Consider the following 223226-nt stretch of genomic DNA (forward strand, 5'->3'; position numbering starts at 1 on the left):
GCAGCTTTGTTGTCGGCCCGGAATCAAGCCGAGGCCGACTATGTCTGACAGCTACGTGATCGAAGTGAGTTCGCAGACCGCGGGTATCGTGGTGCGCGATACCGGTGGTTATCAGTTCTTTGCTGCGTCGCACCGTTTCGACAGTCTGGAAGGCCAGATCTTCCGCAACGCCCGCGAGGCCGAACGCGCCGCGCGCCGCCTCCTGACAGGCCAAACGCTGCAACTGGCGTCGTAGGCGGGATGTCATTCCGGGTTCGCCCTTCCGGCGTCCCGGATTGACCGAGCGGCCATCGTTGACCTCTGCGCCGAACGGTCGCACCATGGGCGACTCGCCGCTTCAAGGGGGCCGCCGTGGCCGGACTCTCCCATCGCCAGACTGAGATCCTCAACATCGCACGCGCCTTCGGCCGGGTGATGGTGGAGGATCTTGCGCGGCGGTTCGAGGTCTCGGCGCAGACCATCCGCAAGGACCTCAACGACCTCTGCGACCAGCGTGCGCTGACCCGCATCCATGGCGGCGCGATCATCGCCTCCGGCGTGGAGAATCTTGCCTATGAGGCGCGCCGCTTCGTCGCCGCCGAGGAGAAAAAGGCGATCGGTGCCGCGGCTGCCGCGCGGATCCCGAACGGCTGCTCGCTGTTCATCAATATCGGCACCACGACGGAGGAGGTCGCGAGCGCGCTGACCTCGCACGAGGACCTGCTCGTCATCACCAACAACCTCAACGTCGCGATGCTGCTCTATCGCCATCCGCGTATCGAGGTGGTGGTCGCCGGCGGCACCGTGCGCCGCGCCGACGGCGCCGTGGTCGGCTCGACCGCGACGCAACTGATCGGCCAGTTCAAGGTCGACTACGCCATCATCGGCGCCTCCGCGATCGACGAGGAGGGCGCCTTGCTCGATTTCGACTATCGCGAGGTGCAGGTCGCGCAGGCGATCATCGCCAATGCGCGCAACGTCGTGCTGGTCTCCGATTCGACCAAGCTGCGCCGCAGCGCGCCGGTGCGCATCGCGCATATGAGCCAGATCCAGACCTTCATCACCGACTCGCCACTGCCCGCCGGCCTCGCCAACATCTGCCACAGCCGCGGCATCGAGGTCGTGGTGGCAATGGACAAGCCGCAAGTCGACATCGACGACAACAGCGCCGAGCCGGCACCTGCCCCTGTGACGATGCGCAGCGCGTAGCGCGCGGGCGCCCGTGCGTCGAGCACCGCTCTTTCCCCGTCATTGCGAGCGGAGCGAAGCAATCCATCTCTCCGCGCGCGGCGGCATGGATTGCTTCGCTCCGCTCGCAATGACGGGGATGGTCACCGAGCAACACACCCCGCTCTTGCTCCCGTCACCCTGAGGAGCGCGTAGCGCGTCTCGAAGGGTCGACGGCCACCGGCCGGGCCGTGCACCCTTCGAGACGCCGCTTCGCGGCTCCTCAGGGGTGACGGGGAGGGATATGCGCGGGAGAAATGACAACCGACAAGTTTTCCCACCGCAGCCAGCCCAGGTTCCCCATTTTCGGTTTGCTTTCGTTTTTGGTTGTGATCTAATCAAATCCGAAAGTAAAACCGTCAAAGCGAAGACGGTTTGCCGGGGAAGCGCTCTTGGATCGAATTTACGACCTCGCCATCATCGGAGGCGGCGTTAACGGCTGCGGCATCGCGCGCGATGCGGCGGGCCGGGGCAACTCTGTTTTCCTGTGTGAAATGAACGATTTGGCCAGCGGGACGTCGTCCTGGTCGTCCAAGCTCGTGCATGGCGGGCTGCGCTATCTCGAATATTACGAGTTCCGCCTGGTGCGGGAGGCGCTGATCGAGCGCGAGACGCTCTGGCAGATCGCGCCTCACATCATTCGTCCGTTGCGTTTCATCCTGCCGCATCATTCCGGGCTGCGCCCGGCTTGGCTGCTGCGGCTCGGCCTGTTCCTCTACGACCATATCGGCGGCCGCAATCTGCTGCCGGCAACGCGCTCGGTCGATCTGGCGCATGACGCGCTCGGCAAGGCGCTGATTCCGAATCGCTACCGCAAGGGTTTTGAATATTCGGACTGCTTCGTCGACGACGCGCGCCTCGTCGTGCTGACGGCGCGCGATGCCGCCGATCGCGGCGCCGAGATCCGCACCCGCACCCGCGCAGTCGAGATCAGGCAGGTCGACGGCGTCTGGCACGTCACCGTGGAAGATCGCGGCAGCGGCGCGCGCGAAACGATCAAATCACGCGCGCTGGTCAATGCCGGCGGCCCGTGGGTCGAACAGGTGTTGGCCTCCGGCGCCGGCGTCAATGCGCGCGCAAAGGTGCGCCTCGTGCAAGGCTCGCACATCGTGGTCCGCAAGCTCTACGACCACGACCGCGCCTACACCTTCCAGAATGCCGACGGCCGCATCATCTTCGTGATCCCCTATCAGGACGACTTCACGCTGATCGGGACCACCGATCGCGACTATGACGGAGATCCCGCCAAGGTGAAGGCGAGCCAGGAGGAGATCGCCTATCTCTGCGCCTCCGCCAGCGAATATCTCGCCAAACCGGTGAAGCCCGAGGACGTCGTCTGGGACTATTCCGGTGTGCGACCGCTGTATGACGACGGCGCCAGCGAAGCCAAGGCCGCGACCCGCGACTACGTGTTCGAGCTCGACACGCCCGGCGGTACGCCGCTGCTGTCGATCTATGGCGGCAAGATCACGACCTATCGCCGCCTCGCCGAAGAGGCGCTGGAGCGGCTGGCGCCTTGGTTGCGCGGCACGAAGTCGCAGCAAGGCTGGACCGGCAAGGCGCCGCTGCCCGGCGGCGACATGGACGTCTCCGCGATTCCGGCGCTGACCGCCGAATTGATCCGCAACTATCCGTTCCTCACGCAGCCGCATGCGAACCGTCTGGCGCATGCCTATGGCACGCGCGCCGCCAAACTCTTGGGCAATGCAACATCCGCGGCCGAGCTCGGCCGCGCGTTCGGCGCCACCTTGACGGAAAGCGAAGTCAGGTACCTGATGGCGAACGAATGGGCGCACACTGCTGAGGATGTTGTCTGGCGACGATCCAAGCTCGGCTTGCGGATGACGGCGAACGAAATCGCCGCGCTCAACGAATGGATGGCAGCCAACCGCGTCTCAGCTGAACGTCCCCTTCGCGAAGCCGGAGGACGGACATGAGCGTCACGCTGCAAAACGTCACGCGCACCGTGGATGGCATTGAGACCATCCGCGACGTCTCGCTGACGCTGGAACGCGGCACGCTCAGCGTGCTGCTCGGGCCGACGCTGTCGGGCAAGACCTCGATCATGCGGCTGCTCGCCGGCCTCGACAAGCCGGCGACGGGTCGCGTGCTGGTCGACGGCAAGGACGTCACCGGCGCCGACGTGCGCCAGCGTTCGGTCGCGATGGTCTATCAGCAGTTCATCAACTATCCGTCGCTGACGGTGTACGAGAACATCGCCTCGCCGCTGCGCGTGCAGGGCAAGCCGCGCGCCGAGATCGAGCAGCGCGTCGCCGAGGCCGCGCAACTGCTGCGGCTCGAGCCCTACCTCAAGCGCACGCCGTTGCAGCTCTCCGGCGGCCAGCAGCAGCGCACCGCGATCGCACGTGCGCTGGTCAAGGGCGCTGACCTCGTGCTGCTCGACGAGCCGCTCGCCAATCTCGACTACAAGCTGCGCGAGGAGCTGCGCGCCGAACTGCCGCGCATCTTCGAGGCTTCCGGCGCGATCTTCGTCTATGCGACCACCGAACCCTCCGAGGCGCTGCTGCTCGGCGGCAACACGGTGTGCATGTGGGAAGGCAAGGCGCTGCAGGTCGGCGAGACGCCGAAAGTCTACCGCCATCCGGACTCGCTGCGCGTCGCGCAGGTGTTCTCCGATCCGCCGCTCAACATCATCGGCATCGAGAAGAAGGGCGCGCAGGTGACTTACGCCGGCGGCGAGCAGGCGCCGGCGAGCGGCCTCTATGCCGGTCTGTCCGACGGCAGCTACCGGGTCGGTTTCCGTGCCCACCAGCTCGAGGTCGGCAGCGCGGCGGCCGGCCGCCACAAATTCTCCGCCGCCGTGACGGTGACCGAGATCACGGGCTCGGAGAGCTTCGTGCATCTGCATGTCCATGAATCGAATTGGGTCGCGGTGCTGCACGGCGTGCACGAATACGAACCCGGGCAGATGCTCGATGCCGCGCTCGATCCCGGCAACATCTTCGTGTTCGACGCCGCCGACCGGCTGGTCGCGTCGCCGGCCACGGCGTTTTCAGGCGAAATACACAACGGTTCGCGCCAGGCTGGCGCGGCGGCCAACAGCAAGTGAGGGAGATGCAAGATGGCCCGCATTGACCTCGTCGACCTCGCGCACTCCTACGGCGGCAACGACGCGCCGCAGGAAAGCTTTGCGCTGAAGCCGGTCACCATGACCTGGCGGCAGGGCGGCGCCTATGCGCTGCTCGGCCCGTCCGGCTGCGGCAAGACCACGCTGCTCAACCTGATTTCGGGAATCGTGACCCCATCGCGCGGCAAGATCCTGTTCGACGGCAAGGACATCACGCCGCTGTCGACGCAGAAGCGCAACATCGCGCAAGTGTTCCAGTTCCCGGTGATCTACGACACCATGACGGTGGGCGAGAACCTCGCCTTTCCGCTGAAGAACCGCGGCGTTGCGAAAGGCGAGGTCGATGCGCGCGTGAAGCAGATCGCCGATCTGCTTGATCTCTCGCCGTACCTCAATCGCAAGGCGACGCGGCTGACCGCGGATGCAAAGCAGAAGATCTCGCTCGGCCGCGGCCTGGTACGCTCCGACGTCGCCGCCGTGCTGTTCGACGAGCCGCTGACCGTGATCGATCCCGAGCTGAAGTGGCAGTTGCGCTCCAAGCTGAAGGCGCTGCACCGCGAGCTCGATCTCACGATGATCTACGTCACCCATGACCAGACCGAGGCGCTGACGTTTGCCGACACCGTGGTCGTCATGCATGACGGCCGTGTGGTGCAGAGCGGTACGCCGGCCGAACTGTTCGACAAGCCGGCGCACACCTTCGTCGGCTATTTCATCGGCTCGCCCGGCATGAACATCCTGCCCGCCGAGGTGAGCGGCCACGAAGCGCGGATCGACGGCCACATCATCGGCCTGCGCCGCGATTACGGCGCGCTTCCCGCAGGCAAGAAGATCGAGATCGGCGTGCGGCCGGAATTCGTCGATGTCGCGACGCCCGCATCGGGCCTGCTGTCGGCAACCATCGAGCGGATCGACGATCTCGGCCGCATCCAGTTCGCCCGCGTCCGAGTCGGCGACACCAAATTCGCCGCGCGCGTGCCGCCGGGCTTCTCGACATCGGGCAACACCGCCGGGCTGATCTTCAATCCCGCGCATGTCCACGTCTATGCCGACAGCCAACTGGTCGAGGGGGTTGCCTGATGGACAAGACCGTCAACCAGAAAGCCTGGTTCCTGGTGCTGCCGGTGTTCCTGGTGGTGGCGTTCTCCGCAGTGATCCCGCTGATGACCGTCGTGAACTATTCGATGCAGGACACCTTCGGCAACAACCAGTTCTTCTGGAACGGCGTCGGCTGGTTCAAGGAGCTGCTCGATCCCTCGACCGATCTCGGCGGCCGCTTCCTGGCTTCGCTCGGCCGCAACCTGCTGTTCTCGGCGATCATCCTCGCGATCGAGGTGCCGCTCGGCATCGTCGTCGCGCTGTCGATGCCGCGCGAGGGCTGGAGCGTGGCGGCCTGCCTCGTCATCCTCGCGCTGCCGCTTTTGATTCCGTGGAACGTGGTCGGCACCATCTGGCAGATCTTCGGCCGGCCCGACATCGGCCTGCTCGGCTATGTGCTGAACCATCTCGGCTTCGACTACAATTACGTCTCCAATGACGTCGATGCCTGGGTCACCGTCATCGTGATGGACGTCTGGCACTGGACCAGCCTGGTTGCGCTGCTGTGCTATGCCGGTCTGAAATCGATCCCCGACGCCTATTACCAGGCGGCGCAGATCGACGGCGCCTCGCGCTGGGCGGTGTTCAAGGCGATCCAGTTGCCGAAGATGAATCGCGTGCTGCTGATCGCGGTGCTGCTGCGCTTCATGGACAGCTTCATGATCTACACCGAGCCGTTCGTCGTCACCGGCGGCGGCCCTGGCAACTCGACCACTTTCGTGTCGATCGAGCTGGTCAAGATCGCGCTCGGCCAGTTCGACCTCGGCAAGGCCGCGGCGCTGTCGCTGGTCTATAACCTGATCATCCTGATCGTGTGCTGGGTGTTCTACACCGTGATGACAAATGCCGGCACCGATCGCCCGGCCAAGGAAGGAGTGGCGTGATGCACTCGATTCCCGGCCGTCGCCTGATCATGGCGCTGTTTCTGATCTTCCTGCTGTTGCCGATCTACTGGCTCGTCAACATGAGCTTCAAGACCAACGCAGAGATCGTCTCGACGATGACGCTGTGGCCGCATACGCCGACGCTGCAGCATTACAAGCGCATCTTCACCGACGAGAGCTGGTATTCGGGCTACATCAATTCGCTCGAATATGTCGTGCTCAACACCATCATCTCGATCTCGGTAGCTCTGCCGGCGGCCTACGCGTTTTCACGCTACCGCTTCCTCGGCGACAAGCATCTGTTCTTCTGGCTGCTGTCCAACCGCATGGCGCCGGCGGCGGTCTATGCGCTGCCGTTCTTCAACCTCTACTCGGCGATCGGCCTGTTCGATACGCCGTGGGCGGTCGCGCTCGCGCACTGCATCTTCAACGTGCCGCTGGCGGTATGGATCCTCGAAGGCTTCGTCTCCGGCGTGCCGCGCGAGATCGACGAGACCGCGTTCCTCGACGGCTATTCGTTCCCGCGCTTCTTCATCAAGATCCTGGTGCCGCTGATCGCGAGCGGCATCGGCGTCGCGGCGTTCTTCTGCTTCATGTTTTCCTGGGTCGAACTGCTGCTGGCGCGAACGCTGACCTCGGTACAGGCCAAGCCGATCGCCGCGATCATGACGCGCACGGTGTCCGCCGCCGGCATGGACTGGGGCCTGCTCGCCGCCGCCGGCGTGCTCACCATCATTCCGGGCGCGCTCGTGATCTGGTTCGTCCGCAACTATATCGCGCGCGGCTTCGCGCTCGGCCGGGTGTAGGAGGCGGTCATGGAATCCATCGCATGGATGGCCTGGACGTTGCCGACCGCGATCTTCTTCGCGCTGCTGGCGTGCACGCTCGGCGTGATGACCTGGCTCGCGGCCGTCTATCCCGAGGCCGAACGCGTCGGCGTGCTGACGATCCCGACCACGCGGGGCGATCGTCTGTTCATTTCTCTGGTGCTGGCCGCCGTGATCCACCTGGTGTGGATCGGGCTGGTCGGCACCGATCCGATTTTCACGCTGCCGATCGGCGAGGGCGTGGAGGTCTCGAGCCTGTGGCTCGCAACAGTGATTTCGCTTCTTTCAGCCGTGGCGATCTTCCGCACCGTCTGACGAAAGCGAGAAAGACAGATCCGGGGTCTACCCGGGCCTGGGGTTTGGTTTTGTCGCTGCAACCGGAGGAAACATTATGCGACATTTGAGAACGACCAAGGATAGTCTTTTGACTATGACCAGCGCGGCCGCGCTGATTGCGGCGTCGCTGGCGATTGCTGCGCCGGCCCGCGCAGCCGACGATGCCGTGATCCAGAAGTGGATCGCGGAATTCCAGCCCTCGACGCTGTCGAAGGAAGACCAGAAGAAGGAGCTGGAGTGGTTCGCCAAGGCCGCCGAGCCCTTCAAGGGCATGGAGATCAACGTCGTCTCGGAAACGATCACGACGCACGAATACGAGTCGCAGACGCTCGCAAAGGCGTTCTCCGAGCTCACCGGCATCAAGCTCAAGCACGACATCATCCAGGAAGGTGACGTCGTCGAGAAGCTGCAGACCCAGATGCAGTCCGGCAAGAACGTCTATGACGGCTGGATCAACGACTCCGACCTGATCGGCACCCACTTCCGCTACAACCAGACGATTGCGCTGTCGGACTACATGACCGGCGAAGGCAAGGACGTCACCGATCCGATGCTCGACGTCAACGACTTCATCGGCAAGTCGTTCGGCACCGCGCCGGACGGCAAGCTCTATCAGCTGCCCGACCAGCAGTTCGCCAACCTCTATTGGTTCCGCTACGACTGGTTCACCAATCCCGAGTACAAGGCCAAGTTCAAGGCCAAGTATGGCTACGAGCTCGGCGTGCCCGTGAACTGGTCGGCCTATGAGGACATCGCCGAGTTCTTCACCAACGACATCAAGGAAATCAACGGCGTCAAGGTCTACGGCCATATGGACTATGGCAAGAAAGACCCGTCGCTTGGCTGGCGGTTCACCGACGCCTGGCTGTCGATGGCCGGCAACGGCGACAAGGGCATTCCGAACGGTCTGCCGGTCGACGAGTGGGGCATCCGCATGGAAGGCTGCCGCCCGGTCGGCTCTTCGGTCGAGCGTGGTGGCGACACCAACGGTCCGGCCGCGGTGTACTCGATCACCAAATATCTCGACTGGCTGAAGAAGTATGCTCCGCCGCAGGCCCAGGGCATGACCTTCTCGGAGTCCGGTCCGGTGCCGGCGCAGGGCAACATCGCCCAGCAGATCTTCTGGTACACCGCCTTCACCGCCGACATGGTGAAGCCGGGCATCGCCGTGATGAACGCGGACGGTACGCCGAAGTGGCGTATGGCGCCGTCGCCGCACGGCTCGTACTGGAAGGAAGGCATGAAGCTCGGCTACCAGGACGCCGGCTCGGTGACGCTGCTGAAGTCGACCCCGGCCGACCGCCGCAAGGCGGCCTGGCTCTATCTGCAGTTCATCATCTCCAAGACGGTGTCGTTGAAGAAGAGCCATGTCGGTCTCACCTTCATCCGTGAGTCCGATATCTGGGACAAGTCGTTCACCGAGCGTGCGCCGAAGCTCGGCGGCCTGATCGAGTTCTACCGCTCGCCCGCGCGCGTGCAGTGGACCCCGACCGGCAACAACGTGCCCGACTATCCGAAGCTTGCGCAGCTGTGGTGGCAGAACATCGGCGATGCGTCGTCCGGTACCAAGACGCCGCAGCAGGCGATGGACGCGCTCGCCGCGGCCCAGGATTCGGTGATGGAGCGTCTTGAGAAGTCCGGTGTGCAGGGTGCCTGCGGACCGAAGCTGAACAAGAAGGAAACCGCCGAGTTCTGGTTCAAGAAGGCCGAGAAGGACGGCACCATCGCTCCGCAGCGCAAGCTCGCGAACGAGAAGCCGAAGGGCGAGACCGTCGACTACGACACCCTGATCAAGTCGTGGCCGGCCACCCCGCCCAAGCGCGCCGAAGCGAAGTAAGGCGTACCAGCCCACGCCATCCGAGAAACTGCGAAAGGCCGGGAGCGATCCCGGCCTTTTTGTTTGGTCGCGGCGGCTCCGAGCAGTCTCTACGTCATTCCGGAGTGCGTGAAGCATCTTCCTTACCTCGCCCCGCTTGCGGGGAGAGGTCGGATTGCGAAGCAATCGGGTGAGGGGGACTCTCCGCGTACTCATTTCTATCGAGTTTGCGGAGACAGCCCCTCACCCCGACCCCTCTCCCCGTAAGAACGGGGCGAGGGGAGCACACCTGCGCTACTCCGCCGCTTCCTTCGCCTTCAGCGTCGGATAATCCGTGTAGCCCTTGGCGCCGCCGCCGTAGAAGGTTGCCTTGTCCCACTCGTTGAGCGGCGCGCCGGCCTTCAGCCGCTCGACCAGATCGGGGTTCGAGATGAACGGCTTCCCAAACGCGATCAGGTCGGCTGCGCCTTGCTCCAGCACCTTCTCCGCCAGCGCGAAGTCGTAACCGTTGTTGGCGACATAGGCCTGCTTGAAGCGCTTGCGCAGGCTCGCATAGTCGAACGGCGCGATGTCGCGCGGGCCGCCGGTCGCGCCTTCGATGACGTGGATGTAGGTCAGCTTCAGCGCATTGAGGTGGTCGACGATGTGGTCGAACAGCGGCTGCGGGTTGGAGTCGGTGGTGTCGTTGGCCGGCGTCACCGGGGAGATGCGGATGCCGGTGCGCTCGGCGCCGGCTTCGGTGGCCACCGCCTTCGAGACCTCGAGCATCAGCCTGGCGCGGTTCTCGATCGATCCGCCATAGGCGTCGGTGCGCTGGTTGGTGCCGTCACGGGCGAACTGGTCGAGCAGATAGCCGTTGGCGCCGTGGATCTCGACGCCGTCGAAGCCGGCGGCCAGCGCGTTCGCGGTGCCGCGCTTGAAGTCGTCGATGATGCCCGGGATTTCCGACAGCTCCAGCGCGCGCGGCTCGGAGATCTCGGTGAAGGTGCCGTTCACGAAGGTCTTGCCCTTGGCGCGGATTGCGCTTGGCGCGACCGGCTTGCCGCCGCCGGGCTGCAGCGAGGTGTGCGAGATGCGGCCGACATGCCAGAGCTGGATGAAGATGCGGCCGCCGCGCTCATGCACGCGGTCGGTGACCTTGCGCCAGCCCTCGACCTGCTCCTTCGAATAGATGCCGGGCGTGTCCTGATAGCCCTGGCCCTGCTGCGAGACCTGGCTCGCTTCGGTGACGAGAAGGCCGGCGGAGGCGCGCTGTCCGTAATAGTCCACCGCAAGCGGGCTCGGCACGAAGCTGCCCGGCTCGGCGCGGTTGCGCGTCAGCGGCGCCATCACCAGGCGGTTCGGCAGCGTCAGCGCGCCAAGCTTGAAGGGCTCGAGAAGTTTGGTCGGTTGGCTCATGAGGAATGTTCCAGGGTGTTGGGTGGGCAAGACTTCATGGGACAGACTTGTGCATTGCAATGACGAGCGCAATGGCCGAGCCATTAGCTCTTCGCAGGCTAGCCGCGCACGATCCCGCCCATGTGGCCGGCATCGAGGAACAGGGTGTGCGCGTTGACGTAGGAGGATTCATTCGAGATCAGGAACAGCGCAGTATAGGCGACCTCCCAGCCGGTGCCCTGACGGCCGAAAGGCACCGTCACGGCGCGGTCGGAACGCCGGCGGCTGGCGTCGCGGCCCATCGGGGTGTCCATGAAGCCGGGCGCGATCACATTGCAGCGAATGCCCTTTTCTTCACCAGCCCGGGCGATGGCGCGGCCCAGCGCGATCTGCGCCGCCTTGGAGGATTCATAGGCCGGGTTGCGGCCGCCCGAGCGCTGGCTCGCCATCGAGGAGATCAGGATGATCGCGCCGCCCGGCGCCATCACCTCCAGCGCCTTCTGCGCGAACAGCATGTGGCTGCGCACGTTGACGGCGTAGTCGCGGTCCCACGCCTCTGCCGTCATCTTGGGCAGCGACAGGCCGCACGAGATGCCGACGTTGAGCGCCAGTCCGTCGAGCCCGCCGAGTTTTTGCACGCAGCGCTCCACCGCTGGCGCGATCTGCGCGACGTCAGAGACGTCGACCACATCGGTGAAGGCGTTGCCGCCTTCGCCCTTGATCTGCGCGACGGTGTCGTCAGCGGCTTCCTTGTTGATGTCGAGGCACGCAACAGCCGCGCCCTCGCGCGCGAACAGGGTGCTCATCGCACGGCCGTTGCCGATCGGCGGCGCCTCGTCGACGGTTGAGCGCTGTCCCGCGCCGACCACGATGATACGCCGGCCGGCGAGACGGCCGCGGCCCTGCGCCAGCCCCAGCGCTTCCGCATGCAGTGAAGCGGACGGATCGACGGATTTCGGCGCGTGAGTGGTGGTGGACATGGGCGTGCTCCCTGACGTCTTGTTGTTGTCAGGGAGCAGTAGCACGGCTGTGCGCGTGAGGCGAAAATCCCGCGGTGCGGGAATTAGTCTCGCGCCGTCATTCCGGGGCTCGCGAAGCGAGAACCCGGAATCCAGAAGTTATGTGGCTCGAGATTCCGGGTTCATCGCTGCGCGATGCCCCGGAATGACGCGCGCGATGGAACGCGTCAGCTCACGCCAAGGAAATCGCGCTTGCCGATCTCGACGCCGTTGTGGCGCAGGATGCCGTGCGCGGTCACTGCGTGGAAGTAGAAGTTCGGGAACGAGAACGCGTTGAGGAATTGCTGGCCCTTCAGCGTCAAGGTGCGGCCGGGACCGACCGGGAAGGTGACGTCCTTGGCATCGCCACCGTCAAACTGCTCGGGCTTGAACGACTTCACATAGGCGATCGTGTTCGCCAGCCGCTGCTTCAGCTCCGCAAAGGTCGTCTCGGTGTCCGGCGTCGACGGCACCTCGCTGTGGGTCAGCCGCGCGCAACCGCGGGCGGCGTGATCGCAGACCAGCTGCACCTGCTTGGTCAGCGGCAGCATGTCCGGATAGAGCCGCGATCCCAGCAGCACCGCGGGCTCGATCTTCTTGGCCTCGCAATGCGCTTCCGCTTTGCTGAGCAGGCCAGTGAGGCTGTTGAGGATTTGCAGGTAAGCGGAGACGACGGCGTCATGGAAGGACATGGTGTGTTCTCGCGATGCTGAAACCGGATGTGCCGAATGGCGTTGCTGCAAATGGGGCGGCGCAGGGATGAATACAACTGCGAGGGACTGTAACAGTTGGTCAAATATTTTCCGCAGCGCAGCTATCAATCCCGTCATCCTGAGGAGCGCACCGCGCGTCTCGAAGGATGCACGGCCCGGCCGGTGGCCGTCGACCCTTCGAGACGCGCGGTGCGCTCCTCAGGATGACGGGAAAAAGAGTGCGTAGCCCGGATGGAGCGAAGCGCAATCCGGGAATCTTGCCGCGGATGCAGGCCCCGGATTTCGCTTCGCTGCATCCGGGCTACGGCAATGCGCAGCGCGGCTACCGCATCCCCGGCATCGCGGCTTCCGCGGGCGCGGCGCGGGGGCCGCGCATGCGGGACAGCAATTCGGCGGTCGGCCAGGAATCCGCCGGCAGGCCGTATTTCACCTGCATCGCCTTGACCGCGCTGCGACTGGCCTGACCGAGCACGCCGTCGACCTTGCCGACGTCGAAGCCGGCGCGCACCAGAAGTCCCTGCAGCTCCTTGATCTCACCGAATGACAGCTGCGCGACCGGGCCGTGCGGCTTCTGCATCGGCGGCGCGCCGGCGATGCGGCCGGCGAGATAGCCGGCGGTGGTCGAATAGATCAGCGAGTTATTCCACTCCGTGTAAGCGGCGAAATTCGCGTAGGCGAGGAAGGCCGGCCCCTGCCGTCCCATCGGCAGCAGCAGCGAGGCCGGCATCTCGTCGCTCGGCAGCGGCTTGCCGTCGGTCAAGGCGACGCCGAGCGCGGCCCATTTCGAACGCGGCAGCTTGATGGTGAGGTCGGACTGATCCCACGGGAAGTCCGCGGACTGCGGCACGCGCACCTCCTGCAGCCATGGCTCGCCGCGCCGCCACTTCAGGCCGTTGGCGATGTAGTTCGCGGTCGAGCCGATCACGTCGGGCCCGCTGGCGAGCAGATTGCGATGGCCGTCGCCGTCATAGTCGACGGCGTAGTTGAAATAATGCGTCGGCAGGAATTGCGTCTGGCCGAGCTCGCCGGCCCACGAGCCGATCATCTCCTCGGGCGTCAGGTCGCCGCGGTCGATGATCTTCAGCGCCGCGATGGTCTCGGCCTGGAACATCTCCGAGCGGCGGCAGTCATAGGCGAGCGACACCAGCGATTTCAGCGTCGGCAGATTGCCCATCTGCACGCCGAAATCGCTTTCCAGTCCCCAGAACGCGGCGATGACCGCCGGCGGCACGCCATACTCCTTCTCGGCGCGCGCGAACGCGGCCGCATAGGTCCGGATGTGTTGCTGGCCCTGCTGCATGCGATAGTTCGCGGCCATGCGGCCGGCGAACTGGGTGAAGAGCTGGCCGAACACGCGCTGGCCGCGATCGCGGTTGACGATGCCCTGGTCGTAGATCAGGTAGGGCGCGGCTTCCGCCATCGTGCCCTGCGAGACGCCGGCGGCGACCGCCTTCTGCTTCAGCTCGGCGAGGAAGCGGTCGAAGGTCTGGCCGTTGTGGCACGACGCTGCACGCGGCGAGGCCGCCGCTTGCCGCGGCTTGGCGGGCAGTGGTTTTACGGGAGCAGGCAGCGGCTGTTGCGCCGATGCAACGGACGAGAGCGTCAGCGCCGCCGCAACAGCAGCGATCATGATCGGGGCGCGACGGGAAGCTGCTGGCATCGATGTCATCGGCTGACGGACCTTTGGAATATGGCCGCCCTGCATACACCAGGGCGACACCGTGCAACAACGGGTTAGACCAATTGGGCTTCGGCAGGGCACTTGGCCGCCGCTATGATCGGGAATGATTCGCGGGCAGGGGGCCGGTGGATCGATCACGCCCGGAGGGACCCATGTGGAGTTTTCTCGAGCGTCTGTTGGATTCGTCGACATTCTCGCCGCACGGCATCTGCCTGTTGTGGGAGCCGGAGTTGATCTGGCTGCACGTTATTTCAGACGCCATCATCGCCGCTTCGTATTTCTCGATCCCGTTCGCGCTCGCGATCGTGGTGTCAAAACGCCGCGATTTCCAGTTCGGCTGGATGGCGTGGCTGTTCGCCGCCTTCATCCTGCTGTGCGGGCTCACCCACGTGTTCGCGATCTATACGCTGTGGGTGCCGATCTACGGCCTCGAGGGCCTGCTCAAGGCGACGACCGCGATCGCCTCGATCTTCACCGCGATCATGCTGTGGCCGCTGATTCCGAAGATCATGGCGATCCCGACCGAGGCGCAGCTGCGCGAGGCGCATGTCGCGCTCGCCGAGGAGGGGCGGCAGCGCCAGCGCCAGGAATTCCTGCTGCAACGCTTCCGCGAGGCCGAGGCGAATGAGAGCAAGATCCGCCAGGCGCAGAAGATGGAGGCGGTCGGCCAGCTCACCGGCGGCATCGCGCACGACTTCAACAACATCCTCACCGTCATCACCGGCACTATCGACATCCTGGCGGAGGCAGTGACCCATAACCGGCAGCTGCGCGAGATCACCTCGTTGATCGGCGACGCCGCCGAGCGCGGCGCCTCGCTGACGCGGCATCTGCTTGCCTTCGCGCGCAAGCAGCCGCTGCAGCCGACCGATGTCGACGTCAACGCGCTGATGGTCGACACCATCGAGCTGCTGCGGCCGACCATCGGCGACCATGTCGACATCGACTTCCGCCCCGCGGCCGAGCTGCCGCGTGCGCTGGTCGATTCCAACCAGCTCGCCACCGCGATCATCAACCTCGCGCTGAACGCGCGCGATGCGATGCCGAAGGGCGGCAGGCTCACGATCGAGACCCGCAGCGCCGAGCTGAAGCCGTCCGACGTCAACGGCCATGACGGGCTCAAGACCGGCGACTATGTCGCGATCGCGCTGGTCGATACCGGCCAGGGCATCGCGGAGGCGGATCTGGCAAAAGTGTTCGAGCCGTTCTTCACCACCAAGGACGTCGGCAAGGGTACCGGGCTCGGGCTCAGCATGGTCTACGGATTCGTCAAGCAATCCGAAGGCCACATCACGCTCGAGAGCGAAGTCGGTCGCGGCACCCGTGTCGTGCTCTATCTGCCGCGCGCGATGATCACCTCGCCTGTGGTTGCCGCCGGCCCGCCGCCGCAGCCGGACCTGCACGGGAGCCAGGAGATCGTGCTGGTGGTCGAGGACGACAGGCTGGTGCGCTCCTACGTGCTCACCCAGATCGACAGCCTCGGCTACCGGACGCTGTCGGCGAGCAACGGGCAAGAGGCGCTCGCCGTGCTCGACAGCGGCGCGCCGGTCGACCTGCTGTTCACGGATGTCATCATGCCGGGCTCGATGAACGGCCGCGAACTCGCCACCGCGGCGCAGCAGCGGCGGCCGTCGCTGCGCGTGCTGTTCACCTCGGGCTACACCGAAAACGCCTTCGACCATGACGGCCGGCTCGACGAGGGCATCCTGTTTTTGGCCAAGCCTTACAGCCGCGCCGAGCTCGCCCGCATGCTGCGCGTCGCGCTGCGCGAGGAGGCGGCGGAGGTCGTGAAGGAGCCGGCGGAGTAGCCACGATCCCGTAGCCCGGATGAGCGCAGCGATATCCGGGGCAGGTATTCCCCGCATATCGCTGCGCTCATGCGGGCTACGACATTGCCCCGCATGACCAAACCGTAACCCGCGCCCGCGTCGCCACGACGCAGCGGCTCCCCTTGCGGCGCTCTTCGGCAAATCCCACCCTCAAGCGCGTCAGTTATGGCAGTATCTCACCTGCCGTCGGGGAACCACGATGAACTATTTTCGCACAGCGCTCCTCCTGGCCGGCCTCACCGGCCTGTTCATGGGCGTCGGCTATCTGATCGGCGGCGGCACCGGCGCGGTGATCGCGCTCGTCATCGCGGCCGCGACAAATCTGTTCACCTACTGGAATTCCGACCGCATGGTGCTGTCGATGTACGGCGCCCATCAGGTCGACCAGAACTCGGCGCCGGAGCTCTACCATCTCGTCGCCGAGCTGGCGCAGCGCGCCAGCCTGCCGATGCCGCGCGTGTTCGTGATGGACGAGATGCAACCCAACGCCTTCGCGACCGGCCGCAATCCGCAGAACGCCGCGGTCGCCGTCACCACCGGGTTGATGCAGCAGCTCAGTCGCGAGGAACTCGCCGGCGTGATCGCGCACGAGCTCGCGCATATCAAGCATCACGACACGCTGACCATGACGATCACCGCGACGATCGCCGGCGCGATCTCGATGCTGGCGCAGTTCGGCATGTTCTTCGGCGGCAACCGCGGCAACAACAGCGGCCCGGGCGTCATCGGCTCGATCGCGATGATGATCCTGGCGCCGCTCGGCGCCATGCTGGTGCAGATGGCGATCAGCCGCACCCGCGAATACGCCGCCGATAATCTCGGCGCGCGCATCGTCGGACAGCCGATGTGGCTCGCCTCCGCGCTCGCCAAGATCGAGAACAGCGCGCATCAGATGCCGAACATGGAGGCCGAGCGCAATCCGGCGACAGCGCACATGTTCATCATCAACCCGCTGTCGGGCCACGGCGTCGACAATCTGTTCAAGACCCATCCTTCGACCGCGAACCGCATCGCCGCCCTGCAGCAGCTCGCCGCCGAACTCGGCACGCTGACCGCGCCGCGCCCGGCCGGCGCCAGCTACCCGTCGCGCAGCCCGTGGGGTGGATCGTCAGGCCAGCGCGGGCCGTGGGGGTAAAGCGGCCGGTCGGCGATCGCATCGCGGGCCGCATCCGGGCAGGTGATACTGCGCCCCCGCCCACCGCCGTCATCGCCCGGCTCGACCGGGCGATCCAGTACGCCGCGGCTCATCCGCTCAAGCACGACTGCCTCTGGAATACTGGATCACCCGGTCAAGCCGGGTGATGACACCTTGTTTGTGGCAAGCGATGCGACCAAACTCGCTGTCGTCCCGGCTTTCGCAAGGACGACGCATGGGGTGAACACCATGGCTCAACAACACGGACGCCGATCGCGGCGTGTTTTCATCGGCGCGGCCATCGGAGGAATTCCCGCGGCACTCTTGATCCGGCGGGCGGCGGCCTCCGACAAGATGACCAAACCGCAGGCCGAGTACCAGGACACGCCGAACGGCATCTACGCCTGCGCCCTGTGCACGCTGTTCGTCGCGCCCGACGGCTGCAAGGTGGTCGAGGGCGTGATCAGCAGGGACGGCTGGTGTAACGCGTTCGCGGCGGTGGATTGAGCGTTGGCTGCGTAGGGTGGGCAAAGCGTAGCGTGCCCACCATCACGAGCACGTAACGGATGGTGGGCGCGTCGCGGCGCTCCTTTGCCCACGCTACTAACTACAACTCCCGCGCGTTCGAGAACGCGAACGAGCTGACCCGCCGCGTGGTCTCGTCCAGGATCAGGCTGCGGGTGATCGGCGGCTCGGCGCGCTGGCTGCAGTTCTCGCGCTCGCAGAGCCGGCAATTGACGCCGATCGGCGTGCCCTCGGCCTTCTCGAGATCCATCCCCGTCGCGTAGACCAGCTTCGATGCATGCCGGATCTCGCAGCCCAGGCCGATCGCAAAGCGCGGCTGCGGCTGCGGGTAGGGCGCCACTGGCCGGCGCACCATCTGCGCGATCGAAAAGTAGCGCGTGCCGTCGGGCAGCTCGATCACCTGGCTGAGCAGGCGGTCCGGCATGTCGAAGGTCGAATGCACGTTCCACAGCGGGCAGGTGCCACCGAACTTCGAGAACGGGAAGGTGCCCGAGGAGAAGCGTTTCGAAACGTTGCCGGCGTTGTCGACCCGCAGCATGAAGAACGGCACGCCGCGCGCGTTCGGCCGCTGCAAGGTGGTGAGGCGGTGGCAGACCTGCTCGAAGCCGGCGTTGAAGCGCTGCGCCAGCACGTGGACGTCGTAGCTCAGGGTTTCCGCGGCGGAATGAAATGCCTGGTAGGGCATCATCGCCGCCGCCGCGAAATAATTCGCCAGCGTGATGCGGTAGAGCCGGCGCGCGGTGTCGTCGAGCGGGCCGGCGCGGCCGACGATGGCGTCGATGCCGGGCCCGCACTCGGCGAAGCCGAGCTGCAGCGCGAGCTGGAAGCTGCGGCCGGGGCTGTCGACCAGTTCCGAGATCAGGAGCTGCCGGCGATGGCGGTCGAAACGGCGCAGCGTCTCGCGCATCACGTCGACAGGCATCACGCGGGTGACGATCGAATGCTTTTCGCGAAGACGCGCGGCGAGGGCGGCGTAGAGGCCCTCGGCCGGCACGTTGAGCTCGTCGCGCAACGTCTCCGCGGCGGTCTCCAGCTCCGGGAAATAGTTGCGGTTGGCTTCGATCAGGTCGCGCACCCGCTCGATCGGATTTGCCTCGAACTGCGAGCCCTCTCGGTCGGCCATCTGCGCCGCCACCAGCGTCTCGCCGCGGCGCGCCTCGGTGTAGGCGGCATACAGCCGTTGCAGCGCGTGGGTCACCCCGGGGCAGAGCTCGGCGAGGTCGCGCAGCTCCTGTTTCGGCAGATCGATCTGGCGGAACAGCGGATCGGAGAAGATCTCGTTGAGTTCCGCGAAGAAGCGGTCCTCGTCGGCGGTGGCGAGGTCGCGCAGATCGAGGTCGTAGGTCTCGGCCAACCGCAGCAGGATCTGCGCCGTCACCGGGCGCTGGTTGCGCTCGATCAGGTTGACGTAGGAGGGCGAGATGCCGAGGCCCTCGGCGATCTGGGTCTGGGACAGCCCGAGCTGCTGCCGGATCCGCCGGAACCGCGGGCCGACGAAGAGTTTCTTTCCGGACTCAGCAGGCATGGGGAACTCCTGCGCGCTTTGGCTCCTCCTGGATGCTTCGTAGCCCGGATGGAGCGTAGCGTAATCCGGGACCGCTTCGTCCATGGATGGGCCTGCCCCGGATTGCGCTGCGCTCCATCCGGGCTACGCGCCGACGGCAGCAGAGAGCGCCAAACTCATCCTCGGAACCCGCAACCATGGCAGTCTTCCTGACCCATTTCGTGACAAAATTAACAAATCGACATTTGTTACAAGTGCATATGTTACATGACATCACCAATAAAAAACAAGCCATCTATACGGACTTCGTTTTCTCGCGTTTATCTCCTGCCACGCATTTCGCAATGCACTGTCAAGAATGTATGGCGAAGGCGAACGGGCAGAGAAGGTATTAGCCGCCGGTTTGCCGTCACCGAAAAAGGAGCAGACACATGAACTTCCAACCGCGCGGCATCAGCGACCAGGGCATCCAGGGACCGGCTTCCTATCAGAGCCAGATCGAGGCAGCCGAAGCCCTCCTCAAGACGCAGCCGACCTGGAACGGCGTCTCCGCCGAAGCCGTGGCGCGCATGCGTCTGCAGAACCGTTTCAAGACCGGCCTCGACGTTGCCCGCTACACCGCGGCGCTGATGCGTGCCGACATGGCTGCCTATGACGCCGATCCGACCAAGTACACCCAGTCGCTGGGCTGCTGGCACGGTTTCATCGCGCAGCAGAAGCTGATCTCGGTCAAGAAGCACTTCGGCAAGACCGATCGCCGCTATCTGTACCTGTCCGGCTGGATGATCGCCGCGCTGCGCTCCGAGTTCGGACCGCTGCCGGATCAGTCGATGCACGAGAAGACCTCGGTGCCGGCGCTGATCGAGGAGCTCTACACCTTCCTGCGCCAGGCGGACTCCCGTGAGCTCAACGACACCTTCCGCGCGCTCGACGCCGCCCGCAAGGAAGGCGACAAGGCGAAGGAAGCCGCGCTGATCGAGAAGATCGACAACTTCCAGACCCACGTTGTGCCCGTGATCGCGGACATCGACGCCGGCTTCGGCAATGCCGAGGCGACCTATCTGCTCGCCAAGAAGATGATCGAGGCAGGTGCCTGCGCCCTGCAGATCGAGAACCAGGTGTCCGACGAGAAGCAGTGCGGTCACCAGGACGGCAAGGTGACGGTGCCGCACGAGGTGTTCATCGCGAAGATCCGCGCCTGCCGCCACGCCTTCCTCGAACTCGGTGTCGAAGACGGCATCATCGTGACCCGCACCGACTCGCTCGGCGCCGGCCTCACGCAGCAGATCGCGGTCAGCCACAAGCCCGGCGACATCGGCGACCAGTACAACAGCTTCCTCGATTGCGAGGAAGTGACGGCCGAGAATGCCCGTAACGGCGACGTCATCATCAACCGCAACGGCAAGATGATGCGTCCGAAGCGGCTGCCTTCGAACCTCTACCAGTTCCGCGCCGGCACCGGCGAGGACCGCTGCGTGCTCGACTCGATCACCTCGCTGCAGAACGGCGCCGACCTCCTGTGGATCGAGACCGAGAAGCCGCATATCGAGCAGATCGCCAAGATGGTCGACCGCATTCGCGAGGTGATTCCGAACGCGAAGCTGGCCTACAACAACTCGCCGTCGTTCAACTGGACCGTCAACTTCCGCTGGCAGGTCTACGATGCGATGAAGGAAGCGGGCAAGGATGTCAGCAGGTACAACCGCGCCGAACTGATGAAGCCGGAATACGACGATACGCCGCTGGCCATCGAGGCCGACGAGCGCATCCGCACCTTCCAGGCCGATTCATCGAAGCGTGCCGGCATCTTCCACCATCTGATCACGTTGCCGACCTACCACACCGCGGCGCTGTCGACCGACAATCTCGCGAGGGAGTATTTCGGCGACCAGGGCATGCTCGGCTACGTGAAGAACGTTCAGCGTGCGGAAATCCGTCAGGGCATCGCCTGTGCGAAGCACCAGAACATGGCGGGCTCCGACATCGGCGACGACCACAAGGAATACTTTGCGGGCGAGGCCGCGCTGAAGGCGGGCGGCGCGCACAATACGATGAACCAGTTCGGCTAACGGTTGATCCGGGCAACAGGAGACTGACAATGACCAAAGGCAGCAATTTCTGGGTGATCGGCGGTGAGTTCGGCTCGATGAACTTCCACAAGCTCGTGGAAGGGTCCGCCCAGGTCAGGGGTCCGTTCAAGACCCGCAAGGAAGCCGAAGAGTGCTGGAAAGAGGTCTCGGAGGAGAGCCGCCACAAGGCCGGCGTGCGCTTCTCGATCGTCGAGGAGCCCTCGCGGGTCTCGGCCTGATCCTCATCAATCAAGAAACGTCCAAGGACGGCGGCCCCATCCGGTTCATCCGGGTGGGGTCGTCCGTTTTCGGGACAGGAGTCTTTGGCTGGGGATAAGTGCGAGGCCAACTGCTCGGGAACCAACCGCCTTTGCGGACGTCATGGTTGCTGATAGGTTAATGCGAGGAAAACCCGTCACCACGAGGCCGCCGGCGATGTCTGATCCGCAGAACACGGGCAGTGAGGCGCGCGAAATGCGCCCGACGCTGCGTGAGGCGCTGCGGCGGGCCCGGATCGAGGCGGCCGACCGCACCGGCGTCGTTGTCGAATTGCGCGATGCCGAGGTGGCGCGGCTGGAAATTCTCAACGAGGCGCTCGACCCGCTGTTCGCCCAGGTGCCGGACAAGGTCGACCTGTTCGACCGCGGCGTCACCCAGGGCGAGACTCCGCGGCTGTGGATCGATGTCGTCGCCCACGTCCTGATGGGCCGCGACAAGCGCATCTACCGCTTCGTTCAGGACACCAGGTTCGGCCGCATCGTGCTCGCCGAATCGCACGACGTGCCCGTGATCGTCGATGCCGTCACCGACTACGTGGCGCGGCGGCTGATCGAGCGCGAGCATGCAATGGTCGCGACCCCGCTTCCGGTTGCCGAGCCGCCGGCGTTGTCGCAGCCCGCGCCGATCGTCGTACACCGCCGTCGCGGCGGCTTCGGCATGTTCGTGTTTGGCTTCCTCATGGGCGCGCTGGCGCTGTTCGGTCTCGCGCTGTTTGCAAGTTTGAAGAATCTCTAACCGCCGGTCGGGCGGGGGGCATCGTGGTCATAACACCCGCGTCGGCGTTCATGGGCGTCCTGGCGGCGGCCGCGGTGATCGGCAGCGCCGTGCTGTTCGGCAAGTGGCAGACGCTGCGCCGCGCCGAATTCATTCGCACCTTCACCCTGCCACGCGGGTTGCTGGAGCGGCTCGAGAAGCGCCACCCCGGCTTCGCCCGCAAGGACAGCGCGCTGGTCTCGCGCGCTTTGCGGCAGTTCTTCCTCGCCTATCTGATGAGCGGCAAGCGCTACGTCTCGATGCCCTCGCAGGCCGCCGACGACCTCTGGCACGAATTCATCCTCTACACCCGCGAGTACGACGCGTTCTGCCGCCGCGCCTTCGGCAGCTTCCTGCACCACACGCCGGCGGTGGTGCTGGTGAAGGAGCGGCGCCGGAGCAATGAAGGGCTGCGGCGGGTGTGGTGGTACTGCTGCAAATACGAGAACATCAATCCCGTGAGGCCGACCCGGCTGCCGCTGCTGTTCGCGCTCGACGCCAAGCTGAACATTGCGAACGGCTTCGTCTATCACCCGGACTGCGAGGCGCTGCGCCGCGCCGGCGTCGGCGGCGGCAGCCCCTATTGCGGCGGCGATTTCTCCGACTCCTCGATCGACGGATCGTCGGCCGGCTTCGGCGACGCCGGCAGCAGCGATAGCGGCGGGGACGCTGGGCATGGCGGTAGTGATGGTGGTGGAGGCGACAGCGGCGGTGGTGACAGCGGCGGCGGCTGCGGCGGTGGCTGTGGCGGCGGTGGTGGTGACTAGGACAGCCGCACTTGCTGCAACTCGCGAATACCGTCGTGACCACTGAGGCCGCGTACGGTCTGCTCGCAGCGCCAGGAATTGCCGTCGCGTTCGATCGAGAACAGGTTGTAGGCCGCGGCCGGATAATGCTTGCGCGGCAGCGCCGAGGCCGACGGCACGCCGATCGCCGGGATCTTGCGCTCGGGGCCGTCGAACCACATCGTCGAATGGATGTGGTCGTGGCCGTGTAGCACCAGCTCGACGCCGTGCCGCTTGAGCAACGCCAACAGCTGGTGCGAATCGGTCAGCCGCTTGGCGCGTCCGTCGGAGTGCAGCGGGTGATGCACCAGCAGCACGCGAAAGGCGTCCTCCCGTGACAATTGCGCGAGGATCGGCTCCAGCGCACCGAGCTGGGCGTGGCCGAGCCAGCCGGTCGCCATCAGCGGCGGCGTCGGCACTGCCGAGGAGACGCCGATCAGCGCCACCGGCCCGCGCCGGCGCACGAACGGAAAGCTGGTCGCCGCGCCGTCGGCATCGCCGCGCAGATAATCGCCGAACATGCCGGCGAAGCGGTGCCGCGTCGCGCGCACATAGGCATCGTGATTGCCGGGGACCACGGTCACGTCTTTGGGAACGCCGACGCCCTCCAGCCATTCCCGGGCCGGCTTGAACTCGGCATCCAGCGCCAGATTGACGAGGTCGCCGGTGACCGCAATGTGATCCGGCTGCTGGGCCTGCATATCCGCGACCAGCGTGTCGAGCACGTCGCGGCGGTGGTATTTGTGACGGTTGCGCGTCCAGTTCAGGTAGCCGAAGGCGCGTTTGCCGGCGAGATCGCGCAGCCGCGCCGCCGGCAGCGGCGGCAAATGCGGATCGGACAGATGCGCGAGGCGGAATGCCGCCATCATTCAGCCCCGTTTCGGAATCCTGGCGAAAACTGGCCGGCAACCGCTCATGTCGTGCTATCCCGGACGTCCTGCCCTGTATTGGCAAGCGCCGCGCATCCGCGCAAGGATCAAACATGAAGACGTTGAGGGTTCGGTGACGGTCCTGCTGGATTTACGCAAGCGCTACGAGCCGCAGATCAGGTGGATATTTCATTTCTACTGGCGGCTGGTCCGCAGCATGACGCTCGGGGTCCGCGCCGTGGTGCTGGATGCCGACAACAAGGTGTTCCTGGTCAAGCACAGCTATGTGCCCGGCTGGTATCTGCCGGGCGGCGGGGTCGAGGTCGGCGAGAGCTTCCTCGAATCGCTGCGGCGCGAGCTGGTCGAGGAGGGGCGGATCGAGCTCGCCGGCGAGCCGGTGCTGCACGGCATCTTCCACAACAGCCACGTCTCGCGGCGCGATCACGTCGCGGTCTATGTCGTCAGGAATTACCGGCAGGACCGGCTGCCGGAGCCGAACCGCGAGATCGTGGCCTGCGGTTTCTTCGATCCGGCCGCGCTGCCCGAGGATACCACCCCCGGCACGCGGCTGCGGATCGCCGAGGTGCTCGAGGGCAAGCCGCCGACCGTGACATGGCGGTGATGGACCGCGCGCGCCTCAGATGCTATCCCGCGCTCCACCATGACCGAGCTGTCCCTGACCATCCTGCCCGAGACCCCGAAAGACGCCCAGGCGATCGAGCGCCTGCATGAGCGTACCTTCGGGCCTGGCCGCTTCGTGCTCAGCGCCTACCGGCTGCGCGAGCATGTCGAGCACCTGCTCGATGTCTCCTTCACGGCGCGGATCGGCACGCTATTGGTCGGCTCGGTGCGCCAGTTGCCGATCTTGATCGGCGACACCCAGGCGCTGATGCTCGGGCCGCTCACCGTCGAGCCGCCGTTCCGCAGCCGCGGCGTCGGCCGCGCGCTGCTCGAGCGCGCCATCAATGATGCCCGCGCCAAGGGCCATCGGCTGATCGTGCTGGTCGGCGACGAGCCGTATTATGCGCGCGTCGGTTTCAAGCCGATCCCGAAGGGGCAGGTCACCATGCCCGGTCCCGTCGACTACAGCCGCCTGCTCGTGCTGGAACTGGTCGATGGCGCCTTCGAGGGCGTCTCCGGGGCGATCCAGCCGGATTGGAGCAAGGCGATCTGACATCCGCGCGAGCCTCGCCCGGAGCTGTTGCGCCTCTGAGCAAACTGAAGCACAGTTGGGATGAAGCGCCGGAAACAATCCGGCGCGTGTCATGTCAACAGGGAGAGTGCGCGCCATGATCAAGGTCAGTGTGATGTATCCGAACAATCCCGGCGCGCGCTTCGATCACGACTATTATCGTGACAAGCACATGCCGCTGGTGAAGGCGCGGCTGGGCGACGCCTGCAAATACTACACGATCGACAAGGGTCTCGCCGGCGGCGCACCGGGCGCGCCCGCGACCTATGTCGGGATGTGTCACATCTTCTGCGACACCGTCGAGGCGTTCGCGGCCGGCATGGGCCAGCATGGCAAGGAGATCCTGGCCGACATCCCGAACTACACCGATCAGCAGCCGGTGATCCAGATCAGCGAAGTCGTCGTCGGCCACTGACGGCGATGGTCTGAAGGTCTCGCCCCGTCGGGACATGTAGCCCGGATGGAGCGAAGCGAAATCCGGGACAGCATCACCGCGGATGCCCTGTCCCGGATTGCGCTGCGCTCCATCCGGGCTACGCGATCAAAACTCCCCTTGCCGCGAACGGCAGAGGGATTTGTGTGCTTCAGAATTCCCCGCTCAGAACTTCAGATTGGCGAATGCCCGCACGCCGATGCCGGGCATCAGCACCTCGTCCTTGGTGTAGGAGACGGAGTTGCGGATGTTCTGGTTGAGCAGGTTGTTGCCGACCAGACCGACCGTCATCTCCTTCGCGCCGATCCACGATGAATTGAGCCTGGTGTTGTACGTGACCTCCGCGTTGAGCAGATTGTAGCCCGCGGTCGGCGTCTCGCCGGTCGTTGCGGTGTCGTTCTGCGCGAAGGCGTGCACCAGATTGATGCGGGTGAACCAGTTGCTGTCGCGCCAGTAGACGCCGCCGCCGACACGCACCGGCGGAATCCGCGGCACGTTGCTGCCGTCGGTGAAGGTGGCGCGCACCACGTCGAACTGGTTCTCGACACCCCAGATGCCGCCATTGAGCGGGCCGATGTCGAGCTGGCTCTGGAACTCGCCGCCGCGGAAGATGGCGTTGCGCTGCGAATACACCGCCTGGCGTCCCTCGTTGCTCGGATCGCCATTGCCGCAGGAGTCGAAATCCTCGCCGCACAGCACGCCGGTCAGGCGACGGTAGATGAAGTTGTTGAAGTAGGTGTAGTAGGCGGTCGCCTCGAACCGGAACGGTCCGGTCGCCTTGCGCAGGCCGACCTCGACCGATTTCGCGGTCTCGATGGTCAGGTTCGGATTGCCGATGTCGAAGGTGGCGGTGGCATCATGCGCGCCGCGCGAGAACAGCTCGGCGGGCTTCGGCGCGCGTTCGACATATTGCCCCGTGATGCTGGCGACGAGATCGCCGGGCAGGTTCTGCAACAGCCCGACACTGCCGCTGACCGGCGTAAAGGACGGGTTGCGCGCGATCGCGACCTGCGGCGTGCCGTCAGGCAGATAGTCCGGCGGGAAGTTCGGCATCGTGCCGTGCAACTCGACATGCTCGATGCGGCCCGCGATCTGCGCTTTCGTCGCATCCGTGAACTTGAACTCGTTGAAGACGTAGCCGGCGACGCGGTTGTTGTTGTTCGGACTCCACAGGCCGTTGAACAGCGAGCCCGGATCGTCCGGACTCGGCGCGGTCAATTCCTGGTGGCCGGCCTGCAGGCCGAACGCGGTGGTCACGGTGGCGAAGCGCGCGTTGAACGGCATCATCTGCACCTCGACGCGGGCTTCCTGCTCCTTGTTGGTGAAGGTCTGCCGGATGCCGTCGCTTGTCGGGTCGGCCGGATCGGCAAGGCCGAGCTCGTTGTGGCGGTAGTCGGTCGCACCGGCCCAGAACCTGACGGTGTCGATCGCCGCGGCGTCGGGCCGGTATTCGCCCTTGACCGCGATCTTGGTCTGGTGCGCATCGATCCTTGTCTGGTGATCCGCGCCGTCGATGCCGGGGATATGGTAGAGCGAGTCATTCTGGGTGATCGCCGCGCCGATATAGCCGCCCTGGAAGAAATAGGACGCGCCGAGCGATGCGCCGTCGGATTGCGTCGCCGAGTTCGGCTGGCGGCCGCCCACCGGCCGGGTCTGGTCGAACAGATACGGATAGCTCGGAATGCTGTAGTCGCTGGTGGTGCGGCCATAGACGTCGGCGTGCACGGCGACGTTGTTGCCGCCGGCATCGAGCAGCATGCCGCCCTCGACGCCGCGATTGACCGAGGTCACCGCGGTGCGGGTCTCGACGTTGAGGCAGCCCGGCGAGGCGGCTCCGGCGAGCGGCGCCTTCACCGGCAGGCCGTAGCTCTGGAACGGGGACGCAGTGCAGGTCGGTATCGCATCGGGAATACGATTGTTGGTGGCGCTGACCACGCCGCCGATCGAGGTCGAGCCGTAACGCAGCGCGGCAGGTCCGCGCACCACCTCGATCTGGTTGGTCGAGAGCGGATCGATCGGCACGAAGTGATCTTCGCCCAGATCCGAGACGCCACCGCCGCCGAGACCATTATCGACGATGCCGACACGATTGACGTCGAGGCCGCGGATGATCGGCCGGCTCGACGCGCCCGGCGCGAAGCTCGAGCCGGTGATGCCGGGCTTGGAGAACAGGAGGTCGCCGAGCGTGGCGCCGCCGGAGCGCCGCAACTCCTCGTTCGGGATCACGGTGACGGTTGCGAACTGGTCGGTGACGACGGGCAACACTCCTTGCTGCGGCGCCGGTGCCGACGCGGCGGGCGCCGGTTGCTGCTCCGCCGCGCGCTCACGGCTGCGGCTCGGTGCGCTGCGTGCGACGCGCGCCGGCGTGCGCGGCGCCACGACCCGGCGCCGCTGGATCGGGCTCGGCGCGGTCACGGTGACGCCGGGCAACTCCGTGGACGGAGCCGGCACGGGATCGTCGGCCATCGCGCCGTGCCCCATCGCGCACAGCAACAGCCAGCTCGCGCTCCCGACATGGAATGCTGTTCTCTTCTGCAGTGTCATTGTTCCGATCCTGATCCCGTCGAAGTACGACGGATCGATTCCGATGTTCCCGATCGGGAGGCCGCGCGGGGGGCGCGGCTGCTCCCGTGCGGGCGCAGCAATCAATCGATGTCAGGATTGCGGAGGGGCGCGGGATCGGAACGCCGCAGGCGCCGACTTGATGTGAAGGAATTCGGCATCGGTGGTGCGGCGGAGGAAGTCCACCGCCTGCGGCAACAGCAGCACCGGTGGGGTCGCGACCAGAAGACTGCCCGCCATCGAGATGACGGCGCAGATCGCGCAATGATCGTGCGGTTGCTGCTCATTGTCGGGGTGGACGGGCGGCTGCTTCTGCATCACCTGGATGGCGAGATCCGGCGTCGCAGACGTCCCGATATAGGCGAAGTCGAGCTGCGACAGTCCGCTCTGGACCGCCTGTGCCGCCTTGGCCGCGGTGATGGGATGGAAATGGCCGAACGACAGCACGACCTGCACGGCGAGCGCGAACAGCGCCAGCCGCGAGCCAGTCTTGATGTGTTTCCGGAACCAGTTCATTGACGCCCACCCCATCGGACGGCGTCATCAATCCCCGACCGCCCGATGTTATAATATAACATCGGATGGTGGTTGCGGTGTCAACCGCCGCTCAGACCGATTGTATCGATCCGTTGCTGGTGTGTGATTGCCGCAACGGAACCGGGGTCGCGCGGACCGGCTTACCGTCCCTCGCGCAGCCAGGTCGCCGCAAAGGCGCCGAGCAGCAGGCCGACCAGGCCGGCGAACACCGGCAGCACCCCGACGCCCTTGACCACGCTGGCATCCTGACGCTGCGTGGGTCGCGCGCTTGGCGGAGCGTGTCGCCGCGCGATCCCACGGAAGCCGATGCGGCATCAGGTCCCACAAGATCGCTTTGACGTCAGGTGTTGTTCGCTCCATTATACACGTATTGGTAGAGGGGCATCTGGACATGCAGTCCTTGGATATTGAAGCGCCCCGTTCACGCAGGCTGCGCATTTTTGCCTTCGATCCCAGCCTCGCGCAACGGACGGATACAGCGGCCATTCAGGAAATCGTCGTCGCCATTCCCTGGGAACGGAGTGCCGACGGCGGCCGGCTGCCTGAGGGACCGGTCGGCGAATACATCGAAGTCGTGGACGTCGACCCAGCCAGCGGTGCCGTGTACCCGCCGGTCAATCTCGACGATCCCAATCTTCTTGCGCAGGACGGGTTGTCGCCCTCCGAAGGCAACCCGCAATTTCATCAACAGATGGTCTACGCGGTCGCGATGACCACGATCGGGCATTTCGAACGTGCGCTGGGAAGGGTCGCACTTTGGGCGCCGCGGAGGCAGGCGCCCGACAAGACCAGCAAGGAATGGCGGAGCGAGTTCGTCCGCCGTCTGCGCATCTATCCTCATGCATTGCGCGACCAGAATGCCTACTACAGTCCGTCGAAGCGAGCGCTGTTGTTCGGGTATTTTTCGGTGCTGTCCAAGGATGCGGACAACACACCCGGAACCACCGTGTTCGCCTGTCTCTCGCATGACATCATCGCGCACGAGACGACGCATGCGTTGCTGGATGGTGTTCACCCGCGCTTCAACGAACCGAGCAATCCGGACGTTCACGCCTTCCACGAGGGGTTCGCCGACATCGTAGCGATGTTCCAGCACTTCTCCTACGCCGGCGTGCTGCGCGATCAGATCGGACGCACGCGCGGTCAGCTCAATGACAGCGAGAGCCTGCTCGGACAATTGGCGCAGCAGTTCGGACGTGCCACGGGACGGGGCAATGCGCTGAGGGATGCGCTCGGCGAGACGGGCAAGGACGGAAAGTGGCGGCGCCGCATGCCCGATCCCCGCGCGCTCGATAAGATCGGTGAGCCGCATGCACGCGGCGCGATCCTGGTGGCCGCGGTGTTCGGCGCCTTCCTGCTCGTCTACAAGCGTCGAACGTCCGATCTGTTTCGGCTCGCGACGCAGGGTACCGGCATACTTCCCGAGGGTGAAATCTCGCCCGACCTCGCCAACCGATTGGCCGAGGAGGCATCGCGCTGTGCGCGCGATCTTCTACATATGTGCATTCGGGCGCTGGATTATTGTCCCCCCGTGGGGATCACGTTCGGCGACTATCTGCGCGCAATCGTCACCGGCGACGTCAATCTCAATGCGGACGATGACCTCGGTTATCGCGTGGCCCTGATCGAGAGCTTCCGCGCATGGGGTATCTATCCGCGCGGCATCCGTAGCATGTCGATCGAGGGGCTGGTGTGGCCGTCGGGCGCAGAGGTGATCGCCGAGGCGGAAATCGCGGCGAAGGGCGGCAAACGAATGAAGCGGACGGGGGCGACGCCGTCCAAAGAGGCGATCAAATCGGCGCGCGACAGCAGCGCGAGCGACATCGCCGACCTGTTTACCGACGTGCAGAAGGCGGGACGATACGGCGGCTCCGACGCCTCGGCCTTCAAGGGAAGCTCACGATTTCACAAATGGGACCTCAGCAGCGATCGCTACCAGGTCTGGCGCAACATGGAGGAAAGTCGCGCCGCCGTGTGGCGCTGGCTGGTGCTCGGCAAGGGGAAGAAATACCTCGACGCGTTCGGTCTGGTGATCGACGAGGATGCCCCGAAGACCGTTTATAGGAATGCGTTTGGCGAGCCGACCATCGAGGTGCATTCGGTGCGAACCGCATTGCGGCGGGATTCCCGGGGGCAGACGGTAACCGACATCGTTGTCGAGGCGACCCAGCGGCGTCGCGGCTATTTCGAGGCGCAACAGCAAAAGGACAAGGACGAGTCGAAGAAGCCGATAGGACAGCGCGAGGACGGCGATTTCAAATTTCGCGCCGGCTGCACGATCATCATCGACGGCACCAAGAACACCTTCCGTCATATCATTCGGACGCCCGGAAGGATCGACGATGACGGCGAACTCGAGATCGTCCGTGCGTACCTCACCGGTGAGGCGGAAGACGACCAGAACGCGTTCGACGGCCGCCGGCAACGCAGCCTGAGCGAGCCGCGCGCCGCATGCGACGAGCCGTTTGCGATCCTGCATCGCCATCACGAGGATTGATCATGGCCAGGACAGCGCGCAAGTCAGCCAAGAGGCACCGCAAGAGCACGGCGGCCAAAGCAGCGGCAACGAAGAAAAAGACGACGAGGAAAGCCGGGAAAAGCAAAGCTGCGAAGAAGGTGGCGAAGAAACCGGCGAAGAAACCGGGAGCCAAGCCACCTGCCTCGAATGGCTCCGGCGAGCCCATGAGACCGCCGCAAGATGGCGTGAAGATCCGGATGTACCGTCACGGCCACGGCGACTGCTTCCTGCTAGCGTTCCCGGGACGGGATGGGGAGCCCGTCTACGTTCTGATCGACTGTGGCTACAAGCCCGGCTCGAACGTGGCCTATGGGCTGTCCGACATGGACGCCATCATCAGGAATATCTCGGACGCCACCAACAAACATCTCGATCTCGTGGTGGTGACACACGAGCATCAGGATCACGTCAACGGTTTCGGCAAGCCGGGGACGTCACCATTCGACGACTTCACGATCGGCGAAGCCTGGTTCGCGTGGACCGAAAGTCCGAATGACAAGCTGGCAATCGAATTGCGCCGGCGCCACGGCGACCAGCTCCTGGGATTGGTCGCGGCCCGCAACCAGTTGGCCGTCGCATCTCCGGACGCGGTCGGAAATCTCGATGCACTCCTGATGCTCGAGCTCGGCGTCGATACCGCCAGCGATTTCGCGGCCGCGGCCGCAGCCAAGAAGAAGGACCCGCAAAATTCCGTCAACAAACAGGGCATGAAGCTGATCAAGGACAAGGCGGGCAAGGAGAGAACGGTCTATGTTGTGCCGCACCAGAACTCTCTGAAGATACCGCGCGTCGATGGCGTCCGCGTTCATGCGCTCGGGCCGCCGCACGATGCGGATTTGCTGAAGGACGAGGATCCGCAGGGTTCGGAAGCGTTTCCCGGCCATGGCTTCGGTGCGAGAGCCTCGTTCTTTGCGGCTGCGAAAGCCGGCCCGGGAGAACGGAATGGCATCGATCCTTTCTATAGCCGGTTTGCGATCCCCCTGGATGAGGCTTTCAAGCATCCGCAGCACAGCGCCTTCTTCAAGCGCCACTATGGCGAAGAGCAGGGACGAGTCGCCCCGGCAGAACAGCCGGACGAGTGCGCTGACAATCCCGATTGGCGGCGTATTGACGGCGATTGGCTGTTCTCGGCGGAGGAATTGGCACTGGTGCTGAACAGGGGGATCAACAACACCAGTCTGGTGCTGGCCTTCGAGCTCGAGAAATCCGGCAAGGTACTTCTGTTCGTGGGAGACGCGCAGCGCGGCAACTGGAAGTCCTGGACCACTCACAAGAAGGAGCACGACAAGATTGATCTCGTGCGCGACCTGTTGGGCCGCACGGTATTGTACAAGGTCGGCCATCACGGCAGCCATAACGCGACCCTGAACGGCACCGACGACAGCGACTACCCTTGCCTGGACTGGATGGGGCAGGGCAAGCACGCCGACGAGTTCGCTGCAATGATCACGGCAGTCAACGCATGGGCCTTGAAGGTCAAGCCAAAGCCTTGGGTTCATCCGCTGCCCTCGATCAAGGCCGCCCTGCACAAGAAGGCGCAGGGGCGCGTCTTTCAGATCGATACGCCGACCGTGGACAAGCCCGCGGGCGTCTCCGCCGGCGAGTGGCAGGATTTCCAGAGCAGGGTCCGGATCGATGCCAACGGCCTGTTCTTCGACTATGAAGTGCACAACTAGGGCGAAACGGGATCGGGCTGAGCTACGGCGGCAAGGGCGGTTCACCTCGCTCGAGTGGTAAGGTGCACCGAACCGCAACGCGCTTATTCAATCGAGACTCAGCCCGCTCGGCTTACCGTCCCTCGCGCAGCCAGGTCGCCGCAAAGGCGCCGAGCAGCAGCAGCAGGCCGACCAGGCCGGCGAACATCGGCAGCACCCCGACGCCCTTGACCACGCTGGCGTCGCGCATCCTGACGCCGAGCCAGCCGTCGCCGCGGAAGATCGACGAGGTGTGCACCGGCACGATGCGCGGCATGTCGAGGCTCGATCCGTCGACGATGCGCCGCGCGTCGCCGCCGGTCGCCTGCGCCAGCGGCTTCAGCGTCTCGGTGGTCGAGGTGACTTCCGAAAACTCCTTCGGATTGGTCGGGCCGACATTGATCAGCGCCTTCAGCGTGCCGTCGGTCGCCTGCCACAGGCCGAGCTCGTCGGCGGGCAGCGTCGCGCGCCACTCGCCGGGATCACCGGCAGTCAGCGTCAGTTCGCGCGTCGTGCCGCTCGGCGAGGTCACGGTGACCGGCGAGACCGTGTCGGCCATGGTCTGGCGCACCACGACGAGGTCCTTGCCCTGCACCTGCATGCGCAGCGCCTCTTCGTCGAGATCGGGCTGCTTCATCAGCCAGTGCGACATCCGCCGCAGCAGATCGAGATGCGGGCCGCCGCCCTCATAGCCGCGCGCCCACAGCCAGATATGGTCGGACAGCAGCAGCGCGACGCGGCCCTCGCCGAAGCGCGACAGCAGCAGCAGCGGCTTGCCGTCGGCGCCGGTCATGACCGGCGGATTGATCGCATTGCGGGTATCGACGGTGCGGAAGAACCGGCTCCAGTGCGGCGGCTCCGAAGCCGAGCCCTCGAGCCCGCGCGTCACCGGGTGGCGTTTCCCGGCATCGCTGAGATGCGCATAGAACGGCTTCTCGGTGACGCCGACCGGCTCGGCCGGCAGCACCGAATCCAGCGGCGTGCGCCAGATGCTGGTGGTCGAGGCGTAGTCGGGGCCGGCCGAGACCAGCACCGCGCCGCCGGAGCGGACATAGCGCGCGATGTTGTCGAAATAGGCGATCGGCAGCACGCCCTGGCGGGCGTAGCGGTCGAAGATGATCAGCTGGAAATCGTTGATCCGCTGCTGGAACAGCTCGCGGGTCGGAAACGCGATCAGCGACAGCTCGTTGATCGGCGTGCCGTCCTGCTTCTCCGGCGGACGCAGGATGGTGAAATGCACAAGATCGACGCTGGGATCCGACTTCAACAGGTTGCGCCAGGTGCGCTCGCCGGAATGCGGCTCGCCGGAGACCAGCAGCACGCGCAGCTTGTCGCGCACGCCGTCGATCGCGACCACGGCGCGGTTGTTGACCGGCGTCAGCTCGTTGGCCAGCGGCGAGGCCTCGATCTCCACGATGTTGGGACCGGCGTGCTTGATGTCGATGTCGACGCTCGCGGTCTGGCCGCTGCTCAGCGTGCGCTCGTTGATCACCTCGCCGTCGCGGCGCACCGTGACCTTGGCGCGCTCGCCGCTGACGCCCTGGTCGTCGAGCCGGTAGGTGATGGTCTGCGGCTTGCCGACGATTCCGAAGCGCGGTGCCGCGGTGATGGCGATGCGGCGGTCGCGCTCGTCCTTGCGGCCGGTGATCAGCGCATGCACCGGCGCCTGGAAGCCGAGCGACTGGGCGTTGGCGGGAATGTCGTGCACGCGGCCGTCGGTGATCAGGAAGGCGCCGGCGACGCGCTCGACCGGGACGTCCGAGAGCGCGGAGGTGAGGGCGCCGAACAGCTTGGTGCCGTCGGTCTCGCCATCGGCCTGGCCGGCGTCGACGACGCGAACTTCGAGGCCCTTGATCTGCTTCAGGCTGTTGACCAGCGCCTCGCGTGCCTTGTCGGTCTCCTGGTTGCGCGTGCCGAAGTTCTGGCTCGGGCTCTTGTCGACCACGACGGCGGCGACCGAGGACAGCGGCTCGCGGTCCTCGCGGGTGAAGGAGGGATTGGCGAGCGCCAGCAGGATCAGCGCCAGCGCCGCGACCCGCACCGCGGCGCCGCGCGAACGCGACACCAGCAGCAGCGCCGCGATCACGACGATCGCACCGAGCGCGAGCCACAGCACGAGCGAAGGGACCAGCGGTGTGAACGCGATACCGTAGTTCATATTATTGTCCCAGCCGCTCGATCAAGGCAGGCGCGTGCACCTGGTCGGCCTTGTAGTTGCCGGTCAGCGTGTACATCACGATGTTGACGCCGGCGCGGAAGGCGAATTCGCGCTGGCGCGGCTCGCCCGGCGTCAGCGGCAGCATCGGCTGGCCGTCGGGGCGGATCGCCCAGGCGCCGGCAAGGTCGTTCGAGGTGATGATGATCGGGGAGACGCCGTCGCCGCCGCGTGCCGGGCGCTGCGCGGCCTCCTCGTCGTCGTCCTCGCGCGGCAGCGTCTCGACCCAGGTCTGGCCGGAATTGAAGCGGCCGGGGAAGTCGCGCAGCAGATAGAACGTCTTGGTCAGCACGTGCTCGCGCGGCACCGGCTCGAGCTCGGGGACGTCGAGGGTCGACAGCAGTTCGCGCAGGGTCTGCATCGCCGGCGTCTGCGCGCCGCCATTGTCGCCCGGCGGCGCCTCGACGGCGTCGCGGGTGTCGAACACGACGGTGCCGCCCTGCTTCATGTAGGCGTCGATCTTGTTGATGGCGTCCTGCGGCGGCTTGGGCGCGCCCGGCACGATCGGCCAGTAGATCAGCGGGAAGAAGGCGAGCTCGTCGCGCGCCGGGTCGACGCCGACGGGATCGCCCGCCTCGAGCGCGGTGCGCTGCGCCAGGAACAGCGTCAGGCCGCTCATCCCGGCCTTGACGATGGCATCGACGTCGGCATTGCCGGTCACGACATAGGCGAGCCGGGTCTGCGACACCGCGCGGATGGCGTACTCGTCGTTGTTCTGCGCGCGCGTCGGCGACGGCGCCATCGCGGCGAGCATGAAGGCGAAGGCGAGCACCGCAGGCGCCGCGCGCCTTCGGATCAGCGCGGCGAGGCCGCCGCCGAGCATCGCCACCACGATGGCGTCGATCAGGAACAGCGCCAGCGCCGTCGACAGCATGATGCCGCGCAGGTCGCGCGGTTCGGTGTTGGTGTAGCTCGCGTGCTGCGCCTTGAGGCCGGAGGTGTCGAGCGGCGCGATGCGGTCAGCGGAGGCGAGGGTGTTGACCGCGATCGGGCTTTCCGCCGTGCCGTAGAAGCCGGGCGGATGATCCGCCGTGCCGCGGTCGCGATAGTCGGCCGGCATCGGCTTGGCGGTCGACGGCGGCGGGCCGAACGCGCCGAAACCGTCGAGCGTGCGCAGCGGCGCGACCATCTCGGCCTTGGGATCGCTGGCGACGCCCGGGCCGGGCGTCGAGGTGTAGCCGGACATGTCGATCAGCCGCCGTAGCATCTCGACGAAGGTACCGGACATCGGCAGATCCGACCAGCGCATGTCGGCGCCGACGTGGAACAGGCTGAGCACGCCCTTGCCGCGCCGCTCGCCGGTGACCAGCGGCGTGCCGTCTTCCAGCGACGCCCAGCTCTTGGTCGCGAGCACCGCGTCGGGCTCGGCCAGCACCTGCCGGCTCACGGTGATGTCCTTCGGCACGGTAAGGCTCGCGAACGGTCCGTCGGCGGCGAACGAGGCCATGTGTTGCGGCTTCTCCCAGGTCAGGCTGCCGCCGAGCGTGCGGCCGCCCTTGCGCAGCTTGACCGGCACGAGATCGTCGTCGGCCTGTGCGAGGCGGGGGCCGGCGAAGCGCACCAGCACGCCGCCCTGGTCGATCCAGGCGTTGAGGCGGTCGCGGATCTCGGGCGACACCGTGCCGACGTCGGCCATCACGATCATCGGCAGCCGCTGGTCGAGGAACTGGGCGATCGCCTGCTGCGGCGAGCCGCGATCGCCGAGCCGGATGTCGGCAAACGGCGACAGCGCGCGGGACAGGTAGAAGGTCGAGGCGAGCAGCGGCTGCGCCGTGTCGGCGCTCGAGCCCGAGACCACGCCGATGGCGCGGCGGCGCCAGCGCCGGTCGAGCAGCTGCACGGCGCCGGCGGAGCGCTCGCCGGCGATTTCGAGCCGCGCGATGTCGTTGCGGAGCTCGACCGGAAGATCGAATGCGGCCTCGGTCTCGCGCTCCTCGGGGCGGAACGTGTAGCGGGCCTCGCCGATCGGAGAGCCCTTGGCGTCGACCGCACGCACCGTGCCGCCCGCGATCCCGCTTCCGGTGCGCAGCACCTTCACCGTCATCTTGGCAGCGGCGTTCTCGGCCGCGACCAGGGCCTGCGCGGACGGCGCGCCATCCGAATAGATCGTCAAATTGCGGCCCTCGATGACCTTGCCGAGCCCCTCGGCGAATTCGCTGCCGCGGCCGGTGTCGACGCCATCGGACAGCCAGACGAGGTCGGCATCACCGGTCGATTTCAGGAAACGCCCGAGCGCAGTGAGGGTCTCGACGCGGTCGATCGAGTACGGCTTCGGAGCGAGCTGGCGCAGCGCCACGCGCGCGGTGCCGGCCGGCATCAGCGTGATGTCGCGTGCCGCCTCCGACAGCGGCACCAGCGCGACGCCGCGGCGGTCGGCGTTGGCGTCGGTGATCAGTTCGTCGGCGGCCTTGATTCGCGCGTCCCAGCTCGCCGCGGCGCTCCAGCCGTCGTCGAGCAGCACCACCAGCGGCAGCTTGCTCGCGGCGATGCCGGTTTGCGGATTCCAGATCGGGCCGGCGGCGGCGAGGATGACCAGCGCGGCGGCGGCGAGCCGCAGCAGGGTCAGCCACCACGGCGTGCGCGAGGGCGTCTCCTCCTTCGGTGCGATGTCGAACAACAGCCGCGTCGGCGGGAATTCGACGCGCCGCGGCCGCGGCGGCATCACGCGCAGCAGCCACCACAGCACCGGCAGGCTGACGAGCCCGATCAGCAGCAGCGGTTCGGCAAAGGAGAGGGGGAGACCTGCGATCATGCGCTGCGCCCCGCCTTGACGGTCGAGCGTCCGCCGGCCTTGCTCACCATCATCCCGGCATGCAGGAACAGCAGCAGCTCGGCCGCGGAGCGGCTGGTGGTGTGGGTCGAGAACAGCCAGTCGAGCTGGTTGGTCTCGGCGCGGATCTGGTCGCGATGCAGCGCGACGCGGGCGACGTAGTCGATTGCCCAGCTTTCGGCGCGGCCCGCGGTGATGACGCCGCCGGCCTCGGGCTCGACGAACTCGACGCGGCCGGAATAGGGGAAGGTCTCCTCGGCGGGATCGACGATCTGGATCAGCGAACCATGCGCGCCGGACGAGGCGAGCCCGGCCAGCATGGTCGTGATCTCGGAGATTGGCGACCAGAAGTCCGACAGCACCACGATCTCGGCGAGCGACGACGGCACGAAGGCCGGCGGCAGGCTGGCGCGCGTCGCTTCGTCATGCAGTATCGCCTGCGCCATCTTGTCGATCACGGCGCGGCTCGCGGTCGGCATCATCAGACCGGGGATGCCGACGCGTTCGCCGCCGGAGACCAGGAGCTCGGCCAGCGCGAAGGCGACGATCAGGCCGCGCTCGAGCTTGGAGTCGCGGGCCTCGCGCGAGGCAAACGCCATCGAGGGGGAACGGTCGGGCCAGATCCAGACCGTGTGCGCGGCCTCCCATTCCTGCTCGCGGACATAGAGATGGTCGTCGCGCCCGGAGCGGCGCCAGTCGACGCGCTGCGCCGGCTCGCCGGATACGAAGCGGCGGTACTGCCAGAAGCTCTCGCCGGAGCCGGCGCGGCGGCGGCCATGCAGGCCGTGGATGACATTGGCCGCGATGCGGCGAGCCTCAAGCACCAGGCGCGGCAGCGATGCGGCGAGCGTGCGGCTTTCGCCATCAGCACGTCGGACCGCCAGGATCTCCTCTTGCTGGTGCCTGTTGTCAGCGGCCATCAACCGATCCGCGTCTTCAATTGTCTGATCACGTCAGGAATAGTGCGGCCCTCGGCGCGTGCCGAGAAGGTCAGGGCCATGCGGTGCTTGAGCACGGGCTCGGCGAGATCGAGCACGTCGTCGATCGACGGCGCGAGGCGGCCGTCGAGCAGCGCACGGGCGCGCACCGCGAGCATCAGCGACTGGCTGGCGCGGGGACCGGGTCCCCAGGCGATCAGCTTGCCGGCTTCGCCGCCCTCGGGGCCGGGGCGCGCGGCGCGCACCAGCGACAGGATCGCTTCGACCACGGAGTCGCCGACCGGCAGGCGGCGCACCAGCCGCTGCGCCGCGAGCAACGTCTCGGCGTCCATCGACGGCTTGGCGGCGGTCTCCTCGGCACCGGTGGTCTCGAACAGGATGCGCCGCTCGGCGTCGCGATCGGGATAGTCGACGTCGATTTCCATCAGGAAGCGGTCGAGCTGCGCCTCGGGCAGCGGATAGGTGCCTTCCTGCTCCAGCGGGTTCTGCGTCGCCAGCACGTGGAACGGCTTCGGCAGATCGTGCCGCGCGCCGGCGATGGTGATGTGCTGCTCCTGCATCGCCTGCAGCAGCGCCGACTGGGTGCGCGGGCTGGCGCGGTTGATCTCGTCGGCCATCAACAGCTGCGCGAACACCGGACCCGAGATGAAGCGGAACGAGCGCTTGCCGGCGGAGCTCTCGTCGAGCACCTCGGCGCCGAGAATGTCCGACGGCATCAGGTCGGGCGTGAACTGGATGCGCTTGGCATCGAGCCCGAGCGTGACGCCGAGCGTTTCGACCAGCTTTGTTTTCGCAAGACCGGGCACGCCGATCAGCAGCGCATGACCGCCGGACAGGATCGTCACCAAGGTGTTTTCGATCACCTGGTCCTGGCCGAAGATGACGGTGGAGACCGCTTCCTTTGCGGCGCGGATCTGGCCGGCGACCTGCTCGGCCGAACGGACGATCACATCCTCCAGTTTCTCGACGCTGTCTGCACCAGCCATTCGGTCTACTCCGTTTCTCGACGATCCGCGCATGGCCGCGTCGTCGTCTGCGTCGTCATCGCATGGCCCTCATGCTAAACCTGCGCGAAGGCCATGTATTCGTTGAATTAAACTATCCCCACCTTATCGGTATTTCAGGGTATGAACGGCATCACGATGTGGCGAGAATGACGTCCCGACCACATCTCAGCTACGTGCACCAAATGTGCCAGATTGAGGGTTGGAAAGTTTAAGGCAAACAATGGCGAAGCAAGGGCAAACCGGTCCCGCCAGTGAAACTGCGGGCCGTGAATCCACGGGACAATCCACCGGCCTTGGCGGCAAGGGCCTCGACGGCCTCACCGCCGCCGCCAATCGGGCTGCGGCATCGAGTCCGGCCGGACGCAAGGGTCTGCCGCCGGTTCACCTGTGGAATCCGCCATTCTGCGGCGATCTCGACATGCGAATCGCGTCCGACGGCACCTGGTTCTACATGGGAACGCCGATCGGCCGGCCGGCGCTGGTGCGGCTGTTCTCCACCATCCTGAAGCGCGAGGAGGGCAAGCACTTTCTCGTGACACCGGTCGAGAAGGTCGGCATCCGCGTCGACGATGCGCCGTTCCTTGCGGTTGAAATGCAGACGCAGGCGGACGAACGCGGCCGCCTGCTCAGGTTCCGGACCAATGTCGACGACTGGGTCGATTGCGAGAAGGGCCACGGCCTCCGATTCGAGGCCGCCGAGGACGGCGGGCTGACGCCCTATCTGCATGTCCGCGCCGACCTCTGGGCCAAGGTCACGCGCGCGCTCTACTACGATCTGGTTGACATGGGCGAGGCGCGGATGGTCGATGGTCAGGAGATGTTCGGCATCGAGTCCGGCGGCGAGTTTTTCGCGATGGCCGATGCCAGCCAGGTGAGGGACGCACTTTGAACGAGCCGTTGCTGAAGGTGGAGCCGGCGACGATCAGCTCGACGGAATTCTTTGCGCGGGCCCGCACGCGGCTCAATTTCGATGTGCCCCCGGGCCTGGTCGATCCGAATATCATTCCGCGCACCGGAGATTCCGGCAACGACCGCATGCTCGAGATCGTCGCGCAGGAGCAGCCGGTGCGGCCGGCCGCGGTGCTGATCCCGGTGGTCGATCATCCCGAGCCGACCGTGCTGTTGACGCAGCGCTCGCCCAATCTGTCCAGCCATGCCGGGCAGATCTCGTTTCCCGGCGGCAAGATCGACGCCACCGACGCTTCCCCGCTCGACGCGGCGCTGCGCGAGGCGTGCGAGGAGGTCGGGCTGAAGCGCGAATATATCGACCCGGTCGGCTATCTGGACCTCTACGGCACCGCGTTCGGCTTCCGCATCCTGCCGACGGTCGCCAAGGTGAAGCCGGGCTTCGCCCTCGAGATCAACGAGGCCGAGGTGGTCGATGCCTTCGAGGTGCCGCTCGCGTTCCTGATGAACCCGGAAAATCACCAGATCCACATCAAGGAATTCCGCGGCATGGACCGGTCCTATTACGCGATGCCGTTCGCCGAGCGTTACATCTGGGGTGCGACCGCCGGCATCCTGCGCGTACTGTATGAGCGGATCTACCTGTCATGATCCGCACGGTGTTGACCGAGATCGGCGTCTTCCTGATCCCGTTCGCGGTCTATGCCATCTTCCTCATCGCGACCCGCGCCGGTGTGACGCTGCCGGCGTCATGGCCGCTCGACATGTTGGCGAAGTTGACGCTGGCGGCGTTGGTGCTGGTCATCGCAAGTTTCGTCCTGCTGGCTGAATACACCGGCGCGCCGCCGAACTCGACCTACGTTCCCGCCCATATCGACGAGCACGGCAGGCTGGTGCCCGGAGCTGAGCATGAGTGAGGCACGCCTGCTGTCCGATGCGCCGTGGCTGGCCTCGGGGCCGGCCGCGCGCGTGCTCGCGCTGCTCAATGCCGACGGCGAGGAGGCGCGGGTGATCGGCGGCGCGGTGCGCAACGCCTTGATGCGCATTCCGCTCGGCGACATCGACATCGCGACGACCGCGCCGCCCGACGAGGTGGTCCGCCGCGCCAAGCGGGCCGGCATCAAGAGCGTGCCGACCGGCATCGAGCACGGCACCGTGACGCTGGTCGTCGAGGGCCAGCCGTTCGAGGTGACCACGCTGCGCGAGGACACCGAGACCTATGGCCGCAAGGCCAGGGTGACGTTCGGCCGCGACTGGGTGCGCGACGCGATGCGGCGCGATTTCACCATCAACGGCCTGTCGGTCGATGCTGCCGGGGTCGTGCACGATCATGTCGGCGGGCTTGCCGATATCGAGGCGCGGCGCGTGCGCTTCATCGGCGATCCCGCGCAGCGGATCGCGGAAGACTATTTGCGCATCCTGCGCTTCTTCCGTTTCCACGCCGCCTACGGCGCCGGAGAGGTCGATCGCGCCGGCTATCTCGCCTGCATCGGCGGCCGCGACGGGCTCGCGGGTCTCTCGGCCGAGCGCATCCGGATGGAGATGCTCAAGCTCGTGGTGGCTGATGGTGCCGCGGCCGCGGTCGTCGCAATGGGCGACGGCGGTCTGCTGCAGCCGCTGTTCGGCGGCGTCAGCTATACCGGTCCGTTCGCCGCGATGATCGAGATCGAGCGGCTGATGGAGCTGGCCCCTGGCGCGGTGCGCCGGCTCGCCGCGCTGACGGTCGCCGTGACCGAGGATGCGCGCCGCATCGCCGGCCGGCTGCGGCTCTCGAATGCCGAGGCCAAGGCGCTCGACTCGATGGGGCATCGCTGGTGGCGGCTGCCGGGCATGGACGAGGCGCATGCGAAGCGCCGGCTCTACCGGCTCGACGAAGAGCCTTATCGCGACCGCCTATTGCTGGCCTGGGCGCGTAGCGGCGCGCACCGAGATGTCGATCAATGGCGTGCACTCGCCACGCTGCCGCAGCGCTGGCGCGCGCCGCATTTTCCCCTGCGGGCCTCGGATTTCATCGCGCGCGGCATTGCCGAAGGACCGGCGCTCGGCCATGTCCTGACGCTGGCGGAGGATGCCTGGCTGGCCGCGGACTTTCCGCTGGAGCCCAAGGTTCTGGCTGAGATCGCCGACCAGACCGTATCGCGCTTCACCCGCGACCACCGGCTGTGACCCGCCGACTGTGACTTACCGGCTGTGAATCGCCGCCCAAACTTCGCCGCCGCCGGGCTCGCCGGCAGCGTGCGATGGTCGATGGCTGCATGCGCTTCGGGGAACGAGGCAGACGATGCCGCCGGCCATTCGCCAGGCAGCATCGCGCCGCGGGATATTACGCGGCCTTACGCTTCTTCTTGCGGTCGCCGTCGTCGTCTTCGTCCTCGTCGTCTTCTTCCTCGTCTTCGTCTTCGTCCTCGTCATCCTCTTCTTCGTCGTCTTCCTCTTCGTCCTCTTCCGGATCGAGTTCGGTCGACTCGAGTGCGATGACCGGCAGCGTCTCGCGAAACAGGTCGCCGTCGACGCCCATCCAGAGGCACTCGACGTTCTCTTCGTTGACTTCCACAACCGTCAGCGGATGGCCGCCGGATTTCAGGATGACAACATCGCCTGGCTTCAGTTCCATGATCTTCCCTCCGCGTATGATGACGCCGGTGGGCACGCTAGCGAGCGGTGATGACAGTCCGATCACGGCCGGTCGCGGAAGGATCGATTTGAGGTGGAAAAGGTGCCGCTGTACTATTTCTGTGCTGAAGGCAGCAGTTCGGTCAGCGAACGGATGATGCGGTCGGGCTTGATCGTCGATCCCGGCGGCAGCCCGTCGCCGTGCACGTCCATCCAGATCGCGTAGATGCCAAGCCGCTGCGGCGCCACGACTTCCCACTCGAGATTGTCGCCGATCATCCAGGTCTCCGGTGCGGTGACACCGAGCGCCTCCATCGCATGCAGATAGGCGCGCTCCTCCGGCTTGCCGAAGCCGTGCTCGCCCTCGATCTGGATGTGGTCGAAGCGATGGCCGAGCGCGAACCGCTCGACCTTGGCACGCTGCATGTCGGCGTTGCCGTTGGTGACCAGCGCGAGCTTGATGCCGAGCGCCTTGAACGTATCGATCGCCTCATGCGCGCCGGGAAACACGAACATCGCCTCCTCGCGATAGGCGGTGAAGCGGTCGGCGATGCGGTCGGCGAGATCGTCGGGTAGGGCGCGATGGCCGGCGGCCGCGAGCGCAGCGAAGCCGCCTCTCGCCGTGATCCGCCGCGCCTCGCCGAGCTTGATCCGCCAGATCGGCTCCGCCGTCGACCAGAATTTTCGCGCCGACGCCAACAGCGCGGCCGCAACTTCGCCCGGGGGCAGCGGTGCCAGCTCGTCGGCGAATTCGGCGGCGATCGTGTTCCAGGCGATCTCGGGACGGCCATAGGCCGACAGGATGGTGTCATCCATGTCGATCAGCATCGCGCGCGGCAGTTCGATCAGGGCCATTTCACCTCCGGCGGCAGCGACGACAGGATCGAATCCACATTGCCGCCGGTCTTCAGCCCGAAGATGGTGCCGCGGTCATAGAGCAGGTTGAACTCGACATAGCGGCCGCGGCGGACCAATTGCTCCTCGCGATCCTCCGGCCGCCAGGCGGCCGCGAAATTGCGCCGCACCAGTTCGGGATAGATATTCAGGAAGCCGCGCCCGACGTCCTGGGTGAAGGCGAGATCGGCCTCCCAGTCGCCGCTGTCGTGCCAGTCATAGAAGATGCCGCCGATGCCGCGGGCTTCCTTGCGATGCGGCAGGTAGAAATATTCGTCGCACCACTTCTTGTACTTCTCGTAATCGGCGACCGGACTGCTGCACGCCGCTTTCATGGCGGCGTGGAAGGCGAGCGTATCGGCGTCCTCCTGGGTGCGGCGTCGGTCCAGCACCGGCGTCAGGTCGGCACCGCCGCCGAACCATGCCTTGGTGGTGACGACGAAGCGCGTGTTCATGTGCACGGCCGGCACGTTCGGATTGCGCAAATGCGCGATCAGCGAGATGCCCGAGGCCCAGAACCTCGGATCGTCGGCGGCGCCCGGAATCTGCGCGCGAAATTCGGGGGCGAATTCGCCATGCACGGTCGAGCAGTGCACGCCGACCTTCTCGAACAGCCGGCCCTTCATGATCGACATCACGCCGCCGCCGCCCGGCCTGCCGCTGTGATCGGTGCGGTCCCAAGGCGTGCGCGCGAAGCGGCCGGCGTCGCCGGGGTAGAGCGTTGCGGGCGCCTCGTCCTCGAGCCGTTCGAGCGCGGCGCAGATGTCGTCGCGCAAGGTCTCGAACCAGCCGCGCGCACGCGCCTTGCGATCTTCTGTGATGGCGGGGTCTGTGGGCAGCATGTCTATTCCTGCGGTCCGTAATAGGTGCAGCTCTCGCTGCAGCTGTCGCGATGCACGCTGACGCGGGTCAGCTTCGCTGAGTGCTGCAGCCGCTCCCAGATGAAGCGCGACAGGTTCTCCAGCGTCGGCGGGCCGAGCCCCTCGACCTTGTTGAGCAGCTTGTGGTCGAGCGTCTTGCGCACCTCTTCCATGCTGCGTTCGAGCAGGCCGAGATCGACCACCATGCCGGTGGCCGGATCCGGCGTGCCGCGAACGGTGACTTCGGCACGGAACGAGTGACCGTGGATCTCTTCGCTGTCGGCACCAAATGTCGTTCCGGACAGCGCATGCGCAGCCTCGAACCGGAACGCCTTCGTCAATTCCCACATCTCTTTCAACAATCCAGTTCTTGTTATTCTATCTGATGCCGAGCGACTTGTGCGTCTGCACGCTGAGCCGCCATTGCGGATGCTTCAGGCAGTAATCGATCGCGCGCGCGGTGTTCTCGATCACCTCGGGGCCGTCCATCGGCTGCAGCGAGAAGCGCTCGAAGGCGAGGTTCGCGAAATCCTCCGGCCGGTTCTCCGGCTGCGGATAGACCAGCTTCAGCTCATGCCCCTTGCGCACCACGAGCTCGCTGTCGGCCTTCGGGCTGACGCAGATCCAGTCGAGCCCGTCGGGCGGGGTGATGGTGCCATTGGTCTCGATCGCGATCGCAAAGCCGTGCCCGTGCAGGGCGTCGATCAGGTCGGTGTCGACCTGCAGCAGCGGTTCGCCGCCGGTCAGCACCACGTAGCGGTCGGCGTCGCCGCCGGTCCATTGCGCCGCGATGGTGTCGGCAAGCTCCCGGGCCGTCGCATAGCGGCCGCCCAGCGTGCCGTCGGTGCCGACGAAATCGGTGTCGCAGAACCGGCAGACCGCCCCGGCGCGGTCCTGCTCGCGGCCGCTCCACAGGTTGCAGCCGGCGAAGCGGCAGAACACGGAGGCGCGGCCCGCATGGGCGCCTTCGCCCTGCAGGGTCAGAAATATCTCCTTGACCGCGTAGCTCACCAAAAATCCCTTTAATCTGAACCTGTCGAACCGGTCTGGCGCAGCGCCTCGCCGATCGCCATGGCCGCCGTGACGGCCACGTTGAGCGAGCGCAGCTGAGGCCTGATCGGAATCACCAACCGCGCATCCGCGGCCGCCACCACCGCGTCGGTGACCCCGGCCGTCTCGCGCCCGAAGAGCAGGACATCGGAGGCGGCATAGGCGAAATCAAGGTAGGATTCCGCCGCCTTGGTCGTGAACAGGACCAGCCGGCAGCCGGCCTCGGCCCGCCATTCCTCGAATTTCGACCATGAGTCGTGACGCTTCAACCGCACATGGTCGAGATAGTCCATACCCGCCCTGCGGAAATGCCGGTCCGATGTGTCGAAACCCGCCGGCTCGATGATATGGGCCGCCACGTCCAGGCAGGCGCACAGGCGCAGAATCGTCCCTGTATTCTGAGGGATATCGGGCTGGAACAGCGCGATCTGCATGGTGCTCACGACCTGTGAAGACTGGATGAAATTGTCTCTATAAAACATCGCCCGGGGCGGATTTCGTGCATTGCACGCTTGCGAGCCGATAGCGGGCTTGCACTCATCCGGCAAGGGTGCCAATAGAACGATTCTGGACTGCCGTTCCGGCATTTGGGGTGTGGAATGGTGGTTTTCTGCCGCCGCGGGGGCCGCGGGCGCCGGCAGCCTTTCCTGGGCGCGTTCCCGCGTCTCCGGGGCGGTTTCACCGGCTGCGGATATGAAAGGGCTTGGAAACGTGACGACAGCGTCTTCGGCGGACCATCCGACACGCCGTGATTTCCTTTTTGTTGCAACCGGGGCCGCTGCTGCGGTTGGCGCCGCGTCCGTCGTCTGGCCGCTGGTCGCCCAGATGAACCCGGATGCCGCGACGATCGCGGCCGGTGCGCCGATCGAGGTCGATCTGACGCCGATCGCCGAGGGCCAGGACATCAAGGTCTTCTGGCGCGGCAAGCCGATCTACATCAGCCATCGTACCAAGAAGCAGATCGAAGAGGCGCAGAACGTGCAGCTCTCGAGCCTGCCCGATCCGCAGCCCGACTCGGCGCGCGTCAAGGCGGGCCACGACCAGTGGCTGGTCGTGATCGGCATCTGCACCCATCTCGGCTGTATCCCGATCGCCCACGAGGGCAATTACGACGGCTTCTTCTGCCCCTGCCACGGCTCGCAGTACGACTCCTCCGGTCGTATCCGTCAGGGGCCGGCGCCCGCCAACTTGGCGGTGCCGCCCTATACCTTCGTTTCCGACACCAAAATCCAGATCGGCTAAGTCCCGGAGCTTCCGGGGCTTCGGCTTCCACTTGGACCCATCGCGTCGTTTTTCTTCTCAGGATCGCATCAATGAGCGGACCATCCGATTATCAACCGAGCAACCCCGCCTTGAAGTGGATCGAACGGCGCCTTCCGATCTTCGGCCTGGTCCACTCGTCCTTCGTGGCCTATCCGACGCCGCGCAATCTGAACTACTGGTGGACCTTCGGCGCCATCCTCTCGATGATGCTGGCGCTGCAGATCCTGACCGGCGTGATCCTGGCGATGCACTACACGCCGCACGCCGACCTCGCCTTCAAGTCGGTTGAGCTGATCGTCCGCGACGTCAATTACGGCTGGCTGCTGCGCAACATGCATGCCTGCGGCGCGTCGATGTTCTTCTTCGCGGTCTACATCCACATGTTCCGCGGCCTCTATTACGGGTCGTACAAGGAGCCGCGCGAGGTGCTGTGGATCCTCGGTGTCATCATCTACCTCTTGATGATGGCGACCGGCTTCATGGGCTACGTGCTGCCGTGGGGCCAGATGAGCTTCTGGGGCGCCACCGTCATCACCAACCTGTTCTCGGCGATCCCTTATTTCGGCGAGAGCATCGTGACGCTGCTGTGGGGCGGCTATTCGGTCGGCAACCCGACGCTGAATCGCTTCTTCTCGCTGCACTACCTGTTGCCCTTCGTGATCGCCGGCGTCGTCGTGCTGCACGTCTGGGCGCTGCACGTCGCGGGCCAGAACAATCCGGCCGGCGTCGAGGCGAAGACCGAGAAGGACACGGTGCCGTTCACGCCGTATGCGACGATCAAGGACATGTTCGGCGTGTCCTGCTTCCTGCTGTTCTTTTCCTGGTTCATCTTCTACATGCCGAACTATCTCGGCGACGCCGACAACTACATTCCGGCGAACCCGGGCGTGACCCCGGCGCACATCGTGCCCGAATGGTACTACCTGCCGTTCTACGCGATCCTGCGCTCGATCCCGAACAAGCTCGCCGGCGTCGTGGCGATGTTCTCGGCGATCATCATCCTGTGCTTCCTGCCCTGGCTCGACAGCGCACGGACCCGGTCGTCGAAGTACCGCCCGCTGGCCAAGCAGTTCTTCTGGATCTTCGTCGTGGTCTGCATCGGCCTCGGCTATCTCGGCTCGCAGCCGCCGGAAGGCATCTACGTGGTCGCCGGCCGCATCCTGACGGTCTGCTACTTCGCCTACTTCCTGATCGTGCTGCCGCTGCTCTCCTACATCGAGACGCCGCGGCCGGTGCCGAACTCGATCGCCGACGACGTGCTGGCGAAGAGCAAGGGCAAGGCCGCGACGGTGGCGTCGATCATGCTCGCACTCGTGGTCGCCGGCGGCGTGCTGCTCGGCGGCGCGCAGAGCGCCAAGGCAGAGGAGGGCGGCGACAAGCCGCCAGCCCAGAAGTGGTCGTTCTCCGGGCCTTTCGGTACCTATGATCGCGGTTCGCTGCAGCGCGGCCTGAAGGTCTACAAGGAAGTCTGCGCGGCCTGCCATGGCCTGTCCTATGTCGCGTTCCGCAACCTTGCCGACCCCGGCGGTCCCGGCTACTCGGCGGCGCAGGCCTCGGCGTTCGCCTCGGACTACAAGATCAAGGACGGCCCGAACGACCAGGGCGAGATGTTCGAGCGTCCCGGCCGTGCCGCGGACTACTTCCCCTCGCCGTTCCCGAACGAGCAGGCTGCGCGTGCGGCCAACGGCGGCGCGGCGCCGCCCGACCTGTCGCTGATTGCGAAGGCGCGTTCCTACAAGCGCGGCTTCCCGATGTTCCTGGTCGATTTCTTCAGCCAGTACCAGGAGCAGGGTCCGGACTACGTCGACGCGATCCTGCAGGGCTTCGAGGAGAAGGTGCCGGCCGGCATCACCATCCCGGAGGGCTCGTACTACAACAAGTACTTCCCCGGTCACGCCATCAAGATGCCGAAGCCGCTCTCCGACGGTCAGGTGACCTTTGACGACGGTTCGCCGGCCACGGTCGCGCAGTACGCGCATGACGTGACGACGTTCCTGATGTGGGCCGCCGAACCGCACATGGAGGCGCGCAAGCGGCTCGGTCTGCAGGTGTTCGCGTTCCTGATCATCTTCGCCGGCCTGATGTACTTCACCAAGAAGAAGGTCTGGGCCGACGCGCACTGACGCGAAGGCGCGACATCTCGTGAAATTGAAAAGCCCCTTCGGGGGCTTTTTGTTTTGATGCTCGTCATTGCGAGCGCAGCGAAGCAATCCACCTATCCGTTATGCGGAGTCATGGATTGCTTCGCTGCGCTCGCAATGACGGCTGGTGGATTGCTTCCTGGCTGCAGTGCGGACAGAATGCCGGCCAATCGACCGGCAAACCTTGCGGAGGAACTCATGGGTACCAGCATCAGCTTCAAGCGTCCGGACGGCAAGGATGCCACGGGCTATCTCGCCAACGCTGCGCGCGGCAACGCGCCGGGTGTCGTCGTGATCCAGGAATGGTGGGGCCTGTCGGACCAGATCAAGGGCCTGTGCGACCGCTTCGCGGTGGCCGGTTTCGATGCGCTGGCGCCCGATCTCTACAAGGGCAAGGTGGTGCCATATCACGACACCGACGCGGCCGGCAAAGAGATGAACTCGCTCGACTTCATGGACGCCACCACGCAGACGGTGCGCGGCGCCGCGCAGTATCTCGCCAAGAACGGCGCCAAGGTCGGCCTGACCGGTTTCTGCCTCGGCGGCGCGGTGACCATCATCGGTTCGGTGCATGTGCCGGAACTGGCCGCGGGCGTTGTGTTCTACGGCATTCCGCCGGAGCAGGCCGCGAAGCCGGCCGACGTCAAGATCCCGCTGCAGGCGCACTTCGCCAACAAGGACGACTGGTGCACGCCGGAACTGGTGGGCAGTTTCGAGAAGGCGATGAAGGCCGCCGGCAAGTCGCTCGAACTGTTCCGCTACGACGCCGAGCACGCCTTCGTCAACGAGCAGCGCCAATCGGTGCACGACCGCGAAGCCGCCGAACTCGCCTGGGGCCGCGCGACGGACTTCTTCAAGAAGCATCTGGGGTAGGGCGGTCGGCCGTCACGCGCGTCGTCCCGGCGAAGGCCGGGACCCATACGCCGCGGCCATCGCAATAGGCACCTTGGCAGTCATCATCTTATGATAACTGCATCCTGTGGTTATGGGTCCCGGCCTTCGCCGGGACGACGGAGCGTTGGGCTTCTCGTGCCTCACCACGAAACAGGCGCGGTGCGAAGCACGCAGCGCAATCACCTCCAATGATCGCATAACGTCACCGCAAGCGTCAGCACCGATACCAGAAACGCGGATCGCGCGAGCATTTTGCTCTTTCGCGCATCGGCTGCAGCCATCTCTGCTTCGTGCGCGCGGTTGAAGACTTCCTTGTAGCGTTCGTCGTTCGACATCTCGGGCTCCAGTTGCGTTGGAGCCATGTCGTGCAGGGAAAACGGCGTGGGTAAGGCGCGAGACATCGATCGACACGTTGTGCACCCCGGCGGGGTGATTGTTCCAACCCGCCTCCCGTAGCCCGGATGAAGCGAAGCGCAATCCGGGGCAGTCTCAACCGCAAAGAGACCGGTCCCGGATTGCGCTGCGCTTCATCCGGGCTACGCATTCTCAATTCTTCTCGCGCACCCCGTCCCACCACGGGCAGGTCCCCGACATCAGCTTGAAATTGCCTTCCATCACCTGCACCGGCGCGCGGCGGCCTTCAGCGGCGGCGCGCATCCGCATCTCGCGGGCGACGGCGCGGTCCTCCGGCGACAGCCAGACGCGCTCATGACCCCACAGGCTGGGCCCGTCATGCATCTCGAACGGCGTCCAGTTCGCCGGATCGATCTCGCGGCCGCCCCAGCCGCACTCGACCATGAAGGACGACGGCGATTTGGCGTAGAACGACGTCATCAGGTCGTTGGTGTGGCGGCCGAGCGTGACGTTGACGCGGTCTTCCTTCTGCGCGACGTCGTAGGCTTGGCCGACATCGTCGAGCGAGAACAGCTCCACCATCAGATGATGCATGCCGTTCTTGCCGGTCTCGATCAGCGCCAGCGAGTGGTGGCGTGGATTGACGTGGAAGAAATAAGCGCGGAACGGCTTTTCGATGTAGTCGCTGAGGCCGAAACCGAGCACGTCGACATAGAAGCTCATGACGGACGCGATGTGCTCGACCGTCAGCACGGCATGGCCGAGCCCTTGCGGCCCGGTGCGGAAGCCGGAGATCGATCGCCCCGGCTTGAACGGCGTGTCGTCGATCTCGGCGCCATGAAACGCCTCGAGACGGTTGCCGGCCGGATCGTGGAACGAGATCAGGCCACGCACCCGCCTGGCATCGGCGAGCGTCTGCGGCTCTGATGTCACCGCTACGCCGGCGCGCTCGAGCCGCGCCGCCAGCGCGTCGAGCGCTGCGGCATCCGCCACCTCCCAGCCGAAGAAGCGCGTGCCTTCGCCCTGCGCACGGTCGATCACGATACGTTGCTTGCGATCGTCCATCCGGAAGGCGAGCAGCGAGTTGCCGCGCTCGACCGCCTGCAGCCCGACGAGGCCGGTGCCGAATTGCCGCCAGTCGTCGAGGGCGTCCGAACCGAACCCGGCATATCCGAGACCCAAAATTGCCATGCGCGCTCTCCGCCATTGTCTGCTTTTTGGGCGGTCGATCGGCCGCCGTTGGCGCAAATCCTACGCGGATTCCGGTCCGTTCAAATCCGAAAAAGGGTGTCCCGGAGCGGGGCAGGGGCGTCGCCCCTCCCTTGACACGGCCCGCGCCCGGTGGTGAGTAGCTGCCATGAGCACCGTTGCCAGCCCATCCCGTCGTTGGTGGCCCACCTTCTCATAGGTGGCCGGTGCGTTTTTCAATTCCCAGAAACGTCGAAGGTCGCCATCGCAGTGCGACGGTCTCCTTCGTTTGTCCTGTGTGGCGCTCTCTCGGCAAGTCTCGTAAGAGGATCACATGAACAGGACAGTCTTCTCCCTGCCGGCCAAGAGCGAGTATGTGACCAATGGCGGCCTCGCGGTCGCACGCGTGGTCGAGCAGTTCACCGGCGGCGCCAACCGCCTCGACGATCTGATCGCGCTGCTCGACCGCCGCCGCGGCGTCGTGCTGTCCTCGGGCACCACGGTACCGGGCCGCTACGAGAGTTTTGATCTCGGCTTTGCCGATCCGCCGCTGGTGCTGGAAACGTCGGGCACCGACTTCTCGCTGCAGGCGCTGAACCCGCGCGGCGAGGTGCTGATCGCCTTCCTCGGCGACGTCTTGCGCGAGCCCTGCGCCGTGATCACCGAGCGCAGCCCGACCAGGCTCAAAGGCCACATCGTCCGCGGCGCCGCGCCGGTCGAGGAAGACCAGCGCACCCGCCGCGCCAGCGTGATGTCGCTGGTGCGCGACATGGTGGCGGCGTTCACGTCCAATGCTGATCCGCTGCTCGGCCTGTTCGGCGCCTTCGCCTACGACCTCGTGTTCCAGATCGAGGACATCGTGCAGAAGCGCGCCCGCGAGCAAGACCAGCGCGACATCGTGCTCTTCGTGCCGGACCGCCTGCTCGCCTACGACCGCGCCACCGGCCGCGGCGTGGCGTTGAACTACGAGTTCTCGTGGAAGGGCAAGTCGACCGCGGGCCTGGCGCACGATACCGGCGAAAGCATCTATGCCAGGACCGGGCGGCAGGGCTTTGCCGACCACGCGCCCGGCGAGTATCAGGCGACCGTCGAGACCGCGCGCGCGGCGTTCGCCCGCGGCGATCTGTTCGAGGCGGTGCCCGGGCAGCTGTTCGCCGAGCCCTGCGAGCGCTCGCCGGCGGAGGTGTTCCAGCGGCTGTGCCGCATCAACCCGTCGCCCTATGGCGCGCTGATGAATCTCGGCGACGGCGAATTCCTGGTCTCCGCGTCGCCGGAGATGTTCGTGCGTTCCGACGGCCGCCGGGTCGAGACCTGCCCGATCTCCGGCACCATCGCGCGCGGCACGGACTCGATCGGCGATGCCGAGCAGATCCGCAAGCTCTTGAACTCGGAGAAGGACGAGTTCGAGCTCAACATGTGCACCGACGTCGACCGCAATGACAAGGCGCGCGTCTGCGTGCCCGGCACCATCAAGGTGCTGGCGCGGCGGCAGATCGAGACCTACTCGAAGCTGTTTCACACCGTCGACCATGTCGAGGGCATGCTGCGGCCGGGCTTCGATTCGCTCGATGCGTTCCTGACCCACGCCTGGGCGGTGACGGTGACCGGTGCGCCGAAATTGTGGGCGATGCAGTTCGTCGAGGACCACGAGCGCTCGCCGCGGCGCTGGTACGCCGGCGCGATAGGCTGCGTGAATTTCGACGGCAGCATCAACACCGGCCTGACCATCCGCACCATCCGGATGAAGGACGGCCTCGCCGAGGTCCGCGTCGGCGCGACCTGCCTGTTCGATTCCGATCCAGCCGCCGAGGACCGCGAATGCCAGGTCAAGGCTGCGGCGCTGTTCCAGGCGCTGCGCGGCGATCCGCCGAAGCCGCTGTCGGACTTCGCGCCCGACGCCACCGGCTCCGGCAAGAACGTGCTCTTGATCGACCACGACGACAGCTTCGTGCACATGCTGGCGGATTACTTCCGCCAGGTCGGCGCCAACGTCACCGTGGTCCGGCACGTCCACGCCCAGGACATGCTGAAGCAGCGCGGCTGGGATCTGCTGGTGCTGTCGCCCGGCCCCGGGCGGCCGGAGGATTTCGGTATCTCGAAGACCATCGGCACCGCGTTGGAGAAGCAGCTGCCGATCTTTGGCGTCTGCCTCGGCGTGCAGGCGATCGGCGAATATTTCGGCGGCCAACTCGGCCAGCTGACGCAGCCGGCGCATGGCCGGCCCTCGCGGGTCCAGGTGCGCGGCGGGCGGCTGATGCAGAACCTGCCGAACGAGATTGTGATCGGCCGCTATCACTCGCTCTTCGTCGAGCGCGACAGCGTGCCCGACGTGCTGACGGTGACGGCGACCACCGAGGACGGCGTCGCGATGGTGATCGAGCACAAGACGCTGCCGGTCGCCGGCGTCCAGTTCCACCCGGAATCGCTGATGTCGCTCGGCAACGAGGTGGGGCTGCGCATCGTGGAGAATGCATTCCGGCTCAATCCGGGAGTGAGTTGATTTGAACCGTCATTGCGAGCGAAGCGAAGCAATTCATTCTTCCGCTTGCGGAGGCATGGATCGCTTCGTCGCTTCGCTCCTCGCAATGACGATGCGGAAAGAAGCGAGATACACATGACCTTCGACCTGGACATCAAGTCGACCGTTCGCACGATCCCGGATTACCCCAAGCCGGGCATCCTGTTTCGCGACATCACGACGCTGCTCGCGGATGCCCGCGCGTTCCGCCGTGCGGTCGACGAGCTGGTGCATCCCTGGGCCGGGTCGAAGGTCGACAAGGTCGCGGGGATCGAGGCGCGCGGCTTCATCCTCGGCGGCGCGGTGGCGCATCAGCTCTCGGCCGGCTTTGTGCCGATCCGCAAGAAGGGCAAGCTGCCGCACACCACGGTGCGGATCGCCTATTCGCTGGAATACGGCATCGACGAGATGGAGATGCATGCCGACGCCGTGCAGCCCGGCGAGCGCGTCATCCTGGTCGACGACCTGATCGCGACCGGCGGGACCGCGGAGGGCGCCGTGAAACTGCTCCGCCAGATCGGCGCCAACGTGGTCGCCGCCTGCTTCATCGTCGACCTGCCCGACCTCGGCGGCGCCGACAAGCTGCGCGCGATGGACGTGCCGGTGCGCACGCTGATGGCGTTCGAGGGGCATTGAGGTTCGCTCCGCTCCCTCCACACGTCGTCCCGGCGAAGGCCGGGACCCGTAACCACAAATGCTGGTTGTGGAGACGCGCTGTGGCCCCAGCCATCGCCAAACATGTAGCGGTGGTTATGGGTCCCGGCCTTCGCCGGGACGACAGTCACTACCTTTGCGGCACCGTGCTCAGTTCGAGATCGCGGAACATGGTGTAGTTCCGCCGGATCCACTGATGCAGCTCGGTCGATGAATCCTTCTCCTGCCGCAGGTAGCCGGTGAAGGAGAAGTTCAGCCGGTCGATATAGGTCTTCAGGAACACCGGCAGCGCGCGCAGCGCCAGGATGCGGCTGCGGGTCATCGCCGGCGGCAACTCGCCGCGCACCACGAACTCGTTGTCGATGACGACGAGCGCATTCGCCGGCACCATGTCGTAGAGCATCTGGAAGCTGCGCACCGAGACGCGGTCGGTATCGGCCACGAACAGCACGATCGGCGCGACGCGGCGGCGCAGGGCCTCCTTCATCAGTCCGATCTCGTTGCTCATTTTGAAGAATTCGTCGAAGGCGTGGTAGCCGAGGTCGATCACCTTGGCGACGCCGTCATTGACGATGACCCGGTCCATCAGCTGCATCTTGCCGTAGGTGTCGATCACGTCGGCGGTTTCGGTGACCCGCGGCAGGTAGTCGAGCAGCGACGGCTCCTTCAGGTTGACGTCGAAGCAGGCCACGTCGCCGTTCTTGAGCAGCAGGAATTCGGCCAGCAACCGCGCGGTCAGGGTCTTGCCGACCTGCGGGCGGGGCGAGCAGATGATGTAGACGGGCGTGGATGACATCGCCCGCTATATCAGTCCAAATTTTCCCCTAATCCAGCCCCATTGCGGGCGGGGATACGACTATTTTTCGCCGCCGCGGGTGGTCGACTTGGCGCCGACCAGATCGGTCAGCTTGATCCGGTCGTACTCGCTCCAGACATTGGCCAGCCAGTGCCGGACATAGCCGCGCAGCACGAAGGAGTAGTTCGCGGCGTCGTCGTTGATGCCCTTGTTGGCGACGAACTTCAGGAACGGAACCGAGGACACCTCGACCTGCTCATAGGCCATTTCGTTGAGCTTGGGGATCGTGAGGTCGGTCGCGTCCTTGATCTTGTTGAAATAGGAATTGTAGGTCGACTGGTCCCACTGGAAGAACTGGGTGTCGTTGATGAAGTTCTTGACCAGGTAATATTTCGCGCCGGTCATGAAGCTGGAGGTCTCGGCGATCTCGTCCAGCGAGGCGATCGAGGGGCCGAGTATATGGAACACGGCGAAGGTGATCTGGCCGGACCGCGCCGCATCGAGGAAGCCGATGTCGCGCAGCGAGGCCAGCGCGGGCGACAACAGGCCGGCGCGGACGTCGATCACGGTGACCGAGGGTCCCGAGTTCAGCGTATCGAAGATCTTCATCTGGTCCGCGGTCGTCGTCATGTCGACGATCTCGGTGATCTCGGGGTGGAAGCGCTTCAGCGTGCCGCGCGGCGATTCGGTGTCGAATGCCCGGGTCTGCACATTGTTGGCACTGAAATAGTCCAGGAGCGTCCGCGAGACGGTGGTCTTGCCGACCCCGCCCTTGTCTGCGCCCACCACGATCACGACCGGCTTTGCCATGGAAGTCCCTTAAAGCGCTCCCGATCGCGACGGCGATCGGCAAGTCCCCATATCTGCTTTGGGCGCGAACATGGCAGAAACGAGGGGGAATTCAAATCTTTAAGGCGGCGGCGACCGGTTTGGTGGGGATTTCCTTAATAGACTGAGGTGACTAGCGCGCAATTCAGAGATGCCGGCCCCAAGGTCCCTGAAGAGGTCCTTGAAGCGGGCCCAATGGTCCCTGCTGCGGGTTGGTGCCCGGCAGCGCCGGCGGGGTGCCCGGCGCAGGGGGCGCATCGCCCCACGGCCCGTGCCTGACCTGCGGAGGCTGGTCGGCGTCGGCCGGCGCCTCGTCCTGCGCGTCCAATGTCTCATCCGGCAGCGCCAGCGGCCCGGGATCGTGTCCCCCGGCATATTTCACCAGCGCATCGACCCGGGACTGCACCGAGGGGTGGGTGGCGAACAGGTCGGCAAAGCCTTCGCGCGGGTTGTCGACGCACAGCTCCATCACCGCCGAGGTCGCGTCCGGCAGTTCGCCGCGGTTCTCGATCTTGCGCAGCGCCGAGATCATCGCATCGGGGTTCTTGGTCAGCTCGACCGAGCCGGCATCGGCGAGAAATTCGCGCGAGCGCGACAGCGCCAGCTTGACCACCTGCGACAGCAGCCAGGCCAGCATGATCAGCACGACGGCGATGATGATCACGATGATCGCGCCGCCGCCCGAGCTTTTGCCGTCGCGATCCGACGAGGATGACGACGAGCGGGAGGACGACGAGGACGACCAGCCGGTGGAGTTCCACGACAGATTTGTGAAGAGGCGGAAGAACAGCTCGCCGAAGAAGCCGACCGCGCCGGCGATGATCACCGCGACCACCATCAGCTGCACGTCGCCGTTCTTGATGTGCGTGAGCTCGTGGCCGAGCACGGCCTCGATCTCCTGGTCGTTCAGAGCGTTCAACAGCCCGGTGGTGACGGTGATCGAATATTGCCGCGGGTTCAGTCCGGTCGCGAACGCGTTCAACGCGGGAGTGTCCATGATCTTCAGCTTCGGCATCGGGATGCCGCGCGAGATGCAGAGGTTCTCCAGCAGATTATAGAGCCGTGGCTCTTGCTGCCGCGTCACGCTTTCGCCGCCGGTGACGGCGTCGATCATGTTCTGGTGGAAGAAGTAAGCGATCACGATCCAGGCCGCGGCCGCCAGCGTCGCCCAGGGGAAGGCGGAGACGAGGTCGCGCGAGGCCCGCGTCAGGTAATAGTTCGCCGTGCGGCTGCTGTCGATCATCACCTCCGCGACCAGCGCGCCGGCATAGACCAGCACGTAGATCAGCAGGAACAGCCCCGCGAGCAGCAGCAGCGAACGAAACTTGTTCGATGAGATATGCGTGTAGAGACCGTAGGCGGCCATGGAGCAGCCTCTCGCCGGAGGTCGCGGCTCAGAACTTCACGCTCGGCGCGACTTCGACTTCGGCGCGGCTGGCGCCGAGGTCGAAAAAGTCCTTGCGGGTGAAGCCGAACATGCCGGCGAACAACGCGGCCGGCATCTGCTGGATGCCGGTGTTGTATTCCTGGACCGCATTGTTGAAGAAGCGGCGGCTGGCGGCGATCTTGTTCTCGAGATCGGACAGTTCGGAGGCGAGTTGCTGGAAGTTGGCGTTGGCCTTCAGGTCCGGATAGGCCTCCGACAGCGCGATCAGCCGGCCGAGCGCGCCGGAGAGCTGGTTCTCCGCCGCCGACACCTGCGCCGGCCCTTGCGCCGACATCGCCGAATTGCGCGCCCTGATGACGTCGTCGAGCGTGCCGCGCTCATGCGAGGCGTAGCCCTTCACGGTCTCGACCAGGTTCGGGATCAAATCGTGGCGCTGCTTGAGCTGCACGTCGATGTCGGCAAAGGCTTGGCCGACCCGCTGGCTGAGCGCGACGAGGCGGTTGTAGGCGCCGAACGCAAACAGCACGAGAAGGATGATGACGCCGATAACGATCCAGCTGGTCGACATGACGGGCAGCTCCTGATGAGACGAAACGGCGGCAACCTAGCGCAAAACCGGGCACACGGCAGCCCGCCGCGAAAAGGTGGGCGCTGTGTTGGTCGGGGATTGGGCGAGACTGGTTCAACATATTTCGTCGTCCCGGCGAAGGCCGGGACCCATTACCTCCGTCCTCAGCGGTGAGCGCTCGCTGGGGCCACAGCTTGCTTCAACGACATATTCTGGTGGTTATGGGTCCCGGCCTTCCCCGGGACGACGTGGGCTGTTGGTGACAACCGCGTCGCCCCAACGCCAGCGCCGCGCGGCGGCGTAGTCGGCCTTGGCGCGGCGCGCGACCTTTGCCACCTTCACGCCCTCCGGGGTACAGAGCTTGGCCGCGATCTCGACCTTGCCGATTTCAGGCTGCGCCAGCACGCGGGATGGTCGTGAGGCCACCGGCGCGCGGCTGAGCGCGACATAGGCAAAGCGCTCGTCCTCGAAGGGCAGCTCGGCGCCCTTGACCTGCTTGTGCGCGCGCGAGCGCTGCAGGCGTTGCGAGAAATGGCACCAGTCGGGCGCGACCAGCGGGCAGGCGCCGTCATGCGGGCAGGGCGCCGCGACATGGGCGCCGGCGGCGATCAGCCGGGCGCGGAGCGCGATGATCCTCGCGTAGCCGGCGGGCGTGCCCGGCTCGACGACGAGCAGCGTGTCTTTGGTCCGGGACCACAACGCGTCCGCCAGCGACGCGCGTTCGGCATCGCCGATCTCGCCGATCATGTAGCTGGCAACGACGAGGTCGGCGGGCTCGGCTTGCGCAAGCAGCGCACGGGCCTGGCCGAGTTGATAGCCGACGTCGTTCAGCCGCGTGCTGTCGCGAAACAGCTGCTGCGCCAGCGTTCGCAACGCGCCATTGGCATCGAGGAGGGTGAAGTGTTTCAGCGCGGAGAATGTTTCCGTCGCTGCCCATGTCGCAGTCCCCGGGCCGGCGCCGACGTCGAGCAGGCTGACAGGAGCAAGGTCGGGCCGGATCTCGATGAGCGCGTTGAGGCTCGCCACAATGGCGGCATAGGTCGCGGGCATCCGTGCCAGCGCATAGGCCAGCGCATCGGTTTCGCTCTTGATGGTCCCGGAGCCGCCGCCCTCGCGGTAGGTCTGCGAAATCACCGCCGCACGGCTTGCGGCATCGCTGCGCGAGAGGCCCTCGAGGCGGGCGTTGAGCGAAGCGCGCAACTCAGCCGGCAGATCAGGTGAGGTCATACGACGTATCTTGCCACGTCATTGCGAGCGAAGCGAAGCAATCCATCGCGCCGCCTGCTGAGGCATGGATTGCTTCGCTTCGCTCGTAATAACGGAGCCCAGAGAGCCCCGTTCCAAGAACAAAATGCGTCGGCTGACCTACGCCACGTTCTGGTCGAGAATATCCACCGCACCCTGCAGGTCGACGGACACCAGCTGCGACACGCCGCGCTCGGCCATGGTGACGCCGAACAGCCGGTTCATCCGCGCCATCGTGATCGGATTGTGCGTGATGATGATGAAGCGCGTCTCGGTCGAGCCGGTCATCTCGTTCAGGAGGTCGCAGAACCGTTCGACGTTGTGGTCGTCGAGCGGCGCGTCGACTTCGTCCAGCACGCAGATCGGCGACGGGTTGGTGAGGAAGACCGCGAAGATCAGTGCCAGCGCGGTCAGCGCCTGCTCGCCGCCCGACAGCAGCGACAGCGTCTGCGGCTTCTTGCCCGGCGGTTTTGCGATGATCTCCAAGCCAGCTTCGAGCGGGTCCTCGCTCTCGATCAGATGCAGCGCGGCTTCGCCGCCGCCGAACAATTGCACGAACAGCCGCTTGAAGTGCTCGTTGACGGTCTCGAACGACGTCAGCAGGCGCTCGCGCGCCTCGCGGTTGAGGCTCTGGATGCCCTGGCGCAGCCGCTTGATCGCCTCGACGAGGTCGTCGCGCTCGGTCGCCAGCGCGGTGTGCTGGGTCTCGACTTCCTTCAGTTCTTCTTCGGCGCGCAGGTTGACGGCGCCGAGGCGTTCGCGATCGCGGCGCAGCTTTTCCAGCTCTTCCTCGATCTGGCCGACCGGCGGCAGTTCGGCGCCGGGCTCGATCTCGGCCATCGCGGCGACCGCGTTCGGCTCGACCTCGAGCATGTCGTGGATCTCGCGCTCGATATCGGCGAGGCGACGGCGGGTGCCTTCCATGCGCTCCTCGGCGCGCGCGGTGCCTTCGCGGGCGCTGGACAGCGCTTCGAGCGAGGCCTTGGCGAGGCGATCGGTTTCCGCCATCGCGGCTTCCGCGGTGGCGAGCGCGTCGGCGGCGATGCGGCGGTCACCCTCGGCGTGCTCGATCTCGGTGATCAGCGCGCTGCGCTTCTCGGCGAACACTTCCGGCGCGTTGGCGAGTTCCTCGCGCTCGATCGACACTTCGGCGATGCGCGCCTCGATCGTGCCGACCTGCGAGGCGGCGCTGGTCTTGCGGTTCTGCCACTCGTTGCGCTCGGCGAGGATCGCCTGCACGCGACGGTCTGCGAGTTCGGCCTCGCGGGCCAGCGCCTGCGCCTCGGCGCGCACCTGCGCGGCGGCACGACGCTGGTTGTCGATCTCGGCGCGCACCGCCGAGAGCTGGGCTTCGGTTTCCACGCTCGGCGGCAGCTCGCTGAGCGCGCCGACGGCGCTCTCATGCGCCGCCTCGGCCTCGGTGCGGTCGGCGGCGACGCGGCTGTGCGCTTCGGTCAGCGCCGATTTGCGCGCGGCGTGGCGGTTGATCTCGCGCTCAGTCGCGGCATGGCGCTCGCGCGCGGCATCGGCCTCGCGGCGGGCGGCGCGCACGGCCTCACGGGACGCGCCCTCGGCGGCCGACGCGGAGCGCAGCTCCATCTCGGCGGTCTCCAGCGCCTGACGCTTGGCGGCAGCGTCGACGCGGGCCTGCTCCAGCTCCTGCTCAATATCGACGAGGCGGGCGCGCTCGGCGAGGCGGCGTGCCGCACCGGTCGGTGCATGCGCGCCGGCGACGAAGCCGTCCCAGCGCCAGACGTCGCCCTCGAGCGACACCAGCCGCTGGCCGGTCTTGAGCTGCGACACCAGGGTCGCGCCGCGCTCCTTCGTCACCACGCCGATCTGCGCGAGACGCCGTGCCAGTTCCGGCGGCGCCTGCACATGGTCGGCCAGCCGCTCGACGCCGTCGGGCAGCGAAGGGTCGTCGCCGACGGCACCGACATTGGTCCAGCGCATCGGCGCAGAGGGATCGACCGGCGCGTCGAGATCGTCGCCGAGCACGGCGCCGATCGCCTTCTCATAGCCCTTGGCGACCGTGATGCCGTCGATGATCGGCGGCCACAGATTCTTGGTCTCGCTGTTCACCAGCTTGGAGATCGTGCGGGCCTCGGTCTCCAGCCGCTGCACGCGCTTCTCGGCTTCCGTCAGCGGGTTGCGGGACGATTCCAGCGTCTGCCGGGCCGCCGCATGATGGGCCTCGCTGGCCTGCACGGCGGCCTCGGATTCGGCGAGCGCCTCCTGCGCCATCTCCGTGGCGGCAGCGAGCGCATCGATATCGCCGAGACCGCCGGTCTCCTGCGCGAGCTTGGCTTCCTCGGCCTGGACGTTCGCGATCTCCTGATCGAGCCGCGCCAGGCGGTCGCGATGGGTGCGCACACCCGCTTCGAGCTGGTTGCGCTTCGCGGTGAGGTCGGCGAGCTCGGTGGTCAGGTCGGTGAACTGGCGCTCGGTGGCGGCCAGGATGGCCTCGGCTTCGGAGACGCGCTCGTCGACGCCGGAGCGCTTCTCGACGCGCGACTTGATCTCTTCCTTCAGCTCGGCGTCTTCGGTGTCGAGGCGCTGCAGCGCGACGTCGGCGTCCGAGGTCTGCTGCTGCTCGCGCGCGATGTCGCCGGCGAACTGGGTGAGGCGACGATCGAGCTCGCTGACGCGCTCCTTGGCGCGCTGCTCCTCGCGGTCGAGCAGCTCGCGGGCGTTGGTCAGACGCTGCAGACCGGCAGCGGCACGCGCTTCGGCATCGCGCAGCGCGGGCAATTCAGAAGCGCGGATCGCCTGGATGCGGGCGGATTCAGCCTGCTCGCGGGTGCGCTCGGCCATCTCGCGCACGGAGATGTCGTGGGTGTGCGCGGCGTCGTTGACGTCGGCATTGGCCTCGATCCAGCGCAGATGGAACAGCATGGCCTCAGACTTGCGCACCTTGGCCGCGACCTCGCGGTAGCGAATCGCCTGGCGGGCCTGCTTCTTCAGGCCTTCCATCTGGCCGGTGAGCTGGCCGATCACGTCCTCGACGCGGGTGAGGTTGGTTTCGGCCGCCTTCAGCCGCAGTTCAGCTTCATGGCGGCGGGCGTGCAGGCCGGCGACACCGGCGGCATCTTCCAGCACGCGGCGGCGCTGTTCCGGCTTGGCCTGGATGATCTCACCGATCTTGCCCTGGTGAACCAGCGCCGGCGAGCGCGCACCGGTGGCGGCGTCGGCGAACAGGATCTGCACGTCACGGGCACGGACATCGCGGCCGTTGATCCGATAGGCGGAGCCGGCCTCGCGCTCGATGCGGCGGGAAATTTCCAGCAGCTGGCTGTCGTTGACGGCGGCCGGCGCGGTGCGATCGGAATTGTCGATCGTCATCACGACTTCGGCGTGGTTGCGCGCCGGACGGTTGCCGGAACCCGCGAAGATCACCGCGTCCATGTCGGCGGCGCGCAGCGATTTGTGCGAGGTCTCGCCCATCGCCCAGCGCAGCGCTTCGACGAGGTTGGATTTGCCGCAGCCGTTCGGTCCGACGACACCGGTGAGGCCCGGTTCGATCATGAAGTCGGTGGGTTCAACGAACGACTTGAAACCGTGAAGACGGAGGCGCGTGAGCTTCATGTACACAAATCTCGCTTGGCCGGGCGCGAATCTCCCTGCCGTGACAGTACCATGGAAGGCAATGTCGGTGTGTGGGTGAGTTGCTGCGTGCAGCTCTCATGGGGCGCGACAATGGCGAGGCCCGCACGCGAGGGCAACCGCTCGACCAAGCTTTTCCCAAGGGATTTGCAGGCGATTGCAGGGTTTTGCGATCCCTGCATGACGCAAAAGATTCGCCGCGCGCGAATCAGGTTTTCAACAACGAAATAATGCGACGGCATGCGCCGCGATCGTAAGTCATCCACAATTATCGTGCCCGGCGCGACGTGACCGAACAACGTTCGTCGTCCTGGCGAAAGCCAGGACCCATAACCACCGCGCGTGGTTATGGACGCGATCGCGGCCCAGCGGTGCGCACCAATGAACGCTTGGGGGTAATGGGTCCTGGCTTTCGCCAGGACGACATCGGGGTAGCTTCCGCAGCGTGTCGATCAGCTCTTCAGCAGCGGATCGATCTTCTTGCTGAACTCCTCGAACGAGGTCTCGCCCTTCAGCATCTCGCCGTTGACGAAGAAGGTCGGCGTCGAGTTCACCTTCAGCACGTCGTTGGCGTATTTCTGGTCGGCGGCGATCTTGTCGAGCAGCTTCTGATCCTTCAGGCAGTCCTCGACCTGCTGCTGGCTGAGGCCGGCCTGCTTGCCGATCCGCGTCAGCGTCTCGGTGGTGTTCTTCACCACCCAGTCGTTCTGCTGGCGGAACAAGAGGTCAATGACGGCGAAATATTTCGGCGCGTCGTCCTTGGCGATGCAGCGGGCGAGCATCGAGCCGGCGGCGGCCTTGATGTCGAGCGGGAACTCGCGGAACACGTAGCGCACCTTGCCGCTGTCGATGTAGGTCGATTTCAGCTTCGGGAACACGGTCTCGTTGAAATTGGCGCAGTGCGGGCAGGTCATCGAGGCGTATTCGGTGATGGTCACCTTGGCGTCCTGCGGGCCGAGCGCCATGTCGGGCAATGACTGCGGCTTGGCGACGTCGGCGGCGGTCTGCGCGAACGCCTCCGAGATCAGGCGCAGCGGGGAGAGGCCGGCGAGGGCGGCAAGCCCGGTCAGCGAGAGAGCGGTGGTGAAGGCGCGGCGCGTGATGATCAAGGTCTGCTCCCGGATTGGCGCATGCGTACCCTGTAAAGGGGTCCCGAAAAGGAAGCCTTCGCTAGCTTGAAACGACCATTGTGGCAATGGCGGGTTCCCGCGGCAAAGCCGGCGAAAAGCGTCAATTTCGCTTGATCGTGGCGCCCAGCCGGGCGAGCGCCGCACGCAGCTCGTCGTCCTCGACGTCCTGGAGGTTTTCGGCCTCCCGGGCCACCGCCCTGGCGTCCGGCGCGCGCGGCCGCACCGGGGCGCCGCGGCGCGTCAGCGGGGCCTGGCGGATGGTCAGCCGCCCCACCGCGTGCCAGCCGAAGAACCGGTTCACCCGTTCCAGGATGACGTCCGAGGAGTGCTGGATCTCCAGCGCCATCGGTCCTTCGACCCGCAGCACCAGCGTCGCCGGCTCCTGCGGCTGCCCCTCTACCGGGCGCGGCCATTGCATCTTCAGCGGCTCGCAATAGGCCGCGATCCGCTCGCCTGCGATCTCGCTCCAGCGCGTCACCAGCTCGCGCGCGGCGAAGCCCTGCTTGGCATAGGCGTCGGTGAAGACGTCGCTGAGCAGGATGGAGAGGGGCTTTGCGCTGATCGGGCCGGGCTTGGACATCGGAGGGTTATAGCATTATGGCGGCGTTCACGCGGCTCGAGGCCTGATTGCCTTCAGGTCACGGTCGATCTCGCGCCGCCGTTGCATCAAGTCATAATCCATTTGCAGGCCGAGGAAGAACCCCTCCGAAACGCCAAAATAGCGCGCCAGCCGCAGATCGGTGTCGGCGGTAATGTCACGCTTGCCCAGCACGATCTCGTTGATGCGGCGGGGCGCCACGTGAACGGCCCGCGCCAGGCCGTTCTGGCTGAGGCCCATCGGCTTGAGGAACTCCTCCAGCAGGATCTCGCCGGGATGGGGGTTGTGGAGCAGCCCGCCCTTAGTCGTGGTAGTCGACGATTTCGACATCTGCCGGTCCTCCTTCATCCCAAACGAAACATATCCGCCATTGGTCATTGATCCGGATCGAATGCCGGCCCAATCGGTCAGTTTTCAACGTCTCCAGCCGATTGCCGGGTGGCACGCGCAGGTCGCTCAACACCCGCGCCTGATTCAGAAGACGAAGTTTCCGAAGCGCTACGTTCTGGATATCTGGCGGCAGTCTCTTGCTGCGCCGCCCCGACCAGATCAATTCTGTCTCAGGATCAGCGAAGCTCTGGATCATGCCAGCACTATAACGTGTCGCGTCATAGTGTGCAATTGCCGGAGATCGCGCCTTTCCAAGCCTTGAGGAGAAACGTGTCCCCGTCCCGAGCGATCAAGAGGACGTCTGCGAGTGAAGCCGACCGCCCGGCGCGGCTGCTGGCCTGGTACGACCGGCATCGCCGCAAGCTGCCGTGGCGGGCGGCGGCGGGGGAGCTGGCTGATCCGTACCGGGTGTGGCTGTCGGAGATCATGCTGCAGCAGACCACGGTGCGGGCGGTCGGGCCGTATTTCGAGAAGTTCGTGACACGCTGGCCGGATGTGACGGCGCTGGGACGCGCCTCGCTCGACGATGTCTTACGGATGTGGGCCGGGCTCGGCTATTACTCGCGGGCGCGCAACCTGCATGCCTGCGCGGTCGCAGTCCTCAACGACAATGGCGGCGTATTCCCGGATACCGAGGATGGCCTGCGCGCGCTGCCCGGCATCGGGCCGTACACCGCGGCGGCGATCGCCGCAATCGCGTTCGACCGCCGCACCATGCCGGTGGACGGCAATATCGAGCGCGTGGTCTCGCGGCTCTACGCGATCGAAGAAGCCCTGCCGCAAGCAAAACCGCTGATCCAGCAGATGGCTGCGACCTTGCTTGGCTCATCCCGCGCCGGCGATAGCGCGCAAGCCCTGATGGATCTCGGCGCCACGATCTGCACGCCGAAGAAGCCGGCCTGCGCGCTGTGCCCGTTGAACGACGATTGCGCGGCACGCACGCGCGGCGACCAGGAGAGCTTTCCGCGCAAGGCGCCGAAGAAGAGCGGCACCTTGCGTCGCGGCGCCGCTTTCGTGGTGACGCGGGGGGGCGAACTGCTGGTGCGCTCGCGCCCGGAAAAAGGCCTGCTCGGCGGCATGACGGAGGTGCCGGGGTCGCAGTGGCTCACGGGGCAGGAGGATGCGGCAGCGCTGGCGCAGGCGCCCGAACTGAAGGGCGTCGCACGCTGGCACCGCAAGGCCGGCGTCGTCACCCATGTGTTCACGCATTTTCCGCTGGAGCTTGTGGTCTACACGGCCAGTGTTCCCACCCGGACTCGCGCACCCGACGGCATGCGCTGGGTGCCGGTGGCGACGCTGGACGGGGAGGCCTTTCCGAATGTGATGCGCAAGGTGATCGCGCACGGGCTCGACCTTTAGGCTGGCTCCGCCTGCTGACACCATGCTGGCAGCAGGGCCCGGCTATCACCTTCGGCCAACGGAGGCTGCCATGATCGCAACTGCACTCGACAATATCCCGATGCCGCCTGTCGCAAAGCTGCTTGGCTGGCGGCTGATCGACGCCCGCCCGCAGGACGGCTGGATCAGGATGGCCTTCGACGGCAAGCCGGATTTCTGCAATCCGGCCGGCTTCATCCAGGGCGGCATCCTGTCGTCGATGCTGGACGACACGATGGGGCCGGCGGTGTTCGTGATGACCGAGGGCAGGCTATTCACCACGACGATCACGATGACGGTGAATTTCCTGGCGCCCGCAAAGCCCGGGCCGATCACCGGCGAGGCGACGGTGACGCAGCTCGGCAAGACGATTGCGTTCGTCGAGGGCAAATTGACGGCGGAGGACGGCACGCTGCTCGCCACCGCGTCGAGCAGTATCCGGCTGGTGGAGGCAGCACGCGCGCTGCGCTAGCTCGTCAGCATGGCGACGCGCGGCTTACGAATCTCCCGGCATGACTTGTAGCAGCGGCTCGGGTGAGATTGATATCTGCCCGGTGAATGGCCGGTCATGAGCCACGACCAGCAGGACCGCGGCGGCGACGCCGGTGGTGAACAGCCCCAACGTAAGCGCCGATGCCAGCCGGTTCTCGCAATGAATCATCGCGAGCGCCAGCATTTCGCAGACCGCCAGCAGGTAGAGGCACCACCATTTGACGGCATTGACTTCCGCCTGGCTGACGATGATCCGTTGTCTGCGTGCATCGAACGCCGATTGCAGCGCCGAGATCAGTTCGCGCTGCACGACCTGCTGGTCTTGTCCCTTTAGTGCGATGACGAGTTGCAGGGCCTCGACGAGGGAGGGCGGACTGCCATGCAACGAGGCGGTCTGGCGAGCCATCATCGGCCACTCCACTGTTTTGGCCTGCTCGATATAGGCGCGCACCAGGCCGCGCAACTTGGCCCCGTTTTCGGCGGGCAGGCCGGCGGAGAGCAGCACGACGGCCCGCAGTGCGCTCGCCTCGCGACTGACGGCCGAATGGGCGCGGTCACTGTCGCCCCAGACCTGTGCCGCGGTGAACGCGACGAACAGGCCGAATATGACGCCGAGCACCGGCAGCAGGCCGGGCGAGACGGTCTTGAACGATTTTGCCCGATCGCCTGTCGCGAGAGCGGTCACGGTCATGAACACGGCGGCCGCGATCAGATAGGTGAAGCCGAAGACGACCAGCGCCATCGCCACCACAGGCAAATTGTGCACCCAATCACTCATGCCGGCCGCCCCCTATTTCGTGGACCTCGTTGAATTTGCCTGTGCCGACGCGCCGCGCTGCACGATCGGCGGCTTGGCGTTCAGCCCCTCGACCTGGAAGCCGGCGACGCGCTTGTAGTTGGCGGCGATATCTTCCAGCTCCTGCTGCGACAGCACGTCGGTGACGACGCCAAATCCGTTCGGCGCGCGCTCCTCGACCAGTTGCATCACCTGCTCCGGCCCGTTGCGGCGGTTCAGCATCACGAGATCGGTGGTTGCCGGCCGCCGCTCGGCCTCGTAGGCCGCAAGCGCGGCCTGCGTCGGACCATGCGCCAGCATCTCGCGCGTCAGCACGCGCGCATCGAGGATCGCCTGCGAGGCGCCGTTGGAGCCGATCGGATACATCGGATGCGCGGCGTCGCCCATCAGAGTGACGCGGCCGAAGGTCCATTGCGGGATCGGGTCGCGGTCGACCAGCGGATATTCATAGGCGTGCGGGCAATTCCTGATCAGGCCGGGCACGTCGAGCCAGTCGAAATTCCAGCTCTCGAACCACGGCAGGAACTCGTCGAGCCTTGCGGTGCGGTTATAGTCCTCGCGGCGCCATTGATAGGTCGGCGGCATGTGCCGTTCGGCGACCCAGTTGATGTCGAATTTGCCGTCGGCGCCGGGCTCCTTGGAGATCGGATAGCAGACGAATTTCAGGATCTCGTGGCCGGCCATGATCATGGTGCGGCCGGTCAGGAAGGCATTGCCGCGGGTGATGCCGCGCCACAGGATGCGGCCGTTCCAGATCGGCGGCCCCTCCTGCGGATAGAGCTTTTCGCGCACCGCGGAATGGATGCCGTCGGCTGCGATCAGGATCGCGCCATCGCAGCTGCCGGCCGGCTTGCCGGTGGTGCGGTCGATGAAGTCGGCACGGACACCGTCCGCGGTCTCGGTCCAGCCGGTGAGGTGATGGCTGGTGCGGATGTTCTCCGTCCCGAGCCGTTCGGTCGCGGCGTCGAGCAGGATCTGCTGCAGCCGGCCGCGATGGATCGAGAACTGCGGCCATTTGTAGCCGGCCTCGAGCCCGCGCGGCTCGCTCCAGATCGGCTTGCCGTGCTTGGAGAAATAGGCGAGCTCGCGGGTGCGCACCGCCGTGGCGTCGAGCACATCGTGCAGGCCGAGCTCGATCAGCTCGCGCACCGCGTGCGGCAGCACGTTGATGCCGACGCCGAGCGGCTTCAGCTCGGGCACGCTCTCGAACACGCGGCAGGGCACGCCGATCTGGTGCAGGCTGAGCGCCAGTGTCAGCCCGCCGATCCCGCCGCCTGCGATGAGTACGGTCATGAGCAATCCCCTCGATCGCTCATGGTCATGGCATGACTGCGCCACGGTGGGCAACCGCGAAACTTTACGGGGGATGGACGGCCAACGGCCGCGCCGGTAACCTCCGGCGCGTCAAAAACAACGACCAGAGCCGGGTTCTGAAGAACCGACAAGGCTCGGAGAGGACAGCCACATGCTCAAGCTCTATTATGTGCCCGGCACCTGCGCGCTCGCATCCCACATCGCGCTGGTCGAGGCCGGCGCGCCCCATACGGTCGAGCGGCTCGACTTCAAGACCAACCAGCAGAACAGCCCGGAGTATCTGAAGATCAACCCGAAGGGCCGCGTGCCGGCGCTGATGACCGATCGTGGGGTGCTGACCGAGACGCCGGCGGTGCTGGCCTACATCGCGCAGACGTTTCCACAGGCGAAGCTGGCGCCGCTCGACGACGCCTTCGAGTTCGCCAAGGTGCAGGCGTTCAACTCCTATCTCTGCTCCACCGTCCACGTGAACCACGCCCACAAGGGCCGTGGCTATCGCTGGGCGACGCAGGAGACGTCGTTCGCCGACATGAAGGGCATGGTGTCGAAGACCATGGCCGCGAGCTTCGGCCTGATCGAGCGCGACATGCTGAAGGGCCCGTGGGTGATGGGCGACAACTACACGGTCTGCGATCCCTATCTCTACACGCTGACCAGCTGGCTCGCGGGCGACGGCGTCGACATCGCGACGCTGCCGAAGGTCAAGGCGCACAAGGAGCGGATGGAGCAGCGGCCGGCTGTGCAGAGGGTGCTGGCCGAGCAGAAGTCGTAGCGTCAGCCAAACACTCCGTGTCGTCCCGGCGAAAGCCGGGACCCATAACCCCAAATCTCGATGGGGAATGATGCTGGGGCTACAGCTTGCCGCCGCAACGCATAGCGGTGGTTATGGGTCCCGGCTTTCGCCGGGACGACGTGTGGAGAGAGCGCGTCGAACCTACAGCTTCCGCGCCGCCAGCTCCTGTCCCGTCTCCAGCATCAACCTGCGCAGCCAGATCGAACCCGGGTCCATCTGGGCCCGGGTCGGATAGAACATGTACTGCTCGTCGATCCCGGGATCGAGCGGCGGCGGCACCGTCGCCAGCGACAGCTGTTTCGACAGCGCCGAGATCAGCCGGCGCGGCACGAAGGCGACGAGGTCGGTGCGCGCGGTGACGTGCAGCGCCTCGATATAGCCGGGCACCACCAGCGCGATGCGCCGCTCGATGCCCTTGGCGCGCAGCCAGCTGTCGATCAGGTCCTCGTTCTGGCCGCGGATGATCACGGCGACATGCCGCGCGGCGAGGAACGCCTCGCGCTTCTTCAGCTTGGCGGCGGCCGGATGGCCGCGCCGCACCGCGAGCGCATCGCTGTCGGTGTAGAGCAGCTGGCGGTGAAAGCCCTTGAAGGAATTGCCGATCGAGATCACGAGATCGATGGTGCGGGCGAATTCCGGTGTGAAGATCGCGGGCCCCCGCCACGGCACCACGTCGATGGTGACGCTCGGCGCCAGCCGCGTCACCTTCTCCATCAGCGGCGGCATCAACAGCTCGACCGCGAGGTCCGGCATCATCAGGCGGAAATGCCGCTCGCTGCTGAGAGCGTCGAATTCGTCCGGCACGAACAGCGTGCGGACCTGGTCGAGCGCCTGCGCCAGCGGCGTGCGCAAGGCCTGCGCCCGCGGCGTCAGCTCCATCCGCGCGCCGCTACGCACCAGCAGCGGATCAGTGAGGAGATCGCGCAGCCGCTGCAGCGCGTGGCTGGTCGCCGGCTGCGACAGATGCAGCCGCATTGCGGCGCGGCTGACGCTGGCTTCCTTCAGCAGCGCGTCGAGCGCGACAAGAAGATTGAGGTCGAGCGCGTTCAAATTCATCAGGTGAATATACATCATATCATCTATCGATTGGAAGAATGCCGGCGAGCGCGGCAATGATGGCGTCACCAACCCATCGATGGAGAGCCGCCATGAGCGCAGCCGACAACAAGAAACTGGTGCAGGAGATGTTTGCGATCGCGGGCGATCCCGATCCCGCGGTGCGCGAGAAATCGCTGTTCATGGCCTCGCTCGCCGATGACGCGGTGTGGACGGTGACCGGGCAATATTCCTGGTCGCGCAGCTTCACCGGCAAGCAATCCATCATGACCGATCTGCACGGCCATGTCCGCTCGAAACTGGTCGAGCGCGGCCGCACCATCGCGCACCGCATCATCGCCGACGGCGACATCGTCGTGGTCGAGGCCAAGGGCAACAACCTGACCAGACAGGGCCAGCGCTACGACAACGACTATTGCCTGGTGTTCCGCTTCGACGGCGGCCGGATCAGGGAAGTGCGCGAGTATTGCGACTCGGTGCTGACCGAGCGGGCGCTGGGCCCGTTCCCGGCGGCCGAGGCGCGGGCGGCGGGCTGAGCCGTTGACGAGCATCTTTGCCGGCGACGGGCAGCAGGGCGCGCGCCGGATGTCCACGGCGGCCGCGATCGTGGCGCTGCTAGGTGGTATCAGGCAATGGCGTGAGAACCGGCGTGCGTGGCGGCAACTCGCCGCCATGAGCGAGCGCGAGTTGCAGGACATCGGCCTTTGCCGGTCCGACCTCGCCCATCACGATCGGCTCACCAAGGGGCGGTCGTACTGGCCGCCCTGAGCGCAAATCGTAGGGTGGGCAAAGCGAAGCGTGCCCACCATCGCGAGCAGTGCGCGGATGGTGGGCACGGCGCTGGCGCGCCTTTGCCCACCCTACGCATTCTCGGCGTCATTCCGGGGGGCGCATAGCGCGAACCCGGAATCTCGAACAACAATAACTGGATTCCGGGTTCACCGCGAGCGGGTGCCCCGGAATGACCGTGCGTGGCTTACGCCACCTTGCTCTTGAGATGGCCGAACATGATGTTACGGGCCTCGTCGTCCATTTCGGCCTTGAACGTGTGTTTGTCCTTCAGCGCATTGGCGCGGGCCGCCGCCGGCCGCGCCGAGATCTCGTCGAGCAGCCGCTTCACGTTCGGATATTTCGCGAATCCTTCCTCGCCCAGGATGAAGTTCGCCATCCGGACCCAGCCCCAGAACGCCATGTCGACGATGGTGTAGCTGTCGCCGACCATGTAGCGCGACTTCGCCAGATGATCGTCGAGGATCTTGTAATGGCGATGCGCCTCGTACTGGTAGCGGTTGTGGGCGTAGTCGAGGTCCTTCGGCGCAAAATGCTTGAAGTGCACGGCCTGGCCGGAATAGGGGCCGACGCCGGTCGCGATGAACATCAGCCAAGACAAAGTCGCGGCGCGGTTGGCCGGCGTGTTGGCCGGCAGGAACTTGCCGTGCTCCTCGGCGAGGTAGAGCAGGATGGCGTTCGAATCGAACACGAAGATGCCGTCGTCGTCGATCGCGGGCACCTTGCCGTTCGGGTTGACCTTCAGAAACTCGGGTGCGAACTGCTCGCCCTTGCGCGTATCGACCGGAATCGCCTCGAAGGGCAGGCCGGACTCTTCCAGGAACAGTGCGACCTTCATCGGGTTCGGCGCGCCGTTGAAATAGAATTTGATCATGAATGAGCTCCCTTGATGGTGTGACCGGCGAAATCGGGACGCGGCAGGGCCGCGGGCGACCCTTCATGCGCAAACTTCTCTGTACGGCGCAAGCGACGAGTTTGTGAATCAGGGTCGCGCGGCGCGCTGGTCAGCCTTACCAGAACAAGCCGGCGACGCCGGCCGCGACCAGCGCCCGCCCGACAACGTCAAGCACGGCCGCGGAGTGGATCGCTTCATGCAGGCGGGAGGCCTGCGTCGCGCGCTCCGAGCCGCGCGCATAGCCATGCACGATGATCCCTTCGTTGAATTCGCCATGCGCCTCGAGCCCGAGCGTCAGCCCGACGCAAACCAGCAGGACGCCGAAGATGATCAGGCCGAAGAAGCCGAGCAGGCCGATCAGCAGCATCGGAAACATGCCGAGCAGGAAGATCGGCAACAGCGGCACGAGCAGCAATGTCTCGGATTGTCTGCGCATCGGGCGACCAATCGAAACGGGCTACTGATACCGGCAAGCTTAGGCCTGCCCCGGCGGGCCATCAAGCGGAGACGTTCGACACCGCGGCATGGCAGGACCGCGAAAGGACGGTGGAGCGGTAGCCCGTGGCCTCCATGCGGCGGTGCGCGACAAGCGACGGCCCGCGCCCGCCGGTTGTCTAGCGCCCTCGCTGTGAGGCTCCGGCAAGGCTGCAGACCGCCGCAAGCAACCATTTACTCTCTCTTGCTTCGATAGGGCCGTGCAACTTGTCCGCGAGCGATGCTTCGCCTATGCCCATGGGTCCGGGAGAAGTTCGGAAATGTCCCTCGTCACAAGCCTGCGTGCTGTGGCCCTGCCGGGTCTCATCATCGCAACGATCGCTGGAGCGCCGGCCGCGCTGGCGCAGACGCCAAACCCGCCGCCCTCGAGCCTGCCGCCCGCGAGCGCGACCGCGCCCGTAAACCCAGCCGAGCAGCAGCTCCTGTCACGTCTGGCGACCGGCGCGACGCTGGAACATTACCTCGATGTGCTGTCCGATGAGTTCGCCAACCTCGATGCTGATGGCGACGGCAAGGTCACGCAGCGCGATGTCGAGCTGCATGCGCTGATGGAGACGATCCGGATCAGGCTCGGCGCCTGGACCGGCGTGATGCGCTTCGACCTCGACGGCGATGGCTTCGTGACCGCGGACGAAATGCGCAGGGCTGCGGCCTATGATTGGCGCACGTCCCGTGCGCTGGCTGCGCGGGGCAAAGCGCCGCTCGGCGGCACTGAAGAAACCATCGATCGCATGGTAACGGAGGTCATGGCGCTCGACACCGACAAGGATGGCAAGGTCAGCCTCGCCGAGGCAGGCAAGTTCGGCGAGGCGATTCAGCGGCAGAACCTCGCGATCAACGGTCTCGCTGCACGCACCCGCCAGGCGCTGACGCTCGAGACGGTCTCGGCGGACGAATTGTCGCGCGCGGCTTACGAGGCCGCGGGTGAGGCGCTGTTCCGCAAGGTCGATGCCGACAATGACGGGAAGATCTCGCAGCAGGAGTCAACCGACGCCCGGCGTAAGTCGGCACAGGCCGGCGCGAATGCCGGGGCGGCCGAGGCCGCACAGAAGCGCACGCGCGAGCTGGCCGAACTGGCACAGAAGCGGCAAGCCGCGATCGATGCCGAGCGCGCGGTGTGCGCGATGCCGGCCCCATCCGGGAAGGCCAGGATCGTGCTGCTCGGTGCGTACGAAACCGAATCCTTGTCGGGCCTGACGATCGGTTCGCAGGATGCTGTGGTGAATGCCGGGCGCGTCAATATCGAGCCGGGCGACGAGCCGCTCTATGTGGTGATCGCGAGCTACACCCCGACCATCTGGCAGTTCGGCGGCGCCGTCGAGCGGGTCGAGCGCATCGTGCTGACGAGCTGGAGCACCGGCCGCAACAGCAGCGATCCGAAGCAGGGACCGGTGGCCGGAGCGACGGGTGTCGGACGCGACCGCGTCAGCTTCCTGAGCCGGTCGAACTGCATCAACTATTTCTACGAGACGCCGTCGAGCGGCGCGCTGCAGGCCGCCGGCGCCATCCGGGCCGCGACGGGCAGGGCGCCCGACGTCATCGCCGGCCAATACGCGGTGTCCACCTTCAGTGTGCCCTCCGGCAGGATCGATACGGTCAGGGAGCACCGCGGTCAGAGGCCTGCCGTCCGCCAGGGTTCGAACAGCATCGTCGGTCCCGGTAACATCATCATCCAGTTCGGCCCGAGCCGGGCCAGTGACGACGCGCTGCGCTATTGGCCCGGCGGGGTAGTCGAGATCGATCCCAAGACCGTGGTCGCGACCGCACCGGTCGCGCCTTACGAGGTGCTTCCGGCGCAGGCGGGGCTCGCCCAGTTGCTCGCGAATGGCGGCATCACGCAGAACAAGGCCGGCGAGTACATCGTCCGCAGTAAGATGCGGTTTCCGCCGGGCCTGTACGGCGCGCATTCGGTCACCTTCCTGGTGATGAAGGGCGCGCCGTATCCGGACGGAGATCCCGGGCATTCCTGCGTGATCGTGGAGGAGACCGGCGAGAGCAAGGGCACAGGCTGCCGGTCGCGCTGACGGCGCGCGGGCCTCAGCTGGCAGCCATCCCCGAGCGGATCTCGGAGCGCAGCTCGTCGATCAGCTTGAGGCCATTCTTGGTCTCGACGTGCCAGAAGGTCCAGCCGTTGCAGGCTTCCGAGCCCTGGGCGACGGCGCCGATGCGGTGGATCGAGCCGACCTTGTCGCCGAGCATGATGGCGCCGTCGGCGCGGACCAGCGCGCCGTGGCGCTTCTTGGCGTCGACGAGTTTTGCGCCGGGCAGGATCATTCCGCGCTCGATCAGTTCGGAGAATGCGACGCGCGGCGCTTCGCGCGCGGTCATGAACGGCGCCAGCGTCGCTTCCGGCAGCGGCTCGATGGCGGCGATCCGCGCTTCGGCGGCGGCGGCGTAGGCCTTGTCGCGCTCGAAGCCGATATAGTTGCGGCCGAGCCGCTTGGCGACGGCGCCGGTTGTGCCGGTGCCGTTGAACGGATCGATCACGAGATCGCCGGGCTTCGACGACGACAGCAGCACGCGGGCGAGCAACTGCTCGGGTTTCTGCGTCGGATGAACCTTCTTGCCGTCGGCGCCCTTGAGGCGCTCCTCGCCGGTGCACAGCGGGATCAGCCAGTCGGAGCGTGCCTGCACGTCCTCATTGGCCGCCTTCAGCGCTTCGTAGTTGAAGGTGTAGCCCTTGGCCTTTTCGTCGCGCGCGGCCCAGATCATCGTCTCGTGCGCGTTGGTGAAGCGGCGGCCGCGAAAATTTGGCATCGGATTGGACTTGCGCCAGACGATGTCGTTGAGCAGCCAGAAGCCGAGGTCCTGCATCACGGCGCCGACGCGGAAGATGTTGTGATAGGAGCCGATCACCCACAGCGTCGCCGACGGCTTCATCACGCGGCGGCAGGCCAGCAGCCAGGCGCGGGTGAAATCGTCGTAAGCGGCGAACGAGGAGAACTTGTCCCACTCGTCGTCGACCGCATCGACATGCGACTCGTCGGGGCGCTTCAGTTCGCCCTTGAGCTGCAGATTGTAGGGAGGATCCGCGAAGACCAGGTCGACCGAGCCGGCCGGAAGCTTCGACAACTCGGCCACGCAATCGCCAATGACGATCTGAGCCGACGGGGCACTCTCAAATTTAGTGCGGGGCGCCTTTGCAGACGCCCCGCGACGCGACACTACCATGACTCAAGAACTCTGACTCAGGCGACGCTGTCGGCGACGCGGGACTAAACAACCGACTGACCACACATTGACCGGGCAAAGTAAAAATCGACTTAATTGGAAATGTTCGCGTCAAAGATTGCAGCACCAATTGATGACGCATGCACAGATGCGTGCGCATGTGCATTCTGTGCCAATGCGATGCGGTGAGAAATCTTGCGAACACGAATCCGTCGCGATTCTCCCAGAGGATTCGGCAAGGATTGCCTCGGCGGCAGGCCGGTTGTGCGATGCGGGCCCCGCGCATTCGCGCACTAGGCAATTTTTGCCGGGCAGGATATTGATTAACACACTGGAAATTTTACGTCTGTGTGTCCCGCGTTGGGTCACCGACTGGAATGAAGGGAAACGCCATGCGCTATGATGATTTCCGCCGCAGCGACGACATCGAAGACCGTCGCGACGAGGGCGGGATGGGTGGCGGCGGAGGCGGTGGTTTCGGCGTTCCGATGGGCGGCGGCCGCGGGCTCGGCATCGGCACGGTCATCGTGCTCGGTCTGCTCGGCTATGCCTTTGGCATCGACCCGCGGATCCTGATCGGCGGCGCCGAAATCCTGACCGGCGGCGGCCAGGCGCCGACCTATCAGACCGACCGGCAGTCGTCGGGCGGCCAGACCAAGCGCGGCGCGCCGACCGACGAGGTGGGCAGCATGATATCGGGTATTCTTGGCGAGATCGACGATCGCTGGAGCGAGATCTTCCAAGCCTCCGGCCAGACCTATACCGGACCGAAGATCGTGCTGTTCCGCAATGCCACCAATGGCGGCCGCTGCGGCATGGCGCAGTCGGCGATGGGGCCGTTCTACTGCCCGCCGGACAAGACGATCTTCCTCGATACCGCGTTCTTCCGCGAGGTCGAGACCCGGTTCCGCGGCTGCTCGGGCAACGCCTGCAAGTTCACCACGGCCTATATCATCGCGCATGAGGCCGGCCATCACATCCAGAACCTGCTCGGCATCATCCCGCGCGTGACGCGGATGCAGCAGCAGGCCGGCAGCAAGGCCGAGGCCAACGCGCTGCAGGTCCGCGTCGAGTTGCAGGCCGACTGCCTGTCCGGCGTCTGGGTCAACCGCGAGGAGAAGAAGCGGCCCGGCTTCCTCGAGGCGGGCGACATCGACGCAGCGCTGACCACCGCGAACGCGATCGGCGACGACACGCTCCAGCGCCAGGCGACGGGCAGGGTGGTCCCCGACTCCTTCACCCACGGCTCCGCCGCCCAGCGCAAGGAGTGGTTCATGCGGGGCTACCAGCAGGGCACGGTGCAGTCGTGCAATACATTCGGCAGCAGCGGGTAGGCTGCTCTCGATCGCGCGAGCGCTTTGAATGTATGACTCACAAGCGGCACTAAATATTCAGTGTCGTCCCGGCGAAGGCCGGGACCCATAACCACCGAGGGGTCATTGTTACGTGACGCTGGGGCCCCGGCCTTCTCCAGCAATTCAGGCCGGTGGTAATGGGTCCCGGCCTTCGCCGGGACGACGGGTACGGAGGGCGACCGCGCTCCTCCGGAGTGTGCGGAGTAGTTGAAATGTCCTCACTCGACGAAACCAAAACCTTCATCCCGCTCAACATCGCGGTGCTGACGATCTCCGACACGCGCTCGCTGGCCGACGACAAGTCCGGTACCACGCTCGCCGACCGTCTCACCGCGGCCGGCCACAGGCTTGCGGCGCGCGAGATCGTCACCGACGATGTCGAAGCGATCCGCGCGGTGATCCGGCGCTGGATCGCGGATGACGGCGTCGACGCCGTGATCACCACCGGCGGGACCGGCTTCACCGGGCGCGACGTGACGCCGGAAGCGGTCGAGCCGCTGTTCGAGAAGCGGATGGAAGGCTTCTCGATCGCCTTCCACATGTTGAGCCATGCCAAGATCGGCGCGTCGACGATCCAGAGCCGCGCCACCGCCGGCGTCGCCGGCGCCACCTTCATCTTCTGCCTGCCGGGTTCGCCCGGCGCCTGCCGCGACGGCTGGGACGGCATCCTGGCCGCGCAGCTCGACTACCGCACGCGCCCCTGCAATTTCGTCGAGATCATGCCGCGCCTCGACGAGCACCTGCGCCGCCCGAAGGCAAAAGGCGCGAGCGCATAGGCAGCTCCCGTAGCCCGGATGCAGCGAAGCGAAATCCGGGGCAGTCTCTCGCGCGGAGACACCGTTCCCGGATTTCGCTGCGCTGCATCCGGGCTACGCGCTCTCTCTACCCCGTCATTCCGGGGCATCGCGCAGCGATGAGCCCGGAATCCATTCATCCTCCAACGCTGCGGCGAAATGGATTCCGGGCTCGCGCGGAGCCTGTCATCAGGCCGCGCTTCGCGCGGACCCGTTGGCGCGCCCCGGAATGACGGGGAGACTACGGCGTAGAACTGCAGTCTCGTAGCCCGGATGCAGCGAAGCGAAATCCGGGGCGGTCATTCCGCGGCGATACCGTTCCCGGATTGCGCTTCGCTCCATCCGGGCTACGCGCTGCCGATCAACCGCGGCCGATAATCCTGACCACGGCGCGCCACAGCGCCCGGACGGCGCCGCGATACGCCTCGGCGCGAAGTGCGTGCGCGCGGCGGATATAGAATGTCATCAGCTCTGCATTCACGCGCCGCCCGGTGTCGCGGCGCTGCGGCTTCACAGCTCCAGCTCCCAGGTCTCGCCGAGCAGATCGACGCCGAAGCTGTGATGCTTCTCTTCCTTCACTTTCCGGAAGCCGGCGCGGGCATAGATGCCGCGTGCGGCGAGCAGGTTGCTCTGGGTCCACAGCGTCATCCGCTTGTAGCCGTTGTCGCGCGCGGTGCGGATGCATTGCTCGACCAGAGCGCGACCGACGCCGAGCCCACGTGCCTTCTCCTCCACCATCAACAGCCGCAGCTTGGCGACGCCGTCGCCGCCGTTGACGAGGAAGATGGAGCCGACCGGCTCGCCCTCCACCTCGGCGATCCAGCAATGCTCGTGCGCGGGATCGAACGACTTGATGAATTGCGCACAGATTTCGGCGACCAGGGCCTCGTAGCTGATGTCCCAGCCATATTCCTCCGCATAGGCGCGGCCCTGCCGCGAGACCACCCAGCCGATGTCGCCGATCCGGTGGCTGCGCAGCAGGTAGCCGGCCGGCTTCTCCGCCGGCGGCTCCAGCAGTTGCTCAATGGTCGCCATCGCCGTGGTCACGCGCGTGCGGTCGCCCGGCGACAGCGCCGCCAGCATCGCAGCGACCTCGTCGTGGGACGAGCGGTTGACCTTGGCGAAGGCCTGCCGTCCCTTGGCCGTGAGGTTGAGGCGGATTTGCCGCCGGTCGCTTGGCAGCGGCTTGCGCGCCACCAGGCCGTCGTCGTCGAACTTCTGCACGATGCGGCTGAGATAGCCGGCGTCGAGACCGAGCTCGATCCCGATATCCCGGGCGGCGGCATCCTCGCGATGGGCGAGCTCATACAGCACCCGCGCCTCGCTCAGCGAGAACGGACTCTGCGCCAGATGCTGGTCGAGCATGCCGAGCTTGCGGGTATAGAAACGGTTGAAGCCGCGGACGGCGGCGACCTGATCGTCGGGATTGGTCATGGCGCACCTCGATATTTGCCATTGTCAAATAATTATTTGACTTTGGCAAGTATCATGGAGGGGTTACGCGACCATGATCCGGCTGCGCAGCATGGTCCGGGAGGAGCGGCCGAGCCGGCGCAGCAGCCGCGCCTCGGAGCGGCGCGCTTCCGGCCGGTAGCCGCCGAGCCGCTCGTAATGATCGCGCGCGATCAGGAGGCCCTGCTCGGCCGAGGGCCCGGCGATCATCCGGCTGACGAATTTCAGGCCATCGCGCAGGCCGGCATCGGCGTAGGGCGAGCGGGCGTAGCGGAAGATGCCGGCGCGGTCCTTGCCGCTCGCCGCCACGATCTGGATGAACTGGGTGGTTTCCTCGATCCAGCCGGCGTCGAGCACCGCGCCGGGATGCAGGAACATCAGCCAGGGCGAGCGGGCCTGCCGGGCGCCCTCGGCGAGCGCCGCGGCGCGGGTGCCCTCGAAGCGCAGGAAGCGGCAGCCGGCGACGTCGGCAACGCGCTCCATCACGTCGGTCCCGGTGCGGTCGACCAGCAGCACCTCGCGGATGATTCCCGCAGCCGCGCCCGGCACCAGCGCCGCCAGCGTCGCGACTGCGGTGCGTTCGACGCCGTCGGTCGGAATGATCACGCTCAGCATGGCGGCTTCGATCAGCTCAAACGGGTTTGAAAAGCGCCGCTGTGTTATCACCTTGTCATATTGAGTGCAGCATTCTCGGCTGCAGATTTTTGCGCCACGGCTTTGTGGATTCTCCGCGCGACTGTTCTTGATTTGTTCTCAAGCTGTGTTAGCTTCACGGCATGAGCAGAGCATCCTCTCATGCCCTCAGGCACCCGCCGGCAACGGCGCCCTCCGATAATCCGGCGGGTGCGCCTTCCCCTTTTCCCGAGATTGCGGTCGCGATCGAGCGCGAGCGGCGGCGTGGCCGCGGCGCGCAGTCCAACGCCAGTGGCCGCTATGAGGCCGAGGCGCGGGTCGCCTTCGACGACGGCTGGCAGAGCCTCGACGACCTGCCGCCGTTCCAGACCTCGGTGGCGCTCGACACCTCGCGCAAGGTGATCACGCGCAACGAGTCGCCCGACATCGGCTTCGACCGTTCGATCAATCCGTATCGCGGCTGCGAGCACGGCTGCGTCTACTGCTTCGCGCGGCCGACCCATGCCTATCTCGGCCTGTCGCCGGGGCTCGACTTCGAGTCCAAGCTGTTCGCCAAGCCTGATGCGCCCGAGCTGCTCGAGAAGGAGCTCGCGGCGCCCGGCTACGAGGCGCGGATGATCGCGATCGGCACCAACACCGATCCGTATCAGCCGATCGAGCGCGAGCGGAAGATCATGCGCGGCATTCTCGAAGTGCTGGAGCGCGCCGGCCATCCGGTCGGCATCGTCACCAAGTCGGCGCTGGTGACCCGCGACATCGACATCCTGGCGCGGATGGCCAAGCGCAATCTCGCCAAGGTCGCGCTCTCGGTGACGACGCTGGATCCAAAGCTGGCGCGCACCATGGAGCCGCGCGCGTCGACCCCGCCGAAGCGGCTGGAGGCGATCAAGCGGCTCACCGAGGCCGGCATCCCGACCACGGTGATGGTCGCGCCCGTCATCCCGGCGCTGAACGACTCGGAGATCGAGCGCATCCTCGATGCCGCCGCGCATGCCGGCGCGAAGGAGGCGAGCTACGTGCTGCTACGGCTGCCGCTCGAGGTTCGCGATCTCTTTCGCGAATGGCTGATGGCGAACTACCCGGACCGCTACCGCCACGTCTTCACGCTGATCCGCGACATGCGCGGCGGCCGCGACTACGACTCGCAATGGGGTACGCGGATGAAGGGCACCGGCCCGATGGCCTGGATGATCGGCCGCCGCTTCGAGATTGCCTGCGAGAAGCTCGGGTTGAACAAGCGCCGGACCAAGCTGACGACCGATCATTTCGCCAAGCCGAAGCGGAATGGACAGCAGCTAAGCTTGTTCTAGGGAGGTACCCGTAGCCGGGATGAAGCGCAGCGCAATCCGGGGCAGTGCGTCCATGGAGATGCTTTCCCGGATTACGCTTCGCTCCATCCGGGCTACGAAGAGAATAGCGGAAGAGAGAGTGTCAGCATGAGTAACGCCCCGACCCCACGCTTCACCGTCCTCACGCTCGGCGTCAGCGACATGCGCGCCAGCATCGCTTTCTACGAATCGCTCGGCTTCAGCAGGAAGATGCGCGCCACCGGCGAGGAGGTCGCCTTCTTCGACACCGGGGCCACCGTGCTCGGCCTGTTCCCGTGGCACCTGCTCGCCGCCGACGCTATGCTGCCCGACCAGCCGCGCCCGGCGGCGTTCCACGGTGTCGCGATGGCCTGGAACTGCAACGAGGATGCGGAAGTCGATACCGTCATGGCGTTCGCGCTCTCCAGGGGCGCCAAGCTGCTGAAGCCGGCGCAGCCGACCAGCTATGGCGGCTATTGCGGCTATTTCGCCGATCCCGACGGCCATGCCTGGGAAGTGGTCCGCGCGCCGGGCTTTACCATCGGCGCCGACCGGCGGGCGTCGCTGCCCGACTAGCCGCCGCAACGATCCGGAGCCGCCGGCTACTTTGCATGGGGTTGTTTTCCATGTTTTGGCAGCGCACCCCGCCGGGAGAAGGGGCAAGCGGAGCGCGCTGCCCGGCGCGTCGTTCCGCGGTCTGAATAGCGGGGAAGGGCGCCGGGTTCCCGGTTGCGCTGCCGGTTCGGCCTGCGCCACCATCCCCGCATGATTCGGGACAAGTCCAAAAGCGTACCCAAGAGCGCGGCGAAGAAGCCGGCCGCATCAGCGAAGCCGGAGAAGCGCATCATCGTGCGGCCGAGCTTCCGGCGCGAGCGTGCGCTGATCAAGCGGGGGATCTGGCCGATCGCGGGCTGCGACGAGGCGGGGCGCGGTCCCCTGGCCGGCCCCGTGGTCGCCGCCGCCGTGGTGCTGGACCCTGGTCGGATTCCGAAGGGCATCGACGATTCCAAGCGGCTGACCGCCGAGCGCCGCGAGGAACTGTTCGAGGAGATCTGCGCCACTGCCGCTTACTCGGTTGCCGTGGCGTCACCGGCGCGGATCGATCGCGACAATATCCTGCGCGCCTCGCTATGGGCGCTGGCGCGCGCGGTGCATGCGCTGCCGGAGATGCCGAAGCACGTCTTCGTCGACGGACGCGACAAGCTCGCCACGCCGTGCGACTGCGAGGCCGTGATCGGCGGCGACGGCATCGTGGCCTCGATCGCGGCGGCGTCGATCATCGCCAAGGTGACGCGCGACCGCCTGATGAGCGCGCTGGCGCTGGATTGCCCGGGCTACGGCTTCGAGCAGCACAAGGGCTACGCGGTGCCGGAACATCTCGAGGCGCTCGACCGCCTCGGCCCCAGCACCCACCACCGCAGCTTCTTCGCCCCCGTCGTCGCCGCCCGCCTGAAACATTTCCCCGAGCCGCCGCCGCCCGACCTGTTCACCGTCGATCCGGAAAGCGAAGCCGTAGCCTCCGCGGCCGCGTAGGTTCGCGACAACTCTAACCCAGCCCACCGCCGTCATCGCCCGGCTCGACCGGGCGATCCAGTATTCCAGAGACAGCAGTGCTTGAGCCGAGCGGCCGCGGCGTACTGGATGCCCCGCCTTCGCGGGGCATGACACCTTCATTGGGATTGATGTACCGGCCCACCGCACATCGGTTGCCTCCATCCCCGCCGCCGTCTATCAAAAACCCTTGAGACCATTACGCCGCTGACACGGCTGGCTGGGGCATTTCAGGCGTTTCATGCGGTTTACCTCCCTGGTTGTCGAACTGATCCGCGCCCGGCCGCGCCTCGTGGTGTGGATCGTGGTGCTGGCGCAGGCCGCGATCTGGCTGCTGCTGCCGCTGATCTTCTACGGCAGCCCGCCCGGCGATCTCGCCACCGTGCTGGCGTTCGGCCGCGAATACCAGGTCGGCACCGAGATGGGGCCGCCGCTGGCGTTCTGGCTCGCCGACATTGCCTACCGCGCCGCCGGCAACCACATCTTCGGCGTCTATCTGCTGGCGCAGGTCTGCGAGATCGTCACCTTCATCGCGTTCTACCGGCTGGCGCGCGCCATCGTCGGCGGCCCGCAGGGCGTGCTCGCGGTGCTGCTGTCGATGACGGTGGTGGTGTTCTCCTCGCCGAGCGTCGAGTTCGGCCCGCTGATCCTGGCGCGGCCGCTGTGGGCGCTGCTGCTGCTGCACTCCTGGCAGCTGATCGGGCAGAACCGGCGCAGCGCCTGGTTCGCCTGGTCAATCGATTGCGGCCTCTTGTTGCTGACGACGCCGGCCGCGATCGGCATGATCCTGCTCGTCATCGGCTTTGCGCTCGCCACCGAACGCGGCCGGCGCACGCTGCGCGCGGTCGATCCGCTCTACGCGCTGCTCGTCATCATCGTGCTGGCGCTGCCCTATCTGATCTGGTTGATCCGCGCCGATGCGATCGCGCTGCCGGCGCTGCCAGCACTCGCCGATCTAGGCGCCCGCGCCCGGCAGTGGGGCGTCGTGCTCGGAGGGCTGATCGTGGCGACGGCCGCGATCGTGCTGCTGGTGATCCTCAATTCGCGCTGGTTCGCCCGCAGCGGCGACGATTCGCCGATCATCTATCGTCCGAAGGTCGGGCCGCTGGCGCAGCAGTTCGTCTATTTCTTCGCTTTCGCGCCGGCCATCGCCGGCAGCTTCATCGCCGGCCTGTTCAATCTCGAGCGGGTGTTCGGCGGCGCCGGTGTCGCGCTGCTGATGTCCGGGCTCGCCGTCGTGGTCGCGACCGGCGACCTCATCCATCTCAGGCGGCAGCGGATGCTGCGCTCGGTGTGGGCAGCTACCGTCGCGGCGCCCGCCGCGGTCGCGGTGGCCGCGGCGTTGTTCGTGCCCTGGACCGGCACCACGGAAGTGCAGACTTCGCTGCCGTCGGCCGCGATCGGCCGCTTCTTCGATGACAGCTATGAGCGCCGCACCAACCAGCGCCTGCGTGCGGTCGCCGGCGATCCTGAACTCGCCAGCCTGATCGCGATGGAAGCGCGCCGTCCGCATCTGTTGCTCGACGCCACGCCGCAGCGGACGCCGTGGCTGTCGCTCCAAAAATTCAACGAGACCGGCGGCGTCGTGGTGTGGCGCGCGCAGGACACCGCGGGCACGCCGCCGCCCGAGCTCGCGCAGCGTTTTCCCGGCCTCGTGCCGGAAGTGCCGCGCTCGTTCGAGCGTCTGGTCAACGGCCGGCAGCCGACCTTGCGGATCGGCTGGGCCATCGTGCGCCCGAAGGGGTGATTCAGACGCGCAGGTGACGTGTAGGATGGGTGGAGCGTAGCGATACCCATCATTCACCGCGCGGATGCAATTGATGGGTATCGCTTCGCTCCACCCATCCTACGGAACAGCGATCCTACGTAGCCGCCGCCAGCGCCTTCGCGATGGCGCGCAGGTCGAGCCACGTCATCTTCTTGTACGACGGCGAGCGCAGTAGATAGGCCGGGTGGAACGTGGCGATGGCGCGGATGCTGCGCGTGCCGGTGTCGTAGTCGAGCCATTTGCCGCGGGTGCGCATGATGCCCTCGCGCGTGCCGAGCAGCGCCTGGGTCGAGGGATTGCCGAGCGTCACCAGCACGTCGGGGTTCACCAGCTCGATCTGGCGCTGGATGAAGGGCAGGCAGATCTGCGTTTCCTGCGGCGTCGGCGTGCGGTTGCCGGGTGGCCGCCACGGGATCACGTTGGCGATGTAGGCCTTGCTGCGATCGAGCCCGATCGCCGCGATCATGCGGTCGAGCAGCTTGCCGGAGCGGCCGACGAAGGGCAGGCCCTCGATGTCCTCGTCGCGGCCCGGCGCCTCGCCGACGAACATCACGCGCGCCTGCGGATTGCCGTCGGCGAAAACAAGTTTCGTCGCGGTGTGGCGCAGCGCGCAGCCATCGAACGTCTCCATCAGCGCGCGCAGCGCCTCCAGCGTCGGCGCGGTGCGCGCCGCCTCGCGCGCGGAGGCGATCGCCGCATCCGGCGCGGCGACGATTTCGCTGCGCGGAACGGCAGGCATCGCCGGCTGCGGCGGACGCAGCGGGTTGAGCGCGGCAGCCGGTCGTGGCGCAGCGGGGGCGGGAACTGCGTCCGGCTCCTCCAGGCGGTTGATCGGCTCGTCCCCAAGCGCGCAATCGACCCCGGCCTCGAGGTAAAAGGCCAGTAATTGCTGCAATGTAGGGGCGGGTTCGGGCGTCGGGGCCATGATGAGGCGCAATCTAGAGCATCAATGGGAAAAATGCAGGCCGGTTTTCGGAAAAGATCATGCTACCCGCGCCGTTACGGCGGCGCGAAACGTCCCGGACGGCGATTCCATGGTTGTCCTTCCGTCAAAAATCGGAAACAACGGCCATGAAAAGCTTAGAAGCGTTCTCGATGGGCTGAGACAAGATCATGAGTGAAGAGCTGCCTCCGCGCGAATCCATGGAATTCGACGTCGTCATCGTCGGTGCCGGCCCGTCGGGCCTTTCGGCGGCGATCCGTCTCAAGCAGATCAATCCGGAGCTGTCGATCGTCGTGGTGGAGAAGGGCTCCGAGGTCGGCGCGCACATCCTCTCCGGCGCGGTGATCGATCCGGTCTCGCTCGACAAGCTGATCCCGGACTGGCGCGAGGACGCGGACTGTCCGCTCAAGACCCAGGTCAAGGACGACCACTTCTACTGGATGTTCGGCGACAACCGGATCCGCCTGCCGAACTTCGCGATGCCCTCGCTGATGGACAACCATCATTGCTACATCGGCTCGCTCGGCAATGTCTGCCGCTGGCTGGGGCCGAAGGCGGAGGCGCTCGGCGTCGAGATCTATCCGGGCTTCGCCGCGGCCGAAGTGCTCTATGACGACAAGGGCGCGGTGCGCGGCATCGCCACCGGCGACATGGGCATCGCCAGGGACGGCAGCCACAAGGATTCCTACACCCGCGGCATGGAGCTGCTCGGCAAGTACACGCTGTTCGCCGAAGGCGCCCGTGGCTCGCTGTCCAAGCAGCTGATCGCGAAGTACCAGCTCGATGCCAAGAGCGAGCCGTCGAAATTCGGCATCGGCCTGAAGGAAGTCTGGCAGATCGATCCGGCAAAGCACAAGAAGGGCCTGATCCAGCATTCGTTCGGCTGGCCGCTCAACAATTCCACCGGCGGGGGCTCGTTCCTCTATCACTACGACGACAACCGCGTCGCGGTCGGCTTCGTCGTGCATCTCAACTACGACGATCCGTACCTGTCGCCGTTCGACGAATTCCAGCGCTTCAAGACCCATCCCTCGGTCCGCGACGTGTTCGAGGGCGGCAAGCGTCTCGCCTATGGCGCGCGCGCCATCACCGAAGGCGGCTACCAGTCGGTGCCGCGGCTGACCTTCCCGGGCGGCGCGCTGGTCGGCTGCGCTGCAGGCTTCGTCAACGTTCCCCGCATCAAGGGCGTGCACAACGCGATGGGCACCGGCATGCTCGCCGCCGAGCATGTCGCCGCCGCGCTCGCCGAAGGCCGCGCCAATGACGAGGTGGCCGCCTACGAGAACGCCTGGCGCGACTCCGCCGTCGGCAAGGACCTGTTCACCATCCGCAACGTCAAGCCGCTGTGGTCGAAGTTCGGCACGCTGCTCGGCGTGCCGCTCGGCGCGCTCGACATGTGGACCAACTCGCTGTTCGGCTTCTCGCTGTTCGGCACGATGTCGCACGCCAAGCCCGACCGGAAGACGCTGGATGCGGCCAAGCAGCACCAGCCGATCGTCTATCCGAAGCCGGATGGCAAGATCTCGTTCGACAAGCTGTCGTCGGTATTCCTGTCCAACACCAACCATGAGGAAGACCAGCCGGTCCATCTCAAGGTGGCCGACATGAACCTGCAGAAGAGCTCCGAGCACGACGTGTTCGCCGGTCCTTCCAACCGCTACTGCCCGGCCGGCGTCTATGAATGGGTCGAGGAGTCCGCGGGCCCGCGCTTCCAGATCAACGCCCAGAACTGCGTCCACTGCAAAACCTGCGACGTGAAGGACCCCAACGGCAACATCACCTGGGTTCCTCCGGAGGGCGGCGGCGGTCCGAACTACGAGGCGATGTAAGCGCGCGTCCGACGCACGTTTGCGTGAGGACGCCGTGCGGAGCGTCGCAGAACGCCGCCTCTCGCGCAGGGGAGAGGTGGAACTGGCTGCAGGGCAATTCCTGTGTTTCCCGGCACTTGTTGCTGTTTCCCAACGCGATCGTGCGCGGGGCGGCCACGATACCGCCACACTGCAGGCGTCTTGCGGATGGGCTGGCTGGATCGGCGGGCCTAAAGGCCTAATCTGCCAAATGATTCGTCATGCCTATCCTTGCGGTTGTACGCCAAAAGCGGCATTGTCGCTGGCCGTGAAGCCGCCGCTTGGGTCGCAGTTGTGAGACTGATCGCAAGATCGTGGCCGTAAATCCGTCGTGGCCGTAAATCCCTGGAGCAAGGCGACCGTGATGCTGTTCTCCCGTTTCAACCGCCTGACCATTGCCGTCGTTGCCGCTGCCGCGCTTGTCGCGCCGGCGCAGCTCGCGGCGCAGACGCCCGACCATCCCTCCGACAACACCGCGCAATTCCCGACCAAGAACGACCTGAAGGCGCTGACCACGGCCGGCAGCTATCTGGCGGCCCGGCATGCCAGCGTCGAGCGCGATGCGGCCTCCGCCGCGGCGTTCTACCGCTCGGCGCTGCGCACCGATCCGAAGAATTCCGAGCTGCTCGACCGCGCCTTCATCTCCTCGCTCGCCGACGGCGACATCGACGAGGCGGTCAAGCTCGCCGACCGCATCCTTACCCAGGACAAGGCCAACCGCGTCGCGCGCCTCGTCGTCGGCGTGCGCGATCTCAAGCTGAAGAAATACGCCGCCGCGCAGACCAACATCAACCAGTCGATCCGCGGGCCGATCACCGACCTCGTGGCGACGCTGCTGTCGTCCTGGGCGGCCTATGGCGCCGGTGACTCCAAGGCTGCGATCGCCTCGATCGACAAGCTGACCGGGCCGGACTGGTATCCGATCTTCAAGGATCTGCATGCCGCGATGATCCTCGAGCTCTCCGGTAAGGAGAAGGACGCCGGCGCCCGCCTCGAGCGCACCTACAAGCTCGACGACACGGCGCTGCGCACGGTCGACGAATATGCCCGCTGGACCTCGCGCAACAAGGACGCCGCGTCCGCCACCGCAATCTATGAAGCCTTCGACAAGAAACTGCCGCGTCATCCGCTGGTGCTGGAAGGCATCAAGGAGACCAAGGCCGGCAAGAAGCTGCCGCCGCTGGTCGAGTCGCCGCAGGCCGGCGCCGCGGAGGCGCTCTACGGCATCGGCGCGACGCTGACCCGCCGCGGCGGCGAGGACCTCGCGCTGGTCTATCTGCAGCTCGCGCTCTATCTGCAGCCCAACCACCCGATGGCGCTGCTGTCGCTGGCCGATCTCTATGAATCGGTGAAGAAGCCGCAGATGGCGATCAAGATCTACGAGCGGATGCCGGCGTCCTCGCCACTGAAGCGCAATGCGCAGATCCAGCTCGCAACCAATCTCGACGCCGCCGACCGCAGCGACGAGGCGATCAAGATCCTCAAGGACGTCACCGCCGACCAGCCGAAGGACATCGAGGCCATCCTGGCGCTCGGCAATATCGAGCGCGGCCGCAAGAAGTTCGCCGACTGCGCCACCACCTATTCGCAGGCGATCGACGCGCTGCCGCCCGGCGGCGACAAGAACGCCTGGGTCACCTACTACTATCGTGGCATCTGCGAGGAGCGCTCCAAGCAGTGGAACAAGGCCGAGGCCGACATGCGCAAGGCGCTCGAGCTGCAGCCCGAGCAGCCGCATGTGCTGAACTATCTCGGCTATTCCTGGATCGACCAGGGCATCAACCTCGACGAAGGCATGAAGATGATCAAGCGCGCCGTCGAGCAGCGCCCCGACGACGGCTACATCGTCGACTCGCTCGGCTGGGCCTATTTCCGCATCGGCAATTTCGAGGAAGCGGTGAAGAACCTCGAGCGCGCGATCGACCTGAAGCCGGAAGATCCGACCATCAACGACCATCTCGGCGACGCCTACTGGCGCGTCGGCCGCACGCTGGAAGCCAAATTCCAGTGGGCCCATGCGCGCGACCTCAAGCCCGAGCCGGACGAGCTGCCGAAGATCCAGGCCAAGATCGACAACGGCCTGCCCGAGGACGCCGCGCCGGCCGCTGCCGCCAACGACAAGAAGAAGGACGACGGCGGCAAGGGCGGCTAGCCGGGAAGGGGACGGCAATCTCGGTGTCGTCCCTGCGAAAGCAGGACCCATAACCACCGATGATTTTTGTTTCATACTTCCCGGACGACGAATCCCGTTCACAACACGGCCGCGGCGTATGGGTCCCTGCTTTCGCAGGGACGACGACCGTTTATACGGCACTTGGGCCGGGATCCCCCCGGAATATCCGCCCAAACAAAGGGATAGGATCGTGAGGCGATTTCCTGTAATCGCAACACGATGTTTGTTTTTAGGGGTTTCTCGCCGTGCCGGCGCTAGTTGAAGTGGGGCGTGCCAAAGTCAACCTGACGCTGAAGGTGGTCGGCCGGCGCGTCGACGGGTTTCACGATCTGGAAAGTGTCGTTGCGTTTGCCGACTGCGCCGATCGCATCACGCTGGAGCCGGGCGGCGGGCTGGCGCTGACGATGGCTGGACCGCTGGCCGATGCCTGCGGCGACACCTCCGACAATCTGGTGCTGAAGGCCGCGCGGCTGCTCGGCGAGCGCGTCGCCAACCTCGAGGTCGGCCATTTCACGCTGGAGAAGGTGCTGCCGGTCGCCGCCGGCATCGGCGGCGGCTCGGCGGATGCCGCGGCCGCGCTGCGCCTGCTGGCACGGCTCAACGAGCTGTCGCTCGACGACTCCCGGATCATGGAGGTCGCGCTGCAGACCGGTGCCGACGTGCCGGTGTGCGTCGCCTCGCGCGCTTGCGACATGACCGGCGTCGGCGAGGGCCTGCTGCCGCTCGATCTGCCGGCGATGCCCTGTGTGCTGGTCAATCCGCGCGTGCCGGTCGCGACCAAGGACGTCTTCAACGCGCTCGGCCTGCGCCACGGCGAGCTTCTGATCGGCGCCACCGACATCGTGATGCAGCGGCCGTCCTGGCCCGACTCCGGCTGCGCGATCGACGAATGGATCGAGGCGCTGGCGAACGGCACCAACGATCTCGAAGCGCCCGCCGCGCGCGTCGAGCCGGTCATCAGCAACGTGCTGTCGGCATTGCGCACGACCCGCGGTGCCCGCCTCGTCCGCATGTCGGGCTCCGGCGCCACCTGCTTTGCAATCTTCGCCACCGACGCCGACGCAGCCGCCGCCGGCGAGAAGCTCCGCGCCGACCACCCCGGCTGGTGGGTGCACGCCGGCACGCTGAGCTGAGCTGCTGCACAGCGTAGGATGGGTGGAGCGCAGCGATACCCATCAGCTGCTAGCCGCGCGGCGATATGATGGGTATCGCTGCGCTCCACCCATCCTACGAGCCGCGTCCTCATTCACCGCTGTCATCGCCCGGCTTGACCGGGCGATCCAGTACGCCGCGGCTCCTCGGCTCGATCACCGCTGCCTCTGGAATACTGGATCACCCGGTCAAGCCGGGTGATGACGCCGCGTTGTTTGGTGAGCGATGCGAGCCACGCTCGCAATCGTCCCGTTTTCGCAGGGACGACACTGTGACGCGGAGGCCGCGTGGCCAGCGCCGGGCAGCCTTGCGGGCCGCTTGCTTGGCAAGCCAAAATCCCTTTGCCATAACGGGATGAACAACAACGTTGCGCGCGCGGGACCATCAAAACTCCGCCGGCAGCCAAAGAAGCCGGGAGGATGAAATGGCCAATATCCGTGTTCTCGCCACCGATCTGGAGTTTCCCGAAGGTCCGGTCGTCATGCCGGACGGTTCGGTGGTGCTGGTCGAAATCCGCGGCCAGCGGCTGACCCGGGTCTATCCCGACGGGCGCAAGGAAGTCGTCGCCAAGGTGCCGGGCGGCCCGAACGGTGCGGCACTTGGTCCCGACGGCAAGATTTACATCTGCAACAATGGCGGCTTCTCCTGGATCCCGACCGGCAAGATGATCATGCCGGGACCGCAGCCGGAAGATTACCTCGGCGGTTCGATCCAGCGCGTCGATCTGCAGTCCGGCCAGGTCGAGACCGTCGTGACCAAATGCGGCGAGCATGCGCTGCGCGGGCCGAATGACCTCGTGTTCGACAAGCAGGGCGGCCTGTGGTTTTCCGACCTCGGCAAGCGCCGCGGCCGCGACATGGATGTCGGCGCGTTCTATTATCTCAAGCCCGGCATGAAGGAGATCGTCGAGGCCGTACACGGCGTCCTGCCGGCCAACGGCATCGGCCTGTCGCCCGACGAGAAGACCGTTTACATCGCGGAGACGCCGACCGCGCGGCTGTGGGCCTATGAGGTCGCCGAGCCCGGCACCATCAAGCCGCGCGACGTGATCTATCGCGGCGAGCGCGGCAAGCCGATCGCCGGCCTCGGCGGCTACCAGATGTTCGATTCACTCGCGGTGGAAGCGAACGGCAATGTCTGCGTCGCGACGCTGATCTCGGGCTGCATCTCGGTGATCGCACCCGACGGCACGCTGGTCGAGCAGGTGCCGACCGGCGACCGCGTCACCACCAACATCGCCTTCGGCGGCCCCGAGCTGAAGACGGCGTATATCACGCTGTCGGGCAAGGGCGAGCTGATCGCGATGGACTGGCCGCGCGGCGGATTGCCGCTGAACTTTTTGAACAAGTAAAGGCCATCGTCATTGCGAGGAGCGACGCGACGAAGCGATCCATGCATCCGCGCATGCGGGCCGATGGATTGCTTCGCTTCGCTCGCAATGACGGTTAAAGTGACGCCGGACGAAACACAGAGGATACCTCATGCCCTGGCTTGAACCGGTCACCCTGCGCGGCGCGCATGCGCGGCTCGAACCGCTGTCGCACGATCACCTCGCCGGGCTCACCGAGGCGGTGAAGGACGGCGAGCTCTCGAACCTCTGGTACACGGCGATCCCGACGCCGGAGAACATGACCAAGGAGATCGATCGCCGGCTCGGCCTGCAGGCCGCCGGTTCGATGCTGCCGTTCACCGTGTTCGACGCCGCGGGCAAGATCGCCGGCATGTCCACCTACATGAATGTCGACACGCCGAACCGCCGCGTCGAGATCGGCTCGACCTGGTACGCCAAGCGTGTGCAGCGCAGCGCGGTCAACACGCAGTGCAAACTACTGTTGCTTAGCCACGCCTTCGAGAAGCTCGATTGCATCGCGGTCGAGTTCCGCACGCATTTCTTCAATCACCAGAGCCGGCGCGGCATCGAGCGTCTCGGCGCCAAGCAGGACGGCATCCTGCGCAGTCACCAGATCGCGCCCAACGGCACGTTGCGCGACACTGTGGTTTACAGCATCATCGCCAGCGAATGGCCGACGGTGAAGGCGCATCTCAATTATCAACTCAACGATAAGCCGCGCTGAGGTCGAACCAGCGCAAGAAACGAGACGATGGAAACCTTCGATTATGTGATCATCGGCGCGGGCTCCGCCGGGAGCGTGCTGACCAATCGGTTGAGTGAAGACGCCGGCACGCGGGTCTGCGTGCTGGAGGCGGGGCCGAGCGACTGGCATCCCTACATCCATCTGCCGGCCGGCTTCATCAAGACCTTCCACATGAAGAGCGTGAACTGGGCCTACCAGCAGGAGGTCGGCCCCTACACCGGCGGGCGCAGCATCTATGCGCCGCGCGGCAAGACGCTTGGCGGCTCGTCCTCGATCAACGGCCATATCTACAACCGCGGCCAGCGCCAGGATTTCGACACCTGGGCGCAGCTCGGCAATCGCGGCTGGGGCTATCCCGACGTGCTGCCGTATTTCCGGCGGATGGAGCGGCGTGTCGGCGAGGGCGACGACACCTATCGCGGCCGCGACGGCAATCTCACCGTCACCACGATGGACTGGAAGGACCCGCTCTGCGAGGCCTTCATGGAAGGCGCGGTCTCGCTCGGCATTCCGCGCAACCCCGACTACAACGGCCAGATCCAGGAGGGCGTGTCCTACTGCCAGCGCACCATCCTGAACGGGCTCAGGGTCAGCGCTGCAACCTCGTTCCTGCATCCGGCGCGGCGGCGGCCGAACGTCGACGTGCGCACCCATGCCCATGTCACCGGCATCATCTTCGAGGGCAAGCGCGCGGTCGGCGTGCGCTATAATCGCGGCGGCAAGTATGGCGATCCGCTCGAGATCCGCGCCAGCAAGGAGGTCATCCTCTCCGGCGGCGCGTATAATTCGCCGCAGCTGCTGCAGCTGTCCGGGGTCGGTTCGCCCGATCTGTTGAAAGCGCACGGCATCGAGGTGGTGCATGCGCTGGCCGGTGTCGGCGAGGGCCTGCAGGATCACTACGCGCCGCGCTCGGTGGCGCGGGTCAAGAACATCAGGACCATCAACGAAATGCGCCGTGGTCTCAGTTTATGGGTCGAGGCGCTGAAATGGGCGACCACGCGGCGCGGGCTGCTGTCGCTGTCGCCGACCATGGTGTACTGCTTCTGGCATTCCGGCGAGACGACCGAGAGCTCGGACCTGCAGCTCACCTTCACGCCTGCGAGCTACAAGGAAGGCGTGCAGGGCCAGCTCGAGGACGAGCCCGGCATGACGGTGGCCTCATGGCAGCAGCGGCCGGAGAGCCGCGGCTATGTCCGCATCCGCTCCGCCGATCCGTTCGCGCCGCCGATCATCCAGACCAACTATCTCGCCGAAGAGATCGACCGCCGCGTCGTCGTCGCCGGCATGAAGCTGGCGCGGCGGCTGCTTGCCTCCGAGCCGCTCAGTCCGTATTTCGCCTACGAGGATTTCCCGGGCCCGAAGGTGCAGAGCGACGACGAACTGCTCGCCGCCGCGACCCAGCGCGGCACCACCACCTTCCATCCCGGCTGCACCTGCCGCATGGGACCCTCGGACGCGCCGTGGGCCGTGGTCGACGACCAGCTCCGGGTCCACGGCATGGAGGGCCTGCGCGTGATCGACGCCTCGATCATGCCGCGCATGATCTCCGCCAACCTCAACGCCTCCACGCTGATGATCGCCGACAAGGCCTCCGACATGATCCGCGGCAGGACGCCCGAACCCGCGGCGAAGCTGCCGGAGTATGCGTGAGCGGCTGATATGCGTGGCAAACCATCCGGTGTCGTCCCGGCGAAGGCCGGGACCCATAGCCACCGAAAGTCTTTGTTGTGCGACGCTGGGGCCGCAGCCTTCTTGAACAATCCAACCCTGTGGTTATGGGTCCCGGCCTTCGCCGGGACGACGGCGGAGTGTGTGTTGCCGTTCGCAGCTCAGGCTGGCGGAAACGCCTAACAGAAACTACCCGTAAACGAACGCCTTGTCCTCGAGGTCGATCTGCGGGAATTCGTCCTTCTCGGCCCAGTAGTCCTGGTTGTGCTGCCACTCCGGCTTGTCGCCGCGCTTCGGCAACAGGTGCATGCCGCGCATCATGTAGCCGGGGTTGAAGTTCTCCGAATCGATCCACGGCAGCAGTGGCATGTTGTGATCCTCGGGCCGCAGCGCGGGGGTCACCTTGCTGGTGCCGGTGTCCTTCATGTGCTTGAGCAGGCGGCAGACGAAGTCGGCGACGAGGTCGACGCGCAGCGTCCAGCTGGCGCGGAAATAGCCGAACACCCAGACGAGGTTCGGCACGCCGGTGAACATCATGCCGCGATAGGTCACGGTGTCCTTGAAGTCGAGCGGCTTACCGTCGATCGCGAAGTCGATGCCGCCGTTTGCGGAGAGATGGAAGCCGGTCGCGGTGATGATGATGTCGGCCTCAAGCTCCTTGCCGGACTTGAGCAGGATGCCGGCCTCGGTGAAGCGCTCGATCTCGTCGGTGACGACCGAGGCCTTGCCGTCCTTGATGGCGTGGAACAGATCGGCATCCGGAACGAAGGCGATGCGCTGCCGCCACGGCCGGTAGCTCGGCGTGAAGTGGGTGGCGATATCGTAGTCCTTGCCGACAACCGCCTCGACTGCCGCCAGCAGGTCCTTCTTGGCGCCCTCGGGGTCGGCAAAGGTCCGCTTGGTGAAGGCGTCCTGCTCGAACAGGATCTTGCGGCGGACGATCTCGTGGATCCAGCTCTCGTCGACCTGCAGCCGGCGCAGCTCCTCGGCGATCTCGATCGCGTTGCGGCCGGTGCGGAAATAGGTCGGCGAGCGCTGCAGCATGGTGACATGGCCGGCGTCCTTGGCCATTGCCGGGATCAGCGTCGCGGCGGTGGCACCGGAGCCGATCACGATCACCCGCTTGCCCTTGTAGTCGAGATCATCGGGCCAAGTCTGCGGATGCACGACCGTGCCCTTGAACTTCGCCATGTCGGTCCATTCCGGCGTGTAGCCGGCGTCGTGGCGGTAATAGCCCTGGCACATCCAGAAGAAGTTGGCGGTGAAGCGCAAATGCTCTCCGGTGTCGATGCGGGTGGCATCGATGGTCCAGAGATTGGTCTCGTTCGACCAATTCGCCGCGGTGATGGTGTGGCGATAGCGGATGTGGGGAGCGAGGTCGTTCTCCTCGATCACCTCGCCCATATACTTCAGGATCTCGGCCGCGCTCGCGATCGGCGCGCTGGTCCACGGCTTGAAGCGATAGCCGAAGGTGTGCAGGTCGCTGTCGGAGCGGATGCCGGGATAGCGATGCGTCGACCAGGTGCCGCCGAACGTCTTCTGCGTCTCCAGCACCACGAAGCTGGTGCCTGGACATTGCGTGGTGAGGTGATAGGCGGCGCCGACGCCGGAGATGCCGGCACCGGCGATCAGGACGTCGAAATGCTCTGTCGTGACGGGCTCGGCGGCCCGGATCTGGGTCTGGACGTTCATCTTCCCTGGTCTTTTTTGTTGGTTGGTCTTCGGAAACAAAACGCCGGAGCGATGGCCCCGGCGCTTGGCTGTTTCGGAACTAGACTTCGCGGCGGCTGAGGAAGGCCAGCCGCTCGAACAGGTGCACGTCCTGCTCGTTCTTGAGCAGCGCGCCATGCAGCGGCGGGATCAGCTTGCGCGGATCGCGCTCGCGCAGCATCTCCGGCGTGATGTCCTCGTTCAGCAGCAGCTTGAGCCAGTCGAGCAGCTCCGAGGTCGAGGGCTTCTTCTTCAGGCCGGGCACCTCGCGCACGTCGAAGAAGATGCGCAGCGCCTCTTCGACCAGCCGCTTCTTGATGCCGGGGAAGTGCACGTCGACGATCCGGCCCATCGTGTCGGCATCGGGGAACTTGATGTAGTGGAAGAAGCAGCGGCGAAGGAAGGCGTCCGGCAGCTCCTTCTCGTTGTTCGAGGTGATCATCACGATCGGGCGCAGCTTGGCCTTGATGTTCTCGCCGGTCTCGTAGACGTAGAACTCCATGCGGTCGAGTTCGAGCAGCAGGTCGTTGGGGAATTCGATGTCGGCCTTGTCGATCTCGTCGATCAACAGCACCGGGCGCTTCTCGGCGGTGAAGGCGTCCCACAGCTTGCCGCGCTTGATGTAGTTCTTGATGTCGGAGACGCGGGCATCGCCGAGCTGGCTGTCGCGCAGCCGCGACACCGCATCGTATTCGTAGAGGCCCTGCTGCGCCTTGGTGGTGGACTTGATGTGCCAGGTGAGCAGCGGCGCATCGATCGCCTTCGCGACTTCCTCGGCCAGCACGGTCTTGCCGGTGCCGGGCTCGCCCTTCACCAGCAGCGGGCGCTCGAGCACGATGGCGGCATTGACGGCGACCTTAAGGTCATCGGTGGCGACGTAATCCTTGGTACCCGTGAATTTCATCTATCTGTTTGCCTTGGTTCGTTCGTCGGTCGCCCGGGCGCCCACACGAAACGACCGCTCTCGCGGCGGTCGGATATGCTGTTCAATGTATTGTCACACGCAATTGTAGTTGAAAAAGCCGGGCGGTCTAGCACCGATTCCGCAGCGCAGCGGTGCCCGGGGCGGGCCGCGCGCATAGTATGTCAGGCGTACTGTTTCCGCCCTGCGGAATGATTGTCACCCGGCCGCGACGAGGCGAGCACGCTGCAGTCGCGCCCCGCGTGCTTAGCTTCGTAGAGCGCGAGGTCGGCCCGCCGCAGCAGCTCGCTCTCTTCGGTGATGGCAGGCGTGCGGCCGGCAATTCCGACGCTGACCGAGATCACACCGCGGCGCGCGGCGGGATTGGCGATCGCCAGCGAACGCACGGTGAGACGGATGGCTTCCGCCACCTTGAGCGCGTCCTGCTCGCTCACATCGGGCAGGATGATCGCGAATTCCTCGCCGCCATAGCGCGCCGCGAGCGCCGTCGTCTTGTCGGTGGCGTCCGCGATCACCTGCGCGACGCGCCGCAGGCACTCGTCGCCGGCCTGATGGCCCTGGCTGTCGTTGAAACCCTTGAAATGGTCGATATCGAGCATGATGAGCGATATCCGCTCGCGGTCGCGAAACTCACGCGGCAGCGCCACGTCGAAGCTGCGGCGGTTGGCGAGCCCGGTCAGGCCGTCGGTGGTGGCGAGCTCGGACAGGCGGATGTTGAGCGCGTTGAGCTCGTCTTCCATCTTGCGGCGTTCGGTCACGTCGCGCAGCACGCCGACCACCTCGATCGCCTGGTGATCTTCCGCAGCCCCTGCAAGCTTGAAATTGATCTCGACCCAGACCTCGCTGCCGTCGGCGCGCAGCGTCTTGAACTCGACGGTCTTGGTGATCGTCCAGTTGGTCAATTCCGCCGTCGCCCTGGCGACGTCGGCGAGGTGATCTGGGTGCACGAACTCGAAGCAGGGTTTGCCGATCAGATCGTCCGGCTTGCGGCCGAGCATGCTCTCGACCGACTGCGACACGAACAGGAAGCGGCCGTCGCGGTCGAGCAGGATCACGACGTCGGCGATGTTGTCCGCCAGCAGCCGGTAGCGGGCCTCGCGTTCGCGCAGCATCCGCCCCACCATGGCGCGCTTGGCGAACTCCTTGCCGAGCAGGACGGCGAACAGGATGACGCTTCCCATCAACATCACGGCGACCAGCAGGTCGTTGCGCAGATCCTCATGCCATGCGGCGAGAACCTGGGTTTCCGGCAAGGCGACGGTGACCACGATCGGATACTGCGAGGCGCGCTCGAAGCCGAGAAACTTGATGTGTCCATCGAATGGCGATGTGGTTTTGGTATAGCCGGTCCGGCCTTGCTCGATCGTTGCCTTGAAGGCCGAGGAAACCTCCTTGTTCCACTTGCCCGTCGGCCAGTGCGCCAGAACGGTGCCGTCGAGGCGCAGCAGGGTGATTCCGGCATGCGGACCGAATTTGAAGGCCTGGTAGAAATTGTCGAAATATCTGCTTTCGATGGTCGCGAACAGCACGCCGCCGAAGCTGCCGTCTTCCCTGGTGATGCGTCGCGACAGCACGATGGTCGGCCGGCCGGTCAGGCGCGACTGCAGCGGCTCGCTGATGTGCAGCGAGGCATCCGCCGAGTCGCGATGGCCGATGAAGTAGCTGCGATCGGCATTGTTGTGCGCCGGCAGCTCCGCGGCGGAAGAGTAGATCCTGTTGCCGTCGGGGTCGATGACGCCGATCTCCCCGATCTGGGGCAGCGCGTCCGCGGTCTTGCGCAACGCCGCGTTGAAGCGATCGACGCGCGGCTTCTGGTATTTCAGGAGATCGACCATGGCGCCCATCGCCACGTCGATCGCCTGGACCGAATGCGAGGCATGCTCGGCCAGCGAGTGGGTCAGGTTGCGGATGTCGCGCTCGCCCTGGGCGAGGGCCGTGGTGCGCGCCTCGGTCGCCTTCCAGATCAGCAGGCCGAGCACGAATATGCTCATTGCCGCGACGACGGCGGCGACGATCGCGGTCGGCGAGAACAGTTTCGGCAGCTTGGCGGGGCTGTTGGGCAACGGGTCCACTGGCGTTGGGTTACCTCCAGTGATCAACGCCCCATCTTAACGTCACGTTTCGGCCCCAGGGCCGAAGGTGGCCGGGGTGGTTAAGTGAAGGTGAATGGCTGGTCCGCGGGGCCTGCCGGGGAGGGGCCCTTGACGGCACCGGCAGGGCGGGCGATTTAAGTAACCATGTTCCTGCAGTTTTTCACATCGCTGCGCGACGCCCAGGTCCCGGTCACGCTCCGGGAATACCTGACGTTGATGGAAGCGCTCGACGCCGACCTCGCCGATCAGTCGGTCGAGAATTTCTACTATCTGTCGCGCTCCGCGCTGGTCAAGGACGAGCGCAATCTCGACAAGTTCGACCGCGTGTTCGGAAGCGTGTTCAAGGGGCTGGAGAGCCTGCTCGACGCCATGGACAAGGCGGAGATCCCCGAGGAGTGGCTGAAGAAGCTCGCGGAGAAGTATCTCACCGAGGAAGAGAAGAAGCAGATCGAGGCGATGGGCTGGGACAAGCTCATGGAGACCTTGAAGAAGCGCCTCGAGGAACAGAAGGGCCGCCACCAGGGCGGCAGCAAGTGGATCGGAACCGCCGGCACCTCGCCGTTCGGCGCCCACGGCTACAATCCCGAAGGCGTGCGCATCGGACAGGAGAAGAACCGCAACAACCGTGCCGTGAAGGTGTGGGACAAGCGCGAGTTCAAGGACCTCGACGGCAATGTCGAGCTCGGCATCCGCAACATCAAGGTCGCGCTGCGCCGCCTGCGCAAGTTCGCCCGCACCGGTGCGCCGGACGAGCTCGACCTCGACACCACGATCAAGGAGACCGCCAACCACGGCTATCTCGACGTACACATGCGGCCCGAGCGGCGTAACGCGGTCAAGGTGCTGGTGTTCTTCGATATCGGCGGCTCAATGGATTCGCATATTGAGCAGGTCGAGGAATTGTTCTCGGCCGCCAAGAGCGAATTCAAGCACATGGAATATTTCTACTTCCACAACTGCCTCTATGAAGGCGTCTGGAAGCAGAACAAGCGGCGCTTCACCGACCGTACGCCGACCTGGGACGTGCTGCACAAATATCCGCACGACTACAAGGTGGTGTTCGTCGGCGATGCCTCGATGTCGCCTTACGAGATCATGGTGCCGGGCGGCTCGGTCGAGCACGTCAACGAGGAGGCCGGCTCGGTCTGGCTCGACCGCATCATCCGCACCTATCAGCATTCGGTGTGGCTCAACCCGGTGGCGCAGAAGCACTGGGACTATTCGGAATCCACCACCATCATCCGCCGCATCTTCTCCGAACGCATGTATCCGATCACGATCGAGGGTCTGGAGAATGCGATGAAGGAACTGGTGCGCTAGACCATTTCCGTCATTCCGGGGCGAAACATCGAACCCGGAATCTCGAGATTCCGGGTCTGGTCCTTCGGGCCATCCAGGAATGACGGCCAAGAAAAACGAGGGAGAGGGCCATGCCCCAGACCATCCACCGCGGCATCAAGGCGATGATCGACGAGGCCAATGCCGAGATCGAGACCATCAGCGCGAAGGATGCGATCACGCTGATCGGCAAGGATGACGTCGTGATCGTCGACATCCGCGATCCCCGCGAGATCGAGCGCGACGGCAGGATCCCCGGCGCCTTCCCCTGCACCCGCGGCATGCTGGAGTTCTGGATCGATCCGAACAGCCCCTACGCCAAGCCGATCTTCCAGCAGGACAAGAAGTTCGTCTTCCACTGCGCCGGCGGCCTGCGCTCGGCGCTCGCCGCCAAGACCGCGAAGGACATGGGCCTGAAGCCGGTCGCCCATATGGGCGGCGGCTTTGCCGCCTGGCGCGACGCCGGCGGGCCGATCGAGGCCTGGGAGCCGAAGAAGAAGGGGTGAGGCTGGCCCTCTCTCTCCACCGTCATTCCGGCGCGCGCGCAGCGCGAACCCGGAAGCTTGCGAAACAACCTCTGGATTCCGGGTTCACGCTTCGCGTGCCCCGGAATGACGAGAAGGAATGATCATGACCGCTGCCGACGATCCGCTTGTTTCGACCGAATGGCTGGCCGCGCATCTGAACGATGCCAACGTCAAGGTACTTGACGCGACCTTCAAGCTGCCAGGCGTGTTGCCGCTGCCGAAGGACGACTATCTCGCCGCGCATCTGCCGGGTGCGGTGTTCTTCGACGTCGACGCGGTGTCCGACCATTCCAATCCGCTGCCGCACATGTTTCCGAGCGCCGAGCAATTCGGCCGCGACATCGGCGGGCTCGGCATCGGCAATGCCGATACGGTCGTGATCTACGATGCCGGCGGGTGGGTCGCCGCGCCGCGCGCGTGGTGGATGTTCCTGTCCTATGGCCACCGCGACGTGCGCATCCTCAACGGCGGGCTGAAGAAGTGGCGCGCCGAGGGGCGGCCGGTGGAAAGCGGCGAGGTGAAGCCGAAGCCGGCGAGCTTCAAGGCAAACTATGATGCGAAGCGCGTTCGCGGCATCGAGCAGATGATCGCCAATGTCGACAGCCGCAAGGAGCAGGTGATCGACGCGCGCGCCGCCGACCGCTTCGAGGGCCGCGCGCCGGAGCCGCGGGCGGGCATCCGCTCGGGCCACATTCCGGGCGCGCGTAACGTGCCCTACAATCTTTTGTTCGATGCCGCGACCGGCGCGATGAAGCCGCTCGACGAACTGCGCGCCGCGTTCACCGGCGCCGGCGTCAAGCTCGACGCTCCGATCGTGACGAGCTGCGGCTCCGGCGTCTCCGCCGGCGTGCTGACGCTGGCGCTGTACCGGCTCGGCATCACCGACACCGCGCTCTACGACGGGTCGTGGTCGGAGTGGGGGCAGGCGAGCGGCCCGCCGGTCGCCACCGGGCCGGCCTAGCGCCGGGTGACCGGCAGGATCGTCGGCTGCCCGAACGGATCGAGCTGCTGCTGAACGACCGCCTGCCGCGCCGGTTGTGCGCGGACGACTTTGCGCCGCTCCTTGCGGTGCGTCGACTTCTTGGCCTCGCTGCGCTCCGGCTTCTTCTTGTCGGCTGTCTTCTTCTCGGCCGTCTTCCTGTCGGCTGTTTTCTCTGCTGACTTCTTCTCAACTGTTTTGTCGGCTGCCTTCCCGGTGCTCTTGGGCGCCGTCGGCGGGTCGACGACCACCTCCGGTCCGCCGAGCGTCGCGATCCTGGTCGCGGCGGCGAGCGCCTCCGGTGAGGGCGGCGGTGCAGGCGCCGGCTCAACCATCACGGGAGCGGCCACAGCAACGGGAGCCGGCTCGCTGGTGGGCGGAGGCGACTCGGCAACCGCGGCGATCTTGGGCTCAGCGGGTGCAGGCGCGGCTTCAGCAACCGGCGGGGCGAGTTGCGGGGCAGGGGATGGGTCTACGGTCGGCGTCGTTGGCGCGGCACCGGCTTGCTGTGGCGGTGGGGGCTCCTCCACGACGGCCTGCGCCTCCTGCTTCGGCGCAGCCGGCGGCGGATCGTCCGTCGTTACGGCGGCGATCTTCTCGGGCTCTGCGGGAGGCGGCACCTCGGCTGGCGCTGCAGGCTCGGGCGCAGCCGCAGGCGTCGGCGCAGGGACGGCTGTCGTGTCCGCGACGGTAGCGGGCGGCGGCGATGGCTCGACCCGCACCATGGCCAACACCGGCGTGGCGTCCTGTGCTTGCGCGAATTGCGGTTCGGGCGGCGCCCGGCGGGCCGGGCTGCTGGCGAATTCCTCATGCGCGGCACGCAGTAACGCGGCGGCTCCCAGCCCGAATATCAACAGCGAGGTCGCAAGGACGATTGCGGCGAACAGGAAACGAAGGCCGGGAAGCATGGACGCGGTTCCCCCTTCTGCGGGAGATATTGATGCCAGGGGAACGCGGTGACCACACGAGGCAGGCCGGCTTCGCGCGCGCGAATCAGGCCGATTCGAGAATATCGCAACGCTTGACGACTGTTTGTTACAAAATGGGGGCGATTGGTGACTTCAGGCACGTGGACGAGGTTTCTCGATTCGTGAGACATCTTCGCCGCAGCGTGACGCGAAATCACAAAATGCCCGTATTGGACCGGATTTCGCGGAATTGTCTTGAATGCGCCGCTATCTTCCGTCATTGGGCCGTTAACGGTCCGGTGTGGCTTGGGGACTATACAAGAGCAATGATGATCAACCGCATTCTGACGATTTGCGCTGCCGCGGCGCTCGGCGCGGCGGGAACCTCACTCGCGCATGCTCAGCAGCGTTATCCGGCGTCCCAGGCTCCGGTCTATTCGGCGGCGCCGCAGCCCTATTCGCCCGGCAGCATGCCGGATTTTGATTCGTTCGACGATGACGACGCGCCGCAAAGCTCGACCGCGCTGACGCCGCCCGGCCCAGTGACGTCACCGGATGATCCGCGCTACGGCCGCCCGGCGAATGCCGCGCCGGTCTACTCCGATCGTGCGCCGACGGGGCCCGTGATGTCGCCGGACGATCCGCGCTATGGCCGTCCGATGAATGCGCCGCCGGTCTACTCCGACCGTGCGCCGACCGGTCCGGTGATGTCGCCCGATGATCCGCGCTACGGCCGCCCGATGGGTCCGCCGCCGGTGATCTATGGTGATCGCGGGCCGGGCGTGCCGCCGCAGGCCTATCCCGACAATTCCGTGCCGGCCGCAAACGTCGTCTATGGCGCCACGCCGAACGGCGACGACCGCAATGGCATGCGCCCGCCGGAGGCCGTTGGCGTCACCGGAACGGTGCCGCCGCAGCAGGCCCCGATCGGCGCCGATGGCAAGCCGGTGCAGCTCGCTGCCTTGCCGCCGGATGAGCAGCCGGAAGACGGCCCGGCGCAGCTCGCGCCGAACCTGCGCCGCCAGGAAGTCGCGTTCGCCACCAAGGAGCCCGCCGGCACCATCGTGGTCGATACGCCGAACACCTATCTGTATTACGTGCTCGGCAACGGCCGGGCGATCCGCTACGGCGTCCGTGTCGGCCGTGACGGGTTCACCTGGACCGGCGTGCAGAAGATCACCCGCAAGGCCGAGTGGCCGGATTGGCATCCGCCGACCGAGATGATCGAGCGCCAGCCCTATCTGCCGCGTTTCATGGCCGGCGGCCCCGGCAATCCGCTCGGCGCCCGCGCGATGTATCTCGGCTCGACAGTGTACCGCATTCACGGCACCAACCAGCCGTCGACGATCGGCAAGTTCGTCTCGTCGGGCTGCATCGGCATGCTGAACGAGGACGTCTCGGACCTGTTTGAACGGGCCAAGGTCGGCACCCGCGTGGTTGTGCTGCCCGGCGGATCGGCACCGGGAGCGGCAACGGCCTCCGCAGCTCCGGCTGGCGGCGGCCCGGTCGCTTCAGCGGCCCCGACCCCGGCGGCGCCGCTGCCCGGCACGCAGCCGACCACCGTGCAGCCGCTGCCGGCACCGGTGACGGTCCGCTAAGTCGTTCCAACTTGATTTCGAAAAGGCGCGCGTCGAGCGTGCCTTTTTTATTGCAACAAGCCGACTGCGATTGCGTTGCCGACAAGAGGCCGCGCAAATGCACGAATCCCTCCAGACCTATCCGCCGCTCAACACGCCGAAGCCGGTTGCCGACGATGTGTGGATCGTCGATGGGCCGCTGATCCGGTTCGGCCCACGCTGGTTCAGGATGCCGTTTCCGACCCGCGCGACGATCATCCGCCTGCCGGACGCGCAGCTCTTCATCCATTCGCCGACGCCGTTGGTGGCCGAACTCAAGGCCGAGATCGCATCGCTCGGCGCGCCGCGCTGGATCATCGGACCGAACCGCATCCACTATTGGTGGATCCCGGAGTGGCATGCAGCCTATCCAGACGCGCGCATCTATCTCGCGCCGCGGATCGCGGAGCAGGCCGGCGACCGGCTCATGCTCGACGGCGAGCCGCTGGAATCACCGACGGGCTATCCTTGGGACGCGTCGATCGCGACGTTGCCGATCCCGGGCGGCTACATGACCGAGATCGTGTTCTTCCATCGCGCCTCGCGCACGCTGGTGCTGACCGACCTGATCGAGAATTTCGAAGCCGGCAAGGTCAGCTCACCGCTGATGCGATTGCTGACCTGGCTCGGCGGCGTGCGCGACCCCGACGGCAGCACACCGAGCGATTTGCGCTCGAGCTTCGCGCGCAATGGCGCGGCGATGAAGGCCGCGGTCGCGCAGATGATCGTCTGGAATCCGGAACGGATCATCCTCGCCCATGGGCGCTGGTACGACCGTGACGGTTGCGCGGAACTGCGCCGCGCATTCCGCTGGATCTTGCGGCGCTAATTCAAGCCAGCCGCCGCGGCGGCTCGGCGCCCCTGGTGAAGGCGTCGATGCACGCGACCATCTGCTGGTAATGCGTCTGCAGGCTCTCGCGTGTCGCGTAGCCGAGATGTGGCGTGATCACGACATTGTCGAGCTTGCGCAGCGGATGATCCAGCGGCAGCGGCTCGACCGCGAACACGTCGATGCCGGCGCCGGCGATCTTCTTGTCGCGCAGCGCCGCGAGCAGAGCGTCCTCATCGACGATCGGCCCGCGCGCGGTATTGACGAGATAGGCCGACGGCTTCATCCGCGCGATATCGGCGGCGCCGACCAGGCCGCGCGAGCGCGGGCTCAGCACGACATGGATGGTGATGATGTCGGCGGTCGCGAACAGTTCTTCCTTGCTGGCGTAGCCGACGCCGGCTTCCTTGCATTTCTCGGGCGTGAGGTTGGGACTCCAGGCGATGACGTTCATGCCGAACACCTTGGCCATGCCGGCGACCTTGCTGCCGAGCTTGCCGAGGCCGATGACGCCGAGCGTCTTGCCCTCGATCTCGGTGCCGGCAAACACCTGCCAGGGCTCGCCGGCGTGCATCCGCGCGTTCTCGCGGCCGATGCCGCGGGTCAGTTCCAGGATCAGGCCCATGGTCAGCGGCGCGGTGGGATCCTGGCTGTATTGCGTGCCGCAGAACACGACCTTGCGGTCCTTGAGCGCCTCGGCGTCGATCGCGGCGTTGCGCATGCCCGAGGTGATCAGCAGCTTCAGCTTCGGCAGCTTCTCGATCAGCGTGCGCGGGAACGGCGTGCGCTCGCGCATCGCGCAGATGATCTCGGCGTCCTTCAGCTTGCTTGCTGCGTCAGCCTCGTCCGCGAACGGCTTGTCGAACACGGTGACGTCGACCCGGTCCTTGATCGCCGGCCAGTCGGCCACCGAGAGCGCGAGGTCGAAATAGTCGTCGAGGATTGCACAGCTGAGCCGCGTCATTGGCAGGTCCGTTCATGGCGAGAAGGACGGCGCGAAATGAGCCGTCGAGGGGCCGCCATGGTTGCGCGCAATCGGCAGGCGCGCAAGCGGACGTGGCTTCAAAAACCGGCGATTGCTCGGCGGGTATGCTTGTGGATCAGGACTTGTGCGTCTTCGCGGTCCGGATGTCGGCGAGCATCGTCTGCACGGCGGGTGACAGCGCCATCTGCTTGGCGCGCCAGGCCGGGCCCGGGCCGCGCATATAGTGCAGTTCCGGCCGGTAGGTGCTGAACGCCTTGGCGGCGAACGCATGCCAGAACGCGCGGAATTCGGCGAACAGCGCTGCCGTGCTCCGGGTCGCCGGGCGCAGGGGAGATGCCGAGATGATGGTAGCCATGACGCGGCCTCTGCTGTTTCGGTCGCGGTTTTGCCGCGAAAAACGCCTTTTCCGGCGTTCGAGACGAGTTTTGGCCTGATTTATTAAAAGATGGTTTCAATTGTCGTGATCCGGCGCACACAGGGGTGAGCCCGCGCGCATATGGTGTCGGACCCGTTACCGCGCCGCTGAAAGGGCTGAAAACCCATCGCCCGCGGTTGCGCTTTCAGGGGCCGGCCGTTACATCGGCGGCAGCAAAATTTCCACAAATCGGATCGAATTCAGGGACAGCGGATGGCGCGCCAGTTCATCTATTTCATGCAGGGTCTGACCAAGAGCTATCCGACCCGCAAGGTGCTCGACAACATCCACCTCAGCTTCTACCCGGACGCCAAGATCGGCGTGCTCGGCGTCAACGGCTCGGGCAAGTCGACGCTGCTCAAGATCATGGCCGGGCTCGACAAGGAATATAACGGCGAGGCCTGGGTCGCCGAGGGCGCCCGCGTCGGCTATCTCGAGCAGGAGCCGCACCTCGATCCCGCGCTCAACGTCCGTGACAACGTCATGCTCGGCGTCGCCAAGCAGAAGGCGATCCTGGATCGTTACAACGAGCTCGCCGTCAATTACTCGGACGAGACCGCGGACGAAATGACCAAGCTGCAGGACGAGATCGAGGCCCAGGGCCTGTGGGATCTCGACAGCAAGGTCGACCAGGCGATGGACGCGCTGCGCTGTCCGCCCGACGATGCCGATGTCACAAAACTGTCAGGCGGTGAGCGCCGCCGCGTCGCGCTGTGCCGGCTGCTGCTCGACCAGCCGGAACTGCTGCTGCTGGACGAACCGACCAACCATCTCGACGCCGAGTCGGTGTCGTGGCTGGAAGGCCATCTGCGCAACTATCCGGGCGCGATCCTGATCGTGACCCACGACCGCTACTTCCTCGACAACGTCACGAGCTGGATCCTCGAGCTCGACCGCGGCCGCGGCATTCCCTACGAGGGCAACTACTCGTCCTGGCTGGTGCAGAAGCAGAAGCGGCTCGAGCAGGAAGGCCGCGAGGATGTCGCGCACCAGAAGACACTGGCCCGCGAGCAGGAGTGGGTGGCGTCCTCGCCGAAGGCACGCCAGGCCAAGTCGAAGGCGCGCTACCAGCGCTACGAGGAACTGCTCAAGAAGGCCAGCGAGAAGCAGACCCAGACCGCGCAGATCATCATCCCGGTCGCCGAACGCCTGGGTGCAAACGTCGTCGACTTCGAGGGCCTCAGCAAGGGCTTTGCCGATCGCCTCCTGATCGACGATCTCACCTTCAAGCTGCCGCCCGGCGGCATCGTCGGCGTGATCGGCGCGAACGGCGCCGGCAAGACCACGCTGTTCAGGATGATCACCGAGCAGGAGGCGCCGGACAAGGGCACCATCACGGTCGGCGAGACCGTGCATCTCGGCTATGTCGACCAGTCGCGCGACGCGCTCGAGGGCAACAAGACCGTGTGGGAAGAGATCTCCGGCGGCAACGAGCTGATCCTGCTCGGCAAGAAGGAAGTCAATTCGCGCGGCTACTGCTCGGCGTTCAACTTCAAGGGCGCCGACCAGCAGAAGAAGGTCGGCGCGTTGTCCGGCGGTGAGCGCAACCGCGTGCATCTCGCCAAGATGCTGAAGTCGGGCGCCAACGTGCTGCTGCTCGACGAACCGACCAACGACCTCGACGTCGACACGCTGCGCGCGCTGGAAGAGGCTCTGGAGGATTTCGCCGGCTGCGCCGTCATCATCAGCCACGATCGCTGGTTCCTCGACCGCATCGCGACCCACATTCTGGCCTTCGAGGGCGACAGCCACGTCGAATGGTTCGAAGGCAACTTCCAGGACTACGAAAAGGACAAGATGCGCCGGCTCGGCCAGGACAGCATCATCCCCCACCGCGTGAAGTACAAGAAGCTGACGCGGTGATCTAAGGGGTTCAGTCGATCGCAGCTCCCGTGCTGCGATCGACTTCTCTCTCAGCTTCCGGTCCATGGCCGATCCGTAATGCCGACTGCGGCCAGTTGTCGCTTTTCAATCCAGCGGGATTGCGTAGATAGAGCGCTCCGCACTCCAATCCCGCGAGCACTCCAACATGTCCGCCACGTCAGACGCGCGCGTCTCTGCAAAGGGCCTGCGTCCCGTTCCCATGCTGATCTTCGGGTCGCGCTGGCTGCAATTGCCGCTCTATGTCGGCCTGATCATCGCCCAGGGCGTTTACGTGGTGCTGTTCCTCAAGGAACTCTGGCACCTGTTCGCCCATTCGTTCGATTTCAGCGAGCAGCAGATCATGCTGGCCGTCCTCGGCCTGATCGACGTCGTCATGATCTCGAACCTTCTGGTGATGGTGATCGTCGGCGGCTACGAGACGTTCGTGTCGCGGCTCAATCTGCAGGGTCATCCCGACGAGCCGGAGTGGCTCAGCCACGTCAATGCCAGCGTGCTGAAGATCAAGCTGGCGATGGCGATCATCGGCATCTCCTCGATCCATCTGCTGCGCACCTTCATCGAGGCGGGCGCGCTGGCGTCGGGCAAGAGCACCTACACCGAGACCGGCGTGATGTGGCAGACCATCATCCACTGCGTGTTCATTCTGTCCGCGATCGGCATCGCCCTCGTCGACAAGCTCTCGAACGATTCGATCGAGGGCGCCAAGCAGCAGGCCGGGCATTAGTGCGGCCCCCGGCAGGCTCCGCGGTTCACAGCAATCCGGTGTCGTGATAAGTCTCACGACACGAACATGACTGGCGCTCAGCGCGCCCAGTGCACCGCTGCGAACAGGCTGCTGGATTTGACATTCCTCCGCGCGCTCGCCTTCGGGCTCCTGCTGGCATCCTCACCCGTCGTCTCGCCCGCGCGCGCCGCTGACGCGGCCTTCACCCAGTTCATCGCCTCGCTGTGGCCGGAGGCGCAGGCCGCCGGCGTCTCGCGCGCGACCTTCGATCGCGAGACGCGAGGCCTCGAGCCCGACTACAGGCTGCCAGATCTGATCCTGCCCGGACGTCCCAAGACCGGCGCGCCGGCGCAGGCCGAGTTCGTGCAGGTGCCGGCCGATTACGTCAGGGAAGCTTCGATCGCGCGGCTCGCCGGGGAAGGGCAGCGGCTGCTGCAAAAGTATCGGCCCGCGCTCGATCAGATCGAAAAGCGCTTTGGCGTACCGGCCACGATCGTGCTGGCGATCTGGGGCCGCGAGACCGACTACGGCCGCTACGCGCTGCCCTACGACACGTTGCGCGTGGTGGCGACGCAGGCCTATGTCGGCCGCCGCAAGGACCAGTACCGCACCGAGTTCATCCTCGCGCTGAAGATACTCGGCGAGGGCGTGGTGACGCGCAAGGAGATGACCTCGTCCTGGGCCGGCGCCACCGGTTACACCCAGTTCCTGCCGTCGGAGTACTACAAGCACGGTGTCGATCTCGACGGCGACGGCAAGGTCGACATCTGGCACTCGGTGCCCGATGCGCTCGCCTCCGCCGCGCAGCAGCTCGTCAACAAGGGCTGGCAGCCCGGCGTGCGCTGGGCCTATGAGGTGACGGCGCCCGGCAATGTCGATTGCACGATGGGCGTGCCTGAGGTCACCAAGCCGATCGGCGAGTGGCTGCGTGCGGGTTTCGTGCCGGTGCGCGGCGCGAAGCTCAGCGCCGCCGAGCAGGCGCGGCCCGCCTCGCTGCTGCAGCCGGAGGGCATCTACGGCCCGGCCTTCCTGACCACGCAGAACTACTTCGTGATCAAGGAGTACAATTTCTCCGATCTCTACGTGCTGTTCGTCGGCCATCTCGCTGACCGCATGACGACCCCGTTGCCGTTTGCAACGCCATGGTCGGCGTCGAAGCAGCTGCGGTCGACCGACGTCGAGGCGATGCAGCAGCATCTGACCCGGATCGGCCTCTACAAGGACAAGCTCGACGGCAAGGCCGGGATGCAGACCCGCGCCGCGCTCGGCGCCTATCAGAAGCAGGCCGGGCTGAAGGTCGATTGCTGGCCGAGCGAAGCGGTGTTGCGGGCGATGAGTGCGGCGCGCTGACCAGCGTATTTCCCTGAGCAAAGAAAAACCCGGCCGCGAGGGGCCGGGTTTCGAAAGCGAAAGCGGAAGTCCGCGTCGGCGATCAGTCGCAAACCTGCACGCGGCGGAAGCGCCAGCCGTAGCCGTCCCAGAACCGCTCGCGAACCCAGCGGCACGGAGCTTCTTCGACATAGGTCGGGCCGGGCGCGACATAGACCGGCGCAGGACGGCTGCCGGCGATCGCGCTGCCGAGCAGGGCACCGCCGACCAGGCCGCCGACAACGCCGGCTGCGACGGCGCCGTCGCCGGCCTTGGCGGCCGGAGCAACGGCCAGCGAACCGGCGATCGTGGTGACAGCGACAAGGGCAGCTAAAGTCTTCTTCATGTCTTTGGCTCTCCTGGAAAGAACGGCGCCATGGTTCGGCGCCTGGGTTTGGGTGACTCGCACGCTGGTCTCGAACTGCTGTCTTGCTAAACAGCGCAGAACAGTCAATCGAAAGTAAACGTTCGCAGGCTCATGGCGGGAAAAAGCGGTTTTTTCTGGCCATCGGAAACAGTTGGCCCGGAAAGCAGTGGTTTTCCGGGCCCATCTGGTTCGATTTAATCAAGATGAACGAGGTTTAGTCGCAAACCCTGACGTTGCGAACGCGCCAGGCGTAGCCGTCCCAGAAGCGCTGGCGCTGCCAGAAGCAGCCGGGAGGCGGGCCGTAACCGGGTTCGGCGACATAGGCCGGACCAGGCGCGTAGTAGCCGGGGCCGTAATAGCCGTTCTGTGATGCGATCGCGCCGCCGACGATGGCGCCGCCGATCAATCCCGCAGCGACGCCGGCAGCGACACCGCGTTGCGCCTGGGCGGGGGCGGGCACCGCCACCGCCGAAACCGCCAGAGTGGCGACGGCGCAAAGCGCCAGCAGGGTTTTCTTCATGGCCTCCAACCTTTCTCTCATGAGCAAAGGACAGCAAGCGGTCTGTCTGGCTCGAAAGTTCCATATTCCGCTTGAACGATCAATGAACAAGCCCGCCGCATTTGGGCGTCGAATACCGGCAAGCTTATGGAAAATCCCGCGGGCGCAACACCGGGAAATGCGCTGCTCGACCTGCTTTTGCGTTGCGGTGGTGATCAGGCGCCAAAATGGCGAAAACAACCCCATGCAAAGTAGCCGGCGGTGGTCGCATGCACAATTTAGACTCGTTCCAGAATGAATCCCGCATCAGTTTGGAATTGCTTCAAAAAGCGCTTTTTCCTTTTGCATCGGAGACCGGCGGACAATATCGATAATGGTCAGTATCACCGACCGACCTGCAAGCTCTGATGATTGTCTGCTCCTGTAACGTCCTCAGCGACCACGATGTCCGGAACGCCGTGAAGGCGGGTGGATCTGCGACTCGCCATGCCAAGCAGGTCTATGGCTGCCTCGGCTGCAGCGCCGAATGCGGCCGCTGCGCCCGCACCATCAAGGCGATCATCGACGAGGCGCTGGGACCCTGCGCCAAGGCCTGCTGCGCCGGCTGCCCGCACAGCCACCCCCATGCGGCCAACGAAGACGCCGAGCCGGCGAACTTCGCCCTCGCGGCCTACTGAGCCCCCAACCTCATCGGAATCCGGTTTTCCACCGCGCCGTTCCGCGCGAAGCGGTTGCTTGTGCCGGTAATCTGATTTAGAAGCGTTCTAAATTGAGATTTCCGGCCAATCCGGCCGGCGACAGGTGGAGTGGATCATGCAAGGCGACCCGAAGGTCATTGATTATCTGAACAAGGGGCTGCGCAGCGAGCTGACCGCCATCAACCAGTACTGGCTGCACTACCGCATGCTGGGCAACTGGGGCCTCATGGAGATGGCCAAGGTCTGGCGCAAGGAATCCATCGAGGAGATGGAGCATGCCGACAAGTTCGTCGACCGCATCCTGTTCCTCGACGGTTTCCCGAACCTGCAGGTGCTCGATCCGCTGCGGATCGGCCAGGACGTCAAGGAAATCATCGAGTGCGACCTGGCGGCCGAGATCAGCGCCCGCACGCTGTACCAGGAGGCGGCGACCTACTGCCACGGCGTCAAGGACTATGTCAGCCGCGACCTGTTCGAGAAGCTGATGAAGGACGAGGAAGAGCACATCGACTTCCTCGAGACCCAGCTCGACCTCATCAAGCGCATCGGCCTCGAGCTCTACACCCAGAAGCACGTCGGCCACCTCAAGAGCGACGAGTCCTGACCGGCGCCGGCCGATCAGCAAAGCCATTGCCAATGCAGAAAGGCCGCCCATTGGGCGGCCTTTTCGATTTCAGATGCACCTGGTCAGATCGTCAGTAGCAGCGGGTGATGTTGACGGTGCGGTCGCCGCCGCGGCCCGGAACGACCACGCTCTCGGTCGGGCAGCTCGACACGTAGGGGCGATCCGACGGCACGACGTTCGGCGGAAAGCGGTGTGCCCAGTCCCAGGGAACGTCATAGGTGTAGGTGTAGCGGATGTCGTTCGGGATCGCCGGCGCGGCCTGCGCGACCGGCTCGCCGGGATAATACGAACCGCCGTAGAATCCGCCCGGGAAGAAGCCGCCCGGCACCCGGCCGCCATGGTGGCGGAATGCCGGATGCGGACCGGCAAAGGCGCCGCCGCGCGGCGCTGCAGCCACTCCGCCGGATCGCGCGAAGGTCTCGGTCGCAGAGGAAAACATCAGCGCTGCAACGCCGATGGACGCCGCAAGCGCCCCAAAGGTTCGATACGCCATGGCACGCACCACTCGATTACGCATTGTGCGGACGCTAGGCCGCGCAAGGCGGCCCCCGCAAACTCATAGTTAATTAATGGTTAAGAATTAAGGTTAACAGACCGTTGCGCTTCAAAACCGCGGGAGGCGGCTTCATGTCGCGTCACAACTGGGTCTTGTAGCGCTCGTAGACCGCCTCCTGGCTCTCCGGCTCGCCGAGCGTGGTCTGGTCGTGGATCACCTCGCTGATGCTCGGAAAGACCTGGCGTTCGACGCGCGTATCCGCCGCCCACAGCTTCGAGCGCATCAGCGCCTTGCCGCAGTGGAAATAGGCTTCCTTGACCTCGATGCGCAGCACCGCGCGCGGCGGTTTGCCGAACTCGATCATCGCGGCGAGCAAGTCCGGATCGGCCGACAGGCGGCCCCTGCCGCCGACGCGCAGCGTCTCATCGATGCCGGGCACGAAGAAGATCAGTTGCACGAAACCGGAGCCCTCGACGATGTTGCGGAAGCTGTCGATGCGGTTGTTGCCGGAGCGGTCCGGCATCAGGAGCTCGTTCGGCCCGGCGACGCTGACGAAGCCCGGTGTGCCGCCGCGCGGTGAGGCATCGACGCTGCCGTCGGAGGCCGAGGTCGCCAGCACGCAGAACGGCGACATCTCGATGAATTTTCGCGCATGCACATCGATCTCCGGGCGTGCCTTCGCGATCACGCGCGCGGTCGGCTGCGGATAGATCGTGGCGAGGTCGGAGGCGGCAAGATCGGTCACGGCGGATCTCCGGTGCTGTTGCGCCTGACACTAGCACCATGGGCGGCGACCGTCATTTCGATGTCATCTAGACTGCACCCGGCGGAAACGAAGCAGCTGATGATGACGGCGCAGTGCGAGACGCGCACCGCGCTCAGGACGATGTCTTCCGCGCCGGCCTTGCCGGCTTCGCCGCGATATTGCCCCACGCCATCTTCAGTGCGCTGCGCAGCGTCGTCGGGTCGGCCTTCGCCAGCCGGACATTGGTGCTGCCGGACTTGCCCCAGCCGCCCGGCACGGGCCGGAAGATCTCCGGCTCCGCCGCGACCACCATCGCCTGCTGCTCCGGTGTCAGCTTCACCATGCCCCAGGCATCATCGGGATAGCCGAGCGTTGCGAAGATGCGTTTTCCCAAGCGGAAATCGGCGCGGCCCATATGCGCGCCCTCGACCGCCTCGGGCAGGCTCAGCGCGATCTTGCGGAAGCGGGCTTGCGACATCGGCCGGCTCCGATCGTCGCTACATCTGCGGTGCGGTCTGCAGCAGCTCCTGCAATTGCCTGGCGTAGAATTTGGCGTTGCCGGTGGTGAGATGGCCGCGCGTCTCGCTGCTGGCCGGGATCAGATAGATGCTGCCGTGCTTGATCCGCTTCACCGCGGCTTCGGTCACGCCGGTCTCCGGCGGATTGCGCTCGTCATCGGCGGCGTTGATCGCAAGCAGCGTGGCCTCGATCTTCTCCATTCCGGCCGACGGATCGTAATCGTGCGAGGCCTCCCACTGATAGACATAGTCGTTGGCATCTGCGGTGACCGGCAGCGCGAGCTGCTCGTTGACCAGCTTGTCGGCTTGCGGCGCTGTCGGCGCCAGCGTCTGGTAGCCGAGCGTGCCGCCGGCGCTGGCGAAGCGATAGGCGGCGATGGCGTATTTCATCATCCGCGGCGGGCTCGTGTAATTGCCGTCCTTGTAGTCGGGATCGCTCCGGATCGTCTCCAGCATCATCCGCCGCAGCATCCAGTTGCGCGCCGCCATCGCGGTCGGCTGCGAGGCCATCGGCACCAGCACGTCCATTGCATGCGGATAGCGCACGCCCCAGATCCAGGTGTGCATGCCGCCCATCGAATTGCCGATCACGAGCCGCAGGTGCTTGACGTTGAGGCCTTCGGTGACGAGCCGGTACTGCGCATCGACCATGTCGTTGTAGTCGTATTTCGGAAAGCTGGTCCGCATCGCATCCGACGGCTTGGAGGATTTGCCGTGCCCGAGGCTGTCGGGGATGATGATGAAATATTTGCTGGCGTCGAGCGGCTGGCCGGGGCCGAACAGCTCACCGGCAAAGGTCGGCGTCAGCAGCGCGGCAGCCGAGCCGCCGGAGCCGTGCAGCACCAGGACCGGCTGGCCGGTCGGCGCGCCGATCGTGGTGTAATGCAGCCGCAACTCCGGCATCACTTCGCCGCTGTGGAACTTGAAGTCCTTCGCAATCCACTCGCCATCCTTGGGCGCGGGGTAATCTGCAGCCATCACCTGTACCGACATCGAGACGAGAGCGGCCACCAGCGCCGCACACCAACGGATCATGCTGCTTCTCCCCGGGCGCGGCGCCTTTGTCCAGCCGCTTGGATGCAAGCCTAGCATGATGGCGCCGCTGTCCTAGAGGTGTACCGTGCGGCCAGCAAAGAATTGTCTAGCTCTCTTTCAGCACATTCAGCGCATACCATCCCCAATAGACCCGGTGGCGATGGATCAGGCCGTCTTCGATCTCCATGATCTCGACGAGGTCCATCTGGTCGCCGTCCGGCGACTGCCGCGGATATTCCCAGGTCAGGATCCGGCCGTCGCTGAAGAAGCCCTGCTTGAAGCGCCGGCGCTGCGGCGGGTTGGTCTGGAACACGCGCGTGATGAACGTCCGCAGCGCGTCCGTGCCGCGGACGATGCCCTCACGCGTCTGCATCAGATGCTGCACCAGCGGGCTCTCGATCGAGGCATCGGGCGCATACAGCGCCAGCGCCGCCTCGAGGTCCTTGTGGCCGAGCGCTTCGTCCCAGAGCCTGTAGATGCGTTCCGCGTCGTTGTTGCTGGCTGTCATGGTGGTTCCTTCTGTGCGGTTGGACATGCCCGGATTCCAGCCGAAGACGAGGCCGTGTTGTTTCAGGAAAAGCTGAAATGAGTTTCGCGGCGTGACGAATGCGGATACGAGGTTACGGTCGATGTGGAGGACGCTGACATGGAGTCAGCCCGATCGGTGCAGACAGGCTTTTCGCGGATTGCCGAGGCGCTGGGCGATCCGGCGCGCGAGGCGATGGTGAGCGCCTTGGCCGACGGCAAGGCGTTGCCCGCCGGCGAGCTTGCCTCGGTGGCCGGCATCTCGCCGCAGAGCGCGAGCGCGCATCTGCAGAAGCTGGTGGATGCGCGCGTGTTGTCGGTCTGGGCGCAGGGGCGGTTCAGATATTACCGGATCAGGGACGACGACGTCGCCGCGCTGATCGAGACCCTGGTCGATCTCGCGGCCAAGAGCACGGCCAATCGCAAGCGCGCGCTGCCGGCCGAGCAGCTCAGGCAGTCGCGCACCTGCTATCACCATCTGGCGGGCCAGCTCGGCGTGCTGCTCTCGAATGCGCTGATCCGCCGCCGGTTCGTCGCGATCGACGGCCGCAGCGGTCAGGTGACCGGGCAGGGGCTGGCCTGGTGCCGCGCCGAAGCGATCGATTTCGATGCGGCGCGGCAACCGCATTGTCGGCTCTGCAACGACTGGACCGAGCGCGTGCCGCATCTCGCGGGCCCGTTTGCCAACGCCGTTCTTGCGCGGCTGCTCGCGACTCGTTGCGTTGCGCCGCATCGCATCCCGCGTGCGCTGCGGATCACCGACAAAGGGCGGGCATTCTTCGATCGGCTCGGCGTACAGGTTCCGTTCTGAGCCGGGACGGCTGCGCAGTGACGCAGCGGCGGCACTGCGCTCCCTCGCCCCGTTCTTACGGGGAGAGGGTTGGGGTGAGGGGCTGTTTCCGCAAAGACGGTGACGACTGAATTTGCGGAGACTCCCCCTCACCCGGAACGCATCTGCGATGCGTTCCGACCTCTCCCCGCAAGCGGGGCGAGGTGGAAATAAGGTCATCGCTTCTAGCGGCCGTCCTCGACCTCGGTCTCAGGCCGGTCATTGCCGTCGGCGGTCTCGGTCAGCCACTTGCCGTCCGACGTCTCGTACTGGATCGCCTCGGTACGGCCCGGCACGCGCTGTTCGTTTGCGGCGCGCCGCGCCGCGGCAAGCGCCGCCGCATGGGTGGGAAACGGCTCCGAAAACACCCCGTTGACGGTATAGGCCCAGCCGCCGTCGTGCTGGACGACCTTGTAGGTCACGTGGCTCATCGGGAACCTCGCTCCGCCGTGGACCATGGGGCTGCCAGATTAGCCCACGATGTCGTATTTTGCAGCAGCCGATCGTCCTAGGAGCCTGATCCGGAACGCCGCCCCGTCAGCCGGGGACGGAGGGAGACCATTATGTGCCGCAACATCAAGACGCTGTTCAACTTCGAGCCGCCTGCCACCGAGGACGAGATCCACGCCTCGGCGCTGCAATTCGTGCGCAAGCTGTCCGGCTTCAACAAGCCGTCGCAGGCCAATGAGGCCGCCTTCAACCTTGCCGTGACCGAGGTCTCCGAGGCGGCGCGGCGGCTGCTGACCTCGTTGCACACCACGGCGCCGACGCGCGACCGTGAGGTCGAGGCGGAAAAGGCCAAGGAGCGTTCGCGGCTGCGGTTCGGCTGAGGCGTGGTGCGGCGGCGTTCCGTGACGTAGCTCACGGTAGCGCGGCGTCAAGGCGGGCCATGATCGCCCTTCACCCCCGGCGCCGGAGCGATGCCATGAAGTCTGCCGTCCTGCTCATCCTCGGTTCGATCGCGTTCGCCGTTCTGTGGACCGGCGGCATGCTGTGGTCGAGTGGCACAGTCGACAAGACCGACGTCATCATCCTGTCGGTCTGCGGGGTATTCGCCGGCATCGCCTGGTACTATGCGATGCGCTGGGTGTTCCAGCACATCATCAATGTCGATCCGCCATACCCCCTCCCGCGCAATCCCGCCGCGGAGCGGTGGGCATCGAACAAGGTCGAGCGCGATGATGATCGATCGGCCCGGCTGGGCGATAAGTGCCGGCGAAGCTGAGGACGCGAAGGGCTACTTCTTGTCCTTCTTGCGGTGCTTCTTCTTTTTCTTGCGATCGCCGTCTTCATCGTCATCCTCGTCGAAGCCGTCGGCATCGACGTCAAGGGCGATCGCCTCGGCGGCGGCGCGTTCGATCGCGTCGCGCTCGGCCTGTTCGGCAGCTTCGCGCTCCCTCGTGCGCTTGTAGTCCTCATAAGCGTCGAAGATCATGTGCAGCCACGGCATCACCTGGTCGATCGACGGCAACTGGCCGGGCGGGCCGGCTTCGCCGCGCGGACCTGCCGGTCCCTGCGGCCCTTGCGGACCCTTCTCGCCGCGCGCTCCCTCGGGGCCGGCCTTGCCCGGCTTGCCCTGCGGCCCGGCCTTGCCGACCGGCCCGGCCTTGCCCACCGGGCCCGGCTTGCCGCGCGCGCCTTCCGGCCCCGGCCGCCCCGGGTGTCCCTGCGGACCCGGACGGCCCGGCTCGCCCTGGCGGCCCTGCGGCCCTTGCGGGCCCCGTTGGCCCCCGCGCGAAGTTGTGTCGTCAGCCACTGATATGCTCCGTCGAAATGCGAAGCCGCTTGTAACAGAGGTTTGACGGCGGCTTCAATTCTGCCGGCCCGCGCGATCAACAGTCATAATCGGCCGGAGGCGAGGGAGATTGCGTTGCGGTTGCTGACGGACATGCGCGGCGATGCTGCGGGCGGCGAGGGGACGCAGACGCTCGATATCGTGGTGACGCGTGACGATCTGCGCGACGAAGCGGCCTTTCGCGCCACCGGCGTCCTCGATCTCTACCAGCAGCTGTTTCCCGCGAACGAGCGCGACAGTGCCGACGATATCGTGCGCTGGGTGCTGTCGGAGGATGTCGGGCGGCGGGAGCAGTTCACGCTCGACGGCCGCGAGATCTCATACTGTCTCGACTCGCGCTGCTTCATCCTGCGCGCCGCGCAGCGCGCGATCGGGCTCGGCTTCTTCACCTACGACCACGCCAGCCGACTGGTCTTCTGCAACTATGTCGGCGTAGCGACGGCGTGGCGCGGCGGCGGTCTGGCGCGGGCGTTCTATCGCGAGATGGCCGGCATGCTCGATGCGCTGTTTCCCGGCAATATCGGCGTGGCGCTCGAGGTCGAGCCGTTCGATCGCGATCAGGCCGAGGCGGTCATCACCGATCTCGAACACACGGGCAGGCGGCAGCTCGCGGCCGAAGAGCAGGCCGCGATCCGCAGATTGCTGCGGGTGCGCTGGTATGACGCGCTCGGCCATTCCGTGTTCTGCGATGCGCGCACGAAGCGGCCGCTGTGCTGCCGCTCGCCCTGTCTCGATCCATCGCTGCCGCAGGCGGACTGGGCCGGCGCGGAGGAGGATTACTGGCTGATGTGGCAGGCGCGAACGAGCGCACCGCCCGCGTCGGTCAGTTCAGGCGAGCTCTGGCAGACGACGGTCGAGGCGATCTATGTCGAGATCCTCGCAAAGTCGCTGGTCGCCGAGGCTCCGCAAAGCCGGCGCGACTATTGGCACTATGCGACGTCGCTGGTCGCGCAGACGCTGCGACAGGGGGCGGCGGCCGAGATAGCCCTCGCACCCTGTCTCGCTGCGGCGGACAGCTTGCTGTTACAGCGTTGGCGGCGTCTCGCGATCGACCTCGCGATCTGAACCTCAGCCGGCCGCGTTCTCGCAATACGCCGGCACGTCGATGCCGTCGGCGGAGTATTCGCGGATCTTGTTGCGCAGGGTGCGGACCGACAGGCCGAGCACGCGCGCAGCGCGGGTGCGGTTGCCGTCGCAGCGCGCCAGCGTTTGCAGCACGAGCTCGCGCTCGACTTCATCGACGGTCGCGCCGATCAGCAATGGTACGATTTCATTTGGAGAAAGCGACGGCTGCGCCGCTTCTCGCGAAGCCAGGGTGAACGCATAGGACATGATAATCTCCCGACCAACGCCCGCCTCGTCGATGAAGCGGATCGAGTACCCAACTACCCCAAAGCCCGTGTTTCCACGGTCGGCCAGTTTGGTTAACAGGTCCTTAACGCGCGTCTAACTGTTTGCTTCGCAACGAAAATACCCCGAAATCGCCACGATTGCGTTGCCGGCGTCACAGTGTCCGGTAGCCGCCGTCGACCATGACGATCGAGCCCGACACATAGGCCGACATGTCGGAGGCGAGGAAGATCGCAGGGCCTACGATGTCCTCCGCCTTGCCGGCGCGACCGAGCGGGGTGTGGTCCATGAACACCTTCACCAGATCGGGATTGGTGGCGCGCACCTTCTCGTTCAGCGGCGTCTCGATGAAACCGGGGCCGATCGCATTGACGCGCACGCCGTCCTTGCCGAGCTCGGCGGCGAGCGCCTTGGTGAAGCCGAGCACGCCGTGCTTGGAGGCGGTGTAGGCCGGCGAACTCGGCGTGCGCAGATGCACGAAGGACTGGATCGAGCCGATATTGACGATGCGTCCCTTGTTCTTGCGCAGCGCTGCGAGGAACGCATGCGTCACGTTGAAGACGCCGGTGAGGTTGATCGAGATGATGTCCTCCCAATCCTTGATCACGGCCTCGTCCGCGCCGAGCATGCCGTTGCGGCGCGCGATGCCGGCATTGTTGACCAGGATCGAGACCTCGCCGATCTTGTCCGCCACCTGTTTCGCCATCGCGATGCAGGCGTCGCGATCGGTGACGTCGAGCGCAAAGCTTTCCGCCTTGCCGCCGGCGTTGAGGATGTCCTGTGCCGCCGATGCAGCGGCGTCGGCGTTCTGGTCGAGCAGCACGGTGCGCGCCCCCTCGCGTGCATAGCCGATCGCGATGGCGCGCCCGATGCCGGAGCCCGCACCGGTGATGACGGCGGTGTGATTGTCGAGAAGGGGCATGGCGTTTCCTCGTTTGATTTTGCAGCGTTGTCGACAACACTATTCAAAACTGCGCCAACCGAAACGCCAAGCCGCGTTTGCGCGTTGCTGTCATCCAGATTTGGATAACAGAGGTTCAAGATATGGACCCGCAGGTCAGACAATGGAAACTCGCGATCGAGCGCTTCGGCGCGGCGCACGATCCTGACTATAACGAGATGGCCCGGATGGTCGCCGAGATCGCCGCTGGCGATGTCGACGAGACGCTGCGGCAAGCAGCCGCACAGGTGCTGCCGATCCTGCGCCAGGCGGCGGCAAAATCCGCCGACCGCCGCACCAGGGCGATGGCGCTGCGCCGGCTCGGTCTCGTCAGCGATGCGCTGCACATGCTCGCCGCGCCGCGGTTCGGCCGTCGCGGCTTGCTGCGAAGGTGCTGACGCGGGAAGACCGGCAACTGCTCGGCCTGCCGCTCAACCGCCACCTTGCGCAGCGCTCACCGCGGCATGGATGGCGCGGCAATGCCGCACGATGTTGTCGTGGGCGACCACGAACTGCTTCAGCGGCGTCTCGATATCGTAGAAATAGATGTTGGCGATGAAGCCGTAGATGCCGGCATCGATGGCGGTCGGCGTGGCGCCGTGCACATAGCCCTGCTGCGGGATCAGCGCCGCGATCGCGGCGAGATCGGCAAGGCCGCGCGCCATCGCCGCGTCGGGATCGAAGCGGCCGATGCCCTGGTAGTAGTAGCGCTGGGCATTGAACTCCTTCGCCTTGACGAGGATCTCGTCGGTCACCGCCGGATGCTCGCGCTTCAGCGCGTCGCGGAAAAAGTGCCAGTAGCGCTCGTCCTGCCAGCGCGAATACGACATCACCCAATAGAGGTCGTCGAGCATCCGCGTGATCAACAGGTTCTGGGTCCGCTGTTGCGCCGTCAGCGCGGCATCGATCGTGAGCTGATATTTTTTGGTGAGCCAGGCGAGGATGGTCTCGCTGTCGCCGATCGTGTCAGCGCCGCCGACGATATAGGGCAGCTGGGCGCGCGGCGCCTTCGAGGCGTCGAAAATGTGCTCGTGGTGAAACGGCACGCCGGCGAGCTTCAGGAAGGCAAACACCTTCAAGCCGTAGCCGTTGTTGTCGGCGACGCCGAACAGCGGCGGGTAGGAGTAGAGCGTGAGCATGTCGCACCGTCCCGAAGGTTTGACGAGTGAGCTTCACGGCAGGATAACGTCGTCGGGGAAAAGCGCCAGTGCGCCCGCCATCGCGCCTTCGAAACGCGAAGGGTGGGCACGGCGCCGACGCGCCGTTGCCCACCAATTCGAACGCGGCTCAGAACGTGCAGGTGCCGCTGTTGAGCATGCCGGTCTTGAGCGCGAAGGCGGCATCGAAGGTCGGTAGCTCGACGCTGACCACGGCGAAGTTCGCCGGCCACGGCGTGGTCGGGATGCTCTGATCCCAGATCTGGCAGAAGCCGGTGTCCTGCCAGCGGATCAGGTGATAGGGCGAGGCGCTGGCCGGGCTCGCCGCGGCGAGCGCAGACACAGTGACGGCAACGGCGGCACAGGCGATCGAGAGGCGGCGCATGGGGAAATCTCCAGTGTGAAAAAGTGTACGCTCCGCAGGGCAATGTCGGAGCTCAGGGGCCGATCGCCCCGGACATGCAGTGAGTATTGCAATCCCGCGAACAGGTTCAACGCGGATGGCGCGGCGGATTTCGCCGTGAACGTCCCGAATTGCGCCATCGAACATGCTAGCTAAGCTCAAAGAGCGGCGATTCGTATGCGTCGCCACATGAGCAATTCCCGGGGAGACCGCCCATGAGACTTTCATCCGCCCTTCGTGCCGCGCTGGTTGCGCTGACCGCTTTCGCAGGCCTCGCCTTCGCTTCCGCGGCGCGCGCCGACTCCGGCTTCGTCACGCTGACGATCTACAAGGCGGGCTGGATCATCGGCGGCTCCGGCGGCGGCGGCGTGCTGACCTTCCGTGGCCGCCGCTATGCGCTCTCCACCGGCGGGCTCGATTACGGCCTCGTGTTCGGCGGCTCCAAGACCGTGCTGCGCGGCCGCGTCAGCAACATCAACCGCCCGAGCGATGTCGCCGGCGTCTACGGCGCGGCCGGTGCGGGGCTTGCGATCGGCCGCGGCGCGCGCGCCATCGTGCTGACCAACCAGAAGGGCGCGGTGCTCGAGCTGACCGGTCACCAGGTCGGCTTGATGGCCAATGCCGACCTGAGCGGTCTTGCGATCACGATGCGGTAGAGCATGCTCCGGAAAAGTGCGAAGCGGTTTTCCGAAAAGAGCATGCTCAAGTAAGTGCGCTCAGCGGAACAGATGCAGCGCTGCGTATTGCAGCAGCATGATGGTCTTGGCGTCGACGATGCGGCCGTCGGCGATCATCGCGAGCGCCTCGTCGATGCCGAGCTCCAGCACCTCGATGTCCTCGCCCTCGTCGGCGAGCCCGCCACCGTCACCGATGCGCATCGCGGCGTCGTACTCGGCGACGAAGCAGTGAATTTTCTCGGTCACCGCGCCCGGGCTGGTGAAGGCCTCGAACACTTTCTGCACGTGTGTCAGCCGGTAGCCGATCTCTTCCTCGGCCTCGGCGCGAATCCGCGCTTCCGGCTCGGCATCGTCGAGCATGCCGGCGGCGACCTCGATCAGGAGGTCGTCATAGCCGTTGGCGAAGGCGGGAAAGCGGAACTGGCGCACCAGCACCACGGTGCGGCCGACGAGGTTGTAGGGCAGCAGCGCAGCGCCGCTGCCGCGCTCGAAGACGTCGCGGTGCTGGGTCTGCCATTCGCCGTTGGCACGCTGGTAGTCGAACGTCGCGCGCTTCAGCTCGTAGCGGCCCTTGGCGAGCGTCTGGACATCCTTGATGCGGACGCGGTCGGCGATGCTCATGCGTAACTCCTCACGGCGTCGCTTCGCGGCCGTCGAGCCATTTGGCGAACATCACCGACGTCGATTCTTCAAAGCCGAGCGACTGGTAGAACGCGCCGGCCCTGGTGTTCTCGCGCCTGACCAAGAGCTGCAGCTTCGGCACACCGGCGGCGCGCAGCCAGTCCTCGGCCGCGGACATGATGCTGCGGCCAAGGCCCTTGCCCTGCCTGTCGGGATCGACCGCGACGTAATAGACCCAGCCGCGATGGCCGTCATGGCCGACCATCGCGGTCGCGACGATCCTGCCGTTGTCGCGGCCGACCAGCACGGCTGAGCCCGGTCCGCGACGGGCGAGGGCGATATCGGCGGCGGGATCGTTCCACGGCCGGGTGAGGCCGCAACGCTGCCACAGCGCAATGGCGTCGGCGACGTCGCCGTCGGTGATCGGAGCAATGGCAAGAGCGGATGTCGTCACCTCGGCCGTCACAGCACCTTGCCCGGGTTCATGATGCCGTGCGGATCGAGCATCGCCTTGACCTGCCGCATCAGCTCGATCGCGACCTTGTCCTTGACGTCGGGCAGTTCGTCGCGCTTCAGCACGCCGATGCCGTGCTCGGCCGAGATCGAGCCGCCCATCCGCAGCACGATCTCGAACACCACGGCGTTGACGTCGTGCCATCGCGCCAGGAAGTCGGCGGCATTGGCGCCGACCGGCTGAGAGACGTTGTAGTGGATGTTGCCGTCACCGAGATGGCCGAACGGCACCGGCCGCGAGCCCGGGATCAGCTTCACCACGGCCGCGTTGGCTTCCTCGATGAAAGCCGGCACGGCGGCGACCGGCACCGAGATGTCGTGCTTGATCGAGCCGCCTTCCGGCTTCTGCGCCGCCGACATCTCGTCGCGCAGCTTCCAGAACGCCTGGCGCTGGGTCAGATTGGCCGCGATCACGGCGTCGTCGACGATGCCGTCCTCCATGCCCCTGGCGAGGATCGCCTCGAGCGTGTCGCGGGCGTCGTCGCGCGACGACGACAGCTCCATCAGCACATACCAGGGATACTTGGTGGTCAGGGGATCGCGGATGTCGATGCCGTGGCGGATCGAGAAGTCGACCGCGATGTCGGCGAGCAGCTCGAAGCTGGTCAGCGCGCCCGCCGCCTCGTTGCGCGAGATCGACAGCAGCTTCAGCGCTGCGGCCGGCGATTGCAGGCCGACATAGGCGGTCTCGACCGCGCGCGGCCGCGGAAACAGCTTCAGCGTCGCCGCAGTGATGATGCCGAGCGTGCCCTCGGCGCCGATGAAGAGGTTGCGCAGATCGTAGCCGGTGTTGTCCTTCTTCAGCTTCGACAGCGCGTTCAGCACCCGCCCGTCGGCCAGCACCACCTCGAGCCCGAGCGCCATCTCGCGCGCGACGCCATAGGCGAGCGCCGCGGTGCCGCCGGCATTGGTCGACAGGTTGCCGCCGATCGTGCAGCTGCCTTCGGCGCCGAGCGACAGCGGGAACAGGCGGTCGACCTCGGCCGCCTTCTGCTGCGCGATCTGCAGCACCACGCCGGCCTCGCAGGTCATGGTGTTGGACTCGACGTCGATGTCGCGGATCTTGTCCATCCGGCGCAGCGACACCACCACTTCGCCATTGTGCGGCGTCTGGCCGCCGACGAGGCCGGTGTTGCCGCCCTGCGGCACCAGCGCGATGCGATGCTCGCTGGCCAGCTTGCAGATCGCGGCGACCTCGGCGGTCGAACCGGGGCGCAGCACCAGCGGCGAGCGACCGTGGAACAGGTCGCGCTCCTCGGTGACGTAAGGCTTGATGTCGGCGGCGTCGGTCACCGCATATCTGGCGCCGACGATGGCGCGGAATTTTTCGATCAGTTCAGGCGAAAGCGGCGGCACGGCAGGCTGGACGATGTTCATCTCGTTCTTGGTCTTTCACTCACGCAGAAATCTAGCTCCGTCCGACCGCGGCACGGCGCAGCCGGTCGTTGATCGCTTCGCCCAACCCGTCCTCGGGAATGGGCATGACGGCGATAGTATCGGTCTGTCGCTTGTCGAGCGTACGAAGGTAACCGAACAGATTGGCGGCCGCCTCGGCGAGATCGCCGGTCTCCGACAGGTTCATCACCACGGAGGCGCATTCGCTGCGCGATATCTTGCCGGGTCCGAACGCCAGCAGCGCCTCGCCGACATGGACGTCGCTGGCATTGAGCCGGACCGGCGTGCGCGGCGCGTAATGCGAGGCGAGCATGCCGGGCGCGATCGGCTGGCCGTCGGCCTCGGCGTCCTGAGGCGGCGACTGCAGCGGGTGGCCGAGCACGCGCTCGATCTCCTCGCGGGTCAGCCCGCCCGGCCGCAGCAGCACCGGATCGGAGAAGCAGCCGATGATGGTCGATTCGACGCCGACCTCGACCGGGCCGCCGTCGATGATCAGGTCGATGCGGCCGGCGAGGTCGCCGTTCACATGCTCGGCCGTGGTCGGCGAGACATGGCCGGAGAGATTGGCCGAGGGCGCCACCACCGCGCCGCCGAAGGTCTTGATGATGTCGCGCGCCACCTTGTGGGCGGGAACGCGAATCGCGACCGTATCGAGCCCGGCGGTAGCCAGTTCCGCCACCGGGCAGGAGAGCGCTTTCGGCAGCACCAAAGTCAGCGGTCCCGGCCAGAACGCCTCGGCCAGCCGCAGCGCCTGGCCGTCGAACAGCGCGATCCGCCGCGCGGCGGCGAGGTCTGCGACATGGGCGATCAGCGGATTGAAGGCCGGCCGGCCCTTGGCCTCGTAAAGGCGGGCGATCGCGCCGGCATTTCCGGCATCGGCGCCGAGGCCGTAAACCGTCTCGGTCGGAAACGCCACCAGGCCCCCGTCGGCCAAAACTCCTGCCGCGGTGGCGGTGGCGGCGGCGCCGGCGGGCAAAACGTGCGTTTTCAGAGCTGTATCCACGGTGACTAAATCCTCAAGGGTGCCTTGCAGTCCCCGAAACCCGACGCTATAAGCCCGGCTCTCAGTCGGAGTGTGGCTCAGCCCGGTAGAGCACTGCGTTCGGGACGCAGGGGTCGCAGGTTCGAATCCTGCCACTCCGACCAAATTTCCCTAGGCTTTTTCTTCTCTTCGGTGGCTGTTCCCGTGTCAACCACCGATTCAACCACCGAAACATAGCGCCCTTTTTGGCTGATTGCCGCCGCCGCCCCCTGCAAATAGTCGGGATGGTGGTGGCGATAGATATTCTGAAGAATCTCCGGCGACATGCCGAGGAACCCGGCCGCCTGCCAAATCGGCACGCCGCGTTGCATCAGCCAGGTTGCGGCCGTTTGGCGCAACGTGTGCGGGGTGATCTTCCCGGGGAGTTCGGCCAGGTTCACGGCTGATTTGAAGCCTTTCTTCACCGAAGCGACCGGCTTGCCATTGAATTCGACGAAGCAGCTGCTGATCAGGTTCCGTTCCTTCCAGCGACGCATATGCGCGAGCGGTCGCGGCGGAAGGGGGAGCTGGCGTCTGCCACTTCTTGGTGGCCAGCTTCCCGATCGGCTTCCGGTAGAAGATAGCACGTTCGAGGTCGACGTACGAGCGGCCAACCTCGGTAAGCGGTGATGCCGTCGCAATCGCGCCCGCCTCGTGCCGGTGCAGACGCCGCGATGTTTGGCATAAGCCGCGCAAGTCTGCACGTTGACAGCTGAGAGCTTCTTGCCTCCCCAACGTAAGTCCCGCCGTGATGTTTCAGGCGCGACGTCGGCCACCGAAGCTCAGTCGAAGACCACCAAAGTCTTGTCATCGCGGACCTCGAAGAAGCGAGTCGCGATTGCCTTGCACGCGAGAGCGCTTGAGGCGGACTGGAATTCGGATCTCTTCAGGAACTCTCCTTCGAGACCGAGCAGAAAGGCGCCACGGATAACCGCATGCTGGGCGCGCGAGGACGACGTCCGGCGCACTTGAGCTATTCGATAGAAGTCATCGACTTACCTTGGCGCCACAGTCGCATGATTTTCGCGGCTTGACGCGACTGATCAAATTAGTCTACTTATGCAAGTAACAGGTCGGCGCAGGTTCGAGCGCCGAAAATTCCGAATTCAATCGGCTGTGCGCCCAGGGAGCGTCTTGCATTGGAGGAAATCTGTATCGAGCGGCACGACGGCATCGCGCGGGTCTCCCTGAACCGTCCGTCAGTGCGGAATGCGGTGACACTTGCGATGTGGAACGAACTGGCCGGCATATTCTCGGGCTTCGCGGCTGACCGGGATGTCCGGGGCGTCGTGCTCATCGGGACCGGCAACGACTTCTCCGTCGGCGCCGACATCTCCGAATTCGAGAGGATAAGGGAAGACCGTCACCAGGCCGCCGCCTACGAAGTTGCGGTCGATGCCTGTTCGAGCGCAATCGCCGCGCTGAGCAAGCCCGTGGTCGCAGCCATTTCCGGATACTGCCTCGGAGGCGGCTGCCATCTCGCGCTCGCGTGCGACTTCCGCTTCGGCGACCGCTCCGCCAGGATCGGCATTCCGGCGGCCAGACTCTCGATCGTCTACGGCGTCAACAGCGTGCAGCGCCTGTTGGCGCTCACCGGCCTCTCGAACGCCAAGCGGATACTCTTTTCAGCGGATCGCTACGGGGTGGAGCAGGCGGTTTCGATGGGGCTGATCGACGAGGTTCACGACAACGTTGCCGCGGCTGCCGACAAGTTCCTGCGACACCTCGCGACCAACGCGCCGCTCTCGATCGGCGGCGCCAAATACATGCTGAACGGCCTTTCGATGGGATCGGGAGTGCTCGATCTGGCCATGGCACAGCGGCTCATCGACGAGGCTTCCGATAGCGAAGACTTCAGAGAAGGCCGCAGGGCCTTTGTCGAGAAGAGGCCGCCGCGTTTTCGTGGCGAGTAGTCGGACGGAAAGGAAACGAGTGTTGGAGAGGGTCGATGAAGCCTGCCAGCTTTGACTACGCCTCGCCGGCAACGGTGGAAGCCGCCATCGAGGCACTGGTCGCCTCGAACGGTGAAGGAAAAGTGCTGGCCGGTGGTCAGAGCCTGCTGCCGCTCCTGAACTTCAGGATGACGCGCCCTTCGGTTCTGGTCGACCTCAACGGTATCGAGGGTCTCTCCTACATCGAAGACCGGGGCGACCGGATCGCAATCGGCGCGCTGACGCGCCATCGCGACCTCGAACATTCGCCGCTCGTGGCTTCCAGGCTGCCGGTGATGTCGGCGGCGATGCGCCACGTGGCGCATCTGGCCATCCGCAACCGCGGGACCATCGGCGGTGGTCTGGCCCATGCGGATCCCGCCGCGGAGCTGCCGATGCTGGCAGCGTTCTACGATGCGAGGATCTCCGTTCAGGGACCGAACGGGCACCGGGTGATTGCGGCGCAGGAATTTTTCGTCGACGCTCTGACGAACTGTCTGGAGCCGCACGAGATCGTCGTGGAGATCGAGTTTCCGATCCTCGACCATGACGGTTGGGCGTTCGAGGAGGTCGCGCGTCGTTTCGGCGATTTCGCGCTGGCGAGCATCGCCGTTTCCGTGCGGCGCGGACCCTCCCGCCTTGAGGACGCGCGCATCGCGGTGATGGGCGTGGCTGACACTCCGCTGCGCCTCAAGGCCGCGGAAGCGGAGCTCGTTGCGCTGGCCCTCGACGACGAAATTCCGGAGCGCTTTTCGGAGATCGTCGTCGCGCAGGTGTCGCCCAACGATGACCTGCATGCCTCGGGGGAGTACCGGGGGCATCTCTTGGGGGAATTGTCCAAACGCGCATTGCGGACGGCCCTCGCTCAGGCGGAGCGGGCAGCGTGAGCGACGTTTCCGTCACCGTCAATGAAGCCAGGTACGACGTCTCGGACGTCGAGCCGCGCATGTTGCTTTCGGACTTCCTGCGCGACCGGCTCGGCCTCACAGGCACCCATGTCGGGTGCGAGCACGGCGTCTGCGGTGCCTGCACGGTGCTTGTAAACGGAGACAGCGTGCGTTCCTGCCTGATGCTGGCCGTCCAGGCCGACGGCACCGCAATCGTCACCGTCGAGGGTCTCGGGTCGCCCGAAGAACTCAACGTCCTGCAGTCCCAGTTCCGCGAGCATCACGGACTTCAGTGCGGCTTCTGTACGCCCGGCATGCTGATGACCGGCGAGGACATGCTTCGGAAATATCCGCTCGCGACCGACGATCAAATCCGGGAGGGGCTCTCCGGGAACCTTTGCCGCTGCACGGGCTACCAGAACATCGTCGCCGCGATCCGCAGCGCCGCTGCGATGCGCAGGGAGAAAGAAGAATGAAGCTGAACTTCCTCGCTGCCGGTCGTCTCCGGATGAAGAAGAGCATCTACCTACCCGCCGCCGATCGCAGCGAGACGATCGATCTCCCGGTCAGCAGTGCGCTGATCCGGCACAAGCAAGGCAATGTGCTGTTCGATACCGGCTGCCATCCATCGGTGGTCGACGACGCCGAAGGCCGCTGGGGCCCTCTCGCCAGGGTCATGAAGCCGATGATGAGCGCGGACGAGACTTTGCTGCCGAGCCTGGCATGCACGGGGCTCGGGCCGGACGACATCGACATCGTTGTGAATTCGCATTTCCATCCGGACCATTGCGGCTGCAACCAGTTCTTCCGCAAGGCGACAATCTTCGCCCATGCCAAGGAGATCGAAGCGGCGAATGCGTCAGGCGCCGATACGGCGGGCTATCTGAAGGCCGATTGGGATTGCGGACAGCCGATCGAGCAGGTCGACGGCGAGAAGGACCTGTTCGGCGACTCCAGCGTCGTGCTGGTGCCTCTGCCGGGCCATACCCCAGGGACCATGGGTGCACTCGTCAGCCTGGATCGGGATGGGCAGTTCCTGCTCGCGTCCGACGCCGTCAGCCTGCGCCAGAACCTCGACGCAGACGCCGCTCCCCGCAACACGTGGAACGTCGAACAGCAATTGAAGACGTACGAGGAGATCCGCCGGATCGAGAAGGCGGGCGCTACCGTCATCTGCGGACACGACGATGGGCAGTGGCAGAGTTTGCGCAAGGGCGGCGACGGCTATGAATAGCGACCATCGCGCAAGCCCATCCGAGGTCTTGCGGCCGAAGAACGTTGGTGCACCGATCAAGCGCACGGAGGATCCGCGCCTGCTGGCGGGCAGCGGCGAGTACACGGCCGACAGAAAGCCAGACCGGCCGCTGCATCTCGCCTTCCTGCGTAGCGGACTGCCGCACGCGAGGATCGTGCGGATCGATACCGCCGCCGCTCTGGAGGCGCCGGGCGTCGTGGCCGTGTTCACCGCGGAGGACATCGCCGGCGACTTCAAGCCCGTGATCCCGTTCTCGCGGATGCCGAACTATTACGCGACGCCCATCCTGCCGCTCGCCTCGGAGAAGGTGCGTTATGTCGGGGAGGCCGTCGCCGCCGTCGTCGCGACCTCGCGCTATCTCGCCGAGGACGCGCTCGAACTGATCGAGATCGACTACGAGCCGCTGAGGCCAGTCGCGCGCGCGGAGATGGCGGTCGCCGATGGTGCGCCCCTGCTGCACGAGGAAGCCGGGACCAACGTCCTGATCGCCCGCGAATTCAGCAAAGGCGACGTCGCGGCCGATCTGGGCGTCGCAGCAGTGAGGGTCCGTGGGCGCTTCGAAATGACCCGCAAGGCGCCGCTCGCGATGGAGCCGCGCAGCTACACTGCCGAATACGAGAAACGACGCGACGCACTCACGCTCTACACGTCGTCGAACATTCCAGGCATCGTCCGTGATGCAATCTCCGAATCACTCTCCCTTCCGGGACACCGCTTGCGGGTCGTCGCGCCCGACGTCGGCGGCAGCTTCGGCTCGAAAGGTTCGCTCTATCCGGAAGAACTCCTGATCTGCATCGCCGCGCGCAAGCTGCGCCGATCGGTCAAGTGGACCGCGGACCGGCTCGAGGACGTCAGCAGCAGCAGTCAGGCCTTCGCGGAGATCGTCGACGCCGAGATGGGGTTCGACGCGAACGGAGTGGCGACCTCGCTGCAGGCGGACGTGATCGGCGACGTCGGCGCCTTCTCGATCTATCCCTGGACCTGCGGACTCGAGCCGGTACAGGTCGTCAGCTTTCTGCCCGGACCCTACAAGATACGATCCTATCGCGGAGCGGTGCGCGGCGTCGCAACCTGCAAGCCGCCGACCGGTCCCTACCGTGGCGTCGGCCGGCCGATCTCGACATTCGTCGCCGAGCGTCTGATGGACATGGGCGCCAAGGCGCTCGGAATCGATCCGCTCGAGATCAGGCGACGCAATCTGGTCCGGGCCGAGGAATTTCCCTACCGGATCGCTTCCGGCATCATCTGGGACAAGACCGGTTTCATCGAATGCCTGGAAGCCGCCGCAGCAGCGGCAGGCTATGAGCAGCTTCGCAAGCAGCAGGCCGAGGCGCGCAGGCATGGACGACTTCTCGGAATCGGCATCGCCTCGTATGCCGAGCTGACCGGCATCGGCTCGCGCATCGCGGTGGCGCCGGGTATGCCGATCAACACCGGCTCCGAAACCGCCAGGATCACGATCGATTCGACGGGGGCCATTACCGCAGCTTTCGGCGTCGCTTCCCACGGCCAGGGGCTGGAGACGACATTGGCGCAGATCGTCGCCGACGATCTCGGTGCGCGTTTCGAGGATGTTCGCGTCATTCAGGGCGATAGCGACGAGGTCCCGATGTCGACTGGAACTTACGCGAGTCGCAGCGCGGTGCTCGGCGGTGGTGCCGCGAAGCACGCCTCCAAGATCCTGCGGGAGAAGATCAAACGGGTCGCATCGCACCTGCTTGAGGCCAACGCGGACGACCTCGAGGTAACCGAGGGCAAGGTGGCCGTTCTCGGCACCGACCGCGCGGTGTCGTTCAAGCAGATCGCCAAGGCGGTTTATTCCGACATGAAGACGCTGCCGATCGACGCGCGAGAGGAACTAACCGCAACCTACACCTACGATCCGATCAACGGCACGACGGCGGCGGCGACGCATATCGCCATGGTCGAAGTCGATCCGGCGACGTGCTTCGTGAAGATCCACAAGTTCGTCGTTGCCGAGGATTGCGGCCGCATCATCAACCCGATGATCGTCGACGGGCAGGTGCACGGCGGCGTCGCGCAGGGCATCGGGGCGGCGTTGTTCGAGGAATTGATCTACGACGAGGAAGGCCAGCTTCTGACCGCGAGCCTCGTCGACTACGTGATTCCGTCCGCGCCCGAAGTGCCGCTGATGGATGTCGTCCACGTCGAAAGCGAGTCCGCAGTCGCGGGCGGCTTCCGCGGCATGGGCGAGGGCGGCACGATCGGAGCGCCGGCCGCGATCGCCAACGCGATCGCCGACGCGCTATCGCCCTTCGATGCCGACGTCTCGGTCCTTCCGATGACGCCGGAACGCATCTTCAGGCTGATGCAGAACGCCAAATTCAAAGCAAAGGAAAAATCAAATGACTGATCTCAAGGGACGTGTGGCGCTCGTGACGGGAGGTGGCCGCGACGTCGGGGCCGCAATTTCGAGGATGCTCGCCGAGCGTGGGGCATCGGTCGCCGTGAACTATCACAGCTCCAAAGCAGAGGCCGAGGGTGTCGTCGCCGAGATTGTAAAGACGGGCGGCAAGGCGAAGGCCTATCAGGCCGATATTGCCGATGCGGACGTCGTCAGGAAGATGGTCGCTGACATCAAGAGCGATTTCGGCGGCCTCGACATCCTCGTCAACAATGCGGGCCTGGTGTTCCGCAAGAGGTTCAGTGAGAGCACGCCCGAGGACTGGAAGAAGCAGATCGACACCTGTCTCTACGGCGCGCTGAACTGCTCACACAGTGCAGGACCGCTGCTCGAAGCCTCGGGCCACGGGCGCATCATCTCCATCATGGGAGATTCCTCCAGGGTCGGTGAGTCCGGCCTCGCGCTCGGTGCGGCCGCGCGTGCGGGCACCATCGCCCTGATGAAGTCGCTTGCGCGCGAGTGGGGCCGTTCGGGCGTCACCGCGAACTCGATTTCGCTCGGCCTGATCGAGACCGCCCACGACAAGACCTGGGTCGACGCCAACCGCGACAAGCTGGTCAAGGCCTACGCGATCCGCCGGCTCGGCCTGCCGTCCGACGTGGCTCCTCTGGTCACCTTGCTCGCGTCCGACGCCGGCGCATGGATCACCGGCCAGGTGATCAGCGTGAACGGCGGATATTCCATGGTCTGATGGGAGGCGGCGATGCTGAACGTTGATCTGATCGCACCGATCGCGACGCTCCTCGATCGCCACGCGAAACAGCGCCCGGAGCAGGTGGCGTATTGGGACGCGGTCCGATCAGTGACCTATGCGCAGCTGGCCGAGCGCACGGCGTCGATCGCCGCGAACCTGGCCAATGCCGGTCTGAAGCAAGGGGACAGGCTCGCGATCTACCTGCCGAACGGCGTGGACTGGATCGAGGCCTGCTTCGCCGCGCTGCGGGCCGGCGCCGTCGTCGTCCCCATCAGCTTCGACGCAGCCGAAGGCGAGATCAGTTATCGTCTGACCGACGCCGATTGCGCCCTTGTCGTCACGGCGGCCGCGAAGCGCGACCTCATCGGGAAGATCTGCCGAGACGCGGAGATAGCGCCGTCCGTGGTTTTCGCCGGCGTTGGCGCAGAAGAGAGCGGGCCATCGCTGGCGAGCCTCGCCGAGGCGCGCGATGCGGCGGCGCCCGATCCCGACGACATCGATCGTTCCTCGTTCATTATCTATACCTCGGGCACCACGGGCCGGGCGAAGGGCGTGCTCCTGTCGATACGTGGCATGCTGTGGATCTCGGCGGCTTGCTGGGCCCCGATCGGCGAATTGACGGACAAGGATATCGTGTTATCGCCGCTTCCTCTGTTCCATTCCTACGGTCTCAACCTGTCAGTGCTCGGCATCCTCGCGGTCGGCGCGAGCGAGCACATCATGGAGCGCTTCTCGCCGCAGCAGGCGCTGGATCTGCTGCAAACCGGCAAGTATTCGGTCATGCCCGGCGTGCCCACCATGTTTCACTACCTTCTGCTCCGCGCGCAGGAAGCCGGAATCGAACGCCTGGGGGCCGTCCGCCTCTGCATCTCGGCGGGCGCCATCATGCCGGCGACCCTGAACAAGGCATTCGAGGATCGCTTCAAGACGCGGCTCCTCGACGGATACGGCATCACCGAGACGTCGACGATGGTGACGATGAACTGGCTGCATGGCGGCAGGCCGATGGGGTCGTGTGGACTTCCGGTGCCTGGGCTCGCGGTACGTATTGTCGATCCGTCGTCACTGGAGGACGTCCCGTTCGGCGAGGAAGGCGAGCTGATCGTCCGCGGACCGAACCTGATGCACGGGTATCACAACAAGCCCGCGGAGACGGCATCGGCGCTGCGCAAGGGCTGGTACCACACCGGCGATCTCGCCAGATCGGATCCATCGGGCTACCTGACAATTACCGGCCGCATCAAGGAATTGATCATCCGCGGTGGCCAGAACATTGCACCGGCCGAGATTGAGGAGGTCGTCGTCAAATTTCCGCAAGTCAGGGACTGTGCGGTGGTCGGCATGAGGCACGCGACGCTCGGCGAGGTGCCGTGTCTCTTCGTCGTGTCGGAGCAGAACGGGCTGGACATCGCGGCGCTGCTGGACCATTGCAGGGCGCATTTGTCCGCCTACAAGATCCCTGAGGCCACGCATCTGGTCTGCGAGATCCCACGCACAGGGTCGGGCAAGATCATGCGCTTCAAGCTGGTCGAAGCCCTCAGCAAGCTGGCTTGAGCCGCGCCGGCAGATCAGTCGACGGAGCGTGGGCCCAGCGCCCCGAATGATCTCGGGTCATAGGCGAGACGATATCGCATGTCGGCGGCCACGATCGGCTGCTTGCAGCGGTCGCAATCGACCGAGGGCTCGAAGTCGTGGCCACACGCAAGATGCGTGAGGATGAGCGGCGGCTTTCCCTTTGCCAGCCAGCGATCGCCCCATCGCAGCATTGCGATGAACGGACCGTAGAGATCCAGACCCATGTCGGTGAGGAGATATTCGTGTCGGTCGGGAGAGCTCTGGTACTGTCTGCGGCGGAACACGCCGCTGGCGACCAGGCGGTTGAGCCGATCCGTCAGGATGTTGGGCGCGATCGCGAGTTCGTTGAGGATCTTGTCGTAGCGCCGATTGCCGAAGAAGCCCTCGCGCACGACCATAAAGCTCCACTTGTCGCCAATGATCTCGAGCGCACGGGAAACCGAGCTTGGACGGCCGGTCAGGAACCGGCTGCCGTCGGAGGCACGCCGCGTGTTGCGGCCCTCTTTGGCCGCGCTTCGACCGGCGCCGGGACCGTCCCGGTATTTGGCGTCGCGGGCCCCGACGGCCTCCCCGCAGTACGAGCAGGTCACGCGGGGATGGCTGTCGCAGCCGCACGGCGTGTGAATCAGCGTCAGCGGCGGCGGCTTTCCGCCGGCGAGCCAGCGGTCGCCGAACTGCATCAGCGCGATGAAGCTCGGGTAGAGATCGAAGCCCATCTTGGTCAGACGGTATTCCTTGCGCTGCGACGACCCGGACGCAACCTGACGGAATATCGCGAGCTGCGTGAGCTTCCTCAATCTGTCGGTCAGCGTCGCCCGCGGAATCCCGAGGGCCGAGCGGAAGGCCTCGAACGTCTGTGTGCCGAAGAAGGCCTCGCGGATGATCAGGAAAGCCCAGGCATCGGAGACGATGTCGAGAGTGCGCGCGACCGAGCAGTTGCGCTCGGTCCGCGCCGCCTTGTCGCGGCTCACAGCCGTTTTCGGCCTCGGCCTAGTCGAGGGTTTCGCGCGTTGGAGCTTGGCGGCGACGGGCATTCCGGACGGTCCATAGACACGGCCGTCCTCGGACGGCCTTCAAAAGTCGGGCACCTGTAACACATCGCCACCATTGACAGGCGGGAAATGTCAGTCTAGTTACGCATGTAACAAAAGTCTAGTTATGCTAGTAATAAAAATCAGAATCGGCCGCATTGGAAACGCCTGGGAGATAATGAACATGAAGCTGAAAATCGGAAGTGTCCTGCTCGCGTCGGCGGCTCTGATAATCGCCGGCAGCGTTCATGCTCAGGGGATATCGGATGGCGTCGTGAAGATCGGCGTGTTGACGGACATGTCCGGCCAGTTTTCGCATGAGTCCGGCGACGGCTCGGTTACCGCGATCAAGATGGCGGTCGATGATTTCGGCGGCAAGGTTCTCGGCAAGCCGATCGAAGTCGTCGTCGCCGATCACCAGAACAAGCCCGACACCGCATCCGCACTGGCTCGCAAATGGTTCGACGTCGACCACGTCGACATGATCGGCAACTTGATCAACTCCTCGATCGCGCTCACCGTCTCCGGCCTCGCGAAGGAAAAGAACCGGATCGCCATCATCAACGGCTCGGGGTCATCTCGTCTGACTAACGATGCGTGCACGCCGAACAGCGTGCATTACGCCTACGACACTTACGCTCTGGCGCGCGGGACCGGCAGTGCGCTGGCCAAGCAAGGCAAGAAGACATGGTACTTCCTGACCGCGGACTATGCGTTCGGGCACGCGCTGGAGGCTGACACGTCCGCCATCGTCAAAGCATTGGGAGGCGAGGTGCTCGGCTCGACCCGTTACCCTCCCGAGTCGTTCGACCAGTCTTCCTTCCTGCTGCAGGCCCAGTCGTCGAAGGCCCAGGTTGTCGGACTTGCGGGCTCCGGCAACGTGCTGGTCAATTCGATCAAGTCAGCCCAGGAGTTTGGTATCCAGAACGGCGGGCAGACGCTCGCGGGCCTTCTGGTCTGGATCACCGACGTCAAGAGTCTCGGCCTCTCGGCCGCCCAGGGCCTCGTTCTCACCAACGCGTTCTATTGGGATCGGGACGACGAGACGCGGGCATGGTCGAAGCGCTTCTTCGAAAAGATGAAGCGGATGCCGCACATGGGCGACGCCGGCGATTACTCGTCCACCATGCACTATCTGCACGCGGTCCAGGCCGCCGGCACCGACGAGGCGCAGGCGGTCATGAGCAAGATGCGCGAACTGCCTATCAACGACTTTTTCGCCAAGAATGGCAGGATCCGTGAGGATGGGCGCATGGTCCACGACATGTACGTGTACGAAGTGAAGAAGCCGTCGGAATCAAAGAGCGATTGGGACTTCTACAAGCTCCGCGAAGTGATTCCGGGCGATCAGGCGTTCCGGCCGCTCAAGGACAGCGCCTGTAAGCTGGTAAAGAAGGATTGAAGCGGTCTGATATGGCAGGCCCGCATGCACGCGCATCGCGGGTCGTGCCTATGGAGCATCGAGATGGATAACGACGTCGTCGCGGCGGATTCGGCACCGGTGTGCAAGCCGATCGGCTCCGGGGCTGAATATATCGAGAGTCTCAGGAGGCGTAGACTGAAGGTGTACCTGATGGGTGAGCTGGTCGAAGAGCCGGTCGACCATCCCATTATCAGGCCTTCGATCAACGCGGTCGCGAAAACCTACGATCTGGCGAACGAGGATCCCGAACTGGCCTCCGCCGCCTCGTCCATCGTCGGGGGACGCGTGAACCGCTTCCTCCATATCTCCGCGAGTCCGGGCGATCTCGTCATGCAAAACAAGATGCAGCGCCGGCTCGGGCAACTGACGGGGACATGCTTCCAGCGTTGCGTCGGCATGGACGCGCTAAACGCGCTGCATTCGGTGACTTTTGATTTGGACGCAAAACACGGGTCCGACTATCATGCCCGCTTCAGCGAATTTCTCGGGCGGATGCAGCGGGCGAACGTCGTTATCGGCGGAGCCATGACCGACGTGAAGGGGGACCGAGGCAGGCCGCCGTCTCAGCAAGCCGATCCGGATCTCTTCCTTCACGTCGTCCGTCGTACTCACGAAGGCGTCTATGTCAGCGGCGCGAAGGCACACCAGACTGGCTGCATCAATTCGCACTGGCTCCTCGTGATGCCGACGATGCGGCTGGAAGCGGCTGACAGCGAATACGCCATCGCGGGCGCGATCCCCGTCGACGCCGAGGGCATCACCTATATCTATGGTCGGCAGTCCTGCGACAGCCGCAGCGCCGAACAGGGCGAGATCGACGCCGGCAATGCACAGTTCTCGGGTCAGGAAGCGATGATCGTCTTCGAGGACGTTTTCATTCCGAACGAGCTGATTTTTCTCGACGGAGAGTTCGAGTTCGCCTCCACTCTGGTCGAGCGTTTCACTTGCTATCATCGCCGCAGTTATGTCTGCAAAACGGGCGTCGGAGACGTGCTGATCGGTGCAGCGGCGACCATCGCGGACTACAATGGCGTCGAGCGCGCTTCGCACGTCCGCGACAAGCTGGTTGAGATGACCCATCTTAACGAGACCATCTACGGGACCGGCGTCGCAGCGAGCCATCAGGGTATCGCGATGAAGTCCGGAGCGTACTTGCCCGATGAAATGCTCGCGAACGTCTGCAAGCATCACGTCACGCGCTTCCCTTACGAGATCGGTCGGCTGGCTCAGGATCTCGCGGGTGGCCTGATGGTCACCCTGCCGTCCGAGCGCGAACTGCGACACCAGACGATTGGGCCAATGATCGAGAAATATCTGAAAGGCCGCCCCGACGTTCCGACAGAGGACCGGATCCGAATCCTTCGCTTGGTCGAGAACATGACGCTCGGCCGTAACGCGGTCGGCTATTTGACCGAATCCATGCACGGCGCCGGATCGCCGCAAGCCCAGCGGATCCAGATTGGCCGCTCGATGCAGGTCGAATTCAAGAAGGAACTGGCCAAGACGCTTGCGGGCATTGAGTCGGCGAAGCAACAGGCGATTGTCGACGATCTTTCAACGTATATGGCACGGGTGTTCGCGCCGGTCGGAAAGCCCTGACGGCTTCCTCGCTATTGGCTCGGTTCGAACTCGATGCGCGTCTCAAGATCTTGGGGGCAACCATGGCAATGACTATGACTGGCGAAATCCAGCTCGCGGCACCCCGCGAGGTGGTGTGGGCGGCACTCAACGATCCTGCCGTGCTCAAAATCTGCATTCCCGGCTGCGAAGAGCTCGAAAAGACCGACGACGGCGGCTTTCGCGCAATTGCCAGGATGAGGGTCGGGCCGGTTTCGGCGCGGTTCAAGGGCAGGGTCACGCTGAACGATCTCGATCCACCTAACGGCTACAGGATTTCGGGAGAAGGTGAGGGCGGCGTGGCTGGTTTCGCCAAGGGCGCGGCAGTGGTCGGCCTTGCCGAGGAGAATGGCGCAACCGTGCTGAGCTACGAGGTCGAAGCGCAGATCGGCGGCAAGCTGGCGCAGCTCGGTCAACGGCTGATCAATGGTGCGGCAAAGAAATTGGCTGACGAGTTCTTCATCAATTTTGCCAACGCTCTGCCAGCACGCACCGACGAGACGGCGGCGTAAGTCGATATCGAATGGCGAGAGCTGCTCAAGCAAGGCGGCGCAGGAGCAGATTCCTCCTCTTTTCAAATGCTGCCTGCCGTAGCAAGCGCCGTCCGCGAATCATTTCGCGCTGGTCCCTGCCATGATAAGGCGAGCCTGCTTGAGATGGGGGGCGTCAAGCATGACGCCGTCCAGTTGCACCGCGCCTTTGCCGGCGCTTTCGAATGCGGCGATGACGCGCTCGGCCCAGCGGCGCTCCTCGTCCGTCGGCGTGAAACAGCGATTGATGATCTCGACTTGCGAAGGATGAATTGCGGCCTTGGCTGAAAAGCCGTCGCGGCGCGCAGAGTTGCTCTCGCGACGTAGACCGTCATCATCGCGAAAGTCGGTGAATACGGCATCGATCGGTGCGACGTCCGCCGCGCGCGCCGCCAGCAGGCAGAGATTCCGCGCCAACGTAAACGGCGCAGTGTAGTGGCCTTGCTGGTCGCGATTGGCGGTGGCGCCGATGGCTGCCGACAGATCCTCGCCGCCCCACATCAGTCCCGCGAGTCTGGGATGCCGCCAGGATTTGGCCGCAAGCGACAGCGTGGACGACGGCGTCTCGGTGCAGACCACGATGATCGCGGTCTTGCCCTTCCTGGCTTGCGGCTCATGGCGGTCGATCAGATCACTCAATCTGACGATATCCTCCGGGCCCGCCGATTTGGGCAGCACGATCCCGTCGGGCGCCGCCGGGATGACGGCTTCCACATCCTCACGGCACCACGCGGTATCGAGCGAATTGACCCGCACAAATCGGCGCGGACCCGCGCTTTCGCCGGCAAGCGTCGCGACGACCGTCCTGCGCGCCTCCGGTTTTGCGTCGGGACGGACGGCATCCTCGAGATCGAGTATGATGACGTCGGCGCCACTGGCTGCCGCCTTGCTGATCATCTTCTCCGAATTGCCGGGAACGAACAGCAGGGAGCGCATCACGCTGCCTTCGGCTGCTTGCGCATCAGCGCTGCCCGCTCGCAGGTTGCGACGACGTCACCGTTCTGGTTTGTCATCTCATGATAGAAATTCACGATGCCCTCGTTGGGGCGCGACTTGCTCTCGCGCTTGGAGCGCACGATGGTGCGCACCTTCACCGAGTCGCCCTGGAACAGCGGCTTTGGAAAGCGAACGTCGGTCATGCCGAGATTTGCCAGCGTCGTGTTCAGCGTGGTGTCGTTGACGGTCATGCCGATCAGCAAGCCGAGCGTGAACAGGCTGTTCACCAGCGGCTTGCCCCATTCCGATTTTGCCGCGTAGTGCGCGTCGATGTGAAGCGGCTGCACATTCATGGTGAGCAGCGAAAACCAGACGTTGTCGGTCTCGGTGATGGTGCGCGACCATTCGTGGTTGAACACCATTCCGTCCGTGAATTCCTCGAACCATAGACCCGCCATCAGGACTTCTCCTCGATCTCGCTCGGCGCAATTGTTATCAGGATAGCGCCCGCCGGAACGGTATCCCCCACATTGCAACGTATCTGCTCGATGCGGCCGGCCACTTGCGCCCGCAGCGTATGAATCAGCTTCATCGCTTCCATCTGCATGATCGGCGCGCCTCTCTCGACGGTATCTCCAAGCGCCACATGGAGTTGCGAGACGACACCATGCAGCGGTGCTTCGATCGCATTGCCGGACTTTTCCAGGTTGGCGTGTTCGCGCGGCATCTCAATCCGTAGGCGGATGCTCGCGGACAGCGAAAGGCCCGCGCGGGTGATGCTGACGACATTACGGTCACGCAGGGCGATGAAAGCAGAGCCCGAAGGAGACGCCAGCGTGGTCTTGCCGCCTTCGGTGACGGGCCTGCCGAGGTCGATGGATGCGCCATCGAGCTCGACGACGATGCCGTCGTGGCCGACCTGGACGTCGGCATCGCACTGGCCGTATTCATCGACGAGATGGAGCGATGTCTTGGCGGGGCGCACCGCCGAGGTGACCCGGACCGCGCTGCGGCGGTCCCAGGGGCTGATCCATTGCGCGGCCGGTTCGGCGCTGTCGAGCGCTGCCCAAACCACGCAGGCTGCCGCGCGCAGGCTTCGCAGTTCTTCGGCGTCCGGTTTCCAACCGTTCGGATAGGCGGTCTCGATGAAGCGCGTGGTGGCGTGTCCGTCGGCAAACAGCGGCTGGCGCACCGCGTCGCGAAGGAAAGGTTGGATGGTTGGAACGCCGAGCAGCGTCAGTTCCGACAGCCCCTTGCCGAGCCGTGTGAGAGCGGCGGCGCGATCGGCGCCATGCGCGATCAGCTTGGCCAGCATCGAGTCGTAATACAGGCTGACTTGCGAGCCGGTTTCGACACCGCTGTCGAAGCGCGCGCCGTGCTGCGCGTCCACGGCAAGCAGCTTGCCGGTCGCGGACTGGAAGCCGAGGTCGGCGCGCTCGGCGGTAATGCGAGCCTCGATCGCATGGCCGCGAGCGCGGATCTTGTCTTGCGCGAGTGGAAGCTTTTCACCCGCTGCGGCAAGCAGCTGCCATTCGACGAGGTCGATGCCGGTGATGAACTCGGTGACCGGGTGCTCGACCTGCAAGCGTGTATTCATTTCGAGGAAATACGGCTCATCGCTGTCCCGGTCCATGATGAACTCGACCGTTCCGGCGGAGTCATAGCCGATGGTGCGGCCGAGCTTCAGTGCGGCATCGAACAGCTTGGCGCGCACGCTGTCGGGGAGGTTGGGGGCAGGGGCCTCTTCCAGAAGCTTCTGGTTATTGCGCTGGACCGAGCAGTCGCGCTCGAACAGGTGAACGAGGTTACCGGTGCGGTCGCCGGCGAGTTGGACCTCGAGATGGCGCGGGTTGAGGATGAATTTCTCGAGCAGAATGGAGCCGTCGCCGAACGCCGCCTCAGCCTCCGCCTTGGCGGCGGCAAGTGCGGTCTCGAAATCCTTCGCGTCGTCGACACGGCGCATGCCGCGACCACCGCCGCCGGCAGACGCCTTGATCAGGACGGGAAAGCCGATCCGGCCGGCTTCGCGCAATAGCGTGGCCGCGCTCTGATCGGCGCCGTGATAGCCGGGGACTGTCGGCACATCGGCGGCTTCCGCGATCCGCTTGGATTCGATCTTCGAGCCCATCTGTTCGACGGCCTTGGCGGACGGGCCGACGAAGATGAGGCCGGCGGCTTCACACCGCTTCACGAAGGTGGCGTTTTCCGACAGGAAGCCGTAGCCCGGATGGATCGCATCGGCGCCGGCCTGCTTTGCGGCGGCGAGGATCGCATCGATGTCGAGATAGCTGGCGCGAGCCGGCGGCGGACCGATCCGGATGGCTTCGTCGGCGGCTTTGACGTGGGGCGCCTGTGCGTCGGCATCCGAATAGACGGCGACGGTGCGGATACCGAGGCGCGTGCAGGTGCGCATGATGCGGAGCGCGATCTCACCGCGATTGGCGATCAGGACCGAAGCGATGGGGCGGGGGCTCAGGAGAAGCGACACGGGCGGCATCCTACATTCGATAGACCGGCCGCGTGCCGGTGACGGGCGGCTCCATCGCGCCGATCGCGAGGCAAAGCCCGAGTACGTCGCGGGTGTCGGAGGGATCGATCAGGCCGTCGTCCCAGAGCCGCGCCGTGCAGTAATACGGATCGGACTGCTCGTCGAACATCTGGCGCAGTTGCTGCTCGTGGGCGGCGAGATCGGCTTCGCTCGCGGGATTGCGCGAGATGCTGGAACGACGCAGATCCATCAGGACCGAGCTGCCGACATCCGGGCTCATGGTGCCGAGGCGGGCGTTCGGCCACATGAACATGAAGCGTGGCCGGAAGCCGCGACCGCTCATGCCGTAATTGCCGGCGCCATAGGAGCCGCCGGTCACGACCGTGTAACGCGGCACCCGCGCATTGGAAACGGCGTAGACGAGCTTCGCGGAATTCTTCGCTATGCCGTTTCGCTCGGCTTCCGAACCGACCATGAAACCGGTGATGTTCTGCAGGAAGAGGATCGGCACGTTGCGCTGGTCGCAGAGCTCGATGAAATGCGCACCCTTGAGCGAGGAGTCCGAGAACAGGACGCCGTTGTTGGCAATGATGCCGATGGGAAGTCCGTGGATATGGGCAAAGCCGCAGATCAGGGTGGCGCCGTAGAGCGGCTTGAATTCGTGGAACTCGCTGCCATCGACGATGCGGGCGATGATCTCGCGCTGGTCGAACGGCACCTTGAGATCGGCGCCGACGATCCCCGGAATTTCCGAGATGTCGAACAGGGGTGAACGCACCGGGCGGATGTCGCCGTGAAACTTCTGCACGCGGTTCAGGGCGCCGACGATGTCGCGGGTCTTGGCGATCGCTTCCATTTCGTCACGCGCGAAATGATCCGAGACGCCGGAGACCGTGCTGTGCATCTCCGCGCCGCCCAGCGTGTCGCGATCGACGATCTCGCGGATCGCGGCTTTCACGATCTGTGGGCCACCGAGATGGACGCTGCTGTTGCCGGCCGTCATCACGACTTCGTCGGCGAGTGCCGGAATATAGGCGCCCCCCGCCGTGCATTCGCCGAACACGGTTGCGATTTGCGGGATGCCGGCCGCGGACATCCGGCATTGCCGGTAGAACGCGCCGCCGAAATGGTCCTGGTCCGGAAACACCTCGTCGCCCTGCTGCAGGTTGGCGCCTCCGCAATCGACGAGGTAGACCACCGGCAGCTTGTTCTCGAAGGCGATGTCCTGCGCGCGCACGTGCTTGCGGATAGTCTCCTTGAAGAACGAGCCGCCCTTGGTGGTGGCGTCGTTGGCGATGATCATGCAGATCACGCCGCGGACAGTGCCGATGCCGGTGACGAGACCCGCGGCGGGCACCGCGTTGTCGTACAGACCCCACGCGGCGAGCGGCGACAGTTCCATGAACGGGCTGAACGGATCGATCAGCAGATCAATCCGTTCGCGCACCGGAATCTTGCCGCGGTCGCGATGGCGTTGAACCATGCGGTCGCCGCCGCCTGCCAGCGACCAGGCTTGCCGCGCCCGAAGCGTCTTCAGGAGGCCGTCATAGATTCCCGCGTTCGCCTGAAAGGTCTGGGACCGCGGATCGATTGCGCTGTTGAGCGTTGCCATATCGGGATATCGCCGGATTTCTTCTCGATTGGGTTCAGGTGGTTCCTTCGGGGCGGCGTTGCATCAGCAGTGTGATCGAGCCGGTCTGCACGATCTCCTCGCGCTGGTTCAAGACCTCGAAGCCGAGCTTGAGAACGCCGCGTCCCGCAGTCTTGCTGGGTCGCGCTTCGAGCGGGGTGACAGCGGCGCTGATGGTGTCGCCGAGCTTGACCGGGGCCTTGAAATCCCACGACACGCCCAACAGGCCCATCGCGGTGCCGTCGATCCAGTTCATCTGCGACATCAGCCCGATCGCGCTCGAGAGCACCAGCGGGCCATGTGCGACCCGGCTGCCGAAGATGCTGTTCCTGGAAAACTCCTCATCGACATGGAGCGGGTTGTGGTCGCCGACCAGGCCGGCGAACAGCGACACGTCGCCTTCGTTCACTGTCCGGCCGCGCGTTCTGCGGGTGCGATTGATTTCAAAATCTTCCAGGTAGAGACCCAAGGCAATTCCCCTTGTTCGGGCGGCATTTTCTACTAACTAACCGGACGGTAAGTAAACCGACTTGTCAGAAGGTACACTAACGGCTAGCGTAGAGACCGGCAAGATGCGGAGGTCGATTTGTTTCCCACCAGGGAAGACGTGCACGGGATCAGGCGCCTTGAAGTGCTGCGTGAAGCCGCGGCCTCGTTCAATTTCAAGGGCTATCACGGGACCTCGATGAACGAGATCGCCGCGAGTCTCGGTGTGACGAAGGCGGCGCTCTACCACTACTTCCCGAACAAGACGAGTTTGCTCGCCGCGTGCTTCGAGCACGCGATGGATGCGGCGTTCGCGAGCATGGAGCGCGCGCGCAAGGAGGGGCGCAACGGCCGGGAGCGGCTGGTTCTGACGATGTCCTACTACGTCGCGCAACTGATCAACGAATTGAATTGCTGCGTCGTGCTGATGGAAGACCGGGCGCTGGAGCCTGAAGATCAGGCCAAGCTGGTGCGGCAGCGCGACCGCTTCGAGCGAGCGTTGCGTGGTTTCATCCGCGAGGGAATCGACGATGGAAGCGTCGTGCCCTGCGATCCCAAGCTTGCCATCTTTGTCATTCTGGGCGCCATGAACTGGGTGCCGAAATGGTTCAAGCCAAGCGGGGTGTGGAAGCCCGACCAACTCAACACGGCGCTCGCCCAGATGTTCGAGAGGTTGATCTCGTCCTCGCCGGTCGCTGCCATGGCAGGCGACGTTGGCGAGTTGCCATCGCGCTCCGATCCGCCCTCGAGCTTGAGTGCGCTGGCCGAGCTTGGGCGCGGGGCGCGGGTAACGAAAATCGCAAAGAAAATAAAACAGTCAAGGTAGGAGGAAAGCGATGAGGGAGGGAGAGATGCAAAGGCGTCGAGGTCCGGCAATTTGCTCTTCATCGCTCTGACGGCGTGAAGGAGCGTATCTATCATGATCGCCAATCTCATCGTTGGAGGTCTCGCGGCCGGCTGCCTCTACGCGATGGTCGGTATCGCCATCGTCGTCGTGCTCAACATCACCGACATCGCCAACTTCGCGCAAGGCGAGATGGCGATGGTGACGACGTTCTTCGCCTACTGGCTGCTGAACAGCGTCGGTCTCACCTGGTGGCAGGCGGTGCCGATCGCGATCCTTTTCGGCCTCGTGCAGGGCGTCATCATCCAGCAGGTCGTGATCCGTCCGTTGATCGGCAGTCCGGTGCTGTCGGCGATTATCGCGACGCTTGGACTCAATATTGTGCTCAACAGCGTCGCCGGCCTGATCTGGGGGCACCAGACCTATACGTTTCCATCGCCGTTCGCCTTTTCGGCGCCGTTCATGATCGGAAGCGTGCCGGTTCCGGTCGACGCCGTCGTCAGTATCATGGCGGGTCTCGCGATTGTCGTGGCGATGACCTGGTTTCTCCGTTTTACCTGGATTGGCCTCGGCTTGCGCGCCGCTAGCCAGAACCCGACGGTGGCCCGCATGATGGGCGTGTCGATCTCCCGCAGCTCCGCGATCGCGTGGGGGCTCGGCGGATTGATCGGCGGCATAGCCGGCATCCTGGTCGCGCCGTCGCTGTTTCTCGATACCAATCTGATGAGCGCGCTTCTCATCAAGGCGTTCGCCGGCGGCGTGCTCGGCGGCCTGCACAGCATGATCGGCGTCTTCCTCGGTTGCCTGGCGCTCGGGGTCGCCGAAAACCTGGTCGGCGCTTATGTCTCGCCGGCATTCGGTGAGGCCATCACTTTCATCATCATCATCGCCGTGCTGATTGTCCGTCCCGAGGGTGTCTTCGGCCGCGTCAAGGTGCGCAAGGTATGAGCGCCGCAGCCGACATCGAGCGGGCGCAGCGCCAGGCGCTGCCATTTGGAACCGGGCCGATTCTGCTCGGCGTGTGTGTCGCGGCCGCCTGCGCCGCGCCTTTCGTGCTGAATGGTTACGGGCTCTATGTGCTGAATCTGACCGGCGTCTTCGCCCTGGTCGCGCTCGGGCTCAACCTGCTCACGGGTTATGCCGGCCAGATCAGCCTGTGTCATGCCGCTTTCTTCGGCGTTGGCGCATACGCCACCGCGATCCTGACGCAGACGGCCGGCGTTCCGTACCTGTTGTCGCTTCTCGTCGGTGGCCTGCTCACGGCTTGTGTCGGTGCCGTCGTGGCGGTGCCGGCGATGCGGCTCAAGAGCCTCTACCTTGCCATCGCGACGCTGGGCTTCGGCGTCGTGCTGCAGAAGATCATCTTCGAATGGCGCAGCCTCACCAACGGAGGCGGCGGGCTCGCGCTCAGTCCGCCGGTGATCGGCGGCTACGAACTGCGCGCGACCGGCCTTTACTATCTGACGTTGGCCGTCGTGACGTTGGGTGTCTGGGGCGCATGGAACGTCAGCCGCGGCCGTACCGGGCGTGCGCTCCTGATCATCAAGGAGAGCGAGATCGCAGCCGGCGCGCTCGGTATCCCGGCCGCTCGCTACAAGGTGATCGCGTTCGCCATCAGCGCATTCTACGCGGCGGTCGCCGGCGGGCTGTTCGCCTATCTCGTCCGATACATCCATCCCGAGAATTTCAGCGTCGGTCTTTCCATCGCCTTTCTCAGCATGGTCGTGATCGGCGGCCTCGGCACCATCGGCGGTTCGATTGTCGGGGCGGCCTTCTACGTCATCGTTCCCGAGCTGCTGCGCGGCATCAAGGATGCTCCCGGACTCGTGTTCGGCTTGCTGCTCGTCATCGTCATGGTCCTGATGCCGAAGGGCCTCTGGGGGCTGGCGCGCCGTATTGGACGGAGGGCCTGAGATGGCGCGCCTTTCAATCGAAGACGTTTCGGTCGATTTCGGCGGCATCCATGCGCTCCAAGACGTCACCTTCGAGTTCGAGTCGGGCGCGATCGTCGGCTTGATCGGGCCGAATGGTGCCGGCAAGAGCACACTCCTGAATTGCGTCTCCGGCATCACGCGGCCGACCCAAGGCCGGGTCCGGCTCGACGACAAGGTTCTCTCGGCGTTGCCGCCGGCGAGTGTCGCCGGCTGTGGCATCGGTCGCGTGTTCCAGCATCCTGAGCTGGTTGTCGATCTTTCCGTGAGGGAAAATCTCCTGATCGCCTGCCATCGTTCGCTCGGCTATGGCCTCGTCAGCGAGCTCCTGAAGCTTCCGAACATGTGGCGGGCGGAGCGTGATGCCGCACGCCGGGTCGATCAGATGCTCGACCGCCTCGGTTTGTCTGATAGCGCCGAACTTGCGATCCGCAATCTGCCCTACGGCCACCGCAAGCTGGTCGACCTCGGCCGCGCGTTGCTGATGGATGTCCGGTTCCTGCTGCTGGATGAGCCGATCGCGGGGCTGAACGACGCCGAGGTCGCCAAACTGCGCGAGCTGCTGCTCCGCCTGCGGGACGAGCTTGGTATCGGCATTCTCGTCGTCGAGCACAACATGCCGTTCGTCTCGCGGCTCTGCGACCGCCTGGTCGTTCTCGATCTGGGCCGGCTCATTGCGAACGGCCTGCCGGCCGATGTGCTCCGCGACCCCACGGTAATGGCCTCCTATCTCGGCGAGGACGCCTGATGCTGGAGATCAACAATCTCAATGTCCGATACGGCGCGGTCGAAGCCTTGCGCGACGTCTCGATCAAGGTTGGCTCCGGCAACCTTGTCGCCATCCTCGGCGCGAACGGCGCCGGCAAGTCGACCTTGCTCCGGGCGATCAGCGGCATTGTCGGCACCGCGTCGGGCAGTATCGCGTTGCTCGGAAGCGCGATCGGCGGCTTGAGCCCGGAGGAGATCGTGCGGCGCGGCGTCGCGCATGTGCCGGAGGGGCGCGGGATCTTCCCGGACCTGACGGTGAAGGAAAACCTCATGATCGGCGCCTATGCGCGGCGCGGCCGGGATCTCACCGCCGACTATCGCAAAGTGATGCAGATGTTTCCGCCGATCGAGCGGCGCGAGCGGCAATTCGGCTACACGCTTTCCGGCGGCGAACAGCAGATGCTGGCAATCGGCCGCGCCCTGATGGCGGCGCCGCGGCTGCTGCTGGCCGACGAGCTGAGCCTCGGACTCGCGCCGATCATCGTCAAGCAGGTGTTCGCCAAGCTCGATGAGGTACGCAAGACGGGCATCACGGTGCTCGTCGTCGAGCAGAACGCCCGGCTTGCGATGAAATTCGCCGACTACCTCTATGTGCTCAAATATGGCCGCGTGGTGATGCAAGGATCACGCGAGGAGTTCGAACGGTCGACCGAACTGGTCGACGCTTACCTCGGTGTCTGACGATGCATGATTATCCGCTCAAGCAACGCACCATCGGACGGCTGCTGGCCGACAAGGCAGGCCGCATTGGCGACCGCACCTGGTTGATCCATGGCGGCGAGAAGTACAGCTACGCCGAGGCGCACGACATCTCGAACTGTTACGCCAACGGATTTGCCGACCGCGGCGTCCGCAAGGGTGATCATGTTGCGATCATGATGCCCAATTGTCCGGAGTTCATCTGGACGATCTGGGGACTCGGCAAGCTCGGTGCCGTCACGGTGCCGCTCAACACCGCGGCGAGGGGTGACCTGCTGCGCTATTTCATCACCCAATCGGACTCGAGCGTCGTCGTTGTCGCCAGCGAATGGGCCGACCGCATGGCGGAAGCTCTGACGGTCGAGAACAACATTCATACCTTCGTCGTCCACGGTGGCGCCGGGTCGAAGCTCGCGAGCCTCGGCAAGCCGTTGGTCGACATCAAGACGCTGGCGGGCGCGTCGCCGCGTGAGCCGGATCCGGAGCTGGTGCAGGCCAGCGATCCGCAATACATCATGTATACGTCCGGCACGACCGGTCCGTCGAAAGGTGTGATCAGCCCGCACTCGCAGGCACACGGTGTCGGCCGCTCCCTCGCACAGAACTACGGCTACCGCAGTGATGACGTGATCTTCACATGCCTGCCGCTGTTTCACGGCAACGCGCTCTGGTACTCCTGTTACGCTGCGTTCTGGGCCGACTGCACGCTCGCCATCTCGCCGCGCTTTTCGGCCAGCACCTTCTGGGACGAGATCAGGGCGGCCGGCGCCACCCAGTTCAATTCGCTCGGCGCCATGACCAATATTCTGCTGCGAACGCCGCCATCGGCGCGGGACCGCGATCATCGCGTGCGCCAGGCGATGATCGTGCCGCTGTCGCCGGACTCCTATCGCGATGTTTCCGAACGCTTCGGCGTCCAGGTGACGTCGCTCTACGCGATGACCGAGACCTTCGCCGTGACGATGTTCTGCCCCGAGGATCCCGAAGCCAAGGGCGCCTCGGCCGGCCGGCCGCGCGGTCTTGCCGAAATCCTGATCGTCAGCGACGAGGACGATCCGCTGCCGGCGGGCGAGGTCGGCGAGATCTGCGTGCGGCCGTCCGAGCCCGGGATCATCATGTCCGGCTATTACAAGATGCCGGAGGCGACCGTGCGCGACACGCGCAATCTCTGGCTTCACACCGGCGATCGCGGCCGCGTCGACGAGGACGGCTATCTCTATTTCGTCGATCGCAAGAAGGAGGCGATTCGTCGCCGCGGCGAGAATATCTCCGCTTACGAAGTCGAGATGCTCGTGGCGAAGCATCCGGCCGTGCTCGAGGTCGCGGCAGTGCCGGTGACCTCGGAACTCAGCGAGGACGAGGTGATGATCTTTGTCGTCTGTCGCGACAAGGCGAGTGTCAGCGAGGAGGAACTGGTGCGCTTTGCCAACCGCAACATGGCGCACTTCATGGTGCCACGCTTCGTGCATTTCATCGATGCGCTGCCCAAGACAGCGAGCGAGAAGATCGAGAAATACAAGCTGAAGACCTGGGCCGAGCAGAATCGCGCGTCCCTCTGGGATCGCGAGGCCGTTGGTCTCAAGCTTGAGCGGTGAAGACTTAACAACAAAAATATATGACGGAGAGGAAACATGATCGGGAAAGTGTTCGGATGGCGCCTTGCGCTAGCCACTGCGATAGCAATGACGGTGCTGCCGGCGGTCGCGCAGGAGCCGGTGAAGGTCGGAATGAGCGGGCCGTTCTCGGGCGGCTTGTCGTTGCTCGGACAAAGCGTGCGCGACGGCGTCGAGGTCGCGTTCGCGGAAATCAACGAAGCCGGTGGGGTGAGCGGACGCAAGCTCCAGTTCATAGCCGAGGATGACGGTTACGAGCCGATGCGTACCATCGCCTCGGCCCGCAAGCTCGTCGAACAAGACAAGGTCGTGGCCCTTCTCGCCGTGACGGGAACCGCGCCGTCTGCGGCGCTCTTGCCCTTTGTAACGGAGAGCAAGACCCCGATGTTGTTTCCCTACGCCTTCTCGCACTCTCTGACCACGCCGCTGAACCGCGACGTCTTCACCACGCTGCCCGAGGTGCGCGTCCAGATGGTCGTGCTCGCCAACTACATCCTCAACACGCTCAAGCAGACCAAGGTCGCCGCAATCTACCAGAATGACGATTTCGGTCAGGACGCGGTTGCTGGTCTCGAGGAGCGTTTCGGCCGCGACAAAATTCCATTGGTCAAGCTGCCGTTCGATCGTGGCACGACCAACTTCAGCGGCGTGGTCGCGCAGGCCAAGGCTGCCGGGGTCGAGCATGTGGTGTTTCTCGGCATTCCCAAGGACGCCGCGCTGGTGATGCGCGAAGCGAACAACCTCGGCTGGAAGCCGCAATTCAGCGGCCACAATGCGCTTGGCGACCCCCAGACGTTCCAGCTCGCCGGGCCGTTGGCCGAAGGCGCCATCGCCATTGCGGTGATGGAGCCGCTGGATTCCGACAAGCCGGCAGTCAAGGCCTTCATCGCGGCACAGCAGAAGTACAAGCCGAATACCAAGCCGACCACCTACAGCATGCACGGCTACCAGGCGGGTAAACTGTTCGCGGAGATCGTCAAGCGCGCGGGCGGCAAGACCGATGAGGCTTCGATCGTGAGTGCGATCGAGGGCATGCAGGGCTTCGATACCGGCCTGATGGCGCCACTTACGTTTTCCTCCAAGCAGCATGCCGGAGCTCTCGCGGGCGCGATCATGAAGGCCCAGGGCGGCAAATGGAAGATCATCTCGGACTGGCTTGCTGCGAACTGAACGGTAGAGCCCGATGCAAGCCGTCGTCGTCGAGAGAACCGGTCCTCCAGACGTCCTGCGCGTCGCCGAGGTGGCGGCGCGCGAGCCGGGCTCGCGTGAGATCAGGATTGCAGTCGCGGCATGCGGCGTCTGCTTCCATGATGTCGTGGTGCGCAACGGCACGTTTCGCCGCGGCGTCGGCATGCCGCTCATTCTCGGCCATGAGATCGCAGGCCGGATTGAGACACTGGGCTCCGCAGTCACCGGCTTTCGGATCGGCGACCTCGTCGCCACCACCACCCACAGTCATGTGTGCGGCTGCTGCCGCCATTGCCGTGGCGGCCGAGAGACATCCTGCCCCGAGCGCGTCTTTCTCGGCGATGCCGGACTCAACGGCGGCTATGCTGAACTCGTCTGCGTCGACGCAGACGCCGTCGTGCCGGTGCCGGCCGGCGTCGCGGCCGAAGAGGCCGCGATCGCTGCCTGCACCATCGGTACTCAGCTCAATGCGGTGCGCGACGTCGGTGCGGTCAGGATTGGCGAGCGCGTCCTGGTGACGGGAGCCGGTGGCGGTCTCGGTTTGCATGGCGTGCAACTGGCGCGTCTGGCCGGGGCTTTCACCATCGCGGTGACGACCACCGCAGCCAAGGCGGCTCGGATCCGCGAGGCCGGTGCGGACGAGGTCATCATCGTCGAGCGGGGCGGGGATTTTTCGCCTGAGGTGCGCCGGCTCACTGGCGGCCGCGGTGTCGATGCGGTCATCGACAACGTTGGAAGTCAGGTATTCGAATCCGCGCGGCGCAGCGTGGCGGATGACGGACGCATCGTGCTGGTGGGGCAGCTGACCGGCGAGTTCATGTCCATCAATCCAGCCCAGTTGTTCTTGCGGAACGTATCGATCCGCAGCGCCAAGGGAGTGTCGCGGTCGCAGCTCGAAGACGCGCTCGAGCTGATGGCGAGGGGCCGTATCAGGGCCGCGGTCGGGGACGGCTATCGCCTCGAGGACGCTGCCGTAGCTCACAGGCTCGTGGAAGCCGGCCTCTCGACCGGACGGCTGGTGCTCAATCCAGGGAGACACGGATGACAGAAGCCGCAACCGGCAAGGCGCTGACGCTGACCTGGCCGCAACCCGATATCGCGCTCATCACCATGGAGCGCGAGCGCGAAATGAATACGCTCAGCCTGGAACTGCTGGCGGAACTCGATGAGGCGCTAACTGCAAGCGTCGATGGCGGCGCCCGCGCGGCGATCATCACCGGCCAGGGCCGGGCGTTTTGCGCCGGCGCGCATCTGCGCTACTTCACGGAATCTGATCCGCGCATCGGCTCCGGCAGCTTCGCGCTGCGCGATCGATACTTGCAGCCGATTGCGACCGTGTTCGATCGGATCGAGGCTTTGCCGATCCCCGTCATCGCGGCGATCAATGGCTATGCGCTCGGTGGCGGCTGCGAGATGTCGCTGGCGTGCGATTTCCGCCTGATGGCCGATCACACCAAGATTGGCGTGCCTGAAGTGCGAATCGGCGCGCTGGCCGGCGCTGGTGGTGTGCAGAAGTTGCATCGGTTGGTGGGGCGCGGCAAGGCGCAGGAATGGATATTGCTCGGCAGTCACATCCCGGCCTCCGAGGCTCTTGCCCATGGCCTCGTGACATCCGTCCATCCGGCGGCGCAGCTGCTCCCGGCGGCGCTCGAATTGGCCGGCCGTTTTCGCCTGCTCGGTCCGCGCGCGGTTGCGCAATCGAAGATGGCCGTACGGTTGTGCGGCGACACCGATCTGACGACAGCCCGCAACATCGGGCTCGAGGCGTTAGCAATGCTGATCGACGCACCGGAATGGCGGGAAGGCATGACTGCCTTCATGGAGAAGCGCCCACCGCGGTTTCCACCGCTGCAGGCAGCGCCGTCGGGCTCGAAGGCGCAGTTATGACGGTGGCCGCGGCGTCGCGCAACAATGAGCCGTTGAGGTAATGGGTTCTGGCTTTTGCCAGGACGACACCCGCTTGTGAGCAGCAATACGAATGTCAGCGCGCGGCCGCGATCTCCTCCGGCGCGGTGAGGGGGCGCCACGCCGCTAGCGCGGCGCGTGCGATCAGTTCGAGCTGTTGGCGGGTGGCACCGTCGCGCGCCTGGATCGACATGCCCTGCTGCACCGTCACGTAATATTTGGCGATCGCATCGAGGTCGGCTGCGGGCGAGATCTCGCCGCGGGCGACGCCCTGGCGCAACCGCTCACGCAAGTCCTTCACGCTCTGAGCGCGGTGTTCGACGAGCTCCTTTCGCACGGTCTCGGAGTGCTCGCCCGGATGCAACGCCGACAGCACCACGAGGCAGCCGGAAGGACGCGAGCGGCGGGTGAAGGCACGCGCGGTCTGCATCAGGAAGGTTTCCACGGTCTCATAGGCGGTCTCGGCGCGCAGCGCCGCGCCCCAGATCAGCTCGCCTTCGTGCTTCGCGTAGTAATCGAGCGCCTGCCGGAATAGCTCCTCCTTGCCGCCGAACGCGGCGTAGAGGCTCGGCGAGGCGATGCCCATTGCCGCCGTCAGGTCGGCCATCGAGGTGCCCTCATAGCCCTTCAGCCAGAATACATCCATGGCGCGGGCCAGCGCGGCGTCCTTGTCGAAGCTTCTCGGGCGGCCACGGTCGGCCATCGGTTCCATCCATTTCTGTATCATTCATTAAATAATTCACTTGACGTCCCGGCGCAACCATCCTTATTTATGTGTCAATCGTTACAGATATAACCAGGAGCTTCCCATGACCCAGTCCCTGCAAGGAAAACGCGCCCTCGTCACCGGCGGCAGCCGCGGCATCGGTGCGGCGATCGCCAGGCGGCTCGCCGCCGAAGGCGCCGACGTCGCCATCACCTATGAGCGTTCGGCCGATCGTGCCGAAGCCGTCGCAAGCGAGATCAAGCAGCAAGGCCGGCGCGCGCTGACGCTGCAGGCCGACAGTGCCGACGCCGCGGCGGTGCGCGGCGCGGTGAATGCCGCCGCAAAAGCGTTCGGCGGCCTCGACATCCTCGTCAACAATGCCGGCATCTTCCGCGGCGGCGGGCCGATCGAGAACCTCACGTTGGAGGATATCGATGCCACGCTGGCGGTGAATGTACGCGCGGTGGTGGTCGCCTCGCAGGCAGCGGCCGCGCATATGGGCGAGGGCGGCCGCATCATCAACATCGGCAGCAACCTCGCAACCCGCGTGCCGGACGCGGGCATGAGCCTCTATTCGATGAGCAAGTCGGCGCTGATCGCCTGGACGCAGGGGCTGGCGCGCGACCTCGGCGGCCGCGGCATCACCGTCAACATCGTGCACCCCGGCTCGACCAACACCGACATGAACCCGGTCGACGGGCCGGGCGCCGAGGCGCAGCGCGGCCGCATGGCAATCAAGCGTTACGGCAAGGCGGACGACGTTGCGGCGCTGGTTGCCTTCGTCGCCGGGCCCGAGGCCGGTTCGATCAATGGCGCCGGCCTGAACATCGACGGCGGCGCCAACGCGTGACGCTGCCGCGGGCGAGTTGCGGCGAGCGCGCTGTCACGCGCACTCGTCGCGCTCGCCTCGAACTCATTCGCCCGGAACGAGGCTGCCGATCGGCGGCCGTTGCGTGACGCGGCGATGGCGCCGGCGCGACAGATAGAGCAGATAGCCGGTGATCGTGAACAGCGGCATCGTGGCGGCGGCCAGCATGAAGGCGAGCTTGCCCGGCCAGCCGAGGATGGCGCCGCGGTGGATGTCGAGCACGCTGGCCAGCACGCGCTCGCCGAACGTCTTGTCGGCGTAGCGGTCGGCCGAGATCACGTGTCCGGTTACGGCATCGATGCGGAATTCATCGCGCACGGTGTCGAGCGAGGCATCGCGCGCCCATGATCTGACGCGCACGATTGTGCCGTTGCCGGCCGGCATCGTCAGCAGCGCCCGGCCGTAGCTGCCGTCCTGCTGCAGGAACGTCGCCCAGACGCGATCGAAGGCCAGCGGCCTGGTTTCGCTGTTGTCTTCGGAGGCTGCCGAACCGCGCGGCGCCATGGGTGCCTTCGGCTGCATCGCCGCCGTCTTGGCGACATGGCCTGCGATCAGCCAGGTCGCGCCGGCCTTGTACCATTCGAACGAGTACGACAGCCCGGTCAGCGCCATCACCAGATAGATCGGCAGCACCCAGGTGCCGATCACGGCGTGCAGCGAGCGGTGCAGGCCGCGGCCGCGCAGCGCAAGATTCGGCTTCAACCACACCTTCACGCTGCGGACGCGGTGCGGCCAGCGCAGCACGAGGCCTGATATCAGCATCACGATCAGGCAGATCGCGGCGGTGCCGGTGAGCTTGCGGCCATAGCCGTTGCCGTCGCCAGGCACCAGCAGCCAGCGATGCAGCTTGCGGACGGTGGCGAAGAAATCTTCAGCCCGTGGCGAGCCGAGCACGTGCCCATCATAAGGATCGACATAGACCGAGGTTGGCCGCGTGCCGCCTTCGCTACGAGCCAAGCGGATGCGCGCTGCCGCCGACGGATCGCTCGACATCGTCACGGCGGACGCCTTGCCGAAATCGCCGGCCGCCTGCAACCGCGCGATCAACTCGTCCGGCGTGAGCCGCGGCGCCGCGCTGGGATCGACGTGCATGATGTGCCGGTTCAGGCTGGCCTGGATCTCATCCTCGAACGCCATCGTCGCGCCGGTGATCCCGACCACCGCCCATAGCAGCGCGAGCAGCACGCCAATGACGGAATGGACCTGCAACAACGCGGCCTTGATCGCGGATTTGCTCATGACTGAAGATGACGTGGGGAGGGCACTGGAACCAGCGGGCTCGTTGCAGTCGCCGCCTATTCAACAGCGCGCCGGGACCCTAACCAAGTGTGCGGCGTGATGCCACAGCGCTAGTTTGGAATCGATCCAGCCTCGTCTTTGTCAAAGGACACGGAGATGCAACAAACTCGATGTCGTCCCGGCGAAAGCCGGGACCCATAACCACCGAAGATCATTGTTGCACAACGCTGGGACCACAGACTTTTCCAGCAACACAACCCTGTGGTTATGGGTCGCGGCTGTCGCCGGGACGACGAGTGGAATGAGTTGCGCTCCAACTCCATCACCGTCCATCCCGGCGCGCAGCCCGATCGCCTCGATACTCTGCCCCGCTAGAACTTCACCGTCGCCGACAGCGAAAATCGCCGAGCGCGACGTTGCAGATTTTCGAGCGTTGCGTGTGCGTCAGGACATTGCGAGGCTGACGGACGCCGAGCCGACCGTGCCGCTGCTGACGCCGTCACGCGCCATCGATTCGATCTCAGTCCAGTTCTCGCGGAAAATCCGCGCCGCCTCACCGGCGCTGTCGGCATGGATCGTCAGGCTGCACGCGCGTCTGGCGCCATTGCTGGCGAGCTGGAAGTGAAGAACGTAACCAGACTGGTCTGCGCGCCGTGCGCCCAACGGTCCCTGCTGCATGAAGTCTTCCCCAAATCAGTGTTTTTGGCCACCCGACGCAAGGATTGGAAGCGCGATGCGGCGCAGTCGTGATTCAAAAGCGGCAATCGGCCCGATCGCGCGTTTTATCGGCGTGTGTTGCCGGGATTCAACACTGTCGGGAACCCGCGGAAGTGGTCGCAGCGTTGCCGCCCTACGCAGGGCTCGCACGCCATCGCGCCCCGTACACGGGGCTCGCACGCCATCGTGAAGGTGCCAGTTGCTCTTCGCGCGTAACGCGAACCCACGCCCTTGCGTAGACCTGCCACGAGCCCCGCGACACGTGGGGCCAAGTGTAATTGCACAACAAGGGAAGAACCGTCCGCATGACTCCGTCATTCAATGTCGCCGAAACCGGCGGCGGCTCCTATCGTCCGCTCGCGATCCTGCGCTGGGTCATGGTGGTGATTTTCGTGTCGTTCGGCATGCAGAAATTCACGCCGCAGTCGGCGCAGGGCATCGCCCAGTTCATCACCAACAGTCCGTTCATCTCGTGGCTGTCGGTATTCGGCCTCCGCGGCGAGGCCTATGTGCTCGGCGTTGCCGAACTCGGCATCGCCGCGTTGCTGGCGGCCGGCGCGTTCAGTCCGGTGCTGTCGGCGATCGGCTCGCTGATGGGCGTCGTGACCTTTGCCATCACCTGGTCGTTCTTCTTCACGACGCCGGGTGTCGTGACATGGAGCCTGTCGTGGGATCCGATGGCCTGGAATCTCGCCGGCGAATTCCTGTTCAAGGACATCGTCCTGCTCTGCGTCTGCATCGTGCTGCTGCTGGCGTCGCTGCCGCGCTCGGTCGTTCGGTTGCGCACATCCGCGCGGAGCGATGGTTAATTCAGTGTTAATTCGTGCGCCCCGCGGCCGTTGCGGGAGTTCCGTAATACTGCGTGTTGCTCGAATCCGAACGACCTCTGCAACCTTCGATTGACGAATTGTTGCTAGTAAGAAATATCCCCGGTTGGGAGTTGCATGTGACCACGCCTGAAATATCGATGGCCGGCCCCGCGGGCGCCCAAGGCGCCTTGCCTTGGCCGGCATCTCACATCCCCCCGGACTTTCGTGCACACATTGAGTTGATTGCGGTTCCGGCACCCCGTGGCTGGTGCGCTGGAGGGCGGCTGCGGTCGCCGTGACGGTTTTGCTCGCCGTTACGGCACTGCGCCGCCCCTTCGCCGCATGGTAACGCGCGAGGCGCGCAATCGTGAATTCGGATCATTGGGCGGCGGCGTTAGATTCGCCGCAGCATTGCATCGCGATCGCTCGCCTGGCGGGCCGCTTCGAACATCGCCCCGATTTCCGTCGTCATGCAGCTCTCGTCCTTGCTCCGGCGCACAGCCGTCCTGCTGGCCATTTCGTTGGGCGCGCTATCGTTGGTCCGCGCGGATTCCGACATGGATGCACAGATCAGGGACATCGTGACGAGCGAGCTGGCGCCGACCGCGACCGCGTCCGATCCGGGCGGTCTCGCAGCAGTGGTCTATGCCGGCGGCCGGGTCACATTCTTCAACTACGGTTTTGCCGACGCCGCCGCGAAGCGGCCGGTAACGCCGGACACGCTGTTCAATCTCGCCTCGCTGCGGAAGATCTTCGAGGCGACGCTGGTCGCGCTCGGCACCACGCGCGGCGAATTGCGGCTGGATGATCCCGTCAGCAAATATCTGCCGGAGCTCAACGGCGATTTTATCAGCCGCGTCACCATCGGCGAGCTGGTGACGCATACGTCGGGGCTGCTGCTGCGGACAGATCATCCGCCGTGGCCGAACGACAGCTTCACGCGCGAGCAGTTCGTGGCGATGCTCAATGCCTGGACGCCGCCGGCGGGCGTTGCGCCCGGCAAGCAGCGCGTCTACACCCATGCCGGCTATGTGCTGCTGCAGCTCGTGCTGGAGCGGCGCTATGGCATGCAGATCGGCGCGCTGATCGAAGACCGCATCCTGCGGCCGCTCGGCATGACCTCGACCTTCGTTCCGGCCCGCGGCGAGGACAATCGCGCGATCGTGCCGGACCAGATCATGCAGCGCATGGTTCAGGGCTATTCCGATCAGGGCACGGCGATCGGCGCGCCCGGCAGCCAGCAGAGCTATTACGATTTTCCCGGCACCGGCCAGATGTTCTCCTCGGCGCGCGATCTCGGCATCCTGCTTCGCGCGTTTCTCGGCGGCGCCGTGATCGATCCCGAGCTGCGCGCCGCGCTTGCGACGACCGAGCGCGAGAGCTTTCGCGTCGACGAAAAATTCGGCCAGGCGATGGCGTGGGAGCATGTGCGGCTCGACGGCGTCACCGTCATCGACAAGCCCGGCGGTCTCAACAACGCCTCGGCCTATGTCGGGCTGGTCCCGGCGCGGCGGCTCGGCATCGTGCTGCTCGCCAACCGCGGCGAATACCCGCACGAGATCGCGCGCTACAGGATTTTGCCCGCAATCGCACGACTTTAGCCAAGGTCGACGCCAATCCGATGACATTGCTGCGCAATTCGGAGGCGGGGAATGCAAAAATTGCAATGGCGCGAAACCGGGGTCGGCTGTATAAGCCGGTAGCTTCTTCTCCTGTTTGAAGAGGCTGATATGACCGATCTGAATCCTGATTTGCACTCCTGGCTCTCGCAACAGCCGCACGGCCTGCGCACCTTCAGGACCTTCCAGCAAAAACTCGAGATCTTGAGCGAGGACGACCCCGAGCAACGCGGCGTGTGCCGGCTATTGAGCGGTCTCGTCGGCAGCTATGTCGAGGCGTTCGACGAGGAGCCGCTGCCTGTCGCGGTCGCCGATCGCGCCTATGGCCGGCTGCTCGATCTCGTCGGAAGCCTGGATTTGAAGGGAAATCCCGACCGGCGTCTCGCCGATATCAACCGCGTCGCGGCCTTCAACCTCGTCAACTGAGCGCGGGTTAGCGCCGCGCCGCAACGAGCTCGCGATAGAGTGCAGCGTAGCGGCCAGCACGGTTGTGCCAGGAGACGTCCGTCGTCATGCCGGCGTGTTGCAGCCGGCGCCAGGTCACGGGATCGTTGAACAGCAGGTTCGCCTTGCGCAGCGCATGCGCGAGCGCTTCCGCGGTGACGGGACGAAACTTGACGCCGGTCGCCGCATCGGCGGTGGTTGTCGCCTCGTCGAAATCGAGCACGGTGTCGGCAAGGCCGCCGACATCGGCAACGACGGGGACCGCGCCGTAGCGCAGCGCGCAGAGCTGGGTGAGGCCGCAGGGCTCGAAGCGCGACGGCACCGCCAGCGCGTCGGCGCCGGACTGGATCAGGTGCGCCAGCGCCTCGTCATAGCCGATCTCGACGCCGATCCGTCCCGGATGGGCGCGCGCCAGCGCGGCATAGCCGTCCTGCAGATCGCGGTCGCCGCTGCCAAGCAGCGCGAGCTGCATGCCTTCGCCGAGCAGCGTCGGGATGGTCTCGAGCAGGAGATCGAGACCCTTCTGCCACGACAGCCGGCTGATCACGCCGAGCAGCAGCGGGCCCGTCGCGACGTCGAGGTCGAAGCGCCGCTGCAGCGCCGCCTTGTTGGCCGCGCGCGGCGCCAGTTGCTCCGCACTGAACCGCGCGGCGATGTCCGGGTCGGTCTGCGGATTCCACACCGCGAGGTCGATGCCGTTGAGAATGCCGCTCAGCACGGCGGCGCGTTCGCGCAGCAGGCCGCCGAGCCCCATGCCGCCGTCATCGCTCTGGATCTCGCGTGCGTAGGTCGGAGATACCGTGGTGATGCGGTCGGCGAATTGCAGGCCGGCCTTCAGGAGACTGATCGTGCCGTAATATTCGACGCCATGAAGCGAAAAGGCCTCGGGTGGCAGGCCGAACGTCGCCAGCATGTCCGGCGAGAACTGGCCCTGATAGGCGAGGTTGTGCACCGTCATCACGGTGCCCGGCCGCGGCTGCCCGCGATAGTGCAGGGCGGCGGGCGCCAGTCCGGCTTGCCAATCATGCGCATGCACGATGTCGGGCACGAAGGAGACGATCGCACCCATGCCGATCTCCGCCGCCATCCGCGACAGCGCGGCGAAGCGGATGCCGTTGTCGGGCCAGTCGCGGCCGTCGGGGCCAACATAGGGATTGCCGGGACGTGCGTAGAGATGCGGCGCGTCGAGCACGAGCAGATCGAGGTCGTCATGCGAGGCCGCGAGCACACGGATCGGCCCGCCGTAGAACTCCGGCCAGTTCAGCAGCGTCTCCGCCGAGCGGAGTGCGTCGAGCACGGCGGGATATCCCGGCACCAGTGTCCGCGTCGCGACGTCGTGCTGCTTCAACGCGACCGGCAGCGCGCCGGCCACGTCGGCAAGGCCGCCGGTCTTGATGATCGGGTAGATTTCGGACGCGACCGCGAGGACGCGGATCGGCGTCATGTCGCGAGCCTGTCGAGCATCGTCTGCGTGATCAGGGTGATGCCTTGCTCGGTCCTGCGGAAGCGCTTGCCGTCGAGATCGGGATCCTCACCGACCACCATCCCTTCCGGAATCCGGACGCCGCGATCGATCACCACGTTCTTCAGCCGCGCGCCGCGGCCGACATTGACATAGGGCATGATCACCGCGTTCTCGACATGCGCGTATGAATTGACATGCACGCCGGTGAACAGCAGCGAGCGGCGCAGCGATGCGCCGGAGATGATGCACGCGCCCGACACCAGCGAGGTCACCGCCTGTCCGCGCCGGCCGTCCTCGTCATGGACGAATTTCGCCGGCGGGGTGATCTCGGCATAGGTCCAGATCGGCCATGAGCGGTCGTAGAGATCGAGCTCCGGCACGACGTCGGTGAGGTCGATATTGGCGCCCCAATAGGCATCGACGGTGCCGGCATCGCGCCAATAGGCGCGCGGATCGTCGCCCGAGCGGACGCAGGAATCGTTGAATTGATGCGCGATCGCGCGGCCGTGCTTGACGATGTAGGGGATGATGTCCTTGCCGAAATCATGCGCCGAGTTCGGGTCGGCGGCGTCGCGGCGCAGTTCGTCGAACAGGAATTCCGAGTTGAAGACATAGATGCCCATGCTGGCGAGCGACTTGTCGGGCTTGCCTGGCATCGGCGGCGGATCGGCCGGCTTCTCCAGGAAGGACTGGATCAGGCCGCTCTCGTCGATATGCATGATGCCGAAGCCACTGGATTCCGCCCGCGGCATTTCGAGGCAGCCGACGGTGACGTCGGCGCCGCTTTCGACATGCTGCTTGAGCATGATCTCGTAGTCCATCTTGTAGACGTGGTCGCCGGCCAGCACCAAAATGTATTTGGTGCCGTGCGCCTCGATGATGTCGATGTTCTGATAGACCGCGTCCGCCGTGCCGACATACCACATCGTCTCGGAAACGCGCTGGCTCGCGGGCAGGATGTCGAAGCTCTCGTTTCGTTCCGGACGGAAGAAGTTCCAGCCGCCCTGCAGATGCCGGATCAGGCTGTGCGCCTTGTACTGCGTCGCCACGGCGATGCGGCGGATGCCGGAGTTCACCGCGTTGGACAGCGCGAAATCGATGATCCGGGACTTGCCGCCGAAATACACCGCGGGCTTTGCCCGCTTGTCGGTGAGCTCCTGAAGTCTGCTGCCGCGGCCGCCGGCCAGCACGAAGGCGAGGGCGTGACGCGACAGTGGTTCATTTACGACGGTTCTCATGGGATCCTCCCGGGACTTTCAGTGCGGCCCCGCTACCTTCTCTTGTCCGGAAGGCCTGAGCGGGCGTCACGGGGCCGCCTGCGAACGTAGCAAGCGGCCCCGATGGAGCAAAGCGGCATCCCCGGATTTCGTTCCCGGGATTTCGGCCTCCGCGGGGTGGGGTTGCGGCTTGGTTAAGGCTATTGACGACGCGCCATTTCGGCCTAGAGCAGGCCTGCTCATTTTTCAGTCCAGGCCAGGCATCCCATGACACTTTCTTCCGTCACACCCCGGGACGTCCGCGCCGCGCTCTTGCTGCGGCAGGAGATCGCGCTGCTCGATGTCAGGCACGAGGCCGACTTCGCCACCGGCCATCCGCTGTTTGCCGCCAACATGGCGGCCGGGAGGATCGCGCTCGAGGCCGCCCTGCGTCTGCCGCGCAAGGACGTGCCGATCGTTCTGTATGATGACGGCGAAGGCCTCGTCGATGCGGCGCGCCAGCAATTCCAAACCCTCGGCTATGGCAATGTCCGCGCGCTCGGCGGCGGCCTCGGGGCCTGGCGGGCGGCGGGCTACGAGATCTTCCAGGACGTCAACTCCTACGCCAAGGCGTTCGGCGAGCTGGTCGAGGCACGGCGCCACACGCCCTCGCTGAGCGCCGACGAGGTGGCGGCGCTGATCGCCGACAAGGCCAACATCGCGATCCTCGACGTCCGCCGCTTCGACGAATACGCCACCATGAACATTCCGGGTTCGGTCAGCGTGCCCGGCGCCGAGCTGGTGCTGCGCGCCGGCGGTGTGGCGCCCGATCCCGACACCACCATCATCGTCAACTGCGCCGGCCGCACCCGCTCGATCATCGGCACGCAGTCGCTGATCAATGCCGGGCTGCCCAACAAGGTGCGCGCGCTGCGCAACGGCACCATCGGCTGGACGCTGGCGCGGCACGATCTCGAGCATGGCGCCGTCAGGCGCGGCGGCATCGGGCCGTTCAACGGCGCTGGGGACAATGCGCGCGACGTCGCCTATCGCGCCGGCGTCCGCCGCATCGGCGCGGGCGAGCTTGCGGCGCTGGAGGGCGACGCGCATCGCACGCTCTATCGCTTCGACGTGCGCGAGGCGGAGGAATATGCCGGCGGCCATCTCGCCGGCTTCCGGCATTATGCCGGCGGCCAGCTGGTGCAGGAGATCGACATGGCGGCGCCGGTGCGCGGCGCGCGCATCGTGCTGACCGACGACAGAAGCATCCGCGCCGAGATGACGGCGTCCTGGCTCGCCCAGATGGGCTGGGAGGTGTACGTGCTTGACGGCGGCTATGACGGTGCGCTGGAGGTAGGCCCGCCCGTCGTGGTGCCGAAGCCAGATCCCGCGCACCGCTACCGCCGGCCCTATGAGGGCACCGACGTGCAGGAGCAGGCGATGCAGGCCTATCTCGATTGGGAGTATGGCCTCGTTGAGCAGCTGCGCCGCGACGGCACGCACGGCTTCTATGTGATCTGAGCCGGCAGCCCTTCTTGGCAACGGCCGGACGGCTTCGCCGAAGCGTCCGGCCGATCCCCAAGACTTACGGCAAAGCCTCGAGCTTGGCGTTCTTGCCGTCGACGACCTTGAACACGACGTAGCGCGGCTTCATCTGGCCGTTGGGCAGGAATTCGACGTCGCCGAACACGGTGCCCTTGACCGGCTTGCCGCGGATGGCTTCCGCCACGGTCTTGCGGTCGAGCGATTTCGTCGTCTCGACGGCGTGCGCCCACACCTGCACCGCGGCTGCGCCGAGTGCCGCGCTCTTGTCGGGATCGGCGCCATAGGCCTTCTTGTAGGCGGCGACGAAGGCGGTGCTCTCGGGGATCGAGGTGAACGGCGCCAGGTCCGGGAAGAAGATGTCGGCGGAGACGATGCCGTTGTTGGCGTCGCCGGCCACCTTGAACACGGTGGTCAGCATGATGCCGACGGCGCCGACGAAGGTCGATTTCAGGTCGGCCTGGCGATACTGCTCGACCATTGCCGGCAGGCCTGACGAGTTCGAGGAGTTGGTGACGATGATGGCGTCGGGATTGGCGGCCTTCAGATTGGTGAGCTGCACCCGGAAATCGGTGTCCTTGAAGGCGAATTTCTCGGTCAGCACGACCTTTCCGGCGAAGTTCAGCTTCTTGAATTCGGCTTCGACCGCGGTCTGGAAGCCGTTGCCGTAGACGTCGTTCTGGGTCAGGAACGCGACAGTCTTTGCCTTCAGCGTGTCGACGACGTATTTGGCGATCACTTCCGCATCGAAGCCGTTGGAGCTGTTGATGCGGACGGCATAGGGGTTGGTCTCGCCGCCCAGGATCAACTCGGATTTCGAGACCGCGGTCATGTCCATGATGCCGGCGCGCGCCAGGATCGGCTGCATCGCGAGCGTCACCGGCGAATTCCAGCCTTCGATCACGACGTCGGCCTTCTCGGCGATCATCTCGTTGGCGCGGCTGACGCCGACGGCGGGCGTGCGCTCGTCGTCCTTGGAGATCACGACGAGCTTGCGCCCGAGCAGGCCGCCCTTCTCGTTGATTTGCCCGACCATCAGCTTCACGGCATTGGTGACGGTCTGCCCGTCCGGCCCCGCGCCGCCGCTCAGCGGAAAGATGGTGCCGACCTTGATGTCCTGCGCCATGACCGGCGTGGCGAGACTTGCAAGCAGGCCGACGGCCAGTGCGATTGTCCTGTTCATTGCTTCCTCCCTTGATGGTTCGTTCTTAAAATTTGCTCTTGCTGAAACGGCGGAACAGGCCCGCAAGCCCGGTCGGCCAGAAGATCAGGACGATGGCAAGGACCGATCCGAGGATGATCTTGTTCCAGTCGCCGCCGAGCGACAGCAGGTTCTGCTGTGCGATCAACAGCGCGGTGCCGATCAACGGTCCGACCAGGATGCGGCGGCCGATCAGCACGACGGCGGTCAGCATCATGACCAGGAAATAGGATTCGAACATGTCGGGGCCGACATAGGCGCGCTGGTAGGCGTAGAGCCAGCCGGCGAGCCCGGTGATCGGCGCCGAGATCACGAACACCGCGAGGCGAACCTTGCGCGGGTCGACGCCGAGGCTCGCGGCCAGCGCCGGGTTCATCTGCACCATCAGTGCCGTGGTGCCGAGCCGCGAGCGGCGGAAGCGCGCAATGAAGGCGAGCGTGAGCAGCAGGAGCGCGAAGGCGACCGGCCACAGGTCTTCCTGGGACGCTCCCGAAAAGGTCGCGACGCCGAGCGGCAGCTTCAGGGCGGCGATGCCGACGATGCCGTCGGAGCCGCCGATCGCATCCCAGTTGAACGCCACCTCGTAGGCGACGACGGCCGCGGCGTATGTAACCAGCGAGAACACGAATTCGCGAGTCCGCAGCGTTACCGCGCCGAGGAACAGCGCCGCGGCGAGGCAGAAGGCGATCGTCGCCAGCGCCGTGGTCCAGCCGTCGAGCCCATATTTGACCGAGAGGTTGGCGGCGGTGTAGCCGCCGATCGCCCAGAATAGCGTGTGGCCGAGGCTGACTTCGCCGAGATAGGACAGCACGATGTCGACGCCGTAACACATCACCGCGAAGATCGCGATCGTCGTCAGCGTCGAATAGGCGACCGATGTTCCGCCGAGCAGGCGCGGCAGAAAGAATCCGACCGCGATCAGCACTAGCGTGATGACTGCGCGCGGCAGCGGGCTGTTTGTCCTGGATGGGGTCTGGCTTTCGATGACGGTCATTTGGTCGCCAATCCCGCGGGCCGGATCACCAGCAAGGCCAGCAGCAGCGCGAAGGCGGCAGCCGTCGTATAGGCCGGCGCGACGAAGGCGCCGAAGAACGCGGTGAACAGGCCGAGCCCGAGGCCCGCCAGCAGCGCGCCGCCGATCGAGCCGATGCCGCCGAGCACGACCACGACGAAGGTCATGATCACCTCGTTGAAGCCCATGCTGGTCAGGATCGGCGAGCGCGGCGCCACCAGCGCGGCGCCGAGCGCGACGGCCGAACATTCGAACACGAAGACCAGGAGGTAGACCACCCTAGCGTTGACGCCGAACAGCTCGGCCAGTTTCGGGTCCTCCGCCACCGCGCGAATGACCGAGCCATACCTTGTCTTCTGCGTGAACAGCCAGACCACGCCGTAGAGCGCGAGCGTGACCGCGAGCACCAGCACGTCCTGCCAGGTGAACCAGAGCGGCCCGAGGTCCACCTTGGCCCGCGCCAGCGTGCCGGGCAGGGTCTGCGGATTGCCGCCGAACAGCAGCGCGCTGCCGCCTTGCAGCACATAGCCGAGACCGAGCGTGACGATCATCAGGCTGGTCAGGTTCTGCGTCATGACCAGCCGCATCATCGCGGTCTGCATCAGCGCGCCGAGCAGCGCGAGCACGATCATGGCGGCGAGGATCGCGACCGGATAGGGCAATCCGATTTTCGCGATCGCGAACCAGGTCACGAACGCGCCGAGCATGTAGAGCTGGCCGTGGGCGAAATTCACCAGCCGCGCGACGCCGAGCAGGATGGTCCAGCCGAGCGCGATGCAGGCATAGCCCGATCCGAGCACCAGGCCGTTGATGATCTGCTGCGCGACGTTCAACTGCGCGCTCCTTCGGCGATAGTGCCCAGATAAGCCTCCACGATGCGATGGTCCGCGGCCATGACGTCGGCGGCGCCCTCGCCGACGATCCTGCCGCGCTCGAGCAGATAGAGGTGATCGACCACCTTCAGCGCGGCCTTGACGTTCTGCTCGACAAGCAGCACCGGCAGGCCGCGATCGACCAGCAGGCGGATGCGCGAGAGCAGGTCGGCGATCAGGCGCGGCGCCAGCCCCGCGGACGGCTCGTCCAGCATCAGCACGCGCGGGCCGGCGAGCAGCGCACGGCCGACCGCGAGCATCTGCCGTTCGCCGCCGGACAGCGCCGCGCCCTTGTGGCTCCGCCGCTCGGCGAGGCGCGGAAAGAACTCGAACACCTCGGCGACCGTGAACGTGTGCCGGCCGGTGCGGTCGGCGGGCGGCCGGACCAGCGCGAGGTTCTCGTCGACCGTCAATTCCGTGAAGATGTTCTTGCCTTCAGGCACCAAAGTGAGCCCCTGCGCGACGCGCTGATGCGGGGCAAGGCCAGTGATGTCGTGGCCGCCGAGGCGAACGGCGCCGGTGATAGTCGTGCGGCCGCGCGACCAACCGGCGAGCGCGTTGACCAGCGTCGACTTTCCCGCGCCGTTCGCGCCGACGAGGCCGATCATGGTCCCGGACGGAACGACGATGTCGACGCCGGACAGCGCGACATTGCCGGCATAGCGCACGGTGAGGCCGCTGCTCTCCAGCACGCCGCTCATTCGTCGCGCCCCAGATAGGCTTCGCGCACCAGGGGATCGCGCTGGATCTCCGCCGGCGCGCCAGTCGCGAGCATCACGCCCTGATCGATCATGACGATCCGATCGGCGATCGACATGATCAGGTCCATGTGATGCTCGATGACGACGAGCGCGAGCTTGCGCTTGCGCAGGCTGATGAGCACATCGGCGAGCTTCTTCATGTCGCCGCCGCTCAAACCTGCGGCCGGCTCGTCCAGCAGCAGGACCTTTGCGCCGGTGCCGTAGGCGAGCGCGACCGACAGCAGCCGCTGCACGCCATAGGGAATGTCGCCGGGCAACTGATGGTGGTACTGCGCGGCGATGCCGAAGAAATCGAGCAGTTGCGCGGCCGCCAGCTCGGCATGGCGGCGCGTCGCCATCTCGCGCCAGGGCATGAACAGCGAGGTCGCAAGATTGGCCGAATAGTCGCGGACGATCGCGGCCGCTGCGTTCTGCAGGACGGTCAGTTCGCCGAAGAAGGAATTCTGCTGGAAGGTGCGGCGCAGGCCGCGGCTGGCGAGGTCGAACGTCCGGACGCTGGAGACGTCGTTATCTTCGAGGAAGACCCGCCCGCGGTGGCTGACCGCGTTGGTCACCGCGGCAAAGCAGCTGCTCTTGCCGGCGCCATTCGGTCCGATGATGCCGAGGATCTGGTCGGCATCGACCGACCAGCTCACATCACGCAGCGCAACCAGTGCGCCGTATTGCACCGTGAGGCTTTCGACGCGCAGCACAGCGGCTGCATCGCCTCGATGCGTTTCCCCGGAACTTGCCACGCGGCCCGTCCATCTTGCTTATTGGGCGCATTTGCCGCGCCAAATTCTTTGGTGCGTCACCCAACATCGCAATCCCGTGACGGTCAAGGGCGCATCGGCATCAATGCGCAGATCGTATTTCGGCTGACGGAAAACGTGAGGCCGACTGGCAAATTTGCCGCAAGAGCGCGGCCGGCAAAGCCATTTGCCTTGCCGGCCGCGGGGAGACGGCTTGTCGTTATCGTCTTACTTCGGCAGACCAACCGGCTTCAGTTCAAACGGTCCGGGGTCCTTCCCTTTGTTCTCGCCGATGATGTAGGACAGCTTGCCTTCGGCGACCCAGCCGACGCCGCCGACCTCGGTCACCGAGACCGGCTCGGCAAGGCCGTCCTTGATGGTGTCGATCTCGGCCTGGTCGCCCTTCACCGTGACCTTGTCGAGCTTGCCGTTGCCCTCGATCAGCAGGAAGCCGTTGCCGTGGGCGCGCAGCGCGTCGGCATGGTCGAGCGGCCGCGACGGCTTCAGCTCCGTGACGGTGCCGGCCTTGCCGTCCTTGACCGCGACCCGGAACAGCTTTGCCGGAATGAAGGTCGTGACATAGAGATTGCCGTCCGCACCAACTGCGATGCCGTCGAGCCCGACGCCGTCCTTGGCCGGTGCGAGCTGTGGATCGGTCGCGAAGGTCTCCAGCGCCGTGCCGCCGGGCTTCAGGCGGTAGACGAACGGGGCGAAGGAATCCGAGACATAGGCGCTGCCGTCGCCGCCGAGCGCGATGTCGTTGCAGAACGATTTCGGATCGCTCAAAGCGAAGCTGCCCCTCGGCGTGCCGTTCTTCAGATCGAAGGTCTTCAGCCAGGCGCCCTTGGTCTCGCTCGGTCCGGTGACGCCCATCGCGCTGATGTCGTTGGAGCAGACATAGAGCGTGCCGGTCTTCTCGTCGGCGAGCACGCCGAGGATCGAGCGGCTGTCACCGGCGCCCGGCTTGACAAGCTGCTCCGGCTTACCGCCGGGCGCAATCCTGGTCACGCCGCCATTGTTGAAGCTGCCGACATAGAGCGCGCCGTCGGAGGTCGAGGTCACGCTCTCCGGATGGCTCCTGGCGGGGGCGCCGACGGGCGTCGTCTCGGCGCGCGCGAGGCCGGCCGGACATAGTGTAAGGACGATGGCCGCCGCGCGCAGCGTGGCTGCGCGGCGGATCTTGAGCTGCTCTCCCTTTGCGTGCGGACATGCCGCATCGCCGTCTTGTTTTTTCATGATCGCGTTTCCTGATGGGTCCCTGGTCCAGCCAGACAGGAATTGTGCGGCGATCGATGCCGGTCGTTGGCCTTGTTGTGTGCTGGGTTCCCGACCGGATCGTTCACCCGCCTGCCTTGCCGTCATCGATATATACGATAGTATATAGCGATGGCCAAGCAACCGATGGGAGAAGTCGCGGCATGGAGCGGGAATTGACGACGCGGCAGCGATGCGTGTGTTGCGACGGCATCATCGAGGGATTGACCGACGACGGCGCCATCGGCCTCGACGCACGCATCGGCCTGGTGTCTGATGAATGCGCCTTCGTTTGCAATGACTGCACCGCGCGCCTGATCCAGGCCGCGGCGTTGCGCAAGCGCGAGATGGTGCACCGGAAATGGCCAGCGCCCGGCCGCCGCGATCAGCGCCCGTAGGATGGGTGGAGCGCAGCGATACCCATCATCTCATTCCACGGGGATAGAAGGATGGGTATCGCTTCGCTCCACCCATCCTACGCTTCATCCGGGCTACGAAGGCGTCAATCGCCACTCTCAGTCGGGAGTGAACGCGTCGTAGACCAGCTTCTTGAACACCGGCAGGATGCGCTGACGCTCGTTCTGGGTCTGCTCCAGCATGATGTAGACCATGTCGAGCGTCGGATCGACGCCGAAATAGGTGCCGCTGCCGCTGTCCCATTTCAGTTCGCCGATCAAGCCGGGCGGCGGCGGTTTTGCAATGCCGGGATCGGTGCGCATGGCGATGCCGTAGCCGTAGCCGAAGCCGTCGCCGGGGAAATACCAGTAGTCGCGGCCGACGCCGGAGCCCGGCCCGATGTGGTCGGTTGTCATGTCCTTGAACGCGGCTGGGCTGAGATAGCGCTTGCCGTCGAGCTCGCCGCGGTTGAGCAGCATCTGCGCAAAGCGGGCATAGTCCGTAATGGTCGAGACCAGCCCGCCGCCGCCGGATTCCCATTCCGGATGGGCGCGGCGGTCGCGCTCGGCGGCGAGCAGGATCGTGTCCGTCGGCAGCGGCTCCGCCATCCGCGCGCGCTCGTCGGCGGAATCGAGCACGTACTTCGTGTCCTTCATCCGCATCGGATCGAAGATGCGCTGCTTCTCGAACTGGTACAGCGTCTTCCCGGTGATGACCTCGATCACCCGTCCGAGCACGTCGGTGGAATGGCCGTAGCGCCACATCGTTCCGGGCTGCCGCGACAGCGGCAGTTTGGCCAGGCGCGCGACGAACTCCTTGTTGTCGAACTTGCCGTCGAACAGATGCCCTTCGTGGTAGAGCTTCTGGATCCAGTCGGCGCCGATATATTCGTAAGTGATGCCCGAGGTCTGCCGCATGATGTCCTCGATGGTCACCGGGCGGATCGGCGGCTCCAGCTTCAGGTCGCTGATGTTGTTGTCGTTCGGCGGCTCGATGCCGACCTTCACGTCGGCGAAGGCCGGAATGTATTTCGACAGCGGGTCCTTGGGCGACAGCTTGCCTTCGTCGACCAGCATCATCGCGGCGACGCTGGTGATCGGCTTGGTCATCGAATGCAGTGCGAAGATCGTGTCCACCGTCATCGGCGCCTTGGTGGTGACGTCACGATAGCCGAAGGTCTTCAGATAGACCGGCTTGCCGTGCTGCTGGATCAGGATCACGGCGCCGGGCAGCCGGCCGCTGTTGACCTCCTCGTTGAACAGCGCGGTGATGCGCTCGAGCTTCGCGGGCGACGGCGAGGGAACGTCGGCGGCGCGCGCGGCGGCGATTGTGACGAGCGCAAGACATGCCGTCACCGCGGCGCGGGACGCGCGTGCCGCAAGCTGGATCGCCCGGTCGAATCTGCGTGACATTTGAAAGCGCCGCCCTGCCTGATGCCCTGAATATGGAGTATTAGCGCGGGCGTCGCGCGCAACATAGTCACTTTCCTGCGGCATTATTTCAGGTCTGCACGATCGGTATGGCATCCTGCCGGGCTGCGTGGAGACCTTCCGGATGGGTGCCGCGGGCCGTCACCTGTCACGAGCCCTACACGATCTGCCGCGCGCCCGCTTGCGCCTTCACCGCGTGCGACAGCACCTGCAGTGCCTGGCTCAACTCGGCCCGGTTGCGCGCGGCGCCGAGCGAGACGCGCAGGCCGCGCGGCGCGGCGTCGCCGACCGCGAACGCATCCTCGCCGACCACGGCGAGGCCGTTGCGCATCAGATGCGACAGCAGGTCGGTGCCGCCGAACTGTTTCGGCAGCGGCATCCAGAGATGGTGGCTGGCCGGCCGCGCCGCATAGGTCACGCCCTTGAGGAAGCGCGCCGCCAGTTGCTGGCGTGCCGAAGCCTCGTTGCGGACGGCGCGGATGATCTCGCTTGCGACGCCGGAGCGCAGCCACTGGGTGACGAGAGCGACCATCAGCGACGGCGGCATCTGCATCGTCGCCTGCAGGCCGGCCCGCATCTGCTGTTCGGCGTCGGCGTCGGGCGCCAACAGGTACGCAACGCGCAGGGCCGGCGCGATGCACTTTGCGATGCTCAGCGCATAGTATGTGCGTTCGGGAATCAGCGTCGCGATCGGCGCCATCTGCGGCTCCAGGGGGCCGTAGACGTCGTCCTCGATCAGCACGCAGCCGCGCTTCCTGATGATGTCGGCGACCGCCTTGCGCCTGGCGGCACTCATCGTCGCGGTGGTCGGGTTGTGCTGCGTGGGGACCAGATAAACCACCTTCGGCTTGTGCTTGCGGCAGGCCTCGTCGAGCGCGTCTGGGCGGATGCCCTCGGCGTCCATCGCGACGCCGGCGAGCCGGACATCGAGCCGTGCCGCCGCGGCCTTGATGCCCGGAAAGGTCAGGGCCTCCGTGACCACGACGTCGCCGGGCGAGGTCAGCGCGAGCAGGGCGTTGAAGATGATCGCCTGCGATCCCGGGAAGATCACGATGCGCTCGCTCGATGCCTGCGGCAGGCGCGGCTGCAGCCAGTCGGCCGCGACCTCGCGCTCATCGACGGCGCCGCCGGGGCGCGCGTAACCGAGATAGGCTGAGAAGCCGGCCTCGGACCGGATGGTGGCCAAACCCTGCGCGATGCGCAGATCGAGATTAGCCTCGACCGGCTGCGGCGGCAGGTTCATCGACAGGTCGATGTTGATCGGGGCGGGCAGGTCGGACGCGGCACGCGCCGTGGTCTCGGAGACGAAGGTGCCCTGGCCGACGCGCGCATCGAGCAGGCCGCGCCGCCGCGCCTCGCCATAGGCGCGCGTGACCGTGGTGAGATCGATATCGAGCGCCGAGGCCAGCGCTCGGTGGGTCGGCAGCCGCTGGCCGCGCACTAGCCGGCCGCTGGCGATGTCGGATGCCAGCGCGTCGACGATACGCAGGAACATCGGGCCCTGCCATTCCGAAACCGTAGGGATCCAATCCATGCAATTTGACGCTTTGTCTTTGATTGTAGGTCTCGCGAGGCATATTGTATGGATCATCAGATCAGGTCAAGGATGACGACGATGACCGAGACGGTTTCCCTCCCCAAGGCGATGATGCGCGGTTTCACGATGAAGTGCCCGAACTGCGGGCGCGGCCATCTGTTCGGGCGGTTCCTGAAGGTGGTCGATCATTGCGAGGTCTGCCACGAGGATTACACCCCGCAGCGCGCTGACGATTTTCCGGCCTATCTCGTGATCGTCGTGGTCGGCCACGTCGTGGTCCCGGCGCTGCTCTGGATGGAGATGACCTACGCGCCGCCGGCCTGGCTGCAGCTCGCGATCTGGCTGCCGGTGACCCTGTTCAGCGCGCTCGGCCTGTTGCAACCGACCAAGGGCGCGATCGTAGGCCTGCAGTGGCAGCTCGGCATGGAGGGGTTCGCTGCGACCCGGCAGCGCGCGGTGGCAACCGTGCGGGCGGCCGTCGGGCGCACCCGGGAAGCCTGACGCGAAAGCACTTCGTAGGGTGGGCAAAGCGCAGCGTGCCCACCATCACGAGCACATCGTAAATGGTGGGCACGTCGCTGCGTTCTTTTGCCCACCCGACAGCCTGCATCGACATGTTGATCTGCAACGTGACGGGAGATTCCCATGGATTCACGGCATGAAAAGCTGATCTCGCGCCGCCACTTCTGTCTGTGCTGCACAGGCGCGGCTCTTGCCACCGCCAGTGGTTGGCTCTCACCGCGCGAGGCGTACGCGGAAGCGCGTGGCCTCGTGACCCTCATCAAGGACAGTGCGGCGACTTCGCCGATCACTACGCATAAGCTGCGCGGCAACGTGACCGTGCTCGAGGGCTCCGGCGGCAACATTGCCGTCCTGTCGGGCCCGGACGGGAAGGTGCTCGTCGACGCGGGAATCAGTGTCTCCCGGCCACAGCTCAGCAAGGCGCTGTCCGCACTTGGCTCCGAGCCGGTGACACACCTGATCAACACGCATTGGCACTTCGATCACGCCAACGGAAACGACTGGCTGCACTCGGTCGGCGCAAAGATCATTGCCCACGAGAACACCCGCAAGCATCTTGCCGAGGTTCAGCGCGTGGAAGACTGGGATTACAATTTCCTGCCGTTACCGGCGGGTGGGATACCCAGCGAGGTCATCAGCGCGAACCGCACATTCAAGTTCAACGGCGCGTCCGTCGAGTTGAAGCCGTTCAAGCCCGCCCACACCGATGGCGATCTGTCGGTCACCTTCGGGGAAGCCGACATCATGCACGTCGGCGACACCTACTGGAACGGAATTTACCCCTTCATCGACTATTCGACCGGCGGAAGCATCGATGGAATGATTGCCGCATCGGACGCAAATCTGGCGGCGGCAACGGACAAGACCGTGATCATTCCCGGACACGGCAATCCGGTCAGCAATAAAGCGGAGCTCAAGGCGTTTCGCGACATGCTTGTCGACATCAGGAACAATGTCGCGGCGTTGAAGAAGGCAGGGCGCAGCCTGGAAGAGACGATCGCCGCCAAGCCGACGGCCGCGCACGACGACAAGTTCGGCCGGTTTCTGATCGATCCGCCGTTCTTCACGAGGCTCGTCTACGAAGGCGTGTGATGACGTTCTCCGTCACCAAGGCGGCGAGTTTGTAGGGTAGGCAAAGCGAAGCGTGCCCACCATCACGAGCACGCCGCGGAGGGTGGACACGTCGCTACGCTCCTTTGCCCACCCTGCAAAATCTCGTAGCCCGGATGGAGCGAAGCGCAATCCGGGGCAGGCCTATCCATGGTGAGAGCGGCCCCGGATTGCGCTGCGCTGCATCCGGGCTACGGATCATCAAACCGGATGATGATGCGGCCGGAACATGCGGCCGCGTTCCGTCACCAGCACGACGGCGAGCGCGGCCAGCGTGCAGAGGAAGAAGCCGGTCGCGAACGGCAGCAGCGTGCCGTCGTAGTCCTGGCCGATCGTGGTGCCGATGCCGATCCCGAGCAGCGTGGTGATGGTGCCGTAGAGCGATGAGGCGGTGCCGGCGATCTTGCCCTGGGGCTCCATCGCGAGCGCGGTGAAGTTTGCCATCATCAGGCCGAACGCGAACATCATCAGCATCGACAGCGCCATGAACAGCGGCAGCGACAGCATGTCGAGCTTGACCGCGAGCAGCAGCGCGCCGGCGACCACCGCAAAGCCGGTCAGCGCGGCGTGCGAGATCACGCGCATGCCGATGCGGCCGACGATCCGCGCATTGAGGAAGCCGGCGATCGCGACGCCGACGGCGCAGGCTGCGAAGGCGACCGGGAAGTAGTGTCCGAGCTTGAATATCTCGGTGAACACCTGCTGCGAACAGAACACGAAGGCGAACAGCGAGCCCTGCACGCCGCCGGCGGCGAGCGCATAGCCGAAGGTCTGGCGGTTGGTCACGGTCTGGCGGAACGCCGATACCACCTCGGGGATCGCCAGCGACTTGCGATTCTCCGGCGCCAACGTCTCCGGCATGCGCAGCGCGCTCCAGGCCAGCGCGATGACGCCATAGACCATCAGCACCACGAAGATGCCGTGCCAGTGCGTCAGCAGCATCACCGCCTGTCCGAATGACGGGGCGATCACGGGTACCGCGATGAACACCATCATCGCCAGCGACATCACGCTCGCCATCCGCCGTCCGGCGTAGCAGTCGCGCACGATCGAGGTCGCGATCACGCGGGTCGCCGCGGTGCCGAGGCCCTGCAGCGCGCGCGCCAGCAGCAGCGTCTCGAACGAGGGCGCCATCACCGCGAGCAGACCGGCGATGGTGTAGACGGTCATGCCGCCGAGCAGCACCGGGCGACGGCCGAAGCGGTCCGACAGCGGGCCCATGACGAACTGGCCGACCCCGAAGCCGACCAGGAAGATCGACAGCACCATCTGCGGCCGGTTGGCGTCGGCGATCGCAAACGCGGAACGGATGTTCGGCAGCGCCGGCAGCATCATGTCCATCGCCAGCGGGTTCAGCGCCATGATGGATGCGATAACGACGACGAATTCGGGAAAGCCCATCGGGCGGTGGCCTGAGGAAACCCAGGCATCGGCATTGATATCGGACACTTATGACCTCTTGGAAGCCGCCAAGCCTAGCGGCTTCGCTGCGGTGCACAATGCCCGTTTCGGGATGGGTGATGACCGGTGAGGGATGGGCTAGGCAGCGACGTTCAGCCGACGTGCAGCATCGCCTTCAATTTCAGCACCGCGCTGTCGGGCGTCGTCAGCACCGGCTTACCGGTGACCTCGGCGACGCGGTCGGCGGCCGGCGCCATGCTGTACTGGGCGAGCGCGATCAGGTCGCAGTCGCGCAAATCTTTCGACGCTTCGACCACCAGGCGGTCGTGCTCGGCGCGGTCGCCGCGGTCGAGCGCTGCCAGCGCGCCCTCGGCGAGCTTCGGCACGAGCCGGACGGAGGAGGGGAATTCCGGCGGCATCGAGACCAGCGTCGGCGGGAAGGTCGAGAGCAGGCCGATTGTCGTTGCCTTCGCGACCGCCTGCTCGATCATCGCCTCGTTCGGCTTGAGCACCGGCATTGGCGCATGCGCGCGCGCCACCGCCTCGATGCAGGGGCCGAATGCCGAGCAGGTGAAGAGAATGCCGTCGGCGCCGGTATCGGCGGCATAACGGCCCATTGCGAGGAAGCGCTCGGTCATCCGCTCGGTGAGCTTGCCGTCGCGCGCGAGATCGGCGGAGAGCGAGTCGTCGAGCAGGTTCATCAGCCGCGCCTTCGGCCACAGCCGCGCGAACGATGCCTCGATCGGAACGATCGAGTGCTTGAGGGCGTGGATCAAAGTGATGCGCATGGCCGGTGCTTTTCTCCCTCTCCCCGTTCTTCACGGGGAGAGGGTCGGGGTGAGGGGCTCTATCCAGACTATCGGTGAGAGAAGGACTCGCGGAGGCTCCCCCTCACCCGGATTGCTCCGCAATCCGACCTCTCCCCGCAAGCGGGGCGAGGTGACTTCTTATTACTTGAACGGAATCGCGTACATCAGGCCGCCCTTGCTCCAGGTGGCGTTGAGGCCGCGCTCGAGCTTCAGCGGGCTGGCCTTGCCGACATTGCGCTCGAAAATCTCGCCGTAATTGCCGCCGGCCTTGATCGCCGCGACCAGCCATTTGTTGTCGAGGCCGAGCCGCGAGCCGAGATCGCCGGAGGCGCCGAGCAGGCGCTGGATCGCCGGCACCTGCGACTTCGTCATCTCGTCGGCATTGGCCTGGGTGACGCCGAGCTCCTCGGCTTCGACCAGGCCGTAATGCAGCCAGGTGATGATGTCGCTCCAAACCTCGTCGCCGTTGCGGGTGAACGGGCCGAGCGGCTCCTTGCTGATGGTCTGCGGCAGCACGACGTAGTCTTCCGCCTTCGGTGCCGCGGTGGCGACCGCGCCGGCGAGAGCGGAAGCATCTTGCGTCATGGCATCGCAGCGGCCACCGAAGAAGGTCTGGTACATGGTGTCGACGCGGTCGAACACCAGCGGCTTCCAGTCGATGCCGTTGGCGCGGCCGTAGTCGCCGAGCGTCACCTCATGCGTGGTGCCCTGCGCGACGCAGACGGTGGCGCCCTTGAGGTCCTTCAGCTCCTTCACGCCGAGGTCCTTCTTCACCACAAAGCCCTGGCCGTCGTAGAAATTGACCGGCCCCTGGCGCAAGCCGAGCGTGGTGCCGCGCAGAAAAGTCTGCGTCGAATTGCGGTAGAGCACGTCGATCTCGCCGGACTGCAGCGCCGTGAAGCGATTCTGCGCGGTCAGCGCGACGTAGCGCACCTTGCTCGGATCGCCGAGCACGCCGGCGGCGAGCGCGCGGCAATAGTCGACGTCGAGGCCCTTGAAGTTGCCCTGCGAGTCCGGCGCCGAGAAGCCGGCAAAGCCGGTCGAGACGCCGCACACCAGCGTGCCGCGCTGCTTGACGGTGTCGAGCGTCGCTGCGCTCGCGCCGGCGATGCTTGCGGCGAGAACGGTTGCAGTAATCAATCCCCTGTACATGTTACTCCTCCTACCCTGTTTGAGCTGATCCTTTCCGGATCATGCTCCGTGACCAACGTCCTTCAACGCGCTGTCTACCGCAGCGCCTAGTCTTTCGACGATCATGTCGATGTCGCCGGAAGTCGCGATATAGGGCGGGGCGAGCAGCACATGGTCGCCGCTCTTGCCGTCGACGGTGCCGCCCGCCGGATAGCAGCCGAGCCCACCGGCAAAGGCCGTGGCCTTGATGCGCTGATGCAGCTTCAGCTTGGGATCGAACGGCTGCCGCTTGGCGCGGTCGGCGACCAGCTCGATCGCCCAGAACAGGCCGCGGCCCCTGATGTCGCCGACATGGCGGTGATTGCCGAAGCGCTCGGTCAGCCGCTGCTCGAGCTGCTTGCCGCGCTCCTTGACCTGGTCGAGCAGCTTTTCCTCGGCGATGATCTTCTGCACCTCGAGCGCGGCAGCGCAGGCGAGGGGATGCGCCAGATAAGTGTGGCCGTGCTGGAACGCGCCGGAGCCGCCGCGCACCGTCTCGACGATGGTGCCGCTGGCCAGCATCGCGCCGATCGGCTGGTAGCCGCCGCCGAGCCCCTTGGCAATCGCCTGGATGTCGGGCGCGATGCCCTCTTGCTCCCACGCATTGAGCGTGCCGGTACGGCCCATGCCGCACATCACTTCGTCGAGGATCAAGAGCGCGCCGTGGCGGTTGCAGATCTCGCGCACCGCCTTGAAGTAGCCTTCGGGCGCCGGAACGCAGCCGGCGGTGGCGCCGACCACGGGCTCGGCGATGAAGGCCGCGACGGTGTCGGGGCCGAGCCGCTGGAATTCGGCGTCGAGCTCGGCGGCGAGCCGCGTAACAAACGCCACCTCCGATTCATCGTCATGCTTCTCGTGATAGGCGAAGGCCGGCGTGACGTGGCTGAACGAGGGCGACAGCAGCGGCGCATAGGGCTCGCGGCGCCAGGCATTGCCGCCGGCCGACAGCGCGCCGAGCGTGTTGCCGTGATAGCTCTGCCTGCGGGCGATGAAGCGCGCGCGCTGCGGCTCGCCACGCTCGATGAAATACTGCCGCGCCAGCTTGATCGAGGCCTCGATCGCCTCCGAGCCGCCGCTGACGAAATACACCGCGGCGAGGCCGCCGGGCTCGTGGCCGACCAGCCGCTCGGCAAGCTCTTCCGCCGGCTCGGACGAGAAGAACGCGGTGTGGGCATAGGCCAGCGTCGAGGCCTGCTTTCCGATCGCCGCGAGCACGCGCGGATGCTGATGGCCGAGACAGGACACTGCGGCGCCGCCGGAGGAATCCAGCACGCGGCGGCCGTCCTCGGCGATCAGCCAGACGCCGTCGCCACCGATCGCCTTCGGCGGGGTCTCGCGCAGGCTGCGATGCATCACGCGGCTCTTGTGGGCTGCCAAGGGGACTGCCATGACACTCATCCTTTCTCGACAAAATATTGCGACATCTCGGCAAGCCGGCCCTCGGTCTCCTCCAGCTTGCGCTTTGCGGCCGCGCCGCCGAGCGTGAAGGCGACGGCGGCCAGCGATTGCGCGACCGCGATCGCGCCAGTGAGGCTCGGGAAGAAGCCGGGCGAGGCGGCGGCCTCGAACAGCAGCAGATGATCGGCGCCCTCTGCCATCGGCGCCGCAAAACTGTCGGCGATTGCGATCAGCGTGGCGCGCGCCTGATGCGCCGCGCGCGCGGTCTCGACGCTGACGCCGGTGTAAGGCGCAAAGCCGATCACGACCACGGCATCCTCGCTGCGGAAGGCGCCGTGGTCGAGATCGAACGGACCGGAGCCGCCGACCAATTGCACCGCATCGGGACGGAAAAGGCGAAGCTGGTAGGTCAAGAGTTCCGCGACGCTGCGACAGCTGCGAAAGCCTGAAATCCAGATCCGGTTCGCGCTGTGCAGCGCACGCGCGGCGTCCGCGATCGCATTGGCGGAGATGCGCGCGAGGCCCGCAGCCTCGGCCTCAAGCTTGTCGTGCACCAGCTTGACGTCCGCATTCGGCCCGGCGCGGCGGCTCTTCGCGCGGCCGGAGAACGGCGAGGCCTGCGCCGGCCGACGCGCCTCGGTGAGCGCGGCGCGCAATTCGTCCCAGCCGGAATAGCCGAGCGCCTTGGCAAGACGGGTGAAGGAGGCGGGATCGGCGCCGGCGACGGATGCGAGCTCGCGCATCGAGCGGGTGGTGGCGTCGTAATCATTGGCCGCGACGAACCGACCGACTTCCTGCAACCGCATCGGCAGCGACGGCAGTGCGCTGCACAATTCGTTGAGGGGCGATGGTTTCGGCTCAGCCTGGGCCATGAAACATATGTTGCATGAATCTTAATTTGGTGCAACATATGAAGTGCGCGCCCCAGCGCATGGCAGAAGATCGCTTCTCACAAGGATCCTTGTGCTGTGACGACATCGACGCCGAAACGCCCTCCCGCCCGGCCCTTGCGGCTTTCGCTCGACGACCCGCGCATCGCCGGCCTGTTCTGGCAGATCCTGGTGGTCGGCATCGCGATCGCCATCGTCGCCTGGCTGTGGTCGAACGCCGTGCACAATCTCTCCGTACGGCGCATCTCGACCGGCTTTGCCTTCCTCGGCCGCGAGGCCGGCATGCCGATCTCGGACAGCTGGATCGACTACACGCCGAAGAACACTTATCTGCGCGCCTTCATCGTCGGCCTCGTCAACACGCTGCGCGTCGCCGTGATCGGCATTGTGCTGGCGACGGTGATCGGTACGCTGGTCGGCATCGCGCGGCTGTCGACCAACTGGCTGCTGTCGCGGCTCGCCGCCGTCTATGTCGAGGTGCTGCGCGATTTGCCGCTCTTGCTGCAGCTGTTGTTCTGGTACGTGCTGATGCAGGGCCTGCCGGCGGCGCGGCAGGCGTGGAAGCCGGTCGAGGGCGTGTTCCTGTCCAACCGCGGGCTGATCCTGCCGTCGGTGCCGTTGCACGACGCCAATCTCTGGACCCTCCTCGCGCTGGTCGTCGGCGTGATCGTCTTCATCATCGTCCGTCGCCGCCTGATCGCGCAGCAGATGCTGGACGGCAAGGCACGGCCGGCCTGGCCTTACGCGCTCGGCCTCATCGTTGCGCTGCCGGTGCTGGTCTCATTCCTTGCGGGCGCGAGCTGGAGCATCACGCTGCCCGAGCTGCGCGGATTCAACTTCGTCGGCGGGCTGACCCTGGCGCCGGAATATTTCGCGCTGCTGATCGCGCTCGTTACCTACACCTCGGCCTTCATCGCCGAGATCGTGCGCAGCGGCATCCAGGCGGTGCCGCGCGGGCAGTGGGATGCCGCCAAGGCGCTCGGGCTGAAGAAAAGCTTTGCGCTTCAGCACATCGTGCTGCCGCAGGCGCTGCGCGTCATCATCCCGCCGATGACCAGCCAGTATCTCAACCTGACCAAGAACTCCTCGCTCGCGGTCGCGGTCGGCTATCAGGACATCGTCTCGATCGCCAACACCACGCTGAACCAGACCGGGCAGGCGATCGAGTCGATCGCGCTGATCATGATGGTGTTCCTCACCATCAGCCTCGGCATCAGCCTGTTCATGAACTGGTACAATGCGCGCATCGCGCTGGTGGAGCGCTGACATGAGCTCGCTCGCCCACGTCCCGCAAGATCCGTTGCCGATCGGCCGGCCGCGCGTGCAGCGTACGCTCGGCGGCCAGATCGCCCTCTGGCTGCGCACCAATTTGTTTCCGTCGGTGGCCTCGTCCATCCTGACGCTGCTGCTCGTTGCCGTGCTCGGCAAGGCCGTCGTCGCGCTCTGGCAGTGGGGCATCGCCAATGCGATCTGGTCCGTCGCCGGCAACGACACCAGCGCGTGCCGCGCGTTGCGCGGCGTCGGCGCCTGCTGGGCGGTGATCCCGGAGAAGTACCGCTTCATCCTGTTCGGCACCTATCCGTTCGACGAGCAGTGGCGGCCGGCCCTGGTGGTCGTGATCTTCATTGCGCTGTTCGCGCTCTCGAGCCGACGCAGCTTCTGGCGCAAGGAGCTGTTCCTGCTCTGGGTCGCCGCGCTGGTCGCGATCGGCTGCCTGATGTGGGGCGGCTTCCTCGGCATGTCCTACGTCTCGCAGGACCGCTGGGGCGGCCTGCCGGTGACGCTGATCCTTGCCACCTTCGGGCTCGCCTTCGGCTTCCCGCTCGGAATTCTTGTCGCGCTCGGCCGTCGCTCGAAGCTGCCGGCGATCCGCTCACTCTGCGTGCTCTATGTCGAATTGATCCGCGGCGTGCCGCTGATCAGCCTGCTGTTCATGGCCAGCGTGATGTTCCCGCTGTTCATGCCCGACGGCGTCAACATCGACAAATTGCTGCGCGCGCAGATCGCCTTCATCCTCTACGCCGGCGCCTACCTCGCGGAGGTGGTGCGCGGCGGACTGCAGGCGGTGCCGCGCGGCCAGTCGGAGGCGGCGGATGCGCTCGGCCTGTCCTACTGGAGGAAGAACCTGTTGATCGTGCTGCCGCAGGCGATCCGCCACGTCATCCCGCCGCTGGTCAACACCTTCATCGCCTTCTTCAAGGACACCAGCCTGGTCTTGATCATCGGCATCTTCGACCTGCTGACGACCGCCAAGACCGCGATCATCGACCCGGCCTGGCAGTCGTTCAGCGTCGAGGTCTATGTTTTCGTCGGCGTGATCTACTTCGCCTTCTGCTTCGCAATGTCGCGCTACAGCCGCAGCCTTGAGGCGCAGCGGACGGCGAACTGATCCTCACTTCCGCCGCGAGAGGATGGCGTTCCAGATTTCGCTCTCGGTGCAGATGTTCGCGGAGCCGTAGGCCCACTCCTCGAAGACGTGGCCGGCTTCCTGGTAGTGGCCCTTGTATCCGCCGATCAGAATCTCGTCCGACGCCTTTGCCTCGTTGCGGACCCAATGGACCAGCTCGTGCAACAGGGTTCGCATCAGCCGGTTGCCGGCGCGTGTCGGATCGACGTCGTAGCCCTCCTCAAACGCATCGAACCAGAACGACGTGACGATGACGTATGGCTTACGGCCGAAGGAAACGCCAAGCGTGTCGGTAAACCCGCACGCGTCGACGATCTCGCCCTGCACGGGCGGCCTTATCAGCCCCTGGGCGACATCGACCCGTGGCTGGGCCGCATAGGTCAGCGCCGTCTTGGCAAACTTCTCGGCAACCTTGGTCGGCTGAAACTGATCGTCGGCCATGCAGGCTTCGAAGAATGCATTGCGGATCTTCGGCTGTCCCTTCAAGGCGCCGTCGATGCCTTGCATGAACTTGGTCACCTTGGGATATTTCTGCATGTCGGTCGGAACCAGGAACATCGACTTCCTCCTGCAAGCACAATGAAGTCGATCACCGCATGAAAACGGTTCAGCGTAAGTTAGTCGCGGAGGTGGACAGGCAGTTCAAGGAACCTGTCCGTTGCGTCGACGCGTTACGGGCAGGAATTGAGTTCGCTGAAGCTTGCCGGAGCGGCAGACTGTCGCATGGGAGGCCTTCGACAGGTCCTCGAATTTTCGACGCGCGTTGCATCCTGGTCGCGATGTCGTGTCCGCGGCGCGGCGGCATCGGGCCGTCAGCGAACTCGCGGCGGTCAAGCGCGGCGTGAGTGATCAACGCCGTACCGGTGTCACACAGATTTTCCGCCCGCCGCGCGGCGTCGATGTTATGATCCGGTGCATACGCAGACCATTTGACGAACGCTTCATGTTGTCGATTGTCAGGCCGCGTCGGCGGGTTCATCGATCGATTCCACTGGCGGCCATCGGCTCGGCCTGCCTGCTGCTGGTCGTCAGCGGGGCTAGCGCCGAACCTGCCGGCAATGTCGAAGTGACACCGGCCGCGCAGCGCGCAGAGCCGGCGCAACCCGAAGCGTCTCATCCGACGGCGACCGCCGGAGAGAACCGCGATGAAGCGGCGCGGCCGGCGCCGGACCAGCCATCTCCATCCGCTCCGTCTCCGGCGCAATTGCCATCGGCTGCAAAGCTCGACGGGCCGCAGCAATATTGCAAGGTGCTGGAGGAAACGGCGCTGAAGAACGGCCTGCCTCCGGACTTCTTCGTCCGGCTGATCTGGCAGGAAAGCAATTTCGATCCCAACTCGGTCAGTAGCGCCGGCGCGCAGGGCATCGCCCAGTTCATGCCGGGCACCGCGCGCTGGCGCGGTCTGGCCGATCCGTTCGAGCCGCTGCCTGCGATCCAGGAGTCTGCCCGCTGGCTTCGCGAACTGCGCGAGCAGTTCGGCAACCTCGGGCTTGCGGCGGCGGCTTATAATGGGGGCCCGCGGCGTGTGCAGGACTGGCTGGCGGGACGCGGCAATTTGCCGGGCGAGACCCGCGCCTATGTCAGGATCATCACCGGGCGGACCGCCGAGGAATGGGCGCAGGGCTCGCTGGAAGATCGCGTCCATACCGCTGCCGCGATGGCCTGCGGCGACATCGTGCGCGGCATGCTGGTCAGGGCGCTTCCTGCCGGACCGGGAGCGCCCGGTAGAGAGCCGGCGGCGGCTGCGCAACAGGCAGCGTGGGGACCTTGGGGACTGCAACTGGCCGGCGGCCCGTCGCAATCAAGGGTGCTCGCCGATTATCAGCAACTCCAGAAGCGCTTTGCGCCGGTGCTCGGCGATCGCGCGCCGCTCGTTCTGAGAACGAACCGGGCCGGACCCGGCTCGGCATCCTGGTATCTGCTCCGCGTCGCCGAGACGACCCGTGAGCGGGCCAATCAGTTGTGTGCGCGACTTGAGAAGATCGGCGGAAGCTGCCTGGTGTTTCGCAACTAGCCGGCTCACGAAGGCCGTAGGATGGGTGGAGCGCAGCGATACCCATCATCTCGCCGCGCGGGTGCGCTCGATGGGTATCGCTGCGCTCCACCCATCCTACGAACCGCGTCCTATTCTCCGCCGTCATCGCCCGGCTCGACGGGGCGATCCATTACGCCGAGGCCCATCGGTTCAATCACTGCTGTCTCTGGAATACTGGATCACCCGGTCAAGCCGGGTGATGACACCGCGTTGTGTGGCGAGCGGTGTGCCACACACTCAGTGTCGTCCTTGCGAAAGCAGGGACGACCGATGTGAATGGTGACACCGCACCATTCGCGAGTATCCTCTGCTCCTGAACATCGACGTCCCACCAAGAGGCATCATGACCAGCACCATCGAAGCTCCCGACAGCGGCTATCGTTTCATGCCCGGCGTCAGCCAGTATTCCTGCGGCATCGGTGCGCTGCCCGGTTTTGCCATCGAACGGGTCAGGTTCGCCGAGCCGGTGCCGCTGAGTGCGGGTTTCGAGAGGATCGCGCAGATCCTCAAGGCCGCCGGCCGGCCGCTCACGGCGTTCGGCGCCTGCGAATTGCGCTCGCCGGCGCCGTTCACCGAGGACGGTTTCAAGGCGTTCAACGACATCTACATCAAGACGCTGATCGCCTGGGGCGTGATGCGGGACGGTGTCAATCCGGTGGCGCGCAGCAATGTCTGCCCGAAGATCACCCCGCCCGCCGAGCCGAGCTTCCACGCCTTCTGCTACACGGTGCCGTCGAAGGATGCGCCGGCGAGTTTCGTCGTCGCCGGCAGCGGCGAGTCGGTCGAGGGCAAGGCCAATTATCGCGACCACACCATAGCGCCCGGCGACACCAGTCCGGCCGGTATGCGGGCCAAGGCGACCTTCGTGCTCGATGAAATGGAGCGCCGCATGCGCGCATTCGATGCCTCCTGGCGGGACACCACCGCGGTACAACTTTACACCGTGCACGACGCCTATCCGGTCCTTGAAAGTGAACTCGGCCGCCGCGGCGTGTTTCGCAACGGTTTGACCTGGCATTTCGACCGGCCGCCGGTGGTCGGGCTCGATTACGAGATGGATTGCCGCCGCGTGCATCGCGAACGCGTCATCTGACGCATCAAAAGCGCGTGTGAGCGCATGTCGAGGCGCATGCCCTTTCTTGACTCCGGTCGCGCCAGCCGTTTCCTTCTCTCAACGATTGATGCGGCTGGGTGAATGCGGTGCAGAACGGATCCGTGATCAAGCGTCGGGACTTGCTGGCGCTGATCGGTACCATCGCCGGCAGCTCGGCGATGTATCACGCGATGACGAGCCTCGGCTTCGCATCGGAGTCGGCCTACAAGGGGCCGCTCAAGCTCACGGGCGATCCAAAAGGCGCCTCCGTGCTGATCCTCGGCGCGGGGCTCGCCGGCATGACGGCGGCGCTGGAGCTGCGCAAGGCCGGCTACAAGGTCCAGATCCTCGAATTCAACAGCCGCCCGGGCGGCCGCAACTGGACCATCCGCGGCGGCGACAGCATCGTCGAGCTCGGCGGCTTCAAGCAGAAATGCGAGTTCGAGCAGGGGCTGTATATCAATCCCGGCCCGTGGCGGATTCCCTATCATCATCGCGCGCTGCTCGATTACTGCCGGCGCCTCAACGTGACGCTGGAGCCTTTCATCCAGCTCAACCACAACGCCTATCTGCACGCGACGCGCGCATTCGGCGGCACCCCGCAACGCATCCGCAGCATCAAGGCCGATTTTCAGGGCCAGGTGTCGGAGCTGCTCGCCAAGGTCACGCAGCAGGGCAAGCTCGACGAGAGCGTCAGCAAGGAGGATCAGGAAATCCTGCTGCAATCGCTGCGCGCCTGGGGCGCGCTCGATCGCGACTACAAATACAGTGCCAATCTCCTATCATCGGAGTTCCGCGGCTATGCGCGCGATCCCGGCGGGGGACTGTCGGCCAACCCACTGCCGAGCGAACCGATCGCGCTGTCGGATATCCTTCGCTCGCGGCTGTGGCGCTATCTGCAGGCGTTCGCGCGCTACAATTTCCAGACCACAATGTTCCAGCCGGTCGGCGGCATGGACATGATCGGCAAGGCGTTTGCGCGCGAGGTCGGCGATCTCATCCGTTATAACGCCAAGGTGACGCAGATCCGGCAGAACGGCTCCGGCGTCACCGTCAGCTATGTCGATACGGTCAATCCTTCGGCCGTGCAGCAGGCCACCGCGGACTGGTGCATCTGCACCATTCCGCTGTCGATCCTGAGCCAACTGCCGGTCGACGTCGGCGCGCCCATGAAGAATGCGATCGACGCCTTGCCTTATGCCGGCTCGGTCAAGATCGGACTGCAGTTCAAGCGCCGCTTCTGGGAAGAGGACGAGGCGATCTATGGCGGCATCAGCTACACGGATTTGCCGATCCGCCAGATCGCCTATCCGAATTACGGCTTCAACCGCTCTGGCCGCGGCATCCTGCTCGGCGCCTATCTGTTTGAGGGCGCCAATTCCTACGAGTTCACCGCGATGACGCCGGCCGAGCGCGTCGCCAGCGCGGTCGAGTTCGGCTCCAAGATCCATCCGCAATACAAGCGCGAGTTCGAGACCGGCGTGGCGGTGGCCTGGCACCGCGTGCCGTTCACGCTCGGCTGCAGCGGCGAATGGAGCGATGCGGGGCGCGCGCAGCACTACCGCAACCTCTGCCAGATCGACGGCCGCATCGTGCTGGCGGGCGAGCACGCCTCCGACCTGCCGGCGTGGCAGGAGGGCGCGCTCCTCTCGGCGCTCGATGCCATCGCGCGGCTGCACGAACGCGTGGTGAAGACGTGATGAAATGGGCAACGACATCGGCGGTCACAGCGCTGACGCTGCTGTCGGCCACCGCGGCGATCGGGCAGGACGGCACCGCCGGCCGCCGCACCTTCTCCGACGGCTACCGCTTCGTCGAGATGACCGGCGAGGAGTTGTTCGCCAATGTCTGCCAGGGCTGTCATATGCCGGACGCGAGCGGCGCGAGCGGTGCCGGAAACTATCCGTCGCTGGCCGCCAACAAGAATCTCGAATCCGGCGGCTACCCGGTGTTCCTCGTCGTCAACGGCCGCCGCGGCATGCCGGCCTTCGGCGACATGATGACCGATGGTCAGGTCGCCGCCGTTGTGAACTATCTACGGACGCATTTCGGCAACGACTATCAGGACGCGGTGTCGGCGAGGGACGTCCAGGATGCCCGCCGCTAGCCGCACAACAGAGCTGGGGAGAGCGTGATGAAATTCGTTGGTCTCGTGTTGGGCGCCGCACTGTCGGCGGTCGCGACCGCTGCCTCCGCCGACGTGATCCGCCATCCGATTCCCAACTCGACATTCCCGATCGCGCAGGCGGTCACCGTGACCAGCAATGCCACGACGGTCTATGTCAGCGGCCAGGTGCCGCCCGTCATCAACAAGGACGCTGATCCGTCCAGCCCGCAGGCGTTCGGCGATACCAGGACCCAGACCGTCGGCGTGCTCAACCGCATCAAGGGCATCCTCGAGGGCCTCGGGCTCGGCATGGCCGACGTCGTCAAGATGCAGGTGTTTTTGGTCCACAACGCGTCCGCGCCGATGGACTTCAAGGCCTTCATGGAGGGCTACACCCAGTTCTTCGGCGGCAACCAGCCGAACCTGCCGGCCCGCTCGGTGGTCGGCGTCGCCGCGCTCGCCAATCCCGGCTTCCTGGTCGAGATCGAGGTGATCGCGGTCAAGGACCCGAATAAGGACTCCAAATAGCGCGCGAAACTGCGGGGCATGCGCGCGGAAATTGAAGGGCTCGCCGTCTTGCCAAAGCGGGTGCCGCCTGTCTGAATTCAGCCGGCGAGACGGTGGAATTCCACGGAGGGCGTCATGTCGCAAAACATTCGAAAAATGACTCGATCGCTGCTGCTGTCGGCAGTCCTGGGTTCGGTTCCGCTGGCGACCGGCGCCACGGCGCAGGGGCTGACGGAGCAGCAGCAGTTTGCCCGCGGCATCTACCAGGAACTGGTCGAGATCGACACCACGACCGCGACCGGCGACACCCAGAAGGCGGCCGAAGCGCTGGGAGCGCGGCTGCGCGCGGCGGGCTTCGCCGAGGGCGACGTCCACGTCTTCTCGCCGGCACCGCGCAAGGGCAACCTCGTGGCGCGCTTACGCGGCTCCGGCGCGCGCAAGCCGATCCTGCTGGTCGCCCATATCGACGTCGTCCCCGCCAAGCGCGAGGACTGGTCGTACGATCCGTTCAAGCTGACCGAGGAGGGCGGCTATTTCTATGGCCGCGGCTCCAGCGACGACAAATACATGGCGGCCTCATTCGTCACCAATCTGATCCGCTACAAGAAGGAAGGCTACAAGCCCGACCGCGACATCATCATCGCGCTGGAGACCGACGAGGAGATCCTCGACGCCAACGGGCTCGGCATGCAGTGGCTGATCAAGAACCACCGCGACCTGATCGATGCCGAGTTCGCGCTCAACGAAGGCGGCGGCGTCGGCCTGAAGAACGGTAAGGCGATCCGCAACAGCGTGCAGACCAGCGAGAAGGTCTCGACCGCCTACAAGCTCACGGTGAAGGATCGCGGCGGCCACTCGTCATTGCCGCGCAAGGATAACGCGATCTACCGTCTGGCCGAAGGCCTGGTCCGCCTCTCCAAGTACGACTTCCCGATGAATCTCAATGAAACGACGCGGATCTATTTCACGAAGACGGCCGAGACCGAGAGCAAGCAGAACGCCGACGATATCCGCGCCATCCTGGCGCCGCAGCCGGACGCGGCGGCGCTGGCTCGGCTGTCGGAGAATCCCGGCTACAATGCCCAGCTCCGCACCACCTGCGTTGCCACCATGCTGCAAGGCGGCCACGCCATCAACGCGCTGCCGCAACTCGCGACCGCGGGGGTCAACTGTCGAGTCTTGCCCGGCGAGCCGATCGATGGCGTCCAGGCCCAGATCGAGCGCGTGCTCGCCGACAAGCAGATCGAGGTGGTGGGGGGACAGGCGGTGCTGAGCCCGCCGTCGCCGTTGAACGAGGAGATCATGGGATCGATCGAGAAGCTGTCGAAGGAATTCTGGCCGGATGCCGCGATCGTTCCGGTCATGAGCACCGGCGCCACCGACGGCAGCTACCTGCGCAATGCGGGGATTCCGACCTACGGCCACTCCGGGCTTGCCGCCGATGTCGACGACAACCGGATTCACGGCAAGGACGAGCGCGTTGCGGTGAAGTCGTTCTATGAGGGGCAGGAGTATCTCTACCGCCTGGTCAAGATGCTCGCAGGCGGCAAGTGATGGCGGAACGCGGAAGGATGACTCGCGTCGCAGTCGCCGGCCTCGGCGCGATCGGCACCGACGTCGTCAAGGCGCTCGATCAGGGCATCGAAGGCCTGATGCTGGTCGCGGTCTCGGCCAACAGCCCGGAGAAACACCGCGGCTGGCTCGCGCAGCTCAAGGCCGCGCCGGAGATGGTGCCGGTCGAGCAACTCGCCGAGGTCGCCGACATCGTGGTCGAGTGTGCGCCGAGCAAGGTGGTGCGCTCGATCGTGGCGCCCGTGGTCGAACGCGGCAAGACCGCGGTGGTGCTCAGCGTCGGCGCGCTACTGCAGAACGAGGACCTCGTCGATCTCGCGGGGGCCCATGGCGGCCAGATCATCGTGCCGACCGGCGCGCTGATCGGCCTCGATGCCGTGACGGCCGCGGCGGTCGGGACCATCCATTCGGCAAGGCTGGTGACGCGCAAGCCGGTCGCCGGCCTCGTCGGCGCGCCGCATCTGGTCGAGAACGATATCCGGATCGAGGGCATCACCGAGCCGCTGCGCGTGTTCGAGGGCAGCGCGCGCGAGGCGGCAAAAGGCTTTCCGGCCAATCTCAATGTCGCGGTGGCGCTGTCGCTCGCCGGCATCGGGCCCGATCGGACCCGGGTCGAGATCTGGGCGGATCCGACCGTGACGCGCAATACCCACCGCATCGAGGTCGATTCGGATTCGGCGCGGTTCTCGATGTCGATCGAGAACATCCCCTCGGAGAACCCGAAGACGGGCCGCATCACCGCGCTGTCGGTGATCGCTTGCCTCCGAAAGCTGCGCGCCAGCTTGCGGGTTGGGACCTGAGATTACGATGCAGATTCGGCGCGATGACCTCCTGCTCATCATCGACGTGCAGAACGACTTCTGCCCGGGCGGCGCACTGGCGGTCACTGATGGCGATGCCGTGGTGCCCGTCGTCAACCGGCTGGCGGAGCGGTTCGACCATGTCGTGCTGACGCAGGACTGGCACCCGAGCGGCCACAGCTCGTTTGCCACCTCGCATCCGGGCGCTGCGCCGTTCTCGTCGATCGCCATGCCTTACGGCCCGCAGACGCTGTGGCCGGATCATTGCATCCAGGGCACGTCGGGCGCCTCGTTCCATCCGCAACTCGTGACCGACCGGGCCGAACTCGTGATCCGCAAGGGATTTCGCGGTGCGATCGATTCCTACTCCGCGTTCTTCGAGAACGACAGGACGACTCCGACCGGGCTCGCCGGTTATCTGCGCGAGCGCGGCCTGACGCGGATCGTGATGGCGGGGCTCGCGACCGATTATTGCGTGCAGTATTCGGCGCTCGATGCGCGCCGGCTCGGGTTCGACACCACAATCGTGCTGGCGGGCTGTCGTGCCATCGACCTTGCGGGCTCGCTGGCCGCGGCCACCGCGGCCATGGCGGAAGCCGGAGTGGCGCTGGTGGACGACCTTCCTTGAAGGGGGCAAAAACCGTTGTTTTGACTGGCCTTTTGTTCTAATCCCCGCGGTGGATGAGCATTCGCAGCGGAGACCCCGTGTCGGGACAGGTTTTACGGATCGGGACGCGCAAGAGCGCGATGGCGCTGGCGCAGACCGAGGAGGTCGCGCGGCTGCTGCGCGCCGCCGCGCCGGATCTTGCCGTCGATGTCGTCAAGTTCGAGACCCGCGGCGACCAGGACCAGACCAGCAAGCTGCTGCGCCACGGCGGCAAGGGCGGCGCCTTCGTCGCCGAGATCCGCGAGGCGATGCGCGCGGGCACGCTGCAGGCCGCGATGCATTCGCTGAAGGACGTGCCGGGCAATGAGGAGACGCCGGGTCTCGTCATCGCGGCGCTGCTGGCGCGCGATGCGGCCAATGATTGCCTGGTGCTGCGGCCCGGCCTGTCGCTGGACACTTTTCGCGCTTCGCGCGGCAAGGGACTCATGATCGGCACCAATGCGGTGCGCCGCGCAGCCTATCTGCGGCGGTTGTTCCCCGAAGCGACCGTGATCCATTTCCGCGGCGCTGCCGATACGCGCGTCGCCAAGCTCGATCGCGGCGACAAGCAGCGCCTGCCCGGTGGCGGCGAGGTGGGGCCGGCGGATGCGCTGGTGATGGCGCGCTCCGGGCTCGAGCGCATCGGTCTCGCCGCGCGCATCGCGCATGATTTTTCGGTCGACGAAATGCTGCCGGCGGTTGGGCAAGGCATCGTCGCAGTCGAATGCGTCGAGACTGACTGGGCGACCCGCGCCCGGCTCGCAAAGATCGACGACACGCCGGCGCGCCTCGCCGCCGAGGCGGAGCGCGAGGTGCTGTGGGTGCTCAACGGCCACTGCAACTCGCCGATCGCGGGCCATGCGACGCTCAAAGGCGGTGAGATGACGCTGCGTGCGTCCGTGCTCGACGAAGCCGGCGCCGGCTTCATCGAGGTGACGCGGCGGGGGCCCGCCGATCGGCCGCGCGAGCTCGGCCGTGCCGTCGGCATGGAGCTGCTCGACAAGGGCGCCGCGGAGATTATCGCGCGCACCCGGCCGGAGGGTTAGTACGATATCCATCCCGGTGTCGTCCCGGCGTTCGCCGGGACGACGGTGGTGTGTGGGGCCCAATTCAGGTCAGCTCGCAGTGAGCGGCCAGCTGCCGATGATCCGGAAGCGCGAGGCAGCATCATCCTGCTTGAACAGCGCGATGCGGTCGATCGCGAGCGAGGTCAGTCCGGTTTCGGCAAACCGCTCGCGCAGCCAGGCGACGATCGGACCGCGCCGCTCGTCGTTCAACCGTCCGGTCAGCGTCATGTGGAAGCGGAATTCCTCCATCACGTACGGATAGCCCCAGCGGTCGAGATACTCGCATTGTCGCGCCGAGAGTTTTGCCGGATTGCGGCGCGCACGGTCCTCGGCCGTCAGCGGCGCACGGAATGCATCGAATTCGGTGACGCACTCAGCGGCGAGCTGCTGCAGGTCATCCGAGCGCTTCGCCGGGATCACTGCGATGAAGCCGCTGATCGCATCGACCACCGGCTCAATCACCGGGATGCGCCGCGCGCGGCCGGCAAACGCTGCGCTGGCGTCGAGTAGCTCGTCCTCGCGCTTGCCATCGGCGAGCGCCATCGGCGCCTTCAGCGTAGCGTGGAAACCGTATTTGCGCGGATCTTGCGTCAGCTCGCGCCAATCGGGCGTGACGCCGTCGGGGAAGGGCAGGTCGTCGCCTGACACGGCGTCGTAGCCGAGCATCGCCGCACCGAAGCGGTGCATCACGCTGTCAGGTGAAGGCGCATGATAGATTGCGTAGCGGGGGAAGTTGGCCATGAGAGCAGAGTGACCCTACGCCGCCGCAACCGTCTTGCGCGGCGCCAGCGAATGAACGAGGCAGCTCGCATCGGCCAGATGCACCAGCCGTCCGGCGGCGATCACGGCGACGACGCGCGGCCGCAGCGGTAGCTTGTCGTCGACCAGGATAATGTCGGCACGGCGGCCCGCGGCCAGCACGCCGCGATCGTCGAGCCCCGCCGCGAGCGCCGGTCCCGATGAGATCAGATCCCAGGCCTTGGCGAGCGGCACGATGCCGTCGGCGCCGAGGCGGAACGCGGCGAGCAGCTGCGCCGGGTAGTAATAGTCGGACGCCAGCACTGAGCACAGGCCCTTGGCGATCATGTCGGAGGCCTTGGTCCAGCCGGTGTGGCTGCCGCCACGCACCACATTGGGCGCGCCGAACACGATGAAGTCGCCGGCCGCGGCGGCGTCGCGCGCGGTCTCCTCGTTGACCGGGAATTCGGCGATCGCAGCGCCCAGCGCGCGAAACTCCTGCCGCATCGCGGGCGTATCGTCGTCGTGCGAGAGCATCCGCACATTGGCATCGCGCGCGGCGGCGGCGAGGCGCGCGATCGAGGCCGGCACGTCGGGGCGGCGCGCGACGACCTGTTCGATCAGCTCGTTGAAGGCCTCGAGCGAGAGCCCGGCGCGCTCGGCCGATTGATTGCGCTTCTTCGGCTTGACATTGCTGTGGTCGTTGAAGGCGAACAGATCGATACGGCCTTCGCCGAGCCACTGGATGATCTCGGTCTCGGCCGCGAGATTGTGGGTCTCGTGTCGTAGATGGAAGCGCGTGTCGGCGGCAAGCTGCGGCCGCAGAGCCTCGATCGCATCGAGCAGCTTGCGCGCATTCTCCGCGCTGCGCAGGCCGGGCTCCCACGACCAGGTGGTGCCGTGGAATACGGTGGTGATGCCGTTGGCGATCGCCTGACGGTCGCTGTCGACCAGCGCGACGTCGGTCGGGAAGTCGACGCCGGGACGCGGCATCATCTGCCGCTCGAAGGCATCGCCATGCAGGTCGATGATCCCCGGCAGCACCAGCAGCCCGCCGGCATCGAGATGCAGCGCGGCGCGACCCTGTTCGGCGTCGAGCGCCCCGATGTCGCGGCCCGCGGTCCGCAGCGAGGTCTCGACCAGTGCGCCGTCAATCAGCGCGCGTCCGCCTTCGATGAAAATGTCAGTCACGATGCGGCGCTCCGCTGGTTGTTGTCTGATTGGGCCACGTTCCCGGCCTCGTATTTGTCGAGGAACTCGTCCACCGCGAGCGTGCGGAAGTCGGGCAGCGCGCGGCGAAGCGTCTCATGATTCCAGTCCCACCACGCCAGCGCTGTGAGGCGATCGGCGATCGCCTCGGTGAAGCGCCGCTTCACCGGCCGCGCCGGATTACCTGCCACGACGGTGTAGGCCGGCACGTCCTTGGTCACAACAGCGCCGGCGGCAATGACGGCGCCGGTTCCGACGTTCCGTCCCGGCAGCAAGATCGCGCCATGACCGATCCAGACGTCATGGCCGATATGCACGTGATGCGCACGTCGCCAGTTGAAGAACTCGGTGTCGTCACCCTCACCGGGAAAATAAGCGCTGGCGCGGTAGGTGAAATGCGCTTGAGTCGCGCGCTGCATCGGATGATTGCCTGGATTGATCCGCGTCATCGCCGCGATCGAGCAGAACTTTCCGATCGACGTGTAGGTGATCTGGCTGTCGTTCACGACATAGGAATAGTCGTCCATGCTGACTTCGAGCAGCATCGTGCGCGCGCCGACCTCAGTATATTTGCCTAGTCTGCTTTCGCGCACCGATGCGGTTGGATCGACGGTCGGCACGACCGAGAGTGTTTTTCCGGCCATCAGGGCCTCCGCAAAATCATTGGCTTTCCCGGGAGATGCGCGTGTCATCGAGATGCTTGATGACAACATCATGACGTCGCGATGACGGCAAGGGGAGGGGTGTGGACGATCGCCGCAGTGCGGTAGCGCCGTCACATAACTGTAAAACACGGGGGATAGCGGTGGCCCAACGCGACGCGGTTGGAGCATTACATGCTGGTGGTGGAAGGTTTGACGTGCCGTTTCGGCGCAAAAGCCGCAGTCGACAACGCATCATTCTCGATCGCGCCGGGCAGCTTCGTCGGCGTGATCGGCCGCTCCGGTGCCGGCAAATCGACGCTGCTGCGGATGATCAACCGTCTCGCCGATCCGACCTCCGGCCGCATCCTGTTCGAAGGCACCGACGTCACCGCGCTGCGCGGCAAGGCGCTGCGGCAGTGGCGGGCGCGTTCGGCGATGATCTTCCAGCAGTTCAATCTGGTCGGCCGGCTCGACGTTCTCACCAATGTGCTGATGGGCCGTCTCGCGCAGATCCCGTCCTGGCGCTCGCTGGCGCAGGTGTGGCCGGAAGAGGATAGGGCGCTCGCGATGTCGGCGCTCGAGCAGTTCGATATCGCGCAATACGCGGCGCAGCGCGCCGACCAGCTCTCCGGCGGCCAGCAGCAGCGCGTAGCGATCGCCCGCGCGCTGGTGCAGGAGCCCGACCTCATTCTCGCCGACGAGCCGATCGCCTCGCTCGATCCGCGCAACACCAAGATCGTGATGGACGCGCTGCTGCGCATCAACAAGCATTTCGGCATCACGGTGCTCTGCAACCTGCACTCGCTCGACCTGGCGCGAACCTACTGTGACCGCCTGATCGGCATGGCGGCGGGGCGCGTTGTGTTCGACGGCGCGCCGGCGGCGCTCACCGACCATGTCGCGCGCGAGCTCTACGACCTCGAAGCCAATGACGTCATCGGCGCGGCGCCGTTGCCCGTGCCTGATGGCGCGACCGCTCCGGCACTCGGCAGCGCTGCCGCCGCCTGAAGCGTTCGCATTTTCAAATTGAGGGCGGCCGGGCATTTCGCCCGGTCAACAGTACCACCACTGGAGGGGTAATCATGATCACTCGTCGCATCGTGCTGGCCGGCGCTGCCGCGCTGGCCTTCGCCGGCTCGGCTTCGGCCGAGGACTGGAAAGCCAAATATCCTGAGATCACCTTCGCCGTTATCCCGGCCGAGAACGGTTCGGGCGTCACCGAGCGCTACACCCCGCTGACCAGCTACCTTTCCAAGGAGCTCGGCATCAAGGTGAATCTGCGCGTCGCCAACGACTATGCGGCCGTCATCGAGGGCCAGCGCGCCGGCAACATCCACATCGGCTATTACGGCCCGGCGTCGTTCGCCCGCGCCCGTCTGACCGGCGTCAAGACCGACGCCTTCGTGATCGACGTCAATGCCGACGGCTCGAAGGGCTATCACTCGGTGTTCTACGTGCTCGCCAAGAGCCCGTACCAGAAGGTCGAGGACCTCAAGGGCAAGAACCTCGGCCTGGTCGATCCGAACTCGACCTCCGGCAACAACATGCCGCGCTTCAAGCTGAATCAGATGGGTATCGATCCCGATACCTACTTCTCCAAGGTGATCTTCACCGGCAGCCACGAGAACGCCGTGCTGGCGCTGGCGCAGGGCACCGTCGACGTCGCCGCCAACTGGTGGAACGCCGAGGACGACTCCAACCTCACCCGCATGCTCGCCAAGAACATGGTGAAGTCGAGCGACGGCACGACGCTGAAGAAGGAAGACTTCCGCATCATCGTGAAGTCCGACCTCATCATCAACTCGCCCTACGCCTATCTCGAGAGCCTTCCGGACGACATGAAGGCCAAGATCAAGCAGGCCTTCCTCGACATGCCGAAAAAGGATCCGGAAGCCTTCAAGAAGCTGTCCGACGGCAAGAACCTGCCGTGGGAGCCGATCACCAATGCCGACTACGACAAGACGATCGAACTGATCAAGTTCGTCGACCATCTGCGCAAGAAGGCGTCCTGATCGCGCGACGCCGCCTCACAGGGCCGGGTTCAATGACCCGGCCCTTTTCCGTTTCCCCTCGAACAGATCGGTCCTAGTCGATGGCGACCGCCGTATCCATCCTTCCGGCCCAGCAACTGGCGGCGCTGAACGAGACCTATCGCAAGGCGGTCGCGCGCAAGCGGCTGAAGGCGACGCTGGCGACCGCCGTGTTCTGCGCCGCGCTCGTGATCGCCGCGCTCGGCGCCGAAGTGAACCTGAAAACGTTCTTCACTTACTTCGGTAACTTCATCAGCTATTTCGACCGCATCCTCACGCTCGATAGCGGCGCGCGGGTCTGGACCGATCCCGTCGAATGGTTCTGGGGCCTGAAGAAATGGCTCCGCCTGCTCGGCGAGACGATCCTGATCAGCTATGTCGGGACGCTGGTCGGTGCGGTGCTGGCCTTTGCGCTCAACTTCTTCGCCGCGCAAAATACCTCGCCGGGACCGTGGCTGCGCTTCATTGTGCGACGCCTGCTGGAATTCGCCCGCACGGTGCCCGGCATCGTGTTCGCGCTGATCTTCGTGATCGCGTTCGGGCTCGGGCCGATGGCCGGTGTGCTGGCGATCGCGATCCATTCGACCGGCGCGCTCGGCAAGCTGTTCGCCGAGATCGTCGAGAACGCCGACATGAAGCCGGTCGAGGGCATCCGCTCCACCGGCGCCAGCTGGCTATCCTGCATGCGCTTTGCGGTGCTGCCGCAGGTCTCGGCCGGCTACGCCAGCTACGCGCTGCTGCGCTTCGAGATCAACGTCCGCGAAGCCTCGGTGATGGGCTTCGTCGGCGCCGGCGGCATCGGCCAGGAGCTCGTGGTCGCGATCCGCAAGTTCTACTACTCCGACGTCAGCGCCATCCTCGTCACCATCATCCTCACGGTGTTCATCATCGACATCTCGACCGGCTGGCTGCGCGGCCGGCTGTTCGGCAAGGAGACGCGCCGATGAGCCAGCTGCCGAAGCCGGACACCGAGGGGCTGCGCGCGAAATATCCCGACGTCTTTGCGCGGCCAGCCTCGGCGCGGCTGGCGATGCCGGCGATGATCGTGGCGGCATTCGCGATCTTCGTGTTCGGCCTCGTCGATCTCGACTTCTCGCCGTCGAAGCTGCTTTCGGGCCTCAGCCAGCTCGGCTGGATCACGATGCTGATGCTGCCGCCGAACCCCGGCTCGTCGTTCCCGCTCTACATGCAGGCGCTCGGCGAGACGCTGTCGATCGCGCTGCTCGGCACCACGCTCGCCGCGCTGCTGGCGCTGCCGGTCAGCCTGCTCGCGGCGCGCAACATCATTCCCTCGAACCTGATCCGCTTTCCGGTCCGTCGCTTCCTGGATTCGATCCGCGGCGTCGATACGCTGATCTGGGCGCTGGTCTGGATCAACGTCGTCGGCCTCGGTCCGTTCGCCGGCGTACTGGCGATCATGGTGTCGGACTTCGGCGCGTTCGGAAAGCTGTTCTCGGAGGCGATCGAGGCCGCCGACCGCAAGGAGGTCGAGGGCATCCGCGCCTCCGGCGGCAACGCGCTGCACGAGATCCGCTTCGGCCTGCTGCCGCAGGTGCTGCCGGTGATCGCCGGGCAGGTGCTCTACTTCATCGAGTCGAACACGCGTTCGGCCACCATCATCGGCATCGTCGGCGCCGGCGGCATCGGCCTGCAACTCGCCGAGCAGATCCGCGTGCTGGAATGGCAGAAGGTGTCGTTCCTGATCCTGATGATCCTGATCGCGGTCGCGGCGATCGACTTCATCTCGACCAAGCTGCGCTTCGCGATCATCGGGCAGCGGGCGGTGGTGTAGCTCGTAGGATGGCGCACCGCCAAAACAGCGAAAACAACCCCATGCAAAGTAGCCGGCCGCTGCCGGCGTCTTGACACGTCGGGCAACTCAGCAGTATTCTTCCATTATTCCGAATTTGTGCGTTCGTAGGATGGGTGGAGCGCAGCGATACCCATCATCTCACCCGCGGCCCGAATTGATGGGTATCGCTGCGATCCACCCATCCTACGAAGCTACGGCAACGCTCAGCCCTCGACCAGGAACTCGACACGCTCCGCGGCGAAGCGCGAGCGCTTGGTCACCAGCGGCTTGTCCGCGTTGTCGACGTCGGTGGCGTCGACCACCAGCACGGGACGCCCGAGCGGCAGATCGAGCCGCGCGGCGTCGGTCGCATCGACGATTGCTGCGGTGATCCGGGTCGAGGCGCGCCGGTAGTCCTTGATCCCGTAATGGGCCAGCAGCTTGGTCATCGAGCGAAGGTCGGCGAACACGGCGCCGGCATCGGGAAACTGTTCGGCCGACAGCCAGGTGGTGGAGACGCAGATCGGGGTACGGTCAGCCAGCCGCACCGCCTCGATGCGGATCAGGGGGGCGCCGGTCTTGAGGCCCAGTTCGCGCGCGATCTCGCGGGTGGCGATGTCGGTGCCGGCCTCGATCAGCTGGCCGCGCGGTTCGTGGCCGCCGGCGCCGACGATCTCGGAAAACCGCGTGCGCGAGCGCAGGGGGTAGGCGAGACGCTGGGCCTCGACATAGGTGCCGCTGCCGCGCTCGGCGCGGACCAGGCCGCGCTCGGCCAGCGCCGCCAGCGCCCGCCGCACGGTGTGGCGGTTGACGCGGTAGGTCTCGGCGATCTCCATCTCGCCGGGCAGCTTTTCGCCGGCGGCGAAACGGCCGTCGGCGATGCCGCGTTCGATGCCGTCGGCAACCTGCCGCCACAGGGCGACGCCGGAACTTTCCTGCATGGTCATGCCGCGGTGATAGCCAGAAATCTTGAATTTGTCACGAAACAGTCATGGCGTTTGGCTATCAAGTTGTCTATTATCATAGACAACTTGATTCAAGCGGGATTGCCCGAGAGCTGCACATGACCACGACCGGACGAAACAGCAAGACGGCGCAGCGCAAGGCCGCCATGGCGGTGCTGGCGCATTCCGGCGCTGCCGAGATCGCGGGCTTGCTCGCCGATATTGCAGTGCCCGCGCATGAGAACCTGCGCGAACCGGAGAACGGCCTTGTGATGCTGCGCGGCCGGATCGGCGGCGACGGCGCGCCGTTCAATCTCGGCGAGGCGACGGTGTCGCGCGCGGCGGTGCGGCTTGCCACCGGTGAGGTCGGCTTCGGCTACACGCTCGGCCGCGATGCACAGAAGGCACGGATGATCGCGCTGTGCGACGCCATGGTGCAGTCGGCGGAATTTTCCGGCGCGGTCGAGGCCAGGGTGATCGCGCCGCTGCGTACGGCGCTGGTCGCCGAGCGCACTCGCAAGGCCGAGGAAACCGCGGCGACGCGGGTCGATTTCTACACGATGGTGCGTGGTGAAGGGTGAAGCGATGACGACGATTGCCGAACTGCCCGCAGGATTTGCCGACAAGGTGTTGTCGGCGCAGTCGACCTTCCGCTCGGTGATGGATGCGATGGCCCGTCCGGGCAGCGTCCAGCGCGTCACGGCTGCCGCGGGAACGCCTGCCGGTGTGATGCGCGGCGCGGCCGCGATCGCCCTGACGCTGTTCGATCACGATACGCCGATCTGGCTCGACGTGGCGATGGCGGCAACGCCCGGTGTCGCCCGCTGGCTGAAGTTTCACACCAGCGCGCCGGTGATCGAGGAGCCTTCGATCGCGAGCTTCGCGCTGATCGGCGATGCCGAAAACCTGCCGGCACTGGAGCGCTTCGCGTTCGGCACCAGCGAATACCCGGATCGTTCGACCACGCTGATCCTGCAGGTCGACAGCCTGACGCAGGGCCCGGCCTTCGAGCTGAAGGGCCCCGGCATCGACGGCGCCGCGTTGCTGCAGGCGATGATCAAGCCGCGCGATCTGTTCGCGCGGCTTGCCGTCAACGAGGCGCTGTTCCCGCGCGGCATCGATGTCGTGCTGGTCCATGACGACAGCATAGTGGCGATCCCGCGCACCACGCGGCTGGTCGCGAGCGGAGTGTAAGCGATGTATGTAGCCGTCAAGGGAGGCGAACGCGCCATCGAGAACGCCCACCGCCTGCTCGCGCATGAGCGGCGCGGCGACCGCGATGTGCCGGAGGTGACGCTGGCGCAGATTTCCGAGCAGCTCTCGCTCGGCGTCGACCGCGTCATGACCGAAGGTTCGCTCTACGACCGCGAGCTCGCGGCGCTGGCGATCAAGCAGGCACGCGGCGACATGATCGAGGCGATCTTCCTGGTCCGCGCCTTCCGCGCCACACTGCCGCGCTTCGGCGCAAGCGAGCCGGTCAACACCGGCGAGATGCAGGTGCGGCGCCGCGTCTCGTCGACCTTCAAGGATATTCCGGGCGGCCAAATCCTGGGCCCGACGTTCGATTACACCCATCGCCTGCTCGACCCGCAGCTTGCGGAAGGTTTCGTGCCGGAGCTGCCGGCGACCGCCGACGCGCCACAGACGCCGGCTCCGCGGGTGACCGACATCCTCGGCCGCGACGGCCTGATCGAGTCCTCGCCGCAGGCGGAGCCGGACGCGCCGGTCGGCGACCTCACGCGCGAGCCGCTGAGCTTTCCGGCGGATCGTGATCTGCGGCTGCAGAATCTCGCGCGCGGCGACGAAGGATTCCTGCTCGCGCTCGGCTATTCGACGCAGCGCGGCTACGGTCGCAACCATCCGTTCGCCGGCGAGATTCGCTTCGGCGACGTCGAGGTCGAGTTCTTCGCCGAGGACGCCGGCTTTGCGGTGCCGCTCGGCTCGATCGAATTGACCGAGTGCCAGATGGTCAACCAGTTCAAGGGCTCGGCAACCGAGGCGCCGTGCTTCACCCGCGGCTACGGCCTTGCCTTCGGGCAGAGCGAGCGCAAGACCATGTCGATGGCGCTGGTCGACCGCGCGCTGCGCGCGCGCGAGCTCGACGAGGAGGCGAGGTCGCCGGCGCAGGACGAGGAGTTCGTCATGTCGCACTCCGACAATGTGCAGGCGACCGGCTTCGTCGAGCATCTCAAGCTGCCGCACTATGTCGACTTCCAGTCCGAGCTCGGCCTGCTGCGCAAACTGCGTCAGGAATTTGCCGAGGCCAATGAGGCCCCGGAACTGCGGGAGGCCGCGGAATGAACGCGCCGACGTACAACTTCGCCTATCTCGACGAACAGACCAAGCGAATGATCCGCCGCGCGATCCTGAAGGCGATCGCGATCCCCGGCTACCAGGTGCCGTTCGCCAGCCGCGAGATGCCGATGCCCTATGGCTGGGGCACCGGCGGCGTGCAGGTGACCGCCGCGATCCTCGGGCCGGATGACGTGCTCAAGGTGATCGACCAGGGTTCCGACGACACCACCAACGCGATCTCGATCCGCAAGTTCTTTGGCAAGACCGCCGGTGTCGCCACCACGACCTCGACCACGGACGCCACCGTGATCCAGACCCGGCATCGTATCCCCGAGGCCGAGCTGCATGCGGGGCAGGTGCTGGTCTATCAGGTGCCGATCCCCGAGCCGCTGCGCTTCCTCGAGCCGCGCGAGACCGAGACGCGGCGCATGCATGCGCTCGCCGAATACGGCCTGATGCATGTCAAGCTGTACGAGGACATCGCGCGGTTCGGCCACATCGCGACCGCCTACGCCTATCCGGTGAAGGTGAACGCGCGCTACGTGATGGACCCGTCGCCGACGCCGAAATTCGACAATCCGAAGATGGACAATTGCGCGGCGCTGCAGCTGTTCGGCGCCGGCCGCGAGAAGCGCATCTACGCGATCCCGCCCTACACCACGGTGGTGTCGCTGGATTTCGAGGACCATCCGTTTACGCGCTATCGCTTCGATGCGCCCTGCGCGCTGTGCGGCGCGGACAATTCCTATCTCGACGAGATCGTCACCGACGACAAGGGCGGGCGAATGTTCGTCTGCTCCGACACCGATTTCTGCGAGCAGCGCCAAGCCGCCGGCCATCACGGCACCGAAAGCGCGGCGCCGCACAAGGAGAAGGCGCATGTCTGAGCCGTCTCATCTCGACAACGACCAGCCGCTGCTGGTCGCCGAAGGGCTCGCCAAGAACTACGGCCAGCTCGCCGCGTGCCGCGACATCTCGTTCGCGCTGTATCCGGGCGAGGTGCTGGCGATCGTCGGCGAATCCGGCTCGGGCAAATCGACCTTGTTGCAGTTGCTCTCGGCGCAGTTGGCGCCGAGCGCCGGCCGCGTCTCCTATCGGATGCGTGACGGCGTGCTGCGCGATCTCGCCGAGCTCGGCGAGGCGGAGCGGCGCTTTCTGTTCCGCACCGACTGGGGCTTCGTGCACCAGGACCCGGCGCAGGGCCTGCGCATGGGCGTCTCGGCCGGCGCCAATGTCGGCGAGCGGCTGATGGCGGTGGGCTGGAATCACTACGGCAAGATCCGCGACAGCGCCTCGACCTGGCTGGAGCGGGTCGAGATCGATGTCGGCCGCATCGACGATGCGCCGAAGACCTATTCCGGCGGCATGCGGCAGCGGCTGCAGATCGCGCGCAACCTCGTCACCGAGCCGAGGCTGGTGTTCATGGACGAGCCGACCGGCGGCCTCGACGTCTCGGTGCAGGCGCGCCTGCTCGACCTGATGCGCAACCTCGTCGGCGAGCTCGGCCTCGCCGCCATCGTCGTCACCCATGATCTCGCCGTCGCGCGGCTGTTGTCGCACCGCGTGATGGTGATGAAGGGCGGCCGTGTCATCGAGACCGGCCTCACCGACCAGGTGCTCGACGACCCGCGCGAGCCCTACACCCAGCTGCTCGTCTCCTCGATCCTACCGCCATGAGCCTGCCAATGACCGCGATGATCGAACTCGCCAACGCCGAAAAGACCTTCACCATGCACCTGCAGGGCGGCGTCGAGCTGCCCGTGGTGCGCGGCGTCTCGTTTCACGTCGAGCCGGGCGAATGCGTCGTGCTGTCGGGCCCGTCCGGCGCCGGCAAATCCTCCATCCTGAAGATGATCTTCGGCAACTACCGCTGCGACAGCGGCCGGATCGGCATCCGCCACCACGGCGCGGTGATCGACCTCGCCACCGCCGAGCCGCGCCAGGTGCTGAGCATCCGCCGTTCCACCATCGGCTATGTCAGCCAGTTCCTGCGCGCGGTGCCGCGGGTCGCGACGATCGACGTCGTCGCCGAGCCGCTGATCGTCAACGGCGTGGCGCGCGAAGAGGCCCGCGAGCGCGCCGGCCACCTGCTGCGCCGGCTCAACATTCCCGAGCGGCTGTGGACGTTGCCGCCCTCGACCTTCTCCGGCGGCGAGCAGCAGCGCGTCAACATCGCGCGCGGCTTCATCTCCGACCTGCCGATCCTGCTGCTCGACGAACCGACCGCTTCGCTTGATGCGGCGAATCGCGCAGTTGTGGTCGAGCTGATTGCCGAGAAGAAGACCAAGGGCGTCGCGATGGTCGCGATCGTCCATGACGACGAGATCCGCCATCTGATCGCCGACCGCGTCGTCGACGTCACCTCGTTCGCCGCCGCTGCCTGAAGGACCGTTTGAAATGACCGCCAAGCAAGACACCATCATCGGCAACGCGAGGCTCGTCCTCGCCGATCGCGTGATCGAGCAGGGCTGGGTGGCCATATCAGGCGGCAAAATCGCCGAATTCGGCGAGGGCAGGGCGCCAGAGGCGGGCGAGGATGCCGGCGGCGACCTGATCATGCCCGGCCTGATCGAACTGCACACCGACCATCTCGAGATGCACTACGTGCCGCGGCCGAAGGTGTTCTGGAACCCGATCGCGGCCGTGATCTCCTATGACGGTCAGCTCGCCACCTCGGGCATCACCACGGTGCTGGATTCGCTGCGGGTCTGGCGCGAGGACGGCGCCGAGGACGTCGACGGCCGCGCCGGCGTGCTGGCGGCGGCGATCTCGGCGGCGCGCGAGGAGAATCTGCTGCGCGCCGATCACTTCCTGCACCTGCGCTGCGAGGTGCCGATGCCGTCGGTGGTGGAGGAGGCCATGGAGCTGGTCGAGCGTCCCGACGTGCGGCTGATGTCGCTGATGGACCACACGCCGGGCCAGCGCCAGTTCCGCGACGAGGTGAAGCTGCGCGACTACTATCGCGGCAAGGGCGGCGGCATGACCGATGCAGAGCTCGACGTGCTGTTCGCACGGCGGTTCGACTATCAGAAGAAGCATGCCGCGACCAATGTGCGGGCGATCGTCGCGCTGGCGCAACAGCATGGCATCCCGCTGGCGAGCCATGACGACACTACGGATGAGAACGTGACCGACGCGATCAACGACAAGGTCGCGGTCGCGGAATTCCCGACCACGATGGAGGCCGCGCGCGGGCTGCACGCCGCCGGCATCGATATCCTGATGGGAGCGCCGAACGTCGTCCGCGGCGGCTCGCATTCCGGCAACATCGCCGCCGTCGATCTTGCGCGTGAGGGCGTTCTCGACATCCTGTCGTCAGACTACATCCCGTCGAGCCTGTTGATGGCGGCGCTGCAGCTGCCGCAGCACGTGCCGGCGATCGACCTTGCGGCCGCGATCCGCACCGTGACCAAGACGCCCGCCGAAGCGGTCGGCCTCTCCGACCGCGGCGAGATTGCGGTCGGCCGGCGTGCCGACCTGATCCGCGTCCATGTCGCGCGCGATCTGCCGGTGGTGCGCAGCGTCTGGCGCGAAGGAGGGCGGGTGGCATGACCGACGCGCCCGCTGTCGCCGCGACGTCCGTTGCCGCTGTTGGTCCCGGCCGCCTGATCCTGGTGGTCGGGCCGAGCGGTGCTGGCAAGGATACGCTGCTGGCATTGGCGAAGGCGGCCTGTGCCGACGACCGCGGCATCGTGTTTCCACGCCGGCTGATCACCCGTGCTTCCTCGGCGTCGGAGGACAATGAGGAGGTCAGCGCCGATGACTTCGAGCGCGGCGTGGCGAACGGCGACTACGCCATGCACTGGGAGGCGCACGGGCACCGCTACGCGCTGGCGCGGGCGATCGACGACGAGATCCGTGCCGGCCGTACCGTGATCGCCAATGTCTCGCGCACCGTGATCGCGGCGGCGCGCCGCCACTATGCCAGCGCCATCGTGGTCTCGATCACCGCGCCGCCGGAGGTGCTCGCAGCACGCCTTGCGGCGCGGGCGCGCGCCAGCGACGGGCAGCTCGGGCAGCGGCTGGCCCGCACGGTCGACGAGACGACGTCGGTGCCGGACTTCACCATCGTCAATTCCGGCGGCGCCGACTATCACGCGCGGCAACTTGTCCGCATCATCAAGGACGAGCGTTGGGACGGTTAGCAACAACAGGGAGAAGCGAGACGAATGTCGGTGATTGAAACGATCGAGCAGCTCGAGGCGATCTACGGTTTCCCCAACGACGCGTCGACCGTCAAGGTCGCCGACCGGGTGACGCCGCTCTACCGGGTGCTGATCGAGAAATCACCGTTCGTGTCGCTGGCCACTTCGGGGCCGGAGGGCCTCGACTGCTCGCCGCGCGGCGATCTGCCCGGCTTCGTCCGCATCCACGACGAGAAAACGCTGATGATGCCGGACCGCCGCGGCAACAATCGCTGCGACTCGCTGCGCAACATCGTCCGCGATCCCCGCGTCGGGCTGCTGTTCCTGATCCCGGGCTCGGGCAGCACGCTGCGCGTCAACGGCCGCGCCTATGTCTCCGCCGAGCCGGAGCTGCTGGCCTCGTTCGAGATGGAAGGCAAGGCGCCCCGCACCGTCATCGTGATGACGGTGGATGAGATGTACTTCCAGTGCGCCCGCGCGATCGTGCGCTCCGACCTGTGGAATCCCGACAAGCGGGTCGATCCCAGGACGTTGCCGACGCCCGGCCAGATCCTCGCCGAGATGAGCGAGAACACGGTCGGCGGCGAGAAGTACGATCGGGAATGGCCCGAGCGCGCGCGGCAGACGATGTGGTGATCTGAATACTCCCTCGTCCCGCAAGCGGGGCGAGGTGACCTTCAACGGCTGCGCCGAAAGCCGCGCTAACCCTTCGACTGCTCGTCGAACGCTTTCAGCGACACCATGGCGATCTCGCGCAGCGCATCGCGGCTGGCACCGGAGGAGGCCATCACGCACATGCCTGACACAACGGCGGAGAGATAGCGCGCGAGCGACGCCGGTTCGGCGCCGTCGCCCAGATCGCATTGCGCCTTGGCCTCGACAAACCGTTCGCGCAACTGGTCCTCAGTATGGTTGCGGCGCGCCGCCAGCTCGAACGGAACGTTCGCCGAGCCGGTGCCGCAGGCGAGGCCCCCCTGGACCAGCAAACAGCCGGGCGGGTTGGCGGGGTCGGTCTGGGCGTCGGCGTGCTCCATCAGGAATCGTTCGGCGACCTCGCGGGCGGTCGGGGCACCCAGCACCTTTTCCATCCAGGCGTCGCGCTTCTCGGAGTAGCGATCGAGCGCGGCCTTCAACAGGCCTTCCTTGCTGCCGAACGCGGCATAGAGGCTCGGCGGATTGATGTGCATGGCCTCGGTGAGCTGCGCGATCGTCGCGCCCTCATAACCGTGGCGCCAGAACACCTCCATGGCCTGGTCCAGTGCGGCGTCTGCGTCGAACGCGCGGGGGCGTCCCATACCCATTTTCGTTGCTCCGTAAGCCGGGTGCCGATTCTCCGACGGCATTGTCCGTAGCCTATCCTGTTGTTTGACGTGAGGTTTTTCCGTGGCTTCTCATTTCCCCAGCAATGCGCTAAGAAATTCATAGTGCCCGATACATAAGTATCTTGCAAAGCGGCGTCCAGCTCCACATTTGTAGTGAACACTACAGATCGTCTTGGAGCGCGCTAATGCCCCCGTCCACCGAAAACCCCCGTTCCGGCCGTTTCCGATCCATCACCGGAGGTATCCTGATCGTCGGCGCCCTCGCGGTGGCCGGTTCGATCACGACCGGCCGCTATTTCTATGCCGCGCAGGCGACTGCCCCCGCGGCAGCCCCCGAGCAAGCGGTGCCCGTGACCGTCGCCATCGTCGAGCCGCGTCCGACCACGTTGTTCGAGGAATTCTCCGGCCGGCTCGAGGCGGTCGACCGCATTCAGCTCCGGCCGCGCGTCGCCGGCGCGATCATGGCGACCAACTTCACCGAGGGCGCGCTGGTGAAGGCCGGCGATGTCCTCTTCAAGATCGATCCGGCGCCCTATGCCGCGGAGGTCGACAAGGCCCAGGCGCAACTCGAGGCGGCGAAGGCGCGCGCGGTGTTCACCGCCAGCGAAGTCGAGCGTGGCGCCCAGCTGGTCGGCAACAACATCGTCACGCGGCGCGATTTCGACCAGCGCGACAACGCCAATCGCGAAGCGATCGCCAACGTCAAGGCGGCCGAGGCGACGCTGCAGACCGCAAAGCTCAATCTCGATTACACCGAGGTGCGCGCGCCGGTCGACGGCCGCGTCGGCAAGATCGAGGTCACCGTCGGCAACCTCGTCGCCGCCGGCACCGCATCGCCGGTGCTGACCACGCTGGTCTCGGTCAACCCGATCTATGCGAGCTTCGATGCCGACGAGGAAATGGTGCTGCGCGCCCTCAACTCGATCGCTGATGGTTCCGGCAAGCGCGGCAATCTCGCCAAAATCCCGGTCGAGATGACGACCTCCGGCGGCCTCGGCGCCAAGGGCCACATCCAGCTGATCGACAACCAGGTCAACGGCCAGAGCGGCACCATCCGCGTCCGCGCCACGTTCCGCAACGATGACGGCCGGCTGATCCCCGGACAGTTCGCGCGCGTGCGCATGGGCCAGCCGCAGCAGCAGACGCTGGTGCTGATCGACGAGCGTGCCGTCGGCACCGACCAGGACAAGAAGTTCGTCATGGTCGTCGGCGACGACAGCCGTGCCGTCTATCGCCCAGTCACGCTCGGCAGCGCGGTCGACGGCCTGCGCATCGTGACCGCGGGTCTGAAATCGGGCGAACGCATCGTCGTCAACGGTCTGCAGCGCGTGCGGCCGGGCGCCCTCCTGAAGCTGGAGGTCGCCGAAATGGGCGCGCGCGGCATGCAACAGGCATCCGCCCAAACCAGACAGAACACGGCGCAGCGCTGAGCCTTCGCTGCGCCGAAGGGGCATCACCATGAATCTCTCGAAATTCTTCATCGACCGGCCGATCTTTGCCGGCGTGCTATCGATCCTGATCTTTCTTGCCGGCCTGATCTCGCTGTTCGCGATGCCGATCTCGGAATATCCCGACGTGGTGCCGCCCTCGGTCGTGGTGCGCGCGACCTATCCCGGCGCCAATCCGAAGGTTATCGCCGAGACGGTGGCGACGCCGATCGAGGAGCAGATCAACGGCGTCGAGGGCATGCTGTATATGTCGAGCCAGGCCACCACCGACGGCGCGATGACGCTGACGGTGACGTTCCGTCTCGGCACCGACCCCGACAAGGCGACGCAGCTGGTGCAGAACCGCGTGCAGCAGGCCGAGCCGCGCCTGCCCAACGTGGTGCGCCAGCTCGGCATCATCACCAAGAAGAGCTCGCCCGACCTCACCATGGTCGTGCATCTGCTGTCGCCGAACAACCGCTACGACATGACGTATCTGCGCAACTACGCGGTGCTCAACGTCAAGGACCGGCTGGCGCGGATCGACGGCGTCGGCGACGTCCAGCTCTACGGCGCCGGCGACTATTCGATGCGGGTCTGGGTCGATCCGCAGAAGGCCGCCGAACACGTGCTGACGGCCAACGATATCGTGAAGGCGATCCAGGCGCAGAACGTCGAGGCCGCTGCCGGCGTGGTCGGCTCCTCGCCGAGCGTCAAGGGCATCGATCTGCAGCTCTCGGTCAACGCCGAGGGACGGCTGTCGACCGAGGAACAGTTCGGCGACATCGTGGTCAAGACCGGTGCGAACGGCGAGGTGGTGCGGCTGCGCGACGTCGCGCGGATCGAGCTCGGCGCCTCGGAATACGGCTTGCGCTCGCTGCTCGACAACAAGCAGGCTGTGGCGCTGCCGATCTTCCAGGCGCCGGGCTCGAATGCGCTACAGATCTCCGACAACGTCCGCGCCACCATGGCCGAGATCAAGAAGAACATGCCGGAGGGCGTGTCCTACCAGATCGTCTATGACCCGACCCAGTTCGTGCGCTCCTCGATCGAGGCCGTGATCCACACGCTGCTCGAGGCGATCGCGCTGGTGGTGCTGGTCGTGATCCTGTTCCTGCAGACCTGGCGCGCCTCGATCATTCCGCTGATCGCAGTGCCGGTATCGATCGTCGGCACCTTCGCGGTGATGCATGTGTTCGGTTTCTCGATCAACGCGCTCAGCCTGTTCGGCCTCGTGCTCGCGATCGGCATCGTGGTCGACGACGCCATCGTCGTGGTCGAGAATGTCGAGCGCAACATCGAGTCCGGGCTGTCGCCGCGCGAGGCCACCAACCAGGCGATGCGGGAAGTCTCCGGCCCGATCATCGCGATCGCGCTGGTGCTGATCGCGGTGTTCGTGCCGCTCGCCTTCATCTCCGGCCTGACCGGCCAGTTCTACAAGCAGTTCGCGCTGACGATTGCGATCTCGACGGTGATTTCGGCGGTCAATTCGCTGACGCTGTCGCCGGCGCTGGCGGCGCTGCTGCTCAAGGGCCATCACGAGCCGAAGGACTGGCTGACGCGGATCATGGAGAAATCGCTGGGCTGGTTCTTCCGCGGCTTCAACAAGGTGTTCACGAAGTCCTCGGAGAACTACGGCCGCACCGTCTTAAAGGTGATCTACGGCAAGGCCGCGGTGATCGGCCTCTATGTGGTGCTGGTCGGCCTCACCGGCGTGCTGTTCAAGCAGGTGCCTGGTGGATTCGTGCCGGGCCAGGACAAGCAGTACCTCGTCGGTTTCGCGCGGCTGCCCGACGGCGCCTCGCTCGACCGCAGCGAGGAGGTGATCCGCAAGATGAGCGACATCGCGCTGACGCAGCCCGGCGTCGAAAGCTCGGTGGCGTTCCCGGGCCTGTCGATCTCCGGCTTCACCAACTCCTCCAACGCCGGCATCGTGTTCTCGACGCTCAAGCCGTTCGACGAGCGCAAGGATCCCGCGCTGAGCGGCCCGGCGATCGCCGGAGACCTGAACAAGAAATATGCCGGCATCCAGGAAGCCTTCATCGCCATGTTCCCGCCGCCGCCGGTCAACGGCCTCGGCACCATCGGCGGCTTCAAGCTGCAGATCGAGGACCGCGCCGGCCTCGGCTATGACGCGCTGAACGATGCGACCAAGGCGTTCATGACCGCGATCCAGAAGGCACCGGAAATCGCCGGCGCGTTCTCGAGCTTCCAGGTCAACGTGCCGCAGCTGTTCGCCGACATCGACCGTACCAAGGCGTTGCAGCTCGGCGTACCGGTGACGGAGGTCTTCAACACGCTCCAGATTTACCTTGGCTCCTACTACGTCAACGACTTCAACAAATTCGGCCGCACCTATTCGGTGCGTGTGCAGGCCGACGCGCCGTTCCGCGCGCGGGCCGACGACATCAGGCAGTTGAAGGTGCGCTCGTCGTCCGGCGACATGGTGCCGCTGTCGGCCTTGATGACGGTGCGCCAGAGCGCGGGTCCCGAGCGCGCGATCCGCTACAATGGCTTCCTGTCGTCGGACATCAACGCCGCCGCGGCGCCGGGCTATTCCTCCGGCCAGGCGCAGGAGGCGGCGACGCGGATCGCGGCCGAGGTGCTGCCGCCCGGCTTCGCCTTCGAGTGGACCGACCTGACCTATCAGGAGTTCATCGCCGGCAACTCCGGGATCTGGGTGTTCCCGCTGGCGATCCTGCTGGTGTTCCTGGTCCTGGCCGCGCTCTACGAGAGTCTCGCGCTGCCGCTCTCGATCATCATGATCGTGCCGATGGGCCTCTTGGCCGCGATGTTCGGCGTCTGGTTGTCGAAGGGCGACAACAACGTCTTCACCCAGATCGGCCTGATCGTGCTGGTCGGCCTGTCGGCCAAGAACGCGATCCTGATCGTCGAATTCGCGCGTGAGCTCGAGTTCGCCGGACGATCGCCGATTCGCGCCGCGATCGAGGCGAGCCGGTTGCGGCTGCGGCCGATCCTGATGACGTCGATGGCGTTCATCATGGGCGTGCTGCCGCTGGTGCTCTCGACCGGCGCGGGCTCGGAGATGCGGCGCGCGATGGGTGTCGCGGTGTTCTCCGGCATGATCGGCGTCACGATCTTCGGTCTGTTCCTGACGCCGGTATTCTACGTACTGCTGCGCACCGTCACCGGCATGAAGCCGCTGACGCGGCACGGCCAGGCGACCATTCCAGGAAACACGCACGCGGCATGATGCCGCGTGCCGTCACACACAAAAACGAGAGCCCCGGTTCTGGCTTCGGCAGAACCGGGGCTCTCGTTCATGACAATTTGGAAAGGTTCAGGCGGCGATATCGAGCAGCAATTGCGACGAACCGCGGACCAGCATCTTGCGGCCCGCCGGCGTCAATGCGAACGATTCTCCCCGCATTGCGACAAAGCCGAGCGTGACGAGGCTATCGACCGCGTACCGGTTCAGTCGCGAGGGGTTGGCCGCGGGAGCCCGCAGCGCTTTCAACGCTTCCCACTGATCAGGTCTGAGTTCGAGTTCTTCGCTCATGGTCCAGGCACTCCAATTTCTTGGGCAGCCAGATACAGAGCGCAGATGAATTTCGTGCGACCACAACGAGTCAGGATTTCGATTTATGTGGACACGGCGTCACATCGCCGTGTCATTGGAATGTTTCAAGTTTTTCGAATCGTTGCGACGCAATGACGCGTGATTTCGTCACACAGATTAACCGCAGGCCGTCACACAGGTTAATCGCGTGGATCAGCCTGGCTAATCGCATCAATTAACCACGCCGCACGCTCGCGCCGCCATCCACCGGCAATGTGACACCGGTAATAAAATTGGCCTCGTCGGATGCGAGAAACAGTGCCGCATTCGCGACGTCCCAGCCGGTGCCCATTTTCTGCCGCAGCGGCACCTTGCTGTCGCGTTCGGCCTCGACCTCGGCGCGGCTCTTCCTGAATTCGCGCGCGCGGGTGTCGACTGCCATCGGCGTGTTCATCAGCCCCGGCAGGATCACATTGGCGCGAATGCCGTATTGCGCGTTCTGGTAGGCGAGCTGTTCGGTGAAGGCGATCATCGCCGATTTCGTCGCCTTGTAGGCGACGTAAGGATAGGTCGTGATCGCCGCCATCGACGAGATGTTGATGATCGAACCGCGCTGCTGCTTGCGCATGATCGGGATCACATGCTTTGCGGCGAGGATACAGCTCTTCAGGTTGATCGCAACGCAGCGGTCGAATGCTTCCTCGGTGATGTCGAGAAGCTCGGCATCGCCGCCCGACAGGCTGACGCCGACATTGTTGTGCAGGATGTCGACGCTGCCCCAGCGGGTCTGCGCATCCGCCACCATCGCCTTGATGTCGGCATTCTTCGTGACGTCGGCCTTGAACGCCGCCGCGATGCCGCCCTTGGCCGTGATGAGATCGACGGTCTCCTGTGCCGAGTCCGCATTGTGATCGACGCACAGCACCTTGGCGCCCTCACGCGCAAAGGTCAGCGCGGTGGCGCGGCCGTTGCCGATGCCTTCGCCGGGGCTCTGTCCGGCGCCGACGACGATGGCGACACGATCTTGCAGGCGCATCTCACTTCACTCCCGGAATCGGGTACTGCTGCAGTACCTCTTTGTAATAAGGTTCGTTGTCGATCTTCATGGTGGCGAGCACGCGCACCACGGCGCAGTAGAACGCAATCGTCAGCACGAGATCGGTCATGTGCTCGTCGGAGAGCTCTTTCTTGATCTCGGTGAAGGTCGCATCCGACATCGCGAGCTCGCGCACCATCTCGCGGGCGCCCTTGAGAATCGCCTTTGCCAGCGGCTCGAGCTTCGACGGCTTGCCCTCGGTCTCCGCCATCAGGCCTTCGATATCCGCGTCGGTAACGCCGAACTCCTTGCCGATCTTCACATGATGGGTGAATTCGTACTCGGATTTCTCCAGCCAGCCCACTTGCAGGATCGCCAGCTCGCGCAGCCGCGGATCGAGCTTGCTCTTGAAGCGGATATAGCCGCCGATGCCGTTGAAGGCACGGGCCATGTCCGGCGAGTTGACCAAGAGCTTGTGCAGGTTGGTGTTGCGCTTGAGCATGTCGCGATATTCGGGGGCGACTTGATCGGCTTCGAGATAGGGCAGGCGGGCCATTGTTGTTGTCCTTGGTTCGGCGGCTTGCGGGAAAGGCGGCTGTCGCTTCAGCCGTAGAGGGCTTTGTGCTCGCGTTCGTAGTTGGCGTAGGAGTCCTTCATGCTGGCGCCGTTCAGCAGCATGGTTGCAACCAGCGTGTTGTCGGCGTCGAATACGGTGGTGCGCACCCACATGCTTTCGGTGCGCTTGCTGCCGGACAGCGCGACGACCTCGCGCTCGGCCCAATAGGTCTCGCCCGGGAACAGCGGCCCGCGCAACAGGCGGATCTCCTGATCGGCGAACAGCCCGACCGCGGGGCCGCGCACCGGCAGCCGGTCCTCACGCGCGCGATACTGGAACAGCACGCTCAGCATCTCCATCGGAATAATGGCGCGGCCCCAGGGATTGTGCTCCTGCGCGTAGTAGCCGTCGGAAGGTTCGGTGATCACCCTCAGCTTGTCGGCCAGCGAAAACGGATAGAGGTCGCCCATGTGCTGGTCGAAATCCATCTTGATCGGCTGCCGCGCAGTCTTCATGCCGACCTTGATGTCGGCGAGGATCACGGGATCGGCCAGCGGCTTCAATTCGCCGAGCCTGTGGCTCAGCGCCGTCTCGCTGCCGTCGCCGCCGATCGAGGCGGTGCCGCGCAGAACCTCGGTGCCGTCGCGCTTGATCATCCCGATCGTGCAGACGGTCTGGCCGTCTCGCGGCTTCTCGATCCGCGCCTGCGCCTCTTCGCCTTCGAACACCGCGTTGCGGTAGTGCGCCGACAGGCATCCGGTCTCGAACCAGGCGCGGCCCCAGATCCGCTCGCACAGCGGCGCGAACTGGCTGAAATGCGTCGGCCCCTCGATGGTGCCGCCGCGGAATCCGAGCTTCTGTGCGGTTGCATCGTCATGGATCGACGCGTGCGAGTCGTAGACCTGCGCCTGCAGCATCTGCTTCGGTTGCCGCCACGGTCCCACCAGCTGATCACCGTCCTGCACGATCTCCGTCGTGAACGCGGTTTCGACTGTCAGCATCCTTGAGGTCTCCCTTTGCGCGCCACCGTTTCAAAGAAGGCAGGCTTCGGCAAGCTCCTCGCATGCGCAACATGAGATATGTGCTGCGCCCATGGACCGGGGCTGTTCATGCATAGCAAAATCAGTGCATGCTGATGCATGATGATCCGCAGAAAATGAGACCGGCTCGGACCGGCGCAGGATAAGACGGACGGGGAGCTGAGACTGATGACGTTGATGGACGTTGGACTCGACGACAAGTACCGGTTGGATACCAAGCGAATTTTCCTTTCCGGTACCCAGGCGCTGGTCCGACTGCCCATGTTGCAGCGCGAACGCGATCGCGCGCACGGGCTGAACACGGCGGGTTTCATCTCCGGTTACCGCGGCTCGCCGCTCGGCATGTACGACCACGCGCTGTGGCGCGCGAAATCCTTCCTCAGAGAGCATGATATCGCCTTCGTTCCCGGCCTCAACGAGGACCTCGCGGCGACGGCGGTATGGGGCAGCCAGCAGGTCGGCATGTTCCCGGGCGCCAAGGTCGATGGCGTGTTCGGCATCTGGTACGGCAAGGGTCCCGGCGTCGACCGTTCGCTCGATGCGCTCAAGCATGCCAATTCCGCGGGCACCTCGCGCAATGGCGGCGTGATCGCGCTGGCTGGCGACGACCATGGCTGCCAGTCCTCGACGTTGGCGCATCAGAGCGAGCAGGTGTTCGCCTCGGCGCTGATGCCGGTGGTCAATCCGGCGACGCTGCAGGACTATCTCGATCTCGGCATTCTCGGCTTCGCGCTGTCGCGCTTTTCCGGCTGCTGGGTCGGCTTCAAGGCGATCTCGGAGACGGTCGAGAGCTCCGCCTCGATCGTCAGCGATCCTGATCGCATCAAGATCCTCACGCCGGATGATTTCGAGATGCCGCCGGACGGCCTCTCGATCCGCTGGCCGGATCCGCCGCTCGACGCGGAGCGGCGGCTGCACGGGCCGAAAATGCAGGCGGTCGCCGCCTTCACCCGCGTCAACCGCTTCGACCGCATCGTGCTGGATTCGAAGCCGGCGCGGCTCGGCATCATGGCGACCGGCAAGGCCTATCTCGATCTGCGCCAGGCGCTCGCCGATCTCGGTATTACCGATGCCGAGGCGCAGGCGCTCGGCCTGCGCATCTACAAGGTGGCGCTGACCTGGCCGCTGGAGGAGCGCGGCGCGCGCGCCTTCGCCGAAGGCCTGCAGGATGTGCTCGTGGTCGAGGAGAAGCGCGGCTTCATCGAAGACCAGCTCGTTCGCATCCTCTACAACATGGATGCCTCGAAGCGTCCTTCGGTGGTCGGCAAGCGCGACGAGAGCGGCGCGCCGCTGCTGCCGAGCGAAGGCGAACTGTCGCCGACCATGGTCGCCGCCGCCGTCGTGGCGCGCCTGCGCAAGCTCGGTCATCGCAGCCCCGCGCTGGAGCAGCGGCTGGCCAAGCTCGAGGCGTTCGACCGTCCGGCGGAAGGGACGGGCACGGCCAAGCTGGCGCGTACGCCGTATTTCTGCTCGGGCTGCCCGCACAACACCTCGACCAAGATTCCCGAGGGCAGCCGCGCCATGGCGGGCATCGGCTGTCACGGCATGGCGCTGTCGGTGCCGAACCGCCGCACCCAGACGATCTCGCATATGGGCGCCGAGGGCGTCGCCTGGATCGGGCAGGCGCCGTTCACCGATGAAGCGCACGTGTTCCAGAATCTCGGCGACGGCACCTACACCCATTCCGGTCTCTTGGCGCTGCGCGCCGCTGCCGCCGCCGGCGTCAACATCACCTACAAGATCCTCTACAATGATGCGGTGGCGATGACCGGCGGCCAGCCGGCCGAAGGCGGCTTCACGGTGTCGCAGATCGCCCATCAGGTCGCGGCCGAAGGCACGAAGAGGCTCGCGATCGTCTCCGACGATCCCGACAAATATCCGGCCAACTATTTTCCATCAGGCGCGACGATCCATCATCGCCGCGAGCTCGATGCCGTGCAGCGGACCCTGCGCGAGATCGAGGGCCTCACCGTCCTGATCTACGACCAGACCTGCGCCGCCGAGAAGCGCCGCCGCCGCAAGCGCGGGCTGTTTCCCGATCCCGCCAAGCGCGTCTTCATCAACGAGCGGGTCTGCGAGGGCTGCGGCGACTGCTCGGTGGCGTCGAACTGCGTCTCGGTGCAGCCGCTGGAGACCGAGCTCGGCCGCAAGCGCCGCATCGACCAGTCGAACTGCAACAAGGATTTCTCCTGCGTCGAAGGCTTCTGCCCGAGTTTCGTGATGGTGCAGGATCCCAAGCTGCGCAGGGCCGACCGCACCGCGGCCGATCCCAAGGCGCTGTTCGCCGACCTGCCGGCGCCGCCGGCGACGGCGCTGAGTGCGCCCTACAACATCCTGGTCACCGGCATCGGCGGCACCGGCGTCATCACCATCGGCGCGCTGCTCGGCATGGCCGCGCATGTCGAGGGGCTGGCCTGCTCGACGCTCGACTTCACCGGCCTGTCGCAGAAGAACGGCGCGGTGATGAGCCATGTTCGGCTGGCGCCGGCGGCCGACATGCTGACCACCGTCCGCATCGCGCCGGGCAATGCCAATCTGATCCTCGGCTGCGACATCGTCGTCGCGACCAGCGATCCGGCGCTCAGCCGCGCCGAGCGCGGCGTCACCCGTGCCGTCGTCAACGCCGACCTGTTGCCGACCGCGAGCTTCGTGATCGATCCGGACATCGATTTCGAGGCGAGCTCGATGCGCGATGCGCTGAACGGCGCAGTGACGCCAGGCGATCTCGACATCCTCGACGCCACCGGGCTTGCTACCGCGTTGATGGGCGACAGCATCGCCACAAACGCCTTCATGCTCGGCTTCGCGTTCCAGCGCGGCGCAATCCCGCTGTCGCTCGAAGCAATTCTCAAGGCGATCGAGCTCAACGGCGCCGCCATCGAGATGAACAAGACGGCGTTCTCCTGGGGCCGGCTGGCCGCCCACGATCTGCCGCGCGTGGTCAGCGCTGCCCGCTTCAAGAGCGCGGGCGCAGCACCCGCCAAGCGGACGCTGGACGAGGCGATCGCGTTCCGCGCCCAATTCCTCACCGACTATCAGGACGCGGCCTATGCCACGCGCTTCCTCGACGACGTCGCGCGCGTCCGTGCCGCCGAAGCCGCCGCGGCGCCGGGCTCGCATGAGCTGACCGAGGCCTTCGCAAAGGGCCTGTTCAAGCTGATGGCCTACAAGGACGAATACGAGGTTGCCCGGCTCTATTCCGACGGCGAGTTCAGCAAGGCGCTGCGGGAGCAATTCGACGGCAATCCGGAGCTGAAGGTGCTGCTGGCGCCGCCGCTGCTTTCGCGGCGCGATCCCGTCACCGGGCGGTTGCAGAAGCGCGAATTCGGCCCCTGGGTGTTCAAGGCGTTCGGCATCCTCGCGGGGCTGAAGAAACTACGCGGCACCGCATGGGACATCTTCGGCTACACCGCCGAGCGCAAGATGGAGCGGGCGCTGCCGGTCGAATATTCGGCGATGATCCTGCGCCATCTCGACGGCAAGAAGCCGCTCGACCTGCCGCGGCTGGTGGCGCTGGCGAAGGCGGCGGACCTCGTGCGCGGCTACGGCCACATCAAGGAGGCCAACGTCGCCCGCTATCGCGGCGAATGTGCCCGACTGGAAGGGGCAATGGGCCAGCGGCTGGCGCAGGCTGCCGAATAAAGGCTGCTGGCGGCCGGCCGGAACCTTCGGCGGCCGCCATAGTTGACCGGTAACCCTGACCGCAACCGCGGCTGGAAATGCGCGGGTGCGTGCCTACATGATGCCTGTTCCGGTTTGAGTGATTTCAGGAGGCCTGTTCATGGTCCTGAAAGGAGTTTTTGTCGCAGCCCTCTGTACCGCGTCCCTGGCTCTGGGTGGCGTGGCGCAGGCTGACGACTACCGTCCGAGCGAATATTTCAGCCTCGATCTCTCCAAGGCGGTGCTGTCGCCGAAGCGGCTCGGTCCGCCGGCGCAGTTCGAGCCGGTCCCGGTCGAGGCCAAGGCCGACCACAGCAGCGATTCACAGGCGAGCGTCGAGCCGAAAGTCGACGACACCAAGGTAGTCGAGGACACCAAGGTCGCGCCGCAGAAGGCCGTCCGCACCACCGTGGTGACGCCGCCGGACGAGAAGGTGCAGGAGAGGTCGGCCGAGAAGACGCACGCGAAGAAGCGTGCCGTCGCGCACGTGCCCGTACGCGCCAAGCTCGCACGACGCCACAGCAACCCGCTCGATGCGCAGGCCCGCGACACGCGGATCCAGACCTGGCCCTGCCGCACCGGCGGCATCTGCAACTGGCAGCGCTAAGCGAGGCTGTGGCGGCGCCACGCTTAGCCGCTTAACCCGCACACACCCCTACCAAACCCGTCATCCTGAGGTGCGAGGCTCGCAAGAGCTCGCACCTCAGGATGACGGGTCTGGCGTGGTCGCATCTCTCCACGCGTCGTCCCGGCGAAGGCCGGGACCCATAACCACGGGGGCAGGTTGTTGAAACGAGCTGTGGCCCCCAGCGTTGCGCAACAATAACCTTTGGTGGCTATGGGTCCCGGCCTTCGCCGGGACGACGCTGTGGGCGGTTCTCGCTCACCTCGCTGTTCGTCCCGTTGTCGCAGGATAACGCGACCAGCTTTCGTTCGACCTTCGATCCCTGAAGGCTCCTCCCGAGTCATCCCGCTGTCGCAAAACCGTCGGCGGAGAGTCAAGAAACCGTAAGGCTGGAGTCAAGCGGCGCAGGCAAAACCTTCCTCGCGATTCGACGAGGGTTTTGCGATGGCGATCTCCGCGAGGGCGCGAGGCCTTACCCGGCGCCAGCTGTTGGTGCGCTCGGCATCGACCGCCGCGCTGGCGGGACTGGGCTCGCTCGCAGGGCCCCATCTGAGCCGCGCCGCGGACCGGCCCGCGATATCAGGCATTCAATCCGGCGACGTCGCCGGCGACTCCGCGGTGATCTGGGCGCGCACCGACCGCGCGGCGCGGATGCATGTCGAATGCTCTGCGGTCGAGAGCTTCGCCGCCATCCTGCGCACCGCATCGGCCGACGCGCTGCCCGAACGCGACTTCACCGCAAAACTGCTGCTCGATAACCTGCCGCCGGGCCAGGACCTGTTCTACCGTATCCGCTTCGATGACGGTGACGGCGTCGCGGGCGAAACCCGCGTCGGGCATTTCCGCACCGCGCCGCTCGAGCGGCGCTCGGTCTCGTTCGTGTGGTCCGGCGATGTCGCCGGGCAGGGCTGGGGCATCGATCCCGGGCGCGGCGGCATGCGCAGCTACCGCACCATGCTGAACGAGCGACCGGATTTCTTCATCCATTCCGGCGATCACATTTATGCCGACTGCACGGTGCCGGCGCAGCAGCCGCTGCCGAACGGCGAGGTCTGGCGCAACATCGTCACCGAGCAGAAATCCGTCGTCGCGCACAGCCTCGACGAGTTTCG

Annotated in this window: 217 protein-coding genes, 1 tRNA gene and 1 pseudogene (1 of these 219 only partly in view); 121 read left to right on the forward strand and 98 right to left on the reverse strand. The window is 65.6% G+C overall.

What is annotated here, in order from left to right; genetic code table 11:
- Positions 1-40 precede the first annotated feature (40 nt).
- The 9 genes from JQ633_RS09205 to JQ633_RS09245 all read left to right on the forward strand — a co-directional run bounded on the left by JQ633_RS09205 (position 41) and on the right by JQ633_RS09245 (position 9276).
- Positions 41-235, forward strand: coding sequence for a hypothetical protein (locus tag JQ633_RS09205; protein ID WP_211984673.1), 195 nt, complete (start codon positions 41-43; stop codon positions 233-235).
- 116 nt (positions 236-351) lie between these two features.
- On the forward strand, positions 352-1188 hold the full coding sequence (locus JQ633_RS09210) for a DeoR/GlpR family DNA-binding transcription regulator (RefSeq protein ID WP_211984674.1): 837 nt from the start codon (positions 352-354) through the stop codon (positions 1186-1188).
- Positions 1189-1598: 410 nt separating this feature from the next.
- Positions 1599-3143, forward strand: a complete 1545-nt coding sequence (glpD, locus tag JQ633_RS09215; RefSeq protein WP_211984675.1) for a glycerol-3-phosphate dehydrogenase — start codon at positions 1599-1601, stop codon at positions 3141-3143.
- Complete coding sequence (locus tag JQ633_RS09220) at positions 3140-4276, forward strand: ABC transporter ATP-binding protein (RefSeq protein WP_211984676.1); 1137 nt, start codon at positions 3140-3142, stop codon at positions 4274-4276. Before glpD ends, JQ633_RS09220 begins: the two co-directional genes overlap by 4 nt.
- A gap of 12 nt (positions 4277-4288) precedes the next feature.
- Entirely contained in the window at positions 4289-5374 is a 1086-nt protein-coding gene (locus JQ633_RS09225; RefSeq protein ID WP_211984677.1) for an ABC transporter ATP-binding protein, read from the forward strand.
- Positions 5374-6276 (forward strand): carbohydrate ABC transporter permease, encoded by a 903-nt coding sequence (locus tag JQ633_RS09230; protein ID WP_211984678.1) that lies wholly within the window; start codon positions 5374-5376, stop codon positions 6274-6276. The genes JQ633_RS09225 and JQ633_RS09230 overlap by 1 nt, the downstream gene beginning before the upstream one ends.
- Positions 6276-7082 carry a carbohydrate ABC transporter permease gene (locus JQ633_RS09235; protein ID WP_157329945.1) on the forward strand — a complete coding sequence of 269 codons (807 nt, stop codon included), beginning with the start codon at positions 6276-6278 and terminating at the stop codon, positions 7080-7082. Before JQ633_RS09230 ends, JQ633_RS09235 begins: the two co-directional genes overlap by 1 nt.
- Positions 7083-7091: 9 nt before the next feature.
- Positions 7092-7418: a DUF2160 domain-containing protein gene (locus JQ633_RS09240; protein WP_211984679.1), complete on the forward strand. Its 327-nt coding sequence runs from the start codon at positions 7092-7094 to the stop codon at positions 7416-7418.
- A gap of 115 nt (positions 7419-7533) precedes the next feature.
- On the forward strand, positions 7534-9276 hold the full coding sequence (locus tag JQ633_RS09245) for an ABC transporter substrate-binding protein (protein ID WP_211984956.1): 1743 nt from the start codon (positions 7534-7536) through the stop codon (positions 9274-9276).
- Between the two features lie 273 nt (positions 9277-9549).
- Here JQ633_RS09245 and JQ633_RS09250 read toward each other — a convergent pair whose 3' ends face one another.
- The 4 genes from JQ633_RS09250 to JQ633_RS09265 form a co-directional block, all read right to left on the reverse strand.
- Entirely contained in the window at positions 9550-10653 is a 1104-nt protein-coding gene (locus tag JQ633_RS09250; protein WP_211984680.1) for an alkene reductase, read from the reverse strand.
- 98 nt (positions 10654-10751) lie between these two features.
- A complete protein-coding gene (locus JQ633_RS09255) occupies positions 10752-11612 on the reverse strand; it encodes an SDR family NAD(P)-dependent oxidoreductase (RefSeq protein ID WP_211984681.1) in 861 nt (286 codons plus the stop codon).
- Positions 11613-11818: 206 nt separating this feature from the next.
- Positions 11819-12322, reverse strand: a complete 504-nt coding sequence (locus tag JQ633_RS09260; RefSeq protein ID WP_211984682.1) for a DUF1993 domain-containing protein — start codon at positions 12320-12322, stop codon at positions 11819-11821.
- 343 nt (positions 12323-12665) lie between these two features.
- On the reverse strand, positions 12666-13973 hold the full coding sequence (locus tag JQ633_RS09265) for a lytic murein transglycosylase (RefSeq protein ID WP_211984683.1): 1308 nt from the start codon (positions 13971-13973) through the stop codon (positions 12666-12668).
- Positions 13974-14176: 203 nt separating this feature from the next.
- Between JQ633_RS09265 and JQ633_RS09270 the strand changes: the two genes are divergently transcribed.
- From JQ633_RS09270 to JQ633_RS09280, 3 genes are all read left to right on the forward strand, one after another.
- Positions 14177-15832: an ATP-binding protein gene (locus tag JQ633_RS09270; RefSeq protein WP_211984684.1), complete on the forward strand. Its 1656-nt coding sequence runs from the start codon at positions 14177-14179 to the stop codon at positions 15830-15832.
- A gap of 220 nt (positions 15833-16052) precedes the next feature.
- Positions 16053-16988, forward strand: a complete 936-nt coding sequence (gene htpX / locus JQ633_RS09275) for a zinc metalloprotease HtpX (protein ID WP_211984685.1) — start codon at positions 16053-16055, stop codon at positions 16986-16988.
- Positions 16989-17237: 249 nt separating this feature from the next.
- Complete coding sequence (locus tag JQ633_RS09280) at positions 17238-17495, forward strand: iron oxidase (RefSeq protein WP_211984686.1); 258 nt, start codon at positions 17238-17240, stop codon at positions 17493-17495.
- A 100-nt stretch (positions 17496-17595) separates the two neighbouring features.
- On the opposite strand, the gene JQ633_RS09285 is transcribed toward JQ633_RS09280, so the two are convergent.
- The gene (locus JQ633_RS09285) at positions 17596-19038 is read right to left on the reverse strand and encodes a helix-turn-helix domain-containing protein (RefSeq protein WP_211984687.1); all 1443 of its coding nucleotides are present in this window, start codon (positions 19036-19038) and stop codon (positions 17596-17598) included.
- Positions 19039-19448: 410 nt separating this feature from the next.
- Here JQ633_RS09285 and JQ633_RS09290 point away from each other — a divergent pair, with 410 nt between their 5' ends.
- The 4 genes from JQ633_RS09290 (at position 19449) to JQ633_RS09305 (ending at position 22885) form a co-directional block, all read left to right on the forward strand.
- Positions 19449-21086 carry an isocitrate lyase gene (locus JQ633_RS09290; RefSeq protein ID WP_211984688.1) on the forward strand — a complete coding sequence of 546 codons (1638 nt, stop codon included), beginning with the start codon at positions 19449-19451 and terminating at the stop codon, positions 21084-21086.
- Between the two features lie 29 nt (positions 21087-21115).
- Entirely contained in the window at positions 21116-21325 is a 210-nt protein-coding gene (locus JQ633_RS09295) for a DUF4170 domain-containing protein (protein ID WP_028347002.1), read from the forward strand.
- A 196-nt stretch (positions 21326-21521) separates the two neighbouring features.
- Positions 21522-22100, forward strand: coding sequence for a hypothetical protein (locus JQ633_RS09300; RefSeq protein WP_211984689.1), 579 nt, complete (start codon positions 21522-21524; stop codon positions 22098-22100).
- Positions 22101-22123: 23 nt separating this feature from the next.
- Positions 22124-22885 carry a glycine-rich domain-containing protein gene (locus JQ633_RS09305; protein ID WP_211984690.1) on the forward strand — a complete coding sequence of 254 codons (762 nt, stop codon included), beginning with the start codon at positions 22124-22126 and terminating at the stop codon, positions 22883-22885.
- Here JQ633_RS09305 and JQ633_RS09310 read toward each other — a convergent pair.
- On the reverse strand, positions 22882-23769 hold the full coding sequence (locus JQ633_RS09310) for a metallophosphoesterase family protein (protein ID WP_211984957.1): 888 nt from the start codon (positions 23767-23769) through the stop codon (positions 22882-22884). The genes JQ633_RS09305 and JQ633_RS09310 overlap by 4 nt on opposite strands.
- Before the next feature lie 136 nt (positions 23770-23905).
- On the opposite strand from JQ633_RS09310, the gene JQ633_RS09315 reads away from it, so the two are divergent.
- The 3 genes from JQ633_RS09315 to JQ633_RS09325 all read left to right on the forward strand — a co-directional run bounded on the left by JQ633_RS09315 (position 23906) and on the right by JQ633_RS09325 (position 25379).
- Positions 23906-24394, forward strand: coding sequence for an NUDIX domain-containing protein (locus JQ633_RS09315; protein WP_211984691.1), 489 nt, complete (start codon positions 23906-23908; stop codon positions 24392-24394).
- A 39-nt stretch (positions 24395-24433) separates the two neighbouring features.
- The gene (locus tag JQ633_RS09320) at positions 24434-24946 is read left to right on the forward strand and encodes a GNAT family N-acetyltransferase (protein ID WP_211984692.1); all 513 of its coding nucleotides are present in this window, start codon (positions 24434-24436) and stop codon (positions 24944-24946) included.
- A 115-nt stretch (positions 24947-25061) separates the two neighbouring features.
- On the forward strand, positions 25062-25379 hold the full coding sequence (locus tag JQ633_RS09325) for an EthD family reductase (RefSeq protein ID WP_139482117.1): 318 nt from the start codon (positions 25062-25064) through the stop codon (positions 25377-25379).
- A gap of 183 nt (positions 25380-25562) precedes the next feature.
- Here the strand turns inward: JQ633_RS09325 and JQ633_RS09330 are convergent, their stop codons facing one another.
- Positions 25563-27941, reverse strand: a complete 2379-nt coding sequence (locus JQ633_RS09330) for a TonB-dependent receptor (protein ID WP_211984693.1) — start codon at positions 27939-27941, stop codon at positions 25563-25565.
- Between the two features lie 111 nt (positions 27942-28052).
- Positions 28053-28475 carry a DUF2946 family protein gene (locus JQ633_RS09335; RefSeq protein WP_211984694.1) on the reverse strand — a complete coding sequence of 141 codons (423 nt, stop codon included), beginning with the start codon at positions 28473-28475 and terminating at the stop codon, positions 28053-28055.
- A 412-nt stretch (positions 28476-28887) separates the two neighbouring features.
- Here JQ633_RS09335 and JQ633_RS09340 point away from each other — a divergent pair, with 412 nt between their 5' ends.
- A complete protein-coding gene (locus JQ633_RS09340; RefSeq protein ID WP_211984695.1) occupies positions 28888-30993 on the forward strand; it encodes a hypothetical protein in 2106 nt (701 codons plus the stop codon).
- A 2-nt stretch (positions 30994-30995) separates the two neighbouring features.
- A complete protein-coding gene (locus tag JQ633_RS09345; protein ID WP_249159047.1) occupies positions 30996-32690 on the forward strand; it encodes a hypothetical protein in 1695 nt (564 codons plus the stop codon).
- 112 nt (positions 32691-32802) lie between these two features.
- Here JQ633_RS09345 and JQ633_RS09350 read toward each other — a convergent pair whose 3' ends face one another.
- From JQ633_RS09350 to JQ633_RS09365, 4 genes are read right to left on the reverse strand one after another with little or no spacing between them, the layout of a single operon-like run.
- Positions 32803-34866: a hypothetical protein gene (locus JQ633_RS09350; RefSeq protein ID WP_211984696.1), complete on the reverse strand. Its 2064-nt coding sequence runs from the start codon at positions 34864-34866 to the stop codon at positions 32803-32805.
- Between the two features lies 1 nt (position 34867).
- Complete coding sequence (locus JQ633_RS09355; protein ID WP_211984959.1) at positions 34868-37672, reverse strand: DUF4159 domain-containing protein; 2805 nt, start codon at positions 37670-37672, stop codon at positions 34868-34870.
- Positions 37672-38613: a DUF58 domain-containing protein gene (locus JQ633_RS09360; RefSeq protein WP_211984697.1), complete on the reverse strand. Its 942-nt coding sequence runs from the start codon at positions 38611-38613 to the stop codon at positions 37672-37674. Before JQ633_RS09360 ends, JQ633_RS09355 begins: the two co-directional genes overlap by 1 nt.
- Entirely contained in the window at positions 38613-39617 is a 1005-nt protein-coding gene (locus JQ633_RS09365; RefSeq protein WP_211984698.1) for an AAA family ATPase, read from the reverse strand. The genes JQ633_RS09360 and JQ633_RS09365 overlap by 1 nt, the downstream gene beginning before the upstream one ends.
- Positions 39618-39858: 241 nt before the next feature.
- On the opposite strand from JQ633_RS09365, the gene JQ633_RS09370 reads away from it, so the two are divergent.
- Genes JQ633_RS09370 through JQ633_RS09385 form a run of 4 tightly spaced genes read left to right on the forward strand, consistent with a single transcriptional unit; the run spans position 39859 to position 42710 of the window.
- Complete coding sequence (locus tag JQ633_RS09370) at positions 39859-40527, forward strand: DUF1285 domain-containing protein (protein ID WP_211984699.1); 669 nt, start codon at positions 39859-39861, stop codon at positions 40525-40527.
- A gap of 32 nt (positions 40528-40559) precedes the next feature.
- Positions 40560-41195, forward strand: a complete 636-nt coding sequence (locus JQ633_RS09375; protein WP_433995639.1) for a CoA pyrophosphatase — start codon at positions 40560-40562, stop codon at positions 41193-41195.
- Entirely contained in the window at positions 41192-41461 is a 270-nt protein-coding gene (locus JQ633_RS09380; protein WP_211984701.1) for a DUF6111 family protein, read from the forward strand. Before JQ633_RS09375 ends, JQ633_RS09380 begins: the two co-directional genes overlap by 4 nt.
- Positions 41454-42710, forward strand: coding sequence for a CCA tRNA nucleotidyltransferase (locus JQ633_RS09385; protein WP_211984702.1), 1257 nt, complete (start codon positions 41454-41456; stop codon positions 42708-42710). Before JQ633_RS09380 ends, JQ633_RS09385 begins: the two co-directional genes overlap by 8 nt.
- A 157-nt stretch (positions 42711-42867) precedes the next feature.
- Here the strand turns inward: JQ633_RS09385 and JQ633_RS09390 are convergent, their stop codons facing one another.
- The 6 genes from JQ633_RS09390 to JQ633_RS09415 form a co-directional block, all read right to left on the reverse strand.
- Positions 42868-43158 (reverse strand): DUF2158 domain-containing protein, encoded by a 291-nt coding sequence (locus JQ633_RS09390; protein WP_211984703.1) that lies wholly within the window; start codon positions 43156-43158, stop codon positions 42868-42870.
- A gap of 113 nt (positions 43159-43271) precedes the next feature.
- Positions 43272-44012, reverse strand: coding sequence for an HAD family hydrolase (locus tag JQ633_RS09395; RefSeq protein WP_211984704.1), 741 nt, complete (start codon positions 44010-44012; stop codon positions 43272-43274).
- Complete coding sequence (gene hemF, locus JQ633_RS09400; protein WP_211984705.1) at positions 44003-44893, reverse strand: oxygen-dependent coproporphyrinogen oxidase; 891 nt, start codon at positions 44891-44893, stop codon at positions 44003-44005. Before hemF ends, JQ633_RS09395 begins: the two co-directional genes overlap by 10 nt.
- A 2-nt stretch (positions 44894-44895) precedes the next feature.
- Positions 44896-45261: a 6-pyruvoyl trahydropterin synthase family protein gene (locus JQ633_RS09405; protein WP_211984706.1), complete on the reverse strand. Its 366-nt coding sequence runs from the start codon at positions 45259-45261 to the stop codon at positions 44896-44898.
- Positions 45262-45289: 28 nt separating this feature from the next.
- On the reverse strand, positions 45290-45922 hold the full coding sequence (gene queE / locus JQ633_RS09410; protein ID WP_211984707.1) for a 7-carboxy-7-deazaguanine synthase: 633 nt from the start codon (positions 45920-45922) through the stop codon (positions 45290-45292).
- 11 nt (positions 45923-45933) lie between these two features.
- Positions 45934-46395: a tRNA (cytidine(34)-2'-O)-methyltransferase gene (locus JQ633_RS09415; RefSeq protein WP_211984708.1), complete on the reverse strand. Its 462-nt coding sequence runs from the start codon at positions 46393-46395 to the stop codon at positions 45934-45936.
- 277 nt (positions 46396-46672) lie between these two features.
- Between JQ633_RS09415 and petA the strand changes: the two genes are divergently transcribed.
- The 3 genes from petA (at position 46673) to JQ633_RS09430 (ending at position 50238) form a co-directional block, all read left to right on the forward strand.
- Entirely contained in the window at positions 46673-47203 is a 531-nt protein-coding gene (petA, locus tag JQ633_RS09420; RefSeq protein ID WP_211984960.1) for a ubiquinol-cytochrome c reductase iron-sulfur subunit, read from the forward strand.
- Between the two features lie 71 nt (positions 47204-47274).
- On the forward strand, positions 47275-49347 hold the full coding sequence (locus JQ633_RS09425) for a cytochrome c1 (RefSeq protein WP_211984709.1): 2073 nt from the start codon (positions 47275-47277) through the stop codon (positions 49345-49347).
- A gap of 216 nt (positions 49348-49563) precedes the next feature.
- On the forward strand, positions 49564-50238 hold the full coding sequence (locus JQ633_RS09430; RefSeq protein WP_211984710.1) for a dienelactone hydrolase family protein: 675 nt from the start codon (positions 49564-49566) through the stop codon (positions 50236-50238).
- A 200-nt stretch (positions 50239-50438) separates the two neighbouring features.
- Here JQ633_RS09430 and JQ633_RS09435 read toward each other — a convergent pair whose 3' ends face one another.
- Together JQ633_RS09435 and JQ633_RS09440 are read right to left on the reverse strand one after the other, a co-directional pair.
- A complete protein-coding gene (locus JQ633_RS09435) occupies positions 50439-50594 on the reverse strand; it encodes a hypothetical protein (RefSeq protein ID WP_211984711.1) in 156 nt (51 codons plus the stop codon).
- Positions 50595-50805: 211 nt separating this feature from the next.
- On the reverse strand, positions 50806-51804 hold the full coding sequence (locus JQ633_RS09440) for a VOC family protein (RefSeq protein ID WP_211984712.1): 999 nt from the start codon (positions 51802-51804) through the stop codon (positions 50806-50808).
- A gap of 331 nt (positions 51805-52135) precedes the next feature.
- Between JQ633_RS09440 and JQ633_RS09445 the strand changes: the two genes are divergently transcribed.
- Together JQ633_RS09445 and JQ633_RS09450 are read left to right on the forward strand one after the other, a co-directional pair.
- Entirely contained in the window at positions 52136-54301 is a 2166-nt protein-coding gene (locus tag JQ633_RS09445) for an anthranilate synthase component I (RefSeq protein ID WP_211984713.1), read from the forward strand.
- A gap of 114 nt (positions 54302-54415) precedes the next feature.
- Positions 54416-54955 carry an adenine phosphoribosyltransferase gene (locus JQ633_RS09450; RefSeq protein ID WP_211984714.1) on the forward strand — a complete coding sequence of 180 codons (540 nt, stop codon included), beginning with the start codon at positions 54416-54418 and terminating at the stop codon, positions 54953-54955.
- Positions 54956-55103: 148 nt separating this feature from the next.
- Here the strand turns inward: JQ633_RS09450 and JQ633_RS09455 are convergent, their stop codons facing one another.
- The 10 genes from JQ633_RS09455 to JQ633_RS09500 form a co-directional block, all read right to left on the reverse strand.
- Entirely contained in the window at positions 55104-55769 is a 666-nt protein-coding gene (locus JQ633_RS09455; protein ID WP_211984715.1) for a hypothetical protein, read from the reverse strand.
- A 60-nt stretch (positions 55770-55829) separates the two neighbouring features.
- Entirely contained in the window at positions 55830-56579 is a 750-nt protein-coding gene (locus JQ633_RS09460; RefSeq protein WP_211984716.1) for a hypothetical protein, read from the reverse strand.
- 163 nt (positions 56580-56742) lie between these two features.
- Positions 56743-57963, reverse strand: coding sequence for a M48 family metallopeptidase (locus JQ633_RS09465; protein WP_211984717.1), 1221 nt, complete (start codon positions 57961-57963; stop codon positions 56743-56745).
- A 28-nt stretch (positions 57964-57991) separates the two neighbouring features.
- Positions 57992-58552 carry a LemA family protein gene (locus JQ633_RS09470; RefSeq protein ID WP_211984718.1) on the reverse strand — a complete coding sequence of 187 codons (561 nt, stop codon included), beginning with the start codon at positions 58550-58552 and terminating at the stop codon, positions 57992-57994.
- A 219-nt stretch (positions 58553-58771) separates the two neighbouring features.
- A complete protein-coding gene (locus JQ633_RS09475; protein WP_211984719.1) occupies positions 58772-59779 on the reverse strand; it encodes a small ribosomal subunit Rsm22 family protein in 1008 nt (335 codons plus the stop codon).
- 138 nt (positions 59780-59917) lie between these two features.
- On the reverse strand, positions 59918-63382 hold the full coding sequence (smc, locus tag JQ633_RS09480) for a chromosome segregation protein SMC (protein ID WP_211984720.1): 3465 nt from the start codon (positions 63380-63382) through the stop codon (positions 59918-59920).
- 470 nt (positions 63383-63852) lie between these two features.
- On the reverse strand, positions 63853-64509 hold the full coding sequence (locus JQ633_RS09485) for a DsbA family protein (protein ID WP_211984721.1): 657 nt from the start codon (positions 64507-64509) through the stop codon (positions 63853-63855).
- Between the two features lie 121 nt (positions 64510-64630).
- On the reverse strand, positions 64631-65110 hold the full coding sequence (locus JQ633_RS09490) for a DUF721 domain-containing protein (protein WP_211984722.1): 480 nt from the start codon (positions 65108-65110) through the stop codon (positions 64631-64633).
- Between the two features lie 27 nt (positions 65111-65137).
- Entirely contained in the window at positions 65138-65458 is a 321-nt protein-coding gene (locus JQ633_RS09495) for a HigA family addiction module antitoxin (RefSeq protein WP_211984723.1), read from the reverse strand.
- A complete protein-coding gene (locus JQ633_RS09500; protein ID WP_211984724.1) occupies positions 65430-65714 on the reverse strand; it encodes a type II toxin-antitoxin system RelE/ParE family toxin in 285 nt (94 codons plus the stop codon). Before JQ633_RS09500 ends, JQ633_RS09495 begins: the two co-directional genes overlap by 29 nt.
- Before the next feature lie 74 nt (positions 65715-65788).
- Here JQ633_RS09500 and mutY point away from each other — a divergent pair, with 74 nt between their 5' ends.
- Together mutY and JQ633_RS09510 are read left to right on the forward strand one after the other, a co-directional pair.
- Positions 65789-66877 carry an A/G-specific adenine glycosylase gene (mutY, locus tag JQ633_RS09505; protein WP_211984725.1) on the forward strand — a complete coding sequence of 363 codons (1089 nt, stop codon included), beginning with the start codon at positions 65789-65791 and terminating at the stop codon, positions 66875-66877.
- Positions 66878-66947: 70 nt separating this feature from the next.
- On the forward strand, positions 66948-67367 hold the full coding sequence (locus JQ633_RS09510) for a PaaI family thioesterase (RefSeq protein WP_211984726.1): 420 nt from the start codon (positions 66948-66950) through the stop codon (positions 67365-67367).
- A 24-nt stretch (positions 67368-67391) separates the two neighbouring features.
- Here JQ633_RS09510 and JQ633_RS09515 read toward each other — a convergent pair whose 3' ends face one another.
- Both JQ633_RS09515 and JQ633_RS09520 read right to left on the reverse strand, forming a co-directional pair.
- Positions 67392-68129, reverse strand: a complete 738-nt coding sequence (locus JQ633_RS09515) for a DUF4239 domain-containing protein (protein WP_249159051.1) — start codon at positions 68127-68129, stop codon at positions 67392-67394.
- 48 nt (positions 68130-68177) lie between these two features.
- Positions 68178-69476, reverse strand: a complete 1299-nt coding sequence (locus JQ633_RS09520; RefSeq protein ID WP_211984728.1) for a flavin-dependent oxidoreductase — start codon at positions 69474-69476, stop codon at positions 68178-68180.
- 172 nt (positions 69477-69648) lie between these two features.
- Between JQ633_RS09520 and JQ633_RS09525 the strand changes: the two genes are divergently transcribed.
- Complete coding sequence (locus JQ633_RS09525; protein WP_211984729.1) at positions 69649-70269, forward strand: glutathione S-transferase family protein; 621 nt, start codon at positions 69649-69651, stop codon at positions 70267-70269.
- A 162-nt stretch (positions 70270-70431) separates the two neighbouring features.
- Here the strand turns inward: JQ633_RS09525 and JQ633_RS09530 are convergent, their stop codons facing one another.
- Entirely contained in the window at positions 70432-71346 is a 915-nt protein-coding gene (locus JQ633_RS09530) for a LysR family transcriptional regulator (RefSeq protein WP_211984961.1), read from the reverse strand.
- Between the two features lie 92 nt (positions 71347-71438).
- On the opposite strand from JQ633_RS09530, the gene JQ633_RS09535 reads away from it, so the two are divergent.
- Both JQ633_RS09535 and JQ633_RS09540 read left to right on the forward strand, forming a co-directional pair.
- Positions 71439-71882 (forward strand): nuclear transport factor 2 family protein, encoded by a 444-nt coding sequence (locus tag JQ633_RS09535; protein WP_211984730.1) that lies wholly within the window; start codon positions 71439-71441, stop codon positions 71880-71882.
- 4 nt (positions 71883-71886) lie between these two features.
- Positions 71887-72114 carry a DUF1127 domain-containing protein gene (locus tag JQ633_RS09540; protein ID WP_249159053.1) on the forward strand — a complete coding sequence of 76 codons (228 nt, stop codon included), beginning with the start codon at positions 71887-71889 and terminating at the stop codon, positions 72112-72114.
- A gap of 208 nt (positions 72115-72322) precedes the next feature.
- Here the strand turns inward: JQ633_RS09540 and JQ633_RS09545 are convergent, their stop codons facing one another.
- Together JQ633_RS09545 and JQ633_RS09550 are read right to left on the reverse strand one after the other, a co-directional pair.
- Complete coding sequence (locus JQ633_RS09545) at positions 72323-73009, reverse strand: glutathione S-transferase family protein (protein WP_211984731.1); 687 nt, start codon at positions 73007-73009, stop codon at positions 72323-72325.
- A 136-nt stretch (positions 73010-73145) separates the two neighbouring features.
- Positions 73146-73466 (reverse strand): hypothetical protein, encoded by a 321-nt coding sequence (locus JQ633_RS09550; RefSeq protein WP_211984732.1) that lies wholly within the window; start codon positions 73464-73466, stop codon positions 73146-73148.
- Between the two features lie 319 nt (positions 73467-73785).
- Between JQ633_RS09550 and JQ633_RS09555 the strand changes: the two genes are divergently transcribed.
- On the forward strand, positions 73786-75549 hold the full coding sequence (locus JQ633_RS09555; RefSeq protein WP_211984733.1) for an EF-hand domain-containing protein: 1764 nt from the start codon (positions 73786-73788) through the stop codon (positions 75547-75549).
- A gap of 13 nt (positions 75550-75562) precedes the next feature.
- Here the strand turns inward: JQ633_RS09555 and JQ633_RS09560 are convergent, their stop codons facing one another.
- Positions 75563-76696, reverse strand: coding sequence for a site-specific DNA-methyltransferase (locus tag JQ633_RS09560; protein ID WP_211984734.1), 1134 nt, complete (start codon positions 76694-76696; stop codon positions 75563-75565).
- A 392-nt stretch (positions 76697-77088) separates the two neighbouring features.
- Here JQ633_RS09560 and ypfJ point away from each other — a divergent pair, with 392 nt between their 5' ends.
- Both ypfJ and moaB read left to right on the forward strand, forming a co-directional pair.
- Entirely contained in the window at positions 77089-78030 is a 942-nt protein-coding gene (ypfJ, locus tag JQ633_RS09565) for a KPN_02809 family neutral zinc metallopeptidase (protein ID WP_211984735.1), read from the forward strand.
- Between the two features lie 233 nt (positions 78031-78263).
- On the forward strand, positions 78264-78827 hold the full coding sequence (gene moaB, locus JQ633_RS09570) for a molybdenum cofactor biosynthesis protein B (protein WP_211984736.1): 564 nt from the start codon (positions 78264-78266) through the stop codon (positions 78825-78827).
- Between the two features lie 379 nt (positions 78828-79206).
- Here the strand turns inward: moaB and JQ633_RS09575 are convergent, their stop codons facing one another.
- The 3 genes from JQ633_RS09575 to JQ633_RS09585 all read right to left on the reverse strand — a co-directional run bounded on the left by JQ633_RS09575 (position 79207) and on the right by JQ633_RS09585 (position 80912).
- On the reverse strand, positions 79207-79359 hold the full coding sequence (locus tag JQ633_RS09575) for an RSP_7527 family protein (protein ID WP_211984737.1): 153 nt from the start codon (positions 79357-79359) through the stop codon (positions 79207-79209).
- Positions 79356-80279 (reverse strand): bifunctional helix-turn-helix transcriptional regulator/GNAT family N-acetyltransferase, encoded by a 924-nt coding sequence (locus JQ633_RS09580; RefSeq protein ID WP_211984738.1) that lies wholly within the window; start codon positions 80277-80279, stop codon positions 79356-79358. The genes JQ633_RS09575 and JQ633_RS09580 overlap by 4 nt, the downstream gene beginning before the upstream one ends.
- Positions 80280-80342: 63 nt before the next feature.
- Positions 80343-80912 (reverse strand): glycosyl transferase, encoded by a 570-nt coding sequence (locus JQ633_RS09585; RefSeq protein ID WP_211984739.1) that lies wholly within the window; start codon positions 80910-80912, stop codon positions 80343-80345.
- A 161-nt stretch (positions 80913-81073) separates the two neighbouring features.
- Here JQ633_RS09585 and JQ633_RS09590 point away from each other — a divergent pair, with 161 nt between their 5' ends.
- From JQ633_RS09590 to JQ633_RS09605, 4 genes are all read left to right on the forward strand, one after another.
- Positions 81074-82240, forward strand: coding sequence for a PA0069 family radical SAM protein (locus tag JQ633_RS09590; RefSeq protein ID WP_211984740.1), 1167 nt, complete (start codon positions 81074-81076; stop codon positions 82238-82240).
- 126 nt (positions 82241-82366) lie between these two features.
- Positions 82367-82813, forward strand: coding sequence for a VOC family protein (locus JQ633_RS09595; protein ID WP_211984741.1), 447 nt, complete (start codon positions 82367-82369; stop codon positions 82811-82813).
- 189 nt (positions 82814-83002) lie between these two features.
- The gene (locus JQ633_RS09600; protein ID WP_211984742.1) at positions 83003-83770 is read left to right on the forward strand and encodes a ribonuclease HII; all 768 of its coding nucleotides are present in this window, start codon (positions 83003-83005) and stop codon (positions 83768-83770) included.
- A 259-nt stretch (positions 83771-84029) separates the two neighbouring features.
- On the forward strand, positions 84030-85535 hold the full coding sequence (locus JQ633_RS09605) for a glycosyltransferase family 39 protein (RefSeq protein ID WP_211984743.1): 1506 nt from the start codon (positions 84030-84032) through the stop codon (positions 85533-85535).
- Positions 85536-85650: 115 nt separating this feature from the next.
- Here JQ633_RS09605 and JQ633_RS09610 read toward each other — a convergent pair whose 3' ends face one another.
- Entirely contained in the window at positions 85651-86481 is an 831-nt protein-coding gene (locus JQ633_RS09610; RefSeq protein WP_211984744.1) for a uracil-DNA glycosylase, read from the reverse strand.
- A 185-nt stretch (positions 86482-86666) separates the two neighbouring features.
- On the opposite strand from JQ633_RS09610, the gene JQ633_RS09615 reads away from it, so the two are divergent.
- The 6 genes from JQ633_RS09615 (at position 86667) to JQ633_RS09640 (ending at position 95417) form a co-directional block, all read left to right on the forward strand.
- On the forward strand, positions 86667-88328 hold the full coding sequence (locus JQ633_RS09615) for an electron transfer flavoprotein-ubiquinone oxidoreductase (RefSeq protein WP_211984963.1): 1662 nt from the start codon (positions 86667-86669) through the stop codon (positions 88326-88328).
- A 382-nt stretch (positions 88329-88710) separates the two neighbouring features.
- Positions 88711-90498, forward strand: a complete 1788-nt coding sequence (locus JQ633_RS09620; protein WP_211984964.1) for a tetratricopeptide repeat protein — start codon at positions 88711-88713, stop codon at positions 90496-90498.
- A 266-nt stretch (positions 90499-90764) separates the two neighbouring features.
- Positions 90765-91652 carry a 4-(cytidine 5'-diphospho)-2-C-methyl-D-erythritol kinase gene (locus tag JQ633_RS09625; RefSeq protein WP_211984745.1) on the forward strand — a complete coding sequence of 296 codons (888 nt, stop codon included), beginning with the start codon at positions 90765-90767 and terminating at the stop codon, positions 91650-91652.
- A 443-nt stretch (positions 91653-92095) separates the two neighbouring features.
- Positions 92096-93022, forward strand: a complete 927-nt coding sequence (locus JQ633_RS09630; RefSeq protein ID WP_211984746.1) for an SMP-30/gluconolactonase/LRE family protein — start codon at positions 92096-92098, stop codon at positions 93020-93022.
- 130 nt (positions 93023-93152) lie between these two features.
- On the forward strand, positions 93153-93746 hold the full coding sequence (locus tag JQ633_RS09635) for a GNAT family N-acetyltransferase (RefSeq protein ID WP_211984747.1): 594 nt from the start codon (positions 93153-93155) through the stop codon (positions 93744-93746).
- A 27-nt stretch (positions 93747-93773) separates the two neighbouring features.
- Positions 93774-95417 carry a GMC family oxidoreductase gene (locus tag JQ633_RS09640; protein ID WP_211984748.1) on the forward strand — a complete coding sequence of 548 codons (1644 nt, stop codon included), beginning with the start codon at positions 93774-93776 and terminating at the stop codon, positions 95415-95417.
- Positions 95418-95624: 207 nt separating this feature from the next.
- On the opposite strand, the gene JQ633_RS09645 is transcribed toward JQ633_RS09640, so the two are convergent.
- The 3 genes from JQ633_RS09645 to JQ633_RS09655 all read right to left on the reverse strand — a co-directional run bounded on the left by JQ633_RS09645 (position 95625) and on the right by JQ633_RS09655 (position 100139).
- Entirely contained in the window at positions 95625-97127 is a 1503-nt protein-coding gene (locus JQ633_RS09645; protein WP_211984749.1) for a flavin-containing monooxygenase, read from the reverse strand.
- Positions 97128-97206: 79 nt separating this feature from the next.
- Positions 97207-98049 (reverse strand): AAA family ATPase, encoded by an 843-nt coding sequence (locus JQ633_RS09650; protein ID WP_211984750.1) that lies wholly within the window; start codon positions 98047-98049, stop codon positions 97207-97209.
- 182 nt (positions 98050-98231) lie between these two features.
- Entirely contained in the window at positions 98232-100139 is a 1908-nt protein-coding gene (locus tag JQ633_RS09655) for a diguanylate cyclase (RefSeq protein ID WP_211984751.1), read from the reverse strand.
- A 165-nt stretch (positions 100140-100304) separates the two neighbouring features.
- Between JQ633_RS09655 and JQ633_RS09660 the strand changes: the two genes are divergently transcribed.
- From JQ633_RS09660 to sseA, 3 genes are all read left to right on the forward strand, one after another.
- Positions 100305-101480: a vWA domain-containing protein gene (locus JQ633_RS09660; RefSeq protein ID WP_211984752.1), complete on the forward strand. Its 1176-nt coding sequence runs from the start codon at positions 100305-100307 to the stop codon at positions 101478-101480.
- Positions 101481-101590: 110 nt separating this feature from the next.
- Positions 101591-102004, forward strand: a complete 414-nt coding sequence (locus JQ633_RS09665; RefSeq protein WP_211984753.1) for a rhodanese-like domain-containing protein — start codon at positions 101591-101593, stop codon at positions 102002-102004.
- A gap of 124 nt (positions 102005-102128) precedes the next feature.
- The gene (gene sseA, locus JQ633_RS09670; RefSeq protein ID WP_211984754.1) at positions 102129-102986 is read left to right on the forward strand and encodes a 3-mercaptopyruvate sulfurtransferase; all 858 of its coding nucleotides are present in this window, start codon (positions 102129-102131) and stop codon (positions 102984-102986) included.
- Here the strand turns inward: sseA and JQ633_RS09675 are convergent.
- Positions 102983-103912, reverse strand: coding sequence for a hypothetical protein (locus JQ633_RS09675; protein ID WP_211984755.1), 930 nt, complete (start codon positions 103910-103912; stop codon positions 102983-102985). The two genes, sseA and JQ633_RS09675, sit on opposite strands and share 4 nt — an antisense overlap.
- Positions 103913-104238: 326 nt before the next feature.
- Here JQ633_RS09675 and JQ633_RS09680 point away from each other — a divergent pair, with 326 nt between their 5' ends.
- The gene (locus JQ633_RS09680; protein ID WP_211984756.1) at positions 104239-105510 is read left to right on the forward strand and encodes a L,D-transpeptidase; all 1272 of its coding nucleotides are present in this window, start codon (positions 104239-104241) and stop codon (positions 105508-105510) included.
- A gap of 97 nt (positions 105511-105607) precedes the next feature.
- Positions 105608-106357, forward strand: a complete 750-nt coding sequence (locus JQ633_RS09685; RefSeq protein WP_211984757.1) for a DUF4336 domain-containing protein — start codon at positions 105608-105610, stop codon at positions 106355-106357.
- 1 nt (position 106358) lies between these two features.
- Here JQ633_RS09685 and JQ633_RS09690 read toward each other — a convergent pair whose 3' ends face one another.
- Together JQ633_RS09690 and JQ633_RS09695 are read right to left on the reverse strand one after the other, a co-directional pair.
- On the reverse strand, positions 106359-107321 hold the full coding sequence (locus tag JQ633_RS09690; protein ID WP_211984758.1) for a D-2-hydroxyacid dehydrogenase family protein: 963 nt from the start codon (positions 107319-107321) through the stop codon (positions 106359-106361).
- A gap of 136 nt (positions 107322-107457) precedes the next feature.
- Positions 107458-107697, reverse strand: coding sequence for a hypothetical protein (locus JQ633_RS09695; RefSeq protein ID WP_211984759.1), 240 nt, complete (start codon positions 107695-107697; stop codon positions 107458-107460).
- A 273-nt stretch (positions 107698-107970) separates the two neighbouring features.
- Between JQ633_RS09695 and ettA the strand changes: the two genes are divergently transcribed.
- From ettA to JQ633_RS09710, 3 genes are all read left to right on the forward strand, one after another.
- On the forward strand, positions 107971-109620 hold the full coding sequence (gene ettA, locus JQ633_RS09700; protein ID WP_211984760.1) for an energy-dependent translational throttle protein EttA: 1650 nt from the start codon (positions 107971-107973) through the stop codon (positions 109618-109620).
- A 166-nt stretch (positions 109621-109786) separates the two neighbouring features.
- Positions 109787-110365, forward strand: a complete 579-nt coding sequence (locus tag JQ633_RS09705; protein ID WP_211984761.1) for a TIGR00645 family protein — start codon at positions 109787-109789, stop codon at positions 110363-110365.
- A gap of 66 nt (positions 110366-110431) precedes the next feature.
- On the forward strand, positions 110432-111715 hold the full coding sequence (locus JQ633_RS09710) for a lytic murein transglycosylase (protein ID WP_211984762.1): 1284 nt from the start codon (positions 110432-110434) through the stop codon (positions 111713-111715).
- An 82-nt stretch (positions 111716-111797) separates the two neighbouring features.
- Here JQ633_RS09710 and JQ633_RS09715 read toward each other — a convergent pair whose 3' ends face one another.
- Both JQ633_RS09715 and JQ633_RS09720 read right to left on the reverse strand, forming a co-directional pair.
- On the reverse strand, positions 111798-112079 hold the full coding sequence (locus JQ633_RS09715; RefSeq protein ID WP_211984763.1) for a hypothetical protein: 282 nt from the start codon (positions 112077-112079) through the stop codon (positions 111798-111800).
- 235 nt (positions 112080-112314) lie between these two features.
- Positions 112315-112620: a hypothetical protein gene (locus tag JQ633_RS09720; protein ID WP_211984764.1), complete on the reverse strand. Its 306-nt coding sequence runs from the start codon at positions 112618-112620 to the stop codon at positions 112315-112317.
- 386 nt (positions 112621-113006) lie between these two features.
- On the opposite strand from JQ633_RS09720, the gene JQ633_RS09725 reads away from it, so the two are divergent.
- On the forward strand, positions 113007-113276 hold the full coding sequence (locus JQ633_RS09725) for a (2Fe-2S)-binding protein (protein ID WP_211984765.1): 270 nt from the start codon (positions 113007-113009) through the stop codon (positions 113274-113276).
- 136 nt (positions 113277-113412) lie between these two features.
- Positions 113413-113901: a bacterioferritin gene (gene bfr, locus JQ633_RS09730; RefSeq protein ID WP_211984766.1), complete on the forward strand. Its 489-nt coding sequence runs from the start codon at positions 113413-113415 to the stop codon at positions 113899-113901.
- A 91-nt stretch (positions 113902-113992) separates the two neighbouring features.
- Here the strand turns inward: bfr and JQ633_RS09735 are convergent, their stop codons facing one another.
- From JQ633_RS09735 to JQ633_RS09755, 5 genes are all read right to left on the reverse strand, one after another.
- On the reverse strand, positions 113993-114415 hold the full coding sequence (locus JQ633_RS09735) for a hypothetical protein (RefSeq protein ID WP_211984767.1): 423 nt from the start codon (positions 114413-114415) through the stop codon (positions 113993-113995).
- A gap of 142 nt (positions 114416-114557) precedes the next feature.
- Positions 114558-115163, reverse strand: a complete 606-nt coding sequence (locus JQ633_RS09740; protein WP_211984768.1) for a pyridoxamine 5'-phosphate oxidase family protein — start codon at positions 115161-115163, stop codon at positions 114558-114560.
- A gap of 133 nt (positions 115164-115296) precedes the next feature.
- A complete protein-coding gene (locus tag JQ633_RS09745; RefSeq protein WP_211984769.1) occupies positions 115297-115641 on the reverse strand; it encodes an MmcQ/YjbR family DNA-binding protein in 345 nt (114 codons plus the stop codon).
- Between the two features lie 19 nt (positions 115642-115660).
- On the reverse strand, positions 115661-116716 hold the full coding sequence (locus JQ633_RS09750; RefSeq protein ID WP_211984770.1) for an alpha/beta fold hydrolase: 1056 nt from the start codon (positions 116714-116716) through the stop codon (positions 115661-115663).
- Between the two features lie 106 nt (positions 116717-116822).
- Positions 116823-117251, reverse strand: coding sequence for a nuclear transport factor 2 family protein (locus JQ633_RS09755; protein WP_249159057.1), 429 nt, complete (start codon positions 117249-117251; stop codon positions 116823-116825).
- A 111-nt stretch (positions 117252-117362) separates the two neighbouring features.
- On the opposite strand from JQ633_RS09755, the gene JQ633_RS09760 reads away from it, so the two are divergent.
- Entirely contained in the window at positions 117363-118052 is a 690-nt protein-coding gene (locus tag JQ633_RS09760; protein ID WP_211984771.1) for an ArsR/SmtB family transcription factor, read from the forward strand.
- Positions 118053-118255: 203 nt separating this feature from the next.
- Here the strand turns inward: JQ633_RS09760 and JQ633_RS09765 are convergent, their stop codons facing one another.
- Entirely contained in the window at positions 118256-118501 is a 246-nt protein-coding gene (locus JQ633_RS09765) for a DUF2188 domain-containing protein (protein WP_211984772.1), read from the reverse strand.
- Between the two features lie 132 nt (positions 118502-118633).
- On the opposite strand from JQ633_RS09765, the gene JQ633_RS09770 reads away from it, so the two are divergent.
- Together JQ633_RS09770 and JQ633_RS09775 are read left to right on the forward strand one after the other, a co-directional pair.
- Positions 118634-118900 carry a DUF2277 domain-containing protein gene (locus JQ633_RS09770; protein WP_211984773.1) on the forward strand — a complete coding sequence of 89 codons (267 nt, stop codon included), beginning with the start codon at positions 118634-118636 and terminating at the stop codon, positions 118898-118900.
- A gap of 95 nt (positions 118901-118995) precedes the next feature.
- Positions 118996-119295: a hypothetical protein gene (locus JQ633_RS09775; RefSeq protein WP_211984774.1), complete on the forward strand. Its 300-nt coding sequence runs from the start codon at positions 118996-118998 to the stop codon at positions 119293-119295.
- 12 nt (positions 119296-119307) lie between these two features.
- Here JQ633_RS09775 and JQ633_RS09780 read toward each other — a convergent pair whose 3' ends face one another.
- A complete protein-coding gene (locus tag JQ633_RS09780; protein ID WP_211984775.1) occupies positions 119308-119826 on the reverse strand; it encodes a collagen-like protein in 519 nt (172 codons plus the stop codon).
- A gap of 114 nt (positions 119827-119940) precedes the next feature.
- Here JQ633_RS09780 and JQ633_RS09785 point away from each other — a divergent pair, with 114 nt between their 5' ends.
- Positions 119941-120930 (forward strand): hypothetical protein, encoded by a 990-nt coding sequence (locus JQ633_RS09785; RefSeq protein WP_211984776.1) that lies wholly within the window; start codon positions 119941-119943, stop codon positions 120928-120930.
- 3 nt (positions 120931-120933) lie between these two features.
- On the opposite strand, the gene JQ633_RS09790 is transcribed toward JQ633_RS09785, so the two are convergent.
- Positions 120934-121197: a helix-turn-helix domain-containing protein gene (locus JQ633_RS09790; RefSeq protein ID WP_211984777.1), complete on the reverse strand. Its 264-nt coding sequence runs from the start codon at positions 121195-121197 to the stop codon at positions 120934-120936.
- A 172-nt stretch (positions 121198-121369) separates the two neighbouring features.
- On the reverse strand, positions 121370-122137 hold the full coding sequence (locus JQ633_RS09795; protein ID WP_211984778.1) for an SDR family NAD(P)-dependent oxidoreductase: 768 nt from the start codon (positions 122135-122137) through the stop codon (positions 121370-121372).
- A 122-nt stretch (positions 122138-122259) separates the two neighbouring features.
- Between JQ633_RS09795 and JQ633_RS09800 the strand changes: the two genes are divergently transcribed.
- Positions 122260-122553, forward strand: a complete 294-nt coding sequence (locus tag JQ633_RS09800) for a hypothetical protein (protein WP_249159059.1) — start codon at positions 122260-122262, stop codon at positions 122551-122553.
- A 33-nt stretch (positions 122554-122586) separates the two neighbouring features.
- On the opposite strand, the gene JQ633_RS09805 is transcribed toward JQ633_RS09800, so the two are convergent.
- Positions 122587-123294: a glutathione S-transferase C-terminal domain-containing protein gene (locus tag JQ633_RS09805; RefSeq protein ID WP_211984779.1), complete on the reverse strand. Its 708-nt coding sequence runs from the start codon at positions 123292-123294 to the stop codon at positions 122587-122589.
- A 148-nt stretch (positions 123295-123442) separates the two neighbouring features.
- Positions 123443-123697, reverse strand: coding sequence for a hypothetical protein (locus JQ633_RS09810; protein WP_211984780.1), 255 nt, complete (start codon positions 123695-123697; stop codon positions 123443-123445).
- A 233-nt stretch (positions 123698-123930) separates the two neighbouring features.
- On the opposite strand from JQ633_RS09810, the gene JQ633_RS09815 reads away from it, so the two are divergent.
- Entirely contained in the window at positions 123931-124371 is a 441-nt protein-coding gene (locus tag JQ633_RS09815; protein WP_211984781.1) for a hypothetical protein, read from the forward strand.
- Positions 124372-124431: 60 nt separating this feature from the next.
- Here the strand turns inward: JQ633_RS09815 and JQ633_RS09820 are convergent, their stop codons facing one another.
- From JQ633_RS09820 to JQ633_RS09835, 4 genes are read right to left on the reverse strand one after another with little or no spacing between them, the layout of a single operon-like run.
- Complete coding sequence (locus JQ633_RS09820) at positions 124432-125013, reverse strand: GDP-mannose pyrophosphatase (RefSeq protein WP_211984782.1); 582 nt, start codon at positions 125011-125013, stop codon at positions 124432-124434.
- Between the two features lie 10 nt (positions 125014-125023).
- Complete coding sequence (locus JQ633_RS09825; protein WP_211984783.1) at positions 125024-125467, reverse strand: GNAT family acetyltransferase; 444 nt, start codon at positions 125465-125467, stop codon at positions 125024-125026.
- Positions 125468-125475: 8 nt separating this feature from the next.
- Complete coding sequence (locus JQ633_RS09830) at positions 125476-126903, reverse strand: FAD-binding oxidoreductase (protein ID WP_211984784.1); 1428 nt, start codon at positions 126901-126903, stop codon at positions 125476-125478.
- A gap of 31 nt (positions 126904-126934) precedes the next feature.
- On the reverse strand, positions 126935-127924 hold the full coding sequence (locus JQ633_RS09835; protein WP_211984785.1) for an L-threonylcarbamoyladenylate synthase: 990 nt from the start codon (positions 127922-127924) through the stop codon (positions 126935-126937).
- A gap of 66 nt (positions 127925-127990) precedes the next feature.
- Between JQ633_RS09835 and JQ633_RS09840 the strand changes: the two genes are divergently transcribed.
- Positions 127991-128067 (forward strand) — tRNA-Pro (locus tag JQ633_RS09840).
- 180 nt (positions 128068-128247) lie between these two features.
- Here the strand turns inward: JQ633_RS09840 and JQ633_RS35170 are convergent.
- Positions 128248-128439: pseudogene (locus JQ633_RS35170) on the reverse strand (tyrosine-type recombinase/integrase); the annotation flags it as partial.
- A gap of 642 nt (positions 128440-129081) precedes the next feature.
- Between JQ633_RS35170 and JQ633_RS09850 the strand changes: the two are divergent.
- The 7 genes from JQ633_RS09850 to JQ633_RS09880 are packed head-to-tail and all read left to right on the forward strand — an operon-like array spanning position 129082 to position 136688.
- On the forward strand, positions 129082-129855 hold the full coding sequence (locus JQ633_RS09850; protein ID WP_211984786.1) for an enoyl-CoA hydratase-related protein: 774 nt from the start codon (positions 129082-129084) through the stop codon (positions 129853-129855).
- A 35-nt stretch (positions 129856-129890) separates the two neighbouring features.
- Entirely contained in the window at positions 129891-130760 is an 870-nt protein-coding gene (locus tag JQ633_RS09855) for an FAD binding domain-containing protein (RefSeq protein WP_211984787.1), read from the forward strand.
- Positions 130757-131236: a (2Fe-2S)-binding protein gene (locus tag JQ633_RS09860; RefSeq protein WP_349631541.1), complete on the forward strand. Its 480-nt coding sequence runs from the start codon at positions 130757-130759 to the stop codon at positions 131234-131236. Before JQ633_RS09855 ends, JQ633_RS09860 begins: the two co-directional genes overlap by 4 nt.
- Positions 131233-131994 carry an N-acyl homoserine lactonase family protein gene (locus JQ633_RS09865; protein ID WP_211984967.1) on the forward strand — a complete coding sequence of 254 codons (762 nt, stop codon included), beginning with the start codon at positions 131233-131235 and terminating at the stop codon, positions 131992-131994. The genes JQ633_RS09860 and JQ633_RS09865 overlap by 4 nt, the downstream gene beginning before the upstream one ends.
- The gene (locus JQ633_RS09870) at positions 131987-134389 is read left to right on the forward strand and encodes a xanthine dehydrogenase family protein molybdopterin-binding subunit (protein WP_211984788.1); all 2403 of its coding nucleotides are present in this window, start codon (positions 131987-131989) and stop codon (positions 134387-134389) included. Before JQ633_RS09865 ends, JQ633_RS09870 begins: the two co-directional genes overlap by 8 nt.
- Positions 134382-135131, forward strand: a complete 750-nt coding sequence (locus JQ633_RS09875; RefSeq protein ID WP_211984789.1) for an SDR family NAD(P)-dependent oxidoreductase — start codon at positions 134382-134384, stop codon at positions 135129-135131. Before JQ633_RS09870 ends, JQ633_RS09875 begins: the two co-directional genes overlap by 8 nt.
- Positions 135132-135143: 12 nt before the next feature.
- Positions 135144-136688, forward strand: a complete 1545-nt coding sequence (locus JQ633_RS09880) for a class I adenylate-forming enzyme family protein (RefSeq protein ID WP_211984790.1) — start codon at positions 135144-135146, stop codon at positions 136686-136688.
- A 14-nt stretch (positions 136689-136702) separates the two neighbouring features.
- Here JQ633_RS09880 and JQ633_RS09885 read toward each other — a convergent pair whose 3' ends face one another.
- Positions 136703-137680: a winged helix-turn-helix transcriptional regulator gene (locus tag JQ633_RS09885; RefSeq protein ID WP_349631543.1), complete on the reverse strand. Its 978-nt coding sequence runs from the start codon at positions 137678-137680 to the stop codon at positions 136703-136705.
- Positions 137681-137924: 244 nt separating this feature from the next.
- On the opposite strand from JQ633_RS09885, the gene JQ633_RS09890 reads away from it, so the two are divergent.
- The 3 genes from JQ633_RS09890 (at position 137925) to JQ633_RS09900 (ending at position 141292) form a co-directional block, all read left to right on the forward strand.
- A complete protein-coding gene (locus tag JQ633_RS09890) occupies positions 137925-139142 on the forward strand; it encodes an ABC transporter substrate-binding protein (RefSeq protein WP_211984792.1) in 1218 nt (405 codons plus the stop codon).
- Positions 139143-139205: 63 nt separating this feature from the next.
- A complete protein-coding gene (locus tag JQ633_RS09895) occupies positions 139206-140762 on the forward strand; it encodes a 4-hydroxyphenylacetate 3-hydroxylase family protein (RefSeq protein ID WP_211984793.1) in 1557 nt (518 codons plus the stop codon).
- Positions 140763-140824: 62 nt separating this feature from the next.
- Positions 140825-141292: an SRPBCC family protein gene (locus JQ633_RS09900; protein WP_211984968.1), complete on the forward strand. Its 468-nt coding sequence runs from the start codon at positions 140825-140827 to the stop codon at positions 141290-141292.
- Between the two features lie 99 nt (positions 141293-141391).
- On the opposite strand, the gene JQ633_RS09905 is transcribed toward JQ633_RS09900, so the two are convergent.
- The 5 genes from JQ633_RS09905 to JQ633_RS09925 are packed head-to-tail and all read right to left on the reverse strand — an operon-like array spanning position 141392 to position 146833.
- Positions 141392-142246 carry an HpcH/HpaI aldolase/citrate lyase family protein gene (locus JQ633_RS09905; RefSeq protein ID WP_211984969.1) on the reverse strand — a complete coding sequence of 285 codons (855 nt, stop codon included), beginning with the start codon at positions 142244-142246 and terminating at the stop codon, positions 141392-141394.
- Complete coding sequence (locus JQ633_RS09910; RefSeq protein ID WP_211984794.1) at positions 142246-142704, reverse strand: MaoC family dehydratase; 459 nt, start codon at positions 142702-142704, stop codon at positions 142246-142248. Before JQ633_RS09910 ends, JQ633_RS09905 begins: the two co-directional genes overlap by 1 nt.
- Positions 142704-144734 (reverse strand): acetyl/propionyl/methylcrotonyl-CoA carboxylase subunit alpha, encoded by a 2031-nt coding sequence (locus JQ633_RS09915; protein WP_211984795.1) that lies wholly within the window; start codon positions 144732-144734, stop codon positions 142704-142706. Before JQ633_RS09915 ends, JQ633_RS09910 begins: the two co-directional genes overlap by 1 nt.
- 10 nt (positions 144735-144744) lie before the next feature.
- Entirely contained in the window at positions 144745-146346 is a 1602-nt protein-coding gene (locus tag JQ633_RS09920; RefSeq protein ID WP_211984796.1) for a carboxyl transferase domain-containing protein, read from the reverse strand.
- A 34-nt stretch (positions 146347-146380) separates the two neighbouring features.
- Entirely contained in the window at positions 146381-146833 is a 453-nt protein-coding gene (locus tag JQ633_RS09925) for a MaoC family dehydratase (RefSeq protein WP_249159063.1), read from the reverse strand.
- A 117-nt stretch (positions 146834-146950) separates the two neighbouring features.
- On the opposite strand from JQ633_RS09925, the gene JQ633_RS09930 reads away from it, so the two are divergent.
- The 9 genes from JQ633_RS09930 to JQ633_RS09970 all read left to right on the forward strand — a co-directional run bounded on the left by JQ633_RS09930 (position 146951) and on the right by JQ633_RS09970 (position 155780).
- A complete protein-coding gene (locus JQ633_RS09930; RefSeq protein ID WP_211984798.1) occupies positions 146951-147676 on the forward strand; it encodes a TetR/AcrR family transcriptional regulator in 726 nt (241 codons plus the stop codon).
- 93 nt (positions 147677-147769) lie between these two features.
- Positions 147770-148642 (forward strand): branched-chain amino acid ABC transporter permease, encoded by an 873-nt coding sequence (locus JQ633_RS09935; protein ID WP_211984799.1) that lies wholly within the window; start codon positions 147770-147772, stop codon positions 148640-148642.
- On the forward strand, positions 148639-149607 hold the full coding sequence (locus JQ633_RS09940) for a branched-chain amino acid ABC transporter permease (protein ID WP_211984800.1): 969 nt from the start codon (positions 148639-148641) through the stop codon (positions 149605-149607). The genes JQ633_RS09935 and JQ633_RS09940 overlap by 4 nt, the downstream gene beginning before the upstream one ends.
- Position 149608: 1 nt before the next feature.
- Positions 149609-150373 (forward strand): ABC transporter ATP-binding protein, encoded by a 765-nt coding sequence (locus JQ633_RS09945; protein WP_211984970.1) that lies wholly within the window; start codon positions 149609-149611, stop codon positions 150371-150373.
- Positions 150373-151074 (forward strand): ABC transporter ATP-binding protein, encoded by a 702-nt coding sequence (locus JQ633_RS09950; protein ID WP_211984801.1) that lies wholly within the window; start codon positions 150373-150375, stop codon positions 151072-151074. Before JQ633_RS09945 ends, JQ633_RS09950 begins: the two co-directional genes overlap by 1 nt.
- 2 nt (positions 151075-151076) lie before the next feature.
- Positions 151077-152687: an ATP-dependent acyl-CoA ligase gene (locus JQ633_RS09955; RefSeq protein ID WP_211984802.1), complete on the forward strand. Its 1611-nt coding sequence runs from the start codon at positions 151077-151079 to the stop codon at positions 152685-152687.
- A 36-nt stretch (positions 152688-152723) separates the two neighbouring features.
- Positions 152724-153875 carry an ABC transporter substrate-binding protein gene (locus tag JQ633_RS09960; RefSeq protein ID WP_211984803.1) on the forward strand — a complete coding sequence of 384 codons (1152 nt, stop codon included), beginning with the start codon at positions 152724-152726 and terminating at the stop codon, positions 153873-153875.
- A gap of 13 nt (positions 153876-153888) precedes the next feature.
- On the forward strand, positions 153889-154938 hold the full coding sequence (locus tag JQ633_RS09965) for a quinone oxidoreductase family protein (RefSeq protein ID WP_211984804.1): 1050 nt from the start codon (positions 153889-153891) through the stop codon (positions 154936-154938).
- Positions 154935-155780: an enoyl-CoA hydratase/isomerase family protein gene (locus JQ633_RS09970; RefSeq protein WP_283812764.1), complete on the forward strand. Its 846-nt coding sequence runs from the start codon at positions 154935-154937 to the stop codon at positions 155778-155780. The genes JQ633_RS09965 and JQ633_RS09970 overlap by 4 nt, the downstream gene beginning before the upstream one ends.
- A 94-nt stretch (positions 155781-155874) precedes the next feature.
- Here JQ633_RS09970 and JQ633_RS09975 read toward each other — a convergent pair whose 3' ends face one another.
- Positions 155875-156501: a TetR/AcrR family transcriptional regulator gene (locus JQ633_RS09975; RefSeq protein WP_211984806.1), complete on the reverse strand. Its 627-nt coding sequence runs from the start codon at positions 156499-156501 to the stop codon at positions 155875-155877.
- Between the two features lie 106 nt (positions 156502-156607).
- Here JQ633_RS09975 and JQ633_RS09980 point away from each other — a divergent pair, with 106 nt between their 5' ends.
- Entirely contained in the window at positions 156608-157354 is a 747-nt protein-coding gene (locus JQ633_RS09980) for an SDR family NAD(P)-dependent oxidoreductase (protein WP_211984807.1), read from the forward strand.
- Positions 157355-157417: 63 nt separating this feature from the next.
- On the opposite strand, the gene JQ633_RS09985 is transcribed toward JQ633_RS09980, so the two are convergent.
- Both JQ633_RS09985 and JQ633_RS09990 read right to left on the reverse strand, forming a co-directional pair.
- Positions 157418-158611 (reverse strand): PepSY-associated TM helix domain-containing protein, encoded by a 1194-nt coding sequence (locus JQ633_RS09985; protein WP_211984808.1) that lies wholly within the window; start codon positions 158609-158611, stop codon positions 157418-157420.
- Between the two features lie 444 nt (positions 158612-159055).
- Positions 159056-159289: a hypothetical protein gene (locus JQ633_RS09990; protein WP_211984809.1), complete on the reverse strand. Its 234-nt coding sequence runs from the start codon at positions 159287-159289 to the stop codon at positions 159056-159058.
- A 344-nt stretch (positions 159290-159633) separates the two neighbouring features.
- On the opposite strand from JQ633_RS09990, the gene JQ633_RS09995 reads away from it, so the two are divergent.
- The 3 genes from JQ633_RS09995 to JQ633_RS10005 all read left to right on the forward strand — a co-directional run bounded on the left by JQ633_RS09995 (position 159634) and on the right by JQ633_RS10005 (position 162182).
- Positions 159634-160137 (forward strand): DUF417 family protein, encoded by a 504-nt coding sequence (locus JQ633_RS09995; RefSeq protein ID WP_211984810.1) that lies wholly within the window; start codon positions 159634-159636, stop codon positions 160135-160137.
- A 557-nt stretch (positions 160138-160694) separates the two neighbouring features.
- A complete protein-coding gene (locus tag JQ633_RS10000) occupies positions 160695-161738 on the forward strand; it encodes a serine hydrolase (protein ID WP_211984811.1) in 1044 nt (347 codons plus the stop codon).
- A 129-nt stretch (positions 161739-161867) separates the two neighbouring features.
- Complete coding sequence (locus JQ633_RS10005) at positions 161868-162182, forward strand: hypothetical protein (RefSeq protein WP_433995632.1); 315 nt, start codon at positions 161868-161870, stop codon at positions 162180-162182.
- A gap of 7 nt (positions 162183-162189) precedes the next feature.
- On the opposite strand, the gene glgA is transcribed toward JQ633_RS10005, so the two are convergent.
- Entirely contained in the window at positions 162190-163644 is a 1455-nt protein-coding gene (glgA, locus tag JQ633_RS10010) for a glycogen synthase GlgA (protein ID WP_211984812.1), read from the reverse strand.
- A complete protein-coding gene (gene glgC / locus JQ633_RS10015) occupies positions 163641-164903 on the reverse strand; it encodes a glucose-1-phosphate adenylyltransferase (RefSeq protein ID WP_211984813.1) in 1263 nt (420 codons plus the stop codon). The genes glgA and glgC overlap by 4 nt, the downstream gene beginning before the upstream one ends.
- A 246-nt stretch (positions 164904-165149) precedes the next feature.
- Here glgC and JQ633_RS10020 point away from each other — a divergent pair, with 246 nt between their 5' ends.
- A complete protein-coding gene (locus JQ633_RS10020; RefSeq protein ID WP_211984814.1) occupies positions 165150-166382 on the forward strand; it encodes a rhodanese-like domain-containing protein in 1233 nt (410 codons plus the stop codon).
- Between the two features lie 64 nt (positions 166383-166446).
- On the opposite strand, the gene JQ633_RS10025 is transcribed toward JQ633_RS10020, so the two are convergent.
- From JQ633_RS10025 to JQ633_RS10050, 6 genes are all read right to left on the reverse strand, one after another.
- Positions 166447-167586 carry an ABC transporter substrate-binding protein gene (locus JQ633_RS10025; protein ID WP_211984815.1) on the reverse strand — a complete coding sequence of 380 codons (1140 nt, stop codon included), beginning with the start codon at positions 167584-167586 and terminating at the stop codon, positions 166447-166449.
- 25 nt (positions 167587-167611) lie between these two features.
- On the reverse strand, positions 167612-168598 hold the full coding sequence (locus tag JQ633_RS10030; RefSeq protein WP_211984816.1) for a branched-chain amino acid ABC transporter permease: 987 nt from the start codon (positions 168596-168598) through the stop codon (positions 167612-167614).
- On the reverse strand, positions 168595-169449 hold the full coding sequence (locus JQ633_RS10035) for a branched-chain amino acid ABC transporter permease (protein WP_211984817.1): 855 nt from the start codon (positions 169447-169449) through the stop codon (positions 168595-168597). Before JQ633_RS10035 ends, JQ633_RS10030 begins: the two co-directional genes overlap by 4 nt.
- Complete coding sequence (locus tag JQ633_RS10040) at positions 169446-170189, reverse strand: ABC transporter ATP-binding protein (protein ID WP_211984818.1); 744 nt, start codon at positions 170187-170189, stop codon at positions 169446-169448. Before JQ633_RS10040 ends, JQ633_RS10035 begins: the two co-directional genes overlap by 4 nt.
- On the reverse strand, positions 170186-170941 hold the full coding sequence (locus tag JQ633_RS10045) for an ABC transporter ATP-binding protein (RefSeq protein ID WP_349631544.1): 756 nt from the start codon (positions 170939-170941) through the stop codon (positions 170186-170188). The genes JQ633_RS10040 and JQ633_RS10045 overlap by 4 nt, the downstream gene beginning before the upstream one ends.
- Positions 170942-171208: 267 nt before the next feature.
- The gene (locus JQ633_RS10050; protein ID WP_211984820.1) at positions 171209-172216 is read right to left on the reverse strand and encodes a hypothetical protein; all 1008 of its coding nucleotides are present in this window, start codon (positions 172214-172216) and stop codon (positions 171209-171211) included.
- A 182-nt stretch (positions 172217-172398) separates the two neighbouring features.
- On the opposite strand from JQ633_RS10050, the gene JQ633_RS10055 reads away from it, so the two are divergent.
- Positions 172399-172632, forward strand: coding sequence for a hypothetical protein (locus JQ633_RS10055; RefSeq protein WP_211984821.1), 234 nt, complete (start codon positions 172399-172401; stop codon positions 172630-172632).
- A 117-nt stretch (positions 172633-172749) separates the two neighbouring features.
- On the opposite strand, the gene JQ633_RS10060 is transcribed toward JQ633_RS10055, so the two are convergent.
- Both JQ633_RS10060 and JQ633_RS10065 read right to left on the reverse strand, forming a co-directional pair.
- Entirely contained in the window at positions 172750-174042 is a 1293-nt protein-coding gene (locus JQ633_RS10060) for a serine hydrolase domain-containing protein (RefSeq protein WP_211984822.1), read from the reverse strand.
- Positions 174043-174217: 175 nt separating this feature from the next.
- Positions 174218-175555: a PLP-dependent aminotransferase family protein gene (locus JQ633_RS10065; RefSeq protein ID WP_249159065.1), complete on the reverse strand. Its 1338-nt coding sequence runs from the start codon at positions 175553-175555 to the stop codon at positions 174218-174220.
- Positions 175556-175675: 120 nt separating this feature from the next.
- Between JQ633_RS10065 and JQ633_RS10070 the strand changes: the two genes are divergently transcribed.
- On the forward strand, positions 175676-176098 hold the full coding sequence (locus tag JQ633_RS10070) for a DUF983 domain-containing protein (protein ID WP_249159067.1): 423 nt from the start codon (positions 175676-175678) through the stop codon (positions 176096-176098).
- A gap of 144 nt (positions 176099-176242) precedes the next feature.
- Positions 176243-177211 (forward strand): MBL fold metallo-hydrolase, encoded by a 969-nt coding sequence (locus JQ633_RS10075; RefSeq protein WP_211984825.1) that lies wholly within the window; start codon positions 176243-176245, stop codon positions 177209-177211.
- 219 nt (positions 177212-177430) lie between these two features.
- On the opposite strand, the gene JQ633_RS10080 is transcribed toward JQ633_RS10075, so the two are convergent.
- The 5 genes from JQ633_RS10080 to JQ633_RS10100 all read right to left on the reverse strand — a co-directional run bounded on the left by JQ633_RS10080 (position 177431) and on the right by JQ633_RS10100 (position 182879).
- On the reverse strand, positions 177431-178630 hold the full coding sequence (locus JQ633_RS10080; RefSeq protein ID WP_249159183.1) for a multidrug effflux MFS transporter: 1200 nt from the start codon (positions 178628-178630) through the stop codon (positions 177431-177433).
- A 152-nt stretch (positions 178631-178782) separates the two neighbouring features.
- Positions 178783-179418, reverse strand: a complete 636-nt coding sequence (locus tag JQ633_RS10085) for an arylsulfatase (RefSeq protein WP_211984827.1) — start codon at positions 179416-179418, stop codon at positions 178783-178785.
- 162 nt (positions 179419-179580) lie between these two features.
- Positions 179581-180591, reverse strand: a complete 1011-nt coding sequence (locus tag JQ633_RS10090; RefSeq protein ID WP_211984828.1) for an amino acid ABC transporter substrate-binding protein — start codon at positions 180589-180591, stop codon at positions 179581-179583.
- A gap of 39 nt (positions 180592-180630) precedes the next feature.
- A complete protein-coding gene (locus JQ633_RS10095) occupies positions 180631-181986 on the reverse strand; it encodes an aspartate aminotransferase family protein (RefSeq protein WP_211984972.1) in 1356 nt (451 codons plus the stop codon).
- Positions 181987-182003: 17 nt separating this feature from the next.
- The gene (locus JQ633_RS10100) at positions 182004-182879 is read right to left on the reverse strand and encodes a MurR/RpiR family transcriptional regulator (RefSeq protein ID WP_211984829.1); all 876 of its coding nucleotides are present in this window, start codon (positions 182877-182879) and stop codon (positions 182004-182006) included.
- A 96-nt stretch (positions 182880-182975) separates the two neighbouring features.
- Here JQ633_RS10100 and JQ633_RS10105 point away from each other — a divergent pair, with 96 nt between their 5' ends.
- Together JQ633_RS10105 and JQ633_RS10110 are read left to right on the forward strand one after the other, a co-directional pair.
- Positions 182976-184163, forward strand: coding sequence for an amino acid ABC transporter permease (locus JQ633_RS10105; RefSeq protein ID WP_211984830.1), 1188 nt, complete (start codon positions 182976-182978; stop codon positions 184161-184163).
- Between the two features lies 1 nt (position 184164).
- Entirely contained in the window at positions 184165-185286 is a 1122-nt protein-coding gene (locus JQ633_RS10110; RefSeq protein WP_211984831.1) for an amino acid ABC transporter permease, read from the forward strand.
- Between the two features lie 3 nt (positions 185287-185289).
- Here JQ633_RS10110 and JQ633_RS10115 read toward each other — a convergent pair whose 3' ends face one another.
- Entirely contained in the window at positions 185290-185862 is a 573-nt protein-coding gene (locus tag JQ633_RS10115; protein ID WP_211984832.1) for a hypothetical protein, read from the reverse strand.
- 142 nt (positions 185863-186004) lie between these two features.
- On the opposite strand from JQ633_RS10115, the gene JQ633_RS10120 reads away from it, so the two are divergent.
- The 9 genes from JQ633_RS10120 to hemC all read left to right on the forward strand — a co-directional run bounded on the left by JQ633_RS10120 (position 186005) and on the right by hemC (position 195110).
- Complete coding sequence (locus tag JQ633_RS10120) at positions 186005-187318, forward strand: lytic transglycosylase domain-containing protein (protein ID WP_211984833.1); 1314 nt, start codon at positions 186005-186007, stop codon at positions 187316-187318.
- A gap of 364 nt (positions 187319-187682) precedes the next feature.
- Positions 187683-188432: a 2-amino-5-chloromuconate deaminase CnbZ gene (gene cnbZ, locus JQ633_RS10125; protein ID WP_211984834.1), complete on the forward strand. Its 750-nt coding sequence runs from the start codon at positions 187683-187685 to the stop codon at positions 188430-188432.
- Between the two features lie 107 nt (positions 188433-188539).
- Positions 188540-190132 (forward strand): flavin monoamine oxidase family protein, encoded by a 1593-nt coding sequence (locus tag JQ633_RS10130; RefSeq protein ID WP_211984835.1) that lies wholly within the window; start codon positions 188540-188542, stop codon positions 190130-190132.
- Positions 190132-190539 (forward strand): c-type cytochrome, encoded by a 408-nt coding sequence (locus tag JQ633_RS10135; RefSeq protein ID WP_211984836.1) that lies wholly within the window; start codon positions 190132-190134, stop codon positions 190537-190539. Before JQ633_RS10130 ends, JQ633_RS10135 begins: the two co-directional genes overlap by 1 nt.
- Positions 190540-190566: 27 nt before the next feature.
- A complete protein-coding gene (locus JQ633_RS10140; RefSeq protein WP_211984837.1) occupies positions 190567-191067 on the forward strand; it encodes a RidA family protein in 501 nt (166 codons plus the stop codon).
- Between the two features lie 135 nt (positions 191068-191202).
- Positions 191203-192600 (forward strand): M20/M25/M40 family metallo-hydrolase, encoded by a 1398-nt coding sequence (locus JQ633_RS10145; protein WP_249159069.1) that lies wholly within the window; start codon positions 191203-191205, stop codon positions 192598-192600.
- 17 nt (positions 192601-192617) lie between these two features.
- Positions 192618-193418 (forward strand): aspartate dehydrogenase, encoded by an 801-nt coding sequence (locus JQ633_RS10150; RefSeq protein ID WP_433995633.1) that lies wholly within the window; start codon positions 192618-192620, stop codon positions 193416-193418.
- Between the two features lie 7 nt (positions 193419-193425).
- Positions 193426-194046, forward strand: a complete 621-nt coding sequence (pncA, locus tag JQ633_RS10155; RefSeq protein WP_211984840.1) for a bifunctional nicotinamidase/pyrazinamidase — start codon at positions 193426-193428, stop codon at positions 194044-194046.
- 53 nt (positions 194047-194099) lie between these two features.
- Entirely contained in the window at positions 194100-195110 is a 1011-nt protein-coding gene (gene hemC, locus JQ633_RS10160; protein WP_211984841.1) for a hydroxymethylbilane synthase, read from the forward strand.
- 69 nt (positions 195111-195179) lie between these two features.
- Here hemC and JQ633_RS10165 read toward each other — a convergent pair whose 3' ends face one another.
- Genes JQ633_RS10165 through JQ633_RS10175 form a run of 3 tightly spaced genes read right to left on the reverse strand, consistent with a single transcriptional unit; the run spans position 195180 to position 197722 of the window.
- Entirely contained in the window at positions 195180-195872 is a 693-nt protein-coding gene (locus tag JQ633_RS10165) for a DUF1045 domain-containing protein (RefSeq protein WP_211984842.1), read from the reverse strand.
- Positions 195873-195887: 15 nt separating this feature from the next.
- Positions 195888-197060 carry an alpha-D-ribose 1-methylphosphonate 5-triphosphate diphosphatase gene (locus JQ633_RS10170; protein WP_211984843.1) on the reverse strand — a complete coding sequence of 391 codons (1173 nt, stop codon included), beginning with the start codon at positions 197058-197060 and terminating at the stop codon, positions 195888-195890.
- The gene (locus tag JQ633_RS10175; RefSeq protein WP_211984844.1) at positions 197057-197722 is read right to left on the reverse strand and encodes a chloramphenicol acetyltransferase; all 666 of its coding nucleotides are present in this window, start codon (positions 197720-197722) and stop codon (positions 197057-197059) included. The genes JQ633_RS10170 and JQ633_RS10175 overlap by 4 nt, the downstream gene beginning before the upstream one ends.
- A 192-nt stretch (positions 197723-197914) precedes the next feature.
- On the opposite strand from JQ633_RS10175, the gene phnC reads away from it, so the two are divergent.
- The 4 genes from phnC (at position 197915) to phnE (JQ633_RS10195) (ending at position 201544) form a co-directional block, all read left to right on the forward strand.
- Positions 197915-198730, forward strand: coding sequence for a phosphonate ABC transporter ATP-binding protein (gene phnC, locus JQ633_RS10180; protein WP_211984845.1), 816 nt, complete (start codon positions 197915-197917; stop codon positions 198728-198730).
- Between the two features lie 74 nt (positions 198731-198804).
- Positions 198805-199734: a phosphonate ABC transporter substrate-binding protein gene (gene phnD, locus JQ633_RS10185; protein ID WP_211984846.1), complete on the forward strand. Its 930-nt coding sequence runs from the start codon at positions 198805-198807 to the stop codon at positions 199732-199734.
- Between the two features lie 80 nt (positions 199735-199814).
- Complete coding sequence (gene phnE / locus JQ633_RS10190; RefSeq protein WP_211984847.1) at positions 199815-200699, forward strand: phosphonate ABC transporter, permease protein PhnE; 885 nt, start codon at positions 199815-199817, stop codon at positions 200697-200699.
- Positions 200696-201544, forward strand: a complete 849-nt coding sequence (phnE, locus tag JQ633_RS10195; protein ID WP_211984848.1) for a phosphonate ABC transporter, permease protein PhnE — start codon at positions 200696-200698, stop codon at positions 201542-201544. The genes phnE (JQ633_RS10190) and phnE (JQ633_RS10195) overlap by 4 nt, the downstream gene beginning before the upstream one ends.
- Positions 201545-201768: 224 nt before the next feature.
- Here the strand turns inward: phnE (JQ633_RS10195) and phnF are convergent, their stop codons facing one another.
- Positions 201769-202491, reverse strand: a complete 723-nt coding sequence (gene phnF, locus JQ633_RS10200; RefSeq protein WP_211984849.1) for a phosphonate metabolism transcriptional regulator PhnF — start codon at positions 202489-202491, stop codon at positions 201769-201771.
- A 116-nt stretch (positions 202492-202607) separates the two neighbouring features.
- Here phnF and phnG point away from each other — a divergent pair, with 116 nt between their 5' ends.
- Genes phnG through JQ633_RS10245 form a run of 9 tightly spaced genes read left to right on the forward strand, consistent with a single transcriptional unit; the run spans position 202608 to position 209564 of the window.
- Entirely contained in the window at positions 202608-203069 is a 462-nt protein-coding gene (gene phnG / locus JQ633_RS10205) for a phosphonate C-P lyase system protein PhnG (RefSeq protein WP_211984850.1), read from the forward strand.
- Between the two features lie 4 nt (positions 203070-203073).
- Entirely contained in the window at positions 203074-203682 is a 609-nt protein-coding gene (phnH, locus tag JQ633_RS10210; protein WP_211984851.1) for a phosphonate C-P lyase system protein PhnH, read from the forward strand.
- 3 nt (positions 203683-203685) lie between these two features.
- The gene (locus tag JQ633_RS10215) at positions 203686-204789 is read left to right on the forward strand and encodes a carbon-phosphorus lyase complex subunit PhnI (RefSeq protein ID WP_211984852.1); all 1104 of its coding nucleotides are present in this window, start codon (positions 203686-203688) and stop codon (positions 204787-204789) included.
- The gene (locus JQ633_RS10220) at positions 204786-205670 is read left to right on the forward strand and encodes an alpha-D-ribose 1-methylphosphonate 5-phosphate C-P-lyase PhnJ (RefSeq protein WP_211984853.1); all 885 of its coding nucleotides are present in this window, start codon (positions 204786-204788) and stop codon (positions 205668-205670) included. The genes JQ633_RS10215 and JQ633_RS10220 overlap by 4 nt, the downstream gene beginning before the upstream one ends.
- Positions 205663-206460, forward strand: coding sequence for a phosphonate C-P lyase system protein PhnK (phnK, locus tag JQ633_RS10225; protein WP_211984854.1), 798 nt, complete (start codon positions 205663-205665; stop codon positions 206458-206460). The genes JQ633_RS10220 and phnK overlap by 8 nt, the downstream gene beginning before the upstream one ends.
- 8 nt (positions 206461-206468) lie before the next feature.
- Entirely contained in the window at positions 206469-207167 is a 699-nt protein-coding gene (phnL, locus tag JQ633_RS10230; protein WP_211984855.1) for a phosphonate C-P lyase system protein PhnL, read from the forward strand.
- Between the two features lie 13 nt (positions 207168-207180).
- The gene (locus JQ633_RS10235) at positions 207181-208335 is read left to right on the forward strand and encodes an alpha-D-ribose 1-methylphosphonate 5-triphosphate diphosphatase (RefSeq protein WP_211984856.1); all 1155 of its coding nucleotides are present in this window, start codon (positions 207181-207183) and stop codon (positions 208333-208335) included.
- On the forward strand, positions 208332-208928 hold the full coding sequence (gene phnN, locus JQ633_RS10240) for a phosphonate metabolism protein/1,5-bisphosphokinase (PRPP-forming) PhnN (RefSeq protein ID WP_211984857.1): 597 nt from the start codon (positions 208332-208334) through the stop codon (positions 208926-208928). The genes JQ633_RS10235 and phnN overlap by 4 nt, the downstream gene beginning before the upstream one ends.
- A 24-nt stretch (positions 208929-208952) precedes the next feature.
- Positions 208953-209564, forward strand: a complete 612-nt coding sequence (locus JQ633_RS10245) for a pyridoxamine 5'-phosphate oxidase family protein (RefSeq protein WP_211984858.1) — start codon at positions 208953-208955, stop codon at positions 209562-209564.
- Between the two features lie 65 nt (positions 209565-209629).
- Here the strand turns inward: JQ633_RS10245 and JQ633_RS10250 are convergent, their stop codons facing one another.
- Positions 209630-210229 carry a TetR/AcrR family transcriptional regulator gene (locus tag JQ633_RS10250; RefSeq protein WP_211984859.1) on the reverse strand — a complete coding sequence of 200 codons (600 nt, stop codon included), beginning with the start codon at positions 210227-210229 and terminating at the stop codon, positions 209630-209632.
- Between the two features lie 206 nt (positions 210230-210435).
- On the opposite strand from JQ633_RS10250, the gene JQ633_RS10255 reads away from it, so the two are divergent.
- Entirely contained in the window at positions 210436-211680 is a 1245-nt protein-coding gene (locus JQ633_RS10255) for an efflux RND transporter periplasmic adaptor subunit (RefSeq protein ID WP_211984860.1), read from the forward strand.
- 28 nt (positions 211681-211708) lie between these two features.
- Positions 211709-214891: an efflux RND transporter permease subunit gene (locus JQ633_RS10260; RefSeq protein ID WP_211984861.1), complete on the forward strand. Its 3183-nt coding sequence runs from the start codon at positions 211709-211711 to the stop codon at positions 214889-214891.
- An 87-nt stretch (positions 214892-214978) separates the two neighbouring features.
- Here the strand turns inward: JQ633_RS10260 and JQ633_RS10265 are convergent, their stop codons facing one another.
- From JQ633_RS10265 to JQ633_RS10280, 4 genes are all read right to left on the reverse strand, one after another.
- Positions 214979-215197 (reverse strand): hypothetical protein, encoded by a 219-nt coding sequence (locus tag JQ633_RS10265; RefSeq protein WP_211984862.1) that lies wholly within the window; start codon positions 215195-215197, stop codon positions 214979-214981.
- Between the two features lie 235 nt (positions 215198-215432).
- Positions 215433-216233: an SDR family NAD(P)-dependent oxidoreductase gene (locus JQ633_RS10270; protein ID WP_211984863.1), complete on the reverse strand. Its 801-nt coding sequence runs from the start codon at positions 216231-216233 to the stop codon at positions 215433-215435.
- Between the two features lies 1 nt (position 216234).
- Positions 216235-216789 (reverse strand): carboxymuconolactone decarboxylase family protein, encoded by a 555-nt coding sequence (locus JQ633_RS10275; protein WP_211984864.1) that lies wholly within the window; start codon positions 216787-216789, stop codon positions 216235-216237.
- 47 nt (positions 216790-216836) lie between these two features.
- Positions 216837-217790, reverse strand: a complete 954-nt coding sequence (locus tag JQ633_RS10280) for a hypothetical protein (RefSeq protein ID WP_211984865.1) — start codon at positions 217788-217790, stop codon at positions 216837-216839.
- 207 nt (positions 217791-217997) lie between these two features.
- Between JQ633_RS10280 and JQ633_RS10285 the strand changes: the two genes are divergently transcribed.
- The 3 genes from JQ633_RS10285 to JQ633_RS10295 all read left to right on the forward strand — a co-directional run.
- Positions 217998-221471 carry an indolepyruvate ferredoxin oxidoreductase family protein gene (locus tag JQ633_RS10285; RefSeq protein ID WP_211984866.1) on the forward strand — a complete coding sequence of 1158 codons (3474 nt, stop codon included), beginning with the start codon at positions 217998-218000 and terminating at the stop codon, positions 221469-221471.
- Between the two features lie 139 nt (positions 221472-221610).
- Entirely contained in the window at positions 221611-222096 is a 486-nt protein-coding gene (locus JQ633_RS10290; RefSeq protein ID WP_211984867.1) for a hypothetical protein, read from the forward strand.
- Between the two features lie 462 nt (positions 222097-222558).
- Positions 222559-223226, forward strand: partial view of an alkaline phosphatase D family protein gene (locus JQ633_RS10295; RefSeq protein WP_211984868.1) — the 5' end (the start) only. The gene runs 907 nt beyond the window's last position; the window shows 668 of its 1575 coding nt (coding positions 1-668); its start codon is at positions 222559-222561; the stop codon falls past the right edge of the window.

It is taken from the genome of Bradyrhizobium tropiciagri (assembly GCF_018130505.1).
GTDB lineage: Bacteria > Pseudomonadota > Alphaproteobacteria > Rhizobiales > Xanthobacteraceae > Bradyrhizobium > Bradyrhizobium tropiciagri_B.

What these genes read in the sequence shown, in the direction of transcription:
- phnE (WP_211984848.1), top strand. Translation starts at nt 200,696, where the DNA reads ATGAGCCAGCTGCCGAAGCCGGACACCGAGGGGCTGCGCGCGAAATAT.
- JQ633_RS10245 (WP_211984858.1), top strand. Translation starts at nt 208,953, where the DNA reads ATGTCGGTGATTGAAACGATCGAGCAGCTCGAGGCGATCTACGGTTTC.
- JQ633_RS09560 (WP_211984734.1), bottom strand. Translation starts at nt 76,696, where the DNA reads ATGGTAGTGTCGCGTCGCGGGGCGTCTGCAAAGGCGCCCCGCACTAAA.
- phnL (WP_211984855.1), top strand. Translation starts at nt 206,469, where the DNA reads ATGACCGCGATGATCGAACTCGCCAACGCCGAAAAGACCTTCACCATG.
- JQ633_RS09205 (WP_211984673.1), top strand. Translation starts at nt 41, where the DNA reads ATGTCTGACAGCTACGTGATCGAAGTGAGTTCGCAGACCGCGGGTATC.
- JQ633_RS10055 (WP_211984821.1), top strand. Translation starts at nt 172,399, where the DNA reads ATGGAGCGGGAATTGACGACGCGGCAGCGATGCGTGTGTTGCGACGGC.
- JQ633_RS09640 (WP_211984748.1), top strand. Translation starts at nt 93,774, where the DNA reads ATGGAAACCTTCGATTATGTGATCATCGGCGCGGGCTCCGCCGGGAGC.
- JQ633_RS09715 (WP_211984763.1), bottom strand. Translation starts at nt 112,079, where the DNA reads ATGAAGAAGACTTTAGCTGCCCTTGTCGCTGTCACCACGATCGCCGGT.
- JQ633_RS10065 (WP_249159065.1), bottom strand. Translation starts at nt 175,555, where the DNA reads ATGTTCCTGCGTATCGTCGACGCGCTGGCATCCGACATCGCCAGCGGC.
- JQ633_RS09720 (WP_211984764.1), bottom strand. Translation starts at nt 112,620, where the DNA reads ATGAAGAAAACCCTGCTGGCGCTTTGCGCCGTCGCCACTCTGGCGGTT.
- JQ633_RS09945 (WP_211984970.1), top strand. Translation starts at nt 149,609, where the DNA reads ATGGCGCGCCTTTCAATCGAAGACGTTTCGGTCGATTTCGGCGGCATC.
- cnbZ (WP_211984834.1), top strand. Translation starts at nt 187,683, where the DNA reads ATGACCAGCACCATCGAAGCTCCCGACAGCGGCTATCGTTTCATGCCC.
- JQ633_RS09255 (WP_211984681.1), bottom strand. Translation starts at nt 11,612, where the DNA reads ATGTCCACCACCACTCACGCGCCGAAATCCGTCGATCCGTCCGCTTCA.
- JQ633_RS09775 (WP_211984774.1), top strand. Translation starts at nt 118,996, where the DNA reads ATGAAGTCTGCCGTCCTGCTCATCCTCGGTTCGATCGCGTTCGCCGTT.
- JQ633_RS09465 (WP_211984717.1), bottom strand. Translation starts at nt 57,963, where the DNA reads ATGGCCGCCTACGGTCTCTACACGCATATCTCATCGAACAAGTTTCGT.
- JQ633_RS09790 (WP_211984777.1), bottom strand. Translation starts at nt 121,197, where the DNA reads ATGTCCTATGCGTTCACCCTGGCTTCGCGAGAAGCGGCGCAGCCGTCG.
- JQ633_RS09460 (WP_211984716.1), bottom strand. Translation starts at nt 56,579, where the DNA reads ATGGCAAAGCCGGTCGTGATCGTGGTGGGCGCAGACAAGGGCGGGGTC.
- JQ633_RS10165 (WP_211984842.1), bottom strand. Translation starts at nt 195,872, where the DNA reads ATGGCCAACTTCCCCCGCTACGCAATCTATCATGCGCCTTCACCTGAC.
- JQ633_RS10085 (WP_211984827.1), bottom strand. Translation starts at nt 179,418, where the DNA reads ATGCGCATCACTTTGATCCACGCCCTCAAGCACTCGATCGTTCCGATC.
- JQ633_RS09445 (WP_211984713.1), top strand. Translation starts at nt 52,136, where the DNA reads ATGAACAGGACAGTCTTCTCCCTGCCGGCCAAGAGCGAGTATGTGACC.
- JQ633_RS09360 (WP_211984697.1), bottom strand. Translation starts at nt 38,613, where the DNA reads ATGGCCGCTGACAACAGGCACCAGCAAGAGGAGATCCTGGCGGTCCGA.
- JQ633_RS09985 (WP_211984808.1), bottom strand. Translation starts at nt 158,611, where the DNA reads ATGAGCAAATCCGCGATCAAGGCCGCGTTGTTGCAGGTCCATTCCGTC.
- JQ633_RS10265 (WP_211984862.1), bottom strand. Translation starts at nt 215,197, where the DNA reads ATGAGCGAAGAACTCGAACTCAGACCTGATCAGTGGGAAGCGTTGAAA.
- JQ633_RS09980 (WP_211984807.1), top strand. Translation starts at nt 156,608, where the DNA reads ATGACCCAGTCCCTGCAAGGAAAACGCGCCCTCGTCACCGGCGGCAGC.
- phnH (WP_211984851.1), top strand. Translation starts at nt 203,074, where the DNA reads ATGACGACGATTGCCGAACTGCCCGCAGGATTTGCCGACAAGGTGTTG.
- JQ633_RS09280 (WP_211984686.1), top strand. Translation starts at nt 17,238, where the DNA reads ATGGCTCAACAACACGGACGCCGATCGCGGCGTGTTTTCATCGGCGCG.
- JQ633_RS10135 (WP_211984836.1), top strand. Translation starts at nt 190,132, where the DNA reads ATGAAATGGGCAACGACATCGGCGGTCACAGCGCTGACGCTGCTGTCG.
- JQ633_RS10005 (WP_433995632.1), top strand. Translation starts at nt 161,868, where the DNA reads ATGACCGATCTGAATCCTGATTTGCACTCCTGGCTCTCGCAACAGCCG.
- JQ633_RS10150 (WP_433995633.1), top strand. Translation starts at nt 192,618, where the DNA reads ATGACTCGCGTCGCAGTCGCCGGCCTCGGCGCGATCGGCACCGACGTC.
- JQ633_RS09365 (WP_211984698.1), bottom strand. Translation starts at nt 39,617, where the DNA reads ATGGCTGGTGCAGACAGCGTCGAGAAACTGGAGGATGTGATCGTCCGT.
- JQ633_RS09665 (WP_211984753.1), top strand. Translation starts at nt 101,591, where the DNA reads ATGCCCCAGACCATCCACCGCGGCATCAAGGCGATGATCGACGAGGCC.
- JQ633_RS09950 (WP_211984801.1), top strand. Translation starts at nt 150,373, where the DNA reads ATGCTGGAGATCAACAATCTCAATGTCCGATACGGCGCGGTCGAAGCC.
- JQ633_RS10215 (WP_211984852.1), top strand. Translation starts at nt 203,686, where the DNA reads ATGTATGTAGCCGTCAAGGGAGGCGAACGCGCCATCGAGAACGCCCAC.
- JQ633_RS10220 (WP_211984853.1), top strand. Translation starts at nt 204,786, where the DNA reads ATGAACGCGCCGACGTACAACTTCGCCTATCTCGACGAACAGACCAAG.
- JQ633_RS09550 (WP_211984732.1), bottom strand. Translation starts at nt 73,466, where the DNA reads ATGCGCAGACAATCCGAGACATTGCTGCTCGTGCCGCTGTTGCCGATC.
- JQ633_RS09595 (WP_211984741.1), top strand. Translation starts at nt 82,367, where the DNA reads ATGAGTAACGCCCCGACCCCACGCTTCACCGTCCTCACGCTCGGCGTC.
- JQ633_RS09800 (WP_249159059.1), top strand. Translation starts at nt 122,260, where the DNA reads ATGGACCCGCAGGTCAGACAATGGAAACTCGCGATCGAGCGCTTCGGC.
- JQ633_RS10115 (WP_211984832.1), bottom strand. Translation starts at nt 185,862, where the DNA reads ATGTTCCTGGTTCCGACCGACATGCAGAAATATCCCAAGGTGACCAAG.
- JQ633_RS09820 (WP_211984782.1), bottom strand. Translation starts at nt 125,013, where the DNA reads ATGAGCATCGCCGACCGCGTCCGCATCAAGGATGTCCAGACGCTCGCC.
- JQ633_RS09245 (WP_211984956.1), top strand. Translation starts at nt 7,534, where the DNA reads ATGACCAGCGCGGCCGCGCTGATTGCGGCGTCGCTGGCGATTGCTGCG.
- JQ633_RS09335 (WP_211984694.1), bottom strand. Translation starts at nt 28,475, where the DNA reads ATGAACTGGTTCCGGAAACACATCAAGACTGGCTCGCGGCTGGCGCTG.
- JQ633_RS10255 (WP_211984860.1), top strand. Translation starts at nt 210,436, where the DNA reads ATGCCCCCGTCCACCGAAAACCCCCGTTCCGGCCGTTTCCGATCCATC.
- JQ633_RS09390 (WP_211984703.1), bottom strand. Translation starts at nt 43,158, where the DNA reads ATGGAACTGAAGCCAGGCGATGTTGTCATCCTGAAATCCGGCGGCCAT.
- JQ633_RS10260 (WP_211984861.1), top strand. Translation starts at nt 211,709, where the DNA reads ATGAATCTCTCGAAATTCTTCATCGACCGGCCGATCTTTGCCGGCGTG.
- JQ633_RS09805 (WP_211984779.1), bottom strand. Translation starts at nt 123,294, where the DNA reads ATGCTCACGCTCTACTCCTACCCGCCGCTGTTCGGCGTCGCCGACAAC.
- JQ633_RS09895 (WP_211984793.1), top strand. Translation starts at nt 139,206, where the DNA reads ATGGATAACGACGTCGTCGCGGCGGATTCGGCACCGGTGTGCAAGCCG.
- glgC (WP_211984813.1), bottom strand. Translation starts at nt 164,903, where the DNA reads ATGAGAACCGTCGTAAATGAACCACTGTCGCGTCACGCCCTCGCCTTC.
- JQ633_RS09600 (WP_211984742.1), top strand. Translation starts at nt 83,003, where the DNA reads ATGATTCGGGACAAGTCCAAAAGCGTACCCAAGAGCGCGGCGAAGAAG.
- JQ633_RS10000 (WP_211984811.1), top strand. Translation starts at nt 160,695, where the DNA reads ATGGATGCACAGATCAGGGACATCGTGACGAGCGAGCTGGCGCCGACC.
- JQ633_RS09905 (WP_211984969.1), bottom strand. Translation starts at nt 142,246, where the DNA reads ATGCGCTCCCTGCTGTTCGTTCCCGGCAATTCGGAGAAGATGATCAGC.
- phnC (WP_211984845.1), top strand. Translation starts at nt 197,915, where the DNA reads ATGCTGGTGGTGGAAGGTTTGACGTGCCGTTTCGGCGCAAAAGCCGCA.
- sseA (WP_211984754.1), top strand. Translation starts at nt 102,129, where the DNA reads ATGACCGCTGCCGACGATCCGCTTGTTTCGACCGAATGGCTGGCCGCG.
- JQ633_RS10270 (WP_211984863.1), bottom strand. Translation starts at nt 216,233, where the DNA reads ATGCGCCTGCAAGATCGTGTCGCCATCGTCGTCGGCGCCGGACAGAGC.
- JQ633_RS09910 (WP_211984794.1), bottom strand. Translation starts at nt 142,704, where the DNA reads ATGGCGGGTCTATGGTTCGAGGAATTCACGGACGGAATGGTGTTCAAC.
- JQ633_RS09935 (WP_211984799.1), top strand. Translation starts at nt 147,770, where the DNA reads ATGATCGCCAATCTCATCGTTGGAGGTCTCGCGGCCGGCTGCCTCTAC.
- JQ633_RS09685 (WP_211984757.1), top strand. Translation starts at nt 105,608, where the DNA reads ATGCACGAATCCCTCCAGACCTATCCGCCGCTCAACACGCCGAAGCCG.
- JQ633_RS09620 (WP_211984964.1), top strand. Translation starts at nt 88,711, where the DNA reads ATGCTGTTCTCCCGTTTCAACCGCCTGACCATTGCCGTCGTTGCCGCT.
- JQ633_RS09285 (WP_211984687.1), bottom strand. Translation starts at nt 19,038, where the DNA reads ATGCCTGCTGAGTCCGGAAAGAAACTCTTCGTCGGCCCGCGGTTCCGG.
- JQ633_RS09495 (WP_211984723.1), bottom strand. Translation starts at nt 65,458, where the DNA reads ATGTCGAAATCGTCGACTACCACGACTAAGGGCGGGCTGCTCCACAAC.
- JQ633_RS10280 (WP_211984865.1), bottom strand. Translation starts at nt 217,790, where the DNA reads ATGCTGACAGTCGAAACCGCGTTCACGACGGAGATCGTGCAGGACGGT.
- JQ633_RS10020 (WP_211984814.1), top strand. Translation starts at nt 165,150, where the DNA reads ATGACACTTTCTTCCGTCACACCCCGGGACGTCCGCGCCGCGCTCTTG.
- JQ633_RS09680 (WP_211984756.1), top strand. Translation starts at nt 104,239, where the DNA reads ATGATGATCAACCGCATTCTGACGATTTGCGCTGCCGCGGCGCTCGGC.
- JQ633_RS09650 (WP_211984750.1), bottom strand. Translation starts at nt 98,049, where the DNA reads ATGAAATTCACGGGTACCAAGGATTACGTCGCCACCGATGACCTTAAG.
- JQ633_RS10145 (WP_249159069.1), top strand. Translation starts at nt 191,203, where the DNA reads ATGACTCGATCGCTGCTGCTGTCGGCAGTCCTGGGTTCGGTTCCGCTG.
- JQ633_RS09645 (WP_211984749.1), bottom strand. Translation starts at nt 97,127, where the DNA reads ATGAACGTCCAGACCCAGATCCGGGCCGCCGAGCCCGTCACGACAGAG.
- ypfJ (WP_211984735.1), top strand. Translation starts at nt 77,089, where the DNA reads ATGCGCTATGATGATTTCCGCCGCAGCGACGACATCGAAGACCGTCGC.
- JQ633_RS09675 (WP_211984755.1), bottom strand. Translation starts at nt 103,912, where the DNA reads ATGCTTCCCGGCCTTCGTTTCCTGTTCGCCGCAATCGTCCTTGCGACC.
- JQ633_RS09530 (WP_211984961.1), bottom strand. Translation starts at nt 71,346, where the DNA reads ATGAATTTGAACGCGCTCGACCTCAATCTTCTTGTCGCGCTCGACGCG.
- JQ633_RS09310 (WP_211984957.1), bottom strand. Translation starts at nt 23,769, where the DNA reads ATGGCGGCATTCCGCCTCGCGCATCTGTCCGATCCGCATTTGCCGCCG.
- JQ633_RS10050 (WP_211984820.1), bottom strand. Translation starts at nt 172,216, where the DNA reads ATGAAAAAACAAGACGGCGATGCGGCATGTCCGCACGCAAAGGGAGAG.
- JQ633_RS10070 (WP_249159067.1), top strand. Translation starts at nt 175,676, where the DNA reads ATGACCGAGACGGTTTCCCTCCCCAAGGCGATGATGCGCGGTTTCACG.
- JQ633_RS10110 (WP_211984831.1), top strand. Translation starts at nt 184,165, where the DNA reads ATGAGCTCGCTCGCCCACGTCCCGCAAGATCCGTTGCCGATCGGCCGG.
- JQ633_RS10250 (WP_211984859.1), bottom strand. Translation starts at nt 210,229, where the DNA reads ATGGGTATGGGACGCCCCCGCGCGTTCGACGCAGACGCCGCACTGGAC.
- JQ633_RS09920 (WP_211984796.1), bottom strand. Translation starts at nt 146,346, where the DNA reads ATGGCAACGCTCAACAGCGCAATCGATCCGCGGTCCCAGACCTTTCAG.
- JQ633_RS09630 (WP_211984746.1), top strand. Translation starts at nt 92,096, where the DNA reads ATGGCCAATATCCGTGTTCTCGCCACCGATCTGGAGTTTCCCGAAGGT.
- JQ633_RS09265 (WP_211984683.1), bottom strand. Translation starts at nt 13,973, where the DNA reads ATGATCGCTGCTGTTGCGGCGGCGCTGACGCTCTCGTCCGTTGCATCG.
- JQ633_RS09270 (WP_211984684.1), top strand. Translation starts at nt 14,177, where the DNA reads ATGTGGAGTTTTCTCGAGCGTCTGTTGGATTCGTCGACATTCTCGCCG.
- JQ633_RS09855 (WP_211984787.1), top strand. Translation starts at nt 129,891, where the DNA reads ATGAAGCCTGCCAGCTTTGACTACGCCTCGCCGGCAACGGTGGAAGCC.
- JQ633_RS09585 (WP_211984739.1), bottom strand. Translation starts at nt 80,912, where the DNA reads ATGCTGAGCGTGATCATTCCGACCGACGGCGTCGAACGCACCGCAGTC.
- JQ633_RS10275 (WP_211984864.1), bottom strand. Translation starts at nt 216,789, where the DNA reads ATGGCCCGCCTGCCCTATCTCGAAGCCGATCAAGTCGCCCCCGAATAT.
- JQ633_RS09380 (WP_211984701.1), top strand. Translation starts at nt 41,192, where the DNA reads ATGATCCGCACGGTGTTGACCGAGATCGGCGTCTTCCTGATCCCGTTC.
- JQ633_RS09320 (WP_211984692.1), top strand. Translation starts at nt 24,434, where the DNA reads ATGACCGAGCTGTCCCTGACCATCCTGCCCGAGACCCCGAAAGACGCC.
- JQ633_RS09535 (WP_211984730.1), top strand. Translation starts at nt 71,439, where the DNA reads ATGAGCGCAGCCGACAACAAGAAACTGGTGCAGGAGATGTTTGCGATC.
- JQ633_RS10025 (WP_211984815.1), bottom strand. Translation starts at nt 167,586, where the DNA reads ATGAACAGGACAATCGCACTGGCCGTCGGCCTGCTTGCAAGTCTCGCC.
- htpX (WP_211984685.1), top strand. Translation starts at nt 16,053, where the DNA reads ATGAACTATTTTCGCACAGCGCTCCTCCTGGCCGGCCTCACCGGCCTG.
- JQ633_RS09330 (WP_211984693.1), bottom strand. Translation starts at nt 27,941, where the DNA reads ATGACACTGCAGAAGAGAACAGCATTCCATGTCGGGAGCGCGAGCTGG.
- ettA (WP_211984760.1), top strand. Translation starts at nt 107,971, where the DNA reads ATGGCGCGCCAGTTCATCTATTTCATGCAGGGTCTGACCAAGAGCTAT.
- JQ633_RS09290 (WP_211984688.1), top strand. Translation starts at nt 19,449, where the DNA reads ATGAACTTCCAACCGCGCGGCATCAGCGACCAGGGCATCCAGGGACCG.
- JQ633_RS09725 (WP_211984765.1), top strand. Translation starts at nt 113,007, where the DNA reads ATGATTGTCTGCTCCTGTAACGTCCTCAGCGACCACGATGTCCGGAAC.
- JQ633_RS09605 (WP_211984743.1), top strand. Translation starts at nt 84,030, where the DNA reads ATGCGGTTTACCTCCCTGGTTGTCGAACTGATCCGCGCCCGGCCGCGC.
- JQ633_RS09690 (WP_211984758.1), bottom strand. Translation starts at nt 107,321, where the DNA reads ATGACGCGGCTCAGCTGTGCAATCCTCGACGACTATTTCGACCTCGCG.
- JQ633_RS09510 (WP_211984726.1), top strand. Translation starts at nt 66,948, where the DNA reads ATGATCGCAACTGCACTCGACAATATCCCGATGCCGCCTGTCGCAAAG.
- phnK (WP_211984854.1), top strand. Translation starts at nt 205,663, where the DNA reads ATGTCTGAGCCGTCTCATCTCGACAACGACCAGCCGCTGCTGGTCGCC.
- JQ633_RS09890 (WP_211984792.1), top strand. Translation starts at nt 137,925, where the DNA reads ATGAAGCTGAAAATCGGAAGTGTCCTGCTCGCGTCGGCGGCTCTGATA.
- JQ633_RS10140 (WP_211984837.1), top strand. Translation starts at nt 190,567, where the DNA reads ATGAAATTCGTTGGTCTCGTGTTGGGCGCCGCACTGTCGGCGGTCGCG.
- JQ633_RS10100 (WP_211984829.1), bottom strand. Translation starts at nt 182,879, where the DNA reads ATGGCCCAGGCTGAGCCGAAACCATCGCCCCTCAACGAATTGTGCAGC.
- JQ633_RS10285 (WP_211984866.1), top strand. Translation starts at nt 217,998, where the DNA reads ATGACGTTGATGGACGTTGGACTCGACGACAAGTACCGGTTGGATACC.
- JQ633_RS09705 (WP_211984761.1), top strand. Translation starts at nt 109,787, where the DNA reads ATGTCCGCCACGTCAGACGCGCGCGTCTCTGCAAAGGGCCTGCGTCCC.
- JQ633_RS09300 (WP_211984689.1), top strand. Translation starts at nt 21,522, where the DNA reads ATGTCTGATCCGCAGAACACGGGCAGTGAGGCGCGCGAAATGCGCCCG.
- JQ633_RS09545 (WP_211984731.1), bottom strand. Translation starts at nt 73,009, where the DNA reads ATGATCAAATTCTATTTCAACGGCGCGCCGAACCCGATGAAGGTCGCA.
- JQ633_RS09795 (WP_211984778.1), bottom strand. Translation starts at nt 122,137, where the DNA reads ATGCCCCTTCTCGACAATCACACCGCCGTCATCACCGGTGCGGGCTCC.
- JQ633_RS09240 (WP_211984679.1), top strand. Translation starts at nt 7,092, where the DNA reads ATGGAATCCATCGCATGGATGGCCTGGACGTTGCCGACCGCGATCTTC.
- JQ633_RS09995 (WP_211984810.1), top strand. Translation starts at nt 159,634, where the DNA reads ATGACTCCGTCATTCAATGTCGCCGAAACCGGCGGCGGCTCCTATCGT.
- JQ633_RS09745 (WP_211984769.1), bottom strand. Translation starts at nt 115,641, where the DNA reads ATGTCGCAAGCCCGCTTCCGCAAGATCGCGCTGAGCCTGCCCGAGGCG.
- JQ633_RS09880 (WP_211984790.1), top strand. Translation starts at nt 135,144, where the DNA reads ATGCTGAACGTTGATCTGATCGCACCGATCGCGACGCTCCTCGATCGC.
- JQ633_RS09975 (WP_211984806.1), bottom strand. Translation starts at nt 156,501, where the DNA reads ATGGCCGACCGTGGCCGCCCGAGAAGCTTCGACAAGGACGCCGCGCTG.
- JQ633_RS09815 (WP_211984781.1), top strand. Translation starts at nt 123,931, where the DNA reads ATGAGACTTTCATCCGCCCTTCGTGCCGCGCTGGTTGCGCTGACCGCT.
- JQ633_RS09250 (WP_211984680.1), bottom strand. Translation starts at nt 10,653, where the DNA reads ATGAGCCAACCGACCAAACTTCTCGAGCCCTTCAAGCTTGGCGCGCTG.
- JQ633_RS09470 (WP_211984718.1), bottom strand. Translation starts at nt 58,552, where the DNA reads ATGTCGACCAGCTGGATCGTTATCGGCGTCATCATCCTTCTCGTGCTG.
- JQ633_RS09695 (WP_211984759.1), bottom strand. Translation starts at nt 107,697, where the DNA reads ATGGCTACCATCATCTCGGCATCTCCCCTGCGCCCGGCGACCCGGAGC.
- JQ633_RS09295 (WP_028347002.1), top strand. Translation starts at nt 21,116, where the DNA reads ATGACCAAAGGCAGCAATTTCTGGGTGATCGGCGGTGAGTTCGGCTCG.
- JQ633_RS09735 (WP_211984767.1), bottom strand. Translation starts at nt 114,415, where the DNA reads ATGGCGTATCGAACCTTTGGGGCGCTTGCGGCGTCCATCGGCGTTGCA.
- phnG (WP_211984850.1), top strand. Translation starts at nt 202,608, where the DNA reads ATGACCACGACCGGACGAAACAGCAAGACGGCGCAGCGCAAGGCCGCC.
- JQ633_RS09340 (WP_211984695.1), top strand. Translation starts at nt 28,888, where the DNA reads ATGCAGTCCTTGGATATTGAAGCGCCCCGTTCACGCAGGCTGCGCATT.
- JQ633_RS10030 (WP_211984816.1), bottom strand. Translation starts at nt 168,598, where the DNA reads ATGACCGTCATCGAAAGCCAGACCCCATCCAGGACAAACAGCCCGCTG.
- JQ633_RS09955 (WP_211984802.1), top strand. Translation starts at nt 151,077, where the DNA reads ATGCATGATTATCCGCTCAAGCAACGCACCATCGGACGGCTGCTGGCC.
- JQ633_RS09440 (WP_211984712.1), bottom strand. Translation starts at nt 51,804, where the DNA reads ATGGCAATTTTGGGTCTCGGATATGCCGGGTTCGGTTCGGACGCCCTC.
- JQ633_RS10290 (WP_211984867.1), top strand. Translation starts at nt 221,611, where the DNA reads ATGGTCCTGAAAGGAGTTTTTGTCGCAGCCCTCTGTACCGCGTCCCTG.
- JQ633_RS09865 (WP_211984967.1), top strand. Translation starts at nt 131,233, where the DNA reads ATGAAGCTGAACTTCCTCGCTGCCGGTCGTCTCCGGATGAAGAAGAGC.
- phnE (WP_211984847.1), top strand. Translation starts at nt 199,815, where the DNA reads ATGGCGACCGCCGTATCCATCCTTCCGGCCCAGCAACTGGCGGCGCTG.
- JQ633_RS09430 (WP_211984710.1), top strand. Translation starts at nt 49,564, where the DNA reads ATGGGTACCAGCATCAGCTTCAAGCGTCCGGACGGCAAGGATGCCACG.
- JQ633_RS09260 (WP_211984682.1), bottom strand. Translation starts at nt 12,322, where the DNA reads ATGTCCTTCCATGACGCCGTCGTCTCCGCTTACCTGCAAATCCTCAAC.
- phnF (WP_211984849.1), bottom strand. Translation starts at nt 202,491, where the DNA reads ATGACCATGCAGGAAAGTTCCGGCGTCGCCCTGTGGCGGCAGGTTGCC.
- JQ633_RS09450 (WP_211984714.1), top strand. Translation starts at nt 54,416, where the DNA reads ATGACCTTCGACCTGGACATCAAGTCGACCGTTCGCACGATCCCGGAT.
- JQ633_RS10040 (WP_211984818.1), bottom strand. Translation starts at nt 170,189, where the DNA reads ATGAGCGGCGTGCTGGAGAGCAGCGGCCTCACCGTGCGCTATGCCGGC.
- JQ633_RS09750 (WP_211984770.1), bottom strand. Translation starts at nt 116,716, where the DNA reads ATGATCCGTTGGTGTGCGGCGCTGGTGGCCGCTCTCGTCTCGATGTCG.
- bfr (WP_211984766.1), top strand. Translation starts at nt 113,413, where the DNA reads ATGCAAGGCGACCCGAAGGTCATTGATTATCTGAACAAGGGGCTGCGC.
- JQ633_RS09755 (WP_249159057.1), bottom strand. Translation starts at nt 117,251, where the DNA reads ATGTCCAACCGCACAGAAGGAACCACCATGACAGCCAGCAACAACGAC.
- JQ633_RS09520 (WP_211984728.1), bottom strand. Translation starts at nt 69,476, where the DNA reads ATGACCGTACTCATCGCAGGCGGCGGGATCGGCGGGCTGACACTGGCG.
- JQ633_RS09325 (WP_139482117.1), top strand. Translation starts at nt 25,062, where the DNA reads ATGATCAAGGTCAGTGTGATGTATCCGAACAATCCCGGCGCGCGCTTC.
- JQ633_RS09395 (WP_211984704.1), bottom strand. Translation starts at nt 44,012, where the DNA reads ATGGCCCTGATCGAACTGCCGCGCGCGATGCTGATCGACATGGATGAC.
- JQ633_RS09770 (WP_211984773.1), top strand. Translation starts at nt 118,634, where the DNA reads ATGTGCCGCAACATCAAGACGCTGTTCAACTTCGAGCCGCCTGCCACC.
- JQ633_RS09870 (WP_211984788.1), top strand. Translation starts at nt 131,987, where the DNA reads ATGAATAGCGACCATCGCGCAAGCCCATCCGAGGTCTTGCGGCCGAAG.
- hemC (WP_211984841.1), top strand. Translation starts at nt 194,100, where the DNA reads ATGAGCATTCGCAGCGGAGACCCCGTGTCGGGACAGGTTTTACGGATC.
- JQ633_RS09435 (WP_211984711.1), bottom strand. Translation starts at nt 50,594, where the DNA reads ATGTCGAACGACGAACGCTACAAGGAAGTCTTCAACCGCGCGCACGAA.
- JQ633_RS09500 (WP_211984724.1), bottom strand. Translation starts at nt 65,714, where the DNA reads ATGATCCAGAGCTTCGCTGATCCTGAGACAGAATTGATCTGGTCGGGG.
- JQ633_RS09990 (WP_211984809.1), bottom strand. Translation starts at nt 159,289, where the DNA reads ATGCAGCAGGGACCGTTGGGCGCACGGCGCGCAGACCAGTCTGGTTAC.
- JQ633_RS10075 (WP_211984825.1), top strand. Translation starts at nt 176,243, where the DNA reads ATGGATTCACGGCATGAAAAGCTGATCTCGCGCCGCCACTTCTGTCTG.
- JQ633_RS09345 (WP_249159047.1), top strand. Translation starts at nt 30,996, where the DNA reads ATGGCCAGGACAGCGCGCAAGTCAGCCAAGAGGCACCGCAAGAGCACG.
- smc (WP_211984720.1), bottom strand. Translation starts at nt 63,382, where the DNA reads ATGAAGCTCACGCGCCTCCGTCTTCACGGTTTCAAGTCGTTCGTTGAA.
- JQ633_RS09875 (WP_211984789.1), top strand. Translation starts at nt 134,382, where the DNA reads ATGACTGATCTCAAGGGACGTGTGGCGCTCGTGACGGGAGGTGGCCGC.
- JQ633_RS09610 (WP_211984744.1), bottom strand. Translation starts at nt 86,481, where the DNA reads ATGGCCCCGACGCCCGAACCCGCCCCTACATTGCAGCAATTACTGGCC.
- JQ633_RS09810 (WP_211984780.1), bottom strand. Translation starts at nt 123,697, where the DNA reads ATGCGCCGCCTCTCGATCGCCTGTGCCGCCGTTGCCGTCACTGTGTCT.
- JQ633_RS10080 (WP_249159183.1), bottom strand. Translation starts at nt 178,630, where the DNA reads ATGGGCTTTCCCGAATTCGTCGTCGTTATCGCATCCATCATGGCGCTG.
- JQ633_RS09515 (WP_249159051.1), bottom strand. Translation starts at nt 68,129, where the DNA reads ATGGCGCTGGTCGTCTTCGGCTTCACCTATCTGATCGCGGCCGCCGTG.
- hemF (WP_211984705.1), bottom strand. Translation starts at nt 44,893, where the DNA reads ATGCTGCCCACAGACCCCGCCATCACAGAAGATCGCAAGGCGCGTGCG.
- JQ633_RS09960 (WP_211984803.1), top strand. Translation starts at nt 152,724, where the DNA reads ATGATCGGGAAAGTGTTCGGATGGCGCCTTGCGCTAGCCACTGCGATA.
- JQ633_RS09760 (WP_211984771.1), top strand. Translation starts at nt 117,363, where the DNA reads ATGGAGTCAGCCCGATCGGTGCAGACAGGCTTTTCGCGGATTGCCGAG.
- pncA (WP_211984840.1), top strand. Translation starts at nt 193,426, where the DNA reads ATGCAGATTCGGCGCGATGACCTCCTGCTCATCATCGACGTGCAGAAC.
- JQ633_RS10090 (WP_211984828.1), bottom strand. Translation starts at nt 180,591, where the DNA reads ATGTACAGGGGATTGATTACTGCAACCGTTCTCGCCGCAAGCATCGCC.
- JQ633_RS10235 (WP_211984856.1), top strand. Translation starts at nt 207,181, where the DNA reads ATGACCGCCAAGCAAGACACCATCATCGGCAACGCGAGGCTCGTCCTC.
- JQ633_RS09555 (WP_211984733.1), top strand. Translation starts at nt 73,786, where the DNA reads ATGTCCCTCGTCACAAGCCTGCGTGCTGTGGCCCTGCCGGGTCTCATC.
- JQ633_RS09350 (WP_211984696.1), bottom strand. Translation starts at nt 34,866, where the DNA reads ATGAACTACGGTATCGCGTTCACACCGCTGGTCCCTTCGCTCGTGCTG.
- JQ633_RS09590 (WP_211984740.1), top strand. Translation starts at nt 81,074, where the DNA reads ATGAGCAGAGCATCCTCTCATGCCCTCAGGCACCCGCCGGCAACGGCG.
- JQ633_RS09765 (WP_211984772.1), bottom strand. Translation starts at nt 118,501, where the DNA reads ATGAGCCACGTGACCTACAAGGTCGTCCAGCACGACGGCGGCTGGGCC.
- JQ633_RS09455 (WP_211984715.1), bottom strand. Translation starts at nt 55,769, where the DNA reads ATGTCATCCACGCCCGTCTACATCATCTGCTCGCCCCGCCCGCAGGTC.
- JQ633_RS09415 (WP_211984708.1), bottom strand. Translation starts at nt 46,395, where the DNA reads ATGCAGATCGCGCTGTTCCAGCCCGATATCCCTCAGAATACAGGGACG.
- JQ633_RS09385 (WP_211984702.1), top strand. Translation starts at nt 41,454, where the DNA reads ATGAGTGAGGCACGCCTGCTGTCCGATGCGCCGTGGCTGGCCTCGGGG.
- JQ633_RS09475 (WP_211984719.1), bottom strand. Translation starts at nt 59,779, where the DNA reads ATGACCTCACCTGATCTGCCGGCTGAGTTGCGCGCTTCGCTCAACGCC.
- JQ633_RS10060 (WP_211984822.1), bottom strand. Translation starts at nt 174,042, where the DNA reads ATGTCACGCAGATTCGACCGGGCGATCCAGCTTGCGGCACGCGCGTCC.
- phnD (WP_211984846.1), top strand. Translation starts at nt 198,805, where the DNA reads ATGATCACTCGTCGCATCGTGCTGGCCGGCGCTGCCGCGCTGGCCTTC.
- moaB (WP_211984736.1), top strand. Translation starts at nt 78,264, where the DNA reads ATGTCCTCACTCGACGAAACCAAAACCTTCATCCCGCTCAACATCGCG.
- JQ633_RS09830 (WP_211984784.1), bottom strand. Translation starts at nt 126,903, where the DNA reads ATGAACATCGTCCAGCCTGCCGTGCCGCCGCTTTCGCCTGAACTGATC.
- JQ633_RS09405 (WP_211984706.1), bottom strand. Translation starts at nt 45,261, where the DNA reads ATGTGGGAATTGACGAAGGCGTTCCGGTTCGAGGCTGCGCATGCGCTG.
- JQ633_RS09900 (WP_211984968.1), top strand. Translation starts at nt 140,825, where the DNA reads ATGGCAATGACTATGACTGGCGAAATCCAGCTCGCGGCACCCCGCGAG.
- JQ633_RS09220 (WP_211984676.1), top strand. Translation starts at nt 3,140, where the DNA reads ATGAGCGTCACGCTGCAAAACGTCACGCGCACCGTGGATGGCATTGAG.
- JQ633_RS09525 (WP_211984729.1), top strand. Translation starts at nt 69,649, where the DNA reads ATGCTCAAGCTCTATTATGTGCCCGGCACCTGCGCGCTCGCATCCCAC.
- glgA (WP_211984812.1), bottom strand. Translation starts at nt 163,644, where the DNA reads ATGACGCCGATCCGCGTCCTCGCGGTCGCGTCCGAAATCTACCCGATC.
- JQ633_RS09660 (WP_211984752.1), top strand. Translation starts at nt 100,305, where the DNA reads ATGTTCCTGCAGTTTTTCACATCGCTGCGCGACGCCCAGGTCCCGGTC.
- JQ633_RS09225 (WP_211984677.1), top strand. Translation starts at nt 4,289, where the DNA reads ATGGCCCGCATTGACCTCGTCGACCTCGCGCACTCCTACGGCGGCAAC.
- JQ633_RS09635 (WP_211984747.1), top strand. Translation starts at nt 93,153, where the DNA reads ATGCCCTGGCTTGAACCGGTCACCCTGCGCGGCGCGCATGCGCGGCTC.
- JQ633_RS09965 (WP_211984804.1), top strand. Translation starts at nt 153,889, where the DNA reads ATGCAAGCCGTCGTCGTCGAGAGAACCGGTCCTCCAGACGTCCTGCGC.
- JQ633_RS09580 (WP_211984738.1), bottom strand. Translation starts at nt 80,279, where the DNA reads ATGACCAATCCCGACGATCAGGTCGCCGCCGTCCGCGGCTTCAACCGT.
- phnN (WP_211984857.1), top strand. Translation starts at nt 208,332, where the DNA reads ATGACCGACGCGCCCGCTGTCGCCGCGACGTCCGTTGCCGCTGTTGGT.
- JQ633_RS09235 (WP_157329945.1), top strand. Translation starts at nt 6,276, where the DNA reads ATGCACTCGATTCCCGGCCGTCGCCTGATCATGGCGCTGTTTCTGATC.
- JQ633_RS09940 (WP_211984800.1), top strand. Translation starts at nt 148,639, where the DNA reads ATGAGCGCCGCAGCCGACATCGAGCGGGCGCAGCGCCAGGCGCTGCCA.
- JQ633_RS09425 (WP_211984709.1), top strand. Translation starts at nt 47,275, where the DNA reads ATGAGCGGACCATCCGATTATCAACCGAGCAACCCCGCCTTGAAGTGG.
- JQ633_RS09970 (WP_283812764.1), top strand. Translation starts at nt 154,935, where the DNA reads ATGACAGAAGCCGCAACCGGCAAGGCGCTGACGCTGACCTGGCCGCAA.
- JQ633_RS09230 (WP_211984678.1), top strand. Translation starts at nt 5,374, where the DNA reads ATGGACAAGACCGTCAACCAGAAAGCCTGGTTCCTGGTGCTGCCGGTG.
- JQ633_RS10175 (WP_211984844.1), bottom strand. Translation starts at nt 197,722, where the DNA reads ATGGCCGGAAAAACACTCTCGGTCGTGCCGACCGTCGATCCAACCGCA.
- JQ633_RS09490 (WP_211984722.1), bottom strand. Translation starts at nt 65,110, where the DNA reads ATGTCCAAGCCCGGCCCGATCAGCGCAAAGCCCCTCTCCATCCTGCTC.
- JQ633_RS09710 (WP_211984762.1), top strand. Translation starts at nt 110,432, where the DNA reads ATGACTGGCGCTCAGCGCGCCCAGTGCACCGCTGCGAACAGGCTGCTG.
- JQ633_RS09370 (WP_211984699.1), top strand. Translation starts at nt 39,859, where the DNA reads ATGGCGAAGCAAGGGCAAACCGGTCCCGCCAGTGAAACTGCGGGCCGT.